The sequence below is a fragment of the Aporhodopirellula rubra genome (genome assembly GCF_014192335.1).
Taxonomy (GTDB): Bacteria; Planctomycetota; Planctomycetia; order Pirellulales; family Pirellulaceae; genus Rhodopirellula; species Rhodopirellula rubra.
The window spans coordinates 1-230686 of record NZ_JACHXU010000013.1 but is presented as its reverse complement, the minus strand read 5'-3'; the positions used below and the strand labels follow the sequence as shown (position 1 = coordinate 230686).

Below are 230686 nucleotides of genomic sequence, written 5' to 3'. Positions count from 1 at the left end.
CGAATCACGTTGCAGTTACGTCCGCGAGGCATCTCGCACTGGCATCCCCACAAAAAGCCAACGTAAATCGAATCGCTACAAACATGATCAACGTGATGCTAGTTGAGGACAATCCGGAATACCGCGAGGTCGTTCGGATTGCGTTGGAGGATCACCCCAACATCTTTCTGGCCAGCCAATTCGGAACCGCGGAGATTGCGATTCGCACACTTGTCAGCGCCGACGCACGGTCTCGGCCCGACGTGATCTTGCTAGATCTTCGACTCCCAGGAATGGATGGCCTCGCGGCTTTGAAAAAGATCCTTACCAACATTCCCGAATCGAAAGTCATCATCCTAACGCAGTCGGACAAACCGCAAGATGTCGTGCGGGCGATCACTCTCGGCGCCGCAGGCTATCTGCTCAAGACCGTGACGCTCGACGAGATCACCGAGGGAATCCTCGCCGTGATGCGCGGTGACGCGACCATCGACAAAAGCGTTGCCAAATACCTGCTCGATGCGTTGCGTTCTAACCGTCAAACAGCGGACAACGAAATACTCACGCAGCGTGAGTTGGAGGTCCTCGGACTGCTGGCTCAGGGGTTGGTTAAAAAGGAAATCGCCAATCAACTCGGGATTCGATACGCGACCGTCGACACTCACATCGCTCACATCTATGAGAAACTAGGCGTCAGCAATGCTCCCGGCGCCGTTCATCAAGCACACCAACTCGGGCTGCTCAATCAGCAAGGGTGAGCCTCTCGGTGCGAGGCATCCTTCCGCATTGCCGGCAATCAACTCTGATGAAGCCGACTCGTGTCAGACGGGCCGGATGCCTTCGTGCTGCGGCCAGCGATACGTATCCCGACGTCGAGCAACGTCGCAGTGCCAAAACCGCTGCCCAATCTTTCCCACGCCAATCTTGCGCGTGGTTGGCCCCGCTTTCAGCGGGCCTTTTTTAGCGGGCATATCTACGGGGCACACCTCAAGCCCCCCTCTTATCCTGTATTCACCTGATAGCCCGACGAACGCGTGGGCCTACAATTGAACCTCTATTCACCGATCAAGGACCGCCTAACGCTCATTAACGGGTTGGCCTTATCTGTTAACCGAGAATGGCTCGGAACGAACAATCGTTAATTCCGACCACGATCCCAATACTTTTTCTCTATTCAAAAGGAATCTTCTGATGCGTTTGTCTAAACCAAAACAGCGCGGCTTTACGTTGGTGGAGTTGCTTGTGGTCATTGCAATTATTGGCGTCCTCGTCGGTCTGTTGCTACCCGCCGTCCAGGCCGCGCGAGAGGCTGCTCGCCGCATGAGTTGCAGCAACAACTTCAAGCAAATCGGGTTGGCGATCCACAATTATCACTCCAGCTACCAACAGCTTCCGACCCACGGATCGGGGACGATGCCACTCTTGCAGCCACCCGGGAACGTCGCCGACGGCCCATCGCAGGTGTGGCGAAGCTCGACGACCGCGAGTCGTGAAAGCCTCAGCATGCTGGTTGGAATCCTGCCGTTCATTGAACAACAGGCGATTTGGGAACAGATCAGCAATCCCAGTGCAGAACGAACCGATGGCAACTTAGGAGCGGCGATCGGAACGATTGCCAATCCATGGAACCCGATGGGCCCTACGCCCCAAGACATCAACTACATTCCATGGGCAACTGAGATCGTCGCGTACCGATGCCCCAGTGATCCGGGGTTCGGATTACCCGCGTTAGGCCGAACTAACTTTGCCGCCTGTATCGGTGATTCGGCCGTCCAGTCGGACTACGGTCCCTATTTGAACGTCTCACCGTTTGATCGAAGCGCCGCCGAAGATGCACGTGCCGCATGCCGTGGATTCTTCATGCCTCGACAAAGGACAGCCTTCCGCGATTGTCTCGATGGGTTATCAAACACGATTGCCATGGGTGAAATCGCTACCGACTTGGGCGACGAAGACGTTCGCACCAAAGTCCCCAACGTTTCCGGTTCCCCCCACATCAACCATATTCGTCAAAACCCAAGCTACTGCGCCGACAACGGTTTGATTGATCCAGAACGACCACGATTCTGGGCGCCAGGCAACACCGGGAACACGGCCATCGCTGGCCGCGGCTACCGCTGGGCGTCGCACATGCCGTTCTATGGTTCCGTCATGACGATCTTGCCGCCCAACCGAGAGGTCTGCATCCAATCGAACGGATACAACACACGATGCATCGCAGGTGTGTCGAGCCGGCACCAAGGTGGCGCGCACGTTTTGATGGGCGATGGTGCGGTGAGATTTTTGACCGATTCGATCGAAGCGGGCGACTCCCGCGCAGGAATGGTCTTCAATATCACCTGGGCTGCCCAAAGACCGGGACTGCCTAGCCCCTACGGTTTGTGGGGAAGCCTCGGGACACGAGCCGCGCGAGAAGTCATCGATGCGGAATTCTAAACCAATGCGGAACCCTAAACCCTGTCACCACAACTCCTAACAAATGTTCCTTCCAACAAAGAACTTCCCGATGAAGTCGATAACAACTCCGATACTATTAATGGCAATCTTCTTTGCCACCGGCTGCGGCGATCCACAGAACCGATCTGTCGTTGACCCGACTGACAAAGATGCGATCGCGTCGTACGAACAAGCGATCAAAGATTCCGAACGCGCGATGCAGGAGTCGGAAGCGACACCGACGCCTGAAGTCACGCCAGACGATTGAACCATCTGCGATCGAATGACCGATCGGCAGAAGACGACTCGCTAGACCTCTGATACCGATCGGTCTTCACGCAGCAGCAGCAAGCTCTTCAAGAGAACTTCCCGATGTGAGACACAGAGTTAGGCATCCGTTACGGACCGCCTGACTCTGCCTCACGTTTGGCTTCATCGAATAGACTGTTCACATCCGGAAACGATGCGTTCGGTTCTTTGATTTCTTTCTTCGGCTGTGAAACAGGATTGGCGTCGGGCAACTTGCCTTCGCTGTTGAGCCCAAAATTATCGAACGTGAAATCACCGGCACCGAAGTAGATCAATCCAACTCCTCGACCGGGAATCCCACTGTCAGATAACGTCGCAATTTTGTGGCCGTTCACCATGAACGTGGCCCCCTGCCCGTTCTCTCTCGCCGCCAGACGGACAGTTTGCCCGGGGCGATATCCTTCGATCGGCGATACCGATTGCGATCCAACTTTCCCGTTGGCAAACGCGGCAACGCAAGCCTTGCCTTCGGGCGTCACGGTGAAGACAAACATCGAATTGCCTTCTCCCGAACGCATGATTAGCCCCGGCCCGGCAAGGAGTGACTGGTCGCGATTGTCAGGCACCGCGTCAAACGTTGCCGTGATGTCTGCATAGACGGTTTGAACGGTGCCCGGCTGCGTGGCCAGCGTAAAGACTTGCAGCCGGCCATCCTTTTCGCCCAGCGATGAGGAGACCACCAGCCTTCCATCGCGAAACCGCCCCTCAAGTTTTTGTTGGAGGAATTCTTGAAAGCGGCGATCGTCATCCGTCGCGTTATCAAAGTCATAAAACGTTCGAATCGACATCTCCTCGGACGAAGCAGTCGCGGGCATCAACACCCACCAAACGCCCACCATCAAAACAACCAACAGCCTGCACATCCCATTCACCGATCCACGAGCAAACGACTTGCCTGAGCATAAATGACCATCGACCAACAAACACACCATAGCCATCAAGCGACTCCCAAGATTAGGGGCAAATTCATCCACTTCCCAAAGGCTCGCAACTGTTAAGTAGAGTCGCAGTAGAAACGAATCTACTGAGCATAAAGACATCCGCCCCTCATGTTGCCACGGAAACAGGGAGCAGGCATTTCGCACTACAAGAAAACATGCCTACGAACTAATCAACAGCAGCGATGCGAAGCTATGAAAATCGACGAAACACGTTAGATCGCTCAGATCAACCTGATCAGTGCTTGAGGTGGGAGGTACTCGAGAAGAAAGTTTGGTACTGCCCTCCTTTTGCGGAACAAGACTTGACCGGCCAAATGCCATTCAGCCCTTACGTATTTTCTCCGTCCGTCGCCTTCCTCGACGCACCAATCCAACGACACCCATAACACAAATTGCAACCAACCCGCTAGGTTCTGGAACTGCAGTAGCATTAAACGTAATCGCTTGAAGCCCTACTTGGTCTGTAGCGCCGAATCGCAGTGTGTCACCAGACGATACTGCAAAGACCGAAGAAGGAGACCAAATATCGTCGCTTGCATCGTAGTCTGATGAATCCGAACCAAAGAAAAGCACCGGATCTGAATTTATTTGGAACGTTGCTGCATCCCCCGCACTGACGTTACCTTCCTGGAATCGCCAATCGATGGAGTTGATCGAAATCACCAATTGTTGTGGGTCGAATGAAACTTGAAATTCAATGAATTCGCCATTTTCTATTCTATTACGTGTTTCAGTGGTGGTGTCGTCATCTGAATTCACACCCGCGCTGTCAGTGACTGCACTGAACGACGCAGGATCCGCCGTGCCTACCACGCTGACATCTAACGTAATGCCGAATTGTGTTACCGTTCCAGCACTCTCGAGAGCCTCACCGGCAAAGCCGTTCGAACCGATCGGATCAGTGAGGTCAAAGGTGACAATTGCTGCAGATAGACTGCTAGAGCCCAGTGGAACGGCGAATAGAAGAAGAACAATAACCGATTTAAATTTCACTGACATTGCATATCACCATTGGGACGTAATTCCGTGATGGCATCTTGCCCTATTCTGATCGCTGCAATCAACTGTTTAATTACTAACAGCAACTGTTCAATCCTGCACAATTCCCCAATAGCTTAACGAAAATGCCCAACAAATGTTGTGAGCTGGGCTCGTGGAGGGAAGAATCTTCCCTTAGCAGCACTGCAGTGCGTATCCGGTACTAGCTGGCAGGACTACCAAAATCAAAATTGTCTTCAGCACGCTTCATCCTCCAACGCAAAGAGGCCTGAGTTGCGGTTGCGACTCAGGCCTCTGGTTGTGTCTTAGTTTTGATCGCGATTGCGATCGAAACCAATCATGCTTTTCCGTCTTTCCTAGCAGCGAAAATCAGAACTCTTCGCTGATGACTTCCTTCGAAGCCTTCGTTCCGAGTTTGCCCCAGAGACCGTAAGGGCTTTGCGATCCTGCCGCCAAACCGGAATTGTTGTTATGGATATGTGCGACCATGGGGCTACTTTGGTTGCCAGCTTCGATCGAATCGGTAATAAACTTGACCGCTCCGTCGCCCATCAGGACATGACATCCACCTTGGTGACGGCTTCCCGATGGGACCAACGCGTAGCGTTTGTCGGCCGACGCGGTCGCCATGAGAGCACTACCGTCATACATGCCTTCGTCCGCAACGCAGACTGCTTTGTTGGGCGGACTGATGGTCATCATTCCCGAGTAAATCGGATTGCCGTCGGCCCATCGATATCCGCGTCCGATGCTACCGCTGTTGATCAACGATGCTCCGGTGGCCCAGAATTGAGGACGAGTTGAATCGACGAAGGTGGCCGATCCACAAATCGAAGGATCGGCAGCCAGCCCCGACGTCACGCCCGCCGAACGTGGGTTCGTTCGAATGTCTCGGTCACCGAGGTCGGTAACGATTTCGCCCATCATGACCGTGTTGGCCAAACCATCGAGGATGTCCCGGAATTTAGCCTTCTGACGTGGTACAAACACGCCACGACAGTTCGCACGTGCCATCTGGCCCGAGTTTGAATTCTTCTTGTTCAGCTGGTGCGTCGTCGGTCCGTCAGTCGATGACACGATGCTGTCGCCGAGGCAAACGGCGTAGTTCGTACGACCGGCCGATGGCAAACCGAGTCCGGGATCGCTCGGGCAACGCAAAAACGGCAACTCGGTATTCCAAGGACCATAATTCGCATTCCCCGTACCATTGTCGGGCGTTGGCCCCATCGCAGGTCGTGTCGCTGCCGAACCGTCCTTGTTTGGCGCGTTCGGATTGCTGATTTGCTCCCAAAGGGCTTGAGCCTCAACGAAGGGGAGCAATCCAACGAGGGCACTGAGTTCCTCGCAGTTGGTCGTTGCCGAGCTGACATCCCAAGTCGTTCCGCCAACGGGTAACCCTGTTCCCGACTTTTGCGTCGGCAACTGGTTGTAGGCGGAGTGATAGTTATGCACTCCCAAACCGAGCTGTTTGAAATTATTGCTGCAGCTCATCCGACGAGCAGCTTCACGAGCGGCCTGAACCGCCGGCAGCAAGAGTCCAACGAGGACTCCAATGATTGCGATCACAACAAGCAGTTCCACCAAAGTAAAACCACCACGAGCACCAAATTTCTTCATCTACGCATCTCCAAAGGTTAAGTAACAACAAAACGACGCTGCGCATTATCTCAACGGTCCAATACTTTTCCTGCGTTTTTGCGACAACAACTTAATCTTCTACGCCACCGGTGCGGTTTAATGACCAACTGGGGAGATTGTGCGTTCTGGAAGGATCCTGACGCTGCAAGAACGAGGCATCTTGCAGCCACCGCGAGGCATCCCTCAGTTCACCCTCTCGCCCCCCCGCACGTGCTCCCAATAAAGAAATTGTGAATTTCTTGCGGCGGTTCTTCGCGAAGCTCGCAACTCACTCAACAGCAGACTGACGCCGTTCCTCAACGGCGATCGATGGCACCGCATCGCCAGGCTCAATGCCTTGCGAAATGCCATGGAAACCACGCCTTCATCAAGGGCGGCGTTGTATTCGGAATCAGGACTGCTAATTGCCTCATCACCTGACTATGCGAGAAGATTTCCATGTTGTCCCGTGCCGGTTTGATAGTTCTTGTTCTGGGCGTCGCTGCGGCGTCCACATTCTCGCTCGCCCAACCGCCCGGAATGCAGCAGGCAGACCGTGAGATCCTCGATCAGTTCGACGCCGACCAGAACGGTTGGCTCAACAAAGCGGAACGCAAGGAAGCCCGTGAGTTCATCAAAGAAAACCCAACGCAGGGCCGAGGACGCGGCGGCCCGGGTGGATTTGGCGGACCCGGTGGATCTGGCGGCCCGGGTGGATTTGGCGGCCCCGGAGGTCCAGGAATGGGCGGTCCAGGAATGGGCGGTCCCGGTGGTGGAAATGAACGAGGCGGATTTGGCGCCGGTGGCCCTGGACCGCGAGACGGCGGTGATGGCTTCGGCGGTCCCGAGGGATTCGGCCCACCACGCGAATTCGGACCACCTGAAGGATTCGGACCACCTCCTGGATTTGAACCGCCGGCAGACCGGGATCGATTCGAACCAGGAAGACGTGACGGAGGCCGCCCCGAGGACGCCCGCGATCAAGGTGACCGTGGTGGCGATAACCGAGGAGCGGGTCGTGAAATGGGACGCGACATCGGACGAGGCCGTGACGGTGGTTTCGGTGGCGGACGTGGTCAAGGGCGCGGCCCGGGTCGTGGCGGCCCGATGGGTGGCGGACCGGGACAAAATCGCCCCGAACCGACCCCCGGCATGACAATCGAGAAAGACTCGGTCGAACCGTTGGACAATGACCTCTATGACACGTCTGCACTGCGCACCATTTTCATCGACTTCGTAAACGATGACTGGGAAAGCGAACTCGAAGACTTTCACGGTACCGATGTCGACGTTGCTGCGACGGTAACCGTCGACGGCAAAGCCTACTCGAATTGCGGAATTCACTTTCGTGGCATGTCCTCCTATGGCATGGTGCCCACCGGATACAAACGTTCGTTCAACGTGTCGATGGACATGGCCGACGAAGACCAACGGCTTCTCGGTTACAAAACACTCAACCTGCTTAACTGCAACGGCGACGAATCCATGTTGAGCACCGTGCTGTATTCCAAAATCGCACGTGAACACATTCCTGCCCCCAAAGCGAACTTGGTTCGCGTCGTGGTCAACGGCGAATACTGGGGCGTTTTCTCCAACGTTCAACAATTCAACAAAGACTTCTTGAAAGAAAACTACGGTAGCGGCAAGGGCGCCCGATGGAAAGTCAGCGGCTCACCACGCGGTGGCGGCGGACTCGACTATCGCGGCGACGATCCTGCGAACTACCAATACCCCTACGAGCAAAAATCGGGCGGCGAAAAATCACTCGCCAAACTGATCGAACTGTGCCGCATCCTCGAACAAACCCCCGCCTCCGATTTACCTGAGGCTCTCGAACCGATCGTCGATGTCGACGGACTGCTGTGGTTCCTGGCCCTCGACAACGGCCTCATCAACTCCGACGGCTACTGGATTCGTGCGAGCGACTACAGCATCTACTTGGATGACGACGACAAGTTCCATTTCATCCCGCATGATATGAACGAAGCGTTCCGCGGTGCGGGCGGTCCTGGTGGCCCAGGCGGTCCCGGCGGCCCAGGACGTGGCGGTCCGGGAAGAGGCGGACGTGATTTCGGTGGTCGTGACATGGCAGGCCCTGGCGAATTTGGCCCCGAAGCCGGTGGTCGTCGTGGGCGTGGAACCGGAGATCGTGACGCCGCACGCGGCGGTCCACCTGAAATGGATCGTCAACGCGAAGGAGGACAAACCGCGGCAACCGGATCCGCCGTCGAACTGGATCCATTGATCGGACTCGACGATCCCACCAAACCGCTACGCAGTAAAGTGTTGGCTGTTCCTAAGTACCGCGAACAGTACCTGAGCAACGTTCGCGAATTGGCCGAAACTTCACTCGACTGGAAAACACTCGGGCCTTTCGTCGACCAGCAACGGTCGATGATCGACGAAGCCATCAAAGCCGAAACCAGACGTTTGGGAAGCTACGAAGGTTTTGTCGCCGCGACGTCGGACACGCCCGACACGACCCATCAGGCCACACCTCAACGTGGTCACGGTTCAATGAATCTGAAAATATTCGCCGACGGACGACGTGACTATTTGTTGAAGGAGACAACCAAATGACCTACACCGCCCCCTCACTTCGCCGCGTCGAAATGAAGTTCATGATCGACGCGGCCTTGTCGGAGCAAGTCAGACAATGGGCGATCGATCGCCTCGGCGTCGACGAAAACTGTGCCGGCGATGGCAGCAATAGTTACGACATCAACACGTTGTATCTCGACACGCCGGAGTCGGACATGTACTACCAAACGGGCGTCATCGGCAAAGCGAAGCATCGCGTCCGCCGATACGGTCGCGATCAAATGCTGGTGCTCGAAACTAAACGCAAAAAGAAGATGGTCGTTCGCAAGAATCGCACCGCCGTTTTCGAATCCGACTTCATGGCCCGTGCAGCGAATCCAATGCAACCCAAGATCGCGTGCGAACCGAATGCGGACGACGCCGATCTCTGGTGCGGTGATTGGTTCATCAATCGCATCGCCGATCGTCGACTCACTCCCGCGATTCAGATCGCATACCGACGGTTCGCTCGTACGACGACGGTTAACGATGAGAACCTGCGTCTGACCATCGACAGCAACATGGCCGCGTGTGCGCCGAATGGTTGGAACGTCGCGACGCCTCGACATGATGCGTCCTCGGCACTCAACCGGGGCTTTCGATCGATCGGAGATTTTGAGATTCTCGAACTCAAGTTTCAGAATCAAATGCCAACGATCTTTAAAGAGCTGTTGAGCAGCTTTCCGATTCCCGGTACGAAGTTTTCCAAATTCCGAACCGGAATGGAGCAAAAGCTGACTGGCGTTAACCGCTCGCACGTCGACACGGGGCCAATCACTGAGCCGCAAATTACTGAGCCTCGTGCCGCCGGACCGCATGTCGAAGGGCCGCATGCCGGCGTCGCAATGCCGTCCTTCAATCAGGGCCACCGTACGGAGCACATGACCAATGCCTGAATGGCTCACAAACATGACGACGACTCAGGTCGATCCGGCACTGTCGGTGCTGGTCACCCGCCTGGGACTGGCGTGGTTGTGTGGTTGCGTGGTCGCATGGCTGGCGCGACGTCAACGTCCTGCGGGGTCACCCGACACGTTGACGCTCACGCTGATCTTGATGAGCATTTTGATCGCAATGGCGACTCAGATCATCGGCGACAACATCGCTCGCGCGTTCAGCCTCGTCGGTGCTCTTTCCATTGTCCGATTCCGCACCGCGGTTCCTGCCACCCGAGACGTGGCGTTCGTTTTGGCAGCCGTCGTCGTTGGCATGGCCGTCGGAGCCGGACAATACTGGGTCGCTGGCTTTGGACTTTGTTTCGTCGCCTTGGCGAGCCAGTTCAATCGGACGGAAACGGCCAAGCCGGACAGCAAGCCGACCGCCCCGAAACAGAAATCGTGGCGGCTGACGATAGTCGTTGGACTCAGCTCAACCGACGGATGGGAATCGGAAATTGAACGATTCACCGACAGCTATCAACTGCTCTCGGCCGAAACGACCCGCCGCGGCGGCGCGATGGAATTGGTCTACCGATTGATTCCGACGCCCAACTCGAACGCGGTCGAAATGGTCGCGGCTCTCAACGGATTGCCCACGGTCGAATCGGTCGCAACGAAAGAAACCTGACCCGGATTGAACGTGAACCGCTGAAATTGCCGTCAACGGTTCACGCTCGAATGCGGAGCGTTTACGAGTCGACGCAGGGCCTACGATTCCAGATCGGCGAGCTTCTTTTCGAGAGCTTCTAACCGAGCGGTCACGTCATCGAGACGTTGTTGGATTTTATCGATCCGACCTTCATTCGCCAGCGATCCCGGTTTGCCCGTCGTTTCGGATCCGGCACTCGCACCCGCGGCCGCCTGCTTTTCGACCTTCGCGGCGAGGTGTTGCCGTTCGACGGGAGTGTACAGGCAATGGGCAAACGTCTGACCACGACCGGCGGGCGTGACGGCAAACACCAACCCTTTCTCGATCAACGAATCGACCTCCGCTTGGGTCGCGGTCAGATCAACGAACGGGTGCATCCGCGACGCACGCGTTCGCAACTCGCCGAGCGTTTGCGGGCCGCGTAGCATCAGCTCCGTCATGATCGCCGAACCGGGGCTGTCGACGTCGAACCATTCGTAGGCGGCGTGTCGATACTTGGTGACGCGGCCGCTGCCTTGAATTTCCCGCACCGCACCGGCTTCTCTCAATTCGTCGAGTGCCCGCAACGCGTCCCCTTCGTCGACTTCCATTTTCGGGTCGCGGTTTGATTTTTGGTTACACCCCGTGATGATCCCCGCGAGGCTGAGCGGGTAGCTGTCGGGTGTCGTTTTGGCCTTTTCGACCAACACACCGAGGCACCGGCGGGCGATCGCCGTTAGTGGTTTGACGCGGGATTCGGATTCGTCGCTGTTGGATTCTTCGCTCATAATTGAAAGACTGCTGATGTGGAGTCATGCGATGGGAGTGGGGAGTCCGAACCGTGAATCCTATCATCTCGGCTCGGATTTCGGAGCCCCTGACACACGGGGGCACTTTTCTCGGCGATCGGAGTCATTTCTCGCGCATCGGCCTCTGCGCGGGGGGCACAAGATCGGTATCATCATGCGTTTTGATGAATTGATGAAGACCTATTACGAGGTTCGCGTGATCTCGATCGAGTCCGTCACCGAACCTCCGGGAGCCTGAACGTTGTTACCGCTGATAATTACCTTGCTGATCATTGCAATCGTCATTGCGATTCTGGCATTTTTCGCGTGGAAATACCCTCGTCCGTTTGTGCGTGCGATTTTCCGCCCGATATTAGGAACGTTCTACCGCGGACGGACGGTTGGTCTGGAGAACCTGCCCACCGAAGGCGGCGTGATGCTGGTCAGCAATCACGTGTCGTGGATCGATGGAATCCTGATCTTATGGTTGCTACCACGCAACGTTCGCTTCGTTGTCGACGGCGGGAACTTCAAATCGAAGTTGGGCGATTACCTGGGCCGCGCGTTTGACACGATCTACATGATGGGCGGCCCGAAAGCGATCGGGCGTGCCCTTCGTTCGGCCCGAGAAGGACTCAACAACGGTGACGTCATCGGCATTTTTGCCGAAGGAACCATCACGCGAACCGGTCAACTGCAAGCCTTCAAACCCGGCATGACCAAAATCCTGCAGAAGACAACCGCACAGGTCGTGCCGGTTTACCTCGAAGGGATCTGGGGCAGCATCTTCAGTTTCTCGGGCGGACGCTTCTTCAAGAAATGGCCGACACAATTTCGACGTACGATCACGTTGTACATCGGTGAACCGTTACCACCGGAGACGCCGATCTCGACGATTCGCACCCGAGTTCAAGCTCTCGGCTCGCAAGCACAAATCGACAACCGGCGTCAATTCCCGGTTCTAGCGAGACGCGTTCTCAAAGGTTGGCGCCGCCGGGGCAAACGCCTGCAAGCCGCCGACACGCTCGGCGTCGAAGTCGGTGGTCGCTCGCTGCTGATGCGTACATTGGCGCTGCGTCGTTGCCTGCGCCGCGAAGTTTTCACCGATGACGAACAGTTCATCGGCGTGTTATTGCCGCCCAGCGTGGCTGCGGTCGCGGTCAACGTCGCACTCGCGGCCGACCGCCGCGTCAGCGCGAATTTGAACTACACCGTGACCAGCGACGTGATGAACCACTGCATCCACGATGTCGGTGTCAAACATGTTTTGACCAGTGACCGATTCATGGAAAAACTGGATCTCGATCTCGATGCGGAAATCGTCTCCCTCGATAAACTCAAAGAGAAAGTCTCCACGCTCGACAAAGTCATCGCTGCTCTCCAAGCCACCGTCGTTCCGGCATGGTTGCTCGATCGTATCCTCGGTCTTCACAAGGTGCAGAGCGACGATTTATTGACGGTGATTTTCACCAGTGGATCAACGGGCATGCCCAAAGGCGTGTTGTTGTCCAACGCGAACGTCAGTCACAACGTCGACGCCGTCGGCCGTGCGATCCGGCTCGATCAAGAGGACGTCGTGATCGGAGTGCTGCCGTTTTTCCATTCGTTCGGATACGCCGTCACGCTGTGGGCCGCCCAAACGCTCGGGCCCGCCGGTGTCTATCACTTTAACCCGCTCGATTCCAAACAAATCGGAAAGCTCGCCGAGAAGTACAAAGCAACGGTGCTCTTGGGGACACCCACGTTTATACGTGGATACCTGCGCCGCGTGACCGAAGAGCAATTCAAGACGCTCGACGTCGTCGTCGTCGGCGCCGAAAAAATGCCGATCGATCTGTTCGATGCCTTCGAGAAGAAGTTCGGCGTTCGTCCGGTCGAAGGCTATGGCACAACGGAAATGAGCCCGCTGGTCAGCGTCAACATTCCGATGTCACGGTCGCTCGCCAAGTACCAACCTGACCGCGTCGAAGGCAGTGTGGGGCGTCCGTTGCCCGGCATCTCGGCGAAGATCATTTCGCCGGACGACGGTACCGAATTGTCCACGGGCGAAGACGGCATGCTGATGGTGACCGGCCCCAACGTGATGCGTGGTTATGCCGGACAAAAAGAACTCACCGAAAAAGCAGTCGTCAACGGATGGTATTCCACCGGCGACATCGCACACATCGATGCGGACGGTTTCCTTCACATCACCGGCCGGCTCAGTCGGTTCTCCAAAATCGGTGGCGAAATGGTGCCGCACCTCAAGATCGAGGAAGAGATCGGCAAGATTCTTTGCGAAGGCGACGAGGACGATCAATTACGTGCCTGCGTCACGGCGGTGCCCGACGAAAAGAAAGGCGAACGCATCATTGTTTTGCACACGCCGACCTCGCGATCGATTGACGATATCCGAGACGGTCTGCGCGCCGCGGGATTGCCGAACCTGTTTGTTCCCGCAAACGATTCGTTTATCGAAGTCGATGCGATCCCATTGCTCGGAACCGGCAAACTCGACTTGAAGGGAGCAAAGGATTTGGCCCTGTGTCAGACGGCCAAAGCCTGACCTTCAGAGTGTTCTCGCAAATGACGCCGGCTCTCAAACGTGGCTACGTTCGCAAGAACGTGGTCCACCGTCTCGCGACGGCAGTTACGCGAAGACGCGAAAGGCGGATTGAGCTGCGGTTGCGAAAGTGGAACGTGTCTACTTAGTAAACGTATCCGGCTCCGACGCGGCGGGAGATTGGTCGCTTGTGGGAAGCGGCTCAGAACTGTGACGCGTCGATGACTTCGTGTTGAGCACGTGATCCGATCGCGTGTCGCACTTCGTCGTTCATCGCTTCGTTCGTGAAGCGGACCGACCCGTCGCACATCAGGATATGGAGCCCGCCGGGGTGATAACTGCCCAAAGAGATTTCTTTCATCTCGGCTGTAACTGGCTTTTCAACGGTTCCTTCATTGAGGTTAAAACCAAAGTGAAGCGATCCGAGGACCTCAGAGAAATCTTGCCCGTTCCATGCGTCAATCTCCGGATGGTAGAGCGAAAAGTGGTCACAGATTTCACAAGCGTTGAACTCGATATAGCGAGTCTCACCGACCATCGCCGTGTTGCTGAGCCCGTCGAGAATGTCGGCGAACGAAATCGCTTTTCGTTCGGGGACGTTGTCGCAATCGTCCGACGGGTTCACGATGTGGCAAAAATCGGTTGCTAAGAAAACACCGTTGCCACGCTCGAACCCGATTTTCGACGACGTCGAATAGTTGTCTGAATTAACGTTACCGCCACCGATGCCGAGATAGCTGTTGAGGATCCGGCCTTCGATTTGGTCGATCGATTCACCAACCGCGATCGGACCGTATTGCGATGGGCACCGGAATGTCATCACCGGAGTTTGTGCCAGCTGCCGAAACCGCTGACTTTCGGGATGCCCGCCCGTTGGTCCGCCCGGTTCGCCATAGGGAACGATATCGGCGAGAGCGGTCTCTTCGATGAAGCCCAAGATGTCGGTCGTCCAACTCAATCCCCAACCGCCTTTGGCGCCCCAGGGTATCCGCCGGTAGGTTGCCTCGTAGTTGTGAATCCCGAGGCCGATCTGTTTCAGGTTGTTCGCACACTGGACGCGTCGGGCAGCCTCACGTGCGGCCTGGACGGCCGGCAACAACAGCCCCACCATCACACCGATAATCGCGATCACAACCAGTAACTCGACCAGCGTGAAACCAGATCGACGTGATTGCGAGTACGGGCGCGTCGACGGCATGGAGAACCAGAACGTGGGGAGGAAGGGCGAGACCGTGCCCATTTTCGCCCAATATCCCGCCGCGGGGAAGCGTTTATTCCCCCGAAAAACGACAATTAACCAGTAAACAAACGTACCCGCGAAGATTCACGGAGCATATTTTGCCTAAACGGTAGCCAACTCGGCATCGACACTTTCACCCGATTGCCACTTCGTAAAGTCGTTGGGGTCTCGGATGACGCGGTTGTAGGTCGTGTCACGTTCGACCGGTTCGCGTCCGGCCTCACGGATCAGATTCTGAATCTGATCGACCGAAAGGAACTCCGGCGTCTGGGCTCCCGCGTCGTGATAGATCAACTCATGGCGGACGGTCCCGTCGAGGTCGTCCGCACCGTACGCCAACGCCGCTTGCGCCGTTTCGATCCCGAGCATGATCCAGTACGCCTTGATGTGCCGCACGTTGTCGAGCATCAACCGGCTGACCGCAACGGTTCGCAAATCCATCAACCCGGACGGCTTTTTCAAATCCGACAACTGCGTGTTCTCGGGGTGAAACGCCAGCGGAATGAAGACTTGGAAACCACCGGTTTTGTCTTGCAACTCACGCAGACGCATCAGGTGATCGATTCGATGATACGCCTTCTCGACGTGACCGTACAACATCGTGCAATTCGTCTTCATGCCGATTTCGTGAGCGGTCTTGTGAATTTCGATCCACGAAGGCGTGTTGGCTTTGTGTTCGCACAACTGGTCCCGGACTTCGGGATGGAAGATCTCGGCGCCGCCACCGGGCATGCTGCCTTGGCCCGCGGCCCGCATATCTTCGAGCACCCACTTGAACGATTTCTTAGTTTGAAAACGGAACCAATCGATCTCGACCGCGGTCCACGCCTTCAGATGGATCTGCGGGAAGTTCTCTTTGAGCATCGAGATCAGATCGCGATACCACTCGTATTTTCGTTGGTGGTGCAATCCTCCGACGATGTGCATTTCGGTGCAACCGTTGGCAGTCGCTTCGCGTCCCCGTTCCAAAATCTGTTCGTCCGTCATCGCGTAACCGTTTTCGTCACGCAGGTCTTTGCGGAACGCACAAAAGCGACACCGATAGACGCAAACGTTTGTCGGATTCAGGTGGGTGTTGATGTTGTAATAGCCAACGTTCCCGTTCATCCGTTCTCGCACGTAATTGGCGAGTTCACCGATCGCTTGGATCGAAACATCGGGTTCGTAGAGGAACAAACCATCTTTCAGCGACAATCGTTCTTCGGCCTCGACTTTGTCACGAATTTCACGCAGGCGAGCACGAATGTTGGAGTTAGACATGAATGGGTTTGAAGGTGGTAGGTAAGCTGGTGACAGGTAAACAGGCTACAGGTTGACAGGCGACCGGTGGATAGGACTGGAGGTAGCAGGTGAACTTGTGGCGAGGTTGTTTTGGGTTTTATCCGGTCAGGCAGTCGGCGATGCCGGCGACCAGCAGCACGAGACTGATGATGGCGTTGGTTTGAAAAAAAGCGGCATTGACGCGGCTGAGGTCATCGGGTCGGACGAGCCAATGCTGGACCAAAACCAACACCGCTGTCAAGCCAACTGCGACGGCGAATACCCAACCCAGGCCAGCCGGGGCCCCCGTCAGCACGAGAACCACGAGGAACGCGAGCATCACCACATGCATCATGACCGCAATCCGCAACGCTCCGGCAACGCCAAACCGGCTCGGCACGCTGTGCAGCCCCGCTGATCGGTCGAAATCGGCATCCTGGCATGCGTACAGAATATCGAACCCGGCAACCCAAAACGCGATCGCTCCGGCCAACAGCAACGGAATCGAAATGAAGTCCCACGACATCGAATCACCGCGAATGGCCACCCAAACGCAAATCGGCGACAACGACAACGCCACGCCGAGCCACAGGTGAGCCGAAGCGGTAAAACGTTTGGCCAACGAGTACCCGAGCAGGAACGCGAGCACCGGGACCGAACCGTACAGCGGCATTCGATTGGGCAAGAACAACAACGTCGACGCCACAAACCCGATCGAGCAGGCGATCGTGAACATCGCGACGCCGCGACGCGAGAGAACACCAGCGGGCAAATGACGCGTCGCCGTGCGAGGATTCTCCGCATCGATCCGGTGATCGACCAACCGGTTGAACGCCATCGCGGCACTCCGAGCGGTCACCATGCACAACAGCACACCAACAATGTCGGTGATTCGGATGGGAGGCGTCGCGTTATCGACCGACGATACGGGCGTCGACCATGCCAAAAACGCGGCGAGGACAGCAAACGGCAAGGCAAAAATCGTGTGCGAAAACCGAATCAGCCCCAACCAATCGCTCACCGATGCGGCGCCCGATCCGCTGGACTCATCCGTCGTCACGTTCATCGAATTCATGACGTCTCCTTCCATCGTGAAATCAACGCGTTGTCGACGCCGATCTGATCCAAGATTCGCGCGACGACGAAATCAACCAAATCGTCGAGTCGCTGCACGTCGTGGTACCAGCCCGGCATCGCGGGCAACATCACGGCACCGGCGGCGGCGAGTCGGTGCATGTTCTCGATCTGCAGCACACTCATCGGCGTCTCACGCGGAACGAGAACGAGTTTGCGTTGTTCCTTCATGTGGACCTCGGCGGCGCGTTGGATCAAATTCGACGCCGCGGCGCGAGCGATCCCCGACAACGTACTGCCGCTGCACGGGCAAACCACCATCGCATCGGTCACAAACGAACCGCTGGCGATCGGCGTCATGTAGTCATCGTGTTGGTGATAAAAGAAACGCTCGTCCCCTTTTTCACCCAAGGAACCCTCGAGTTCAAACGCGGGCTCGCTCGACCACTTGGGGACACAGGTTATCAATGCGTCTAAATCGGGACGGCGGAGGTTCAATTGCAGATCGAGTTCCTGCGCAATCACGGCAGCGCCACTGGGACTGATCGTCAGGTGAACTTCCACGTCGCTCCTGCGGAGGGCCTGCAACAACTTCACCGCGTACGGCGCACCGCTGGCCCCCGTGATCGCGACAACGATCCGGCGTGGACGTTCCGAGGAATTCGCTATCGTCACTGCGTCACCATCCGCATCGGCTCAGGAGCCTCCCGGTGTGCGGGCCCGCTTGCGTTCTTGGCGACGGGTTTGCCGGGTTTCTTACCGATATAAATCGTGGCAACACCGAGAGTCAGGGGATGAAACTCGACTTCATTTAACCCGGCCGCTCGAAGCCGAACCGCTAACGCTTCGCCACACGGGAATTGGCCGACCGAGGCGGGCAAGTATTCGTAGGCCGACTTATCGTTGCGCGCTAGCCACTGACCAACACGCGGCAAAACGGATCGAAAGTAGAACCCGTAGAGTTGTTTCAAAACGGGCAATGTCGGCTGCGAAAACTCGAGCACCATCACTTGACCGCCCGGACGACACACCCGCACCATCTCGCGAATGCCCTGATCGGTATCGACAATGTTTCGCAACCCGAACGCGACCGTCACGCACTGGAACCGATCGTCCGTAAACGGCAACTGCATCGAGTCGGCTTCGAAGAAGGGGATCGTCGGGCGTCCCGAACCGCCCGCGGTATCACGCACCCGCGAATCTTCTTTGTCGCGTGCGATCTCCAACATCGCATGGCAGAAATCGCTGCCGATCACCTGCACGTCGCTGCCGGCTCGGTTGGCAATTTCGATCGCCAGGTCGCCGGTACCACAACACATGTCGAGGATCGGTGCGTCGCCTTTGATTTGCAAACGATCGACTGCTTTGCGACGCCACCACTTGTCAATGTTCAGCGACAACAAATGGTTCATCGTGTCGTAGCGGGGTGCGATTTGCCGAAACATTTCGCGAACCCGCTGGCCGCTCTTGTCGAGCGGCTCGTCGCGTTTCAATTTCGTGCCCGAACCGGCACTCGCGGCAGCGGAGGGGCCGTTGGCCGTCGGCCCAGATTGATGCGGCTTTTCGTCCTGTGACGCCGCTTCGTCGCGGATGGGCTGTTCGTCTCGGCTGGGCTCTGGGACACTCATGGGCGTGACTGATCTGAATCCACTAAAAATGCTGGCTGGAACAATGCCGGCGGGAGCCGACGTGCGGGTTTTCTTATTTGATATCGACGGAACGTTATTGACGACCAAAGGCGTCGGCAATTCGGCTCTCTCGCAGGCACTGCGGGACGAGTTCGGTGTGCTGCTGCCCGACTGCGACGTGATGTTTTCCGGGCGAACCGATCGCAGTCTCGTCATCGAACTGTTGCAGCGGAACAACCTCGAACCGTCTGACGAACATTGCAATCGATTGCGTGACCGCTACATCAGTCTAATGGGCGGCCAGCTTGCTCGTCAGGGCGGGATCGTTTTGCCCGGCATCCGCCGCCTTTTGACGGATTTGTTTCGCCGCGACGCACTCGAACTTGCTGTCATGACCGGAAATTTCCCCGAGACGGCAACCCGGAAATTGGAACATTTTGATCTTCGTCAGTGGTTTGCGTGGATCGCGGGAGGTGACTCCCACGTCGATCGCGACGACCTGGCTCGCCGCACCGCCGCGATCGTCGCCCGCAGGCATGGCAACCGCGTCAAAGAAATGGTCGTCGTCGGCGACACGCCCGCCGATATCCGGTGCGGTCACGCGATCGGCGCGAAAACGATCGCGGTCGCCACGGGCGAGTTTTCCATCGAAGCGCTCGAGGCCGAAAACCCGTCGCAAATGTTCCCCGATTTCTCAAACACCGAGGAAGTCCTCGACGCGTTGTTCGCGGAGTGAAACCGACGAGACGTCACGAAAACACTTGTTTAAATGACGTGGTTCGTGATCGTTGCCAGAACGCAGCCTATCCGTCGGGCGACGGTGGCTAGCGTGGAGATCGAAATACTCTAGGTCGTCACGAAGCTGTCGGGGCGTCGTTGATGGTGCGATGTCGCCGATTGGAATGCGGCACCGGCGGCGAGCAGTTTGGACTCTTGCATGACCGGGGCCTGCAATTGGATTCCGACCGGCAACCCGTCGTCATCGATCCCACCGGGCAGCGAAATGGCGGGCACGCCGGCCAAGTTGGCACCAACGGTGAACAAGTCGCACAGATACATCGCGATTGGATCGTCGGTGTTTTCACCCAATCGAAATGCGGGCGATGGAGTCACGGGGCCGAGAATCAGATCGACGCTGCCGAAGGTGGTGTCATAATCGCCGCGAATCAGCCGCCGCACTTTGAGTGCTTGGTTGTAATACGCGTCGTAGTAGCCTTCGCTCAGCGCGTACGTCCCGACCATGATCCGCCGTTTGACTTCGCTGCCGAAACCGGCCGCCCGGCTGGCACGATACATCGCCTCGAGCGGTTCGGTTTTGTCGAGCGACGATTCGCTGGCCCCGTTCTCTTCTGCCGCGTGGCGATAACCATAGTGAGCCCCGTCGAAACGCGACAAGTTGCTGCTCGCTTCACAAGGTGCGATCACGTAATACGTCGGCACCCAATACGGACTGTGTTGCAGCGAAACTTCCACGATCTCCGCACCGAGATCTCGGAACACCTTTTCCGCCTCTGCCACGGCGGTGCGGATCGCCGGCGCAACGCCCTCTTGATCGGTCGCCTCTCGCAGCACGCCCACGCGGACGCCTTTCATGTCCGTCTCCGCGATCGCGGCTCGATAGTCGGACACTTCATGATCGACCGAAGTGCTGTCGGCCGGATCGTAACCCGCCATCGCTTGCAATCCGATCGCAACGTCTTCGACTGACCAACCCAACGGTCCGGCCTGATCGAGACTGCTGGCAAACGCGACCAACCCGTATCGGCTGCAACGACCATAGGTGGGCTTGAGTCCCGTGATTCCACAGAACGCGGCCGGTTGGCGGATCGAGCCACCGGTGTCGGTGCCGATGGACAGTGGTACTGTTCCTGAGGCAACCGCCGCGGCCGCTCCGCCGCTGCTGCCGCCCGGTGTGCGGTCGGTGTCCCACGGGTTGCAGGTCTTGCCCATTGCGCTGGTTTCGGTCGACGCCCCCATCGCGAACTCGTCCATGTTCGTTTTGCCGATCACGATCGCACCGGCCTGTTTCAACTTGGCCACCACGGTCGCGTCGTAAGGCGGCGTGAAGTTGCGAAGCATGTTCGACGAACACGTCGTTGGCATGTCCGAGGTGCATAACACGTCTTTGATCGCGACGGGCAATCCGGCGAGCGGCGGCAAGGGACGGCCGGCTTTGCGATCCGCATCGACGGCATCCGCCGCTCGCAGTGCCGATTCGTAGCCGACGTGCGTGTAGGCGTTGTTGGTCGGCTCGGTGGCTCCGATCGCACGCAGTGCCGTTTCGGTGACTTCCCGTGCGGTCGCGTCACCGGATTCCAACAGTTCCAAAATCGTCGAGGTCGAGTCCAACATGTTCGGCAAAATTCCGGGCAAATAATAAAGAGTTCAGCGGCAAATTCGCGTGCGGGCCGACCGAGGGTATCGAACAATGCCTCCCCTATAAAGTAGGCCCCGAACGAAGCCCTCCCGCCACGCTCGCCCAAACACGCCCCGTGACGCTCTCCCGAGCAGAAAAAAACGGCAAACCTCCGCTTCGCGTGCGTTTCCCCTTCGCGTGCGTTTCGCCACCTCGTGCAATTCCACATCGTCGCGTTTGCTCCCAACTCCCTCAAGGCTCCAACTCCCTGCAGGCCCTAACTTCCGGCAAGCCCTAACACCCTGGAACGCTCCGCCAACACCTCCGCACATTCTCATCGCCCCCGCGACCGTCACCCCCATGAACCGTCCGGTCGGTCATAATGAACTCTCGGTAGCGGTCCCACCGAGATGCCTTCTGCTTGCAACTTGGGCCGCGAAACCGAATCGACATCAGTCCAGTGCCACCCCCAGGGCGTTTATGAACGACTCATCGCAACGCGACCACGCGCCGGACCACTCCGATGCAGACCGTTCGGCGTCACCGAACGTGCCACCCACGAGCAAACCGGAAAACGCTGCGAACGCCCCCCAAGATCCGGCAGATACCCCTCAGAACTCTTCGTCGGTCTCGGGCAACCTCGCGTCCTCATCACTGCGAATTTTGCGGACGCTTGCCATCGGCTCCGTCGTTGCTCTCTCGCTGCTAGCGTTTCCGAGCGTGTTGCCGTGGATGATCGCGGGTTGGCTGGCCGCGTACACGTTGCTCGCGTGGAAAGAACGCCCCGCTTGGGTCCCGTTGGCGATTTGCCTGACGGTGCTGATCATCCGATTAGTTCCCCGAACGCCTGCGATGTTGGGGCTCGGCGTCGTTCTCTTAGTGATCATCTTCATGCGATTTCGAAATCGCCAAAATCCGGCTGCGCTCACACGGTGGGCGATCCCATTCATCATCGTTCCGTGGGCGGCATGGGGCGTGGTCGTTTGGAACACCAATCAATCATCACCTGCAACCGTCCGCACTTCGCATCATTTGACGACAGCGACACGATCGTCTGCGTCGGCGACAGCCTCACCGATGGCATGCGACCGGACCTCGGCTATCCCGATGCGCTCGACAAAATGCTGCCCAACCCCGTCATCAACGAAGGCTTCTCCGGAATCGCGACGCGGCAAGGGTTGGACCTGATGCCTCGGGTGCTCAAACACAATCCCAAGGTCGTGGTGATCGAACTCGGTGGGCATGACTTTTTGAAAGGGCACAGCCGCGCGTCGACCAAAGCCAATTTGGTTCAAATGATTGACCTGTCGCGGGAGAACGGCGCGGAGGTCATTTTGATGGAAATCCCTCGCGGTTTCATGTTCGATCCGTTCGCGAGCCTGGAGCGGGAGATCGCTTATGAAAAAGACGTGCAACTGATCGCCGACTCATGGCTCCGTGAGATCATCTTGATGAGCCCGATCGCGCCGCCGGGCATGTGGATGTCGCCATCCTCTCGCCTCAGCGACGACGGGATCCACAGCAACCCACGTGGCAGTCACGTGATCGCCCAGAGGGTCGCCGATGCGATCGCGATGTTAAAGTAACCTTCCGCGAATCCGCCTTCGCCATCCACAACGTCAAACGTTCCCTCGACAACCACTAACGCGAAAGAACTCTCATGCGAATCGTCCTTGCATCTCTGTTAGCCGCCATCGTGTTGTTCTTCGCGGGATTCTTTTGGTGGGGATTTTTGATGATCATCGCCGAACCCGCTCACGTGCTCGAGGATGAAACGCTGGCCGAACAGATCGACGCTTCACTTGCTGAATCGGGGCTCTACATCTACCCCGACTACGCATCGCAAGAACAGGGCGGACCGACGGCGTTGTTGTTTTACAACTCCGAACCGGCCCCCATGTTGGCAATCATGGGAGCAGGATTTCTGCACATGTTCGTGACCGCGTTGTTCGTCAGCCTCGTGGTTTCACGTTTGGACATCGCGTCGACGCGCGGACGCATCGCCTTGGTCACCTGCTTCGGAATCTTTGCCGCCGTGTGGGCCAACGGAGGGCATTTGATTTGGTGGCGTCACCCGTATTTGTGGACCGCGTTCCATATCGGATACGACGTTCTGTCCTGGGCACTCGCGGGGATCGTGATCGCGTTGATCGTCAAACCGACGATTCACGGCTCGACCGAAACCGACGTAGCAGTTTCGTAAGAACGGATTCAGCGAGGCAACGTCAATGTCGCCACGCAACCGGCGAGGGCAGGCGTCAAACAAAGCTGACCGCCATGCAATCCGGCGATCCGGTCGGCACGGCACAACCCGAGTCCCAAGCCACGCCCGGCTTCGCGACCGCTGTAATAGGGATCCATCGCCTTCTCAACCTGGGTCGCCGTCATGCCGGGACCGCTATCCGCGACCGCGATCTGAACCCTGTCTTCAGCAACGCTCACGTCAATCCGAATTTGTCCATCGACTCCGATCGCTTCAATCGAATTGCGTACCAGAACACCAACCGCTTCGCCGATCATTTCCTCGTCCGCGTTCATCATCAACACGTCGTCGCCACTGGAATTTTCGACGTCGATGTCGATGCCGAGTCGCTCTGCGGTCTCGTTCGCTGACGCGACAACCGTTTCGATGCGGGCGACTAAGTTAAACTCGCGTAAAGAGACCGCCGGCGGATTCGCGTAGAACATCAAATCCGCGATCATCGCATGAGCACGTGATGTCTGATCAACGATCCGCTTGAGTGATTCTTGAATGGCAGGTTCGTCGACTTGATGAGCCAGCGATTGGGCTCGTGTCGAGATGTTCGCTAAAGGGTTGTTGATCTCGTGACTCAAACCATACGCGAGCCGATGAGCCAGGTCGCGTTTGTTCGTCGCCACCGCTTCGGAAAACGCGGCCCCACGAACAATCCATTCGTCGCCTCCGCGAACCAGTCGATCGATCGTTAAATGAGCGTCCGCCGATGAGGATACGTCACCAGCGCTGCCTGCCCCCGTTTCGAAAGCGTCTTTCCAGGACTGCGGGATCGGATTCGACGTCCCGGCGGCTTCGAACCACGGATCGGATTGTTTGAGCCATTTGCGAATCGGCACAATACGGAAATAGTCATCGAGCCGTTCGAACTTGGCAAACGACACATCGCCGGAAGTGGATTCGGGAGCTGCCAACCAATCGGTTTCCCGCCACGCATCACGACCGTGGCATAACCACCACTGCGCAAGATCATCGAGCGATTTGATCGGCGCACACACGCCTACTCGAAATGACACGTCGTCAGTAAGAGATTCGTTGTCTTGTTGAGAGCAACGCGCGGCCGTGAAGACGACCAACGCCGGGTCCGTGGACAATGCACGGAGAAGCGTTCGACGACGAGTTAGATCGGCGCAGCGATTGGACGTTCCACCGGGTTGGGTGGAACCGGGTTCGACCACGGCGAGCGCGTCCACAATTCCAGCGACCGAAGTCGCTTTGAGAGGGAGCCATCCGCCACCGCGATGATGTATCGGCGGCAGCCAACCTGCGTAACGCATGGTCGTCGGTGGCATTAACCCATCACGCCACGTTCCATTTCGAGCAAATCACATGCGCGGCCGACGAGGTCGTCGATCGAGAATGGTTTCTGCATGAAATCGTTAGCGCCGGCGGCTTTGAGTCCGTCTACCTTGCTGTGCTCGACCATCCCCGAGATGCACAGGATTTTCACCGTGTCCATCGAAGGATCGCTACGCACGCGTTGGCAAACTTCCTTACCGTTGATGTCGGGCAACATCACGTCGAGAACCACAAGGTCGGGTCGAAACTCCTTCACGCCCATCCCGGCATCAAAGCCGTTGTTGGCGGTCCGAATTTCGAATCGGCCGTCTCGCTGGAAGCCGTCTTGCATCAAGTCGACGAGATCCTGATCGTCATCAACGATCAACAGTTTCTTCTTGCCGCTTTCGAGGGCATCGGTGGGGATGCCATTGTCCTTCATGAACATATAAAGCTGTTCACGTGGGATGCGACGGAACTTGCTACCAGGAACTCGAAAGCCCTTGAGCGACCCGTTATCGAAACAACGGATAATCGTCTGTTGGCTTACCTTGCAAATTTTTGCGGCTTCGCCAGTCGTAAAGACAGTTTTCTTGGTCATGGCCGGAACCATCCTCCCTGTGGGGTAGTACCATTACCTAAAATAGCGAAGGTTTAGATATCCCACCTTCACTGTGTCACTTCATTTAGCAAAACCTCGGGCACGATGCACTAGCACTTATGCCCTGCAGTCGAGCACGTTGCCCCTAAACTCTTTTCATGGGCTCAAAGCCCGTTAGCGAGTGCAGAACGCGTGCGGCCCGCAGGCGGCACAAGCAACCTGTCTTCCCTGGTTTGCCAACATTAAAGATTCTAGCGATTTGGCAATCTGGGTCAAGATTGATCTGGGGGGAGCGTCGCTGCGAGAAACGCGTTCCTACGCGTGCAAAACGACGCCTTCACATTCGCGAGCTTCAAACTTCGCAATGTTTTTTGATAACGTGAAACGTCGCTCACCAAGCCCTCCACGACTCGGCGATGCGATCACGCTGCCTTCTCAGGCAATTGCTTTCAAACCTAACGTTGAGACGTTATCGGTTCTGAAAAAAAGGTTGCCCGTTATTTTGAAAACTTTGCGAAGGGGCGGGCAACGTGTTGCCACGTGATGACGGTTGTGGCAACTGCGACGAACTCCGTGGGTTGGATCGCGGATCAGGCGTCGCGGGCGATTTGCCTTTGTCATCGGACAACGTCCAACGTTTGCCGTTGAGTCCTGATTGCGAATTCCACGTCAGGCCGGGCACGAACATGATCGCCGCGATGCTCGGTCCGTTGATCGACGCCGTGCCCCACTCCGTTTCCACGGTGATCAACTTGACGTCGGTCGCACCGGTGATCGAGTCGCCGTTGAGCATCACGACGGTGGTGGTCGCGTCATTAGCCGATGCGAATCGGACGCCGGCGACTTCCGAGAGCGGAATGCTGGCGGTTCCGAACGAGGTCTGCATTTGCAATTGGGTCGTGTCGGTGAGCGTTCCCTCGATCGTGTTATTGCTGACCAATCCGACCGTGACGCTCAAGGGGCGAACCGTCGGGGTGGCTTTGGCCGGCGAAATCGGCTTTGCTTCGGTCGGCTCGGCCTTCACGGGTTCGGCTTTGACGACGTCCTGAGCGTTGACGACGCGTGCGGTGGCGGTGAGACCGGACACGCATACGAGGGCAGCAAGGAACGTGGGAATGAGATTTCGATTCGACATTGGGACTCTCGTGAGAAACCAGGCAGATGACATTGTTCGGGGATTCGGGATTTTCGAGTGTTTCCCGGCAATGCACAGGATAATTCGAAAACTCACAAAAAAATCCCTATTCCTGCCAGGACGGCAAAACGTACAGGACTTGTGAACAAACGCTCAAAATGGGGGCCTCCAAAGTCGGTGCAGACGTCACATTCCGGAATAAACTAGGGTCACCGGTGTCCCCAACCCAAACTCGTTCGCGGCCGTCAAACCGATCGCGATCACGAAAATTGCCCTCCGGTGAAAACGGGCGGGTCTGACACGTTCTCCTCATCCTCCTCTCGGTATTCAAACATGTGGCCACTGACCAACGGTTTACGATGCCTCACCGGTCCGGAAGCAGCACTCTTCCGAGGAGGCGTCGGCATGATGGTGGACCAACTGGTCGGCGAACTGAACGCGGAACCCGATGACGCCGCAGCTCCGTTCATCGATGAAGAGCCCACCGCGGATTTCGGCTTCCACCCGCCACGTTGGTATTCGATGTGGGAACCCGATCAAAAAGTGTGGCTGCTCGAACGCGTCACGACGTCGCTGCTTGCCGCTCGCTCGGCACCTCCGCACTCCGCCATTTTCGAAGCGACCGTGGAAGCAGTCTACATTGAGATCGCGGATCTGATCGCGATGGAGATCACGACGGGCACCCCGATCCAACGTGGCAGTTGGCGCGGGTCGCTGCTGGACGCGTACGTCCAGCGGTGTCCCGAGGACAGCCTTCTCGGGGCACTGCAATTCGAAGCCACGACGATCGATCCGTGCCTGCCGCCCTCGGTCACCAAACAGTGGAACGCGGCTCAATCGCATTCCGACGATTCCACCGAAAACGAATCGATCGACGCGAGTCAAAAAGCCAACTCGAAAGCAGATCCCGCTCGCAGCAACGAAGCCTCGCGATCCGAGGAACCAGACTGGATGGCGTGGTGGACCAGCGTCATCGAGCGATTGGTCGACGCGACGTACGGTCCTCGGCTATACCACGGTGCCGAACGGTTGCGAGACGGAGACCCGGAATTGCTGATCCGCTATCTGCGATCCAAAGGGGTCAATGACAAATTCATGCAACGTATCCCGCCGCTGCGTTCACGGGGTCAAACGCAAGCCGCCATCGAGCGTATTCAAACGATCGTTTTTCAAGGCGAATGAACCGCTAATCACTCACAACGGAGCGTGTCGCCTGAAGCAATTCGCTGCTGACGCTCATGTTTCCGAGTGAGCCGAATTCAACTAGGACGAATTCAACCGGGACGAACCCGCCCGGCTACGCAGGCACAGCGTCTTCGGATGCGATCGACAATGCGATCACTTCCCCGTCCACCGACATGACTCGCGGGCGAACTACCACGGCACCGCTGCGGACCGAATGATTGCGGCCCTGTGTTTTGCCGAACCGCGTCCCGCCAATCCGAGTCCTACCGAACCGTGACGAGGCACCGGTTGTCTGGGGAGACGATTCCGCGGGCAACATCGTTGTTCGCATCGCCGCCCACTGCTCCATCGTCAGTTCCATTTCACTTTGCGTGAACCAACCGACCGCGGGGCTGAAGGATTCTTGCCGTAACACGATCGGCCGATCCCGGATCGCTTGAACCTGTTCGCAAAACGGACGTGTCGCCAACGGCACGAGAACCTCAGCGGGCGATTCGCCCATCTGCTCGGGCCGGAACAACTGAACCGAATCGCGAGAATCCATCGAACGGTGCACAATCACCAACCGTTGGTGCTCGGAAGCCCCAGGAATCACCGACAAGATATTTTCGTTAGGTGTCACGACGTGCTCAATCACTTAGTAAGGATCAATTTACCCTGACGCGTTTTTCGCAGACGGTAAAGCTGACCTTCGTTCTCGATCCAGATCTCGTCGCCACAACGGGCGAGACTCTCAAATTTCACCACTTTCAAGGCATGAGGCGGATGGGCCCCGCCGGCGACGTACGGCGCACCGTCAGCCGATCCCATGACACGGGTTTCAATCACTGCCGATTCGATCGCTGTGGATCCGGGACCGGGAACTGGCGGCACGGGCGAACCCGGCTCAGTCGGTTCAGATGTCGGCGGCGTTGAATCCATCAAAAAGTCGCTGAGTCTGGGGAAATCCTGCGAACTCATAGCTCGCCAGGGTCAATTTGGTCCCAATTTAAGCAGCCATCGAGATGTGAGCAAGCCTTATTGCGAACCATTTGCAATAAAAGAATCGCCGCGTTTTGCTACTGGAATGCCACAAAAAAAGCCGCCCGGTCGAGAGACGGGCGGCGTTTGCGAATGACCGAGAAACCGGCCAATCCAAATTTCGGAGGCTTAGGATTGGTCTTTTTCGAGCATCTCTTTGTATTGGTCGCGTTCGCGACGGGTCGCTTCGAGGTCGAAGATCAGATACTTCATGTCGAGCCGCAGTTGCGACAGGGCTTCTTGAACGAGGTTCAAAATCCGGCGACGACGGGTGCTGCACTCAACCACGCGGGCCAGGGCCGGTGCGACGGCGTCGCGATAGCGTTGCGGGAGGGCTTCGATGGCCGCAGCCATTTCCTGCAGTTCAACAGGGGTCTCGTCGGTGAGTTTCGTTTGGGTGGCGGCAATCTTGGTCATGGTCAATTCTTTCAATTGGAAAGTTCGTGCCGACGTGTCGGCGGCGGCCGTGTTGTTTTTGATTGATAGCCTTCCATTGCATTCGAAATGCCACTTCTCTGCGGCACCCGCTCGATTCCCCGCAAACCACTGCCCTCAAAGGACTTACGGAACATCGAATAAATTGTTGCCTAAACGCAACGTTGTCTGGAAGCAACGCCGGATCAGCCTGGACGGCGAACCCAAAACTTGATACCAGAAGGACTTAGGTCTTATTTTAGTTCGATTTTAACCCTCGGTGCGAAAAAGCAACATGTCGTTGTTTGTGAGCCACATCGCCGCCGCGTGAAACGAAACTCCTGTGAGAACCGGGATTCTCGGCGTGCGTCGGTAGGCTTCGTGGTGACTGTTTGATTTCCTCGCCGGGGTGATCTTCGTGCGAGTGGATTGTTCCGCCCGCCGGTGCTCGGGTCAACGATCAATGCCCCTTCGAATCCATTTGGTGGACTTTGCCGACATGGCTGTGCCGGGTAGGAAAACTGTTCAGCCGATGCTCACGCGTTGCCCTCGCGTGCGGTTAGGTTTGCTCGCCTTCGCACTGGCAACGTTTCTTTTTTCTAACGTCGCACAGGGACAGTTAATCGATCCGCTCGATGCGTTCCCGCCGCGTTGGTCGCTCGACGAAAACGACTGTGACGCTCGCATCACTGAACAAGGCCACGCCAACGATGCCGGTGCCGAAGGCGGACGCTGTGAAACTGTCACAATGCTGATGTCGCACGGCACGAAAGCTGTCTTGGTCTACCCGATTGAACCGGTGCGTCCGATTGATGCGTTAACGGCATCGATATCGGTCAAGGGACTTAGCCGTGGAATTCGGATCGGCTTTCGTGTTCGGTTCCCTTACTTGATCGATCCCGAAACCAAACGCCCCGCATCGCTGCTCGTCTATGGTTCCTCCTACGAACACATCGGCGAATTTCAACGCCTCGGGATTAGCGACATCGAAGGTGATCTAAAACTAAAACGTGTCGCACTGCGCAACCAATTCGGTGCACGGTCCGATGTGTCATCGCCTTACGTCGACGCGGTCGTCATGAACGTTTATGGCGGCCCGGGAAATCACACCGTGCGATTGGACCTGCTCAAGATTGACGCGATGGTTCCGTTGATTGATGACCTCGCCGCAGCCCACGCTTCGGGAAGATCCGCCGAAGCCCTCACGGGCGTAACAACGCGTGATTCCAACGCGTATGATTCACGTCGCCAAACGATCGGATCGCTGCCCGCTCAAGCAAGAGCCGTCGGGGCTGCTTTCCCGGTAGGGCGTGTCACTCGCATTCTGCAGCACAACGGCGAACCGCTCGCGTGGGTCCGCTCGCTGGGATTCGACAGCATCTGGATGTCGCAACCACCCAACGCGTCGATCCTATCCGAAGCGATCGCGGCGCGGATGAAGATCTACGCCCCGGCGCCGTCTTCCCCCGACGAATCGCTCGCACCGCTGCTCGAACCGGTCGCCGGTTGGATCGTGGGCGGCGATCGTCCGATGGACTCAACGAACGAACTGGATCACGCCGACGACGTGCAACGACTGCGTCAAATGCCTACGCGGTGGCAGCGTCCCCTGGTGGGTTGCCCGGTCGAGTCGTTTCGCGAATACGCCGCGATGCTGGACGCCGTCGTTCTTGATGCCCCTCCGAGAATCCGCAGTCTTTCGAGCGCCGCGACAAAATCATTCCGGCGAGAACAAACAATCCGCATGAGTGGGAAACCGATGGCGATCGGAATTTCGGGAATGGCCAACCATGTCGCTTCGCTGCAAACAGATGGCATCGCCGCACGAATCGGGACGCCCTCACGCGAAGGTTTCCAGTGGCATGGGATGTGGAGGCAAGTCGCCGATGCACTCGGTGACGCCCCCAACGCGATCCTCATTCGATCCTCGGTGCCACTGTCCGGCGGGACACCGCTGCAACAAAACCGAGCGATGTCGTTGTCCTTCGTCAATCGATTCGCCGCCGCCCTCGAGCAGTGGGTCAGCGGCGCGACGATCGATCCGCAAGGCGAGTTGATTCATGACTTGGAAACTGATCGGCCGCTCTATTTCGCACATCGGGTCACGACGGGGTCAACCACACTGATCATCATGACCAGCGCCATGGGGCGAGGAGACGCGGCCATTGCCGGAGACGGCAAATCGATCGGCATCCGCCTGCCTCCCTCCGACCAAGGCAAATTGATTTGGCGGTTAACTCACTTTTCCGCCGAACGTGTCACACCGCAAACCGATTTGGGAGGCACCGTCGTCCCGATCGTGTCACCGGATGTGGTCGAGGTCATCGCGATCAGTGACGACATTTCCGAAGCCGGCAAGATCGCAAACGCGGCCAAACGGTTCGCTCGCCAAGCCGCGATGGACCGCTGGCAGTTGACCAGCGAAGCGATCCAACGCAGCGAACTGTCGTGGAACCAAGCCGTCGCCGCCCGCGTCGTTTCACGCTCGGCCCCCAACGATCTGTTGCAGGTCGCCAAATCCTCGCTCGAGAGCGCCGAACAACTCGTCCGCAGCGGCCAATCGGAATCATCGCTTCGCATGTCACGCCGCGCCGACGCATGGTGCGCCAAGTGCGACTGGATGCTTCAGGATGCGTTGCTCGAGGATGTCCACCCCAACACGACGTCCATGACCACCTCCTCGGAACCGAGCCCAGGTCGCTTCGTCAGCAGCCCGCCGGCGATCGTGGGCGATTTCGAAACACAAGTCGCATGGTCACCGCTGCTGAAAACTCCGGTGAATGAACTGGCAACTTTCGCCCCATCGGTCGTCAATCAATTAGGGCTGCGATCCCGTTGGGGCGTCAACCGCATCTCCGGTGGCGACTTCGAAAGCCAAGGATCGATCTCGCGAGCCGACGCGCTCGAGCGGGAAGGCTGGACGCTCGGCCGCCGGCACGCCAAGTGGGCCGAAGCCGAGGCCGCGTTGATCCGCCGTGGAGCTTTTTCGGGCAACGGCGCCCTGCGACTCCGAGTGACACCTCACGGCAGCGACCCGTTGCCCGGCGGATACGAGGGCACCTGCTTGATGGTCCGAAGCCCGGCGGTGCGAATGCAAACCGAAGGGGTTGTCCGAATCGATGCCGTCGTCCGCACGCTCGGTTTCGCGAACCCGCACCAAGGCTTATTGATCTACGACTCAGTCGGCACGCAAGAGATGGGCGTCTTGGTCAGCGACCAACCGCAGTGGACGCCGGTCACCCTGTTCCGGCAACTCGGCCCCGACTCGACCCTTCACGTGATGATGGAGGTCATTGGCGGCGGCGAAGCGATCATCGACAACATCCAGGTCCGCGCGTGGGAAACCACCGCCAACCCCACCGCCCTGCTGCGTCCGATCGATCCCACACTGCCCTAACGCATGACTGCACACGCTTCCCATGCCCTTGGTGCGCCAATTGCACCAGCTGTCCATCATTCGCATCGATGCTCTCAACTCTCCGCGGAAATCGCGTCAATGCGGATGTCCTGTAGATGATTGGGCTCCTGACGGATAGATTGAGGGCGTGCGAGCGAATCGTCGGATTGCGGCGTCCGCGAACGTCTTGAGCAGGCCTCATCCGGATCGAGCCCCCACGGGTCTTCCCCGCCGACGACAATGACAAGCGCACAATCAACCTAAACTGCCACACACCCCTCTAGCAAAAGAAAACCAGCCATGGCCAATGAAGCCCTGATCGACTGTCTTAATGAAATCCTGAAACACGAGTGGACCGGCGTCGCGCAGTATTCGCAGGCCTCCTTCATCATCGAAGGCCTCTGGCGTGAAGTCTACGCGTCGAAATTCGAAGGCGACGCGAAAGAATCGTTCCGGCACGCAAAATTGATCGGCGACAAAATCGCCGCGTTGGGTGGAGTTCCGGTCGCGACCCGCAACGAAATCAAACAGAGCAAAGATCTCCGTGAAGTCCTCGAATTCAGCTTGGCCTTCGAAGCCAAAGCGGTCGAGATGTACACCAAAGCACTCGAACTCGCCGAGCCACATCGTAGCCTCGTCGTCTTCCTCGAAGACATCCTGCTCGAAGAACAAGAAGGCGTCGACGAGTACACCAAACTACTCCGCGACACCCCCGCAGCCCACGCATCGATGAGCGGCGAACCAGTCCGCAAATCAAGCTAACCAGCTCCCATCGCGGCCCCCCGCAAGTCATAGCTGACCCGCTTTAGCACAACGGGCAATCGGAGAATGTTACGCGATTGGCAAACTCATCCTGCCTTTCGCGTTGGAGCCCCGGGGGAGATACCGAGACGACGCGTTCTTCTCAAATAATCCGTGTCGAATCGAGCGACGCCAGACCTGGATACTCTCGACGGCTATTCGAAAACCGAACGCATCGAAGTTTTTGTGCTTAGCCGTCTCTCGAAACCTAGCATCAAAGCGATGCCCGCGTTGCTTTCCCTGGCATGCCAAGCGAGCCGGATACGAAGACCATGTTGCGGGGCTCTACGAATGCCAGTCAGCGCCGCAGTGCATGCATTGTTGTGCGAGAGCGGTTCTCAGATCTTTTCCGCAATTGGGGCAAGGCTTCGATTTCTTGCTGCCGTCAATCCATGACTCCGGGATCAGGTCCAGCGTTTCAGCGACGATTCGTAGCAACTTCATAGTGAGGTAGGCGAAAACGAAGCTAGCCCCGACGCGTGCCCCAAGGTTCCATCTCGTCGCGACGGTTAGCCCCAGAAAGATCAGGCCTGCGAGCACCAGCAACGCGACCAACCAAACGAGCAAAACCACAATGCTGAAACCAACCAGCAGCCCAATTCCCGCAAAGAAGCCCCGGACTTCTCGACGATCTGCAACCGTAGAAGGAACAGGCCTTGCGCCGTCCCTTTCAACATCGTCTGCGACTTCCGTCATCTAACAAGATCTCACAGAAAGTATCCGTGCAAAACGGAACCTCGTCGCCCCGAACCGGGTCGCAAAAAACGGCAAAGTGATTCTGCGACCACCTTCGGGGTCGAACCTGTCTTCTTTCACACAGATCCGGCAGTGTTCGCTTCGCTCGACTGCCGGCTACTATCTGAAACGCCTTCGGCGTACAAGAACTCCGGGGTAATCTACAGCACCCAACACGTTACGCAAAACAACTATTACCGGCCACGTCGTCACGGCCTCTCATACAAGAGACGTCCAACCCGACCACAAAACCCTCAACCATTCGCGTCATTAGCGGGCAAAACAACACTTCAGCTCGCCTGCGGATCACGCCAATGTAACACGTGTAGGATTGCGGTGATGACATCCCATCATCCGCCGATTGCATCGCGTGCGATGCATACCAGCGTGCGAATGATTCGCGGGGACGTCTCCTGGCGCTCGTGAACACGAATGAGTGTTCTTTCAAATTCAGTAGCTTCAGAAGCCCGCTGCACTGAGGTGTTCGATTGCTTTTTGCAAGACCGAATCATCCAACTCGGTTGTCAAACGACCTTGGTCGTCGGGTCGGGCCGCGATGTAGGTTGGAGGCACGACGATGTTGGGTTCCACGCCGTTTCGGCTGATCGCTTTCCCGCTCGGGGAGTAGAACTTCGCCGTCGTCAAACACAGACCAAACTTCGCCGATTGCATCCGGAAGATACCTTGCACGCTGCCCTTGCCATAACTCGTTTCGCCGATCACGGCCCCACGCTCGCTGTCGTGGATCGCACCAGAGAAAATCTCACTGGCACTCGCACTGTTGCGATCGATCAACACCACCATCGGCACGTCCCACGTGTTGGGACGATGAGCGGCGTAGTCAAAGTTTTCACGTGCGTTGCGACCACGCGTTGTCACGATCCGGCCATCGCTCATGAATCGATCCGCCACCTCGACGGCCGCCGACAGCAGCCCACCGGGGTTGTCTCGCAAATCCATCACCAACGACCGCATCCCGTCACGATGCAACGCCCACAAAGCTTGCTCGACTTCACGTGGCGTCGTCTTTTGGAAGTTAGTCAATCGGAAGTAACCGATCCCCTTCGCACGATCAACGATGTGAACGTTCTCGACACAAGGAACATCGACACGTCGACGTGTTACCATCAACTCTCGCTGCGAATGATCCGCACTAAGAATCGTCAACCTCGCGGCGGTTCCCTCAGGTCCACGTAATAAGTCAGCGATGTAGTCAGGGTCTTGCTCATCAGCACGATTGGCACCAACGGCCAAGATCCGATCTCCAGCAACGATCCCAGCTTCCGCGGCCGGTCCACCCGGGATTACCGACAGGATCAGCAGCGATTTCTCTGCGGCCTTTAGTTCGACACCGAGTCCGACGAAGTTGCCTTCGATCGTCGAGAACATCTCATCGAGTTGGCCCGGCGACAGCAATCGTGTGTAGGTATCGAGCGTTGAGACCGCACCGCTGACATATTCGAGCACGGTGGCGGTACCGGCAACCCCGAGTTCTTCGTGTGCCATGGTGGCGACCAAGCCGACCGTGGATCGCAAATCAAACCGGCTCTGTGTCGAGCGTTCGGCGATGCGATGGTGGATTGCTTGACGGAACGCTTCGATACGCTCGCGTTTGTCAGCGCCGACGACGCGGTCAACGAACGCGGGTTCGGTCAACGCGACTTCCAATGCGGCGGTACCGTGCAGCAACACACGCGACCATTCGATGGTTTCGACATAATGAGTTTGCAGATTCGCAAGAATCTCGCTGTACAGATCCAACGTCTGCGACGTGGTCATCTCGCGAATACTCGCCAGGTACGTTTTATCTTCGTAGCGTCGTTTGACGTCAAAGTGCAAACGGCTGATCAACAGCCGCTGATATAAAATCCGATCTTCCGGATACGCCCGAGTAGCCGCATCGTAGTGATCGATCGCATCGCCCCACTGTCCCGCCCGTTCGAGAGCCAAACCGTCTTCGAGCGAACGGTCACGAGCAGATTGTCCGTCGAGCGTTTGTACCGCATTGCCAACACCACCGGGCGTCGCGTCAGCGGCACCGGCGTGCGTCATCAATGAAAACTGAATCGCCGAGAATAGAACCAACGATCCCAACGCAATCCCCACGCGTCGACAACGACGCGGAGGACAACACGATACGCTTGACAATAAATCCATACGGAATATCCATTGGAGTGTCTGGGCATTGGGGGACCGCCGCGAAATCGACACTCTAGAAGACGCGGCTGAGCAAACTTAGGTCACGATTTGTGCCCGGTCAAAAAACCGCGCCGAAAAAAAATCGCTCCATTTCCACTGACCCGAACCACCCCACCTGTGCGGGTACGATCGATCGGATTGGGACGATCAAGAGACGAACATACGCTGACGTTGTCTCAAGAATTTGGCGAGCGAAGTCGCCCCCACAAAAGCGAAACGGGGTTCGATTAAAGCGGGGGCGGTCTTCCGGATTTGCTAGCGCGTCCGCTGCGCTGAGAAAGAGTTCGGACTCGAAACGTGTTTCACATCATTCGTTGTGAAACACAAAACCTCACACATTCGCAAGGCTGCCGAATCTCTTTGGCGTCGAGTTATTAATAGGCAGTGGCAACGTGCCGGGCAAGGATCAGGCAAAGATCGTGCGGCTCGCGATCACGCTGGCAACGCGATCTGTTCGTGAATTGCCTTCTCGTTCGCCGAAGGAATGACTCGAAAAAGAAACTATGTTTTCCATCAAACGCTCTGTCCATCCCGATACCGACGATCATCCGACATCAATGATCGATGCACACTACACCAGTTCCCACCGACCGACGCGGCCGTCATCCAAATCGACATAATACAACGCGCCGTCGGGACCTTGACTGATCGCGACAACAACGTTTGCACCGGTTACGAAAGTTTGAACGTCAACGACGTTGCCGGAGGCATCGATCGACGCGTGTCGCACGATGCCTTGCCCGAGATCATTGAAAAACAGATCGCCATCGTACTCATCGCCATAGAACGTTCCGCGATAGACGTCACCCATCACGATCGCGTTGATCCCATCGGTTTGATGATTGAGCCCGTAGATCGATGCTTCGACGTCCACGCTCTGGGCAAAGAACGCTTGACCTTCCGGCGTATCACGGTAACCAACGTTCACCAGACTCGTCCCGCTGCCGCCTTCGTAGAACGGCCAACCGAAGTTGGCACCGGCATCCGCCGCATTAATCTCTTCCCACTTAGTCCAACCGACATCACCGACATAGAGTTGCCCGGTTACCGGATCGACCGACATGCGGAACGGGTTTCGGAGTCCCAACTGATAGACCTTGCTTCGGTTCGCATCGGCATCACCGTTGTAAAACGGATTGTCAGCCAAACCTTCTCCCGTGATGGGATCGATCCGCAACACCTTGCCCGAAAGGCTATCAATGTCTTGCACCCGATCAGCCCGAACATCGACTCGGTTATAACTCGCGCCGTCGCCGATCGAAACAAACAGTGTCCCATCGTTGGCAAACGCCAGTGCCCCGACGGTGTGCGATTCACTGTCGCTCGCAATAAAGTCTTCGATGAACGTTCCGTCGGGCAACTCACCCGCGGGCGGTTCGGTGAAGTCAAACGTGCTGTTGGCGAAACCGTTGAAGTTGTCCCACGTGCTATTGCTGCCCAACAAGACGACTTCGCTGCCCGCCACGGCGGTGTGGTATCCGTTGTTCACATCGGCCGTCACTCGGATCAATCGACCGGCCCGGTTGCCGTTGCCGTTCGGACCGGCCAGCGTTCCCGCCGCTTGGTTGTAAACTTCCGGCGGATCGTAAGTGAACAACAGATAGACGTACGGGTTGTTCACAAAGTCAGGATGCACTGCAATGTCGAGTAGTCCGCGGTCGCGTGTCCCATTGACCATCGCCGAGATGTCGATGAATGGCGTCGCCGCAATTCCCTCGCCCACGCGGGCCTTCACCACGCCGCCCTTTTCGGCGATCAAGATGGTGCCATCGGGCAACCAATCGATCGCGGTTGGTTGATTCAGCCCCGCGGCCAACGTTAACGAATAGACCGTGTCCGGTTGCTCAGCAGGCGGATCCAACGCGGGGGCTTGCTGATCGAGCGTCCATTGATGAATCCGATGGGAATTATCGAGCCCACCGGTACCCGCGGTGAACCCGACGTACCCCGTGTCACCCACGATGTCCGCCAAATCAACCGTGGCTTTCATCAACGCCAACGCGGGCTTGTCCGGAGTCGAGGCAAGATACACCGAAAGATTATCACTGACACCGTTGTAGTCGACCCACACGTAGTAACGACCACCGTCATTCAAATCGATGTCGGGAATCACCGTTCGCAAACTATCGAAGATGGTTCCCGAGATAATGGAGACATGATTCGCGTTGACTTCGAGATCACCGTTGCGGTAGGTGTCGAACTCAACAGCAACGGAGTTCGTGATCCCTTCATATCCCATTCGCCCTCCGTTGGCACCTAATGCGTCGGCACCCCGCGGGTCATTCTGGATGGTGAATGTAAATCCGTCGGCACCGTTGGCCCCACCACCACCGGTGATGTCGAAACTAAACGCCGAACGGAAGGACGCATTCTGATCGAGTTTGATTGGTGAGGTGTAAAATGCACTGCCGGCGCGATTCAAATTATCCGTTGTCAGTTCCAACGCATTTGAAGTGCGGCGGGCATCCCCGTTGAGTTCCAAACCCGCGACCGAACTGAAGTCAGAATAGCTCGGCAAAGTCACTTCGTCGTCAACGATCGTTACCGTCGCGGTGCGTGGGACCAACAACGTTGCTCCGCCGGTCACGTTGTCGATCGTGACATTGAACGACTCGTTTGCTTCAATCGTGTTGTCATCGGTCAACGTGATCACGATCGACTGCGTGGTCTCCCCGTTCGCGAACGTCAGTGTCCCCTGCTTGCTGACATAGTCGGCTCCACCGATCGCCGTTCCGTCTTGAGTTTCATAGTCGACCGTGATCTCACCGTCACTGCCGCCGGTTCGCACGACTTCGATACTGACCGTCCCGGCGTCTTCATCGACGTTCACGTTGCTCGTCTGCAGCGATACCACACCCGGGTTCAACGTGCTTCCGTATTGGAAGTAACCGTTGATGTGCAACGTTTCAGCTTGCTTGTAACCAGGAGTGATGGTGTCACCCTGGTACGTACCGGTTGAAAACACATCCGGTGCCTCGGTTTCATAAACGGCACCGTCGATAACCACCCGGTCAATCCGCAAGTTCCGATCGACTTCCCCGTCGTTTTCGTAAAGGTCGTTGGTGAATCGGATCATGATTTGATCGATACTGACCTGAGAATCGGCGGTGAAATCGTATCGCACGAATTCCCTGGCGTCGGCATCGCCGCCGATGTTGTTCCAGGTCTGCGCGAGTGATCCGTCGATCCACAACTCCATCCGCTCGCTGTTTTCATTTCCGGCGGCAAAGATGGATATCGCGCTGGGCAATTCGGAATTGTCAAAGTATTGAAAGTAACCGTTGCCATGAATCCATTCACTCTGCCGGTATCCTGGTGCGATCCCGTCGGCGGGCAACCATGTCCCGGTGCCGAAAACGAGTGGGTCTTCTGACTGCACCGTGTTTCCGTTGACGACGACGCGATCGACTCGCAGATTGCGGTCAAGGTTCAGAGCCGGTTCGTACGCATCGTTACTAAAGAGCACACGCACTTGGTCCGCCGTTGCATCGGGTGCGCCGTTATATGTGAACTCTTGGAAGACACCACCATCGGCATCTCCGGCAACATTGTTCCACGTTTGCACGATCGTTCCGTCGATCTCCAACTGCATCTGTTCCTCACCCGTCGCTCCGGCTGCAAAGACCGTGATGGGCAGCACGGAGGAAACACGATCGAGATGCGATGCCGTTGCGAGTAACGCAGATTCCACCGATCCCGTTGTCAGCTCCAAATTCCAGTCACCGCCGAGCCTGTTCGAACCGGTCGTGTCAATCGATGCCGCAACATCCGCCCCCGTTTGGTTCGCCAACAACTGCACAAACCGTTGACCTTCACCGCCCGCACCGACGTCGCAACCGTAGAGCAAGACATCCGCGTTCTCGGTCAAGTGCGCGGCCCATGATTCCATGACACCCGAGTTCGATTGCAACGTCGTCGAATCCAGCGTCTGACCAGCGATCCGAAGCTCACCGGCGGCGCCATGCGAGACCACGTGCACCGCCGCAATGTTGGATCGCTTTTGGATTACCGCGTCCATTTGCGAGATCGCATCGGACGAGGAATCGATCACGACAACCTCCACACCATCACGCACCCATTGGGCGAGTTGATCGTGCATCTCGACACCGGAATCGATGAACGCAATCTCGGTCGGCGCGTTCTGAGAAATGGCGACATCGGACGCGCTAATCTCTTCGGCCACATCGACATCCGAACAACCAGATTCAATCGCAACCGCGACCTCCGCCCCCGCATCCCCAGCCAGCATTCGGCGAGGTTCCAAACGGGTGATCGACCACCCCGGGTGTGCATGCGTGTCCAGCGGGTTCGTTTTTCGTGAGCGACGGCCCAAAAAGGAGCGTTTCATAACAGCAGATATTGCAGGAGTCGTCAGAAAGGGGGGGATGATCAAACCCTGACATCCTAAATGCCCTCACGACCATTGCAAACATCCCATTCCCCCTATTCGTTGCTTTCAGCCGCCTCAATTCCCCATCGAGGGAAGGCATGCACTGGAGAAAGCGACGTAGGGCCCCGATCCGCAGCCCCGAATTTATAGCCACGAATTCGCAGCCCCAAAGCCGTCCGCCGAGCGAACCACGAGCAAAACCACAGCCGCCATGCCATTTTGCCCGCAGGGGGCAGCCTCCCGCCCGGACAGCAGCCCGCGGCGATTGACGACGAATCATCGCCTTCACGGGCCGAGGCACGTGAAGAGGCACATCAGGAGGCAAACGAGAGAGAGTCCTGAGACGGCAAGTCCGTCTACAGCGTCGTGCTGCTCTTGAGCACTGGCACGAGCAACGCGAGCACGACCGCGAGAACCATGATCGCCATGATCAGCAACATGATCGGTTCGAGCAATCGGACGAACAGGTCGAGCCGGCGGAAGGTCCGCTTCTCCAGCGAGTCAGCAATTTCGGGCAACACGCGATCGAGCGAGTTACTTTCCTCACCGACCTTGATCATCTCGACCACGGCCATCGGGAAATAGCCCGAATCGCCCAGCGGTTTGGCGAGGCTCTCGCCACTGCGGATGTTGTCGGTCGCATCGCCGATCGATTGACTGAGCAAACGGTTACCCGTTGCGCTGCGACTGATGTCCAACGATTTGATGATCGGCACACCGTTTCCCAGCAACGTGCCGAGCACGCGACAGAAACGGGCCACCGAGAGGTTCATCAAGATGTCACCGAGAACCGGAATTTTCAACTTGAACCGATCCGCGCGATCTTTCCCCACGTCCGTTTGCAAATGCATGCGAAGGGCAACAACACCAGCGACGAGGGCGAGCAAAATGAAGATGCCGTAGCTCTGCAAAAAGTGACTGAACACGAGCAGCCATTCCGTCATCACGGGCATCTCACCTTTCTTGCGAAGCCGATCAAACAGCATATCGAATTTCGGGACGAAGAACACCAACAATCCCGAAACGACCACGGTACCGACCGCGAACAGGAACGTCGGGTATGCCATCGCACTGACGGTCCGGCCCTTGAGGTCTTCTTGCAATTCGGTGAACACGCTCACTCGGTCCAACGCATCTTCCAGGAACCCGCCTTCGGTTCCGGCGCGGACCATGTTGATGCCCATGTCACTGAAGACACCGGGGTAGCGTGCCATCGCGTCGCCCAGGGTTTCCCCGTCTTCGACACGGGCTTTGATCTCCGTCATCACCTCGCTCAAGACGGGCTCGGTCGACTGGTTACCCAACAGAGTCAGCGACCGGATCATCGGCACACCGCTGCGCAGCAACGACGCCAATTGGCCGTAGAAAGTGGCCATCGTTTGGCCCTTGACCTTCTTCCGACGTCCGCCAAATAAACCCGAACTGGCCGACGCCTGTTCAACAATCTTGGTCGGAAACAGTTCCTTGCCCGAGAGCAGTGAAGTCGCCTCGCGCGCGGTTCCCGCCTCAATGGTGCCAGTCACCATTTTACCGGACAGATCGCGAGCGGAATATGTGAAGGAAGGCACCGGTGGCTACGTAACTGTTAATGAGGGGGAACGTGATCGGGAAAGACAAACAGCGTTCGCCAGGATAACGGTGGCGTGCCGTGTTTGCACGTCTAGAGGGCTTCGCCTTTGGTAACACGCAACACTTCGTCGATGCTGGTCACGCCGACAACGGCTTTGTCCCACGCATCCATTCGCAAGGTTCGCATTCCTTCGGCAACGGCGGCGCGGCGAATGTCCCAACTGCTCGCTCGTGCTTGGGCGAGTTCGCGAATCGGCTCGCTCGACACCAGCAATTCGTAGATCCCCAGACGCCCCGAGTACCCAACGTTTCGACATTCGCGACACCCAACGCTGCGATACAGCGGCCCGCCGGCGAGCTCGTCGAAGGGGAAATCCTTCGGCAATTCGGCCTGATCAGGTTGGTAGGCTTCTTTGCAATGCGGACAGAGTCGTCGCAACAATCGCTGGGCCATGACGGCTTCCACCGTCCCCGCGACCAAGAACGGTTCGACACCCATGTCGACCATCCGGGTGAACGCACCCGCGGCGTCGTTGGTGTGCAACGTGCTAAACACGAGGTGACCGGTGAGCGACGCCTGAGTCGCGTTCTCGGCCGTTTCCAAGTCTCGAATTTCCCCGACCAGAACAATATCAGGGTCGTGACGCAGGATGCTCCGCAGCGACGCGGCGAACGTCAGGCCGATCTTGGAGTGGACTTGAATTTGGTTGATCCCATCGAGTTGATACTCTACCGGATCTTCCGTTGTGATGATCTTGTTCTCAGGACTCTTGATCTCCAACAGACTGCTGTACAGCGTCGTCGTTTTACCACTCCCCGTTGGGCCCGTAACGAGAACGATTCCGTGCGGCATCCGGATCAAATTCTTGAACCGGCTGTAGATTTCTTCCGACATCCCCAATCCTTTCAGATCGAAGACCATCGACGACTTATCGAGCACACGCATGACGAGGCCTTCGCCGTGGATCATCGGGATCACACTCAAACGAATGTCGACCTCGCGCCCGTGAACGCGGAGGCGAATGCGACCGTCCTGCGGCAAACGTTTTTCAGCGATGTTCAACCGAGCCATGATTTTCAAACGGCTGATGATCGCCGCTTGAAACCGGTTGATTTCCGGCGGCACCGGTTGCGGGTGCAAAATCCCATCGATCCGATACCGAATCACTAACCCGTCGGACTGCGATTCGATGTGAATGTCACTCGCGCGTGAATCAACCGCTTCGGTCAAAATCTCGTTAACCAACCGAACAACGGATGCTTCCTGAGCCATCTCGCTGAGTTCACTGCCGTCGGTCTCGATGCTTTCGAGCAGTTCGATCTCTTCGTCGCCCGCCGCGGCAACGAGGCCTTCGATCGTTTCGCTACCGACGCCCAAATGTTTCTTAACGAGACGGTTGATCTCGGCCCGCTCGGCAACCACCGGCGTGACGGTTTTTCCAGTCGCCGCACACGCTTCATCGAGCGGATACAAATCGAACGGGTCAGGCGTCGCAACTCGCAATCCACCGTCGGCCCAACCGATTGGGAACAGCGAATGCCGATAGATCAGCTTTTGAGGAAAACCTTGCAACGCGGTCAGATCAATTTCGGCGGTACGCAGATCGATGAAGTCCAACCCGACTTCGTCCGCGATCGCCTCGAGCGCTGCACGGGCGGAGACGTATCCCAAAGACACCGCATTATCGACGATCGACGCCGGGTCGCCGTTACGACTTTGTTCGAGTTGTTGGGATGTAAGCAGACCTCGCCTGCACAAAATTTCCGCCGCGTGCATGATCATCTTCCGCGCCCTCCTCGGCCGCCTGTGTTACCGCCTCCTCCGCCACCGCGGGTCGATCCTCCGCCGCGCGTTGACCCGCCACGTCCAGAATCACCACCGCGACCGGCGTCGCCTCCGCCAAACCGCGAGCGGAAGAAATCGATTCTTCTTTGAACCTCTTCTGCCGAACTTGGGCTCGATGAAGGATTGCCTGATGTCGAACTACTCGACGAACTGCCACCGGAGGTGGAATCAGCGGTCGTTGCCTGTTTTCCGGTCACCGACTGAAGCGCCTGCAGCATGATTTCCGGCCGAACCGATCCACCCATCGCGATGACTTCCACGCGTTGTTCGGATTCGAGACCTTGCTGATCGAGCGTTTCTACCAGTTCACGGACTGATTGTAAGTTTTGTGGGGTCGCCGTCACGACCAGTGAGTTACTGCGTTCGTCGACCGCGACGATAATCTTACTCGCTTCGCTCTTCGGCGCCGCTTGGGCTGATCCACCACCGCCGCGTCCACCACGTCCGCCGCCCCGCAGAGCTTCGATAAAGTCCTGAGGATTGGGTTGACCGCCCCGACCGCCGCCACCGTTTTCGTTCGTGCTGCCGATCAAGTCAGCAAACACAGCGGTGACAATCTTCGCGACCGCCGCTGCATCCTGATAAACGACCGGAATCAACGTCGGACGAGCGATCGTTTGAATCGTCTCGGGGCTCTCTTCGCGATCGATTTCTTGCAGCACCGTACGAATAAAGTCGAGGTCTGCGGGCGGAGCCTGAACGATCAACGCGTTCAAGCGGTTATCCGGCACAATGTTCACGCTGCCGCGGCTAGTCAAGATGGTTCGCGTTTCCGACGTCTCACCACCGCCACCGCCCATGCCGAGCAGACCGCCCAGCATCCCGCCACCGATGCCGCCCATCATTGATTCGGTCAACGCCGAGGCCGAACCACTCGAATCGGCACCGCCGAGCACGCCCGCGACCAGTTCAGACGCCACGTCGGCTTTGATGAATCGCAACCAAAAGATCGTTGGCAAGTCCGACGCCATCGCCGACTCGCTGCCCAACGAGGTAACGAGCTGCTCCATCAGGTCCAACGCGTTCTGATCACGCGACGCGATCACGAGACCGGCCGGAGTCAATTGCACAATGATGTCTTCACCGGCAAACTCAGGCCCGGCCTGAGTTTCGGCGGCAAGAACTGTTTCCTGCCCCTCTTCTGATTCTCGCGATTCGTTGGATGCACCTGCCCCCGATGCACCTGCCCCCGATGCATCAGAACCGGAATACTGCCAAACCAACGTTTGATCGAATTGCCCCAGCGATACGCTCGTGTCTTCCAAACTCGATGCATCAAAACGATCGGTCCGCCCGTTCGTTTGGTTAGGTGAATTGCGGTTCTGCGATTCCTGGCTGTCACGTTCCGCCGCAGGCGTGATCACACGGATTCGGTTGCCGCGACCAGTCAACGGCCAGAGGCTTTCGAGTTGCCGCAACGTTTCCGATGCCGCAGATCCTGTCAAAGGCAGAATTCGCACGTTGTCCCCGAGACCACCGGACAGCGGATCGTTCTCCAACTCAGCGATCAACCGTTTCACCGCTTCGATCTGATCCGTCGTCCCTCGGACCCACAAACGTCCGGTCACGGGATCGCCATCGACGATCGGAGCGTTACCGGTTCCCGTCTCGGTGACACCAAAGAATTTATTGATGGTCAGCAAAGCCTGTGCGGGCTCGAGCCGTTTTAGATCGATGATCGTGAAGTCACGTCCGGTGCCCTCGAGTTCCGCGATCGTTTTTGAAATCGTCTTTTGAGTTTCAGGGCGAGCGAACGCGATCACGGCACCACGGTTAGCATCAACCGCCAAACGTGCGTCCGGTGATCCCGCGATCAAGGTCTGCAACACGTCGTACACCGTTTGCAAGTCAGCCGAAGCGACCGGGTGCGTTCGCAGTTCAGGAGTGATCAATGCCGTATCGACTTCGGCTTCTTCACCCGGCATCGCCCGGTCGGCTTTCTCGATCACGCTCGCCAACAGATCGAGTTTCGATTGATTGCCGGTCGCAAAAATACGATCACCATAGATCGACACCGACAATCGAATTTCGTCGTTCGCGTTGGCTCCCGGTTCCAGACCGAGCAACGGCCTAGCGATCTCCAGAACTTCATCGGCGGCGCGATGTTTGAGCGTTAATTCAACCACGCTCGATGACGCCTGCGTTGTCGCGCGGAGCACTTCATCGATCACCTTCAACTTGCCAACCGTCTCGGTCACCACAACTTGGCGAGCCCCCGCGAGCACATTGATGCGTCCCCAGGGTCCAATGATTTGCGACAGCTCTTCACGAGCCTGATCCGGCGAGATGGAACCGAGTGGAAACACGCAACGAACAATGTCGCTATTGCCACGATCGCCGAATGAATTGGGCGTGACGAGTTCAGCCATTTCCGAGATTAGTTTTTCAGCGTTGTCGGCTTCCAAATCGACCAGCAACAACATCCGTCCGCGACGCACGACTGCCCAACCGCGGTCGAGCAACAAACGATTGATCAGGTCCAATCCTTCGGCGACGGTGTAGGTCTTCGTTGGGTCAACAAAATTGACCGTTCCCGCGGGTGCCGTGTCGATCTGCAGCGACAGGTCGGCTTGCTCGGAAAACCAATCCAACACATCACGCCAACTCGCTCCAGCAAAATTGAATCGCAATCCCTCCTCACTCACCGAAGGGGCGACCGCTGTCGACTCGCTGGCAGGGGCAGGCGTCGCCGCAACAGGGGTAGGAGCGGGTGCTGGTGCAGCGACGAGGGGAGGAGCGGGAACCGTCTCGGCAGGTGCCTCGTTTGCCGGCGCGTCCGTGGCCGGCGCGTCCATGGCAGGGGCGTCCGTGGCAGCGGCGGGGGTTGAGACCGCCACCGGGTCAGATTCAGTGTTCGCGGTCTCACTCGCTGCGGCCTCAGACGTCGGTTCCGCAGGTGAAGCGGGCGTCTGCGTCGCTTCAGCCGATCCTTGAGGCTCGGCCGCTCCCGCCGTCGCGGGTGCCTCGGACGTTTGCGCCGAGGATTCGGAGATCCCCAATTCGCATGCCGTTGCGATCAAAAACGCAACCAAAACGTAACGAGCCGGGCGGGAACGATAAGAGACGATGAGTGGCATTTCGCGGCTGGCAATGAGAAAAGGAGTGCGATGCGGGACAACCGGCCAAAAAGCGGGGCGTTCAGTCTAATCGACTTGGCACATTTCCCCAGCAAAAACTGCGGTCAACCGATGCCAAACCCGTCTTCTGGTCCGGATATGTCCATTTCAACCCCATCATCGTCTTGAAGTTTCGTCCATTAACGATGTGCGACGAATATCCCGCCCCTCGACTCTCCACGTCCCCGCTCGCGTCATTGGGGACAAAAACCACCCCCTTAACGCTGCAACCATTCACGTAATTCACCGGTTTCGGGGACGTCATACCGCCCATGATCCGTCTGCCGATCGAGTTCCTGATAACGGATGCCAACCAACTCAACGATTCGGTCAAATTCGGCCTGCACGATTTTGGTCAGCCATGACTGAGCGTCCGCCCCGGTGAGCGTGTTCAACGGACCGCCGCGTTGATATTGAGTCCGCCCCGCTCGACGATTCGCCTCCGCAATCAATTCCTCGCTATCATCGCGCGTCAACTCGATCCGATCGTGCTCTCGGACGGCCGAAACAAATTGCGACGACACCCTCGGATCGCTCGACAATCGGACGTGGTCAAACTCGTGACGCACTAATGGCGATTCCCAAAACGTTTCACGATCGGGCATGTTTAGAAACCACATCAAATGCCGAACCTCGATCCGCAATCGATTGAATCCGACATCGATCGCCAATCGACGCGACGTCGGCGCCCCATCCCATCCCCAACGACAGCGACTCTTGAACGAATAGCTCAAACGAAACTGAGTCTCCGCATCAAACTTGCGTCCGCGTATCGACGTCGACCGATTCGGATTGACGACCGAAGGGCGTTCGCCACCAATTAAAAATGTGATGTTCCCTTTTGTGATCAACAGTTTCAAATCAGCGGGTGGTTCGGGAAGATCTGCCAGCGCGAGTTCGTGTTGTCCGTGTCGATTGACTTTTCGATTCTCGTCGGCCTGCACTGCCGAACACGAACATCCCAAGATTCCGGCCACCCCGAGCATCCCGATCGTCACGGCCCTAACGAAACCGTTCCCGAAAGACTCCCGAACGCAAATCGGACGGGAGCTTCGGTTTTGTTTCGATCGGTCATGCATGAAACTGCTCAATCTCGAGATCCCGGTGTAACCGTAAACTGCAACGTCTTTCCTTCTCGAACCACTTCGATCGTCACGGGCTCACCGATCTTCAGTGCCTCGATCGCGTATGTGTAGTCGTTGATGTCCTCGACAACTCGACCGGCCACTTTCACGACAACGTCGCCACCACGCAGCCCCCCCTCGGCCGCTGGCGCCCCCGCGGTCACGCCGCTGAGTCGTTGCCCTTTGACCTCACCAGCCGCGTAATCCGGAATCGTGCCGAGATACGCCCGCAATGCGACGCGAGGAGTTTCCTTGCCGGCATCGCCCTCGTTGAGTTCAAACGCAGGCAATTGCGTGGATGTCAAGAATCCTCGAGTCAGCAACCCGAACAACCTCGCGACTTTGGCAGCCGAGTCATAATTCAGTTTGTCGGCGGTATCACGCGGCGTGTGATAGTCCTCATGAGCCCCCGTGAACGCCGACAGAATCGGCACACCACGCGAAACAAACGCCGACGCGTCGGTTGGTAATCCGGTGCTCGCGCGATCGAGCTGCACGGGCAATCCGACCGGCACGTTCCGGCGGCCGACTTCCCCTTCGAAACCCGGCGATGAACCGATGCCTTGGATGATCAACTTCTTGTCCAAGCGGCCGATCATGTCGAGATTCAGATACACGCCGATCGTTGGTGACAACGACGTCGCCTCCGGAGTCATCCCGTGTGCGGTCGCCATCGCTGCCGCCTGTTCATCCGCAATCGGCTCGGGTGCGTCGGGATACAACGCCGCGAGGTTCTCGACAAAGTACTGCGAACCGAACAAGCCGAGCTCCTCGCCACTCCATGCCGCGATCAACAAATCTCGATTCATTCTCAATTTTCCCGATCGCTTTTCCGAGGCGACCGATTGAGCGATTTCCAACATCGCCGCCACACCGCTGGCATTATCATCGGCGCCGTAGTGGATCAGGCCTTCCTCATCATCTCGAGCGAGCGAGTTGCTGCTGCCGCCGCGACCGAGGTGGTCAATGTGAGCCCCCACCATCACGAACGGGTATTTCGCCGGCGTGTCAACGTCGTCCGCTGGCAAACGAGCGATCACGTTTCTGCCCGTTCCGGTTCGCCGAATGACTTCGATATTGGCACCGAGAGTAACGCCTTCAATTGCGAACCCCATCGCCAACGAACCGTCGTCAATTGACTTCTGCAACTCGCCGAGATCTTCACCCGCGTGACTGATGATTTGAGCGGCGATGTCGTTGTTGACCGAAACGGCCGCGATGCTGACTTCGGCCTGAGACGCCGAGCGGTCGAACCGAATCAGTTGACGGTTTACTTTGCTGGTCGGACCAGAAACAAACAAAATGCCCCTGGCCCCTAAATCACGAGCAATGGTGGCCTTGCGACGCGGCGAGCCATAGCGAGCCATCCACTGACGCGTTTCCGGAGTGATGTCCTGCGGCACGTCGCGAAACACCATCACCCATTTATCAAACACGTCCAAATGCACGTAGCTGTCGTATTGTTCGTGATTCTCATCGCCTTGGATTTGCAACCCATAACCGGCGAAAACGATTTCAGCCGGTTCGATCTTTCCGGTCTGTGAAAACGACAGCGGCGTCCATTCGGACGACAACTCCAACGTGCGTTCGCTGACCTTCTTCGCAGACACATCATTCGCAGACGCCCCCGCCTCGTCGGACTGTGCCTTTTCATTCAACGTCATCAACGCGTGGTTGTTTTCTCCTAACGACGATCCCGCGGGGAACTCAAACGTTTGAAAGAACGAGCCGTTGTCGCCAGCCCCACGGAAACCAAGACTCTCCAAATACGCGGCCGCATAGGCAGTCGCCCGGCGTTCGCCCTCGGTCCCCGTCATCCGGCCCGCCAATTCGTCTCGCGTCAAATAGTCGACGTGACGCATCACGTCACTCGGCCGATACTCCGGCGCAGTCGCTCGCACATTTTCGAGAGCCATGACCTCGTCCACGCTTCCGGAATCGTCTTGACTGGTCACCAGACCGAGCAACGCACGAGCTTTCTCGTCGTCAAAATCTGCGAGATAGATTTGCGACGTGCCTTGTTTGGGCTCGTCATCTTCCATCGTGAGCGTTCCGTCTGCGTTGAGCAGTCGATTACTCGTCCACGACAATTGATCGCCACCGGGCAAGAAAACTGGCAACCCGTCGAACCCCGGCGTCGTCGTCACTCGAACCGGTTCGCCTTGGCCGTCAGCGCGAACCAAATACAATTCAAAATTCGCAAACCCGTGTCGGTTAGTCGTGAAGATCAGGTAATCACCACTGGGGTGAAAATACGGCGCCCAACTCATCGCGTTGAGACTGGTCAAACGTTGCACGTCAGTCCCGTCGACGTTCATCGTAAAGATCTCAGCGGTTGCCCCGTCGGGTGCAAACCGGCGCCAACAAATTCGAGTACCGTCGGGCGAAAAGAACGGTCCACCGTCATAGCCCGGCTCATCGGTTAAACGTCGCACGTGACTGCCATCGGGCAACGGCGATCCGTCCGCGTTCATGAGATAAAGATCAATCATGAAAGCCGGGTCGCGATCGAACTGTTCCTGTTCACGCTTCGTCAATTCGCGAGAGTAGGCCTCGCGGTTGGACGCAAATACGATCTGTGTCCCGTCCGGGCTGTAACTGCCCTCGGCGTCATAGCCCTTCGCGTTCGTCAGACGTGTCAGTCCGTCGGTGGTGTCGTCTTGGATCTCATCTAATTTCGCGGCGTAGATTTCGTAGTTCGGGTCGTAGTCCCAACTGTACCGGCGTTGCTTTCCCGAATTGCGCAAGTCGATCTCTTCTTGCTGCTTCGCCTTCGACTCGGCGTCCTCGTGAGTGCTGGCAAACAAAACTCGCTCGCCGTCGGGGTGAATCCACGCACACGTGGTCTTTCCAAACCCAGGACTGACTCGCCGGATATCGCCCGTTTCGAGATCCGTCAGATAGATTTGATAAAACGGGTTTGCCGGATCACGTTCGCTCTGGAAAACCATCTTCGATCCGTCGGCACTGAAGTAACCTTCGCCTGCCCGGCGTCCCTCGAACGTCAACTTCCGCGTGTTGGTCAGCAGATCCGTTTCTTTCGTCTCGGATGTTTCAACCGAACCAGTAGACTCGGCCTTTTCCGTCGACGCGGCGGGGTTGTCGTCGGCGAGACCGCTCGCACCTGTCGCAACGAGCGAAAACGCGAGCATCAATGATGGGATTGCCAGGAACGGCGAGCGAGTGATCAGCATTTTGTCGGGATGGAAAACGAGGGTGTCGGGAACGTGAACGAGATAGTTTACGAATTGAGCAGCCCTTTGGCTCCCCGTAGACAGATCAATCCGTCGCTCCAACGATCAAATAATTCTTTACGCTCCGATTCGGCTTCGAAAACACGCACGTTACTGCGGTTCTGTCGAATGTCTTCTCGGACGAGACCGTAGAGACGATGATACTCGGCCTTTGGATCAGCCCCTTCCGCGCCAGGTCCTTCCAAATCAGGTCCTTCCAAATCAGGTCCTCCCGTGTCACGTCCTTCCATGTCACGCCGCTTCATGTTTCGCCCCTCGACAACGCTGCTCGATGTGGAAGAAACGGCCGCGGTGGAAGAAGCGTCCGCGTCGCGAGTCTCCGCTGAAACGTGCCCAGGGTTCACCCGAGCGGTCACTTCAAAACGATAAACTTGCAACCAACCCGGACGCTGCACCGCGACCAATCGCACGGCTTCGAATTTCGCCGTGTGACCGAAATATCCGTTCCGCGTCAAATGACCGCGGATCGACATTTCCATTTCATGGTCACCGCACCAATCGTCCCATTTCTTCCGCAGATGTTGCCACCAATTCATTTCACGTTACTCATCGCCTCGAGACTCCATTGCCAAAGTCGCGGAAAGATGTTCCACCTCAAACGAATCCCTTTAGCGAACTTTGACGAGTTCTTTCGGCGGGATCCCATAAACGCGTTTGAAAGCTCGAGAAAATTGAAACGCGTCGGAAAACCCTAACCGATCGGCAACCTCCTTTACTAAGAGTCGCTCCTCGATCAACAGTTCCGCGGCGTGGTTCATTTTCTTACGCAATAAAAACTGATACGCCCCCACACCGCCAAACCGTTTGAACAGCCGCGAAACATGAATCGGCGACAAATCGCATTTCGCGGCAACGTCTTCAGCCGTTCGCAGGTCCATGTAGTTTTCCTCGATCTCGTCGCGAACCCGGCGGTACGTGGCGTAGGCCCGCGACATTGCTTTCCCTTCGACCACGGTCCTTTGCCGGATTTTGAGCACCAACAACTCAGCGAGCGAACGACAAACATCCGGCGTCCATTCGCTGTCGCTGCGTGCTTCGCGGTCGAGATTCTCAAAGATCTCGACGAATTCGTGCAACGCGATCACACGCAGCGGTCGCCCATCGAGCAACCCGGCTTCGCCCAACAGCCGCTCTGTTTGTTGCCCGGCGATATCAACGTAGTACTTCCGCATCGGATGAATCGAGTCCGTCCAAATGCGATGGCGGGTGCGAGGGCCATAGGCAAACACGACACCGGGTTGCAGAGCGAATGTGTTGCCATCGAGTTCGAGCTTGCCCGCCCCCTCGGTCACCATCTCGATCGCGTAGAACGGAAACTGCGTTCGCGAAACGACATACTCGGGCGTCATTCGCTCCACGCCGCCACACGCCACCGTCAACGCCACCTCCTCCGACGGATTCAGATCGAGGTAATAACGGCGGGCACCGGAAACCTGTTGCGAGACAAACGTCGGCTCCGACGTGGACGGTTCCCGGGGAGATTCATTCATTCCTGGATGTTAAGAATTCACATGCGAGAAACAACCCCGCTAGCGTCTCAACCCGCCCCGATTCGCCTCGATCCGCCTCGCTCGGCGGGCCGCAGGTGACGCCACATCGTGAACGGCACAGGCTTCACCGATGCCCCGTCAATGCCGTCACCGAACCGGCGAACAAGGTAAAACGCCCTCTAGCCCAACGCGCAGCTCGCATTTCACACCTCAAAATCTGGCCGCCGTCGAATTGACCGCCCGCATTATCCGACCTCCGCTCGAAAACTCTGCCGCTTGGGCGGGTTGTCCCGGTTGTCCGACACCATGGCAATTTGCGGGAACGTTTTCGATCAGGACAGCTTTGGTGGACCGGCAAAGATTGTCGAAACCAACACTTGTCGAGTTACTCGCCGCATCGGGTTTGAGGCCTCACGAGTGATGCACCGCACTGGGTTCATCGCTTTTGGGTTCATCTCCTATTGGGTCGTCTGACGCACGTGGATCGTTGACCGTACTGGATCGTTGGCACTGGGCCGCTGATCGCAGCGGGTCGCTGACTGCGGCGGTCAGTAGGCACGATGGATCCGAGAGTTGCCAATCGCCAACCAACCGGCCCCGGGTTGGTCAGTTGTTCCATGCCGAATCGCTCGACAAAACGCGTAAACGGTCGTGACCTCCCTCCCACACCACCGCGAACGCCGCGCCCCGGCGACGGCCCGAGACTCTGGTTCTTCCCACCAACCAGGGCGACTCGGGCCGTCGCCCGAAAATTTGCCTCCCCCAATCGACGCTCCTTTTCGCATGCCTCCGCTTCGGCGGACCCTAACCTCCCATGATTGAATACCCCACCAGAAAGTCGTCCGAATCGCTCGCCCTCGATCGACTCGCGTTTGCCGAACGGGCAGTCGCCGAGGCACTCAATCCGTCGATGGGTTCGGAACCCGTTTCGCCGGTACCGAACTTGGCATCCTTATTGCTCGTTGTTTCCGCACAAAGCACGACGCTCGACGACGGACGATGGCAATTCGCGATCGAAACCGCCGGGGGAGATCCAATTCTCGAAGCCGAGGATCACGAACGGGGGGATCTCAACCGCTTGACGCTTCTGGCGGCGGTACGAGGACTGGAAGCAATCGACGGCCCATCTGGGGTAACACTGTTGAGCCACAATCGCTATCTGATCAGGTCTCTGACCGATTCGCTACCACGTTGGCGGCGTAGCGATTTCGTGTGGGACCACTTCGGCAGGCGGGTCGAAGTTCAACATGCCGATCTGTGGCGGCGGATCGATCACGCACTGGGAATTCATGAGGTACAGGCGTGTTTGTTGACCGCACGCATGGTCAGCCGACCCGATGTTTCATCGTCCCAACGATTAACGATGCCCGCTGAAAAATGCATCCAGAATCAGCCATCCACCGACGCCCGCACGGCGATCGTCTGCCACACGCCGCGGACGCGGATCGAATCCGCGCACACCGCGAAGGGCTCGCCGCACACCGGAAATCGGCTGCGAGATTGGCTGTTGCAGTCCGCCGTCGACACCAGCCAACGGGCGCACCGCATCGCCATGATCGGTCAAGAACGCCCGAAATAACCGCTCATCATTTTTGTTTTATTCGCATATTCAACTCTTACACGCTCCGGCCACCTTTTAACGTCTTGCAGACACCGCATGAATACGCAACTCTCCCTCTCCAGCATCCAATCGCTTATTGACGGGAATGTGTCCGATCCCGGCAGTTTGCTTGGTAGACACTCAGTCGATTATCGTGGAACGCAGGCGACCGCAATCCGCATGTATGAACCCGAAGCCCAATCGATTTGGGTGGTCGATTCGTCCAACGGACTCCGAAGACCCATGCGTCGTTTACACCCCGAAGGTGTATTCGAAGCCATTTTTGACGAAACTCCAGAGAGCAACTACAAGGTCGAGATGATAGACAAACAAGGCAAAACGATTGAAACAACCGACCCGTATGCCACTCCGAGTCTGCTGACTGATTTTGACCGTTACCTAATCGGCGAAGGTCGACACCACGGTTTGTACGAACGCCTCGGCGCGCAACTGCGAACGGTTAACGGCGTCGAAGGTGTGAACTTTGCCGTCTGGGCGCCCAACGCGAGAGCGATCCAGGTCGTCGGCGATTTCAACTCGTGGGACGGACGCCAACACGGCGCCCGACGCCTACCCAACCTCGGAATTTGGGAACTGTTCATCCCCGGCGCGAAACCCGGCCAACGATACAAATTCCGCGTCCTCAGCGAAGCCGGCCAATGGATGGACAAGTGCGATCCGCTCGCGTTCGCTTCGGAACTCCCACCGCTGACCGCGAACATCATCTCGGACATCAACTCCTACGCGTGGAGCGATAACGAGTGGATGCAGGAGCGCACCGAGTTCGACCCGATGCACGCACCGATGAACGTGTACGAAGTCCACCTCGGCAGCTGGCAAAAAGGCCCCGGTCGCAAACACGGCTGGCTCGACTATCGCGACCTCGCACGTCGATTGTCCGACTACTGCCACCGCATGAACTTCACGCACGTTGAACTGATGCCGATCAGCGAGCACCCGTTCACGGGCTCATGGGGTTACCAAAGCGTCGGCTACTTTGCCCCGACCAGCCGTCACGGCAACCCGGAGGACTTCATGTTCTTCGTCGACCACCTGCACCAAAACGGCATCGGCGTTCTGATCGATTGGGTCCCCGCCCACTTCCCCAAAGACGACCACGGACTACGCCGCTTCGACGGATCGGCTCTCTACGAGCACGCCGACCCGCGGCAAGGCGAACATCCCGATTGGGGAACGATGATCTTCAACTTCGGTCGCAACGAAGTGAAGAACTTCTTGATCGCAAACGCGTTGTTCTGGCTCGACAAGTATCACATCGATGGACTCCGCGTGGACGCGGTCGCCTCGATGCTATACCTCGATTACAGCCGCGAAGATGGTGAGTGGGTTCCGAATCGTTACGGCGGACGCGAAAACCTCGAGTCGATCGACTTCCTCCGCGAGTTCAACGACGCCGTTCACGAGAACCATCCCGGTGTGGTCACCGCAGCCGAAGAATCAACGGCATGGCCGGGTGTGTCAAAACCGACCAGCGAAGGCGGCCTGGGCTTCACATATAAGTGGAACATGGGTTGGATGAACGACACGTTGCGTTACATGCGGAACGAACCGATCCATCGTCAGTACCATCAAAACGAATTGACGTTCAGCCTGATCTATGCCTTCACCGAAAACTTCATGTTGCCTCTTTCGCACGATGAAGTCGTTCACGGCAAGGGATCCCTGATCAGCCAAATGCCAGGTGACATGTGGCAGAAGTTCGCCAACCTGCGGTTGCTCTACACCTACATGTGGACGCACCCAGGTAAGAAACTGCTGTTCATGGGTGGGGAACTCGCCCAGTGGAACGAATGGAACGAAGACGACGGACCGCAGTGGCAATTGCTGGACTTTGCAACACACCGCGGCGTGCAACAACTCGTGTCCGACTTGAACAAATTGGTGATCGACAACCCTGCACTTCATCACCTCGACTTTGGTCATGAAGGATTCGAGTGGGTCGATTGCCAAAACGCTCAAGACAGCACGTTGGTTTATCTCCGCAAAGGAATGCCGGGCTCACCACCAATGCTCATCTGCAGCAACTTCACGCCCGTCGTGCGTGAAAACTATCCGATCGGTGTCCCCGAATCGGGATTTTGGAAGGAAGTTTTCAACAGCGACAGTGAAGCGTACGGCGGCAGCAACGTTGGCAACTATCCCGGCAAACACAGCCGTGGCATCGGCCACCATGGTCGACCCGACAGCATTGCCGTCACGTTGCCGCCACTGGGGACGACTATCCTGCGATTGGAACAGTAGTTCCGCGTAGGTGACAAAGGCATTTCAACCGCTCGCGTTTGCATCACGCCGCCCTCCCACCCCAACAGTCGCGGTCGTGCAGTCTCAATTCTGCACGGCCGATGGCATCCGCTTTCGTCCTCCCTCAACGAAAGTCGAACAACGTTGAGACTCAAGTGGTGCAAGCCGAGCGGTCATGGCCTCATGAGCCAGAGCCGAACGGTGCAGAGCAAACGGGGCATCAAGGAACAGACAGAGATCACCGAGTGCCGGATCCGATGCCAATCCCTCTCGTGAGTCGGCCAGTCCAAGCGATCACGGAGTCGTGTATAACATTCGTTGCACCGTGCGATGTTGCGATTGCTCCCCCTCACTTCACTTTGGCGTGCCGCATCAAAGAGTTGTGCGATCCCTTGCTCCGCCCCGAGAATCGATAAACATGCTCGATAACGCCGAATACGTCGAACAGGCATACCTATTCGACCTTCTGCGGGAACGGATCGCGGAACAAACGCCCATGCAGGAACTCCTCGGGCAACTCCGCCACGAGTTGCTCGCGACGACACGATTGCCGATGGCGATCGATTTCATGTTGACGGAGTTACGGCACTCCGGACTGATGGGTGACGCGATGGCCCGACTATCGCATTACTTCTCTCCGTTTCAAACTTTTTTGATCCGTGAATCTGAAAGTGAAACCGGCCGGTTCACAATCCACATCGCATTACAGGTCCTGCAGGCCGACGCGAAACTCCGAGCCGACTATACCGCGCGTCTGGAATCCATCGACACGCAAGGCAACCTCGGAGATTCCTTCTCCACGATCCCGCGAGGCGGCGGCGCGATGACACCGACCGTCATGGCGCAACGTGCTCGCAGCGGATTTTTCTTCTTCCATTTCGAAGCGATCTCGCGAAACCGACTCGGCTATGACGCCGGCCTCACCGCGATGAGCAACGATCCCGTCTACGATGCCGATTGGACGAAATGGCTGCTCGACTTGCGAGCCAACGTGGGACTCGTCGACATGGCCGACCTCCTCTTTCTCGCCAGCGACGAGTATCGCCGACGGTTGATCGAGGAAAACGTTCCCCTCGATGGCAAAGGCCCGTTCCTGTTTGGCGAAAAAGAAGGTCGCATCGCGCTGGCGAACCGTCGCAAAGACCCGGTCTATCTCTTCGGTGCAATGCAGCGGCACCTCGGATACCCGCCCGTTCCACGACCAATCAAAGAAGAGACCGATCGCGATACCATCCCGGCGATGCTGCGTCGAATCGAGCGTCTCGAATCACGCATCAAACTGATGGAACAGGAACAACGCCAAGAATTCGACTTGAGCAAATTCTACCAAAAGCCGACCGACGCCTAGCCACACGCCAACGCAGGCACACCACAGACGAGCATCCGACAGATTCGAACCGCTCCACCTTAGACCGCCAAAGTGCCGCGGGCGAATCGAGTCTCGTCACAAGGTTTTCACCGTGATGCGCATTCGCCAGTACGTGGCGTTACATGCCCCGAGCGATACCACTCGCGAGCAACGCGACAGCAACCACCCCAATGCACGTCCGCAGGTGATTCCACCGTTGCCACCGCAATTGATAGTCTGTCCAAATGGCGTCCGCTTCAGTAACGTCCGCTTCTGCAAGGCGATTGTTCAGAGGGACATTAAACAACATCGTCACTCCAAAGGGCCCAAGCAAATAACACAATGAGCCGAGCAGTGCGGGCCAATTCTCCGATAGTTCCAGACTCCGCAGCGTATGAATCACAATCAGCACGCAAAGCAAGGGCGTACCAAGAAACAAGAAGACGAAAATCGGATTGATAATCCTCACATTGATTCTTTGCATCGCCAACATCCCATGCTCTCTCGGCAAGTCCGCTAACGCACGCATGACAAAGTTGGAAAACGCAAATAACAGGCCCGTTACCAAACCCGCACCAACCGTCGCCGCAATCAAAATAGAGAACATTCCGAGCGTTTCATCATAGGGTCAAACATTCGATTCCAGGACAAGCTCGCCTCCACCGCCGAAATCCGTCGGTCAATACACCAACAGAGAGCACACAGCGATGATCACGCCATCGTCGCTCGCTAAACCAGCAACTCTCGCACGACACGGCTTTCTTCTACGCCCGTCAACTTTTGATCGAGGCCTTGGAAAGGATAGGTAAAGCGTTCGTGATCGATGCCTAGCTGATCGAGGATGGTTGCGTTGAGATCGCGGATGTGAACCGGGTCACGCAGAATGTTATAGCTGAACTCATCGGTCTCGCCGTGCACGACGCCTTGCCGGATGCCCGCACCCGCCATCCAAACGGTGAAACACTTTGGATGATGGTCACGACCGTAATCGTCTTTGGTCAATTTTCCTTGGCAATAAATCGTCCGCCCAAATTCCCCCCCCCAAACCACCAACGTATCATCGAGCAAACCACGTTGCTTGAGATCGGTTAGCAATCCGGCCGATGGCTGGTCGGTATCTCGACATTGGTTCGGCAAATCTTTGGGCAACGCGCCGTGTTGATCCCATCCACGGTGGAAGATCTGGGTAAAGCGAACGCCCCGTTCAGCCATCCGTCTCGCCATCAAACAGCAGTTTGCAAACGTACCGGGCTTCAAAACGTCCGGTCCATAAAGATCCAAAACGTGCTGGGGCTCGTCACTCAGATCAGTCAAATCCGGGACACTCGTTTGCATCCGGAACGCCATCTCGTACTGAGCGATCCGGGCATCGGTCTCCGGGTCGCCGATACGGCGAAGCGTTTCCGCATTTAAGTCCGCCAACGTGTCGAGCATACGCCTGCGGACTCGTGAATCGATTCCCGACGGATTGGATAAATACAAGACAGGGTCACCGGTGCTGCGAAGGGCGACGCCTTGATAGCGACTCGGCAAAAAACCGCTGCCCCACAAACGGTTATACAACGCCTGTGCCTGCTTTCTTCCCGTCCATGACGCGGTCATCACGACGAATGCCGGCAAGTCCGCGTTTTCGGTACCGAGGCCATAGCTGAGCCATGCGCCGAGCGACGCCTTTCCGGGCAATTGATTCCCGGTGCAAATGTACGTGATCGCCGGATCGTGGTTGATCGCTTCGGTGTACATCGATTTCACCAACGCGATCTCGTCGACCTTGCCCGCCATGTGCGGAATCAACTCACTCGCCATCGTGCCGTTCTGACCGTGCGGCGCAAACTTGTAGATGCTCGGCGCGATCGGAAAACGAGCCTGCCCACTCGTCATCGTCGTCAGTCGTTGTCCCTGCCGAATCGATTCCGGCAGGTCTTTGTCAAACCAGTCAGCCATCTCCGGTTTATGATCCCACATATCCATCTGGCTGGGCGCACCAGACATGAACAAGTAAATCGCTCGCTTGGCCGCCGGCGGATGATGCGGCAAATCCGGTCGCCCACCCACAGCCGTCTCGTTACCCGTCGGCGTGGCGGGCACCGGAGCACTGGACGCTAACTCCGCGCCGAGCGAACGCGTCCCATCGAGTGACGCGAGCGCCGCGGCACCGAGCCCGACGGCGGAACTCGAAAAAAGCGAGCGACGGGTCAACTGCGACAAATGCGTCTGAGCATCCGAGGCGGCCAGCAATTCAGCAATACGTTGGTCGGATAAATGACTCATTTCGAAACCACCTCGTCAGTATTCAATAGTGTGCTGGCGACGACGGACCATGCGGCCAAAGTCGCATCCGACGCCCCCGTTAACGCAGACGCTTGCTCGAGTTCATTGCCGTAATAGGTTGTTAGATCGTCGAGCAACGTTACCAGCGACTCGAGTTCCACGAGCTCTGGTGATCGCAAGACCACGCGTTCAAATAAACCACGCATGCGAATTTCATTGTCGAGCTCTTCATTGTCGACTTCGGCGATGGCGATGGTCTGCTTGGCAAGTTCCAAAGACGCCTCCAACGTTTGCGGCTCGTTAAGCATCAACAACGCCTGAAGAGGCGTGTTGGTACGTTCGCGACGAGCCGTGCACGATTCGCGACTCGGCGCATCGAACGTCGCCATCACGGCCGGAGCACTGGTGCGTTTCCAAAACGTGTAGACACTGCGACGGTAGACCTTGTCGCCCTCATCGGGAACAAACGTCGCCGTGTTCGAATCCGTGTAACCGACCGCAGCCCACAATCCGGCCGGCTGCGGTGGCTTCACGCTCGGCCCACCGACTTGATCCACGAGTAATCCGGAAACGGCGAGAATCTGATCTCGAAGCACCTCGGCATCGAGCCGATAACGCGGGCCCCGTGCGAGCAAGCGGTTATTCGGATCGACGGCCAACATCTCGCGACTCGCCCTCGCATCTCGGCGATACGCGTCAGTCATCACCAACCGTTTCATGAACGCTTTGACATCCCATCCGCTATCACGGAAGTCGATCGCCAACTCATCGAGCAATTCCGGGTGCGACGGAGGAGTCCCCTGACTCCCGAAATCCTCACTCGTTTTGACCAACCCGGTCCCAAAGAGTTGCTGCCAAAAACGGTTTACGGCCACACGCGCGGTCAACGGATTCTCAGGAGCGACCAACCACTCGGCGAGATCCAATCGGTCGGGCGGGTTCGACTTGTCGATCGGCGACAAGAACGAGGGAACGTCGCGTTCGACCACGTCGCCTGGAGCATCGTATTGCCCTCGCAGCAGCACGTGAGCCTTTCTCGGCTCCGCGGTTTCCTTCCACACCAACGTTGTCGGGATCTTGCCCTCAGTCTCCGACCGCAGCTTTGCCAAACCGTTTCGCATGTCCTGCAACGCGAGCCATTGAGGCGACTGGCAATACACATCACGGAAAAAACGCCGCAATGCAGCCGCGTCATCGGTGCCGGGCTCGACCGCAACGAGTCGCTCACGCACCCTTTCGGACAACTCGACCATTCGAGACGCAAATGCATAGGTTATTCCTGCGGCACCCTCATGGTGAACGTGCTTAACGAACAGATGATTGTCACCTTTTCGAACCTTCAACTCATGCGTTGCCGACAACGGTTTGAGCGAATGTTTGCCGCGTGATTGCGCGACCTTCTTGCCATTGAGGTAGACAACGTAACCGTCGTCGCTACCAATCATCAAATTGACCGTCGCGTCCGAGGGCGATTGCAACGTTTGATGCAACAAAGTGACCGACGGTCCGTCTTCACGGTACGGCAAGTCATTCCTCACAACGAGAGACACGTCAACATGTTGCTCCCAACGCATTTCCGTCTCGCCGACCGGCACGACCGCGTCTGGATCAAACGCGTCCGCCTTCTCACCCGCATACTCATGTTCGTAAGCACCTGATGCTTTTTCAACGGACAACGGGCCGACGACATGCACTTCGGACAACTGAATCTTTTGTGACGCGGGTACCGCCTCCGGCGACTCATACGCTGTGAACCGAACGTCGCGAAGCGCGTGCGATGCATGCACTGATTGATAATGCAATTCGATCCGTAGACTCGTCGGCTCATCTCCCGACGACTCGATCACGGACGACAATCGGAACCACGCCGACCGGTCGCCGTTGCTCTCGTGTCCGCCGACGGCCCAGCCTTGAGTCGCATCCAATTTTCCATCGAAGGCACGCTCAACCGCGAATCCGTCACCTTTTTGTTGGTGGCTGGCGACGCCGGAGGTGATCTCGATCGGCAACCATTCTTCACTGCCGTGGGGCCGGGTTTTCAATACAATTTCGCTGAGCACCGCGTTGCCGTTGACCGCCGTTCCGACGCGTGGGTTCTTTTCGTCCGTCAATGCACTCAGTTCAATCATCCGCCATGCACCCGGCGGTAATTCGGCCTCGATTTCAATCGTGTCTTTTTCCGAAACGTTTTCACCGATATGCACGACTTCATCGTCAACAACGCTCACCTCCGTCTCCGCCTTCGCCGACGCAGATCGAACGACGATCCCCGCATGGACGTCGTTGGGCTTGTTCGCCAAGGATGCGACCCAAACTTTCTCGGCCTCGTCCACCTCCGGGAGATCACCGGCAATCTGCTCGTCCAAGATGGCAAGCTCGGAATCGATCTCGGCGAGTTTTTGTGTGTCCTCTTCGCTCGGAACGCGAATCGACGGCGCGTGATCTTTCACATTCCCGTCCATCGCTCGCCCGTCGAGCGAATTGAAGAACGCCGACAACGCAAAAAAATCACGCTGTGATATCGGGTCAAACTTATGGTCGTGGCAAACCGCACAGCCCGTCGTCAGTCCTAAGAAAACGGTTCCGAACGCATCAGTGCGGTCGATCACATTTCGCGTGAAGACTTCATCATAAATCGATCCGCCTTCGTTGGTCGTGACATTCAATCGATTGAACCCCGACGCGATCTTCTGAGCGATGGTGGCATCGGGCAAGAGATCACCGGCGAGCTGTTCGGTGATGAAAACATCCATCGGCTTGTTCTGATTGAACGATTCAATCACCCAATCTCGATACGGCCACATCTCGCGATAGTTATCCAGATGCATCCCGTGCGTGTCGCCGTAACGCACGAGATCGAGCCAATACCGCGTCATGTGTTCGCCATACGCGGGCGTCGCCATCAACTCATCAATATAGTTCTCATATGCGTCAGGTGAGTTATCACTAACAAACCGTTGCACTTGAGCCCACGTCGGCGGCAATCCGGTCAAATCCAACGTCACACGGCGAGCGAGCGTGGCGCGGTCGGCCGGACCGTTGGCAACAAGCGATCGCTTCGCCAATGCCGCATCGATCCAGCGATCCACGCGATCGATCACGGGATCGCCCGCCGCTGCTTCCTCGACGGCCACAACTTCTCCGCTACCTTCTTCGGCAATTTCTTGTTCAGCAGCTTCACTGGCCTCTTTGAGCGAATGTTTGACAGGCTGAATGAAAGACCAATGTGCCTGCACCTCGGCGCCACTGCGAACCCATTTCTCGAGCAGGTCGATCGAGTCCTTATCGAGCGGTTTGTGGTATTCCGCAGGTGGCATCACCATGTCAGGGTCGTCGGTGCGGACACGTTCGATCAATAGACTTTCGTCCCACGCATCAAGGTCAATGACCGACGCGACGCCTTCGGCGGTATCGAGACGCACCCCCGATTCTCGGTTGTTCTCGTCCGGACCGTGGCAGGCGAAACAGCGGTCCGAAAGCAACGGCCGAATATCGTTTTGAAACGACACTCCTTCGTCACCGGCGGCAATCCCTCCGCAGAAAGCGGCTAAGTTCAGCAAAAGCAGAACGCGAGCGATTGCAAGACACCTTGATACCATCGCAAAATCCATCGACTTCAGGGGCGAGCGAACAGCGACACAGCAGTCGCGAGGCGGGAGTTCCATTGTAGCCAAGAGTCTCGATTTGTGAAACAGAAGGATTTCACGAGTCTCAAAAAGGGAACACAAATCACTCTCTTCCTCTCACTCATCACCCCGTCACTCAACCTCGCCCCCCGACGGAATCACGCCGTTCGTCCCGCCCAGACCCACCGATATCCGCGGGACCTCATCAACGAGAATCCGAACCACTGCACCGCCATCACCAAATACGCGACCGCCGACATCGTCGCCACGGGGCCGAGCCGAATGCCCTGTACCCCCAGCACAACTGGCGACGTCGCCGCGATGATTGTCGCGACCGCCAAACACACAAACAGAGTCAGCCGGCGGGGCGTGATCGACAACGCACCGATCGCGGACAGGCACGTCGTCGTACTGAGCAAGACCAACGCGGACACTCCGTAATCCCAGTCGTACGGCACCGGAAACTCAATATCCGAACGCCTCAACAATCCGGCTATCACGGCGACGGCAATTGACCAGACAAACATTTGCGAGAGTGAAAAACGAACCTCGCGAATCCCGATCAACACCATTTCCAGCGGCGAACGCTGCACCGTCTGACCGTCAACTTGAACGATTGATTGTCGGACGAATTCCAGTCGACCGTCGCTGCCTTTCCCGATCGGCAACCGTCCGCGTCCGATCTCGACGGCATCCGCGATCGCGAGCTTCCAAGCTTCGCTAAGCCCAAACGTGCCCAGATGCTCAATGAATCCGCGACGACTTTCGACGGTGCGATCGGCCGCCGACTCGCCTTGCCCGTTGTCAGTAACAAACTGATCGAACTCGAGAAACCAATCATCCAGTCCACGACCGGTCCCGCACAACAACTCCTCCTCATCGAGGCTTCCCGTCAGGCAAATCATTCTTGCCCCAAAAAACCGCAACACCACCGCGGTCGCCGCGATTCCAACGACCAACAACATCGCCCGCACGACCGTGGGCGCCGCGTCAACGCGGACCTCTCGCATCCATACCAACGCGATACATCCACACAGACCCGAGATGCCCCACAACCAATTCCGAACCGAACCGGGCTGCAACAGTGACGCAGCGGCAGCAAAGATCATTCCGAAAAAAACCAACCCTGTCGCCTCGTTTCCCATTTTGGCGATCACGGCAATCCACCCCATCACCCCCGACAACAGCACCAACGAAATCAAACGCCACCACCACGGCCAAGGCCCGAGCGCCAACGGGATCGCAACCCATCCCAACGTCGACAACGCGGTGGAAAAGATCAACAACACGATAAGGAGCATCACGAGCCATCACCTCCCAAACGAGAATGCTTCCTCAACCCGGAGCACTACAAACGAGGGCGTGCCCATTCACGGTAACGGGGTTCGCCAGAATTCAGTCTCACGAAGTCTGACAACATGGGCTACGTCACATTCGAAAATGCTCTAGATCTCTTCATCAACGAAGATGATATGCCGAAAATAATGCTGCGACTCAAAACTCGCACCGAGGGCTCCGATCAGCAACCCCAGCGACGCGGCAAACACAGCCATCTGAGGCCGATCGGTCCAGACGAGCTCACTCGGACCGGCCGTCGTTGACGCGGCCCATCCGGCAATCAACGGCCCGGGGAAAAGCGAGTACGCCAACATGATGCCGACGCAGTACAGCGCCGTCCACGTTGTCGCCATCCCGACGAAAACAATCCCAAGGGCAGCCGCCGACGTCACGACGGACTGTTCCGTGCGACGGGTTCCTCGACGAACCAACAACTGCTGACGCAGCACCACGTAACATGTCGTCGCCAAAATGGTCAGCACGAACAGCGCGAGCAAACGCGTGTGACTCTGCGCTAGCGCGAGGTCCCACGCCTCCGCGGTCATGAACAAAATCGCGAGCGTTGAAAACGAGGCGATCGTCAATCGACTGAGCCGTTTGGGAAACTCCCAGGGCCGCGCCGCCCAGATCGCCTGCAGGATTTCCTTGCGGTTAATCCACGCCGCCCGGATCGCAAAGATCGGCTTACCGAGCGACCGACCCGCACCTTCTTCCAATCGCTGGTCAGCAATTTCCGCCAACGCCCGACGCTGGCGATCGATGCTCTCGGTGTCCATCCCCGCCATCAAATCGAGTGCCTGCGCGTTGTGCGGATGAAACAACAAATCGTTCGGGTGATCACTCTTGGGCAACCCACAAAGGTGACCGATGCTATGCAACATCAACCGGCTCAATCGACGTGCGATTCGCTCCACCCGCTCGGCTCGGTTCGCTTCCACGCCCAAAGCCAACGGATCGATCAACGACATCGACAACACCGCGGCATCGAGCGGACGACTGATCGCCGCAAAACAAAACGGGGAATAGTTGCCGACCAACTCCGACGCGGTCAACACGATCGCAAAGTCCCAGTGCCGGGAATCGCGTTCCTCAACCGCTTGTTGCAACAACACACTCGGCTCGACGCGGCCGTTGCCCGTCGTGCTCGTGCCCGTCATTTCGGGCCGTTTGATTTCGAAGAAATTAAACCGAAACTCCTCGAACAGTTCCGACAACCGCCGGTCCGTCTGCTCGACCGCAACCCGCGCGGCACGGGCATCCACCATATCCAGGGGGCCCGCCACAACAACGCCAATCTCGATTAACGAGTTCGGTGTGTCGGGTCCGCGCGATTCGGTAACAACTGGCAGTGCCGCGTTCATTGACGAGAGTCTTCCCCGGTAGACGGATTGGCCATTCGCGTCCACTCGGGCGAACAGTACGGTCGAGCGATATCGTACCGAACTACTCGAATCGATAAAGTGCCAGGTCGGTTCGCAGGATCAATGCGTTCTCGATCGCGGCGGGTGATGCCATGATCTGGCCTTGCACCTGATTGGTTTGCACCACCTCGGAATCCTCTCCGGGCGTCAGCACAAAGACTTCGCCTTCATGATTGCCGAAGTACAAATGACCGCCCGCAAACAACGGCGATGACGAAAACTTGCCACCGAGACGTTTCTTCCAAACCAAATCCCCGCTCTCGGGATCAAAACACGACGCGACACCGTTGTCGTCGACCAAGTAAATCAGCCCATCATGAAGCAATGGTGAAGATTTCGAAGGGATGCCTTTCTTGACCGACCAGAGCACGTGCGTTGACGACACATCACCGCTGCCGTCAATCCGCGCCGCCCACAACTCGGGCTTCCCAAAACCCGTCGCAAAATAAACCACGTCATCGAGCAGAACAGGTCGCGGCACCACCGAGAACCCCTTGCCGTGATAAAGCCGCCAGAATTCTTCACCCGTTTCCGCGTTGTAGGAAACCATCCACTGCGACCCCATGCACAACAATTGCTCCCGACCCGTCGAATCCGTCACCACGACGGGAGTGCAATACGCCTTCTTTTGGTCACCGGTGGGAGCCTCCATGGGCGGACGATCGGTCGTCCACAACGTTTGCCCGGTCGACGCATCGAGCGCCGTCACGTACTGACGATCCATGCCGTCTTGAATCAAGATCAGGCGTCCCTTGTGCACCACAGGCGAACTCCCCGGACCGACACCGTGTTCGAGTGGCAAAGTACGCTGCCAAAGAACTTCACCCGACCTACGGTCGACACAAAATGTCCCGAACGTGCCGAAGTGACAAATCACGTGCTCACCATCAATGAAGGGAGTTGGCGAAGCGTACGAGTTCGTCGCATGAATGGCATCAGGTGTTTCGACGGTCACGAGATCGATCGTCTGCCGATGCTGACCGCTCTTGAGATCAACGGCCAACAACTTCAGCTCGATCGCTTTCGCAATGGCGAGTTGCTTGAACTTCCGCGCGTCGTTGTTCGTGTTGCGCAACAACGCTTCACGCTCCTCCTCCGAGGGAACTCGTTCGACCGCCGTCGTCACCCAAACCACACCGTCGGAAATCACCGGCGAGGACCACGCCTTCCCCGGCAGCGTCGTTTTCCACGCGACATGATCATCTTCGCCGAACGCGACCGGCGGCGACTGGTCCACCGCCACCCCGTCACCCGCAGGCCCCCGGAACTGCGGCCACGAGTCTGAACCGCGTGCCGACATCAACGGAACTGCGGACACAACAACAGACAGAATTAAAGAAAGGCGGGGCTTCATGGCGGGCGTTTGCAAAAACGAGAATGGGGAGGGAATCAACGCCAAGATACTCGATTCCCCTCCCCCAAGCACGTTCTCACCCCCAAAAATTCCTCCCCACCCGATCCACTCACCGTCCCCCGTCACCGATTTCACAATCACGGACATATGAATTCGCGAATCCTCATGGCCCCGCTGACTCGTCCCTCAAAAGGCATCGCTCTTGCGTGACGCTTCCCAGCCATTCGGCAGAAGTGATTGACGCGATGGAAGTCGATGCGTCTGGAAAAAGCAACTTGCCGATCACAGCAGCGCAAATTGGTACACTGATCGAACGTTCGCGAAGTGATTGATGCGCGGATGAACGAGGTCGACGACGACGACGCACTCAGCGGACCAGCACTGCCGCTAAAAGTTCGTATCGCTGTCAGAGATAACGCGGAACGACATCCAACGACCGAAGCCTCAGCGGCACGCTGCGAAAGTCCCCATGTCGAATACGAATCGACCGTTGCTAAGTCTCTCAACGACAAAGAGGAATCGAATGATGAAAACACCTTGTCGGATCATTCCTGCGCTGATCATTTCTGCCATGATCGCAGCGACATTGATTCCGCAATCGTCAGCACACGCTGAAAAACCGAACGTCTTGTTTTTGATTGCAGATGACCTGAACACCGCGTTGAGTGGTTTTGGGCACAAGCAGTGCAAGACGCCAAACCTCGATCGCCTCGCCGAACGAGGCGTGAAGTTTGAGAACATGCACTGTCAATATCCGGTTTGTGGTGCGTCGCGTGCGTCGATCATGTCAGGGCTATATCCGTATTCGAACATGACGCTCGGAAATCGAGGAACCTTACGAGCCAGCATGCCTGACGTCGTGACGCTGTCGCAGACGTTTCGTAACAACGGTTACTTCGCGGGACGAGTCAGCAAGATCTATCACATGCGGATTCCATTTGAAATCATTGAGGGAACATCGGAGAGAGACGATCCCTTGTCATGGGACGACGCCATCAACATCAAGGCTCCCGAACAAAACGCTCCCGGCGAACTGACGAACTGGTCACCAAAAGACAAAGAGTCCCAAAACTTTACCGGTGTGGTGGCATCCGGTGGAGACAGCGAACACGCCGACGGGATGGCGGCAGATCGCGCCATCGAGATGCTAGACCGGGTGAAAGACAAACCGTTCTTCATGGCGGTGGGATTCGTAAGACCGCACGTGCCTCTCGTTGCACCAAAGAAGTATTTCGATCTCTACGACCGTGAGGCAATGGAAGCTCCGGTTGTACCCGAGAACGACCTGGACGATGTGCCTGCAATCATCCGCAACTACAAACGAAATAGCACGACGTACGGCGTGACATCGGAATCGCACAAAGGACTGCTGCAAGCTTACTACGCCAGCGTTTCCTACATGGACGCACAAGTCGGACGCGTTCTCGATGCACTAGAAGAAACGGGGCTCGCTGAGAACACGATCGTTGTCTTCACTAGCGACCATGGATACCTCTTGGGACACCACCACAAATACCAAAAACAGCACCTGTTCGAGGAAGCCACACGTGTGCCATTCATCATCAGCGTGCCGTGGCTAAAAGACCGGCACGGTCGTGGCACCACCGAGATCACCGAATTGGTCGACCTCTATCCAACGCTTACCGACCTGGCCGGCCTTCCCGCACCCGACACTCTCCAGGGAACAAGTCTCCAACCGTTGTTGGTCGATCCCCAGTCGCCATCTTGGACCAAGAAGCAAGCATTCACGATCAGCCGCAGCGGTGGCGAATCGATCCGCACTGCGGAATGGCGATTCACTCAGTGGGGCTTCGGCGACGCAGGCACGGAACTGTACGACCTAAAAAAAGACCCTGGTGAATTTACGAATCAAGCAGAAAATCCAGAATACGCTTCGGTGTTGAAAAAACTCCGAGCACAGCTTAACGCCAAACGCGAATCAACAGGCTTCCAACGCAAACCGGCCACCACGGCCGAGAAGAAAGGCAAACACAAACCAAAGAAGTAAACAACAAAGGCTTCGGGCCTGCCATGTTTGGTTCGACAGACTGCACACCTTCCCCACAACTCCGCTGAATTCACTTCCCTGAATTCACTTCCCTGCATTCACTTCCCTGCATTCAATCCCCCGCGAAGCCACCATCGTGAAACAACTTTTCCTTCTTGCGACCACCCTGCTTTTTTTAACCTCGATTGCGAACGCACAATCGCCACGCAAAAACATTCTCTTCATTGGCGTTGATGATTTACGCGTCGAACTTGGTTGCTACGGCGCCGAACACATGAAGACGCCGAATCTTGATGCACTCGCCCGGCAAGGACTTTTGTTTGAACAGGCATATTGCCAACAGGCCGTTTGTGCGCCCTCACGCATTAGCCTCATGACGGGCATGCGTCCGGATTCAACCGGCGTCTTTGATCTCGACCATCCCCTGAACCAAGCTCTGCCAGACGCGATGTCGATGCCTCGGTTCTTCAAGGAGAACGGCTACCGAACCGTTGCGTTCGGGAAAATCTATCACCACGGTCGCGACGACAAAGCGTTCTGGGATGTGCTCGACGCCTGCTCAACACCGCAGTACACGGGAGCGGAAACGGTTGCCGTTATCACTGAAAAAACCAAGGAAGCGCGAAAGCAAAAACTAAAAGGGAAAGAGTTCCGACAGTTCGTCAAAGGGCCGGCGTTCGAGAGTTCCGACGTCACCGACAGCACCTACTCCGACGGAGTCATCGCGGACAACGCGATCGAGCAATTGCGACAAAAAGATGATCGGCCATTCTTCCTTGCGGTTGGATTCAAAAAGCCGCATCTCCCGTTTGTCGCTCCCCAAAAATATTGGGACATGTACGCCCCGGCCGAGATTAAAATCCCTGCGCGAACACCGCCCCGCGGTGCCGCGGACCAAGCCACGACGACGTGGGGTGAACTGCGATCCTACTCCGGGATTCCCGCGAAGGACGATCTCTCCGACGAACAAACGAGAACGTTGATTCACGGGTATCGTGCCTGTGTTTCCTACATCGACCCCCAGGTCGGCCGAGTCCTCGAGGAAGTCGATCGGCAAGGCCTTCGCGAGAACACGATCATTGTTTTCTGGAGTGACCACGGTTGGAAAGTTGGAGAATACGGCGACTGGTGCAAGCACACCAACTTCGAATTGGACACTCACGTTCCGCTGATCTGCAGCGGCCCAGGGATCCCAACAGGCCAGCGTTCAAAAGCGCTCGTTGAATACATCGACATCTACCCGACGCTCGCCGCGTGGTGCGGACTGAACACTCCAAAATCATGCGAGGGCGAGAGCCTGTTGCCGCTCTTCGCCGATCCAACACTGCCTGGAAAGCGAGCGGCATTAAGCCAGTATCCTCGCGGCGGCGGCATGGGATATTCGATCCGCAGCGGCAATTGGCGTTACACGAGATGGCAACGAAAGAACGGTGAGTTGATTGCCCGAGAGTTGTACGATCATTCTCGGTCTGACATCGCTACTGAAAACGTTGCCGAGCTTCCCGAAAACACGGTCACGGTGAATCAACTCGACGCACGACTTCTTGAAATCATCAAACCAACCAACGCATCACGATAACGTCCCGCGAGCGATAACGAACGCTCAAAATACAGACGCGTTCACGTTCGCAATTTTGGATGGCGACTCGTTTGAACAAATGGTTCTGAATCCGTCGACAATCTTTTCCACCGTTCAGGAAAAGATCTTTTAGGTGCCACCTACGCATGGCAACTAACTACAGGAACAACCGTACTTCTTTCTCAAAACCTGAACGCCGTTCCGCAAACTTCCCAAACGGAACTTAAGCCACATCCCCCCAACAGAGCAGGGCGATAGTGCAACGAGCGTTTGGTAAAACGCAAAAAGTTCGTATTGACGCGTCTCTATGGTTTCCTTCAGACGCGTCTCCGAAAAGCTATCGTTTGATTTCTTAAGCACCTCTCGGTTGCTCACCCTCCACTATCCTCTCTCTAGCAAGTGGAGGCTTCCATCTAGGAGCGAAGGCAATGGCTTAAATTTGCAATCCCTCGCTTGACTAGTTTGTTTCCGCAATCGATTTGTTTGCTTGCGAATTTTGAAACGATCCGCCACTCGGACGCGGCATCCGAAACCGTTTCCAACTTTAAACCTGCTGAAAAACCATGAATTCTGCCATTCGACGACTCGTCCTCGTTTCAGTTTTGTTCGCCCCCACATTAGGCTGCGGTAGCTCCGAACCGACAGTCATTCAGCCGCTGCCAAACGATGCTGAGTTACAAGAGATCAATGATGGGATGGCCGAAGCAGCCAACGATGATACGGAATAGCTCGGCACATTGGACGCATACTTCAATACGTCCCGCTACTCAGTGATCAAGTTGCAGCCTGCGTGCGTGGCCCGTCCTTCTTATCGAAATTATGCGGGAGGGGGTTTTTCATTCGCGTAATTCTTGTAGACAGCTTTGTTTGACAAAATTTGTTTGAACAAAGAATGATTGCGCCGTCTGGATGTTTTGCTCTTTAAGTTTTCATATCAAATCAAAGTGAGTTGTGTGCGTAAGCACTGCCTTACATTCTCCTATGCGTGTTTTGATTATTCTCCTCCCCACAGGTTAATTTCATGTTCTTTAATCGATCGCGAGATAATCGCGACGGATTCACATTAGTTGAACTCCTAGTCGTGATTGCCATCATCGGTGTGCTTGTTGGACTGCTCCTCCCGGCGGTCCAGGCTGCCCGAGAAGCCGCACGTCGCATGAGTTGCAGCAACAACTTCAAACAGATTGGGTTGTCGATGCACAACTATCATTCTGCCTATAAATCGCTTCCTGGTCAGAACTGGGGAACAATTTCTCCAGGTAACGGCGGGAACGATGACAATGCGTTTCAGCAGTCGTATCTAATTGGCCTACTGCCGTTTATGGAACAGCAGGCTCTCTGGGAACAGATCGCTAATCCCAATCAAGAACGAATCGATGGCGGGACGCAGAACCCTCCCTTCCCGCCGATGGGGCCTCCTCAGTGGAATGGGCAATACGTTCCATGGGCAACGGAAGTACCAGGGCTGCGATGCCCGAGCGACCCTGGAACGGGTGCCCCCGCTCGTGGGAGGACCAACTATGCAGCTTGCATGGGCGACTCCACTGATGCCGGACACTACGGATCAACCTACATCTCTGGTGGTGCCGTGACGACGGCAGGCATCCCAAACTGGTTCAGCGGTCGAGGCCGAGCAGCGTGCCGTGGCGTCTATGTGCCAAGAGAGAGTACGGCATTCCGTGATATTTTGGATGGGCTCGCCAATACGATCGCTGGCGGCGAGATTGCGACAGATTTGGGTGATAGAGACAAACGAACAATCGCAAGTTTCCGAAACGAGAATAACAACGTGCGTAACGTTCCGCTTTACTGCCGCAACCAAAATCAAATTGATCCGCAGCGACCGCAGTTCTGGGTCAGCTCCATGCCCGGACCAGCGACTTTGGCAGCGTCGGCTGTCGGTCGTGGGTATCGCTGGGCTGCTGGCCGTATGGTCTGGTCGGGGATGAATACGATCCTGCCTCCCAATACAGAGCTTTGCTTTGGTGGTGGTGGAACGGCTGGCTCCCCCAACGATACATTCGGCACTGGTTCAGCAAGCAGTCGCCATCAAGGCGGTGCTCACGTGCTGATGGCTGACGGCGCGGTCAAGTTCATCACGGATTCGATCGAGGCTGGCGATGCAACAATCGGAAACGTTTGGCGGGATGGTACAGGGGCACGTGCACCAGGTCGCGAAAGCCCATACGGATTGTGGGGAGCCCTCGGTACGCGTGCTTCCAAGGAAGTTATCGACCAAGAGTTTTAGTCAACTCTATCGCTGAAACGCGTAGGATGAGTTTCGTTGTAGGGGAAGCTGCCAATTCGGTGGCCTCCCCTTTTTTCATTGCTTCGGACTAACAGCGTTTGGAAAATCACATCGAAACTTGAAGGCCTGATCCGCAAAGATGATCCGAATCCATGCCTCGGACACGCTTTCGATAAACGGGTAGCCCTGGACAGCCAAGGGTAGCCGCGACATCGGAGACAAACCTGAGCTGACTGGCCGGCTAAAAATTGCATACCAGACATAGCCTCCCCTTCCAGGTCTCGCTTTGACAAGAGCAACGAGAGAAGGGATTTCACCGACAAAGCACCGCGATGGCAGGCTTAAAATCAAGATAGATAAACGCTGCCGACGGGCGACTTCGGTGCTGCCCTAGCATTCCCAGAAAAGGCGACGCTGCCAATCTTGCGTGGCACTTTTCAAATAGAGTTGCGCCCGCTCCTAGGCACAGCGTTCACCGGCCTGAAGCATCCCGTGGCAGGATGAAGACACGTTCGGCAATAGGCGTTCTTGCCGACCCCATGACCTTACTGGTCCTGGCCGATCAATCAACGGACTGGAGCTTTCGCAAGATCCATTACTTGATATTGACGTGCACCAAATGCCAGTCGCTACCGGACGATCGCCTCCCATCTTAGCGGGTTTGTTGTTGCCACGGTGGTGGCATCTCGGTCCAGCGAGGCTGCTGTGGTTGGATCGGCGCCGGTTGTTGGTTGGCACCTGGGGCTGGATACGACGGGTTGTAGCCACCGGGAGCGGGCTGCGCTCCATAAGGCTGGTTACCATACCCAGCCTGGTTGTTATACCCGGCCTGGTTGTTATATCCCGCCTGGTTGCTGTACGGGTTCTGCGGTGGATAGCCTGCGTACCCGGTGTCTTGAATCGGCGCGGCTTGTGGGGGCCAGCCGCCTTGGCCGGTCGCGTACCCGGATTGCTGTTGTTGCTGCTGCTCGCGGGCGAGACGTTCTTGCTCACGCTTCTCGAGCAAATCGCGGCCCTTGTCGATCGCTTGCCGCGTGTCTTGGCGGATTTCGGTCTTGTTGATCTCGATCCGGGTTTTGTCGCCGTCACGTTCGATCGTGAACCATCCGGCCATGAAAGCACCGCCGACAGCTAATCCGAGTAAAAGCAGAGTCCGCATGGCCCATCCTTGAGTACGCAATCACTGAAAACAAAGAACGTGCCCAAAGTTGACACGTTCGGTCCGAACCGATCATAGAAAAAACGCCGACCGGCGAAAGATCAATTCTGTCCCTTCTATCGGCACAACCGGCACCAGAATTGATGTGCATTTCAACACCACCTCGAGAGCCTGACGTCCGCCACCCATGCAGCATTTCAGAGAGGAAGCGAGCGCCGCCAATTCGATAACGCGCGCTTCGTTCTCGATCCATTTGCTCGTCGTAGCCGCGAACAATCAAGAAGTAACGCTGGCCTTCATGCGTTGAATCCTTCCGGGCTCAATAGGCATCAGAAACAGACATCTGACACACGCATCCGAGACTTACCTCGGCAACGAAGATGGTTTGATAGCAATTATGTAAACGTTGCATGCCTTTAATAGGTTGCAACATTTTTCCCAAACGCGGCCCACCGTCTCGCGACAGTGGCTGCGTCGAAATCGGGAAGGCATTAAACCTGCAGATCGACACGCCCGGCGGCAACGGGTAACGAGCGAACCGGCGCCGGAGCGGAGGCGTTCGCCTTTTTGGAGTCCGCTCGATTTCGCGACGATGCGTTGACGTCAGACCATCCCGCGCGATTTCGTCCGCCCGCAAAGGCTTGGCCGTCCGCGAACTGCTGACCACCGTGACCGGCGGACTCGCCCGACTGCCCATCGGCGTCGCGCCCCATTGTATCGGTCGACGACGCGTCGGTTTCGATATCGATTCGCTGCAGTTTGATGCCCTGGTTTTCCAACGCCGCACGGAGGTCGGGCAACTGTTCTCGAAGCATCTGTGTCGCGGCGTCCGACTGCGTCACCATCCGCCCACTGAGTTGGCCGTTCTGAACGTTCATCTGCAACTGCACCGACCCGAGTTGTTCGGGTGCGAGTTTCATTCGAATTTGACCGCCACCACTGCCGAGATGCTGGAAACCGCGACTGACCCGCTGTACGAGTTTCGCCCGTTGCACCGCAGCATTCGTGTCGACGCCGGCGCTACCTTTGGCCGACGCGGAGGAATTGGCCTCGCGTCCTGGACGACTCGTCGAATCAACGCCTGGACCCGATTCCGATCCCGCACCGTCTGCGGAAAAATTCCCAGCCGACGACACCGAATTCGTCGCCGTGATGCCGCCCGATGCCGCCTTGCCCGTGACCGCGGACGCGGAAGTTTGGCCGACCGCACGAACCGCGGCCGAAGCGGCGGCCCCAACGTCGGCGGGCATCGCGGTCGAGGTTGTCGTCATGCCGGAGATGTCGATACCTCCGGAACGCGAATCCCCTTTTGCTCTCGCTCTGTCGGCCGCAACGGCTTGGCGAGCCTTCTCACCGGAGGCGTCTTGTTGAGCGTCGGATGATGATCCGTTGGACTCTGAATCTTGGTTCGCCGCACCCTGCTCGGATCCGTTCGTGTAGCGGCGACGCTCCACTTTCGATTCGGTCGGTTTATCACCATTGTCGCTCGAACTGAGTTCAACGTCCGAATCTGACTCGTCGGCTTGCTCATCCTTCGGCGTCTTCGCGGTCGCCTGAGCGAGTTCGTCAGCTTCGACCACTTGCGTTTCGAGTTCGGCGACTTCTTCGGTCGGCGAATCAGACTGGCGCCGCTCACGATCTTGAGTGGCACCGACGATCAGCTCGGGGTCAACGACCGTTTCCTGCTCACCGTTTTCTGATTCCGCGACAACGACAGGCGTTTCGCTCTCGCTCTGGTCGTCTTCTTGAGTCAGTTCGACCTGTTCAACGGTTTCACCATCACTGTCGGCATCCCCGAGCGCTTCGTCGATCGTTTCCGATTCTACCAAAGCGACGGCTTCGGATTCTTCGACGTCGGCTTCTTCGACGCCATCTAACGGCAATTCATCGTTGACCGCGACGACGGCTTGGGTATGCTCCGCCTGCGCAGCTTCATCGTTAGACGTGTCCTCGGATTCTTTGCGATCATCGACCTGAGTATCATCCGAGGAAACTGGCTCGACGGGCTCCACCGGTTGCGACGATGGTGTGTCGGCGGTGGCGATCGCGGCGAAGATTTCCGCAAACGGATCTCCCAATCCGACAGCGGTTCCGCCGTCATCGCCATTGGCCGCCGCAATTCGGCGACGCAAATTGGAGATTCCCGATTCGGTGCGTGTCGGCGATAAAGTGTCCGACGTGCGGGAGCCGGCTTGGCTCGCGCTCCATGTATGGTTCGATGTCATCACCGGCCCCCCAGCCGTGATCGGATGTCCTGGTCGGGGTGCCTTGTCCAGCGGCGAAAAGATCGCCAAACGCCAAATCCGTCGGATTATCTTCCTTGGGCGTCGTCGATCACCGTGGTCGTGGGCATCCCATCACCGATGCGGCGCAGGATCTCGTGAAGCTTGTCCTGTTCTTCAACAGATGCGAACTCCGCTAAGATATCTTTTCGTTTATCGATTGGCATAGCTTGAATGATATTAACGACATCATCAATTCTTTTATCGTCAAACATTCTCAACAGTAGCTCTTTTGACTGTTCCGCTTCGAGAGCTTGTAACGTCCGTTGGACTTCTCGGATCCCCTCTTCTTGGGCTCCTTTGCGGATTTCCTCAAGTCGGCGGTCAAATGATTCGCGACGTTCGTCGAACCGCTCGCGTTCGGATCGGAGACTCGCCAGCATGACGGAAAGCTCGTCCTTGAACTCTCGCTGGCTCCGCAGCCGCATGTCGATATCGAGACTCTGACGCTGTCGGGCTTCCAAAATCTCATCGAAATCGGGTTGCTCGCGGTCTTCGCCCTCACGCATGATTTGCCGCAATTGATTGCCGGAAATATCGATTCCGTTCACTAACGCGAGAACTTTGGTGGCGGAGGCCCCATCGAGGGTGCCTTGAAAGACAAAATAGCCAAACAGGATCAACTGGGTCAGACAGGTAGCGACGCAGACCATCGCGATCATTCGCATTAAGAATTTCATCTTTTACCGACCTCCTCGGATTCCATGGCGTTTGTATTGGGTGCCGCTAACTCACGACGCTAACTCACGACGCGTTGCGTTTCTTAATCGCTTGTCGCTGGGCGATCACCATTCTCGCCGTCGTCAGATCATCTGCTTCGGCCTGGTCCGCTTGCAACTGCAATTGATGATGCTCGGCCATTTGAGTTTCACGCAATCGCTCGAGTTGTTTCACCTCGGCCTCCGCTTCGACGAGCAGACCTCGACGACGGTTGAGCTCGACTTCCAATTTCGCTCGCGTGTCTCGAAGGGCATTCTGTTCAAGGGAGAGCTGAATGTCGTATCGTCCTTCTTGCAAAATGCGATCGACGACAACGCGATTCGTTCCCCCAGAGCCGGTAGATGCGAACCGTTGGGCGGCTTCCACGCGAACGGCGTCACGTTGTTGTTGCAACGAATCGATCTGTTCATCGACACGACGAATCGCCTCGGTTGCCTTGCCAACTTCTCCTCCAACCTCGTCACGGCGGCGGCAACGGAGAGACAACAACGACTCGAATCGAAAACGAAAAGGTGGCATCCGTGATTATCCTGCCGCGGCTGAATTGGGACGTGCGGCCGCGTTGGCTTGGGCGGCATTTGCCGCAGCGGCGGCCGCGTTTGCCTGTGCGGCCGCGTTAGCTTGTGCGGCCGCGTTTGCTTGTGCGGCCGCGTTAGCCTGCGCGCCGCCGTTACCAGCTACGGCCGGGTTCGCGGGGACGGTTTGTGCGGCGGCCAACTTCATCACCATCTGGTGCGACATCTCCATCGGTGTTTGATCGTCGCTGTGTTGCCGCAGCAGAATGTTAATGGGGTCACGCATTGCGATCGCGGCATCGATCCGGGGATCACTTCCTTGGCGATAGGCGCCGATCGAAATCAAATCTTCGCTGTTGTCGTACTGGACCATGTGCTCGCGAACTTTCAAAACGGCGTTGGCAATCTCCGGTGTCACGAGATGGTTCTGCAGTCGACTGACACTTTCGGGGATATCGATCGGGGGAAAGTGTCCACGGTGAGCGAGTTTACGGTTCAGCACGATATGCCCGTCGAGCAAACCGCGAACGGTATCGGCGATGGGTTCGTTATTGTCGTCCCCCTCAACCAACACGGTATAGAATGCGGTGATCGATCCCTTCTCAGTCCGTCCGGCACGTTCGACGAGTTGCGGCAACAGGTTGAAAACACTCGGCGGATACCCGCGAGTCGTCGGCGGTTCGCCCGCTGCGAGCCCGAGTTCACGTTGCGCCATCGCGAATCGTGTAACACTGTCGACCAACAACAAGACGTTGTGTCCTTCGTCGCGAAATTGTTCGGCGATGCTGGTCGCGGTGTAGGCTGCCGATAATCGCTGAGCGGCGGGTTTGTCACTGGTCGCCACCACCACGACACTTTTCTTCAGTCCTTCGGTGCCGAGGGTGCGTTGGATGAATTCGCCGACTTCACGTCCTCGTTCGCCGACCATCGCGATGACGACGCGGTCCGCGTTCGTGCCGCGAGTGATCATGCCCAACAGCGTGCTTTTACCGACACCGGAACCGGCAAAGATCCCGAGTCGTTGACCGATACCGCACGTCAACATCGCGTCGATCGCTCGCACACCGGTTTGCAATGGTTGATCGATTGGCGGGCGAGAGAGCGAATCGGGTGACGAGTGAGAAACATCAACACGCATCAAATCGTCGCTGAGAGGTCGCCCGTCGATCGGGCGTCCGAATGCGTCCACGATCCGCCCGCACAACGATTGCCCGACACGCAAGGTCAACGCGTGAGAGACCAATCGAACACGATCCCCCGCAGCCAATCGCGTGATCGGTTCCATCGGCGCCAGAATCGGCCGCGTATCGTCAAACCCAATCACACGAGCGAGCGTTGCCGGCGCGCCGGGTGGTTGCAACTCACAAAGAGCGCCCAACGGCGCCGTCATGCCTTGCACGGTGACGGCGTCACCGGTCACCGACGCGACACGACCGCGAACTTGAAACATGACCGCTTTGCGCAACGACGCGGCGGTGGCATCTGCATCAGGAAGACGAGGCAGGTCGAGTGTGGGAACGTTGCTCACAATAGCTCCTCACGCAAGCGGTTGAGTTGAGCGTCGAGACCGGCGGAGATTTCGCCGCCGTCTTGTCGGACGATCACGTCGCCTACCTTCAACGTTTCGTCAGGGATAACCATCGACTGCTCGGGCAAATCAGGGTTCGCGAGTAATTCGTCGAGAGCCTTACCGAGCTGCGCGAGCGTGTCGGGATGAACCGCGAGCGTCAACCGGCTCGCCGAACGCGTGCTGTGCAGCGCCTCGCGCGCCCATCGAACGAGAAGATGCTCGGCGGGTTCGTCGCCGTTCTCGTTATCATTGGATGCCTTCGGTGACTCGGTTACCGCATACCCGTCCTCCGCATTGGGCAGAACGAGTTGCGAACGCGTGAGGCGTTCGGCGGCTGCGATTGCGGTCGTGGTCAGGACCTCGGCGTACTGCCGCATCCAATCATCGTACTGCCGCTTCATTTGCTCGACGGCTTGGTGCAACGACTGCACCTGATTTTTCGCTTTCGCTTCCGCTTCGCGATTGACGCGTTGCTCGATGTCTTTGATCGCCGCTTGGGTTCCGTCACTGTGCCCTTGGACGCGGGCTTGCTTTCGCAGCTCTTCGGCTTGCTTGGTGGCTTCGGCGAGCATCGCGTCCACCTGTTGTTGACATCGCTGAATTTGCTTCCGCCCCTCGTCTGCCAAATCCGACAGGTTGAACTCCGCCAAACCGGTCTTGCCAGCCTCATGTTTGCCGATCGTTGCACCGGAGATACGTCCCGACACTCCCGCCGTTCCCGCCGGGGCGAGCGAATCCGATGCCTTTGACGTTGACGGAGCGTCAGGGGCAACCGATACGGTTTTAATCACACGCCGGGATCGACCTGCCGGCACGGACACTCCCGTCGCCGGAGTCGAATGCTCGGCGGCGGGCGTCGTTGGAGCCGACGCGGAGTCGGATTTAACAATGGTGGCCATGGAGCGATTGGTAGCGAAGGGAATCTAAGCGTGGTTGAAGAGGCGAATTCGACGCGAGGCATCGCTTGGGATATTTCCGACGTCGAGTTGGGAAAAACGCGTATCGCGTGACGCAGCCCCTGAACTCCGCAGCGTCCGCGGCACTCAACGACGCTTGTCACATCGCAACGGCTACCCGTGGTTGAGGAACACCGACGGTCGGCGTGGCGGGCGAAGACAACTGGGTGCTGATTTGTGCGGCCGCGGCGACCGCTTCTTTGGCACGATCGATATCACGAATCTCCAAAGAACCGACGGCCATCAATCGCTGACGGACCTGATTGGCTTGGGCTCGCGGCAGACATCCGATCGCCGCATCGGCCACTTTGTTCGGCAATCCACACAACGCCAAAATCGCACTACGAGTTTCTACTCGGCCGAGGGCTTCGCACAATTTTCGCGGCGGCAACTTCACGAGTTCCTGATGAATTTCATCGGTCGATAACCCACGGTTAGCGTTCGACGCACTCGTGGCTGCCTGGGGTTCACTGGCGTTACTTGTTGGGGCGTTGGGTTCATCGCGAGTGATCCGTCGTAACCGATCCGCGGCGGACTCCTGCGTATCATCAGTCGAAACGTGAGAAGCGGGTGACGCTTCGGAATGGTTGTTTTTATTTGGTGGCGTTGACGAAGGCATCTCCGCCAAGATCGCTTGCAATCGGGGCGACACGGCGGCGGCTGATGAGGGCACGTGACTCGCCGCAGTTGCGGGGTCGATTGGTTGGCCCGCGCCGTAGGCGTCGATCAAACTCTGCAACGGGTTGGGACTGCGTGTGGTGGTCATGCGTTCGACACGGGAGCGAAAACTGCTCGCCAAATCTGACAGCATTTCTTCGGGGAGCGTGTGCAGTCGTCCGATCCGGGTGAGGAGATCTTGTCGCTGAGCGGGGCCGAGTCGCGGCAACAAAGCGGCCGCACGCGAAGGCGCGATCTGCGAGAGAACGACGGCTTTGGTTTGCGGATGTTCGTCTTTAAGTAGGCTCAACAAATCCTCGTCGCTGACCTCGCCGAGAAATTCGAGCGATTGAGCGGACGGGCTATCATGATTCTGCGGCGAGTGATTCGACGCCGCGCGGGCCGAATTCTCTCGGCCCCCGTTTTCTCGGGTGCCCTTCTCTCGAGTGCCCGCGAGATGAGGCTGGTAGGCGGCCGCCGCGTGGGCAGAATGCGATAGCGTGATTTCGTCGGTGCCGTTGGACGGGGCCGTGTCCTGTTGTCGTGCGGCGCCTCGGCGGAGCGATCCGGTGAACGATTCGAGTGCCCGTCGTCGCTCCATCGGATCGACATCGATGAGGTTTGCCACCTCGTGACGGATTCGCTGCCGAGCCTCAGGAGAGAGGTCCGCGAGCAGACTTTTGGCGATTGATTTGGGCAAATCCTGCAACACGATCGCGATCCGACGCAGCGACGCGGCACGTCGAGCTTCGTTTTCGGCGGTGGATGCGACAGAATTCACAGCAGTCGGACAGACAAAAGGAACGTGGAGACGGGAAAAAGAACGATCAGCAAAGGAGAACAGCACGCGAAACGCGAGATCGAACTTTTTACGATTCTTTTTTGACTTCTACTAAAGTTCCGGGTGCGGCGCGAAGGCTGAATTCGGCGGCAGAAATTCGCGAATGAAACAACCAGGAAGACGCCCGTGAGGGCTGAATCAGCGTTGCGACCGCTCGGGCCGGATTGCTACATAGGAACGTGTATCTGACCCAGAAGATCGTTTGACAGGAGTTCCGATCCATGACCACCGTGATTTACTCCGCCGACAGCTCATCGCCCGCGCCGCTTTCCCTCGCTCGAATCGTCGAAATGACGGGCGGGGAACTGTTGCCGCTGTCCGGCAGCAAGACCGACTCGAACAACCCGTCGCTCCGCGGTGCCGCGCCGCCCTCGGAAGCCGAGCAGGGCGAAGTCACCATGGTCGACCAAGTGCAAAACGCCGGAGCGATCCGTGGATGCCACGCTGACGTGCTGATCACGCCTTCGGCATTGACCGCCGAATCGATCAACAACGAAGGCCCCGCATGGCAAATCATCGTCGAAGACCCACACGCGGCATTTGCGAAAATCATCCTTCATTTCCGTCCACCGATCGATCAAGACGTGCCAGGAACCGGCGTTGATTCGACCGCGCATGTCCATCCTTCCTCACAAATCAGTGCCGCCGCTTCCATTGGCGCCGGGGTGACGATCGGCCCTGATTGCAAAATCCACGCCGGAGTCAGCATCGCGGCCGGTTGCACGATCGGTGCCGAATGTGTCCTGTATCCTAACGTGACCCTTTATTCGTATTGCCGGCTCGGAGACCGCGTGGTGATCCATGCCGGCTCGACGCTCGGGGCCCACGGATTCGGATATCGAAACGTGGCAGGCAAACATATGCCGACCAGCCAACTCGGCTACGTGCAGATCGACAACGACGTTGAACTCGGCGCGGCCGTCACGATCGACCGCGGCACCTACGGCGCCACACGCATCGGCGAAGGCACCAAGATCGACAACCAAGTCATGATCGGACACAACTGCCGAATCGGAAAACACAACCTGCTGTGCAGCCAAGTCGGCATCGCCGGCAGTTGCTCGACGGGCGACTACGTTGTGCTCGCCGGACAAGTCGGACTGCGTGACCACATTCACCTTGGCGACCACGTCACGATCGGCGCTCAAGCGGGAGTGATGGACAACCTGACCAAAGGCGTTTACTTCGGATCACCGGCAACGCCACAGCAAGAACAGCTCCGAATGTTGGCCGTGCAGCGAAAACTGCCCGACCTCCGCCGTGAACTCAAAGAAGTGCAGGGCAAAGTTCGCACGTTGGTCAAACAAATCGAAGACAAGGTGAACGACTCTTCGTCCAAAGCGGCATAGCACAACGGCCACACGCCAGCATGAAACCAATCTCTCACCAAAACGCTGTCCTCGATCAAGCGGCCTACGAACACGCGATCCGCGATGACATGGCCGCTTCCGCAGGCAACGTCTCCTTCATGGACGCGTCGGTGGATGACGTCGTCAGCAATGACATCGACGTCACGTTGGCCGCGGGTGAACCGGTGGGTTTGGTTGCCGGGTGGGGACGCTTCCCGATCTCAGTCGCTCATCGCATTCGCGAGGGAGGCAACCCAGTCGTCTGTGTCGCCATCAGCGGCCACGCGGGTCCTGAAATCGAAGCCGCGTGTGATCACGTTTTGTGGTCGGGCGTCGGCCGATTCGGTCGACACCTGCGTTTCTTCAAAAAACAGAATGTCACGAAAGTGACCATGGCGGGCAAACTGTTCAAGTCCGACCTGTTGTATGGCGGTTCGCTCTGGCTGCGTCATTTCCCCGACCTCACCTGCCTGCGTACTTTCGGCCCGCTGCTGATGGGACGAGGCCGCGACGCCCGCGACGATCGATTGTTGTCGGCCGTCATTGATACCTATCATCGCAACCGAATCGAAATTTGTTCGGCCACCCGACTCGCACCGGAGCTACTCGTGAAGGAAGGATTACTGACACGCAAATCGTTGTCGACATCAGCGATGCGTGATGCGGAGTTCGGATGGTCGATCGCCAAAACGATGGGCGGACTGGATATCGGACAAGCCGTCGCGATCAAAGACGGCACCGTGATCGCAGTCGAAGCGATTGAGGGTACCGACGCGTGCATCCGTCGCAGTGGTGAATTGTGCCGACGAGGCGGATGGACGTTGGTCAAAGTCAGCAAGCCAAACCAAGACATGCGTTTCGACGTCCCGACCATCGGCACCCAAACGATCCAAAACGTCGCCGACGCAGGCGGAGTCGCAATCGCGATCGAAGCCGACCGAACGATCTTGCTCGATCAAGAAGAAACGATCGCATTAGCCGACCGTTTGGGGATTGCCCTGATCGCGTTCAAACGAACTAAATCAGCAAGCGTCGCAGCCTAATCGCACGTGGTTGCCTATTTGACCGAACGCCAACAAAGTAGGCCGGATCAAGGACGCAAACCGCGATCGAACAGCGCAAAGAACCAACTTCAAAACACAGCAACAAATTCCCAAACGCCCCAATCGCGTCCGCCGCTCCGGCAATCACAATGTTTGCTCGGTCCGGCCTATCGAAAATGAATTAAAAACTCGCAGAGCAACATGGAACTCGCCTTCGCGGCGAATCAATCGTCCAACACCGGGCGTCACATTGGCTAAAACCTGCGACCGGCCGAAACTTGCGACTAGTAACGCCACCAAAGATGTTACGCATCGTGCTGGCAATTCCTTTTGCTTTTTCAATCCAGACGGAATCGCACTCATTTCCAACGCCGACACGCCCTACCGAACCTCGCCGCCTGCGAAGCTAAACCTCTTTCTCGAAATTCTCGGTCGGCGAGACGATGGATTTCATGAACTCGACACCGTCATGGTCGCAATCGACTGGCGTGACGAACTGCAACTGCAACTCAAACCGACACCCGGCATCAAACTGTCGGTGGATTGGTTGCCCGATCGAACGGCGATCGCAGAGGAACTCGGCGTTGGGGTTCGCGACGCGTTGCTCGACGTTCCGACCGACGGCAGCAATCTGGTCCACCGGGCACTCGAACTGGTCAACGACGAAACCGGATACAACGGCGGATGGAAAGTTCAACTAGGTAAACGGATCCCCAGTGGTGCGGGAATGGGCGGAGCCAGCAGCGACGCGGCGGCGACCCTGCGTTTGGCCAAATGTGCCCTGCAAAACGCCAATCCAGATCTCGCGAGCGCCCTCACGGACGAAAAGCTGACACAAATGGCCGCCCAACTCGGCAGCGACGTGCCGTTTTTCTTAGGGGACACATGTGCGGACATTTCCCACGATCCGGAGTCCGATCCATCGCGCGAACGTTTCGGTTCACTCGCACGAGCACTCGGCCGCGGCGAGAAATTGAGTTTCCACGAAATGCCTGTGAAGCATCGTTTTCTCGTCATTTACCCGCCAATCGCTCTCTCGACGGCCGCGGTCTACTCGCGAGCAACCGTCTCGGCGAACCCCAAAAGTGGCCTCGATACGATTAAAACATTTATTCGCCCCAGTCCCATCCCGACCGCCGGGATTCTTTATAATGCTCTCGCGGACCCGGCCAGCGGGCTATCACCTCACGTCAATGAGGCGCTAGAATGTTTGCGGCAGTCCAAAGCACGATGGTCTCCGAAACCGCAACATGATTCGCATTGTCAAATGACCGGCAGCGGTTCGGCCTGTTTCGCTTGGTTGACTCCCGATGAATTGTCGGCCGACACGGCACCCGGTTCGGCGACAGACGCGACGAGCGCATCGGACGTCGCGAAAACACGAGAATTGAGCGCGTTCGTTCGCGAGCAGTTGTCAGGAGGCGCGTTGGTAAAAGTCGTCGCGACCTGTTCGGCAGCACCGGAGATCCAAATCGCATAGGGGATGGTGGTGGAAATTACCGAGATTCGCATCAAATTGATGGAAGGTTCGGAAGACCGTTTGAGAGCGTTCTGTTCGATCACGATTGACCAAAGTTTCGTCGTTCGCGACCTAAAAATAATCGACGGCAGTCACGGCCCCTTCGTCGCCATGCCGTCACGCAAACTCACCGGACACTGCAACCGGTGCGGCAGCAAGAACCATCTTCGTGCTTCCTTCTGCAACCAATGCGGTGCGAAACTGTTCAGCGGTAACGTCGATTCGCCGCAAAAGCTCTACGCGGATGTCGCTCATCCGATTAACAGTGAATGCCGCGAGATGATCCAAAACGCGGTTATCGAAGAATTCAACGCGGAACTGCAACGGTCAGCTCAACCCAACTACCGAAGCCGCTACGACGACGACTTCGACGCCGGTGATTACGACGAAGCCGACTACGCGGACGCCAACGTCTCGGCATCGAACGCGTCCACCTCACCCAATCCACCTAAAGTGAAATCGAATATCAAGAAAGCGTCCCTCCCCGGCCCGGCGATCATCTCCGAAAATGCCACCGAACCGCCCACCAACGATGCGTTCGGCGCGGGATTGTTTGACAACGAAACACCCGCCGAAACAACGCAGTCCGACGCACCCGCTCCGTCCGATGCTGCCGCCGCCACGGAGGCAACCGCCTCTGATGCGGACGATAGCGGCGCCGAGTCGCCGCAAACCGATCCCGCAACCACGACTGCGAGAATTGACGAGAAGCAGAATCTGCAGTCGCCTAATTTTGCCTCCGACGCCAAACCATCCCGCCAACGATCGGCCCAAGACGAAACCGAACGAACCGACGACGCGAAGATGACGCGTGCCGAAACCGGTGTCCGCAACACGATCCCGCGGCCCCATTTCCAAGACCGTCGTGGTGGCTCGAGCCGACAAACCATCACCAACACTCCGCCCTCGACGGGGATGGGCAAGGTCGACACATCGAGCGACTCGCCCGATTCCGATGACAACATGAGTTCTGGATTCGGCGCCGGCATTCTCGATGACTGATCGTCCCGTTCAATCTTCTTCCACTGTCTCGACGCCACCGCGTCGTGCGCCGACACATCCGATTCAGATCGGGATCGCGCCGATGCTGATCCTCGTCGTTGTCGCCGCCGTCATCTCGGCAGGCTTGGTCTACGCGGCGAGAATCCCTGAAATCCAAGAGGAATTGTCTCTCTTGTTGGGGACTCCGATCACGGCCGACCGCAGTCGGCGTGGCCCACAGATCCTTTTCATTCTGTTCACGGTCACGTCGCCGTTGCTGCTCGCGGCCGCGCTGTCGCTAGGAACGATGCTCTGGGGCAAACTGACAAACCGGTGAGCCACAAGAAGAATCGAAAATCGAAATCGTCGTCCAAGCGTCCATCCAAACGTCCCAAACGCGGCTCCAATGACTCGGCAAACCTCAGCGTTGAGGCCGTCGGCGAATCGTTGAAGTGTGAGGTCGGGGGCGAGGTTGCGCTGCCCGAAGCGGAAATCACGCAGCTCTGCGAGGCGATCGTCGCCCGTCATGAGAACGTGCTGCGCATGCGGCGCGACGTCCTCAATTGCAAAGACAATCTTTCGACCGACCTCGCCGATACTGTGCTCGGTCCGGATCGTGAATCACGCGTGGTTCCGTGGTACCCGATGGCGATGCATCCGTCGCCGGAAATGACGCGTCCCTCGCGAACGATCGACTACGCAGCGGGTGAGTTCTATCTCCAGGACGCCGGATCGTTGCTCGCACTCGCGGCGGCTCAAGCCGACACGGATCAACTCCGTGGAAAACTGATTTGTGATCTCTGTGCCGCTCCGGGCGGGAAGGCCAGCGGCTTGCTCGAAGCAATTGACGAACCTTACCGGCTCGCCGAAACGACGCCTGACGAAGTAATACCACCTCGTGGTTTCCTACTCGCCAATGAACCGATCCGGTCTCGCGTCGCACCGTTGGCCTACAACCTTGCCCGCACGGGCTCGGACCAATACGCGATCACGAGCGAAGACCCCGAGGTGCTCGCGGATAAATTCCCGGGCTTGTTTGATTTCGTTTTGGTCGATGCCCCGTGCAGCGGCCAGGCTCTCGTAGCTCGTGGCAAACAATCCGCCACCGCGGTTCAAACCAGTCAAATCGAATTAAACCGTTTACGGCAAAACCGAATTCTCGCTGCGGCAGAACGATTGCTTCGTCCCGGCGGCACGATCGTCTATAGCACGTGCACTTTCGCGATCAAAGAGAACGAGGGGCAAGTGCGATTCATGATGGAGGAACTCGGCCTCACCGCGTCTCCGGTCCAACGCCTTGTTGACTACCGCAGCGACCTGCCGATTTCCTTTCCCGGCGAAGCTCTCCAGTGCAGTTACCGACTCTGGCCGCATCGCAGCGCGTGCGCGGGCAGCTTTGCCGCTCGGCTAGCGAAACCCGCTGCTGCCGAGACGGCCGACCTTGATCGCGATCGGATCGATGCGTCGTGGAGACGCAGCACGACATCGCGTTCGCGTGACGACGCCATGGTTCCCCGTGATGCGATCGAGCAACTTCCCTTCTTGATTTGCCCTGATGATCGGCGTCATCGTTTCCAACTCCGCGATTGGATCATCGACGCAAACGCTCCCGACGCGCCGGATTGGGTCAACGAGCAATTTGTGATTGGCCCCGAGGTCGCGCACCGCACTGGGTCGACCTGGAAACCATCCCACGCCGCGGCGATCCGGCGGAACGCGGCGATCGAGGGGACCACGTCGTTGGACGTCGACGACGCGACCGCGTCGATGTATTTGTCGGGTCAAACAATCCCCGCAACGGAACAAACCGGATGGCAGATCGTTCGCCATCGTGGCCGACCGTTGGGTTGGATCAAGAGCGATGGGCGTATCGGGAAAAACCATTTGGCCCGGTTCGCGCGGGTCGAATAGCTCACCACCGCGCCGGACCTGCTAGACTGCGTCGAATCGTATACGAACCGACGGGCACGCAGAAAATCAACGACGCATGACCACCGAGAACCTCGAAACGGCCGCCGACTTGGTCGCCCGACTGGGCCCCCCTCCGAACGATATCGCCGAAGGTTGGCTCGACGATGCCCGAACCCACATCGCGTCGTATTCCGCGACCTCGTTCGACCCGTCCGACCCAGTGTGGCAACAACTGTTCGTCGATGAGTCCGGACGACTCTATCTGTCGAACGATTCCGCGTCTCCTGACACTCCGAAAAGCGAGATCTCGGACACAGACGCCGCCGAGCAAGACGCGATCAAACCGGCCTTGTCGACGATTCCGGATCTCAAAACAGAACCTGAGCAACCATCCCAAGGGTCCGACGCGCGAACCGATCAAGACAACCCGCGGAATCTAAAACGATTCGCCGTTCCTGGTATCGCGATCGGTATCATCGCCGTCGCCATCGCGGCATACACGCTACGTGGGAGTTTCGACGATCAATCGCCACAATCAACCGCCATGTCGACACCCGACAAATCGACGGGTCCGGCATCCTCGGCGGATTCGGCGTCGAACGTGTTCGACACACGCTCCGCTCGCAAACCCTCCACGCGTCCCTTCGATCAAGACGTCTCGGCGGAAACATTGGAAACGGTGATGGACACGGCTGAAATGCCGAACACGGATGTTATCCCACGTGATGCAAACGTGGACACGTCACTGCTCGGTGTCTCGCTCGACTCCTTTTTGCCGCCCTCGATCTCAAACGTCGTGGACGATGACACGCCATCCACGGCGGGATCGAGCGATAGCGTTGACGGTTCACCAATTGCTGCACCGGAACCACTCGACGGATCCAACACGCCGACGCCCGAGATCGCTTCGGTCGACATCGCGGCGGATGACAGCGAACTGACCGACGACGAAATGCTCGAGGATGCGGAGGAACAGCAAACCCAATCGATTTCTTCGAGCGAGCCACAAACGACGTCGGTGTCGCTCCCGAAAGCACCGACAAAGTCACGCACTGAATTGCCGCCGACCGTGTTACTTTTTGCGAACGAATCTCGCCTGGAGAATCTGCAATTCGAATTCCCCGATGATTCGCCGCTCCGCTTGCAATCGGACTCGTCGGATAATGAGTGGAAGATCACCGAGGCGTCTGACGAAACTCCTCTCGCTAGGATCGAAATGCACCCGGGCGACGACGAAACGGAATCCGGCTTAACGTTTCGCTGGCTCGCCGAAGCAGCCGATTCACGAAGAAGCGATGCGATCATCAATGGACGATTGCGAACCGACGCCGGCGACATCATTCACCTGCGGTCGCAACTCGACGCTGCCCCCATCCCGCTCAACCTGCAGCGGCGTGACGAAAAGCTGAAGTGGAACTTGGGCGGACCGATCGTTGCCAAATCGACTCGGCTGTCCGTCTCCGTTGACGTTCCCGAGGATGTCGCGATCGAGTGGATTGAAGAGATTGATGGCGGTTCACCTCGCAGCACTCGTGGCATCGCAATATTGACGCTGAAGGACTCGCCCGACGCATCCGCCTTGGTCGTGCGGATGGACATTCGAACGAGCGGTTCACTTTCGATGCGAGTGCGTTACGGCGGCAGACTGGGGCCTACCATGCCCTGGCAATGGACCGATGCGAAGACGATTCGATCAACACTCGATGCGGTGACCGCTCAACTGCAGGCGGCCGACGAGCAATTGCTGATGCTCGACACGGCGATCTCGCGAGCCGAGAAACTGAGAGCCCGGCGACAAGAAGTTTCGCTCGAAATGCAGAGAGATCGAATTGAAGAAGCCGTGCGTGGTGGCACGGCGATGGCAAAACGGTTGGCTGAACTTGACCAACTCGTTGCGTTGCTAGATGCAGACGCGAAGATCACGTCGGAACTCAATGTCCATTGGCCCGACGGATCGATTCAAACGCTGCTCAGCCTTCGTTAGGATTTGGCTTTCGTTTGCCCAGGCCAGAATCGTTTCCAACGACTTTCGTTGGCGGCACCGGCATCCGATTCTTGTGGATCCGGTTGAGCTTCGCCACCGTGATCGCCACCGATCCGGGTCGCCATGTCCCGGAACGCTTGCGTCAACGCGGCCTTCGGTGCTTGCGTGATCAACGGCACACCGTTGTTTCGCACCTCGACCATCGTCCGGTAATCGTTCGGCAGCAACGCGAAGATGTCTCGACCGAGCGTTTCTTTCGCCTTCTTCAAACTGATCTGCCCCGCGTCGAGACCGGCGCGGTTGACGATGATGTCGACCTTGTCTTGCAACCCTTCGGTCTCGTCGAAGCTCATCATCAATCGCACGACGTTTCGAAGGCAAGGCAGATCGAGTTGTGTGATCAACATCACACGTGACGCCGCCTCGATTGCGACCATGTCGAGATCGTTGTAGGTCTTCGACAGGTCAATGATCAGGTGTGTGAACGACGCCTTGAGCAACCCGATGACTTTCCGCAGACTTTCGGAGTCGATACCGGCGACATCGTGCAATTCGACCGGGCGCGGGAGAAGGTACAAACCGGACGAGTGCTTGGTGAGCGAACGTTTGAGCAATTGAATATCGAGTCGGCTGATATTCTGTACGACATCGGCGAGCGTATAATCCGGAATTGCATCGAGAAACACATCCGCATCACCGAGCGCAATATCAAGGTCAACAAGGGCAACACTATTCCGAGGCTCCTCCGCGAGTACACAACCTAAATTGACCGCCGTGCTGGTCGAACCGACGCCGCCGGTTGCGCCCGCGACCGCGATGACTTCGCACGATCGGTTGCGGGAGTCTCCGCCACCGAATTTCGCCATGCTGATTCGGTCGAGAGCCTCGGATAATTCTTGGTCGTTCAGCGGCAGGGTTAAGAATTCTCGAGCACCGGCCCGGATGGCTTTCAAGATTTGCTGGCCGTCACTGCTTTCACTCGCGGCGAGCAATGCCGTTCCCGGACATTCGGCGGTGATTCGCGTGATCAGGTTGATCGCCGAGACGGGATTGCTGTCGAGAGACACCACGCCAACGTCGGGTGTGGTTTGTTCGACGATATCGGGAAAGAACTCGTAGCGTGAACAGTCCGCTTCGAGCCAGATCGAATCCATACCCAACAGCATCGCTTTTAACTGTTCGCGAGAAGAGTCGTTGGGATCGACCAAGGCCAATCGAAGAACATTACTCATCGTAGATCATCATGAACGAAGGGATGGGGTTGGATTTCGGCGCGGGAGCCGAGCCCTTTAAGTCGATGCCAACGGAGGCAAATCTTCTCGAAGGAACGGGCACTCAACCGAAGCAGAGTGCCCTATCATTTTCGACGCGAATGGTCCGCGGCGACAGAAAAACCAAGTCACATGTTATTTTTGCGTCGGCATGAAAACCGACACGCCTTGCCCAACCGTTTTCGGTTCGGACGTTGGCGTGACAGCACCTGCGGGAAGCAAAGTTCCACTTTCGAAACGCGATGCCCCGGTCGGTTTCGAATAGGATGCTGGAACGCTACCGCGTGGTGCGGTGGCGATGCGGGCCGCCGGCGGTTCGATCAGGCTAGGCCCTTCGAATGCCGTCGGTGGCGTACGCACTTGTTGTGGCAATTGACGAGCCGCGACCGATTGGGTCGGACCTGCCGCCGCCGGACCGGCCTGCGACTTGGCCGCAGGTGCACCGGCTTTGTTCATCGAATAGCCGTCGTGCATGATCACTTGGCCTCCCTGGAAGGCGGCATCGGCTGGTCCACACGCTCCACCTTCCTGTTCGCATTGGTCGCTCTTCAGGGTCGGTACTTCGATGTGACCGTTGATGTAGAACTCGTAATCATCCGGCAAGTCGGAGTTGAGCCCCGGGCCACCTGGTGGTACCTGGTGAGGTGCCATCGCGTCAACGAGTTCAGGCGTCACCATGATCAGCAATTCGATTTCATTGTGTTGGTCCTGCGTGTTGCGGAACAAGGCTCCGAGCAACGGGATGTGCCCCAGGAAAGGCGTACGTTTGACAGTGCTTTCGACGCGTGACTGCAACAAACCTGCGATCGCGAATGTCTCACCGGCCTGCATTTCAACGGCGGTTTCGACATAACGCGTTGTGAACGCCGAAACGTTTGTACTGCCAATGGCGACGGCGCGGGTCGGGTCAGGCTCGCTGACTTCCGGGCGGACTTCCAAACGAATTCGACCAGGCCCGATCACGAAGGGCAGGAAGTCGATGCTCGTTCCGTAATCTTCGTACTCAACCTGCAACTGCCCGTTGTTACCAGGAACCACGTTAGGCACGCGACCACCGACGATGAATCGTGCGGGACGGCCGTGTGTTGCGACGACGGTTGGTTCGGCGAGCAGCTTAACGAGCTTCTGTTCGTCCAACGCCTCGACAAACGCTTCGAAGTCACCGTTCACGTTCAAACGCAAGTTCGTGGCACTTCCGAATGGAACAAACCCGAGAATACCGGAGTCGCCCTCGACCAATCCGGCCGGAACGTTCAGCAATTCACCAGGACCGTTTAGCAACGTGAAGTTCCCCGGAGCGAGCGACCAGTCGATACCGAGCTGACGCAGCTTCGTACGACTGACCTCCATGATCCGGGTATGCAACAAGACTTGCTGCACACCAACGACTTCAATGTTGTTAATGACGACTTTGTAGAACTGCTCGATAATCGAGATTGCACGTTCCACATCGTCAACACTCGTGACGAATCCCGAAACGATGGCACTCTCGTTGATCGGCATGACCTTGAGAGACGCCAGCGGCAGCTGCGAATTCAAGATGCCCTCGACCTCTCGAGCATCCGCGACAATCGTCACGTCGATCGTGTAGAGTTTGTCTTCAGTGTCCCAAAGGTTGACCTGGGTGGTGCCGGGGTTCTTTGCGAAAATCTGGATCTGATTTTCGCTCACCGGCGTGGCACCGAGGACCTCTTCGTTGTGGACTTGGAATCGCGGAATGCGATCGCCCAAAGACAAAATTCGGCTGGTCTTAACGATCAGCTCCATTCGCTCCACCGTGTTGGCGATTTTATGATCACCTGAAACGGAAGCCAGCGATTGGGCGGACGCAGGCCGTAGTGCTGGTACGGCAATAGATCCGTATGCGATCATCGCGGTAAACGCGATAAGAGAACGGATAGAGAATATCGAGTAACACGCTCGCATCGTTGGCATCCTTGCCGGTCGGGTCGAGTAAATAGGCCCCTCTATGTCGACGAACACCGCCATAGAGGTACTGTTTGTTTCATCGGCAGTAACGCTGCTGCCTGATGATGCGACTTGTTTGGAAAGTACGATCTGTGAGAATGTTTCTCACTGTAACGACAATCCAGGTTCCTTCGTTGCTGACAACACGACGTCCACGTTATTGGCGGGGACGATCATCGTGTTCGCGGGGTGGTGGTTGGTAGAACGGGCTCTCCGAACCATTGAGATAACTGTAGTCACCGGGTGCGGTGGGATGATCGGCACCAGGCCGAGCTGTTTTGTTATCAGCTTCCTCTTCCTTCTCTTTGATTCCGTCAGGACCTGACTCGTTCAAGATCACGGGAACTTGTTTCCCATCTTCGATCCAGTACTCCGTCAGTTTGCCACCGGACATCTTGAGCATCTTGAATCCCTTCTTCTTTTCTTTCACCGGTGTTGGTGGAAGTTTGACAACGGGAGTCTTCGGTGCTGGTCGATTGCTCTCTTCTTCACGAGCGGCTTGGGCCGCTTGATAGTCCGACAACCACGTCAGGAACTCTTGGCCAGCTCCGCTACCATTTTCACCGGAGGTCGAATCGACGATGTCGGTCGGGTTACCAAGTGTGAGGCGGATCTTTCCGAGCTCGCTGGCGTAGGTCCACGCCGGCGTGTCTTTCTTATTGATCAACAACGAGATCGAGCGGGCCGGTTTGGCTTCCTTTTCTTCGTCGGTGTTTTCACGTTCGGTACGTCCATCAACGGCGAACACACGAACTCCGGTCAACACGGTCTTTGCCATGGTTTCGGGAATCAGTTCGCTCTTTGTAAAGTAGGCAACCACGTCGACGCGGTCGCCAGGGCGAACCAAAGTCGCAACGCTGCTTTCGGGGTCCGCTCGCATCGACACCACGCTGAAACCGCGAGGGATCGTTTGCGACGAACCGTTGGAATCGTCCATCAACTTAACGGGCATGACGGGTTCGCCTTCGTAGAAACGCTGGCGAGCGTATTTGCCCTCGAGGTCCTCGAGCTTGCCACTGGCGCCCTTGGGCACTCGGTCGGCTGGCCATTGTTCGAGGCGGATCTTGTCGGGAGTGATTTGTTCGGCGATGTCAATGGTTTTCGCGGTAACGAAAATCTCGACAGTGCCGACGGTTGATTCGCCAGTCGATTGAGCTTGCATCCATTGACTCAGCCCGATCGCGGCGATCGTGCCGCAAACACACGCTATCAGCAAAGGAACAGTTTTATTTCTCATGACGGGCTAACTATGGGTGGTCGAGATGGTCAAAGACGGTCGGGTCCACGCAGGTATCCGAACGACGGGTGACTCTCCCCTACAATCGGAGAATCCGGGCGTTCGACTCAAACCTACGCCGGGCATCTGAAACAGAAGCCCTATCTTTACTATTTTGACTTTAGGCCATCATGCCAGATGCGGCGAAATACATGATGGTTCCGATTGCCATAGGAATTCCGTATGGCAACAGGTACATGGTCGGTTTGCGTTCGCGGGCAATCGCAGCGAGTTTCTCTGGATCGCGGACGGTTTTCCATTCGTTAAGAATGGTGAGAGCTTGGGCATAGTGTTTCACCCAGTCGCCGCTCTTCCAAATCATGAACGCAGCCATGACCCCACCGACGATTGCCGTCGCGGCGAATGCTTTCAACGTCACCATGAGACCGCACCAGGCGCCGATGCCCGCGAGCAGTTTCACGTCGCCGGCTCCCATGCCGCCTACGTTTCGCAGTGGCAGCAACATCATCATACCGGCAAACGTTGCCAGCAGGCTCCACCCCAACCCCGGCATTCCGCCTTGGATCGTGCAGTGAATCCATCCGCAGATGATGAAAGGAAACGTCAGCCAGTTTGGAACCTTCAAGATCATACCGTCAATCACGGCGGCGACGATCAAGACGACAGTAACGAACCAAATGGTCCAATTTTCCGTGATGGCTTGCAGTAAAGTGGACATGTCTAAAATCCCCGTGTGAGTCCGCCGGCGCGGGCTCGGCGTGAAAAGCGTGTATTGTGAATTGTGTTATCGAGGGCCGATCACGAAGCTAATCATCGCGAAAATCAGCGTGAATCCGCAGCAGGCCAGTTGCCAGGCATATGCGGCGGTGTCGGCGGGAAGCAGCGGGTAGTTCATGAGATTACTCAGTTTCAAAAGATGGTTTTCTCTAGACGCAGGCGACCGAGGAAAGCGATCGGGAGACCAACTGCTGGTTGAACTTCCGTCCGCTTCCTCGGTGCGAGTCGTCGCGATCGTTCTTGGCAAAAGGTCACCCCCGCGAAGCATGAGAAGGATGCTTCGCGGAGGGCCTCGTGTCTGCCAAAAATGATTAGGCGAGGATGTCGGCAGTTTCTTGGAACTTAGCCGATGCGTTGTCGCCGACGCTTTGAACGGCGATCAAGCAAGTCACGATGATCAGAGCCAACATAACGGCGTACTCAACCGCAGTCGGTCCGTCTTCTTCTTTCAGGAATGCAACAACGTTTTCTGCAAATTTCTTCATGTCTATCTCCAGACGATTCGTGGGCAGCGCCTTCAAAGGCGAACGACCCGGCGACGATAAATGAGACGACTCACAGCGAGCCGGCTCGATCGTAAAGCAGCCATATCAAGTACGAATTAACGTCTGACAAGCCTCGGTTCAACGACCGGTGGACTCTCGCCGAAACGTCGCATAAAGAAACGTGTCGGATCCAACCCACCAACCGCCAGTGCCAGGCAACTCGGCTTTCCTGAAGCCAAGCCTGAATCGCGACATGCGTCGTTATCAGACCGACTCACGGACCCGTGGTTTTGCGCCCCGCCCTCTCGGACGGTTTGCCTTTGTCAGGGAACTTCGGCTGACCAAAACTCGCTCCCAAGAACGGCAACACACCGATCAAGAGTTCGTCCTGGCAGCAAGACCCACCCAAGGGTCTCGCTCTCTCACTACAGAAAAGTACGCCAGGAATAGGACGAGTCAAAAAAGATGGGTCAGTCGAACCCCGATGGTCAGCGAAAAGCCCCGCCTGTAACGATTGTCCGGACTAGGAGATACCTAAGGCCGTTTCCCCCCACGCGAGGACCTTCAATTTTATCCAACCCACACACCATGAAACATCGCGACGAAATCAAACAAGGCAAGCACGGACCATCAATATTTGCAACTCACCTGCATCGACCATTCGCCTACCTACTCTGTTCGCGGGCCTGTCACTCGCCTCAACATCAAACACGGGGCACGCGTGATTGCCTCGAACGCGTTAAGATATCCGGCCGACGGTCCCGCACCAGTTTTCATCCCGCTTTCACCCCATCGATCCCCGCCAACGTCCCCAACCACTCATGGCAAAATGCGATCAAGGCTATCTGTGCGAAGTTTGTGGCGACGAAGTGACGTCGATCGTTGAGAGCGATCTTTATTTGCGATACGTGCTCGGACAACTCGATGCCGAAAAACTACATGTGTCCCCTGAACGCCACCTCCGTTGCAACCCAGTGCTCGCACAATACATCGAGGACGAACGTTTCGAAATGATTTTCATCGATAGCGAATTCGACAGACGACAACTCGACGCGAAGTATGTCGCTGAACAAACCACGCGCGTCAGCCGAGCGTACCGCCGGTTGCGAGAGATCGCCGAATCGGAAACACCGATCAGCCTGCTGGAATACCCGATCAAAGATTGAGTCAACCCGAACACCAGGGCACCGAAGACGTCAGAGCGAGCAGCGAGATCCGCCTGGATTCAGGCCCCCAAAGCCTGTCGACATCAGCGGCCTCTTTTAAGAAACGCCCAAAAAAGAAAACGAGTGAGTGTCAGCAGACAACTCACTCGCAAAGCGGGTCAGGAATGATGCGGCCGCGACCGAACTACTGCGACTCTTCTTCCTCTTTCTTGTATTGATCCAAACGCCGGTACAGCGTTCGGGCTCCGATACCGAGCATTTCGGCGGCCTGCTCGCGGTTGTTTCCGGTGAGCTTCAACGTTTCTTCGATCGCCCACTTTTCAATCGTCGCCAACGGCTGACCGATCATGGCCGACGGCCCGTCGATCAACCCCGCCGGCATTTCGGTATCACCATCGGCAGATTCAACGTCGTCCATCAGTTCCGGCGGTAGGTCGTCTTCACCGAGCGAACCGTCTGTATCGAGAACGACCATCGTCTCGACGAAATTCCTTAATTGACGGATGTTGCCCGGCCAATCGTAGGCGTAGAACTTCTTGGTTACCGAAGGAGCAAAATGGGCGGTCGGTTTACCGTGACGCCGCAGAAACATTTTTCGAAAGTGGTCCATCAACGCGATCACATCGTCACGGCGATCTCGTAGCGGCGGCAATTCAATCGTGACCACCTTCAAACGAAAATAAAGATCGTTTCGGAACGTCCCGGCTTCAATCATCTCTTCGAGCGGGCGGTTCGTTGCCGAGATCAACCGCACGTTCACTTTGATCGACTTATTGCCGCCAACGCGTGTGATCTGATTCTCTTCGAGCACTCGCAGCAACTTGATCTGCGTGCTCATCGGCATGTCACCGACTTCATCGAGAAACAACGATCCGCCGTTGGCGTATTCGAACGCACCTTCGCGATCGGACACCGCATCGGTGAACGATCCTTTGACGTGCCCGAACAATTCGCTCTCAACCAAATTCTCAGACACCGCGCGAGTGTTCAGCGCAACGATCCGTTTGTTACGTCGCGGGCTGTTTTGATGGATGGCCTGCGCGACCATCTCTTTCCCCGTGCCGCTTTCTCCGGTGATCAGAACGGTTGCGTCGGTGGCCGCGATGCGGCGCAAACGATCGATAACCGTCTGCATCTTCTTGCTGGTGTAGATGATCCCTTCGAAACCGAACCGCTCGTCGAGCCGCTGCATCAACTCGGTGTTCTGCCGCCGCAGCGCGACTTTCTCGGCCGCCTTTTCCGCGATCGCGCGCAGACTCGAGGGCGTGATCGGTTTCTCGAGAAAACTGAACGCGCCCTTCTGCATCGCTTCGACCGCGATCGGCACCGTCGCGTGCCCGGTCACCATCACGACTTCGCAGTCGGGCAACCGTTGGCGGGCGAGCTTCAAGACTTTCATGCCGTCGATATCGTTCATGACCATATCGGTGATGACGATATCAAACGTTTCTCGCTGGATCAGATCCGCCGCCTGCGGCCCGCTGATCGCGACTTCACAACGATAGCCTACCTTCTCGAGGCTCTCGGTCATCGCGCGAGCGTGCGCGGCCTCATTGTCGACGACGAGCACACGGAAATCACTGTGGACCAACTCGGGCGGTTCATCGGTGTCCGGATTCATCAAACTACCAAAACGTCTTGCGTAAAGAGGTCAAACCAGGGAATGCGGCAAAACTTAACGTAAGGCGTCAAAGGTGAACAGAGAGCCCGCTACTTCAGCTCTTCCTTGATCTTGTCGCCGAAACTGCGGTTGAACTTTCGCACCTTGTCGACGACGACGCGTTGGCAGTACGCGGCGTTCGGGTTGCGCCGGAAATAATCTTGGTGATATTCCTCGGCCGGGAAGAACTCCGTCGCTTTCTCGAGCTTGGTCACGATCGGGTTACGGAAATCACCGTGCTCGTCGAGTTCCTTGATGTAATCGGCGGCAATCTTCTTCTGCTCTTCGTTCAAATAGAAAACGCTGCTGCGATACTGCGTCCCGGTATCCACGCCCTGACGGTTGAGAGTGGTGGGATCGTGGGTTTTGAAAAACACCTTGAGGATTTCCTCAAACGATGTCTTCGACGGGTCATAGAAAATCTGAACCGCCTCGGCGTGGCCTGTCCGACCGGTACATACCTGTTGATATGTCGGGTTAGCGTTGCGTCCGCCGATATAGCCCGAAACAACGTCGGTGATCCCTTCCATCCGCTCATAGACCGCTTCAGTGCACCAGAAACACCCACCGGCGAGGATCGCGACCGATTCCTTCTCATCAACCGAACCGGACTCCGAGGCAGCATCCGCGCCTGCCACAGGTGTTTCGGCCCGCACGCACCCAAACATCACGAAAATCGATGTCAACGCGATCAGGCACACAAAATAAACGCCCATTTGGTGTGAGTGGCTTCGCCGATCCGTCGTCATTGCGACCGAAACCGCATTACAGACGCGACGAGAGACTGGACGAGAAAACCGTGAAGAACTGGACATCAGGCAACTCCGATCGGATGGGCAGGGCGGGAAGGTATTCAAACGGCGGGGAATGAGGTCAGGACACGTCGATGATGACACAAAGGCCAACGGTGACAGGCGGGGGCGTTCGTCAACTCGGCGATCAGCCTTATCGAAGCATGAACACCAAACGGGGCAGATTCTTCCGTCAAACAAAAACCGGTGAACAGAACAGTGCCCGTCACCTAACCCATCTTTCCCACCGAGGCCGACATCCGCGGACGCATCCGTTATCGTACGCCTCCCGACTGAGGTTGGGTCGTTCCGCCGGAATTGAAAACGGCGTTTTTTGCTTCAAAATCGCACCGACAGACCACGATATCAACATGGGAAGCGACTACTACGACTTACATCACACAGTCGCGGACGACGAAGTCGACGCTCAGGCCCATGTTCACAACCTGCGATACCTGCAATGGACGCTGTGGGCTGCGCGAGATCATAACGCAACTGCGGGCTGGAACGCGGGCTCGGCGCTGAGCGACGGGTTCGGTTGGGTCGTCCGTGACCATCAAATCACTTACCGGGCCGCCGCCGTCGGTGGAGACGAGATTGTCGTCCGCACGTGGGTCAGCGAAGTCAGGCGGTATGCGTGCACCCGCAAATTCATCATCTGCCGCCCCGCCGACGAAACCGTCCTCTGTCGAGGCAGCACCCGCTGGGTGTTCATTGACCTGAAAGCCCACCGTGCCCTCGAAGTCCCCGAAGAAGCCAAAGCCGCCCTCGCTCTCCGCCCCAACCCACCCAAACTCCCTTGGGAGAAATAGGTTTTAAAGGTTGGAGGTTGGCAGGTTGGTAGGCGAACGCGTTTGCAGGTCAACAAGCTTGCAGGCCCTAAAGCTGCCCCCCGATCTTTATCCCCCCGCTCGCCCGCCTGCTTCCCAGTTTCCCTGTTTCCCTGTTTCCCGCCTCACGCACCCATGTCCATCCGAATCTTTCTTCGCGTGATCGGTGTCGCGGCTTTGCTTGCTTTTGCAGCCGCGGTCATGCCGAGCCAATGGATGATTGCGATCGCTCGCCAGCTCGGTATCGAACCGTTTCCCGATTCGCCGCTGACGTTTTACCTCGCGCGAAATCTGTCGCTGCTCTACGGGTACGTGGGTGTGCTGCTTATGCTCATCGCCTCGGATCTGCCCCGCTATCGACCGCTGGTTTGGTGGGTTGCGGTGGGAACGATCTCGTTTGGGGTGATGCAGTTCATCGTCGATTCGATGGCGGGCATGCCGGGGTGGTGGACGTTCGGCGAGAGCGGCTCGACTTTTTTCGGCGGCGTTTTGCTGTGGTGGCTCGATGCCCGGACTTCAAAAGATGCCGCGACTTGAGTATTTTCCCCGGCTCAGATTACGAATCCACGTCAATCACGTTTTGACATCCGAAACCGTCCCCCGAAGAAAAGTCCATGCAACGTTCCTTGATCCTGCTCAAACCTGACTGTGTCCAACGCCGCCTGATCGGTGAAGTCATCTCCCGCTTCGAAGCCAAAGGCTTGCAAATTGTCGGCCTGAAGATGCTGCAAGTCACCCCGGAACTGTCTCGCCAGCACTACGCCGAGCACGTCGAGAAGCCGTTCTACAAATCACTCGAAGACTTCATCACTGCAGCCCCCGTTGTGGCGATCGCACTCGAAGGCCTCGAAGCCATCGGCGTCGTCCGCGAAATGCTGGGTGCCACCAACGGCCTCAAAGCTGCACCGGGAACGCTTCGCGGCGACTACAGCAGCAGCCGCCAAATGAACCTCGTCCACGCGAGCGATTCCGAAGAGTCAGCCAAACGTGAACTCGACCTCTACTTCAAACCCGAAGAACTGTGCGGCTACTCACTGTTGCTGACCCCGTTCATGCGGGCCGACGACGAATAAGAACCGCGACGAGTAAGATTTGCGACGCACAAGAAACGTCGCAAGTCATTCACAACGATCCATGTGCGGGGAACTCGCCAAGAGTTCCCGCCGGCCTCATCGATCGATGGACGTAATGAAGACGCCCGCGACAGCCCGAACTTGATCAGGTGTTTTGACGCGGCAACTCTAAAAAGGGCGACGAGCAATTTGCTCACGCCCAGCGATGACGCGTCCCCAACCCGGGCGAGCAACAGCGCGGCAGATCGATCGCCTTCCGCGACCACCGGGTGAACCAGGTTGAGTAGAATGAGGGGCCCTCCCCACATTCCTCCCCAGGCTCTCGGCCAATGACTGATCACTCTTTCCCTCGGCGTGCCACTCACCCCGAACGCCCTTCGACACCACGTTTGAAATCGCGACGGAGCCCCAGCCTCATCGGCAACGGACTTCTCCTTCTCTGCTCCGCTCTCGCTGCAGCCGCCGGCCCCGGCGATGCGACTAATGCCTTCGCGGCACCCCAAGACCCGAGCGGATTCGGAGGCGCCGGTGGCACCGCGCTAGCAAACGAAGTGATCGAAATCAAAGGGACCCTAAAAGACGCTCGCGGAAACATGGTCACCGTCGCGGGAGATGACGGCAACGAATACATGGTTCAATACCCTGACGAAATCACGTCGCTCGAATTCATTGCCAAGGCACTGCCCGCGTACCTGCGTCGCGGGATGCCGATTCGATTCGCCACCGTCCTCGGACCGACCGGCATGCCGATGGCTCCGGTGAACCAGATCGAAGTCTTCGCGCCGATCAACGCCAAGATGCTGCCCCACAACCAGACCGAACGCTACACACCGGGTGTGCATCCCGCCGACCGCAAGAAACGACCTCGCGGCGCACCGCTGACGGGCAAAGTCATCGTCGTCGGCAACCTCGCCATGTTGAACGCGCAGGGCGGGCTGGCACTCCAAGCCGGATCGACACCGGTACAAACCATGGTCGCGCCCGACGCCTCACTCGAGATCCGAGTCAACAACCTCTCGCTCGCTCAACCCGGTGACGCCGTCTCCGTCGAAGGCTTTTACCAACCGCCGGATAAAACGAAAGTCAAAGCGAACCGGATCAAGATCACAACCGATCGCATTTACGGCGAAACACCGCCAAAGAAAATTCGCCAGCGGCCGGGCAAGAAAACCAGCGACGCCAGTCCCGACACACCGGATGACGCAGCGACACCCCAAAACGAGACGGCCGAAAACGAGACAGCCAAAAACGAAGAAGCCCCGACGAAACGCCGTAGCGAATTCGCCAAACGTGGCACGAGCCTCTCCAAACAAGCTCGCGAGGCATCTCCCTCCTTGAGAAACCAGGACGCAGTCCACCGTCTGATGACGGCGGCTACTGCGGAGATGGGCAGATGTAGCGCAGAGATAAAAATGCCTTGGGCGGGCTGCCGCGAGATCACCGCCGACTCGCATCTGCGTCGAATTCTCGCCGCTTACTTCTTCGTCTTGACTTTGACTTTCTGCATCGTGATCTGAGGCCCCGGCCGACGGCCTCGACGCTTGCCGGATTCCAGCGGCGTGAACCTCGCGTTGGCGGGCTGCAGCAGCTTGGTCACACAGTACGCGTTGATACTCAGTTCGAGCTCCTCGGCTTCGCGGATGGTGGCTTCGTGCATGCTGCGAGGGATTCGAATCGTGATCACGCGCGTCGGCTCATGAGTCCCGGCACTCGATTCATCCTGGCTCCGCATCGCCGTCAGCATCTCGAGCAACTCAGAGAACTCGCGCGTCGTTTCAAAATACCGACGCGACTCGGGATCGCTGTACAGTCGGTCGACCACGCCGCCGGGCGCCAACATCGTGCGATAGAAAACCACCCAACTGCCCGTTTTCGCGAAAGCCTCTTCGGCCAACTTCAGCACCTGTGCAGGACGATACTCCAGCGGCAGATCCTCCTCGATCGGCGACAACTGCAACTCGTCTTGCTTGGGCGGCTCGAGCACTGCCGGGATCGTCGGAGCGTCCTTCGCACCGGCCGCGCCACCCGCCTTCGTCGCCACCACATCGCTGGCGTAGACCGGAGGCCCCGCGGCTTCCTTCTTGCGAGTTCCGGCCGCACGCGACTTCCTTGCCCCGGCTCCCGTTTTGCGAGCGGCGGTTGTTTTCCTGCGGTCGGTAGTGTCAGCGCCATCGATGTCGCGAGCATTTTTACTGGCGGTCGACTTGCCTGTTTCGGCCTTCGAGTTCATTTCAGTTCCGAGATGCGATTGTCCTGGTCGCCGGTGATGAGAGCCATCGTTCCGGCCTGCGTGATTAGGTGCATCTTGAAAGGGGTGCCAAACAGCCTTCCACAACCATTGCTAGCAAAAGCACTTACGTCACCAGGCACGCCCCGCCACTTTTTTACGCAGCCCGCCATCTCGAGGGGGCTCGCCGGACTGCTCGGTTTTTAAGCACGGCAAAACTGCCTGCCAGCCAAGTGTCCACTCCGACCGAGTCAATGAAATTGACCAAGTTTTTTTCTGGACTCTCGCTTCACCGCTGACCTTCGGACACGACGCCGATGGCGGTATGCTGACACTCGGACGGTCGATCAAAGCGATGGACCTTTTTTGATTCAGACAGCGTGGGTGCGATTGATGCGTTTCGGTGATGTGGTGTTGGCGGGGATCGGAGTGACCATCCCAGAGGAAGTGTGGTCGAGCGATGCGATCGAGCAACAACTCGAACCTCTCTACTCGCGACTGCGACTCCCCGAGGGACGACTCGGCCTGATGAGCGGCATCGACGAGCGCCGAGCCTGGGAACCGGGAACGATGCCGAGCGGGCCGAGCATCCGCAGCGGCCTGGCCTCGATCGACGCCGCCTCGATCGACCGCGCCGACGTCGGCGCCCTGATCCACGCGAGCGTCTGTCGTGACTTCCTCGAACCGGCGACGGCCTCGCGAGTGCATCACGAAATGGGACTCCGCAGCGACTGCTGGGTCTACGACGTTTCGAACGCCTGCCTCGGAGTCCTCAACGGCGCGGTCCAAATCGCCGGGATGATCTCGGCCGGAATGATCCGCGCGGGCGTCGTGGTCGGAACCGAGAACAGCCGCCCGCTGCTCGAAGCCACCATCGAATCACTCAACGGCGATGAGTCGCTGACTCGCAAAAGCGTCAAACCGGCGTTCGCCTCCCTGACGATCGGATCCGGCAGTTGCGCGTGGCTGCTCTGCCATCGCGACCTCTGCCCGGACGGCACCCCGATCGAGTTTGCGATCGCCGAAGCGAACACCTCCTTCCATCACCTCTGCCGCAGCAACCAAGACACGGCCGGCGCCGACATGCGACCGCTGATGGACACGGACTCAGAAACACTGATGGCCGAAGGGATCGCAACGGGCGTCTCGGCACTCAACCGATTAGTGTCAGAATCGAACTGGCAACGCGACTCGTTCGACCGCACCGTCTGCCACCAAGTCGGAACGCGACACCGGGCGGCGATGCTGGAGGCGATGGGCCTGCCAACAGAGAACGACTCGATCACTTACCCCGTACTTGGCAACACCGGCTCGGTCGCACTGCCCCTGACGGTGGCCGCCGCGATCGACCGCGGCGAACTAAACGAGGGCGACCGAACGGCACTGCTCGGCATCGGCTCGGGCATCAACAGTGTCATGATCGCGTCGAAGTGGGGCCGCACCCCGGTCTCCGGACAATGGTCGGGACTGCTCGATTCGCGCGAGGATTGTCGTCCCCCTGCCCCTGCGCTAAGGTGACGATAGTCGGCGAAACGTTCGGCCTCGATCCACCGCAACGAACCACACCCCAAAAGTCCTTGAAGATGACTCATTCATACCGAAGTGCTCGCATGACCAAACGCCTGAAAACCATCGCATGGTTCCTGTGCGCGATGCTGCTGCTGATTTGGCAACTCGCGTTCGCCCGCCCGGGGTCGGCCCAAGAAGTCGCCGAACCGCCGACGCAAACAACCGACGATTCCAGCGAGAAAAAAGAAGCCGCCACCGGCTCCGCAGACGCCTCGGACGAATCCGACGCCCCCGAAGAACTCTACGTTCGCATTCACCGCGACGACGACAACGCCCCGCTCGCGATGCAAACGGCAACCGTCCGTTACGTCGGAAAGCCGGGCACCAAGTACGCGGGCAAAATCGTCGACCTCGTTGGAGTCGTCCACATCGGTCAAGCCGAGTACTACGAAGCCCTCAAAGAACAACTCAGCGGATACGACAAAGTCCTTTACGAATTAGTCGCCCCCGACGGCACCCGAATCCGTCCTGAAGATTTGCAAAAACGCCGATCACTCCTGGCGTCGATGCAGACCGGCATGAAAGACATGCTGAACCTGGAGTACCAACTCGAAAAGATCGACTACATGGCGGAAAACTTTCGCCACGCCGACATGAGCCCCGATGAGTTCGTCGAGGACCTCGAACGCCGCGGCGACAGCGTTTGGAAAATGGTCGCCCGCATGATGGGCGCCGGCCTCGCCACCCAATCCGCCAACGCCGAGACCGGACTGCTGATGGCTCTGTTCAGCAAAGACCGATCGAAGATGATGAAACGAGCGATGGCGGGACAACTGATCGACATCGAAATGGTCTCCGCGGGACTCGACGACGCCAACGGCGAGAACACACTAATCAAAGGCCGCAACCGCAAGGCCTTTGAGATCCTGCAAGAGGAACTCGATGGGGACACAAATTCGGCCGCCGTGTTCTATGGCGCCGGCCACCTGCCGGACATGGCCGATCGCCTGGTGACCGATTTCGAAATGGAACCGACCGACACGACTTGGCTCGACGCCTGGGACCTGACCCGTAACTAAACTGCCCGCATCGTGGGGCGGCCCGTTCGCGGGCTTCAAATTAATCCGCCACGAATCAATCGGCCACGAACCTTGGGCATCTGAATGGAATCGATTCTGACCAACCGGCGACGGATCGCCGGACGCAACGTCTTCCGCCTGAGGATGGAACACCTCGAGCCCCGGCGACTGCTCGCCGCGATGACGCAATCGGGCCTCTCGCTCGAAGACATGCGCGACGAAATCTCGGGGCAGTTTTCTTCCGCGACGATCATCACCCACGGTTTTCAACTCGACGGCGCCGGCGACTCGCTGATTCCGCTGGCCGATGCGATCGTCGAACGCAACGGCGGGCTGCTGGTCGACTTCGACGTGAACACCGACGGCGGCCCGGGCACGTTCGACCTCTTCGAGAGCGTCTCGAAAACTGGATCCGAACTCGTGCTGCTGTTTGATTGGGGCGACGCCTCCAACAACGACTCCGCCGGATGGGGCGAAGCCGCCGGTGACGCACTCTTCAGCATCGCCGTCGGTCTCGGCATCATCGCCCCCGCCGCGGGCCCCGCCAACACCACCGACCTGCATTTCATCGGACACAGTTTCGGCACCGCGGTCACCAGCGAAGCGGTCGAACGACTCGCAGCATTCGAGATCCCCGTCGACCACCTGACCTATCTCGACCCTCACGACTTCGACCAATCCCGTTTGCCCATCGACGGATCACAAGACCTCGATACGCTCGGTTTGCCCCGGATCAACGAGTCCCCCGTTTACGGCGCCACCGTTTGGGACAACGTCGATTTCGCCGACGTCTACTACCAAACCAACCCACTCGGATTCTTCTCCACCAACCCGGGCGGTCGCCCCATCCCGGGCGCTTACAACGCCTCCGTCACCGCCGAAACATCCGAGGCCTCGTTCCCACATAGTGCGGTCTGGAACGAATACTACCTCGCCTCGATCAACGATCCCTCGTCCACGACCGGTTACGCATTCAGCTCGCGAATCGACAACGCGGTCGACCGACCGGAACCGCGTTTCTACGGCAGCGATCAAGATCACGACCACACGCCCGATGCGATCGTGAACCGCGACAACGGAATGCCCAACTCGACCGGACTCGACGCGAACGGATTGACGTCAGCGCAAATCACCGCGGGACGATGGGCCCCCGCCTGGAACCCGCAAATCAACAATGCAGGTTTCGCGTTTGTGGGCAACCGCAGTAGCGAAGTACCGGGATGGGCCTTCCACTCAGGCGGCGGCAACGCGGAGATCACACCGAACCCCGACGCCGCCCTATCGCTGCAAAGCTCCAACGACTCACGCACTCATAACTGGACCTACATTCCCAACGACATCGCGCTGCTGGATTACGACATCACCATCCCGATCAGCACAACCGGCGGGAGTCTTCAGGTCCTCATCGGCGACACGCTCGTCGACTCGCTCGCGATCGATCAATACACTTCGCTCGAACGAACGCTCGCTGCGAACGGCGGCCTCACGCTTTCTTCTTCAATCGGATCCCACGCGGACTCGGTCAACACCTTGACGTTCCGCCTCACCAACAGCCCATCGGACAACGCCAACATCACCGTCGATGAGGTGCGTTTCGCTCACGAAATCACTTCGCCCATTCGCCCACGCATCATCGTCCCAGCGGCCGTCGCCACGGAACATTTCATCGCAAGCGTCTCGGACAGCGACCTCACGGGGACAGCGATCATTTTCGAAGCGTTGTCCGACGCCACGATCACCGCAACCACAACCAACGCCACGCCATTTGGCCGGTCACTGCACATCGTCGATGCGGACCAAAAATCGGTCGGCAGTCGACAAGGCAACTCCGTTTTTGCCGAAGTCCAGTCAGGAGAAACCTACGCGATCGTGTCGCAAGCTCTCACAACCGATCAAACAATCACACTGCAATCCACCGGCGGCGACACATCCCTCACTCACCTCGCGCCGACCAACATCTTCGAACCCACTGATACAAACGCCAACGGGGAAACAACGGCGGTCGACGCATTACGAGTGATCAATGAACTCAACGCCCGATCCAACGGCAACGACGATCCGAACCGGACCACCGAACCGTTTCTCGATGTCGATGGCGGAGGGTTCATTTCCGAACTCGACGCACTCCGTGTGATCAATTACCTCAACGCGAGAGGACACGCGACAAGCGAACCGATCGAACCGGAACCGCCGACGGACTTCCTTGCAACGCCCGTCCCATTCACGCCAATCCAAACACAGACAAACGCCGCGACCCCACCAACAACGCAGCCCTACATTGACCCCGTGGAAACCGAACTGATTTCGCGACCACTCAACGCCACACCGCCCCCGCTCGCCTCCACCGGTCGACCAGCCTCTCACTTGCAAACCGCGACACCGAAGGAATCACGCCTCGAAGGTGAAGCCGATTCAAACGAGGATCTCACATCGCCGCTTGCAAGTTCTGAATACTCTCTCGAGCCAACGCTTCAGCCCCGGGTGAATAGTCGAACACTTCGACGCTGACCCACCCGTCATATCCGACGTCACGCAGCGACTGCATGATCGGTTGAAACTCAACCTCCCCCATTCCCGGCCCGAGCCGGTTGGGGTCGTTGGCGTGGAAGTGGATCATACGGTCCGCGTGTCGACGAATGATTTGGTCGACCGGTTCGCTCTCGGTACTCATTGCCTTGACGTCCAAGTGCAGGCCGATGTGGTCGTCACCGATCACGTCGATCAGATCGCACCCTTCATCCGCCGTATTGAGAAAGTCACCTTCTTCCGGACCGAGAGGTTCGATCGCAATCCGAACATTTCGCTCATGCAGCGTCGGCACGACATCACGCAGAATCTCCGCCGCGTTGGCGAGTGCCTCCTCCGTGGTCTGCCCCTCAGTTCGATTTCGCTGCACCGGTGAACCGAGCACCATCAAATGCCCACCGAGATCCCCGCAAAGATGCGTGAGTTTTTTGAAGTATTCCGCCGTCCGCTTCCGCGTCTCCTCATCGCGCGTCGTCAGGTGCAACCCCTCGGTGCCAGCGAGCAACCAATGCAACCCGATAATCTCCAACCCGGCATCCTCCACCACTTTCCGATACTCCGTTCGCTCCTCGGCGGAGATTTTGTCAACGTGATCGGCCAACATAAACGGGGCAACTTCCCAGCCCGTGTAACCCAAATCAGCGGTCAAACGAACCGCGTCGGCAAGCGGTGTGTCGCGAAACGTTTCGTTACAAAGTGCAAATCGCATAAAACAGTACTAGAGGAGTATCGTGGAAAACACGCAAACGCGTGACAGCGGGAACGACCACACAAAGTGGCCAGGAACATTCAAAAACAAGAACGCATCCTACGCCCGGCCGAGTCAATTCAACACCGCCTTGGCTGCGGCAAATCGTAAAGGCTCGACGCGACAATTACAAACGCCCATCACGCGCCGCTGGTGACTCGATTGCTGTGGCACGCGACCACGATCCGAATCTCTTCATACGAGACGTCAAATGAGACCGAATCGTCCGAGGCGATCGCCTCGTGAATCGGCTTCAGCCGCCCGTCTTCACTCGCAGAAATGGCAGATTCAATTACCGTGATCTTCTCCGGCGAGACCCACACGGAGGCATCCGTTGATCCGGTCTCGGCGATATAGCTGTTCAGATAACCACGGACCGTCGAAACCGCTCGGCCCACCGACTCGGCCACCTCAGCGATGGTCTTCCCCTGCTCAAAAAGAGCAAACACTTCTTTGAGCGCCGCAGCACCTTTTACGGATTTAGGTCGAGGCGGCTTGGACATCGGTGCCGACGCCCCCACCACGACGGTCACGTCCCGAGAAAGCGAATTCTCTTGGCAATAGGCATCCATTTCGTTCAAGAACAATTCCCCAAACTCGGCGAGCTTGCGTTCTCCGATGCCTTTGATCCTCGCGAGCCCCGCCTGTGATGCCGGACGCGTTCTCGCCAAATCCCGCAACACCGCGTCGCCGAAGATCACGTACGCGGGCACCTTCCGCTGTGCGGCCAACTCACTCCGGCACGCTCGCAACCGATCAAACAATCCTCGATCGACACCCTCCCATGATTCCGCAACCGGCGACCGAGATGAACGCCCGCCAGAAGACTTCGTCGACCGAGTCAACGTCACCGTCCCCTTTCTCTGCAACAGGTCACGCCCCTCGGACGTCAATCGCAGCACGTTGTATTCGCCATATCGCTCCAGAAAACCTTGCGACACCAATTGCTCAACCCATGTCCGTACCGAACTGGCCGACTCGTCACCGAGAAGGTTGTACGTGCTCAGTTGATCGTGCCCGGCCTCCATAATTTTGGCATCGCGTGACCCCGTCAGGACCTTCACCGTGTAGGCAACGCCATACCGTTCTTTCAACCGCACGACACAGGATAAGATTTTTTGAGACAACGTGATCGGATCTTCGACGGTATCGAGTTCCCCGAGGCAAACGTCACAGGCGTTGCAATTTTCAACATCGAACTCTTGGCCAAAGTAATTCACGATCGCCGCGTGCCGACACTTCACTCCCGTGCAGAGATCCGACATTGCGTTAATGTTTTGCATCGCTTCGTCGAAGTTCGATCGGTCCCCCATCTCAAGAATACGCTTCCACGTCATCAGGTCCCCGCCGCTGTAGAGCAAGATGCACTGAGACGCCAATCCGTCACGACCGGCCCGGCCGCTCTCCTGCTGATAATGCTCGATCGACTTCGGCATTCCCGCATGGATCACGAACCGCACATTCGATTTATCGATCCCCATGCCGAAGGCAACTGTCGCGACGATCACGTCGACCTTTTCTCGGATAAACGCGTCCTGATTGTCCTGCCTCGTCTGATCATCGAGCCCCGCGTGATAGGGAAGCGCCGAGATGCCTTCGGCTGCTAACGCCGCGGCAGTCTGCTCGACCTCTTTCCGGGTGATGCAGTAAACGACTCCGGATTCGCCACGATGCTGATCAATGACGTTCATGATTTGCCGCAACGCGTTGTCGCGACGAATCATACGATAAGTCAAGTTCGGCCGATCAAAACTGCCGACGAGCACGCTCGGCGATTCCAAATTCAGTTGTTCGGCAATGTCATCGCGAACCCGCTCCGACGCCGTCGCGGTAAACGCATGCACCGACGCGTCAGGAAACCGTTGCTTTAACGCACGCAGCCCACGGTACTCCGGACGAAAATCATGCCCCCAATTACTAACGCAGTGGGCTTCGTCGATCGCAAAGAACGAGATCGGAACAGTAGTCAGAAAATCGAGCGTTCGATTTGTCAGCAGCCGTTCCGGCGCCAAGTAAAGTAAATCGATTTCACCCTTGCGGATTCTCGCAGCGGTATCACGTTTTTGCTCTTCCGATTGAGTGCTGTTCACGAGCGCCGCGGCCACCCCGTTACTGACCAGCGAATCCACCTGATCCTTCATCAGCGAAATCAGCGGCGAGACCACCACGGCCATGCCTTCACGCACCAACGCGGGCACCTGATAACACAAAGATTTTCCACCGCCGGTCGGCAACACGACGACGCTGTCCCGGCCTTCGATCACATCGGTGACGGCTTCCTCCTGCAACGGGCGGAACTCGTCGAAACCCCATACCCTCCCGAGGACTTGCCGGGCACGACCAATCGAACCATTTTTTTCTAGTTCTGTCCCCTTGTAATCACTCACGGGCGTTCGTTTTACGTTAATCTGTGAGGCCGGGCCTACATCGTTGTGGCTCGCGGGCGGCAAAACCGACTCCCTTAGGGCTCGGTTCTCTCCTGGGGTCGGACCATCGGTCACGGCACTCTCCTTCGCTCGCGAGTTAAATTCGTTCGTCTGGCCAATTATTGTACGAGGAAGTGGCGTTGACGCGAAGTGAGCGACACCGGCCTCCGAATTCAGTGCTCCTTTTCTTCTCTATTGCACAAACTTATCGCTGTTAAACCATGGCCAAGAAAAAACGCCCCTCGACATCGAAGAAGAAGTCGAAAAAGCCTGTGACAAAAAAGGCTGCCAAAAAGAAAGCCGTCAAGAAAACTACTGCTAAGAAAACGACTAAGAAAAAGAAAGCCGTTAAAAAGAAGACGGCAACCAAACGGGCCAAAACCAAGACCCCCACGACCGGTGGCAAGCGAAAGAAAGCCGCCAAGGTTGCCGTCAAACGTTCCGCGAAGAAAACCAGCCGCTCCAGCGCAGCGTCGTTGCCCCGTGGCGTCACCTCCGCTCTCGGCAAAAAGAGCGACCAACAACTCGCCGATGAGTACGGCCTGCCCGTCGCCGCGGTCCGCGCCGAACGACAACGTCGCGCGATCAAACCGTTGCACTGGAACAACTGGACTGAGGAAGCCGACGCGATGCTCGGTACCATGCCCGACGCCGAAGTGGCTAAGAAAGTCGGCCTGACCGTCAACGCCGTCAGCGCTCGACGCCGACGCAATGGCATCGAATCCTACACGCCTTCCACCAAACTGAACCCCCATCAGTGGACGGCGAAGGAACTCAAGTGGCTCGGCAAATTGTCCGATGTCGAAGTCGCACGCCGCGTCGGATTGGACTCCTCCACCGTCGGCGCGAAACGAACTTCGCTGGGAATCTCGCCGCACCGCAAAGGCCGACGCAGCCGCACGTGGAGCAAGAAAGAATTGTCACTGTTGGGAAAAATCCCTGACACACAAATCGCGAAGAAGTACGGAATCCCACGTCGCAAGGTGATCGCGATGCGGCAATCACTCGGAATTCAATCTCCCGTCGTGGCGGCCAACGAAGCCCGGTGGACACCGAAGGTCGTCGCGATGCTCGGCAAACTGTCGGACACCGAAGTCAGCAAACGCACCGGCATCTCGGTCGCATCCGTCCGCGGATACCGTGTCCGTCATGGAATTTCGTCACGCACGACACAGTTCCGATGGACCGACGAAGCGGTCAGCCGCCTCGGGCAAGAACCGGATCAAGACATCGCCGATTCGCTCGAAATCGATGTCATTAAAGTGGCTAGCAAACGCCAATACTTGAAAATCCCCGCCTTCCGCGACGAATAATCGACCGCTGCGTCGAATGCATGCAAGCCAACACGACCGAGTCGGCTATTTAGCCGCCGACTGAGTACGTGCGGGCGCACGCTCGATCGTGCTTATCGGCACGAGATGTTCTCTTGAGAGATGAAACCAATGGTGTCCGGAATTCTTCGCGCTGGCATCCTCACCACCATCACAGGGCTCACGGCGGTGGTCATCGGAATAGGGCCAGCCAGCATTTTCCCGAATTCATCCGCTCAAGATGCGGTCACGGATTCGTCGGTCATGCGACGCTATCACCCCACCGCCGGCAAAGAATTTCTTTACGAGATCACCATGGATCTCGATGGAAAAGGATCGGAGTTCCAGGTTCGCGCCAATTTCAATTGGCAATTAACCTACAACATCCGGCAATCAGACGCCTCCCAATGGACGGCCGACTACACGCTCGAAATTCGTTCAGCGTCCGCCCAAACCGCTCCGAAACTAGGTTTGAAAACGATGCCCCCGCCAACCGGGCGCAGCACAGCATCCAAGGCCGGTTGGGAGAACCTCAACCCGATCATCGGTCGGCTTTATCCTTGCCTCACTAACAAAGTGACAGGCACTTTGGTGGTGAGCTCTCATGGTGAAATCCTTTCCAACTCCGCTGACACTTCACTTCCGGCACGATTCGCACAACTCGCCGAATTGCCGATCCTTCCACTGTCGCCCACCAATGACATCTCTTGGAACCCGATCCGACGCGTGCCTGCTGCCGTGAACGCGGATGGCGCCTCCGCAGAAGCCCGCGAACGCGTTTATGAAATCTTCCGTTCAACCCAGGCCCCAACCCATCCCGAAGCAAAGGCTCACGATACATACCGTCTTTCAATCCTGCACGTCGGATCGGACTACGCCAGCATCGCAAAGTTAACACCGATGCGACGAGGCGAGAGATCGACAGGGCCACGCTCACGGATGCAGTGGTATTTTTCTGGTTTGCTTGCCCTCGACAACGAAACGGGCATGCCGTTCACTTTCCGAGGAGGTGGCGAGTTCATTGACGATCCCGTGAAAGTCCCCGGCATGAAGGCGGGTGAAGTCGTCGAATTGTCCTACACCCGACTGTCGCTCAGGATCCAGCCCGTTGGTGTTGAGTTGGAAGACGTAACCCTCAACGCAGAACAACTCCGCAACGCCCCCAAACTGCCGCAGAAATTTGAACGCCTCTATCCACTCACAAAACAGCGACGCGACATCGTCATGCGGATCATTCAACGGTCCCGAAAACTGCCAACGAGCAGCCTGTCACTGCTCAAAATGTCGTATCCGGCGTGGACGGATCAAGAGTTGATGTCTCAACTCAAGCGACTCAACAGCCCCGAAAGCCAAGAAATCCTCAGCTACTGGACGGAGATCAGCCGCGACGCACGAGAGAAGCCGAGAACTTGGAAAACCGCGGTAGGGTCGTTCTCCGTCGAAGCCTACCTCGTCAAAACCGATCGACTCAACGTCACGCTCCGGCGAGTCGAAAACCAAAAAGAAGTCGTCGTCCCTCTCGATCGCCTCTCAGACGATGACAAACAATTCGCCAACGCGTTCGGCTACGCAGCCGAATAGCCAATCTATTTCGGCTGCGAAAACGCTCGACGCGAGTTTAACGAACGTCTGCACGCATCGAAAGAGCGGCGTGAGAGTTGCTCGGCGATCATTTCTGACGCCGTCAAAATTCGCCGAACATGGCGGATGCATCTCCATCTTTGGCATTCTCAGATCAAACGGACTCGCCTCGACGCCGCACCGATCGAGTGCATCACCGCTGGGACACGACTTCCCACACACGCCACGAAAACCAGCCTCCGCAAAAGCGATAATTGAAAAACCAAACCATGACCAATCTCAAACAACAAACCGATGCCCAGATCGCCAAGACTCGCCAAGCGAAACCGGAATTCATGAAATCGGTCGACGACCTTCTCGCGTCGGCAAATGAGTTTCAACAGGGAGCCAACGCAGTCGCGATCGGAGGCGTGGCTCCCTCGTTCGAACTCCCCGATGCACGCGGCAAAAACGTGTCGCTCAACGACCTGCTTCAACGCGGCCCCGTCGTCGTCACCTTCTATCGCGGAAACTGGTGCCCGTACTGCAATCTGCAACTCCGAGCGATGCAGGAACGGCTCCCCGAACTTCACAACCTCGGTGCCGAATTGGTCGCGATCAGTCCGCAGATGCCTGACGAATCATTGTCGCAAACCGAGCGAGACGGCCTCGGTTTCGTCGTCCTTTCCGATCAAGACGCACGCGTGGCCGAACAATACGGCGTCGCCTGGCAAGTTCCCGATCTCTTGCTCGATCACATGAAGAAAGATCGCGGACTCGAACTCGCACAGATCAACAACGGCAACGGTAACGTCCTTCCCATCCCGGCGACCTTCGTCCTCTCCAACGATGGCGTGGTCACATGGCGATATGTCAACGTCGACTACCGAACCCGAGCCGAGCCCGACGACATCATCGCAGCTCTCCAAAAACTCAGTATCCCGTCGCCTCAATAGTTTCTCGCAAACTCACGTCGTGCGACTTCACATTCCCGGAAAATCCACACACCGGGCGAACGAGATGTCGCGCTCCTTTGATCGCGAAACTCACAGAATTTCTTCTCGTCGTTAGGGAAGATACGAAGGCTGCGGGTATCTCGCGTTCACACGCTCAGAATGATATCGCCCCCCCGCATCCTTGAAAAATTTCCGGAACACCTTGGATCGATACGCGTCTTTGTTGGGTGGATTCGGCCGAAACTCGTCGCGCTGGAAACCAATACCCTCAAACGGGATTGGCTTAAAACCCGGCATCGGACGGAAACCCTGTTTCATCCTGAAATCGAGTTTCGGAACGCTCGCAAAAGCGTTGAGGTCGATCTCCTCTGGCAAAAGAAACGATCCGTTCTTCGGCAGATCCTTGAACTGCCCAATCGCGTTACTTTCCATCCCCTCGACCGTGCCGTCCCCACCATGGATGTGAAAAGGCTCTCGGACCTCATGGACATAGTTCAAGTTGACTTGACAAAACGTCTGCGAGAACGGGTTCGTTTCGATCGTCTCCGCGAGCCGAGGAAACTCATCGATCCAGGGACTTTTTTCCCAACCCCTCTCTCCCAGCAATCGGTTCAATAGATAGATGTTGTCCCCTTTGTCACCATGCGGTAAATCCCGTCCAAATTTCTCCAGACTCTTCCATTCATCGGCGATTTCTTGGGGCGTGATTGCACGCTTGTTCGTCCACCACATCACGCTGCCTTTCAAAGTGATGTTGTTTTGAAAGGAGTTCAGCGGCCCCGCAAATTGACCGCCGCCGCGTCCCGAGCGATAGAAAACGTTGCCATAAATCTGCAGCCCCATCCCGCCATCGTCATTTCGAAACGGGAAGACCGGGTGCCCCCCGGGCTCGAGCAAATGATGAACGAAGTTGTACCGCACGACGTTATTCATCATGTGCCATTTGGCACCGCAATACGCGACGTTGAAATCGCCCATCTCATAACCGATGTTGAAAAACTCGTTGTATTCCAACAACGCATCGACCGTGTCGTAGTTCACCGCACCGTTCATGTCATGCAAAACATTATGCGCGAAGTAGATCCCAACACCGCTGAGACCGATCATTCCGTATCCACGCCTGCGGCAGGAATGAATGTCATTGTTGGTAGCAAAGTTGTAGCAACGTTCTAGCTGACGAACATTTCCGCCCGAGATACTAAACGCGGACTCGAGGTCATGAAACTCACACCCCGTGATCCCGTTATGAGAGCCTCCCTCGATCGACACTCCCTTGCTGTATCCGTTCCGGACTCGACACCCTCCGATCAAATTGTATTCACCACCTGAGATTCGCACCCCGAGACGCCCTGAGTTCTCGAGTGTGAGATTGAGCAGCGTAACGTACGACGTCCCCCGCAAATCGATCATCAACTCATCCGCGGATTCCCCGTCTCCCGATCGGCTCGACTCCGCCGCCGCACTCCCGAGCACGACCATGCTCGAACGCTCCGGATGAAATCCAGGAATCGGCCACACGAATAATCGCTTTTCGTTGCGATCAAAATACCACTCGCCCGGTTCGTCCAGTTCCGCCAACACGTTTACCAACCGGACTCGCCGTGGAATCGAATGAATCTTCTGTGCGATCCCATATCGCGTGTAACGCAGTAACTGAATCTCGCCTTCGTTGACCCCGCCAATCGGCTCGGCTTGAAAATACCAATCATTGTGCAGATAGCCTTGAACCTGCATGTCGCCGGTCCGCTCAAACTCCTTCGCGACCATCGGAGACAATGATTCGCGTGTATTGAAAATTCCGCCCGTTGGGTTCTCCTTGCTGTAGGCGACCGGTGCTTCGCCAGGCCCCAAGTGCCGCGTCTTTGGCCCCTCTTCAATCACTTGATCAATGTGGTTGTATCCGCGGTTGGGCCATTGAGCCAACGGCAACAAATGCCCGTCCATCGAGAGCATTCCGTAATTGCCTTCACCGGGAAGACTCGCCGCGACCTCGTCGGACACCTTCATCGACATCACTCGTCCACGCGCCGACGGATGCAGCCATGTCAAAACGCCGCTGTCCTCAACAACCTTCAATTCTCTCGCAGGCAATGGCTGTCCACTCGACAGGATCACGGTGTCGGTACTCTGTCCGCGATAGACAATCGGAGCGTGATCCGTTCCGGAATCCTGCTCTTCGAGAACGAACGTTTTTCCACGAGTGTAGTTCCCCGCTAGCAAACGGATCTGCACGCCTCCGTCTGGCAACCCATCGGTCTTCTTAAGCTCACGAACCGCATCACGAGCCGCTTCCAAGCTGTGGAAAGGGCGTTCGCGGGACCCGTCCCCTTCTTCGCCCGATGGAGAAACATAAAAACTCTTTCCTGGCACCCTAATGGGCGCAAGTTGATTCTCAATGAATCGCTGATTGTATTCAGGAAACGAATGTGCCGGCTGTTCGATCGCCTGACCGTTCGCGGCCACGGCAAGACTCAAACTTAAAACCGAGAAAACGACGCGTGCGTACATTTTATTTGGTGGGATTGGGAGGCAGGACGACTGCGAGACAGTCGCTGGGATCGGCCGATACGGCCAGGAGGGGAAGCGCAATTAAACTCCAAGAAGAGGTGCTTTTCTACCGGGGCAACACGCGACCCAATGACTCCCCTTCTAACAACCCCGCCGAGTGATCGCCCTGATCGCATGCGCGTTGGACGCTCGCCAACGCCTCAACGAACCGAACCCGATCTATTGACTTCGCGACTGCGTAATTCGTTTACGCGATCAGCCCTCTCTAAAGACTCAATTGCCACCGTCCGTCGGGAAGATACCTAATCGATAGGCTTTGTTAACGGCTGCCGGCGCGTTTTGGACATCGAGTTTTTCATAGACTCGACGGATATACGTGGCCACGCTACTAACACTGATATCGAGTTGATGTGCGACCTCTTTTTTCACCAACCCTTCGCTTAGCAAGCGAAGAATTTCTAATTCCCGTTGCGAAAGCGAATGCAACAACTCGGGCTGCTTGACGCTCGATTGCAATGTATCCAATACATACTTCGCCACACCGCTGTCCAGCATCGCCCCACCGGACGCCACCGTGCGGATCGCATCGACAATTTGGGTCACGGTCGATGATTTCAGTAGGTATCCCGACGCTCCCTCTCGAATCGCCCGCAACACATCAGCCTCTTTGCCCGACTGCGTCAGGATCACGACCTTCGTTTCGGGCGTGATGGAACGAAACGCGGGCAACACGTCCAAACCGGAATCGCCCGGCAAGTTCAGATCCAACAAAATTAAGTCAGGCATCTCACGGTGACCACTGTGCTGCAGCACCGACAACGCCCGCTCGGACGAACCGACCTGATCGGCCAACTCAATATCGGGCTCATCCTCGAGAGCCAATTGAATGACTTCGCGGTACTCAGGGTGGTCTTCGACCAACATCACTCGAATTCGATTATTCATGTTGCTGCCTATTTGCGGCGTCCCCATTTCCGGGTACGCAGATTGAGTTCAATGTGTGTCCCACCTTCGCTGGGATGCTTCGCGGTGACCTGGGCACCGAGCAACCGTGCTCGACGTTGCAGCGATGGGGGAACCTTGTTCGCCAATGGAGCCGTCAGTCCGTGCCCGTTATCGCTCACCACCAGCGAAAGATCACTCCCCGACGCGGTCAAATGCGCGTCGAATTGAGTCGCCTGACTATGACGACTGATATTCACCAAACACTCTTTGTAAAACAGAAATAAGTCCGCTCGCGTACGGGGGCCGAGTCGTTTGAGGACGTCCGCGTCTCCCTCGAACGATAACTCACCATCGATGTCGGCCATGATCCGCTGTGTCGTACGTTGCATGTCTTCGTACAAATCTTGGTACAGTCCCTTGGCTTCCAAGATGTTCGTGCAGTACTGCACCGCCGTTCCCGATCGCTCCGTCATGACGCGAATCCGCTGATGCAGACTCTTCAATTTTTTCGGCGAACCAACCGCGGCCTGCGCGAGATCGCCGAGCAACCCGATCACGTGCAAGTTCGCGCCGAGCTCATCGTGAAGGTCCGCTGCAAATCGCTCCTTCAAGTTCGCCAACTGACGCATGCGAACCACTCGGTCAATCATGATCGTGACACCAATACCGACGGCCAGCAACACAGCCAACCACGTTAACCACGTCAGGTGAACTTTCTGTTGCGAGTAACGTCGATTCAGTTCTTCTGCCACGTACGGACGCTCGGTCTCTAACTCATGCCGAAGCGCTAATTCAATCATCCATTCGCGGATCGGCAGAATCGTACCATAGAAATTCCGACCGTCGGTCAACGCCGACAAAGGTCGCATTGGGTTATAGACGACGAAATTGGCCTCGAAGGGGAGTTCAGCGGCCACGTTCTTCTCATCAGAAAACAACTCGATTTCGGCAAACCCGATCCGGGGAGTTAGCTTGCCACCTCGCATGATCGCGTCGGGCTCGATCGCAGTCAAACGCACATAGCGACACGGTGTTTTGGGAAACCGACGCATGATGATCGGGCCCAAATCGTAAACCGTGGGGAAGTCAAATTCTTGCAACAGCACCGCGTCTGAAAAATCCGGCTGATTGGCTCCTTCCAACCGCATCTGTTTTGGAATACCGATGCCATCTCGGTTTGCTTGCGGGATCGTATCACTCAAGTCGATCGCATGAAGATGGATACGATTCAGTGGCCTCGTCGCACCCAGATCGATCGTAAATTCGTAGTCGCCATCCGCTGCACCTTCACGCAAAAACGCAATGCTCTGCTCGCCTTCCCGGGCGTCCATCAGATACGGGACGAAACCGTCGACGAGGTATCGACGGTGTCTGCCCTCGGCCACTGAACTCGAAGAGGTTCGCACCGGTCGGCTTTGCGCCACGTTCTCATCGCCGCTGAACACGAACAGCTCTGATAGCTGGAACACGTATTGCGAATCCCACAAACGAGGCGACAACTCGATCGCCTCCACCCGCACCCACGATGCGATAATCCCGGGACACTCCACCACCAGCGGTGCGATTCGAGGCAACAAACGGTCTTCGGCGGAATAACTCGCCACGACCGTTCCCTCGGAGTCGCCATCGGTCCCCACCACAACACGAAACTCAATCGGAAAACCGTCCGCACGCAACCCTGTCTTCGTGTCACGCCAAATCGTCGGCACCAATGCGATGTAATGAACCGGCACCGCCTCAGCCAACTCAACCTCAAACCACTCCGCGTGATGCGGATCCGATCGCACCGACGAACGGATGCCGACCGCACCGACCCCACTGCGAAGACTGATCGGACACAACCATTCGAGTTGGCTATCGATCGTTTCGAGACGCCGTTCCAATTCGGTCAGCGAAAGTTTGCTCAACTGCAACTTCAATTCACGAACAGGAATCGGCTTGGCACCGACCGTTCCATACAATCCGGCATCCGCGTGCGCAACACGCAGACCCGCGTAATGAGCAACAAACAGAAGGCATAGCAACAGCAGCGAGAGACGGTATCGAACCATTGACTCATTCTATCGTGGAACGATCTTCTGATGTCATCCGCGGCGAGGACCGACCGGGCAGTAAACGATGCGGTACGATAACAAAATCGATCCCCGCCGACGATCACGCCCGAGACGTCGATGCGTCCGCAAGAGCCCGCGTGAATCAGCATGTGCGCCGTTGCCGTATCGACACTAGCACCTAGGTAATTCTGTCTCGAGACAATGCAGTTACAGGTTGACGCTGGGCAGTTACAAGATGACGCTGGAACGAGATTATCACGGCGATCATCTCCCGACGGTCACCGCATCGCCGGTCTTCAAGAAATGGAGCACGGTGATCGAAGCCTCCTCTCCGCAGCCTCCTCTCCGTAGCCCACACGCGATCACGGACTGCTATCACGGGCAACCGACTGACGCCCCCGCCACCGAAGTGAACAAACACATCTTTTCCGCCTGGCGGAACAGCTCCTCACTGCGGCATTGCCAAAACGCGCAAGTGGCCACCTATCCCACCTAATCAGCCAGGTTGGTCCCCGCACCAGTCAAATAAATACGTTTTGTCATCCGAACAGACGACAGACGGAATCCCACACGAGGGGTAAAATGCGTCCATAAGACGCAACCTAGGCACAACAACACTTCATTACCAATCCATTCCCAAACGAGCCCGCGATTCAGAGCTGGAGGATATCGCGGGAGGGATTCGCTCAGGTGGTGCAACGTTCGAACGAAGACCCTGGTTCGTTTAACTCTCTTCTTCAAGGTTTCTTATTATGACTCAGTCAAAAATTCGACGCGGCTTCACGCTGGTGGAATTACTCGTCGTCATCGCAATTATTGGTGTTTTGGTCGGGCTTCTTCTCCCCGCGGTCCAAGCGGCACGAGAGGCGGCACGGCGAATGAGCTGCAGCAACAATTTCAAGCAAATTGGGCTCGCCATTCACAACTATCACTCCGCCTACAAACAATTGCCAACACACGGCACCGGAACCCAACCCTTGGTCGGCGCGAACAACACCGTCAACGGCCCTTGGGCCTCCTGGCGATCATCCGACCAAGGCAACCGTTACCGCCTCAGCATGCTCGTGGGCATCACACCGTTTATTGAGCAACAAGCACTGTGGGAACAGATATCCAATCCCACCGGAACAACATACCCGGCAATGGGACCGACTCCTGATCGTTTGGCGTACGGACCATGGGCAACCGACATTCCGGGATTCCGCTGCCCGAGCGATCCGGGCCAAGGCCTCCCCGCACTCGGACGGACGAACTATGCCGCATGCGTCGGCGACTCGATCGTTGCCCAGAACAACGGCCCCTGGAACGGCAACCGGACAAACAAAAACGGCCAAGAAGGAGCTCGAGCCGCACACCGCGGATTCTTCAAGCCGGTAGACCGGACTCGATTCCGTGATTGCCTCGACGGCTTGTCCAACACGATCGCCGCTGGAGAAATTGCCACCGCACTTGGTGACGACGACAAACGGACTGTCGGCTGGCGTGACAATTCGAACCGAACACCAACGTTTGGTCAGGTTCGTAACAACCCATCGGCGTGCGTTGGCAAAGTCCTCCCTGATCGTCCTCAATTCTGGGATCCGGCTCATACCGTCAACGTCAATGCGACCCACGGACGCGGTTACAAATGGGCTGACTTCCAACCCCTTTACACGGGCTGCATGACGATCCTTCCGCCTAACCGCGAACTCTGCGGTGCCTACAACGCAGCGGGCACGACGATGGTCGCGACCATGTCCAGCCGGCACCAAGGCGGTGCCCATGTTTTGATGGGAGACGGTGCGATCAAATTCATCACCGACTCGATCGAAGCGGGCAACCCGAAAGCTCGCAACATTTGGCTGAACAACAAGCCCGGCTCGCAAAGCCCCTATGGGCTCTGGGGTGCTCTCGGTACCCGGGCCTCCAAAGAAGTTATCGAATCCGAGTTTTAGAAACTCGTGACGAACGCTCGGCCTCAAATTTCATTTGGGCCGGGCGTTGATTTTCTCACTTTCCTTTGTCCCCACGTCTCACTCCTTGGAAACCTAATGAAGACATTACTCTCAACCATTTGCGTCGTCGCATTGACGGTGGCTTGTGGCTGTTCTGATCCGCAACCGGTCAACGTCGCTGAAGATGCCGATGCGGCAAAGATCGAAGAATACAATCGATTGAACCAACAGGGACAAGATGACTTCGGTGCGGACGAGGAAAGCGAAGAAGCAGAAGAAACCCCTTAAACCGAAACGAATCGAGCACATCAGCGGCGGCAGGCGTTTCCAGGCAATGCGACGCCAACGACGGCGTACATCCCAACACGAGAACATGTCTGACCGCCTCGTGTCTTAACGACATCCGCTCCGTTCCAGACCTGAAATCCATCGCTATGACGCGAACCAACGCGTCAGGCTTACAGCGGCAGTGCGATATCGAACCACTGATTTACTAGTCCGCGACGCCAACACAAAAGTTCGTTGACTCACTCGCGTGCGTGTCTGGTTAAAGATGAAAAATCGGCGACGCAATTCGCCCCGGAATCCATAACCCGCCGTACCATCGAATCGAACAACAACGCAAACGCCTTTGACAAACGACAAGACCGACAACCATCAGCCAAACGATTCCCGACGGCGGGATGCGGGGCACAAAAGAATACACGGGAACAGAAAACACTGGGGGCAACGCTGGGGCACGGGGCAACACAGGGGGGAACGTCGGCCGATACGTATCCGCATGACGACCACATCGCGGCTGGCATCTTTTCTCAACCCGCCAACCACCAAACTCAATTTGCCTGAAGACGCAAAGCCGTCCGTACAGCCAACATCGACAGGAAACAGATGATCAAGTCACTAGCCCTCGCATTCGCCGTCGTAATGTTGGCGGGAAACACATTCGCCGAGGAAATGGACGCCTCATGGGGTGAATCCACCGTCAAACTACGCGCAGATAATGCCGAACGCGGAGAACTCTTCGACGAAGGCAACTACGCGATGTTCATTCACTGGGGCCTTTACTCGCAGTTGGGCAACCAAGTCGACGGCAAAACCTACTACGGCATCGGCGAATGGATCATGGATCCCAAAATGGCCGGGATCCCTGTCGATCAATACAAAGAACTCGCCGGCACATTCAATCCCGTCGATTTCGATGCCGAGGCCATCGCCAAACTGGCCAAGGACGCGGGGATGAAATACATCGTCATCACGGCCAAACATCATGACGGGTTCGCAATGTACGATTCCGCGGCCTGTGACTTCAACATCGTTGACGCCACTCCTTGGAAAACCGACCCGATGAAAGAATTGTCCGCGGCCTGCCGCGACGCGGGACTCGGATTCGGATTCTACTACTCACACAGCCAAGACTGGACGTTCCCGGGCGGACGAAAGGGACCAACAGTCGATGCCGATGGAAACCCGGCGACCTTTGAGGACTACTTCACGAAAAAATGCGTTCCCCAAGTCAAGGAACTCACGACCGAGTACGGTCCCATCGAACTAATCTGGTTCGACACTCCCGGCGGAATGAAAAAAGAATACGTCCAAGAATTGGTCGACATCGTTCGCAGAAATCAACCACATGCGCTCGTCTCGGGACGTGCCGGACACGATCTCGGCGACTACCAAACACTCGGCGATATGGAAGTACCTCACCACAACGTTGAGGGAATGTGGGAAGCCGTCGACACGACCAATGATTCATGGGCATACGCGTGGTACGACCAACGTTGGAAAACGCCACACGAAATCCTACACCGCCTGATCTCCTGCGTCGGTCGTGGCGGAACTTACATGCTCAACGTCGGCCCCGACGGCAACGGAGTGGTTCCCGAACGGGCCGCTCGTTCACTCCGCGAGGCGGGCGAGTGGATTCGTCGATACCCACGAGTCGTCTACGGAACGGACGCCTCGCCATGGGGACACGCGATGCCTTGGGGTGACATCACCGTCAAAGGCAACCGTCTTTTCCTGTCGGTGTTCGATTGGCCCGAATCCGGTCAACTGTTCCTACCGGGATTGAATACAGAAATCAAATCGGCACGCCTTCTCGATGGAAAAGAACACACCGAACTGTCATTCAAGCGAGCAAACGGATGGACTCTCCTGGAAGTACCTTCGGTTGCACCGGAACAACTCGCTTCGGTCATCGAATTGATCCTCGCGGGGGAACCCGATGTCGATTCGACGTTTGGGATCGACCCGAACTTGGGAACTGAGATCCGCGCCGAATTCTCATCCATCACCGGAGCCAAAATCGCCAAAGACCGATGGATGGAAAAATTCGGCGAATGGGTTTGTGAGTACCCCGCGACTCAGTGGACCAAAGGCGGAAAAGCGGTTTGGGAAATCGACATCCTCGTCCCCGGCGATTATGACGTCGAACTGAGCTACACCGGCGAAGGCCGTTTGGTTTGGGGCGTCGACGTCGTTGGCGGCGAACACATCCAAAACCAACAGAACGCGTCGCACAACTACCAAACGTTCCCGATCGGATGGCTTAATTTCCCGACACCGGGACGTTACAAGATCGCCGTCTCGTGCCTCGAAGGCAATATCCGAAACGCGGAACTGAGATCGATCCGATTGACCCCATTGAACGAGTTCAGCGAAACGCTTCTCCAAGCATCCACTAGTAGGAATTCGCAAAAATAGAACCGCTCACCCATCGTGAGGCACACAAGCAAACGGATGAAACCCACAACCGTTCTCGTGTGCCTCGTTTTCGGTCCGGCCGCCTCCCACCAACGCAACCACTTCAACTACATCACGACGCACACCAATGACCTGCCTTATACGATTCCTCCTATTGATTCTCGTCGTAGCCGCACAGGCGACTGACGCGGCGGAGACTCAAAAGAAAGCCGCCAAGAAGGCGACTCGCAACACGAGTTTTGAATTTCGGTTCGACGACAACTTGCAACAGACCGCCGATTCAATCGCTCGCCAAGACCAATGGTTTCGCGACGCTAAATTCGGTGCCTTCATTCACTTCGGCGTCTATTCGACCTTGGAAGGCGAATACGAAGGGCGCGGGTCCCAGCACCGGTACTCGGAATGGATTCAGGTTTCAGCCAAAATTCCCGCCGACGAATACCACCAAGTCGCCTCGCGTTTTAACCCTGCGGAGTTCGACGCCGATGAGTGGGCGACAACCTTCGCGAACGCGGGCATTCGCTACGTCGTCATCACGTCAAAACACCACGACGGTTTTGCACTCTTTAAGTCCCTGGTCAGCGAATACAACATCGTCGACTACACAGCATTCAAACGCGACATCATCAAAGAACTGAGCGAGGCTTGCCACCGTCGAGGCCTGAAATTCGGCGTCTATTATTCGCAGGCCCAGGACTGGGACGAACCCGACGCCCCCTACATCGCCCCGCGTCTCGAAGGCACCCGCAAGTTCATTCACCCTGATCTGCCTGCCGATTTCAAACCGGACATGGATCGTTATATCGCGAAGAAGAGCCTGCCTCAGGTCGAAGAACTCGTGAAGCACTATGAACTCGATCTAATCTGGTTCGACACCCCGTCGGGAATGACGATGGAACGTGCCAAGCAATTCAGTGACACGGTACGCAAGCACCGACCGGATTGCCTGATCAACTCACGCCTCATTCATGGCGGCAAAGACAAAGTCGACGCGACTTTCCTTTCACTCTATGACTACAGCTCGATCGGCGACAAAGAGGTCCCCACGCGAAAGCTCCCGCTCTATGTTGAATCGCCCGACAGTGTCAGTTCCTCGTTTGGGTACAAGACAAAGGGCAAATGTTACTACCACACGGAAGAAGAACTGATCGAACGATTTGTTCACACCGTTTGCGCCGGTGGCAATTACTTGCTCAACAACGGGCCGATGGGCAACGGCCGACTCGATCCCGAAGCGATTCGTCTCTACGGCGTGATCGGCGAATGGTTGAATGTAAACGGGGAATCGATCTACGCAGCCAAACGCAACCCATTGCCCTCGCGACCTGAATGGGGCGACATCTCCGCCAGCAAAGATGGCACGACGCTTTACCTGCACGTCCTTGACGCACCTCCCTCGGGAACCATCACGCTCAACGAAGTTCCTGGAATCATCGAGTCCGCGGTGTTTCTTGCAACAGGCGAAAAAGCACAATTCTCGCAATCCGACGACGTGCTTCGGATCACTCTCCCCAAAGCCAACGTCGACGAATACGACACCGTCGTCAAAGTCCAATTGAGCGGGCAAGCAGCCTCGGATACCCCCGCCTCGTGATCAAAAATGCATTCTGCCGCCTCGTAGCGGTTTTCTCGTGTCTTTGGTTAGCTCCCGCGTTTGCGCAAATGCCTGCGTTTTCGTGGGACACCGCGCCGGTTTATCTGCACTTTGGCAGCCCCACAAGGATGACCGATGAAGAAGTGCAAACCGCCGCGAGGCTGTCCAACTTCATCTGCCTGGAAAAAGCACACGGCCGCACTACCGACCGGGAACACCCCGAGCGGATCGCGGCTGAGGACGCACAACGCATTAAGACCGCGAATCCCGACGCCAAGATCTTGATGTACTGGAACACGCTCATCGCGTGGCCGTTCACGTCCTACAACTCCAATTTTGCCGACTCGCATCCCGAAAACTGGACGCTCCGCGACCGGAGCACGGGCGAACCGTTGCTCAAGGCGATGCACGGCTCAACGCCCGTCTACCAATACAATCTACTGAATCCTAACGTCCGTAAATGGTGGGCCGACACCATCGGCGGCGCGGTCAACGAATTCAATTTCGATGGTGTGTTCATGGACGCCGTCTCTCAATCCAAACGCCCGTTGTGGCTGCAAAAAGGATGGGGATTCGACAAGGCCGATGAATTGGATGCCGCCGCCGTCGACATGATGCGGCAGACGAAAGCGATCATCGGCGACAACCGGTTACTGATCTACAACGGTTTCCGATCGAAATCCGGTGGCCCCGACAACAACGCAGCCGCAGGCACCGAATTCCTACCCTATTCCGATGGAGCCCAGATCGAACACTTCGATCAACTCAGCTCGATCACGAAAGAAGACATGGTGGCCTATTGGAAGATGGCAGCGACCGCGGCGAAAGACAGCAAGATCGTTCTCTACAAAGCGTGGCCCGATCACGACATCAACTGGCTCAACCGTAAGTTCATGTCCCAATCGCCAGCGAAGAAAGAAGCGTTCGCACGCGAAAAGATCACCTACCCGCTGGCCTGCTATCTGATCGGCGCCGAAGAAAACAGTTACTTCTGCTACGGATGGGGATACGGAATCGATGATGGTCAGTTGGTCGACTACCCCGAGTATCGCAAGCCGCTCGGCGCACCGAAATCCCGAGCCCGACGCGACGGTTGGATCTTCCGCCGCGAGTTCGAGCACGCAAACGTAGCGGTGGATCTGGAGAACCGAAAAGCCCGAATTCAATGGCTGCGAGACTAACGCGGCACGGTACGAGTGCTGCGACGCCGGCTACTCTGTAACATCACCCCGCCAGGCCACTTCATGCTGCTGCCCTCTGTCGCCACGCTGCGTATAAAAGAGTTAAGCTGTCCCGATCAAACCGCATCCCCATCAATGACCGTCCGACCGGCACCGCCCAGGGCAAACACCGGTCGGCAACACCGAGAGAAACATGAACCCACTCAAGCGAATTGCTATCGCGCTGCTCACCGTTACCTCAATCGTGTCCACTACCGACGCGGAGCAAACCAAACCAAACGTCGTCATTGTCATCACCGACGATCAGGGTTATGGCGACTTGGCGTTCACCGGTAACCCTGCGATTAAGACTCCGAACATCGACAAACTCTGCACCCAGGGAACGCTGCTCAATAACTTTCACGTCGACCCAACCTGTGCCCCCACGCGGTCGGCATTAATGACCGGTCGCTATTCCGATCGCGTCGGTGTCTGGCACACCGTGCAAGGCCGCAGCATGTTGCGCCGCCGCGAAGTCACGATGGCCAACGTGTTCGCAGACAACGGCTACGCGACCGGTATGTTTGGGAAATGGCACCTCGGCGACTGCTACCCCTACCGTCCCGAAGACCGCGGCTTTGGACACTGTGTCTACCACCAGGCCGGCGGCGTGGGACAGGCTCCGGACTACTGGGGCAACGACTATTTTGACGACACCTACATCGTTAACGGAAAACACCAACGTTTTGAAGGCTACTGCACGGACATCTGGTTCGACGAAGGAATGAAGTTCATCAAGAAAAACAAAGACCAGCCATTCTTCGCCTACATTGCAACGAACGCTCCCCACGGTCCGTACTACTGTCCTGAGGAGTACTCCAAACCATACGAGAACAACCCGCAGGTCTCACTTGCGGAGTTCTACGGCATGATCACGAACGTCGACGACAATCTCGCCAAGCTCATGAAGATGCTGGACGACGAAAGCATCGCCGATAATACCATCCTCGTTTTCATGACCGACAACGGTACCGCCGCCGGCTTAAAAAACGGTCGGGGATACGACGGCGGCATGCGGGGCACCAAGAACTCCGAATACGACGGTGGCCACCGCGTGCCGTTCATCATTCGTTGGCCAAACGGAAAAATCGAAGCCGGTAAAACAGTCGATCAGTTGACGGCACATATCGATATTTTGCCCACGTTCATTGGCCTTTGCGATTTGAAGGCGCCCGAGATCGATTTCGACGGCAGCGACATCGCAGACCTGCTCTACACCGACGGTGAACAGTGGCCCGAACGCGCCTTGGTCGTTGAATCCCAGCGTGTGGTCACTCCGATCAAATGGCGTAAGAGCGCGGTCATGACCGACCGATGGCGACTCGTCAACGGCACCGAACTCTACGACCTCGACGCCGATCCCAAACAACAGAACGATCTCGCGGCGCAGTTCCCCGAAGTTTTGAAGCGACTGCGTGACGAGTACGAGAACTTCTGGAACGACGTTTCTCAAGAACACGACATGACCAGTTACATGGTGATTGGATCAGACCACTCACCCATCGTGTCGCTCTCGTCCCACGACTGGCTGATCGACATGCTCCCGCCGTGGCATCAAAACCATGTTCGAAACGGAGACGTCGCCGAAGAGTCGTTCTGGGCAATCGAAGTTGAGCGAGACGGCGAATATGAAATCTCGCTGCGGCGCTGGCCGGTCGAAGCCGACAAAGCGATCAACGATGGCACCTACGGCAAAGCCTACAACTACCAAACGGCTCGACTGAAAATCGGCGAGGTCGACGTGACCAAAGACATTGCCAACGGTGCCAAAGAGGTCACGTTCCGAGTATCACTCAAGAAAGGGATCACCCAACTCGCGCCGACATTCATCGGTCCAGATCTGACAGCGACGCCTTATTACGCGTATGTCACCCATCGCCCTGAACCCGGTTGGCAAACCCCGGCAGGGATGGGAATCCCGGTCTACGATCCCGACTACGGACGCATCCCGCCTCAAATGCAAGAGCGGTAGTGCAACACGATCGATTACGTTAAACCTCTCCGGTGCCTCTTCGACGTGGCACCGCGACAAAACCGTGAATCAACGCCAGCGGGTACGTCTCACGATGCGGCCCGTTTTAACGAATGCGTTCACACTCGCAGCGGTGTAGATCACGGCACTGATCGATGCATCGTTTTGTACACCGCTCTTTGCAACCGTCGATGCCGCAATTCGTCGTTGAGTTTGATCGATCGTCCTTGCACGTCCTCTAAACAGATGACATGCAACCACCACCAACGCAATCTATACTCCCCTCGCAAGCAATCTAAGGGAGCATCCGCGTCATTTCAGTGGTTCCCACAACCTCCCTCGCAGCGCATCATGCCGGCGTGACGCGTCGAGGATTGCTCGCATCTCCTTAAGGAAACGTCACCCGATGAAATTCGCTGACCTCAGGTACGTCGCGTTACTGTCACTCTTTTTCGTGAACGGCAGCGGCCTTGCGACTGCCAGTGAACCCAGCCCCGATGCCGCGCGATCCAGCGAGGCCGGATCCAATTCAAGCACTCCTCCGAACGTGGTGTTTATTTTTGCCGATGATTTGGGCTACGGCGACCTCGGTTGTTACGGGGCGACGAAAGTGCAAACGCCAAACATCGATCGCCTCGCCAAAGAGGGGCGGAAGTTTTCCGACGCCCATACCGCGTCTGCGGTTTGCACACCATCGCGATACGCGCTCCTAACGGGTGAATATCCAATCAGAGCGCTCGGGGGCAAAGGTGCCTGGGGACCGCTTTCACCGTTCTCGGGACTAATCATCGATACGAACACTCCAACAATCGGAAAGGTGTTCCAGAACAAAGGCTACGCGACCGCGTGCCTGGGCAAATGGCATCTCGGGTTTGGGGAAAATCAAAACGACTGGTCCGTCCCGTTACGCCCCGGCCCCAACGACGTCGGGTTCGACTACTACTTTGGCGTTCCCCTCGTCAACAGCGGCAGCCCCTACGTTTACGTCGAGAACGACACGATTGTCGGATACGATCCCGCCGATCCGCTGAAACAAGGCAGCCCTCCTTCGCCCACACCCCAATTCCCCGCCGAAGCGTCGGTCAAGAGCCCGAACAAGTTCACCGGTGCACTGGCGGCACACCGAATCTACGACGATGAAAAGACGGGAACGCTGCTTACCGAAAAAGCAATGTCGTGGATTTCAGATAACAAGAACAACCCGTTCTTCCTGTACTTCGCAACAACCAACATTCATCACCCATTCACGCCTGCACCACGTTTCAAGGGAACGAGCCAGTGTGGACTCTATGGCGACTACATCCACGAACTGGATTGGATGGTCGGCGAGCTAATGAAAACGCTCGAAGAAAACGGACTGAGCGACAACACGCTCGTGATCTTCACCAGTGACAATGGCGCCATGCTGAATTACGGCGGCCGAATCGCGATGAAAGCGGGGCACCGAATTAACGGCGAACTGCTGGGTTTTAAATTCGGAGTTTGGGAGGGCGGCCATCGCGTGCCTTTCATCGCAAAGTGGCCAGGAACCATTGAAGCGGGCAGCGAGTCGGATCAATTGATCTGCAACGTCGACATGCTCGCAACTTTCATGGCATTGACCGACCAAGACCCCGGAACCCTCGAGAACAAAGACAGCGTAAATGTGTTGCCCGCACTAATCGACAACCCAACCGCTCCGATTCGCTCGGAACTTCTGTTGGCTCCACGCAAAGATGCCAATCTCTCCATTCGCAAGGGCAAGTGGATGTATATCGGCGGAAAAGGCAGCGGCGGTTTCACCGGATCCAAACCCGATCATCACGCGTGGGGCGGTCCGCCCGCCGCAGCGTTCGCCGGCAACGTGAACAGCGACATCATAAACGGAAAGATTAAACCGAACTCACCTCCGGCACAACTCTACGATCTCGAAATCGACCTCCTGCAAACCGAGAACGTTTATCGCCAGCATCCTGAAGTCGTGGAGGAGATGGAAGCATTGCTTCAGAGCTATCGCTCGAAAACATCCGCATCCCAATCACGCCAAGGAAAGGCGAGACAGAAATGAAGTTCTTACTCGCCGCCCTATTGATCTGCGTTCTCGTCCAAACACAGCCTGTTGGCTACGCCCAATCCCAATCACCGCCGAATGTCATCTTCTTCCTAACTGATGATTTGGGCTATTCGGACATCAGTTGCTATGGTGCCACCAAGGTAAAAACGCCGAACATTGATCGATTGGCCGCAGAGGGTTACAAGTTCACCGACTTCCACACCGGTGCGTCGATCTGCTCTCCCTCTCGGGCCGCTTTCCTAACGGGAGCCTATCCTCAGAGATGTGGCCTCTACATGGGCATCAACGAGAACCGGGCCGAGCATTGGTTCCTCGGTCTGCATCCCGATGAAATCACGTTGGCCGAACAGTTCAAAAAACAGAACTACCAAACGTTCATGATCGGCAAATGGCATCTCGGCAGCGAACCGGAATTTCATCCGCTCGGCCAAGGGTTCGACAATTATTACGGAATGCCCAACAACGTGGGACATTCGCCCAAGTTCTTCGACGGCAGAGATGAGATTTTCTCGGACGCTCCACTGGATCGGTTAACCAAACTGTACACCGACCGTGCGATCAGCGTGATCGAAGAACACGGTGACCAACCGTTCTTCATGTACTTCGCCCACAACTACCCTCACACGCCCTACAAAGCCGGAAAGGCGTTTGCTGGATCCTCCCGCGATGGCGTTCGCGGGGACGTGATTCAAGAACTCGACTGGGGACTCGGCGAAATCATGAAAGCGATCCAGAAGTCAGGCATCGCCGAGAACACAATCGTTGTCTTCACGTCAGATAACGGTCCGGTAAAACCGCAATACGCACATCCCTATCGCGGGACGAAGTATGTCTCATTTGAAGGCGGCCAACGCGTTCCGTTCATCTTCCATTGGCCCGCCAAGATCAAGGCAGGTGCCGAGCTAGATATCCCGGTCGTGGCGATGGACCTGTTTCCGACTTTGTCGGAAATCATCGGCGAACCGCTGCCCTCAGATCGCGAATTTGATGGCGTGAGTTTGCTGCCTCTACTCGAGGGCAAAACTCTCGCCCGTCCGGAAACGCAACCGTTCTACTATTACAACTGCGAGAACTTGCAAGCGGTGCGTTACGGCGATTGGAAACTGCATCTTCCTCGCAGCAAGGTGCAAGTACCGTTCTGGGAAAAGAACACTGCGTTCTTTCGCTTGAAAAAACCGGTTCTTTACAACCTGCAAACCGATCGTGCGGAATCACGAGACGTTGCGGACGCGAACCCCGAGCTCGTCGAACAAATGATCGAGTTTGCGGAGCATGCTCGCGAGTCGTTGGGTGAATTCAATCAACGCGGCACCGACCAACGACCAACCGGAACCGCCGTCGCCGATGCTCCCGTCGTCAGTCATGGAAAGGACTGGCCCTCCGTCGATCAGGAAACCCGGAAATCAATCCATCAAGAACAACTCGCTCGTCACCCTGACAGAGCCACCCCCAAGAAAAAAATCAAAAAGTGATGCGCCGCAATCGCTCTCGGTGACAGAACTCATTCCCCAAAGGCCCCACATGAGAAAGCCAAACTCGTCCGCCCTCGCTCGCTGGGCAGGACTCGTCGTCACCTCGGTACTGATCTGTCTCTCGACCAATGCCCTGGCACAGCAACCGACGGAACCGTCCGCGACCAAGCCGAACATTGTGATCTTTGTGGCTGACGACATGGGGTGGGGTGACTCGGCGACGTATGGCAATGAACTCATTCAGACCCCAAACATGGACCGACTCGCGTCAGAGGGAGTGAAGTTCACTCAGTGCTATTCGGCATGTGGAGTTTGCTCACCCTCGCGTTCGGCAATCTTGACCGGGCGAACTCCTTACCGCAACGGTGTTTGGCGGCACCTGTCGGGAGTCCACGACGCCCATTTACGGGCCAGCGAAATCACCTATCCGGAACTATTGAAAGAGATTGGTTATGAAACGTGCCACGTCGGTAAGTGGCACCTCAACTCACGTCAGCAGTTCAACAATCCCGATTTCCCCCAACCCGGCGATCATGGATTCGATTATTGGATGATTACGCACAACAACGCGAGCCCGAGCCACGAGAACCCAGACAACTTCGTACGCAATGGCGAGCCCGTCGGACAACTCACTGGTTATTCCGCTCAATTGGTCGCCAGCGAAGCAACACGTTGGTTAAAGGAGATTCACGATCCCGCGAAACCGTTCGCGATGTCGGTATGGGTACACGAACCCCATTCACCGATTGCGACCGACTCCCGCTTTGAAGCCTTGTACGACGGGCACAAGAACAGCAAGTACATGGGCAACATCACTCAAATGGACAACGCGTTAGGAATGGTGATGGACGCGTTGGATGCTCAGGGCGTCAGCGACAACACGCTGCTGTTCTTCACCTCCGACAATGGTCCTGTTCCCGGGTTTGGCGGCGTCACCGGTGGATTGCGAGGTCACAAACGCAGTGACCACGAAGGCGGCATCCGCGTCCCAGGACTCGCTCGCTGGCCGGGACATATCCCTGCCGGAACCACCAGTGATGTTCCCGTGGTCGGCACCGATGTCTTTGCAACGATACTGGATATCGTTGACATTCCCCTACCAAAGGACCGAACGATTGACGGCGTCAGTATGTTGCCCGCGTTTGCCGGCCAACCGGTCCAACGCAGCGTGCCATTGTTCTGGCGTACTCACGTTTCGTCGGGCGACAACCGCGTCGCCATGCGGATCGGTGACTGGAAAATCGTTGGCAATGACACACTGACCGAATTCCAGCTCTATGAGATCCAGAAAGACTGGAAGGAAGAAAATGATTTGGCAACGAAGCTGCCCGAAAAGACTGACGAGATGAAAAACATTCTCCTGCAGGTTTGGAACGACATCACAACCGAAGGCCCCAACCAGTGGTGGGAGAGCGAACGTCAAAAACCGTCACGCGGTGCCACCCTCAGCTACTGATCACGAGCGTCCTGTCCCCCGAATCCCAACGTACGACCTTCATGAAATATCTCATCCCCATCGCTCTCGCGGCGTTAAGCTTTTGCGTTTCCTCTAGCGACGTACACGCTCTCGATGGCACCCGGCCCAACATCGTTCTCGTGATGACCGACGACCAGGGCATGGGCGACCTCTCCTGCATGGGGAACGAAGTCGTTCGGACTCCGAACATCGATCGGTTCTACGAACAGTCAACACGCTTCACTGATTTCCAAGTCAGCCCAACGTGTGCTCCGACTCGTTCCGCAATCATGAGCGGGCGGGCTCCGTTCAAAAATGGCGTGACCCACACGATCATGCAGCGGGAACGGATGGCACTGGACACCTTCACGTTGCCGCAGGCATTGCAGACCGCAGGCTATCAAACGGGAATTTTTGGCAAGTGGCACTTAGGTGACGAAGACGCGTACCTGCCGGGCAATCGAGGTTTCGACGAAGTCTTGATTCATGGAGCCGGCGGTATCGGCCAAGTCACTCTGGGCGACTTTCCTCCGAATAAGGAGAACGTCTATTTCGACAACGTGCTGTTGCACAACGACACAATCGTGCAAACGAAAGGCTACTGCACCGACGTGTTTTTCCAATCCGGATTGGCATGGATCAAGAATCAACTCGAAACCAGCGATCCGTACTTCGCCTACATTGCACTCAACGCCCCACATGGCCCACTCGTTGCTCCCGAAAAGTACACAGCACGTTTCCTGGAACTTGGCTACGACCAGGGAACGGCCGGTCGCTATGGCATGATCGAGAACATCGACGACAACTTCGGCCGCTTAATGGCGAAGTTGGGCGAATGGAATTCGCTCGACAACACGCTCGTCATCTTCATGACCGACAACGGCGCGACACATTTGAGCGGCAAGTTAAACGGCCTAAGGGTCCGACACTTCAACGCCAACTTAAAAGGCGGCAAGAATTCGCCCAACGAGGGCGGATCACACGTGCCGGCATTCTGGTACTGGAAAGGTGTGCTCGGCGAAGGAGTTGACATTGATGCGTTGACCGCACACATCGACATCTATCCCACATTTTGCGAATTGGCCTCCGCGAAATTGCCCGATGACGTGCAGGACATTGACGGTCGATCGCTGTTGCCTTTATTGAAGGATGCCGATGCGAAGTGGCCGGACCGCGAACTGTTCGTCCATTGCGGTCGCTGGCCGACGGGCGGGCGAGACGATTTCAAGTTTAAGAAGTGTGCCGTCCGGACCGAACGTTGGCGATTCGTCAACAACGCGGAACTGTACGACATTTCGGCCGACCCGAGCGAGACGACCGATGTCGCTCAAACAAACCCGGAGGTGGTTGCGAAACTGCGTCAATCATACGACCGATGGTGGGCAACACTGACTCCCCTTCTGGTCAATGAAAACCTCCCCAAAGTTGCTCCCGCCGAACAACCGCTGGCGATTCGATATCACAACCAGCTCAAAGAAAAAAGCATTCCCGAGTGGGCACCAGAAACGCTGTGATTGCCATGCACATTCCATCCCCCCCTTCCCACTCAAAAACACTCCCTACGTTCCCATCGGTGATGGCGATGGCGTGCCTCGTCGCCTCCCTCACACTCCCTTTCGTCAACGTGTCCCTCGCCGACGGGAGTGTTAACCAACGTGCAGACGGTTGCGTTGTGTTGAATGTGAGTCAGGCACACAACGACAAATCACGTTTGGAATGGGAATTCGAGCTCGAACACCCCGGGACTTTCACCGTCCAGGTTGTCTCGTCGATTCATGTTTCGGATGTTGAATCTCCCGCGACGGTTGTACTGGATAATCAACCTCTGCGTCGTGACTGGAAGAAGGTCTATCTCATCGAAGACGGTTTGGTATGGCAGCACGACCAATCACTTGATCTGACCCCGACGAGAAAACACACAATCTCGATTGCCAACGGCGATTCGATCAAAACGGTAAGGCTCGTTCCAACAGGATACGTTCAATCCAAAATATTGATCAGCTCGGAGAGCTACTTCGACGATTGGCTCCTGATGCACCAGTCGCCTAAAAAGCAGGCTGCGTTGGCGTGGTTGAAAGAAGCACGTTTCGGCATGTTCATCCACTGGGGCGTTTATTCCGAAGCCGCGGGAAGCTGGAAGAACACACGCATTGAAAAGGGCCAGGGTCCGAAGGTGGCGGAATGGATCATGAACGCGTTCGAGATACCGAGAAAAGAATACCGAGCGTTTGCGGAACGCTTTAATCCAGCCCCGTCGTTCGCCGTGAACATTGCACGCCTCGCAAAAGACACCGGCATGAGATACCTCGTCATCACGGCCAAACACCATGACGGCTTCGCCCTATTCGATTCGGTTCATTCCGAATTCGACATCGCCGACTCAACGCCGTATGACGGGGACCTGATCAAAGAACTCTACGACGCCTGTCGCACCGAAGGCATCGAGTTCGGAATCTACTACTCACACGGCAATGACTGGAACGAAGGTGGAGACGGCAACTATGCCAACGTGAAAGCACGCAACGATCGAATCGGCGTGCCGACTAAAGAACAAGGCAAGAACCTTTGGGATCCCAGCCCCATTACTCATGCCGACTATTTGAGCAACAAGGCCTATCCTCAGATCACCGAATTGATCAAACGCCTGCCTGAACTGCGGATCATCTGGTTCGACGGGGAAGGTTTGATCACCGAAAAACAAGCGTTCGAATTCTATCGTCTGGTTTACCAACTGAACCCGAACATCATCGTCAATCGCCGGATCGGCTATGACTTTGGCGACTATGTCGACGCCGGTGACAATAAGACACCGACCGAAAATCAACTGGCCGCCAAACATTTCGAAACTTGCGGAACCGCGAACCATTCCTGGGGCTTCAAGGCCCACGATCACCATTGGAAATCATCCAACGAGTTACTGCGAAATTTCGTCGACATCGTCTCCAAAGGCGGCAACTATCTGCTCAACATCGGCCCCGACGGCAAAGGCCGAGTCCCCGTACCGTGCGTGAAAAGTTTCGAAGAAATGGGTGAGTGGGTGAAAACCAATTCCGATGCGATCTTCGGCACGCAGCGTTGGACGACGTTCAGCGAAGGCGTGGACAGGGTGAAAAACTCACCATCCAAGCCAACGGAATTTTGGTTCAGTGCCAAAGACGCCAAGGTGTACGCGATGTCATTGGTGCCGGGCGACTCAGTGGTGCGGGTTCTGTCCCTGAACCAATCCGCGGGCCGAATCACCCAGTTGCGTTTGCTCGGCAGCGACCAAGAATTGAAATGGACACAAACGAACCAGGCTCTCGAAATCGACTTCACAGGCGTAGAGACGGGCGAAAACGGATACGCAATCGAAGCCGTCTTGGAAGACAACTAAAATTGAATCCATCCTGAACGATCGACAGCCCTTGAGACTGACAATGAGGTGGCGAAACATTCCGTTGGTCAACGCGACAATGTGCCAATGGAAGACCGCCATCAAAGCAGGTTTCCTCGACGCCTCACCCTCCGCCCGGATCATTGACCTCCGAAAACTTGCCCCCCCCCCCACGACACCCGGTAAGCAATACATCTCGCTCGCCGTTTTCCCTTGATACAGCAATCATGAATCCACTGTTCCGATACGCACTCACGATTACGATCTTCTGTAGCGTTGCCACGCCAATTGCAACGCACGCAGAATCAGCCAAGCCAAACTTCATCGTCATCTTTGCAGACGATTTAGGTTATGGAGACTTGGGTTGCTTCGGATCGCCCACGATCAAAACGCCGCATCTCGACAAGATGGCCCGCGAAGGCATCCGTCTCACCGACTTCTACGCGCAAACGGTCTGTGGTCCCTCGAGAGCAGCGTTGATGACGGGGTGCTATCCGTTGAGAGTCGCGATCGAGAAGAATGTGGTCGAGATCCACCCTCACCTGCACACCGACGAAATCACAATCGCCGAAGTACTTCGACCGTTAGGCTACGCCTCGATTGCGATCGGCAAATGGGACTTGGCGGGACATTCTCAGACGGATTACTCGACCGAACTGTTGCCGACCCGACAAGGCTTCGACACCTTCTTTGGCACACCAACCAGCAACGATAGTATCGTCAATCTACTTCGAGACGAAACCGTCATTGAAACCAAAGCCGACATGGGGGAATTGACTCGCCGGTACACCGACGAGGCGATCAAGTTCATTCAGCAAAACAAGGATCGACCGTTCTTCGTCTACCTTGCCCACACGATGCCCCATGTAAAACTCGCCGTGGCAGAATCGTTCGCCGGGAAATCGCAGGGCGGATTGTATGGCGACGTGGTCGAAGAAATTGACTTCCACGTCGGTCGAATTTTGTCCTCCGTCAAAGAATCCGGAATCGACGATAATACCTACGTCATTTTCACCAGCGACAACGGGCCGTGGTATTTCGGACGCAGCAAAGGGCATCAAAAACGGTTTGGTAAAGATGCGGTCGCTCATGGAGGTTCCGCCGTTCCATTACGAGGCGCCAAAACCGCTACTTGGGACGGTGGACTCCGCGTCCCCTTCATCGCTCGTGCCCCCGGTCGCATTCCTGCCGGCGAAGAGTGTTCCGAAATCGCATCGACGATGGACATTTTGCCGACATTTGCACGACTCGCCGGCGGCCAGGAACCGACCGATCGCGTGATCGACGGGCATGACATTCGAGATCTCCTGCACGCGAAACCCAACGCCACCAGCCCCACGCGGGCATTCTTCTTCTATCGACGCACACGACTCGAAGCCGTGCGATCAGGAAAATGGAAACTGCACGTCCCCTCGCCCGTCGACACCAAGTGGGCACACTTCAACCGGGCGGAGGATGCAGCTGCGATCGATCGCCCCATGCTATTCGACCTGAATGCGGATATCGGTGAAACCAACGATGTCGCCGCATCGCACCCGGAAGTCGTGGCGGAGTTGATGAAACAAGTCGAGTTCGCACGCCGTGACATAGGCGATCACGACCGCACCGGCGAAAACGCAAGATTCTTTGATCCTCAACCACGGCGTCCCGACATCGCCGAACGAGCGACAACCAAGAAATGATTAGGTCTAAAAATACCGGCGGACCACCCCCATCGAAAACGTCTGCCTGAACTTGCCGCACCTGAACCAGTCCCACATGTCCCTGTCCCTGTCCCTGTCCCTGTCCCTGTCCCTCATTCATCTCGACAAGCCGTTATGATGATTATTCGAACGATCGCATTCCTGATTCTCTTGGGAACATCCTGCCATTCACTCGTACGCGTCAATGCAGATACCAATTCGGCAACACGTCCGAACGTGGTGTTGGTTATGACGGACGATCAAGGCTACGGGGATCTGAGTTGTCACGGAAATCCAATCCTGAAGACGCCCAACATCGATCGCCTGAGTGCGAATTCAATTCGCTTCACCGATTTTCATGTCAGTCCGTTCTGCACCCCAACACGTGCGGCGCTGATGACGGGTAACTATCCGGGATATACCGGAGCGTATCGAACGAGTTCGGGACGCACGATGATGCATCGCGATGAAAAGACTATCGCGAATCTCTTCGGCGACAACGGATACGTCACCGGCATGGTCGGCAAATGGCATCTTGGTGATAATGCCCCGCATCGTCCCCAAGACCGAGGATTCCAAGACGTCGTCTGGCACCGGTGTGGTGGGGTTGGTCAAGCGTCGGACTATTGGGGCAACGACTATTTCGACGACACATACGAACGCAACGGTCGGTTCGAAAAGTTCGAAGGTTATTGCACCGACGTGTGGTTCCGCGAGGGCATCCGATTCATCGAAGAGAATCAAACGAAACCGTTCTTCCTCTACCTCGCACTCAATGCGCCGCATGGTCCTTATCGAGTGCCGCCTGAGTGGGCGGAACCGTACACCGGCAATCGATCAGTAACCAATCCTAACTTCTACGGGATGATCGCGAACATCGATCACAACGTTGGAATCCTCCGCGATCGAATCGCTCGACTCGGTCTCGCCGAGAACACGATTCTGATCTTCATGACCGACAACGGCACGGCCAGTGGAGCAAAATTCGACGGTTTGGACTCGGAAGCCAAATTGGGATACAACGCCGGAATGCGAGGCAAGAAATCCTCGCTCTACGACGGTGGGCACCGCGTGCCGTTCTTTCTTCATTGGCCTCAGGCTGGTCTCGTCGGCGGGAAAGACGTCCACACGCAGGCGGCTCATATCGATGTCCTGCCAACGTTGGCGGACCTCTGCGGAATCCCAGTTTCGGACGATTACAAACCCAACGGAATCTCGTTGAAACCGTTGCTCGAGCACACCAAACTCGACGACGCCCAACGCAGCGAATCGGAACCGGAACTCCCTCGCGATCATCATGTGGTGCAGTTCCACGCGGGCGCCCACGCCAGAGCATTCCCGCCTCAGCCATTGGAGTACTCCGTCGTGATGGATCACCGATGGCGTTTGGTCAATTCGAACGGACAAGGCTTGTTTGACATTCTCGCCGATCCGGCACAACGAAACAACGTCGCCGACGAACACCCGGAAGTCGTGACCAGACTACGGACTGCGTACCAATCATTTTGGGAAAAAGTATCACCGAGGCTCACACCCGTTCGCATCGATGTTGGAAATCCGACGAACAACCCAACCGTGCTCTGCTCACAGGATTGGTACATGCCGAGTGGAAACCCACCGTGGAATTTCGGCTCGATTGCCAGACGCCCCCGCGTCACCGGACCTTGGATGCTCGATGTCAGGAAAGCGGGACGCTATCGCATCACACTACGGCAGATGCCTAAAGAGGCTGACAAGCCCATCGTTGCCGTTCGAGCCAAGTTGGAGATCGCCGGTCAAACGCATGAACTCGACGTGAAACCGGACAGCCGCGGAGTTGTGTTCGACATCGAACTGCCGACCGGACCAACCGAATTAGTGACGTGGTTCTACGACAATAACGGCAAAGCAGGTGGAGCCTATTTCACCGAAGTTGAATCCTTCTAAGCCCCAAACCGTGACCGCATTGCGAGTCGCCGGACGCCGACTCGCTCGATGCACGCCCAACCACCCGTCGATTCCGCCGTCACCAAACGGCGTCCCCAAAAGGTTCAACTAACCGCAAATCGAAATTCTCCAACTGTGTGATTTCGCTCGCCCTGGAAACAAAACTTGCCCTCAGCGATCGAGCAGGATGAATCCCATGCAACCGTTATATTCTATCGCACGATGGCTACCGATCGTCGCGGTTTCGTTATTGCTGCCCAACCCCGCGGCAACGGTTCAGGCGGATGACTCGCCTGCAGGACCGAATATCATTTTCATCTTCGCGGATGATTGGGGATATGGCGACCTAAGTTGTCACGGCAGTTCATTTTGCCAAACGCCCTCTCTCGACCAAATGGCCGCCGAGGGAATCGACTTCACCAATTTCACCGTCAACAGTCCCGTGTGCTCGCCCAGCCGCGTCGCCGTGATGACGGGACAGTTTCCTGCCCGGCAATGCATCCATCAACATTTCGCGGGCGTCGCATCCAACCGCAAACGTGGCATGCCCGATTGGTTGGATCCGCAGGGGCCATCGTTGCCACGAATGCTACAGCAGGCCGGTTACAAAACGGGACATTTCGGAAAGTGGCATCTCGGCGGCGGGGCGGGAGTCCCCACGGAAGACCAATACGGCTACGACGACTTTGCGACGTTCAACGGATCGAAGAAGAAGGAAATCAAAAAAGACGGATTGGCATCGGTTGATCATGCGGAGAGGTTCATGAGGGCCAACAAAGACGAACCGTTCTTTGTAAATCTCTGGCTTCACGAAGCTCACCTCGCCCATTTCCCGCAGGAACGATACCTTCAAAAGTTCAGCGAGCTCAACGAGCAACAAAGGGTCTACGCGTCGATCATTGCCGAAGGCGACGAGGGTGTCGGTCGCATCTTGTCGCTGCTTAAGGAACTCGCCATTGATGAGAAGACGCTCGTCGTGTTCTCCACCGACAATGGGCCGGAAGCGACTCGAGGTCCAGGCGACAAGATTCATCGAAAGGGAGAACCGGGTTTAGGCGGTTACTATTCGGTCGGCGAATCAGGTGGACTCAAAGGCAGAAAGCGATCTCTCTTCGCCGGCGGCATCCGCGTTCCTTTTATCGTGCGATGGCCGGCGGTTGTTCCGGCCGGACGTGTCGACAAAACCTCCGTCATCACGGCGGTCGACCTCCTGCCCACCTTCCTGCATGTCGCCGGTGTATCGCTTCCCGAAGGCTTCGCCCCCGATGGCGAGAATGTCTTTGCGGCCTTCCAAGGAACGCCAATCAGTCGCACCAAACCCATTTTCTGGCAGTGGCGGGGAGGCGAGTCCAAAGAGTACACGTGGCCCTCAACTGGAATCCGCGACGGACGATGGAAATTACTAGTCAACCACGAACAGCAACGAATCGAACTCTACGACGAGCAGAACGATTGGGCAGAAACTCAAAACGTCGCTCAGCAGAACCCGGAGATCGTTGAGCAACTCACACAAAAGATCACCGCGTGGGAATCCACTCTCCCAACGGCGCCAAACGAATCCTGTTGTGTCACCAAGAGAAAATAGCGTCATGCATCCACTGTCCAATCCAACAACGCGACAAATACTCAATCTGCCCTCCACGCGTGGCGGGACATCGACTCGCAATTGGCGTTGGACCACCACGCGCGCAATCATTCGAGATTCGATGAAACTGGCATCCACCCTCTTTTTTGTTCTCACCATCGGTCACGCCGCAATCACCGAGGCCGCGGATGCCAACACGGTCGCGGACTTCTATGTCTCACCCGACGGGTCAGACTCTTGGTCAGGAACGTTAAGCGATCCAAATCAATCCCAAACCGATGGGCCGTTTGCGACGCTCCTGCGGGCACGTGACGCCGTGCGTGAACTGAAGAAGTGGCAAGCGGACGACATTCTGGTCTCCATCCGCGGCGGCACCTACCCACTTAGTGACACTGTCGTGTTCGGACTGCAAGACTCAGGTAGTAGCGATGCACGAATCACGTACGCCGCTTATCCAAACGAGACGCCCGTGCTCTCATCTGGTCGAGCGATCAGCAATTGGCGGCGTGTGGAAAGCGATCTTCCGGGGTTACCGGCAAAGGCTCGAGGGAAAATCCTGGTCGCCGAAGTCGAAGGCAATTTCAAATGTCTCTTCGACGAAGACGGAATGCTGCCGCGGGCTCGGTCGGCTGGTTTCATTCCGCGCCGGGGCGGCAGTCGCACCGCGTTGAATGCGCCACCCGGCGTATTGCGAAATTGGGACAACGTGGAAGACGTCGAAATCATCGTGCGTCCCCACCACGCGTGGATTGTCAATGTTTTGCCTCTAAGATCCGTTAATGCCAGTGCAAACGTGGCTCGCACGTCGATCGACGCGACGTACGCGATGAACCCGCTTCATTTTCTTCCCAAGACGGAATCGTGCTGGGTCGAGAACGTCCTGGAGGAACTCGACGAACCGGGCGAATGGGTGCTCAATTCCAAAGAGGGCAAGCTCTATCTGTGGCCGCGAAATCAGTCAACGGTTTTTGCTCCACAACTACGAGAACTGGTACGCATCGAGGGATCGATCGACAAAGCGGGGCCCGAGGACGAGCCGGTTCGCAACTTGTGTTTTCGAGGGATCGGTTTCACTCATGCCGACCGGTACACGCTCGCCACCGACGATGCAGGACTCCAGCATGACTGGGAGATGCACGACAAAGACACCGCGATGCTGCGTCTCCGTGGAACCGAGAATTGCGTCGTCGAAAAATGTCACTTCGCCCATAGCGGTGTTGGCGCGATCCGCGTTGATCTCCATGGGATTAAAAACGCAATCAAGAGCAACCATATCGAACACCTCGGCGGTTCCGGGATTTTGCTCTGCGGCTATGGTCCGGGCACAAAAGACGTCAACGCCGAGAACGTCGTTTACAACAACCACATTCACCACACCGGGCGGATCTACTCTCACGCGCCCGGCATCATGGTTTGGCAAAGTGGTGAGAACCGAATTGCGAACAACTTGATCCATCACACGCCTTACACGGGATTGATTGTTTCGGGTTGCATGACCGATTTCTTTTCCAAGTCAGGACGAGAACTCACACGAACCATCCGTTGGCATGAGATCGGTGGATCACGGTCCAAGAAAACGCTCGAAGAAGTCCGACCGTTCTTGCACACCCACGATAACCTGATCGAGTACAACGAAATTCATCATGTGATGGAAGAACTCGGGGACGGCAACGCGATTTACATTCGCGGTGCGGGTGCCGGAAATGTAATCCGACGCAATTACATTCATCACTTGGTAGCCCCCATGATCATGCAGTGCGCGTTACGCACCGATGGCGGACAGCGAGATACGCTGATCGCAGAGAACCTGATTTACCAATGCACGTCGCAGGGGATCATGTTGAAACTGAATACTCGCGTCGAAAACAACATCGTCGCCAACGTGATCGCCCCACCCCGCGGCTACTACTTGTCCGTGCGTGAAGGTCCGTTAACGGGTGCGACTATCCAACGAAACATTTTCTATTCCGCCGACCCTGAGTGTCACTTCATCGACGAATTGCCTCCCGCCAACGGTCGGAAGAGTGAAGACCGAAGAGGCCGAGCACTCGCACGCGCCGCCGATGCGGACACCGACTTCAACATTTACTTTTGCACGACAGATCCCAATGTGGCGAAAGAAATGCTCGAAAAACAACAACGCGACGGCGTCGACGCCAACAGCCATGCGGTTGATCCGCTGTTCGTCGATCCAGAAAACGGTGACTTTCGGTTCCGTCCCGATTCGCCAGCCCTCGAGATGGGAATCGTTCCCATCGATCTCTCAAAAATCGGATTGCGACAGGACGACTGAACGCATCCGCTACCAACCGATTCGGCCGACCGTCGTCTAAACAGACGACAGTCATTACGAGCGAGTCGAGTTAGCATGAACGACGACGTCGACGACACGATCGTCGGAGTTCCATTCAATCCCCACCCGAGTTCCCCACCCGGACGTTCACGATGCTTAAAAACTTACTCGCCCTTCTTCCGCTAATCGTTTTGACGTTCCATCGAGGAACTCTCGACGCTGCTCCCCCAACCGCAGCGATCTCGACATCGACCTCAACCGCGACCGAGACAAACGCAAGCTCCGATATTCCGACCATCGAGCCGAATTGGGAATCGATGGCCGAGCGTTACCACGTTCCGGGATGGTTTGTCGATGGGAAGGTCGGCGTTTGGATGCACTGGGGGATTCCATCGGCCGCTGATGAGAACCGCCCCAATGACGGATCGCATTACGGTCGATTGATGTATTCGGTCGTTCCGGATGACTTCACCGGAAAATTGGGCATGGGCGAAACGTTGACGAAGTGGCACACCGAACGCTACGGCCATCCGTCCGAATTTGGCTACGAGAAATTGATCCCGCTGTTCAAAGCGGAGAAGTGGGATCCAGATTCTCTGGCTAAGTTTGTCAAGCACAACGGCGCGCGTTTCATCATGCCCGTCGCGACGCATCACGACAACTTTGACATGTACGATTCGTTCCACCCTTGGAACGCGGTCAAAATGGGCCCCAAACGTGACACGTTGAAGGAATGGAAAGCGGCAGCGAAAAAGCACGGACTGAAATTCGGTGTTTCGACGCACTTGTACTGGTCACCTCGGTTCTTTGCCAACGCCCGTAAATATCAAAAACCGGGCACTCCGGAATGGTCACTCTTCAACATGGACTACGACCAACGTGGGTACGCCAGTCAGGACACTTGGAACGAGCATTGGTACGCACGGTGTTGGGATGTGATCGAAAAATACGACCCCGACATGTTCAACAACGACAGCCCGTACCCTTCTGCGAAGACGGGAAACAATTTGGGTCTGAAACTGTTCAGCGACTATCTCAACCGCGATCTCCAAGAGAACAACGGCGAGCAGACGGTGGTGCTGTCATGCAAAGACGCGAAGGCCGACCGGGCGGGATTCACCTACAATCTCGAACGAGGCAGTTCAGGAGAAATCCAGCCGACGCCTTGGATGTGGGCCACCGATCTTTCGGGCGGTTGGTTCTATCGTGCGACCGCGGTCAATCGAATGAGCATCCCCGTGATGATCGGCAACGCCATCGACGCGATCAGCAAGAACGGCGTCGTGATGCTGAACATCGCACTGCGAGGCGACGGCACGATTCCAGAAAACCAAGCCGCCTATCTGACGGCGTTTGGCGAGGTGTTGCGAACCAATGCGGAAGGGATTTATGGATCCCGGCCATGGAAGGTCTACGGCGAAGGTCCGTTGGAGATCAAGACGGGACGGCAGGGCGAGAACAAGAAAGACTATTCCCAAGCCGACATTCGGTTGACCACCAAGGATGGAAACCTCTACGCGTTTGTGTTGGCAACACCGACGGAGGACATCGTGATCAAAACACTCGCTACCGGTGGCGTACTCGACAAGACGATCGAAAGCGTTTCGATGATGGGCAGTGATGAAACGATCTCGTGGACCCGTTCGGAAAAAGGCATGACGATCGAGCTACCGAAATCACTCAGCGACGAGCTCGTCGTCGGCTTCAAGGTAACATTGGCTTCACCGTAGCGTGAATCCACGCCGACGCAGCGGGAACCGGCCTGAACTGTTGTCAAACAACGAATCATGCAGGTTTCCCAAAGGGATCAAAGAAATTATCCGTAGGTGCGTTGCGCGACCTACGGCTATTCACTTTCAATCCATCCGAAATAACGGCGTCAGTCGCAACCAATAAAAAAACCAGGACCCACCACACACGCCGTCCGCCAAAAGTCTCGACGACATCCGATTCGGACGCCTTATTCTTCCAGCGTTTCGATGCACAGAACGGTTGGCAAAGTGGACTTCCGCTCCGGCAGCGTGATCCGGACTTCGTCTTGCGCTTGTTTGAACGTTAACGGTTTTCGTTCCGGATCCGATAATACGGAAACGACACTCACCTTACGTTCGATTTTCGGCAATATCAGGTCTCCGTCAGGCCATTCGAAGACATGCACGAAAATCTTTCCCGGTTTGGTCGTCGCTCGCCATTGCCACTTTGAAATGAACTTGGCTCTGCCCTTGCTGTCCTTCTCGGTCTCACTGTAGCCGCCAATTTCTTCGCCGAACGGCGTCGGTCCGCAGCCATAGACAGCGTCTGCGTTGACCGACAGCCAATCACCGATCTCGTTCAAACGCGTCACACTCGGTTTCGGAATCACGCCTTCGCCGGTCGGGCCGACGTTGAGCAAATAGTTGCCACCTTTGCTAACGATATCGATCAGATTTTGAAGCAGGTTCTGCGTACTACGCCAATCATCATCCGCACGGTTATAGCCCCAGTGACCGTTCATCGTCATGCACGTTTCCCACGGATCCCCCGAAGCACCCGAAGGAATTTCCTGTTCGGCAGTTTTGTAGTCACCGAGGTCGCGACCGACACGGTCATTGATAATGCAGTTCGGCTGCAACTCGCGAATCATCGCAATCAACTCTTCGCTTTGCTCCCGCGTGATTTGTTCAAACGTATCAAACCACATCACGCCGATCGGCCCGTAGGAAGTCAGAAGCTCGCGGACTTGCGGTTTGACCTTTCGATCGAAGTACTTTTGAAAGTCTTTTTCGGATTCGTTTGGAAAGTCGATCAGGTTGCTTCGCCATCCGAGCCGGTCGCCCCAACCCGTTGGCACGTCGGGGTCTTCCCAATCTCGGCCCAACGAATAATAGACACAGAATCGGATACCCAGTTTCTGACACGCTGCCGCCAGTTCCTTTAGAGGATCACGTCCGAATTCGCTCACTTTCACAATGTTGTGATCGTTGCTCGCGGAGTCATACATCGCGAATCCGTCATGATGTTTTGCCGTGATGACGAAATACTTCATCCCGGCGTCCTTTGCGATTCCGACCCAACGTTCGGCATCGAACTGCACCGGATTGAAATCTCGTGCGTACTCGGTGTATTCCGCCAACGGAATCTTAGCGGTCAACTGCAACCACTCGGCGTGATCCGTGTCACCATTCCATTCACCGCCGGCGCGGGAGTAGACGCCCCAATGAATGAACATCCCGAATTTCGCGTCGCGCCACCAATCCATTCGGTCCTGCCCCACCGTCGCAGACGGACTCGTTTCCTGTGCGACAACGGGGAACGGCAACGTGACGAGCAAGCCGAGGACCGCCATGACAAACGAGCGGCATCGGATCTGAAAGAGAGATTGCATCTGACTACCTGAGTAGGGATCGAACAACCTCGCCGGCGTTCGATTACAGGACTCACGCCAGCGAAGATTCTCACCGCATGGTAGTCGATCGACTTGGCCGTTCCAACGTAGGATCGGCGTCCCCCGGCGATCAGCCTAAACGTCGATTTCGCTGGCGTCTTCGGCCCGTTCCATGATGAACCGGAACCGCGCCGACGCGTCGCGGCCCATCAGGTCACTGATCGCTCGGTCGGTTTCGATATGGTCATCGATCTCAACTTTGAGCAGTCGTCGTTTGCTCGGATCCAGGGTCGTGTTCCACAATACTTTCGGATCCATTTCCCCGAGACCTTTAAACCGGGTGATCTTAGGTTCGGCACGGCCGCCGTGTTTGGTGACGATTTCATCGCGAGCCGGTTCATCGGCGGCCCAGTAGGTTTCTTTTCCGATGTCGACGCGGTACAGCGGTGGCACGGCGATGAACAAACGACCGTCGGCAATCAAGGCAGGCATGTGCCGGTAAAAGAATGTCAGCAACAACGTCGTAATGTGATGACCGTCGGAATCCGCATCGGCGAGCAAGATGATACGGTCGTATCGCAAATCGGCGAGGTTGACGCTGGGCCCGATGCCGCATCCCAGCGTGGCGATCATGTCTTGGATTTCTTTATTGTCCAAGATTTTCTTGAGAGTCGCTGACTCGGTGTTGAGCACCTTCCCACGCAGCGGCAAGATCGCTTGATAGTTTCGATCGCGTCCTTGTTTCGCACTCCCACCGGCCGAGTCACCTTCGACGATGAAGAGTTCCGAACGGCCCTTCCCGCCGGAAACACAATCGCCCAGTTTGCTCGGCAGCATGACTCGTTTGGAGCCACCTTTTCGCGAGACCGCTTCGCTCGCTGCACGCGAGGCCGCGCGTGCACGAGCGGCCGCGATAACCCGCGCGATCACTCCGTCAGCAACGCTGGGGTTGTTGTTGAGCCATTGTTCCATCGCGCCCCGGACGTTCGATTCGACGACGCCGTGTGCTTCCGGATTATTAAGGCGATCTTTCGTTTGCCCCTGGAATTGAGGCTCGGCGATGAACAGCGAAACGATCGCGATTAGACCTTCGCGAATGTCCTCGTGCGTGATTTTCACGCCGCGAGGCGTCAGGTCATGGGTATCAATGTAGTTTCGCACCGCTTTGACGAGCCCGCCACGGAAACCGTTTTCGTGCGAACCGCCATTGGCGGTCGGGATACCGTTGACGTACGAACGCACGTGCTCGTCCGTCGCTTCGGTCCACTGCAACGAAACTTCCAGACGTTCACTATCGTCGATGCGGTAGGTGAACGGCGTTTCGTGAATCGTGCGTGCGCCACGTTCCTTGATGACTTTGGCGAGGTAATCGACGATGCCGTTTTCGTGCAGATAGGTGACCTTCGTTCCGGCGACCTCATCGACGTAGGTAACCTTCACGCCACGGTGCAGGAACGACGCCGTCTCGAGCCGCGCGACGATGGTCTCGCTATTGAACGTCGTCTTTGGAAAGATCGTCGGATCGGGTTTGAACGTGATCGTGGTTCCGGTACCGCGAACCGCTCCTTTGAGTTTTTGCAAACGCGAAGTTGCGATGCCTTTGGCGAACGTCATGCGGTACTGGGCACCGTCACGCTTGACCACGGCGGTGAGTTCCTTACTGAGCGCGTTGACAACCGATGCCCCCACCCCGTGCAAACCGCCTGACGTTTTGTAGTTGGCACCTTCGAATTTACCGCCCGCGTGCAGGACCGTGAGCACCATCTCGAGTGCGGGCTTTTTCGTCTTCGGGTGTTTGTCGACCGGGATGCCGCGACCGTTATCGCTGACCGAAACCGTCTGACCATCTTTGTGCAGCGTGACGGTGATCTCCGACGCGTAGCCGTTCATCGCTTCGTCGACCGAGTTGTCGACGATTTCCCAGATCAGGTGATGAAGCCCTGCCGAGTTCACACCACCGATGTACATCCCGGGGCGTTTGCGGACCGGATCAAGGCCCTCGAGCGCGACGATGTCTTTGGCGTTGTATTGGCTACTGGGTTTGGTAACGGTGGACATGAATTGATATTGATTAGCGAGAAGCAATTTCGTGTGGGGAACGAAGGCGTGATGACGATCGCCTCGGAGATACGCCGAAACGGGCAGCAAACCTACTCTTCGAAATTCTTGGGCGGTTCGATGGGGGCGTCGACGATTTCGGCAATCTTGCCGTTCTTCTGAAGCTCGATCCCACGCCCACCTCGGGAGGTCGTGCGATATTTCGCGGTTGAAATTGTTTTCTTGGCACCGCGGTTGGTGACGACCGTCAACAAATCACGATCGCCGGTGGAAGGTTTGAAGCCGAGCAATCGATCGCTCGCGGCGAGCTTCATCAACAATACACCTTTGCCTGCACCGGAGAGATAATTGATCTCGTCGACCGGACACACCATGGCACGGGCATCGGCCGAAACGGCCAGCACGGTTTCGGTTCCGTGAATCGGCATCACATCGACAATCGATGCACCGGCTTTGACGCGGGCGTAGCGACGTCCTGCGCGGGTCGACGGCTCGACAAATCCTTGCAAACCGAATCGCAACGAGTAGCCGTCGCTCGACGCAGCCAGGGCATGCGTTTCGGGGTAGTAAGCGCCCTTGGGATCTTCGGCAATGTTTCCGATGATCCGCGGGTCCAACGACATCGCCGCGACGATCCGTTCACCGTCTTTGAACTTAAACAGCTTCTGAATCGGTTCGCCAAATCCGGTCGACGCGGGAATGTCCTGCATCCGCGCGGTGTAACAAACTCCGAGTGAGCTGAAAAACGCGATCGTTTCGCGAGTGTTCCCGGCCACGCAGGCGAGAATTTTGTCACCTTGTCGCAACCGGCTCTTAGACGGATCGGCAATCAGTTTTTGCCGTTTGACCCAACCATCGACTGTGATCAACACATGACAGTTTTCCGCGATGATGAAGTCTTCTTCCGTGTACTCGACTTCTTCGGTCGGAACCATAATCTTGCTACGCCGGCGTGACGTCGCGTCGCTGCCATACTGCGTGACCAGTTGCGTGAGTTCATCGCGAACGATGTTCCAACGGCCTGACGACGCGAAATCTTCGTGGTCGTCGGCGAGTAGTTTTTCAATCTCTTTGACGCGTTTACGTTTCGCTTTCAACTCGTCAAGGATCAGATTGATTTCCAGCCGAGCGAGCCGATACAGTTTTAACTCGAGAATCGCGTCGGTCTGTTCGGCATCGAGCCCACCCTTCGCGGCCGGAAACCGCTTCATGATCTTGGCTGCGGCGTCGGCTTTGCCTTCGCTCGAGCGGATGATTTTAATGATCGCGTCGAGAGCGTCAAAAATCAGTGCGAAGCCGTCGAGGATATGAATCCGTTTGAGCAACGAATTAAGTTCATTGGTCAGCCGCGCCGTCAGAACATCGAACCGGAACTTCAGGAAGTACCAGAGAATCTCTTTGAGCGAGAGCCGACGCGGTGAACCGACCTCGGGGTTTTCCGTCGGTGTCAAACACGTCAGGTTGACGTTGAAGTTCGTTTGCAACGGCGTGTGTTTGTAGAGATACGCGAGCACCTTTTCCGGGTCCGCGTTTTTCTTCAACAACAGATCGACGCGAATGTCTTCACTCGACAGGTCGCGAACCTCTTCGACCAATGGCAGCTTGTTGGCGTAGACGAGTTCCGTGATCCGCTCGACCATCGTGGCTTTGTTGACACCGAACGGGATTTCGGTGATTCGCAAGATATCACCTGCTTTCGTCGACTCCGCAATTTCGCCGACGCCACGAAGTTTGATCGTGCCGGTTCCGGTGGCGTAGATCTCGCGCAGTTCTTCTTTCGTGTTGACGATCAAACCGCCGGTAGGGAAGTCGGGTCCCTGGATCGCGTCGCCGGCGACGAGTTGATAATCCTTGATCTCGGGGTCACGCAACAATTTCAGTAGCGCGTTGCAGGTTTCCTTCAAATTGTGTGGTGGGATGTTGGTGGCCATCCCGACGGCGATCCCGGTCGCGCCGTTGACCAACATGTTGGGTACACGAGAGGGCAGCACTACGGGCTCTTCACGAGTCCCGTCATAGCTCGGTTTGAACGCCACGGTCCGTGTCGACAAATCGGCGAGGACCTCCGACGCGATCGGCATCATGCGACATTCGGTGTACCGCATCGCCGCCGCGTTGTCGCCGTCGATACTGCCGAAGTTGCCGCTACCGTCGATCATCGGCATCCGCAGCGAAAACGGCTGACTCATCCGAACGAGGGCTTCGTAGATCGAGCTGTCGCCGTGCGGGTGATAGTTACCCATCACGTCACCGACGACTTTGGCACACTTGCGATGTTTGGCCGACGAGTCGAGCCGCTGTTGAAACATCGTGTAGAGAATCCGCCGCTGGACCGGTTTTAGCCCGTCACGGACGTCGGGGAGCGCTCGGGACGTGATCACCGAGAGCGAATAATTCAGATAGCGGTCTTGGGCGGCCATCCGCAGCGGAATGTTTTCGATCTCCTGAAACAGGGATTCATCGGGGATACCGCGTTTGGATTTGCTGTTTTTCGATCCGTTGCGAGATGAAGAGGAGGAAGAACGCCGTTTTGCCACGCCTGGTGGTCCCTATCGTGTTAGTTTTCGAGAAAAATTGCGAGGTTCAGGGGTTATAGCGACCTTCTGCTTGGTAGCGAAACCCTAACGATCAAGGAAGATCGACCGGAATTGTCGAATGCCCCTAAAGTGGCGATCATCGCGAGCCCCGGTCATCAATTGATTCCTCGGGGTCCCGGCGACCGAAACCACCGGTAGGAATCAATTACAGGGTCGTCGTTCAAGGAGGAACGCGCACATGAAGCGAACAACCAAACAAGCCGTGGCGACGGCCTCAGCCAGCTCGCGACGTTACAAAAAATTCGTCATCGCCCTCGCCGCATGGGCATCGCTGCTGACCGGAGCCTCATCGGCTCAGGCGTTCGGCGGGCACGGCGGCGAGCGAATCGTCAGCTCGGAAGTCGTCAGTGACGTCGCTGTCGGAGAATCGTACGAAGGCGGTGAATACGTCGGCGGCGACTGTGCCAGCGGAAACTGCGGTGGCGGTGCCGGTGCGGTACAAAACCGCGAATACGGGCAACCAGACCTGTTTTACAACTTCTATACGCAGGGCGGAGCCAATTCGGCCAACGCTCAGATGTATGTTTCGCCCGTACCGACACCACCCCACGTGGGCCATACGTTCCTGACGTACCAGCCGTTTTACCCCCACGAGATGCTTTATAAGCATACCGACAAGTTTCACAACTATTATGACGGGGGTCGGGGAATGAACCGGACGCGGGTTTCGTACTCGTATCCACCGGTCAAAACGGCCGTCAGCAATTTCTATTGGAACGTGCTGCGGTTACCCCGATAGCTCGCGGTTTCGCCCTCATCGCCCCTCGAAACACAGGGATTCCCCAAAACATGGGGAAACAATGTCATGATTCGAAGAACACTGCTCTGTCTCGCCGTGATCGCGGCCGCCTGCTCGTCGTCTACAACGACACCGAAAGCGGAAGCCAGCGACATTTACGGGATGACTCACGTTTGGAACCTGAATTACGCCCAAACGCGTCCCTGGCACGGCAATTACTACTACGCACCCTACGGTCAACCGACCGCCCTGGTCGTGCCCCCCACGGTCAGCATGCGGCAAACCTACTCGTGGGGCGTCAGCCAAAACCTGATGTATCCGGTTCACCACCAGTTCGGCCGCAACGCGTCCAGCCCTGGTGCCGCGGCTCCCGGCCAGTTTCGCCCCACGCCGAATTGGCCCAGCCACACCGATCAATACGGAATCTATAACGTTCGAGGCCCTTGGTAGCCTCTACGGGATTTCATCAGATACGAGGCCTCGCGTGAAAACGCTTTCCCGCGACGATCGCGAGGCCCGTCAGACGTCATAACCTTCAAAGTCGCCTTGGGTCCGCCAGCCCGGGGCGGCTTTTTTGCTGCGCAGTCCGTCCTTAGTGAACGGGCGCACCTAAGTTTCACTGCAACGAATTCACAACCAGATTCTCTGGACTCGACCGTGCGCAGGCGTCAAACCTGCCGATAATAGGTAATGTCCACGCAGTTGCATCCGGCGAAACATCCGTTTTCGTCTCGTTTTTCCCTCGGTCACGATTCGACGCATCATGGGTCGCATTCAATCTTCTATCGGACTCGTTACTGGTACCGACATTGTCGGCACGGTCGATCAACTGATGGCCATCAGTGCGCAGCCTCGCGACCGATTGCTCAGCAAAGCCGCGGAAATCCAGGGACAACAGCAACAAATCGCGTCGTTGACGGCGACCGTGATTGGTGTGCAATTGGCGGGCGACTCGTTGGGTTCCGCGTCGCTGTTTCGCAGCAAAAAAGCGACTTCATCGAACACCGATGCGCTGTCGGTCAGCACCAACGATAACGCGATCGCAGGCGAACACACCGTTCGGACGCTGCAAACGGCTGCCACCCACAACATCCAATCGGCACAGCGTTACGAAGCCCAAGACGAGGCTCTCGGCCTGACCGGAAGTTTGACGATTCAGCCGAGCGGTTTTGTCGATGACAAAGTCCTCTTGTCCACCCTCAACGACGGGCTCGGCGTCCAGGCAGGAAAAATTCGCCTGACAGACCGGTCGGGCGCCACCGCGGAAGTCGACCTTTCCTCCGCTCGCACGATCGATGACGTCTTGGACGCGATCAACGATTCGGGCGTCGACATTCAAGCGACGACCAGCAACGGCAAGATCCGCTTAATCGACCAAACGGGAAAAACAGACTCCAACCTCCGCGTCGAACAGCTCGGCAACGCGGAAACCGCCGCCGACCTCGGACTGTGGGGCATCGACGAAGCCTCCTCGACGGTCGACGGAAAAGAAATTGACCTGCCCGAAGGAACCACTTCCCTGCAAGGCGCCTCGCTGACGCAGCTCGGTGGCGGCTCGGGACTCGGCACCCTCACCGATTTTGACATCGAACTGGCCGACGGAACCTCCGCCAACATCGACGTCTCCTCCGCCGGATCACTCGGCGAGGTCATCGATGCGATCAACGGCAGCGGTCTCGAACTGATCGCACGGATCAACGACGCCGGCAACGGAATCCGGTTGCGTGATGTTTCCGGCGGCGCCGGCTCCTTCACCGTCAGCAGTTCCGACGAAACGGCTGCGAACCTGGGCATCGACGGAACAACGGACGACTCGATCATCGTTGGCGCCGACCTCAACCTGCAAACGGTCTCGCTCGACACTCAACTGTCCGACCTCAATCAGGGCCGCGGCGTCGGCACGGGCAGCTTCACGATCACCGATTCCGATGGCGACACCGGCGCGATCAACATCTCCGTCGACGAGATCGAAACGGTCGGCGACCTGATCGACAAAATCAACGGGCTCAGCATCAACGTCACCGCGTCGATCAATGAAGCGGGCGACGGGATCGTGATCACCGATAACGCCGCCGGAACGGGAGCGTTGAAGATCAGCGACACCGGCACCGGAGAAGTCGCATCCAACCTCGGCATCGAAGGCACCGCCGAATCCGACACACTCGTCGGCAGTGAAGCGACAACGATCGAAATCACCGCCGACGACACGCTCGATTCCATCGTCGATAAGATCAACGAGTCCGGCCGTTACGCCGATGCGTCCGTCATCGCTAACGACGACGGCACCTACTCGTTGCAAATCCGGGCTAATAAAGGCGGCGAAACAGGACGGATCGGTGTCAACACATCGGGCTTGGAACTGAATCTACGCACCGCGTCGCAGGGCCGCGATGCCGTGATCTCGATCGCGACCGAAGGCGGTACCACCCGATTCTTGAATTCATCGGACGGTGTTTTTGAAGATTCCATCACCGGGCTCGACTTCACGGTGAAAGAGGTTTCGACCAATCCGATCCAAGTCAGCGTCGCCGATGATCCCGGTGCCGCGGTAACCGCGATCAAGCGATTCGCCGAACAGTACAACAAACTCGTCGACCTTATCGACGAAGTGACGTTCTACGACGCCGACAACCAAGAAGTCGGCCTGCTATTCGGTTCGACCGAAACGCTGCGGATTCAAAACGGCTACTCCCGGTTGCTGACCAGCAGCGTTTCGGGTGCCGGCGATATCAAGTCGCTCGCGCAACTCGGCATCCGCCTCGACGAGACCGGTAAACTCGCCGTCGACGAAACCAAACTCACCGATGCACTCAACGAAGACGCCGATGCGGTGAACGAGTTCTTCAACCGCACCAACGACGAAGACGAGAACATCGGAATGGTCGGAATGCTCAGCGATCTGGCAGATCGTTATGCGGGTTCCGACAGCGGGATGTTGATCAACAAGACCCAAACGCTCAACACTCAACTCGAGCGGAACAACGAACGCGTCGACTCCATGAACACGCGGCTCGAATCACAGCGTGAACAGCTGCTCAAGAACTATTACGCCATGGAAGAAGCGATCGCGAAGATCCAATCCAACTCCTCGTACGCGTCCGGAATCAGCTACATCGGCAACGATTACTAATCGTCCGTCGCTGCAGCCTCCTCTCCCGCTCAACGTCCGCAACACCGCGTGATGCCCCGCATGCGACCTCGGCATCACGATCGCATGTCGCTCCCGTAAGCGAGCGAACAGATGCAGCTTAAAAGTCGCGCATCCGTTGCACGCCCCCTAGGCATTGATGTGCCTTAACTTCTCGTCGCCCCCCGCTGGATCTCGCCAACGTCTCCGACCGCGCAAGATGCAACCAATTTGCTGCGTTGCGATCTCTCCCATTGGCGCGCCCTGTTCGTGGATCATTTCCCCCAAAACGCGTGAGGGAATGCAGCCCGGATAAATGTAGCACCCCGACGTAAAGAATTGGAATGCTGTGTGCTTTGTCGTGATACACAAACCCACTCATTCGTTTTTCTCGTCTCGACCCAGTGCACACGTTCATGCGTGGACGGTGTGTGTACGCCTCTGGTTATTCAATGCACGGTGCCCCACAACCTACCGCCACACTCCCGGTCGATGTTTCATCGCCTGAGCGTCTGGTAGTGGTCGGCGGGGGAATGGCAGCACACGGTTTTTGCCGGCGAATGATCGAATCAAAATATCGGTCTCGGTATTGCGTATCCGTTTTCGGCGAAGAACCCCGCCCGGCGTATGACCGCGTGAATCTCTCGTCCCTTTTGGCTGGTCGTGACGAGTCCGAACTGCTGCTGTCACCGAAAGAGTGGTACGAACAAAACGCCATCGAACTGCACACCGGCCGCCGGATCACGCGGATCGATCTCCAACGACGCGAGATCCACGATGACGCAGGCAACATCGAACCATACGACAAACTCGTCCTTGCGACCGGATCGTATCCGTGGGTCCCACCGATCGCGGGCACAAAAAGCACAGGCGTTTTCGTTTACCGAACGATCGACGATCTGGAAGCTATACGCGATTACGTCAACGCCAAGAACGCGAAAACGTCCGCGGTCATCGGCGGTGGGCTTCTCGGTCTCGAAGCCGCGAAGGTGATCAAAGACCTCGGCCTTTCGACGACGATCCTCGAAGTCGCACCGGGATTGATGCCTCGCCAACTCGACGCTCACGCGGCCAAAGTCCTACGAGAGAAAGTTCAATCGCTCGGTGTCGATGTGCATGTCACACGGCGAACCAACCGCATCGTTCCGAGCAACGGCCAACTGAGACTCGAATTCGAAAACGCCGATCCACTCGACGTCGATATCGTGTTGGTCGCCGCGGGCATTCGCCCACGTGATGAACTCGCACGGGAGGCAGGGTTGCAACTCGGCCCCCGGGGCGGCATCGCCGTCAATCGGCGTCTGGAAACCAGCGATCCTCACGTCTACGCAATCGGCGAATGCGCCGCCGTGGACGGACACATTCACGGTTTGGTGGCGCCGTGCTACCGCATGGCCGATGTATTGGCGGCGCGGTTGTCCGACGAGACTCCTGAATTCGTTGACAACGAGGAAGCCGTTGAACTGAAATTACTGGGTGTCCCCGTTATTACGTTGGGCAAAGCGATCGGAGAATCGACGTCGGGCGTCGTGATCACTCACGCCGGCACGGAAGGATATCGCAAAATCATCCTGGAACAGGGACGTATGGTCGGCGCCGCATCCGTCGGTCAGTGGGACGACGTGAACCTGATCCGCATGTCCGTCGCTCAGCACAAACGGCTTTGGCCGATGCAGCGGATTCGGTTCCTGAAAACCGGAACGCCTTACGCCGGCGGAGCAGGACTTTCGATTCATCAGTGGCCCGGCCATGCGACGGTTTGCTCGTGCATGGGCGTCTCCCGCGAACAACTCGGTCTCGCGATCGCCGACGGTTGCCGTACTGCACCTGAATTATCTCTCGCGACCGGGGCGGGAACCGCGTGTGGCACATGTAAAAACCTGCTATGCGAATTGGTCGGCGAAGGTCCACAAAAGGTCAACACCCGTGGATCCAATGCGGTCCTGGTTGCCTCGTTCATCGCCGTCTGCCTAGCGGCTGCGTTGGCGATCATGCCGCCGATTCCGTTCGCCACCAGCGTCCAGGACAGCTGGCGCAAAATCGACGCGTTCTGGCGTGACGGTTTTACGAAACAAGTGACCGGGTTCAGTTTGCTATTCATCATGCTGGCCGCGTTGACGTTTTCGCTGCGAAAGCGATCACGAGTGATCCGTCGTGGTGACTACGGATTATGGCGTGCCGCTCACGCGATATTGGGCACGGCAATGGTGTTCGGATTAATTGTGCATACGGGCATCCGCATGGGCAGCAACCTGAACTTTGCACTCAGCCTCACGTTTTTGTCGCTCTCGTTTGTTGGCGGATTGGCGGGACTCGCCTCATCGCTCGAACCAAAACTGAGTGGCGAATCGGCAATGTTCGTTCGGGCGTGGCGTCCCAAACTGACATGGATTCATATCGCACTTTTTGTCCCCCTGCCGGCCCTTTTGGCGGGGCACATTGTGAGTGTGTACTGGTATTGAAATGAAAGGATCAAAACGGCTGTGGTATTGGTTGATCGGAACCAACGTGATCTTGTTCGGCATCATCGCTTATTCAGCGATAGCTCCGGGTGCGTTGACCAAGACGATCTTGTTACCAGGCGAGACCAGTCACGGGCACTACCAGATCGAGATGCGTTGCGACGTGTGCCATACCGAGGGCAACGGCATTCGCGAGGACGCATGCTTGGATTGTCACGCCGAGGAACTCCGACTCGCCAAAGACACACACCCGTCGAGCAAATTCAACGATCCGTCCAATGCAGACCTGTTGAACGTTCTCGACGCCACCAATTGCCTGACCTGTCACCGCGAACATGTTCAAGAGCAGACGCTCGTGATGGGGCTAACGATGCCCGCTGACTATTGCTACCACTGCCATCAAGAGACGCTCGAAACACGACCGAGTCACGCAGATTTCGCGTTCGACTCCTGTGCAACGGCGGGTTGCCACAACTACCACGACAACACTGCTCTCTACGAAAACTTCCTGAACAAGCATGCCGGGGAAGACGACTTCCTCGCTGAAATGGTGGGGCTCGCACGCTCCTCACCCAGCCCTCCCACGGCGAGTCAACTCACCCAAATAGCCGCCGACGCTCCCGAATCCTTATCGGGTGACGCCGCCATCCTCGACGATTGGGCGTCAACGGCTCACGCTGCCGCAGGGGTGAACTGCAGCGGTTGTCACGCGACCGAAGTACTCAACGAATCCGCAAATCAAACCACGAATCATGAGGCCGACAGTGCGAGCGATGAATTCCGATGGAGCCGAACCGTTTCGCTCGATACGTGTGGGCAATGTCACGAACGCGAACGAGACACGTTCCTACTCGGACATCATGGCATGCGATTGGCGCAAGACCTCCCCGCGATGACGCCGGCGGAAGCCCGTATTCCGATGCACGTCGACGCCGCCCACCGACAACTCGACTGCAATGCGTGCCATTCAGGCCACCGATTTGACACGACCTACGCGTCGGTCGAGGCATGCCTGGGATGCCATAACGACGATCACAGCAACGCGTTCACGCAGACCAGTCACTACGACGTTTGGCAGCAAGAACTCGCTGGCGAGTCTCCGGTGGGCAGCGGCGTGACCTGCGCGACCTGCCATCTCCCTCGCGTCGAAGATGACGACGGCAACGTCTGGGTTCAACACAACCAAAACGCCAACCTTCGTCCGAACGAAAAAATGATTCGCGAGGTTTGCATGAATTGCCACGGACTGGCGTTCTCGATTGACGCTCTCGCTGATCAAGATTTGATTCAGAATTGCTTCGCCACGTCGCCCTCGCAACACATCGAAAGTGTCGATCTCGCTAAAGCGAGGTTTGATGAAAAGCAACGCAAAAGGGAGGCTCGTTTGAAGAAGAAATAGACATCATCAATATCCACGTCCCGGTATCCAACGCCCCGGCAACTCTGCCGACAATCCATATCTGCCATCTCACCATGGCATCAACACTCAAGGAACTCATCATGAAATTTCAAACGAAAGCATCACTCTCACTACTCGGTCTGCTGTGCCTCCTGGCCGCAACAACCACGGGATGCGGCGGCAACACCACCGCGACCGCTTCGGCGACTCCATCACCACCTGCCGAAACCGGCATCCCGTATCAGAAGTTCGCCGATGCCGTCCACGCGGTCATGATGGCCGACCGAACCGTGTACGCGTCCAAAGTCGTCACGCGTCTGAAAAAGCAAGACGCCCCGGTGACACCGAGTGAGTATTGGGAAGATGAAGAACACACCATCCCTCTGCCCGCTCAAATGTTCCGCATGGGATCCGAATTGGTATTCGAGAATCCGGAAGCCGGCTTCACATACGCGCTCAAGAGCAAGTGGCCTCTGAACGAACAAAACCGTCCCAAGAGTGATTTCGAAATCCAAGCTCTCGACTATCTCGTCGAACACCCCGACGAGAACTTTTACGGCGAAGAAGAACTCGGTGGCGAAAAGTACTTTGTCGCCGCCTACGCCGACAAAGCCGTCGCGGAGGCATGTTGGAGTTGCCACAACGACCACGGTAATCGCGAAGACAACTATCCCGAATTCGTCAAAGACGATGTCATGGGCGGCGTGATCGTCCGGGTCCCGATGCAGTAACGCGGAACGTTCTTCCCGACGCCAATTCTCATACGCTCATGACATTTCATAGCGTGCACAAGGAAGGAACCAACATGGGTACGGACGCCCGTTTTTTCGACGTCGTATTTATTTCGCAATCATTTTCCAAAGAGAACCATCACGATGACGCCCGAACAAGTCACCCTCGTCAAAGAGAGCTGGGAAAAAGTCAAACCGATTTCGGAACAAGCCGCTGAGCTGTTCTACGGCCGACTGTTCATGCTCGACCCCGAGCTGAAATCGCTGTTCAAGAACGACATGAGCGAGCAAGGAAAGAAACTGATGGCGACGATCTCGCTCGCCGTCGCATCGCTCGACCGACTCGAAACGATCTTACCAACGGTCCAAGCGTTGGGTCAAAAGCACGCGGCACAGTACAACGTACCCGACTCGAGTTACGCGACCGTGGGCGAAGCACTCATCTGGACGCTCCAGCAGGGACTCGGCGACGCCTTCACTGACGACGTCAAGGAAGCGTGGCTGCTGACCTACTCGACCCTCTCGGCCGCTATGCTCAGTGGCACCGAAGCGACCGCCTAAGTGATCGTTCGCTCGTCCAAAAGCCGATTCACGCGTCCTCTCGGCGACGCGTTCCAGGCCTTTTAGGCATGTATTCTCAAAGGCCCTGTCGATCGTGACACGGCCTATCTAAACAAAGGAGCCTTCGCTCCAACGGCACTTCAAGTGTTGACGTGCTCGTTCACGGCAGCAGCATTCACTAGGACTCAGTCGCCCGAAGTCTCACGACATTGCCGGCACGCTTCCTGTCAGTGATCTAACGCGTGTTTGGTTTCAACGTGCGTTAAAAGATTGGGTCGCGAATGTGCGGGTGCCTACAAACGAGCCTGACTTGATCGAAATCAAGGCGAGCGAACCGAACATGACGCCGGTGTAGGCCAAGTCACCACTTACGGTGAACTGGAAGAACGGGATCGCGGCGGTGTAACACGCGGCCAGTCCGCCCATCGTAGGTGGGTAGAACGCCAGGAAGTGTGCGAAATTCGTCACAAGGAAGAACAACACGCTGCCGATCAAGCTACCCGCGATGATCCTGCCGCACGACGCCGCACCAAATTGCAACCCGTTGGCCCCGCGTACGAACCGAGCACCGATGACCAAGTTCACCAGCAGACAACCGTAGACGATTGGCATCAACGTGTGGAAACCGAGAAACAAATCGCTGATCAACATCGCACCGACGATCGCCGACGCCGCGACGACAGGCCGCAGGCAAACCGCGCCCGCGAACAGCCCGATCGCCGCCATTGGGGTGAAGTTCGGTGGGTGAGGCAACAGACGAGCGGCAACCGCAACCGCCATCGCAGCACCAATCATGGCAACCTGTGACGTCGAAATCGTGGACAACGAGCGGCGGATTCGTGTGGTAATCGTGTTCATAGCAGTGTTTCAAAAGGGAAAGGAAGCGGACGGTGTTAGGTTTCGTCTTGCCCACACGACGCAGGAAAAACGGATTCAAAGCGTCTTCGTTGCACGCAATTCAAAATGGAACGTTTTTCGTCCGTCGATGCAATCGACCAACGTCCAATTTCACTGAGTGTTCGATAGCAGCCACCGCAGATTTGTTGGTCGTTGACCTGACAAATCCCGATGCACGGCGAGCGAGGCGGCAATAGCGGCTCGTTGGAACGTGTCATCGTTGAATCTCCGATTGTAGGGAGAATGCCGTTGATAACAATTCGAGTTCGCTCATAGCGACGTCAACTGAGGCGGGTTCGATACGATTTGCCGCAGCACCCCCGTCGACTTCGGTGTCTGAAGACTCAATCTGAACCGAAGCAGTCGACACGAGGGCGTTACCGTCGACGTCGAAATCGGCTGACCTCAAGGCTTCATCGATACTTCGAGCCAGTGTCGAGTTGGCGAATGAAGTGGAATCCGATGCGTCCGATGGCAACGCCACGGGAGACGTCTCGACGATCGCACCTTCAGCAGGTTCGGACGTCGGTGCCCCGTTGTCATGTTCGTTGAGCCAGTTGATCACCTGCAGGGCATCGAGCGACGTGACGATGCCGTCGCCGGAGACGTCATAATAAATCCCGGCGAGTTCTTCCGCTGTCTGAGGTAATGGCAGCTCGAAGGATGGATTGGAATTGAGCCGATTGATGATCATCAGCGCGTCTCGAGCCGTGACAGCACCGCTCGCATCAACGTCGGCATTGAGCACGAGGTTTCGCCACGGTTGGTCTGTCGTGACCGTGACCTCGACACCGCCAGATTGAATCGTCGCAACGATCGATCCGCCATCCAACGTCATTCCACCGAGTCGCCACTCACCGATCCAGTTTAGCGATTGGCCAGCGGTTGAAATGATCCGAGGAATTGAATCTCCAAACAATTCAGTCAACGCCGCCAGATCCAAATCGAACACCGTCGACAAGCCTCCGTCATTCGATGCCGAAGCGCCCAACACCACGGTTTCAAAACCGATGACGCGACCATTTAACCACGCCGCGACATCGACAGATTCACCGTCCTCCAAATCAGTCGGCGAGATGATCACTGTGTCGACGCCGAGGCCGCCGTCGACAACGTCGAATGTCTTGCTGTTCAACCGCGCCCAATCGCTGCCGCCCGACAATCGAACCGTCAGCGATCCCGCCTCGACTGGATTCAGCGTGAACTGCTGCGGGCCGTTACTGAGTATCAGGTCGATGTTGGCATCGTCACCAAACTCGCCCAATACCACATCCGACACACCTCCTACTAAACGGTTGGATTCATCAACCCGCTGCAGTGTCAACGACGACGGCAAATCATCTTCCAAGACTGAGATCGCATCGGACATACCGATGTATCCGTCCGCACTCGCAGCCAGTTCCACCACTGCATCTCCCAAGTACTCGGCGTCATCGATCACCGACAGCGGAACTCGGATGCTATCCACGCCCGCGGGGATCACCACCGAAGAAGGGGCGGACAATCGTGACGGCAAGGTCGATTCCAGCGATACGGTCAACGCTTCGCTGACATCCGACGTGTTGCGATGAATCACCATCGAAGGTGCGGGGGCCGCCGAACGATCGATCACCAGTTCATCGATCGCGAAGTACGCGGGCGTGTTCATGCCATAATCGCCGACATCCGACGATGACATCGTGAACTGCAAACTCGACGCGGTCGACAACGAACTCAAATCGACCGTCGTCCATTCATCGACTACGTAGTCGAGCGAGTTATCTTCGAAACGATAGTCAGCCAAATAGAACTCAATCACGCCGACCGATTCGCCCGCGGCATTAAGCCCATCGATCGTCAATAAGAAGTAATCAGGATCGTCACCGCTCTCGCCACCGAACTGTTTCGCGAAATCGTCTCCCTCGAGCATCGAGAGCGCCGCGTACGTCGTGTTGGTGATCGAGATCGAACTGAATGATGCATCCGCAAAGTCGCCGGGCATCGAAATCGTCAAAGGCGAGACTCCGTATCCGCCCGCAACCGCAAAGGTCTCCGATCCGTTTGCACCGCCGCCGGGCTGAGTTCCATCCACATCGGTATACGCTGAAAACTGGTTCGTGAATCCCGCCGTGTTCACGTCCGTCACGTTCGATGCCGCCCAACCACTCCAACTGCCCCAGGTCGAATTGTAAGCCGTTGGGAACGAAACCGATCCGGCAGTGAATCCGCCCTGCCCGTCGGATCCGTTGTTGTACGACTCCGAACTTAACGATCCGCCAATGTCTTCAAATCCGATCGTCTGCACACCTTCAGACTCGCTGACCGAATCGTGAGACAGCGTCAGAGTCAGTACTTTGACGTCATCATCGACAAGCGAAACATCCACGTTGCCGTCAACATGGCCTACGGCGGTCGCGTTCACATGCCAAACTCCCCCGCCATCAAAGAGTGAGTTATCAATCCAGGTCACCGGAACCTCGACACTGGACATCCCCGCGGGAATCGTCACCGATGAGGGCAACAGAACATCCGCACGATCGTCTGAGAGATTGACAGCCAATGCCTCCGACGTGTCCAAAGTGTTACGCGTGATCGTCAACGTCGGCAGCGTTTCCGATTCACTTTCCAGCATCACGTTGTCGACCGCGAAGTACGCAGGTGTGTTCATTCCGAACGAACCGTTGTCCGATGATGAGAGGCTCATCGATAACACCGCCGCATCGCCGATGGAACTGACGTCGACGCTCGTCCAATCCATCAGGATGTAGTCGAGATCGTTGTTCTCGAACCGGAAATCAGCCAAGTACAATTCGACTTCACCGATCGAATTGCCGAACGTATCGAGTCCCTCGATCGTCAACAACAAGAAATCCGCATCGTCACCTGACTCACCACCGAACTTCTTCGCAAAGTCATCACCGTCTCGCATCGAGAGTGCCGCGTAGGTCGTGTTCGTGATGTCCAACGATGCGAACGGTTGGTCACCGGTCCTCGATATCGTTGCCGGGGATCCGGCGTAAGCGACGGCATAGGTGGACGAACCGTTCGCCCCGATGCCCGTCACGGCGCTGTACTGATTGAAATAACCAGGTGTTGTGGTGTCATTGCCGCGACTGATCGAGAACCCCGACCACAGATCGAAACCATACGAGTTGTCGAATGTGTTGTGCAGCGAGATCGGACCACTGACGAACTCGCCACCCGGTCCCGCGTTGTTGTCGAACTCGCCGACCGTCAACTCACGTCCGAGCAGTTCGAAATCGCCAATCGCTACCGCATCGGCTTCATCCAGACCACCCTCAGGACCCGTGATCGTCAGACTCGGCAACTCATCTTCGAGCACGCCAATCGTCTGCGTCATACCGACGTAACCGTCCGCACTCGCAGCCAGTTCCACCACTGCATCTCCCAAGTACTCGGCGTCATCGATCACCGACAGCGGAACTCGGATGCTATCCACGCCCGCGGGGATCACCACCGAAGAAGGGGCGGACAATCGTGACGGCAAGGTCGATTCCAGCGATACGGTCAACGCTTCGCTGACATCCGACGTGTTGCGATGAATCACCATCGAAGGTGCGGGGGCCGCCGAACGATCGATCACCAGTTCATCGATCGCGAAGTACGCGGGCGTGTTCATGCCATAATCGCCGACATCCGACGATGACATCGTGAACTGCAAACTCGACGCGGTCGACAACGAACTCAAATCGACCGTCGTCCATTCATCGACTACGTAGTCGAGCGAGTTATCTTCGAAACGATAGTCAGCCAAATAGAACTCAATCACGCCGACCGATTCGCCCGCGGCATTAAGCCCATCGATCGTCAATAAGAAGTAATCAGGATCGTCACCGCTCTCGCCACCGAACTGTTTCGCGAAATCGTCTCCCTCGAGCATCGAGAGCGCCGCGTACGTCGTGTTGGTGATCGAGATCGAACTGAATGATGCATCCGCAAAGTCGCCGGGCATCGAAATCGTCAAAGGCGAGACTCCGTATCCGCCCGCAACCGCAAAGGTCTCCGATCCGTTTGCACCGCCGCCGGGCTGAGTTCCATCCACATCGGTATACGCTGAAAACTGGTTCGTGAATCCCGCCGTGTTCACGTCCGTCACGTTCGATGCCGCCCAACCACTCCAACTGCCCCAGGTCGAATTGTAAGCCGTTGGGAACGAAACCGATCCGGCAGTGAATCCGCCCTGCCCGTCGGATCCGTTGTTGTACGACTCCGAACTTAACGATCCGCCAATGTCTTCAAATCCGATCGTCTGCACACCTTCAGACTCGCTGACCGAATCGTGAGACAGCGTCAGAGTCAGTACTTTGACGTCATCATCGACAAGCGAAACATCCACGTTGCCGTCAACATGGCCTACGGCGGTCGCGTTCACATGCCAAACTCCCCCGCCATCAAAGAGTGAGTTATCAATCCAGGTCACCGGAACCTCGACACTGGACATCCCCGCGGGAATCGTCACCGATGAGGGCAACAGAACATCCGCACGATCGTCTGAGAGATTGACAGCCAATGCCTCCGACGTGTCCAAAGTGTTACGCGTGATCGTCAACGTCGGCAGCGTTTCCGATTCACTTTCCAGCATCACGTTGTCGACCGCGAAGTACGCAGGTGTGTTCATTCCGAACGAACCGTTGTCCGATGATGAGAGGCTCATCGATAACACCGCCGCATCGCCGATGGAACTGACGTCGACGCTCGTCCAATCCATCAGGATGTAGTCGAGATCGTTGTTCTCGAACCGGAAATCAGCCAAGTACAATTCGACTTCACCGATCGAATTGCCGAACGTATCGAGTCCCTCGATCGTCAACAACAAGAAATCCGCATCGTCACCTGACTCACCACCGAACTTCTTCGCAAAGTCATCACCGTCTCGCATCGAGAGTGCCGCGTAGGTCGTGTTCGTGATGTCCAACGATGCGAACGGTTGGTCACCGGTCCTCGATATCGTTGCCGGGGATCCGGCGTAAGCGACGGCATAGGTGGACGAACCGTTCGCCCCGATGCCCGTCACGGCGCTGTACTGATTGAAATAACCAGGTGTTGTGGTGTCATTGCCGCGACTGATCGAGAACCCCGACCACAGATCGAAACCATACGAGTTGTCGAATGTGTTGTGCAGCGAGATCGGACCACTGACGAACTCGCCACCCGGTCCCGCGTTGTTGTCGAACTCGCCGACCGTCAACTCACGTCCGAGCAGTTCGAAATCGCCAATCGCTACCGCATCGGCTTCATCCAGACCACCCTCAGGACCGGTAATCGTCAATGCCGGCTGATCACTCTCCGTGACGGACAAACTCTTTGTCACCGAACCAATCCCCTCGGCGATCGCGGTGACTGACATTGCTGTTGTTCCGCTGACAATCCCGTCGGCGACCACTCGCATCGTTACTGAAATGGAATCGGATCCGATCGGAATCGAAACCACACCGCCACCGGTCACGCGTTCACCGAGCGTTGTGGACAGCGTCACCTCTTGAGCAACATCAAGCGAACTGCCGACTCGGCGGACAATCACGTTGAACTGCGTCGATTCAGAGACCTCCGTGACCGGTTCGCCCGCGAGGTCCTGCAGTTCAATCTGCAGAGACGCGGTGTCGTTGTCGGCAACAGTGACGTTCAACGTCGACGAAACGAAATTCGGATTACTGGCGGAGACCGGATAGACCGAGCGAACATTATCGATCGCGTCGTCGATCACACCAACGGTGAACGTCGTCGATGCACTGCCCGCTTCGAATGCCACGTCATTCGGCACGACCAACGGTCCACCCTCAGGCAACGAAAGCGTAACGGTGACCGGCAACGTATTGTCTTCGGTATTGCGGAACAGCGTTACTGTGCGAGTCGTCTCCGGAGACGACTCACTCAATTGAATGGCATTCGGTTCCATTCTCAACGTCGGCAAATCGTCTTCGGCGATTGAGATCGCAAGGATGGCGTCTTCACGCGAATCCGCAGTGGCTCGAATTTCACCTGCGCGTCCGTTACCAAACAGATCGTTATCGACCAACTGCACCGTCACGGTCGTTTCCCGCTGATTCGCGGCGAATTGAACGGACACCGGCACCACCAACGCTCCATCCAAATCGTCGCTCAGCGTCACCTCGAGCGATTGGCTCACATCGGCATCGTTACGACGCAGCGTCAGGAGCAACTCCCCGGCGTCCTCCGTCGTATTGACCGTCGCGGTGTCGAACGTGATCGCCAATGTCTCGTCGTCTTGGATCAGCAACGAACGCGTCGTCGGCAACAGGTTTTCCGCCGATGCGGTGACCTCCAATTGTCGATCGGCGGTAGGAATTTCGTCGTTCGTTGGCGTGATGTAGAAATCGATGTAGGGCGATCCCACGGGAATCGACACCGATTCTGGCAAGGCGGCTTGGTCGGATCCGGTTCGATCCAATGTCACGTCCAACACCGTCCTTGAATCGGCCGTCGGTCGCGAGACACGAACCAACACGGGCTCGTCTTCTCGCGTGACATCGGTTGCAAAATCCATCGGCACGGCCGCACGACGCAGCGTCACATTATCGACTGCAAAGAACGCGGGCGTGTTCATCCCGAACGCGCTGTTATCACTCGAGTCCATACTAAACTGCAACGATCGGGCGTTCGCCAAAGACGAGACGTCGACACGGGTCCACGAATCCAAAATCGTGTCCTGGGAATTGTCTTCAAACCGATAGTCACCCAACATCACGGTGACTTCACCGACCGAGTTGCCCGACGCATCCACGCCCGTCACGGTGAGCCGCAGGAAATCAGGATCATTGCCGGTGTCGCCGCCGAACTTGCCGGCGAACGAATCACCGTTGAGCATCGACAGTGCGGCATAGGTGGTATTGGTCACATAGAAAGAATCAAACCGTGAACCGCTCGCCGGATCGATCGTGATCGTCGGCGGCGGAAGCGGATCGGATGGCGACGAATCAAAAAAGCCGACCGCGAAGGTCTCTGAATTGTCATAGCCACCACCGGTGACGTTTCCGAATTGGTTGGCGAATCCAGCCGTCGAACTGTCCGTCGACTGCGAAATCGACCATCCCGACCAACTCTGATATTGAGTGCTGTAATCGTTATTGAGCGAAAGCTCTTCTTCGGTAAACCCGCCCGCGCCGCTGGCTCCGTTGTCGAACGTGGCCGAACCGAGCGAACTGCCGAGCGTTTCAAAATCGATCACGACTTCGCCGCTAGCCACTTCATGAATCACGCCGATGCCGTCGACATCCAATCCCGCCGATCCGAACGTGGGCGTCGGGTCGTAGATCGGATCTCCCGTGGTGTCCGTGGTCAGCCCGTCACCGACAATGTCGATCAAGCGTACGTGCGTCACGGCGGTCACGTCCAAACCGGCCGTCCCACGCAGTTCACCGAGGTCAAACGGAGTGCCGAACCCGCCCCGATACTTCCCGGCCAGATTGTTAATCTGTGTCGTGTCGACTTCACCGTAACTCGACACCGCCGACGCGGTCAGCGAGTCGCTCGCGAAACGGACAAAGTTCACACCGTCGGATGAAACTTCGACGAACCCGAGTTCCAAGAACGTGTCGTTGATCGAATTTTCAAACACCGCGAAATCGGCACCGAGTCCGTCGCGGATCGGCGTCTCGAATTCCAACGTGATCGAACCGCCTCGTCCGAGCGACACGACCTTGTCGAATTCGCCTTCGGCGGCACCGAGTGCCATGGTCGAGTCGGTCCACTGACTGTCGACATTCGACCCCGGCGAGTAGTCGGCGACCGCAGACGCCCATCCCACGATCGCCGAATCGTTAACGCTGATCGCGGTCGAACCTGCTTGCCCTGCCGCGGGCGCGTAAGGCCCCGCCGCGAGAAGCCGACGGTCCTCGAGCGACTGCACCAGGAGTCGTCGATTCAGGAGAGACTTTCGTTTCGTTTTCAATGTTGTGTTCATCATGTTGATTGAGAGTTAAGCCGGTGCTGATCGCAACGCGTGTCTTCGATTGTGTCTCTTATGTCTCTGCAGGCTGACGTCGCCCGACGATGTAAAATGCCAACGCTAAAATTCGGGGACTTGCTCGTGACCGTTTCGAGTGCAGTAAGCAGCCAAGACTTCCATGTCGATTTGCTCGACGAGAAAACGAGTCGCCCCGTCTCCGATCAGAACCATCACGCCGCCGGGATGAAAACTCCGCATGTCATTTTCAAACGCGGGCGCCTTGTTGATCGGGAACGCTTGATCAAACAGGTTCCGTCCGTTGATCCACTGACCGTCGGGGAAGTCCGCGTCTTCGGCGATCGCGATCGTGTGCGAACTTCCATCGAGCATGTCTCGAAATCCCAACGCTCGATCGTGGATCATCATTCCACTGGGCGGGTTGTTCGTGCTGACGATGCGTTCGCCGTAGATCCCGCCGTAGTCCGTCACGCCCATCTCATTGGTCCGTGCCTCCGATCGCGGCGTGCTCGGACAAACGTAGGCGGGCACGATTTCACCGGCCGCCTCGGCATTGACCGGGTCATCGAACGGGAGGTTGAAATCGATCCGATCGGCGAGTGCCGCTTGCTCGAGATGCGCCAACACGAACGCCGACCACGCGAACTGTTTACCGCCGGCGACCTCGGGCCGAACTTCGATCGCCCCGGGGGGAAATCGGTTAAATGCGGCGTGGTAGTTATGGAGCGCCAAACCAACCTGATGCAGATTGTTTTGACACGACGCCCGGCGCATCGCCTCTCGAGCCGCCTGGACCGCGGGCAATAACAACCCAACCAACACACCGATGATCGCGATGACGACCAACAGTTCCACCAATGTAAAACCACAGGGGGATCGTCGACGCGACGTCGCGTTTGCCGATCCGGCGGGGTGGAGCACAGGGGAAGGTGGCATCGGTGATCGATCGATCAAGAACAAACGATTCGCCCACCGGTGGTGGCACGCCCGGTGACGGCGCACTCGATTGGTGGCAATATTTGCTCAAAACAAGGAAACGGAGCAGGTTCCTGACGCTGGTCTCACCCTAGAAGACCCGCACCGTCGCCGGCAGTGATGACTGCCGCCCAACCATGCGTTTGACGCCCGATATCTGGTAGGTCTTCTGACTCCCGACGCTTCCCGCAGACCTCGCCTTCTCACCGAGAGATCGCCGAACTCCACCCGCAATAAATCGCGGATGGCGGAGCAAATCGCGGCAATGGCCAAGAAAAGGAATGGGTTTTAGACTTTCGGTGCCTCACGTTCCGACCCTCTCCAACGGAGAAATCGAGCCGGAAACACCGCAAATCGTGGCGTCGGATACAGCGGCCGGGCCGTCTCGGAATCTCACCGAAGTTCCCTGTTTTCGCGGCGGTCCAACTGACCGTCACGGCACCAAGTATCGTTACGCGGAGTATCGACAGGCTTTCCCAGCTTGTCAATGACAAAGATCTGGCGGTGAATTCGGAAAATTAGGTAACTTCGGCTTAAGTCGTCTAATCGGTACAACCGATTCACACCCTGACGGCCCCCACGATCGTGTGGGGACGCAGCAATTTTGCATACAGACAAGAAGGACTTTGTCCAATGCGACTCGCATGGCTTCGACAGATCAAGACTCACTCCGTGTTCATGGTAAGCGTGTTCGTCGCGGGCAATTCGTTGTTCCTGGGACAAGCTGCCGCAGAAATCCCATGGCGGGGTGAACTGACAACGGCACACGCCGAAGCGAAGGCTCAGAACAAAGCCCTCCTGCTTCACTTCTACAGCGACAACTGCGTTTGGTGCGATCGGCTCGAAGCCGGTGCGTTCCAGTCGCCTGACGTTGCCGCGGCGGTCGCGGGCGGATTCGTCCCCGTGAAAATTCACGCCGGCCAATCGCCAGAACTGGCGAAGATGTTCAAAGTGACGAAATTCCCAACGGACGTCGTCGTCACACCCGCCGGAAAAACACTCGCACACTCGGTCAGCCCGCAGGATCCGAATCGCTACATCGCGATGCTCGCCCAAGCCGGCAACCAGATGATCGCGGCACAGTCGGCCCCCACGACGCCGACCATGCAGCCCGGTCAAACTCAGGCTCAACTCGCATCGGCTCCCACTCAACCGGCAGCACGGCCTCAAATGCCCGTCAACGCCGCCGGCAGCTTCGCAATGCAACAAGTCCCATCCAACGGACAAATGCCAGCTCATCCGCCAACGGCCAACCCACACGCCGGCATGCCATTGCCAGGTGGAGCGACCGCTCGACTCGCCGGTGCTCGCACCGACGGCATGTCGCTGGGCATGCCCGCTCAAATGACGGATCCCGTTGCCGATATCAGTTCACCGGCCACCGAACAACTCGGTGTAACCGAAGAACCGACTCCCGCCTCGGCGTCGCAACCGTCACCGAAACTCGCGATGGAAGGCTACTGTGCCGTCACCGTGATCGACGAAGACAAGTGGGTCGAAGGCAATCCGAAGTTTGGCGTTGTCCACCTCGGCAAACTCTACCTGTTCAGCTCCGCTGAAAAGATGGAAACGTTCCTCGCCGACCCAATGCCTTACACACCCGTGCTGAACGAAATCGACGTTGTTCGATTCTTCGAAGAGCGACAAATCGTTCCCGGCAAACGTCGGTTCGGAATGCGTGACCCGATTCACCAACGCATGTTCTTCTTCGCCGACGAAGCCGCGATGAACCACTTCTTCAACGAGTACGAGCGGTACACCGACGCGGCCATTGAAGTCATGAGCCAAGCCGTCGAGGACGCCAATCCCGACGCCAGCTAAACAGCACGAACGCACCGGCCCGGCAGACGTTCGGCCCACGCGATATCGAAACTCCGAATGACTAGGTTCTCTCCATGGAACCTAGTCTTTTTTCGTGTCAGTTTTCAAACACTCAAGCAGCTGCGACCTTTAAAAAATTCGCCATGTCGCCGCTGTACGCCCGTGCTCAAACGGGACACGCGACCCCAGAGGCATCGTCGTATTGCAGAGTTGAGATCGAACTCATCACGACCATCAGCGGTCGCTGACTCAGCTCACGGTCGGCACACAGGTTATCGATCATCGCCTGCGTCAAACGGCGTCCGCCCGAGATGACTTTGCACCCCTGGTCATTCGTAACGCTGTGATAGGGAATCATGCCGGGCTTCAATTCCGTCATGGCGACTGTTTTGACACAGAGAGCATCCCGGTTGTCGTGAAGACACTCAACAGCACCAATTAGTTTGTCCGGCAACTCTGGCATGATCTTCCGAATGGTCGCCGACGCAGTCTCAACGCACATGCCTTTCATCGTCAGGAAGTTCCAGTAAAAGACCACTCGTAAAACCAACGCAGACAACTCTTCGCGGCTTCCCAACTCTCGATACCGCTCCGCCTTGGGAACCAAACGCAACAGGTCCACGATCCAATCAAATCGTGGGATCTTCTTCAGCAAGCCCGCAGAGACCCTGCAAATCTTTCCAAACAGTTCCTTGTGCTCATCCGACGTGGGATCCAAACAATCAAACCGCTCCGCCTCCTGCGGAGACAGCATCGCAATTCCGACGAGAAACACACGAGCCGCAATGCGTTCCTCCCACCCCAAATTGATCGCCATCCGACTGGCCAAATCACTAGTCGCGTTCAACATGCGAGCAGTATCGATGTGGCGTCCGTCCGGCATTTCGATCAAGTCGGTCATCAAGTCCAACGTCCCGGAGATCGTGCCGCTGAGCAAGTCCTTGGCGGATACCAAAGAGTTGTGCTCCGACTGGGCCGCCTTGATCGATGAAGCCAACTCGCTCGGTTCACACGGCTTGGACAAAAACTTGAAGACCTTGCCGTCATTCACCGCGTGAATCGCCGTTTCCAAATCACGGTTCGCCGTCAACATCATGAAGACAGCATGTGGCATCTTTGTCCGAAGATGCCCAATCGTTTCGATGCCGTTCATTCCAGGCATTTGCATATCGACAACAACGACGGAAAACGGCCCCTCCGAGTCGGTGACCTCAATCGCTGCCTGACCACCCTCGGCGGTCTGAATCTCAAATTCCGTACCGAATTGCTGAGATGCCGTACCGGAGAGAATGCCCAGCAGAACGGGATCATCATCGACGAACAGTATTTTCTTAATCATTATTTTGCCCCATTTGAAATCACGCAACGCTGCCCGACGCTCGTCGGTTACATACGTCGCATGTACGCAACCGTCATGATCGCCCACGCTCGAGACCATCAGTGAAGATCGGCCTCGCATCGACTCTCAGATGCCATACCAATTGATTGAAAACAAACGGACACCGAGCCCGCAGGGTTCACCCTGACAGAGTCTGCTAAGTTTTCGCCCCCAATTTGTCAGGCATCGTCTTTCGAACGTTACCACCTCGAAATGAACCGACTGAACAACCGCGTCCTTTTTCGACCTTGAACAGTCGCTCATCGACTCGGTTGTAGCGGTCGTATCGACGACGACCGCGGGGCACGAAACGGCGGCGGCAAAAACGAAGCCGGAGGAGACGCCCCCCCAAATCGCGTCCACCACCGCCATCGCTCTATACACTTTGATTCAAGGACACTTCCGCCTCATCGACCTGAAACGCCCCTGCCGCAGGAAAACTGAAACCGGCGAGAGCTTTTCAAATGCTGACAATCCCGTTCACCGTCTCACAGTGCACCAAAACCTGCTCCCCCGAAGTCCGCCGAGATCGGCTATTCCTTTCCAGGAAATGCACTAAACTGTCCGTTCGAACGTCTTCTCAACTGCGTCCCCTCGGTCCATCGAGGCGACGTGCGTTCGGCTGTGATGCTGTCTTTGAGGCTTTTCTTTTGTCTTGGTGGGCGTTGAGATGCGGTCGATTTTGATTCGATGTTGGGTTGCTGCGATTGTTTTGATCGGGTGTGCGGACACGTCCCGCTGCGTCGCCCAAACATTCACATTCTCCACGCTGCCTTCGCGTGCGCAGTTGCCTCCCCGTGTGCAGATGACACGAGATGCGTTCGGAGGTGCTCATGCGGTACGGCGAGTCGATTCTCAATGGCCCCGCTTGCCCGCCGAATTCGAAACACCTCACGCACTCCTGCTCAGCATCAGCGATTGGCATCCCCAACATCGCCCGATCCTGCAAGAGATCGCGGTCAAGACATCCGGCTACTGCCCTCTCGTCATCCTGTGCGCCGATTCGATCGCGATTCAGGAAACGACCGCGTGGCTCGCCGAACTCAACCGCGATCTTCCTGACGTTTACTTTTGCCCGATCGCGACCGACACGGTTTGGATGCGAGACTTCGGACCGATCTTTCTGCAGACGCGCACGTCCAGCAAGATCCTCGACTTCTTCTATCTCGGCGAACGTCCGATCGACGACCATCTGCCCACCGACTGGGCCCGACAAACCAACGTGCCCGCGCTGCCGATCGCTTGGACCATCCAAGGCGGCAACCTGATGGCCAACGGCAACGGCCTCGCGCTGACGACGAATCGCATTTTTGACGACAACCACATCGAGTTCCAAAATCCGTTTCTGGGGCAGGACGCCGAACACGACCGACGCCACATCGTCGTTGAGGCGATCGCCGACGCGTGCAATCTCGAACAACTCGTCGTCCTCGAGCCGCTGCAAAACGAGGAGACACAGCACGTCGACATGTTCACAACCTTCATCGCAGCGGACACCGTCTTGGTCGCGAACGTGTTGTCGTCAACCGATCCGGTGAACGCTGGGATTTTGAATCGCAATGTCGAGCGATTGAGGAACGTCCGCACCGGCGGAAAACCGCTGAAAATCCACCGCCTCAACATTCCGACGCGAGACGGCAACGCGTGGAGCGCGTACACCAACGCGATCCTTACTCACAATTTGGTGCTCGTCCCCGTTCTTGAAACCGACCCGCCGCACTTGGTCCAACAGGCGTTGCACACCTATCAACAATTGCTGCCCGACCACCGCGTCGAAACGATCAACATGACCAGCATGCGTGACCTCCAAGGCGAACTGCACTGTTTGTCGATGCATGTCCCCATTTTCGCCCCCATGCCGAAAAACCTGTACGGGTTCGATGCGTCACGGAAGTTCTATTTCCCCGACGGCGTCCCCACGGCGAATTAAAAAACGGCGAACTGAAAAGGGCGACCGAAACATCGGGGCAACACGAACCGGCGAGCGGGTCTCAGAACCGCCGGTACGCGGTCACCAACTGCTCGCTCGCGTCGTCAATCAATTGCTCCGTCGTGAACCGCCCCACGCCAAACCGCACGCTGCGACGGGCTTCGGATTCGCTCAATCCCATCGCGAGCAGCACGTGGCTCGCCGACGGGTTCGCGCTACTGCACGCCGACCCGCTGCTGAACGCGACACCAGGTGTCGCCGCCATCCAGGTCTCGCCTTCGACGCTCAACAACCGAAAATTCAGATTCCCGGCCAACCGAACGGAGGGATCGGACAAGGGTGGCCCGTTAAGCTCGATACCGTCGATTTCGCTGCGAAGGGTTTCCCACAATCGGTCACGAAGACTCGCGATTCGCGGTGCATCTTCCAACCCGAGCCCGATCGCGGTGGCCATGGCGATCACGCCCGCCGGGTTCATCGTCCCGCTGCGCAGGCCCTGTTGCTGGCCGCCGCCGACAATTTGTGGACGCAATCGAACACGCCGCCGCGTCCCGCCCGCGACCAGAAACCCGATCCCCTTGGGCCCATAAAATTTGTGCGCCGACGCACTCAACAAATCGATCCCTAACGAATCAACGTCGACCGGGATCCGGCCCACCGCCTGCGTCGCGTCACAGTGCAACAACGCGCCGGCTTCGTGTGTGATCCGGGCAACCTCGGCGATCGGATGGATCGCTCCCATCTCATTGTTAGCGATCATCACGTTGACGAGCGCCGTTTGATCCGTCACCGCATCGGCGAGTGCGTCGAGATCGATCGTGCCCGCCGCGCCCCCGTCATTGGAGGACTGTGGATGAACGCGAACATACGAAACCTCAATTCCCGAACGTTGCAAATCCGTCGCCACGTCGATGACCGCGGGATGCTCGGTCGTACAAACAACCATGTGATTGCGACGGTTTCTCGGATGAGTCATCACGCCACGCATCGCCAAATTGATGCTCTCGGTCGCCCCCGACGTGATCAACATCGAACTGGCGGGTGCGTTGATCGTCGTCGCGATGGTCTGCACCGCTTCCGCAATCGCGTCAGCGGCTTCACGCCCCGCCGCATGTGAATCGCTGTGGGGGTTCGCGAAACGTTCGGTCAGCCACGGCAACATGGCATCAACCACGCGCGGATCGCAGGGCGTGGTTGCATGATGGTCGAGGTAAATCATCTCAGACATTTCTCATCTCAACCATTTCGCCGCCCACGTTCGATCGACAAATCTTCCGCCTCCGCACCGGTGCTCTGCAGGATCTCGTCGGTGCTTTGCGGGTCAATGTTGCGACACGTCTCGGTCAGTCGGTCGGCCAGATCGTCGAGCCAATCCTCCCACGTTTCCACCGTGGTGTTCTCCGGCGGAATGTTCGCCATCTCATCGAGCAGCAAAATCATTCGCAGACAATGCCGAAACAGAATGCCCTCTTCTTTTTGCAATTTGCGAGTGACGACGTATTTATCAAAATCGCCACCGAACTCCATCAACTCACCCACGATCCAAACCGGTCGCACACGAACGTCGTCCACGCGAGGGTAATCGTCTCGAAACAGTCGCAGTAGTTTTTCACCAATCGTGAGCGGCCACACACGAGGCTCTTCAAACATCACGCGACCGAACCCTTTGTCGCGAACCTCCTCCTCTTCCTCGTCACTCGTACCACCGAGTTCCTCCGTCGTCGCGAGCCCACGCTGCAACAACAAAGGATCGAGATAAGTCGTCGCCAACGTTCCCGGCGGCATCTCTTCGATCCGCGGCATGCGGGTGAACCGAGCGACCGTTCCCGGCACGTCGAGCACACTCTCGAGAACCGCGATCCGTTCGTTATCATCCGCCGTGGCGAGCAAGTCGGCGATGAACACACCGAACAACGGATTGATGCTCTTCAACTGCACGATCCGTTGCAGCCGATTCTTAGGGGTAGCCGTGATCGGCGTGTAGTCTTCGAGTTCGTACCCGCGTTGCTTGATCGCGGCGGCCTCATCGACCGGCTCGTCTTCCGCTTCGGTGTCCTCAACCGGCGCCGCATCGTCGCCCCGCATGTTGTCGAGCAATTCGCCGAACAAACCTCCCGTCGCCGGAGGCGCGGCCGCCTCCGCTTCCAAGGCTCGTACTTTCTCACCAGGCGTTTGCGGTTTGGGGGGAGCCTTCGGTTTCTCCTTCAACGCCTTCGGTGGCGGATCGAGCACAATGGCATCTGAATTGTGCAGCGTGATCAGCATCCGGTTCAATTCTTTCTGCGCTGTTTCGATCCCTGATGAGTGCATCAAACGTCGCCCCACGAGATCCCGAATCGGTGCGATCTGGTTGTCCTTCGAAATCAGGTACGCGAGCAATCGCCATGGCAACCGCCCCCGGGACACCAAGTCCGCCGACTTCGCCGTTTGCAACTGTTCAAACTGCGACTGCGTCCAATACGTCTCACCGGCACGTCGTTTGGGCATCTTTTTCTTGAGCTGTTTGCGTGCCCGCAGCAGACCAGGATCTTTTGTGTCCTCGGGAATCTGGTCAAACTTCTCACGCCACCGATGCAACTTCACATCGTCTTCGTGTGCGAGCGCGAACACGTACCCACGGTCATCAAACTGCGGACGTCCGGCGCGACCAAAAATCTGGTGAGCCGACGCGGACTCGACGAGCTTGCGTTTGTCTTTCGGCCCCTTCAACAAACACGGCAACACGACACTTCTCGCGGGCAGGTTGATCCCCGCGGCGAGCGTCTCGGTGCACACACAAATGCTCAGCAATTTCTGTTGAAACAACTCTTCGACGATGCGGCGATACCGGGGCAACACACCCGCATGGTGCACGCCCACGCCTCGCATCAAAATCTGCTTCAGTTTCGGACCGACTCCCGATGAGAAATCGGCCGCGTTCAAAATATCCGCGAGTTCTTTCTGTCGCGATTTATCGATCAGCGATTTGCCCTTTAGCATTTCGGCCGTCGTCCAACACTGCGATCGCGAAAAACAAAACATCAACGCCGGAACTCGTCGCGACTCGAGATCGCCGGCCGCAATCTTTTCGGCGAAGTCGTTCAGCAGCTCGTCTTCGACCCATTCGTACTGCAGCGGCACTTTTCGCTCGGTGCCTTGAACGAGTTGCAAATTCTTTCCATGGGCCCGCTGCAGCCATCCAGTGAACTCCAACGAGTTACCAACCGTTGCACTGAGCAGCAACAACCGAACGCTCTTGGGCAACAGGCCCAATGTTAATTCCCAAACGATGCCACGTTCGTAATCGTTAAACGAGTGGAACTCATCCATCACGACGCACGACACGTCGTCAAACGAAAACTGTTCCGGATTAAGCAACCGGTTCAGCAAAATCTCCGCAACGACGACCAACACGGGAGCGTCCGGGTTGACCGTTCGGTTGCCGGTCACCAACCCAACCTGATCGACCGAGAATCCCCACCGGACCGCTGACTCTCTCAGTTCGTCGAGTTTTTGGTCCGTCAACGCAATCAGTGGAGTGGTGTAATACATCCGCGTTCCGGCTCGCAACGCCTCGTAAACGGCCGCCTCGGCGATCAGCGTTTTACCGGTCCCGGTCGGAGCACAAACCAGCACACCGTGACCGCCGGTGGCTTCCGGGTCGCCGGTGAAGTAGGCCAACAACGCTTCCTCCTGCACCGGATACGGCTGGTAAGGCAGCGTTTCAAAATACTCGCTGGCGAGCGTATCACGGTCGGGAAGGGGCTGCGACGATTCGGGTGCATTCATGCTGAGAATCTTATCCGATCACGGCCCATCCCCGTAGGGCCGGTGTTCGATACGCCATGCACCTCGATTCGGCCGAAAAAGGAATTGCGGTGACTACGCGTTCCGCTGTGCTTCCAAGACCGCTTTGGGCGTGGCCGTCCGAATGGCGAGTGCTCGCCGCCCGACCGTGGCGATCGCGACCAGCAACGCGATCAACATCGCCGCCACCGCCGTCTCCATGATCCATTGCGGCGGCTGATTGTCGAGTGTCACGCCGAGCGTCCAAACCCAATTCGTGATCTGCCATCCGTTGTAACTGTATTGTCGATAATCGTTGTAATGCAGGCCGATCGAATAGGGCACCAACGCGGCCAACACCGCGATCGCGATCAACGCCGCCATGCCAACTTCCACCCGTGGATGATTATTGATCCGAACGAGCGCCACGATCCCGCGAACGAGCAACAAGAAAACGATCAGGTAACTCGAATACGCGACGATCAGGTTTCGAAGGATCGTGAACTCCCTCGGCCGCAGCACGCTGCCGAAATCCTGAATCCGTTCCAACCCCACCAACGACGCCGTCATCACGAGCAGGATCCCCAAGCACGCGAACACCAACCCTGTCGCCGGCCCCGGTGTGAAGAACAACAATGTCAAACGACTGAGCAAATTCCCGGGCAGCTCTCGTTGAATCCGCGGCGTCATCGCCGACGACTCCGCCGCCATCATCGAACCGGCAAACGTCCACAATCCCGCCAGAAACAACGACGACGGGAAAAAGACGAACAGAACTTGCTCGCGGTCCTCACGAATCCATTCGATCGAGAACGCGTTGAAGGCGAAAATCAAGATCGTCAACGCGAGGATCGACCAACGAATCCCACTGCTGCGGTTTTCGCTCTCGGGTGTCAACTGAGCCGCCGTGGTCGTCAACAACAAATGACTGATCGAGATCGTCAACAGGATCGCCGTGACCAACAAAAACACCGTCCATCCGATCGTCAACGGGTTCCCATAGAGGATCGTAAAGATCACCGCACTGCCGACCAAATATTCGGCCAGCAACAACACCATCAACACGACCAACAGCGTACTGATCCGCCCTGTCCGTCCGCGTGCAAGCGGTGCGAAAGACAACGCGACGACAGTCAACGCGAGCGCCGCGGTGATCAACACCGCCATCATCAAACCCAGTGTCGGTAAATCGACACCACGCAGCGTGTACGCGTAAGCAACGCATGGAAACAGCGCCACCAGGTACAACATCATCTGCAACGACGCACTGGCCAATTTCCCCAACACGATCTGCCACGGGCTCAGCGCCGTGATTGACAGCAACTCCAACGTCCCGTCATCGATCTCCGCCTCGAGCGAACGATACGCGGCCAACGGAACCACCAATAACATCGGCAGCGCGAGCACCACGTAATACCCGATCAGCATTCGAGGGGCCGAGGGTGTCGTGTAGATCAGCGGCATCAACGACAAACTGCCCGCGACCGTCCACGCAAACGCCGCCACCAACAGGACCGAAAACGTGATCACAAATTGCCGGCTCTTGAGAGCCTGGCGGGTCTCTTTGATCAAAATCGGATTGGTCGCGTCACCAAACTTTTCCGCGAGATCGTCGATCCGACGCAACCAAACGTCTTTTTTCGATTCCACATCCGGTGCTGGTAGCGGAACGATTTCGTCGGAAACAGCGTTGATTGTGCTCATGCGTGAAGGAACTTTTCGACCAAAGAGTGGCAACCGCGTCAACGAAAGATCTCGTCGAGTATACCGAATCTCACTCGCGACGGGGCCACACCCGTGGGACTCTTCCCCCAGAGCGACTGCGCCACGCTGGGCATCATGAACGCTGGGCATCATGGTGGCACTGAGTAACGATTCGTCGTTTAGATCACCAGGTGCTAGCAGTCGGGCAAAACAACTCGCCCGGATTGCTAACGATGGATCGCTCTGCCTCTCTCATCGGCAAACTTGAAAACGTCACTGATTCTCGCAATGGTGTTCCAGCCTATCCACTGGCCAATGCACAATTCATGGCGATCGGTGCGGCAATCGCCGGTTTTGCCAACATAACGAAGAATTGGTTCGCAGTATTTCCAGACATGTCCGCCGGTGTTCTTTCGCACGATCGCTTCAACGCAATTGTCAACGCGATCAAGCCCGAAGAGTCTGATCCGATGCTGCTTGCCTGGCTAACCGAACTGCACACGATCACCGCCGCACCGGTCATCGCGGCCGATGGCAACACTCTTCGACGCAGTCACGAGTCGCAGTTGCAATTTGGCGAAAGGCGAAGCGGCCACTCACATGACCAGTGCGTGGGCTACGGTCAATCGTTTCACGGTTGGACAAACGCCCTTCGACACGACGAGCAACGAGATCACCGCGTCCCAAACTTCTCGAAATCATCAGGATTCCCGGAGGTTTGATCACCATTGACGCAACCGGTTGCCAAACCGAGATTGGCGGAAAAGGTCATCGAAGAAGGAACCATTTACTGCTTGGCCCGCCAAACGCAGTCACCCGAAATCTCATGAGGCAATCAAAAACCGTCCCGCGCATGCACCCGGGACCGGTGACAGTTTCTTGCCTGTTCGGCACATGCCCCATCGCGGGGATGCCGAGAGAGGCGTCCTCCACAAACAATGAATTGACTTCATCTGCCACACGGACGGCCCCATCTCCCAAGGCTGCTTCCCGCGACCTCCGAATGCACCCATCACATGCATGCCTCAAACAGGCAGTCTGTCAAACAAGGAATCACGTCTGTTTCGTCGATCACCAAGACCACATTCCCCGAGATGCTCCCAGCCATTGTCTTCCCGGCCAAATGAATGGATCTGATAGGCTCGAACGAGATGACGACATCGACACATCGAAAAAGCACATCGAGAGGTCGTTTGATCGCCGACTACATCAAGTCGAGGGAAATCCCCCATGCCGCACCAAAACGCGACAACCCCACGCACAACCAGGAGCGACTAGAGAGACGATCAAACTCACTGACGACACGCATCAAACGACGCACCCGTGTCATCCTCATACGAAGCAACCACGTCACCAAAGTCCGCATCTCCAAAGTCCATGCCAACGAAGTCCACGTCATCAAAGTATGCATTCTCACAGCAGACTGCCATGCTCACGGCAGACTGCGACTGAGACGCTCGCATCGACAAATCCACGCAAAACCTGCACTAAAACGCTTGCGTCCCAATCGCAAAGACACAAAGAGCCCATCGACAAAAGCCTCTGCGTGATGACAACACCGTACGACGCATTCGTTGACACCGCGTATGTTCCTCGACACCGTGAACATTGCAAACGACTCCCGATTTGGTTCCGTCACGGATACCAATGCGAACCCAAATAACGTCATGCGAACAGCCAGATGCAACCAACCAATCGCCCCTCTCAAACAACCGATTCACCTTGCACGTTAACGTCTTAACGAACGCGATAATCCTTGACGCTCAATTTTCAGCTAATCAGGTATTGACTCACAACAACAAAGGCGGAACATTTGCATATGCAAGTGAACGAGTTGGGCACGACGCTCTTGCAACGCGGGCACGGAAGTGGCTACTTGCTGACAGACATCACGTCAACTTTCAATCGGAAGTCACATCGGTTTCGTCTACCTTCCAATGCCCCCGGGCACAGTGGTGACGAACATCGAAACGGAGTTCATTCATGCTCGTGTTATCGCGTAAATCAGACGAGTCCATTTTCTTTCCGGGACTCGGTGTTACGATTTCGATTCTTCGTACGGACCGGCACACGGCGCGTGTCGGCATTGATGCACCGCCGCAGATTCGCATCGTGAGAAAAGAGTTGGTTGACGGCACGGAGGAAGAAACCTTCGACGTCGCGAGTTTTGAAAAGACATGGGGATCGGCCTGCGACAATCTCCATGAACTTCGAAACCAACTCAACACACTTAACCTGGGCCTTAAGTTCTACCGGCAACAAATGGACGCCGGCATGACTGACGAAGCCAATGTGACTTTCTTGCAAGTCCTCAAACAACTCGACAAGATCGAACGAGACGTCAGCAAACAGGCCGAGGCGAAAGCCATTGAAGAGGCTCTCGCAACAACGCAACCAAAACGCAACGTTCAAGTCCTCTTGGTCGAGGACGACGCGGACCAACGCGAATTGCTGGCCGGCGTGCTGGAGATGCGGGGCTGCGAAGTCGCGACCGCATGCGACGGCACTGACGCCCTGAATTATCTCGCATCCAACCCATGGCCGGACTTCGTTCTGATCGACATGCGGATGCCCAACGGCGATGGCGCATCCACCGTGCGAGCCCTGCGACGAATCAATGCGTCACCCCATCTGCGAATCGTCGCTACCAGCGGCACGTCACCTCGAGAACTCGGCATCAGCCATGGCAGCGACGGAGTCGACCGCTGGTTCCCCAAACCACTCAATACGGATGGATTGATTCGCTACATGCAACAACCCGCAGAGGCAACTCTTGCTAGATGAATGAGCGGGGGAGAGGTGACGTGAAGACAGGGAAAAGGGTGACAGGAAAACAGGTAACAGGAACACAGGTGACGGGAGGATGGAAGGCATCGTGAGCGGTTGCCTGTTTTGCGGATTGCTGAGATGTCGAGGATATTTGGAAGAGCTTGATTGCGACAACGAAAGGCTCTTTCTGTGTTGAACTAAAAGTTGATTTTGCGGACTTTCCTCAAGGACGAGGACGAGGCATTTGTTTCGCCGCAAAATTTGTCCGGTCGCCTGCCGCAAGAGGCGGCAGCGACCGGACGGTTTTCACAACCTCATCCGCTCGGTCAACACGCGCCCCGTCGATTGCATCGCACCGGCCCGAACGCAATTCCCCAATCGGTGCGACTCATCCGCTCGGCGGCAGATTGTTCTGGTAGGCTTCCAACCGGGCGATCAGACCCGACAGCCGTGTCGATGCTTGCGGCAGGGTGACTTCGGCGAGCTCCATCAGGTCCGCGATCGGGCCTTTCATCTTGTCGCAATTCTGTTCCATCTCCACCGCGATCGTCCGCGCGCGATCGATCCGTTCGTGGCACAACCGCACACGCGTCGTCCACCGCGCGACCTGTTTCTTCTCTTCGGTCGCCGCTACCGTTTCGCCCGATCGCGACGTGGACTGTTTCCGGCTGAGACTATCGAGGGCTTCGCTGAGCCGCTGCTCGGCTCGCCGCAGTTGGCCTCGCCAGTACGTCGGACATTCCTGCGTGAAATGCCGCTCGGCGTTCGAGACGACGGCTCGCAATTGATAGCCCTGCAGCATCAGCCGCTCGCTGAGGTGATCGACCGCCCGGTGCAACTCGCCCAGCGATTCGATGCTGTGGACGTCCGCTTCGCTCATAGATTTTCCTTCACTGTGGCCTTGAAACCGTCGCGGCAGATCGCCACGGCCGTGCTTTCGACTGGCCACCCGGCATTCTGAACGAACCGATGGTAACGGAATTCAGGCGGTTTTTCGATCCACCGCCGTCCACTTGGAGGTCTAGGTAATTTGTGCGGGGGTGGGTTGATGCGTTCGGTGCTGCTTGCAGCGATTGTGTGTATCGCAGTGATGTTTCGAGCCGAAACCGTTATTGACGCTGACCCGCGATGAATGAATCGCGTCACTTTAATACATTGGACCGCAAGGTAGAGGGATTCGAGAATGAATCGTTGGCTTTTAATCGGATCGATGCTGGGCGTGATGGCCCTCAGCACCGGATGTCTCCACCACAACACACGCGGCGGATGTTCGAGCTGTGCAAACGTCTCAAGCGATTGCGGCTCCTGTAGCACCGGCGACTGCGGCAGCTGCAACACCGGAACCTGCAGCACCGGTGATTGCGGGTCGTGCAACAACGGCCGCTGTGGCGGGTTGCTCAGCAAGGCACGCGGCCGGATCGCCGGTTGCCATACCGGTTGCGGACGCACCGGTTGCCAAGCCGGCCCACTCGGCTGGCAACAAGGCGGACTGGATTACAGCTCGCAATTGAACCCGGGCTGCCTCGGCCACCAAGCCGGTGCCGCCGTCGCGAGCCAACCGTTCCAAGCCGGTGCACCGACCGCTCAGGTCGCCTACCCGTACTACACCCACCGCGGACCGCGGGACTTCTTGATGGCCAACCCGCCATCGATCGGCCCCTGATTCGCCGGAGGAGAAGGATCCTAGATTGAGATCAAACGACAATTGGGCAGCAGGGATTTGCAAAAAACCTGCCGCCCACTCAGGTTGCCGACCGCAGCGAACTCGATTCGTCCTTTGATCATCGATTCATCCGAACCGGAACCCGCTAATCGGGTCCCTAATGCAAGCACACCGTGAGGGTGTGCTTCCCGCATAGAATGAGACGACTGCATTACCGCTAAGCAACCGGGCGGCGGAACTCGATAAGAGCTCCCACCCATCGCGTGACGGGCCGAGTGTCGCGACGACATTCGCGACGCCGCACCGCCCCAACCTTAGCCGAGACACTAAACGCCGCTGCGAGCGTGAACGGCCCATCGGCCTTCGACGCGTCCCAACGTGCGTGGCCACTTTTCATCGATCCGTTGTTCATTGAGGTGAGTCTGCGATGGCTTCCGATTTCCGACTGAAGGAATCTCTGCCCGAATTGACCGAAGAAATCGTCGCGACCTACACCGCGGACGATTCGATCAATCATCTCGGCCACTGTCCCCTGCCGAGCTACGAGTCCGTGGTCCGAATTCTGCTCGACCTCAAGGACATCCTCTACCCCGGATACCGGCGGAACACCAACCTTCACGCCGGCAACATTCGATACCACGTCGGCGGACTGATCGACTCGCTGCACGATCAACTCACCGTGCAAATCGGCCGTGCCCTGCGTCACGAACATCGCGTCAAGCAAAAGCACGATGATTGCGTCGACGAAATTGATTTCGAAGCGAAGGGGCAGGCGATGACCATCGAACTGCTCAAACGCATCGTCAAACTTCGCACGACGCTCGCGACCGACGTCGAAGCCGCCTTTGCGGGCGACCCGGCCTGCCAAACGACCGACGAAATCGTGTTCTGCTATCCCGGTTTCGAAGCCATCACGGTTTACCGGATCGCTCACGAACTCGTCCAACTCGACGTCCCCTTCATTCCTCGAATGATGACAGAGTGGGCCCATCAACAGACGGGCATCGACATCCACCCCGGTGCAACGATTGGTGATTACTTCTTCATCGATCACGGAACCGGTGTGGTGATCGGCGAGACGTGCGAAATCGGACAACACGTCAAACTCTATCAGGGCGTCACACTCGGGGCACTCAGCTTCCCGACCGATGCCGACGGGCAACTGATTCGCGGCCAAAAACGTCACCCGACCATCGAAGACAACGTCGTCGTCTATGCCAACGCCACCATCCTGGGCGGACGAACGGTCGTCGGACGCGACTCGGTGATCGGTTCGAGTGTTTGGATCACACGCAGCGTCTCTCCCGGAACGACCGTCGTCCTGGAGAAACCGCAACTACGCGTCCGTGGCAGCGAAGACGGCAAGGACGAAACCGCACCGGAACTCAACTTCCAAATCTAGCGTTTCGATCCAAACGTTTTGACGAACGTTGCGTTGCCAACAAAAACTCACCGGAGTGAGGCGATCGCGCCGATGTGGCGACACCCTCGCTCGAACAACGAAAGTGAAACGCCCCGGTGCTGAAATCTGAACGCGCGACGTTGGTACTGCAGCGTCTCGACGAATTCTATCCTGACCCGCCGATCCCGTTGGATCATCGCGACGAATTCACGCTGCTCGTCGCCGTCTTGCTCAGTGCCCAGTGCACCGACAAAAAGGTCAACGAAGTCACGCCGGCCCTGTTCGAGGTCGCGGGCACGCCCGAGCGGATGATGGAACTCGGTGAGGCGGCAATTCTCGACATCATTCGGCCGCTCGGGTTGTCCAAACAAAAAGCGAAGTCGCTCGCCGGGTTATCACAGATCGTTGTGGAGAAACACGGCAGCGTCGTTCCACAAACATTCGAAGAGCTCGAGGCGCTACCAGGCGTTGGACATAAAACCGCCAGCGTCGTGATGTCACAAGCGTTCGGTTTCCCGGCCTTTCCCGTCGACACTCACATCCATCGCTTGGCACAACGATGGGGACTTTCGTCGGGCAAGAACGTCGTTCAAACCGAACGCGACCTCAAAACTCTGTTCCCCGAATCGAGCTGGAACCGACTGCATCTGCAGATCATCTTCTACGGGCGTGAACACTGTACCGCGCGAGGATGCGACGGCACCAAGTGCGGATTGTGCCGCGAACTCTACCCTCGTCGGCGAAAACCCGTCGAATGGAAAAAGCCCTAACCGAGCCCCAACCAGGCCGCGGATCTTTGTTTGGCATGGTACGTGCTACTCCTAAAGTGAAAACGGTAGGCAAGCCGCCTTCCGAAAACACGATATGGAGACCGCACCATGGCCACTCAAGAAAAACCTATCAGCGAACAGATTTCTGATTCGATTCATTCCAACGATGAACCGCTGGGCGAAACCGCTCCCGAAGCACCGTTCGCACTCGTCGGTCTGTCCTACTTGATCGTATTGATGGTGATCATGGGCGCGATCGCCTTCTATTTCTACGTACTGTAAACATTCCGGTGCCCGAAGCATTTTCGCACAGCGTTTGGCACATGACACCTCAACGAGATCGATTTCATGCCACCGACGGGTCGAAGTGCACGTCGGCGCACGACATTTCGGAATTAGGTATCTACGATCGTCGTCTCCACTCTCACTGGACGGCTCTCACTAGACGGCGGACGCGATGCTCGCGATCGCCACGGCATCAGCCTTGAAGCCAACCTCTGAGAATGCGTCGTTCAACAACGTTAATGGAGCCAAGTCTCGCTAAGGCGAGCGGAACACCGAAACGAGTACACGTTCAAACGTTCTGCACCGCCCGAAGCCGTACAAACGCGATCGGACAGACCACCAATAGTGGCAACCACGCCGCGATGCCCGGTGTGAACAACGTGCCACTGCCGCCGAGAGCGCTCGCGAGAGTCTTCAGTGCAAAGAACCCGAGCACCATCCCAACGGCGGAACCAATCATCACAAACAGTTTGCGACCGCGAACGTTGACAACCAACGGCAAGATCAACATCACGAGCCCAAAATCCAACGGCGCACGGACGATTCTTTCATGCACCTGAGTCTGCAGCGCAAGACTGCTGTGGACGGCTGGGTTGCGAACCCGTCCGCTGAGTTCCCAAACCGACGCAAGACGCGTGGCCGTGTCTTCGGTATGCAAGATGTTCGGATGCACGGAAGTGGCCAGGAAACACTCTCCCGGTCCCAACCAAGACTGGTCCGCCGAGGTCATCAAAATCGGTTGATCCTCGCGCCCGACCGAGGCAATCCGATCAATGTACTCGGGACGTTTGACGTTGTGCAACAAATACCCACGCACGGGCGGCCCGCCCGTTAAACCTTCGACGATTCCGGTGCGCGGCGAACGCGACTCGCCCGGTTCCATCCAAACGGCGTCATCCGCGATCAGCAGATCCCCAAACCCTTCGTACTCACTGTCAATTCGGAAGTTCGGCTTTTCGATCGTTCGGGCTTTCGTTTTCAACCGAGCTCCCTCGATCAGAACGCCCGCGAACTGATCGAACGTCGGCCGCACGGCTTGTTCGATCTCCCCATTAAGGTCTTCCGCCTTCATCGTCAGGGAACTGCGAAAGTGCGGGATCACCAATTCACGACTGGCGAACTGAGCCGTGATGATGACCAAGGAAGCGACCACCATCGGGCGAAAAATCCGACCGTGCGAAACTCCCGCTGATAACGTGGCGGTCAATTCGCCGGTCCGGCGAAGCCATCCGACGGTGAACAGGAACGCCATCAACGTGATGATCGCGCCCGTCATGTCGAACAACATGATCAGATACGGACCATAGAACCGCACCAGCACCCACATCAGGCTGTCGCCGCGACGCGTCTGGTTGACGAGATCATCGAACGCGGTGAACGCGTGAAAGACAATAAAGATGCCTGCCAACGACAGAAAACACACCATCACCGTGCGCAAAAACAGGATCAGGATATAACGGTCGATTCTCGTCACGACATGAAATCTAAAGCGTGGATTCAACGGCTGCGAAAACGCACAAAACACCAATACCGCTGTTTCCCAATCACCGACTCAGCCGAGCCAATCGACTCGTCAACTCACCTGACTCATCATTCCGGCCAACTCATCGGTCCGGCCGAGTAATTGACATGGTTAACTGACATGGCTGATTGACGTGGGTCGACTCGCGGGAAAACAACCCACTCTACGTACCCTGACACACCGCGTCGTCGCAAGATCAGGTCAACCGCACTCTGCGGAGAGCAATGCCAACAGACGAGTTCCACGCCCATCGTTTCACGCGTGATTCCACGCAGACGTTATTTCCAACGATCCGTTGGTGGGATGTAGGCATCGATACCCGCGAGGCTGTCCGGGTCGGTGTCCGATGCGAAACGGTAACCGAGTGATGCGATCGCGTCGGCGGCCCGCTTCAGTTCGGCCTCGTTGTTGAGCCGCAACTTCACGCCACTGAAAACGCTCAAAATGTCTTCGAGCAACGGCGAAGAAACTTTCTGCGAAACGCTCTTCAACCGCTTGGCCGCTCGATCGGTGCGTTGTGCCGCCGTGATTCCGTATTTGGCTTTCTCGGTCGCGATCGCTGTGGCTCGCAAACCGGCCTCTAATTCCGCAATCATTCCGGAAACGAACATCAACCGGAGCCGCCCCAACGTACTCGGGTCGTTCTGACGACCATCGGTGCGGACAAAGTTGTGCCGAATCGTGCCTTGGCTCCATGATACGAATTCAAATTCCAAACTGCCCGTCGAGTGCCCACCGACATTCACCAACTCTTCATCCGCGGTCGTGTGACACCGCAAACAACTTTGGGCGACCAAGTAAACGTTGACCGGGTTACGCATGCCCAACTCGATGCTGCGACGCAACCGATCGCTACGATGCTGCGGACTTTCCATCGCCCGAGTCACGTGTTCGCCGCCGTAATCGTGGTGAACATCGAGGTACCGTTTCGCGGCTCCATGGCATGATTCGCATGAGACACCTTCGATCGCGTGAACGTTCCCGCTGCCCGCATCGACTTGTTGGGTGTAGTGACAATTGACGCATCGGCCATCGTGCTTGATCGATCGGATGCCCAAACGGGCCGCGATCTCCTTGGCTTCCGGACGGCGATGCAACTCGTCAAACGTGCGATGATGCGGTGTCGAACGCCAAACTTTGACTTCGTTTTCGTGACACTTCACACACGTTTCGCTGCCGATGACCGAATGCGGATCGACCGGCGCGGCTGCGGCCCCTGCCGAAGACGTCGGCTGCGCGGCAACGCCGATCAATGTCTGCGTGGACGGCGGGATGTCGGTTTCCGACGGATTGACCGTTTCCAACGTCGGCGTCACTTCGGGCAGATCGTGCCCACGCGAGGCGTCAGGGACAGGGCGGATTCCGAGCGGTTCGATCGTCCCCGAATCGGCCCAAGTGATCAGGAGCATCCCCATGATCATCCCAGCGATCACGGCGGAAGGCTGAAAATTGCGAGAGAGGTTGGCCTGCAAATCCATCGTAGTAACCATCAAAAGCGTCGAAAACAAAAGAATCTGTTAAACGCTAGGTCACGAAATGCAACGAGGCGGATCGCGCGGCTAAAAAACCGTTCGATCCGCCTCAAATGGCGAATTTATCGTCGATCGCCCCACTCTCTTATAGAAAACAGGACGTCACCGGCATCAGCACTCAGGCCATACCCAAGCCACCGTCACGGGAAGATCGACCACGCTCGGGCGAACGTGGTTGCGATCCAGTTTGAAGGCGGTTTCAGAACGCTCTAGTTCAACATCTCGTTGACTTGAGTCATCACGGCCGCCGAATCAATCGCGTCAGCCGCAAAATCGTGACGAGCGACGACTTGCGAGTGGTTGACCAAGACAACCGTGACGGCGGTGCTGTCGTCCAACTTGTAGCTCGCGGGACCGTTGTCGGTGTCTTTGGCGACGACGATCGGCACGTGTTTGGCAGCGACCTTGCCCGCGATCTCTTTGGCTTGTCCGGTCAACTTGTCGGATTCACCACCGATCAACGTGACCAAACCCTTGAGTTGATCATCGGAGTGTTTGGCGACGGTCGAATCGAGTTCTTTGACGAACTCGGCGACTTTGCCGTCGGCCGAACGGGTGAACACCATCACCATCGGACGTTGACCGTACTTGCAGCGATAGCACGTTGTCGCGCCGGTTTCCACGCCGTCGTCCTCAGCTCCCGCGACCTTGGTCACCAAGAACATGCTGATGTTGTCACCGGCGCAGAGGCCTTTCGACGTCTCATCGGCGGACACGGTCGTGGCGGTGAACAGACAAAGAGCGGCGAGGGAAAACAGGAATCGAGTCATACTGGGCTTCTCCATGAAGCGGGGAGGTGGGGGGAAAACTGAATACACAGACGGTTCAATCCGTCCAAGCCACCTGACCTGGACAACGCATTGAACCCTACCCGAGATGGCCAGGTAGCGGACTCGTCCGCCACACAAGTTCCATCGATGTTAGCGCACTATCCGGATCGGTCCAGTGGTAACACCTTCTCGACAGCTCAATGGGGTGTGTCAATCCGATCACAACAAACTAAATGTCCAACTCACATGAGAGGCTGCGCACGCACGGCGGGTAGGCGAGAACCGTCACCAACGCAACGCGTCGGTGTTTTTTTGCGGTGGATTCCCCCTGCCGGCCCTCCGATCCCGCCTTGTCCAGGTCACACGAAGACTGAAATCCACACCTGCGCCCGAATCGGCGCCATCTTTGCTGGCATTTGGCGAGATTCAATCGCGTCATTCCGTGAGAGAGCCCCGCCACCAATGCCCCTCGCGTGGAAAAAGTTGCGAACCGGACATCGACGTTTGTGAATCCCTTAAACGGGGGTTGGCAGGCTATTTATGGCGGGAATTACGTCCATCCTGGACACGCAATGAGAAGAAACAGTTGCATTTTGAACCCGGATCCGGGTATAATCGACACCGAAAACCAATCAGCAGCGGTGTTTGCGCGTTCACTGCGCGCCGCCGGTCTATTCTTTCTTCTCTCCCCCGACGCATCGGACCCACCTCAGATGAAAACAAATCGTTCCGGATTCACGCTTGTCGAATTGTTGGTGGTCATCACGATCATCGGCATCCTGATGGGCCTCCTCATCCCCGCAGTCAACGCCGCCCGGGAAACCGCCCGTCGTAACCAGTGCTCAACCCAGTTGAAGAACTTGGCATTGGCTGCAATCCAGCACGAAAACGCGAAGGGCGAATTGCCTGGGTATGTTCAAGAGTACGGAAACTATTCAACTGGCACCGATCCATCTGATCCCACAGGAACTGCGCCCGCAAACCACGTAAAGCTTGGTACCTGGGCTGTTGCACTTTTCCCATGGCTTGACGCACAGCCCACATATGAACATTGGACAGAGGACCGCTACCCGATTTTGACCAGCACCGGGGGAGAGTTTGATGGTACTTCAGGCAGTGCTGGGGATGGTTTCCACAGTTTGGCAGCCCCCAATCTCGCGATTATGCAGTGCCCCAGCAATCCAAATAGCGATTCAGAAAACGCACGAAACAGCTACGTCACGAACAATGGGATGGTACCTCTCCCTCCAGCGACCAGCGGATCTCCTACTATTGACGAGCAATTTGAGGACTCGATGAAACGCGCGAACGGAGCTTTCAACAATAAGTTCGCCGGCGATAGTGATAGAGCGACTGGACCGAAAGTACGACTAGACGACTTTAAAGACGGCCAGGGCAATACAATGTTGTTCAGCGAAAATGTGCAGGCGTTGCCCTGGAACCGCCCTGGTCTAATTAACGGCGCCTACGTTGCAGCAGCAACGGTCAACTACCCAGACAGCTCCAGATTTGTCCACGGCATGGTTTGGCATTATGAGGACAGTGATTTTGCAGTAACGACGATGCCTTGGAGCAATGGAACTCCTGTAGCGGTAAATGCGAAACACTTGGTCAATGGCCGTGGCGCAACAACGGCAGAAGATATTTTTGTCGAAACGATTGTCGCGACAAACGCGACCGACTTGGCGCGTCCGTCCTCAGCGCACACAGACGGCGTGAATGCTGGCATGGCAGATGGTGGTACTCGTTTCATCACCGATTCGGTTGACTACAGGGTCTATCAGGCGTTGCTAACCCTTCGTGGTAAAGCTAGCGACGTGCCGTGGCCAGAATTCATCTTGGACGATGATGCATATTAATCGTCACTTGAATTGAAATCACATCAGGCGGCACCTATCCGGGTGCCGCCTTTTTTTGTTTCCTTGCGATCGAGTTTGATGCGTTTTTCTCGGTGATGAGTTAGACTGCGGGTCTCTTTCGTTTCTCCTTCGCCGAAGGTTGGTCCACGTGCAACTGAAATGTCCGGGGTGCGCCCGCACACTCAAAATTCCTGACTCCGCTGCCGGGAAGGTCGTCAAATGCCCGTGCGGCAAACAGATGCGTGTCCCGGCCGCGAAAACCGCCGCCGCCCCAGCAATGGCCGCCTCCGCGCCCGCCCAACGCCGCCCGCAAGCCGCCGGCGCAACCAACGCCCGCACCGCAGGCCAACCCGCATCCGCCCAAGCACGCGCCGCCCAGACGCGCCCCGCACCGGCTCGGCCGACCCCGGTCGCCGCACGCCCGGCCTCCAATAACGCGTTCGGCGTGGACGCAGGTTTGTTCGACGAGCTGACCGAATCGGACCTGCAACCGGTCGCCCTGCCGCCCAAACCCGGCTCGATGCCCAAAGCGAACAAGCCAGCCAAAGACGCGACGGACGAATACGTCTCCGATGCTGACAAGAAGCGGATGGCGATCAACGACGCCAAGCAAAAAGCCGAACTCGCCCCGCTCCCTCGTCGCCTGGGTGCCTACTTCTTCGATGCGAGCCTCTTTTTCTTTGCCGCGCTCATTCCACGGATCCTTTCCATCGCTCTCGGCATGGACATCACGCTCGGTGACGAAGACGTTCCGTTGACCAACGACGATCTCCTGCTGATCGCGGCGATCTGCGGTTCACTGCTCGCCGCCTTTGCACTGACCGCACTCCTGATTTCACTCCGTGGACAGTCTATCGGCAAACTCGTCTTTGGCCTCGTGATCGTTGACGCTGAGACGATCCGACCAGTAACGTTCCACCAAGGTGTTCTGGTGCGATGGATCGGATGGAAACTGAAATGCATGATCCCCTTCCTCGGTGCCCGTTACGCCCGACAAGACATGTGGTCACTGTTCTCCAACGAAGGCATCACCGAACACGACATCATGGCCGGAACCCTCGTCGTCACCAGCCGCAGCGTCAAGAGATAGAAAGCCGCGAGCGATCCAACCAAAGCAAACCTCGCCACGAGTGGTTGCCTCGCCAAAAGCTCGCATACGCCGAAGGCGTTACAGAAAGTAGCCGGCAGTCGAGCAAAGCGAACACTGCCGGAACCAAAAAACAAACCGCGCACCCGACCCCGAAGGCGGTCGCACAAACAACGCGCCGGATTCTACGACCACCTCCGGGGTCGACAAGATCCGTTCCTACACGGCATCCGCAGGTGCGCTACGCGACCCACGGCTACTCTCTTTTATCCCTCCGGGATACCCGCGCGAATCCAACGCAATCAATCACTCGCCCGGCCCCGCACCAACACCAAAGTAGGCCGGATCAAGGACGCATTCCCGCGCCCGAATAGCGCAAACACCAACATCAAAACCAAGCAACCAAACCAAAACGCGTCCCAATACGTCCGCCGCTCCGGCACCAACCACGTTTGCTCGGTCCGGCCCACAAAACCCAACAACGACTCCATCCCCAATCCAACCAGACCAAACCTCACCAAAAGCTCGCATACGCCGAAGGCGTTACAGACAGTAGCCGGCAGTCGAGCGAAGCGAACACTGCCGGAACCGTAAAACAAACAGCGTCCCCGACCCCGAAGGCGGTCGCACAAACAACACGCCGGATTCTACGACCACCTTCGGGGTCGACAAGATCCGTTCCTACACGGCATCCGCAGGTGCGCTACGCGACCTACGGCTATTCTCTTTCATCCCTCCGGGATACCCTCGCGAGTCCAGGGCAACCAAACGCTCGCCCGGCCCCGCACCAACACCAAAGTAGGCCGGATCAAGGACGCATTCCCGCGCCCGAATAGTGCAAACAGCCAACATCAGAACCAAACAACCAACCCAGAACGCTTCCAAAACGTCCGCCGCTCCGGCACCAACCACGTTTGCTCGGTCCGGCCTACAAAACCCAACAACGACTCCATCCCCAATCCAACCAGACCAAACCTCGCCAAAAGCTCGCATACGCCGAAGGCGTTACAGACAGTAGCCGGCAGTCGAGCGAAGCGAACACTGCCGGAACCAAAAAACAAACCGCGTTCCCGACCCCGAAGGCGGTCGCACAAACAACACGCCCGATTCTACGACCACCTTCGGGGTCGACAAGATCCGTTTCTACACGGCATCCGTAGGTGCGCTACGCGACCTACGGCTACTCTCTTCAATCCCTCCGGGATACCCGTGCGAGTTCGCCCAACCAACACTCCCAACAAACTCACGTGCCCTCGGCAACCGGACGCCGGGTAATGCAATCGATTCCAAGACGGAAACCTGAGCTCGCGTCGTTCTTGCCGACGACCGTCATTCGCAACACGTAGGCACCATCGATGGGCGTGAAATCGCCGAGTTTGATCTCGCCCGTAGGGGCCGGTTTTTCGGCATACAAATCGATCTTTGAATCGACCGGAATCCCGTTGACCGTGAAGCTCACGATGGCAAAGTCATAACTCTTTGTCGCGTTGAGAACCAACGTCTCCGCGACCGAACCTTTTGCCGGAATCGTCCATTCGATCACGTCCCCCGGTTCGGTCTCCTTCACCAAGACATGACCGCCGCGACTCCATTTGCCTTTGTAACTCCCCAGCGATTGCGGAGTCATCTTGACGCGTTTGGGTTTGGAAACGAGTTCGAGCTTTTCGAATTCGAGCGATTCGCGGAACCCACCTGACGCCCCCGACGAGGCGGTATCGTTGTCGGTCGCCACGGGAATCGGCGGCACGTTCAACGCTTCAGCGGGCTCGGGGTTGCGGTTGGACCGGGTATCCGCATCACCGTACCAATACATGCCGACGCCGTAGCCCATTTCGCAATCCGACCACGACCAGATCTCCATATCCAGTTGCAACGACGAACCAAACGGCATCGTGTCGAGGGCACGCGTGCGAGTCTCGGTGCTGTATCCGAGCGTATTTCGTTCGCTAGATGTTTTGCGTTTCAATCGGTTGTAAACGTGACTGCGGGGCTGCGCGTGGAAGGGATGCTCGTAGAAGTCGGTACTGATTCCGCCCCATGAATACGCATAGTAGTCCTCGGTACCGGTGCCAAAGATCGACGGGAAATCTTCGCCGTCAACAAAGATCTTTTCATCGCCTTCACCCCACCATTTTTCCACCGGGTTCATCACGGTCAGCGTGTCACCGACGTACACCCCGCGGCCTTTGAGAGTCACATAATTCCAATCGGAATAGGGCCGCGTTGCCACGGGATACTGGCCCCGCCATGCGGCGTTGAAATACATCGATCGGTCGTCCCATGTCCATTCGCCCGTTTGAACTTTTACGTCCACGTCGATCGGCTCATTATCCAAATTGACCAACGAAATTTTGCCGGACTGTTGATACGGCATCACCCAACGACAGGACATCGTGCCGTCGTCCGCGACCGTGCGATACCAACCCTGGAACGGGTGCAACCCGATGCCGGAGCCGAAGAGATCACCGACCGGACACCAAACCGTCTCACGACCGTCAAACTCCATTTTCAAAACGACCGAACGCGTGACGGACGGCTTTTCATAACTGCCCAACCTGACCGAAAGAGATCGAACCGATGCGGTGCCGCTCGGCAGGTCAATCGATCGTTCGGAATTCCCGGCGAGCGTCGCGTTCAGGGACTGAGACGGTTGAGCGACGGTGACCTCCGGATTCGTCAACATCTTTCCGACTCGATCCATATGCGATTCGGCGTCTTTAAAACCGGAAATCGTGAAAGTCTCAACAGGTGTCTCTGCGGCATATTCGCGAAACGTAAACTGAAAGAAGAACGGACGCTCCGTCGTGGTGACTTTGCACCGTTTGGCGTACGGGATCGGAAAAAAAGAAACCGACGAACGCAGCGATTTGTGGGCAAACGGATACGGGATCAGGCCCGTTCCATCGAACAGCCCCAGCATGTTGCCCTCGAGAGTTGGCTCAGTCGCTCCGTCGAGATAGACACGGATCCGAATATTCGTATTGGGTCGGTGGGGGCTGAGAAACGGCATCCACGTGCGAACGATCGCACCGGGACCTTCGTGATCCATCAACACCCATTCTTTCTGTCCGTTGTTCTCTTCGATACGAATGAAGTTCTTATCCTTGTCGTTCGTATTGCGATCGATATTGTTGAACCACCCCTCTTCGTCCTCCGGCGTCTTCGAAGCCCGGTTGTAGCTGCTGTGTTGTTTGAGCCGGAACTCATACTCGGGGAATTTCGCGACCGAATCGCGATCCACCATCTCGTTGAGCAGAGATCGAATTGAAACCGGTTCAGACGCGGGGGCGTGTCCGGAGACAGCGAACAGCATCGCCAGCAGCGATGGAAGGATGATTTTCATGGTGCGGGGAATTTGGTGGGGTTGCGATCGGAAGACGACCTGGCGCAGGGTGGACTCGCAGTGGTCGATTTCGGGCATGAATCATCGATCATATCCCGATTCACCCCACCAATCTTGTCCACTGTTTGTGTTCGATCCCCACCGCGACGCTAGACCGCACACGAAGGGAATCCTCAACGCAAATCGATCAAGCTATCCGGCATCCGCTCGTCGCACGATTCGGCATCCCCACCCGATCAATCACGATATCGGACAGGCCTCCTCGTTCATGAAGCCGATCCGCCAATCCCATTCGCATGCGAGTCCGTTCTGCCCAAAGCCTCTCATCCTGCGGAGGCCTGCAGAATTTCGACGACATCGCCAAAATTAAGTCGACGCATTAACCGAATCACCTCCAAAACCACTGCCTGTCACTCTTTTCAAATATAGATTTCTGGAAGATGCCGTAGTGGCGGATATTCGGCCGACGGTCTGTCTTATCCATCGCGTTTGTGGACATGGGTGTCATGGGCGATCAAGATAGTGGGAACGTTTTCCCGCCTCCCCATTTGAGATTCCTCAATGCCCACCTTCCCGAATCGCTGCCTCTCCGTTCTCTCCCTCCTACTGCTGACGATCTCGCCCGTTCTCGCTGACGACAGTGCCCCAAAAGCCACGGAGCCGGCCGACTCCCAAACCGAAACAGTCAAAATCGATGGCGTTTTCGAAGCGAAGAAGTCGCACGAGATCACCGCCGATTTGGAACAGATCGATTCCCTCGTGATCAAACGAATCCTTGATCACGGAGCGAGCGTCAAGAAGGGCGGCACGGTGGTTTGGTTTGAGACCAAAGACATCGACGAAAGAATCGCGAAAGCGGAAATCGATTTGGAACTCGCCAAGATCGCATTCGAAGATTCGGAATTCGCTTTCGAGCAATTTGTCGAACAACAAGAACTCGATCGCCGCGACGCGGAGTTAACTCGCAAAGAAGCCCGGCAGGCGTACGACAACTTCGTCAACGTGGACCGAGAGCAGCAAATCCGCACGACCGAAGTGCAACTGCAACGTTCCCACGAATCACTCGAGTACGTACAAGAGGAACTCAACCAACTCGAGCAAATGTATGAAGAGGACGACTTAACCGAAGAGTCCGAAGAGATCGTTCTCAAGCGTGCCCGGCGAGCAGTCGAACGTGCGAAGTTTGATTTGGAGTTGGCCAAAACCCGTGCCGAACGCACCCTCGACCAAACGATCCCTGCGAAACAAGAGAAGCAAGAGGCGGCACTCACGCGAGCAGAACTTGCGTTCGCCAAAGCAATTCAAAATCTCAAATCGGCTCGCGTCAAACGTGAAATCGAACGACGCAAACAACAAACTGAGTTTGAGAAACAGCAGGCCGACTTCAAAGAATTGCAAGCCGAACGTCGTGCCCTCGTCCTAACATCACCCATCGAAGGATTGGTCTACCACGGCAAGATCACTCGCGGACGCATCGGTGATAAACCGAGCACTCTGGAACCCGAGTCCAAAGTTTCCGTCGGCCAAGTGCTCGCGACGATCGTTCAGCCGCAACGTTTGCGCATCGCGTCGACGGTCAGCGAAGAACAGCGCGGCAAACTCATGAGTGGCATGAAGGGCTCCGCGACACCGAAGTCGTTCCCCGGTTTGCAAATCCCCGTAACGCTGCAATCAATCGCAAAGGTTCCGTATGCGGCGAACAAGATCGAGTGTGTCGTCGAGATCGATGGCAAAGTGGGCGAAACTGAAATTGTCCCCGGGATGACATGCAGCATCGAATTTGAATCTCCCAACGACGACGGTCCAGAAGACGAGTCCGCCAAGGACAAAACGGTGGAAAGCCAAAAAGCCGGCACCAAAAAGGCGGCCAAAAAATGATCCACGCACAGCATGGGATTCATAACACGACGGCGAGTTCGCTGGTCGTGATGATGGTCGTGACGGCATCATGGGTCGGCATGAACCCATCGTTCGCCGATGACACCTCGTCCACCGAAGTCATCGCGGAGCCTACGCAGAACCAAACGCGTTTGCAAAAGCTCGACTTTCGCACACCGCCGGTACTACCGGACGTCGAATCACCGAGCGTAGAGACCATGACGCGGTCGATTCGCAACGGCGTCCAATTTTTGATCGATGACCAAAACCCGAATGGCTCGTGGGGTTCGCCAACCAACACGAAGGATCTGAACATCTACGCGCCCGTCCCCGGTGCCCACCACGCGTTCCGCGCCGCGACGACATCGCTGTGTCTGTCGGCGCTGCTTGAATGCGGCGGCGCCGATGACGCATCCGTTCAAAAGGCGATCGAACGAAGCGAAGCCTGGTTGTTCGACTTTCTGCCGAAACTCCGCCGCGCCGACGGTACCGCGTTGTACAACGTGTGGGGCCACGCCTACGCGATCGAAGCTCTCGCACATTTGCACCGGCATCATGGCGAAGACACCGATCGACAGGCAGAGATCGAATCGCTGATCAAGCAACAGTTCGCAATGCTGAGGAAATACGAATCGGTCGATGGCGGATGGGGCTACTACGACATGCGTTATCAAGCCAAGCGTCCGACCTCCAGTTCGATCAGTTTTGTCGGCGGCACGGCGTTGGTCGCGATGCACCGGGCGAAGTCCATCGGAATCGATCCCCCCGAAGACGTTGTCAAACGGGCCGTCGCCGCGATCCATCGCCAACAAAAGCCCGACTTCACCTATCTGTACGGCGAATACCTCAAAGATCGCCCGATGCGAGAAATCAATCGTCCCGGCGGTTCGCTCGGACGGTCGCAGTGTTGCAACGTGGCGCTGCGATTCTGGGGCGACACCGCAGTGACGGACAACGTGCTGAAGCATTGGTTGTATCGCCTCTATGAACGAAACGGATGGCTCGACATCGGACGCAAACGTCCGGTCCCGCACGAATCATGGTTTCAAGTCGCCGGCTATTTCTACTACTTCGGCCACTACTACGCGGCGATGTGCATCGACGAATTGCCCGTCGCCCAGCGCGGACCGTACCAAGCGATGTTGGCCGACTTGATCGTTCCTCTGCAGGAAAAAAACGGATGTTGGTGGGACTATCCGCTGTACGACTACCACCGTCCCTACGGCACCGCGATGGCACTGATGACATTGCAACGTTGTTTGCCGGCGGAATAAGCCCGCCGAAAAAGGCGGGCACGGCCACGATCCGAGCCGAGAACTCCGCACGATACCGTTCACCCGAGCAAGTTTCGTGTCCACCGTTTGTGTTTGGTGGTCCCGAATGGCTCGGCAGCGGTTGACTTCGCCGACCGGGCCCGCTGCAATTGAAAGGCTCGGTTGATCGACCGTGTTCGAGTATCCTTTCTAGGACGGTTAGAGACTTCTCTCACGCTCGGCGATGATCCTACGCGTCTCGCCGATGGAGCAACTCGTCTTGTTGAGACGTCTCGTCGGTCGCACTCACCCGATCAATTGCGTGGGTTTTACGGTTCGTGCATGAGTAAGCGGTTGGCGGTTCCATTCATTCGTATCGGTATCATCACGTCGCTGTTGCTGATGCAGTTCGCCTTGGTACCGACGATCCGCGTGCGGGCGGAAACACCAAAGCGATGGGACGAACTTTCGCTGCAAGAACTCGAAACGCGGCTTGCCGAAAACAACGCGCAGGTAAAGCAGTTAGCCGAGATGACGTTCCGCAGCGGCGTCGGGAACTTGGGCTGGGAATCCGATCCGCACCCTCACGCGGCGTTTACCGAATGGGCGATCGTCCATCTGCACCAAGCAAGCCGAATTGACCAGATCGTCCTGGTACCGATCCTTTGGCGTGACACGGTCAACGGAGTTCGATCGGACGGGTTTCCGCTCGAGTTTAGAATCATGATAGGTCGAGAGGGTGATGCAAAGGGAACCGTGGTCGCCGAATTTGACGAGAACGATTCGATTTTGCCACGGGTTGCCCCGTTAGTGATTCCGATCGAACCAACCGTCGGCGATTGGGTTCGCGTGGAAGCGACGCGTTTAACCCCGCGCGCACTCGACGGACGTTTTCTATTCCAGCTATCTGAGATCATGGCGTTCTCGGGCGAGGAAAACGTGGCACTCGGCGGTCGCACGGCGGTTTCGTCAGTCGCATTCACCCGCGTTCGCAAATCGGCCCCGATCGAAACATTGGTGGACGGCTTCATGCCCTATCTCATGAATCCTGCGGGCGGTAACGGCAGTCAAGCGTTCGTGGGCTTCTTTCAGACCGGACCGGAGGCCTCACTCACATTTGATTTCGGCGAACCACGAACCCTCCACCGGATCCATCTCCATGCGGCGGACTTGAGCGAGAACGTGCCGCAGATTCAGCACTCCGACTACGCATTGCCTGATCATCTCATCGTTGAAGGCGCCACGCAGCCCGACTTTTCCGACGCCGTCCGTTTGCACGAGTATCGCAAACTTTCGATCTACGACGCCGGGCCGATTGTGATGTTTCAATTTGCCCCCGCCGATTGTCGCTTCGTTCGCTTCACGGCGGTCGAAGCGTACAAGGCACCCGAGGCCTCTGATCGTTACCGATGTATCGGATTCACCGAGATCGAAATCTTTGAAGACTGTCAAAACATCGCCGCAGGGATCGTCCCCACCAGCAATCTCAATTTCAGCGGCAGCGACGGTTCGCTCGCCTCACTAACCGACGGTCGAAATCACTTTGGAAAAATCATTCCGGTGAAGGATTGGGTTGCGCAGTTATCACGCCGACACGAACTCGATTTGGAACGTCCGAGAATCCAAAGCGAACTGAGTGATCGGTACCGAATCCAAAGTCGCAATCTGCGGTGGGCAACCGTGATCGCCTCGATATTGGCTGTGGGAATCGTGATCACCATTCTGGTCGATCGGTTAATCCGCAACCGCGAATCGAGCCGTTTGAAGGAGCGGTTCGCCGCCGACCTTCATGACGAAGTCGGCGCGGATTTGCACGCGATCGGACTACTGAGCGATCTCGCCCGAAACGCGTCGACGTCAGCCCCAAACATCGATCCGATCCTAAAAGAGATTCGCGCCGTCTCCGAAGACGCGTCCCGATCCGTTCGCCATATCGCGGGCCTGCAAGTCCACACGTTGTATTCCGGATTGGATGACCTGATGAAGCAGGCCGCCGAGAGAATCGTGGTCGAGTTAGAACACGAGTTTGAGATTGAAGGGAAGGAGTTCGTGGAAAATCTGAGACCGCGAACGCGTGCGGACCTTTTCCTGTTTTACAAAGAGTGTTTGGTCAACATCAGCCGACACGCGGACGCGACGAGGTTGGGCACGACACTAAAAGCCTCGCCGAAGGAAATCCATCTCACCATCACCGACAACGGACACGGGTTACGGGGTTTCAGCAACGATGGAATCCCTCCGTCGCTCAAACGTCGTGCTAAGCTGCTCGGTGCCACGGTCGCCGCAGAAAGCTGTGCCGAGACGGGTACCCGAATCGATCTCCAGTTCAAACGGATGCAATGGAATCAACTCAAGAAGCGATGAGCGGCAACGAATCAATCAAGATCATGCTGGTCGAGGACCATCCCAAATATCGAAAGGTAATTGAAATGGCCATCAACGCCGAACCCACGATGGAATTGGTGAGCATGTACGGCGCCGCCGAGGTTGCACTTCGCAGCGCCAGCGACATGGAGTCCCGCGACACACCTAACATCATATTGTTGGACCTCAACCTCCCCGGCATCAGCGGCCTCGATGCGATTAGCAAGTTCATCGAAGTGATGCCGTCGGCCAAAATCATTGTGTTGACTCAATCGAATGCGGAGGCGGATATCACAAGAGCCGTCAAAACCGGGGCATCGGGCTATCTTTTGAAGTCATCGACCGTGACTCAAATCGTTGACGGAATCCGGACGGTTGCCGCAGGAGGCGCGTCGCTCGATGGGGACGTGGCACTGCATCTCTTAAAAATGGTTCAAAACCCGCCGAAGAAAGAGTCAGCAATTGTTTTGTCCACGCGCGAGCGCGAGATCCTCACCCTGCTCAGCCAAGGGATGCTTAAGAAAGAAATTGCGAGGGAACTGGATATCTCGTACGGAAGTGTCGCTACATACATCCGACGTCTGTACGAAAAACTGGACGTACAAAACGCTCCTGCCGCGATCGACAAGGCTCACCGAATCGGCGTGTTTGAGCACAACGACAACTCGCGCTGACATTCAATGAATGCACGACGCCTGTCCTCTCCCGTGCGCAGTCTTTTGCCGTTGCACCAAACGACTTCATCATGCATTTAACGGACTCAGCCGCTCGTCGGTTTACTCTTGCGGAATGCATGTCGACTGTTTGGTGGACTTGAATGGCGAACACCACGCCACCGATACTCTTCTATAGAAGCTCGAGCCCCATTGAGGGCTCGAAGTGATCCTTCTCGCTCCTATCAACATCACGTGATGAAGATTGTGGCAACAGGTCATCCCGGCTGAATAATCCATCGCCGTTAGATGTTTCGCCGAACGATGCAGCCGAACGATGCAATCGGAGACGTGCAACGCGATCGGTCTGCTCACGGGGTGATCGGATGCTGCAACACAATCGCCAGCGTTTTGTTGGTTCATGTACGCAATTTTTTAACTAGAGGCATTGGAATGAACGCAAGAAAGCCACCGCAAGGTTTCACCTTGGTCGAGCTATTGGTAGTCATCGCAATCATTGGCGTCTTGGTCGGGCTGCTCCTACCCGCCGTACAAGCAGCACGTGAAGCGGCTCGCCGAATGAGCTGCAGCAACAATTTCAAACAAATCGGACTCGCCCTTCACAACTACCACTCCGCCTACAACCAACTTCCGATGATCCAAAACGGATCCGTCCCCGGCGGTTTCACCGGTGACGGGCAGTTTGATGAATCGACGGTCGCCAACCTGATGCAACTGAGCGTGTTGGTCAGCCTGACGCCTTTCATTGAACAACAAGCGATCTGGGAAGAGATTTCGAATCCGAGCGTGTTCGACCTCAATGCCCCTAACGTGGCCCGCACACCCCCGTGGCCTTCGATGGGACCGACACCGACGATGGAGGGAACGCCGAACGACGGCTATCGCCCTTGGATGACCGAGATCCCTGGTTTCCGATGCCCGAGCGACCCCGGCAGTGGATTGCCCGCGATGGGACGAACCAACTATGTCGGGTGCACCGGCGACACTTTCTGGAACATGGACCGCGGTCCGCTGTCAAACGACCTTCAAGAAAACAGCGCTCGATCGGTCAACATGCAAGCCTGTGCACGCGGTGTCTTCGTGCCACACTACGCGACGCGTTTTCGTGACATCCTCGATGGGACTGCCAACACGATCGCGATGGGTGAAATTGCAACCGACCTCGGGGATCGCAACGTGCGAACCCTCGGTCGACGTGCCGGCAGCGGAAACAATGGCTGGTTCGGAATGCGAAACAATCCGAGCAACTACCGCACCGCCGACATCGATCCCGCTCGTCCACAGTTCTGGGCCGCGACCGCGACCGGCGTCTTCACCGAAGCACATGAAGGCCGTGGTTACAAATGGGCCAACGGGCAAGGCGTCTACGGACAGTTCAACACGATCTTCCCACCGAACGCGCCCGTGCTCGTCGGGACGGTTGCCCGCAGTGCGGGACTGTTACCGCCGAGCAGTCAGCATCAAGGTGGTTGCCACATTTTGATTTCCGACGGTGCGGTCAAATTCATCACCGATTCGATCGACGCCGGAGACCAAACCTCGCGAGTCGTCACCCCCGGAAACACAGCCGGTGCCAGTGCCGGTGTGGCGAGCCCCTACGGCCTGTGGGGATCGCTCGGTACCAAAGCTAGCCGAGAAGTTATCAGTTCGGAATTCTAGAGCATTTCCATTTTTGTTTTAGCCACCGTCACCCGACGGTGGCCCACGTTTTGTTGAACGTAGCTACCTTTGAAAACCTACGTCACAAACAGCAACGCTCTCGCCATTCGAGGAACGGATGTTTCGAGGTACGCAAACCGGATTGCTCGTGTCTCACCGCGAAAAAGCCTAATGCAAAAACTTAGCGTAACATCGTGAGCCGTCCGGTGTCACACCGCTTGGTCCGATACGAATGTTGTCGAGATATTTATCGAATCACGACGCTCCTTTAGAACCTTTCCTCTGCCTATTACTCCCAACGTCCGGTTCAGAATGTCCTCTTTCAAATTCATCATGTTGTCAATGTTCGTGGCTTGTCTTTTCATGACATCGGGCTGCGGCGACCCAGCACCAACGGTCGTCCAACCCGATCCCGAAACGCGAACGTATCCGCAATCCGATCCCGGTGACTCGATGGATGCGGTTCAGTAATCGGATCGCTTAGCGCTCGACGAAATTGCCGTGCGAGCAAACAAGCATTGTTAGAATACCCTGCGGAACGGCACGTGCCCGTCCGCTGCCGACTCCCGACCTTTCTGATTAGACACCCAATGAATCAACTGGCGAGAATTCTTTGCTTGTTATGCCTTCTGACGGCGACAACGGGACGCTCTGATGAAAACGTTAACATGATTGTCATCATGGCGGACGATTTGGGCTATGCCGATGTCGGTTGCTATGGCTGCAAAGATATCCCGACGCCCAACATCGATCAGCTTGCCGCCGAAGGTGTGCGTTTCACGTCCGCGTACGTGACGGGGAACATGTGCGGTCCCTCGCGTGCGGGCTTCTTGACCGGTCGGCACCAGTCCACGTTCGGTTACTACCAGAACGTCTCCCAACCTTTCGATCCCGCCCAGGGACTACCAAAGATGGAGACCATCGCGAGCCTATTGCAGAAACGAGGCTACGTGACCGGCGGCGTGGGCAAATGGCACATGGGGACAACCAACGAACAACATCCCAATTCAATGGGCTTTGATGATTGGTTTGGATTTCTCGGCGGAGGACTGATGTATTACCCGCTGGATCATCCTTCCTACAACGGGCGTTTCGATCCACTCAAAAAGCCCGCCAATCATCGCGATCTTCAACACACGATGCCGGTGATTCACAACATGAAACCGGTGAAATGGGACCAGTACCTAACGCGAGAATTGACCGATGCGGGGGTCGCCTTTGTCGAACGCAATCAGGAACAACCGTTCTTTCTCTTCATGTCCTACAACGCCCCACATCTCGACCTGGAAGCGCCTCCGGAAACAATTGGGAAGTTCCCCGTAGAGTCAATGACGAAGGTTCCCGGCGTGAAGCCGATCGCTCGTTCCATCTATGGAGCCATGGTTGACGAGATGGATGCGGGCATCGGTAGGTTGCTGTCCAAGGTCGATGAATTGGGACTGACCGGTAAAACCGTGGTTTGGTTTTTGAGTGATCACGGTGGAATGAAACGGACGAGCGACAATCGCCCTCTGCGAGGCAGCAAAGGAAACTCATACGAAGGTGGCCTACGCGTTCCCTTGATCGTGAAATGGCCAGGCAAAACATCGGCAGGCACCGTGCTTGATTCGCCGGTCACCTCGCTGGACATCGGGGCGACGTCGCTCGCGATGGCGGGTGGTGATCCGGTGAGTGCTGGACTCCATGGCACCGACATACGCGATTACCTGAGCGGCCAATCGGAGGATCCACCACACGAGGTGCTTTACTGGCATACGGGAAGTTATCAAGAACCGGCCGGCGCGATACGCGATGGCGCCTACAAGCTTCTCTACCAAAATGGAGAACCTGAACTCTACAACTTGATCGAAGACATCGGCGAAACAACCGACCTGGCGTCCTCACAACCCGAACGGGTGCGATCGATGCTCAGTCAATGGAAAGAATGGGCACGCCAGGCGCAACCGGAGCTATGGAAAAAATCGCGAGGCGAGTTCCAATACGCTGACTACGAGTGGCTCAAGGGCGGTCAACATTACCGAGCCAAATCTCAGTGAGAGACTCGCTCGAGGGAGTTCGTGGCGAGCGATTGAGATTGCACGAATGCGAGTACGCCGAAGGAGTTTCAGAAATCAGACGGCAGTCGAGCGAAGCAAACACAGCTGGTTCCTGGAACCGATAACACGCCCGACCTCGAAAGTGGTCGCACCCCACCTCGCTGATTTCTGCGTCCCCAGTCGGCGCCGGCGAATGGAATTTTCGCACGGTATCGGTCGGTGCGTTGCACGACACTCGGCTATTTTTCTCGATCGTTTCGGGATACCCGCCTGAGATGAGGCAGCCCAACGCCTCCCAGCAAGTCCATCTTCGCTTGAAAACCGCAAATTCGGGTGCTTCGGCCGGGGCTCGAGAGGACATTTTGGCTGGTGCATCGGCGTGGCACCGCGTATCGTAATGCGTTCCCGTTTGCCCGACCGTCCATTGACACGCTCCCGCCATGACATCGCTGCCCGTTTTGCCGCCGACTCAGACCGCCGTTCCGGGCGACGATGCGGACGCACGACCTCGAAAGGTGCACCTACTCAACGTCACCGACGAGGGGCTCAAAGATTGGCTGGCCGAGCGAGGGTATCCGGCGTTCCGCGGAAAGCAAATCCGCCGTTGGCTGTTTTCGGGACGGGCCGAATCGTTCGAGACGATGTCGGATTTGCCCGCCAAACTGCGTTCCGAGCTAGCGGAGTCGTTCGACATTTTCCAAGCCTCCGAGGCTCACGTTTCCACGTCTCGTGACGGGACGGAAAAGATCCTCGTTCGCCTCGCCGACGGTGGGGAAGTGGAATGCGTGTTGTTGCGTGACGGCGATCGACGGAGCATTTGCGTTAGCAGCCAAGTCGGGTGCGCGATGGGCTGCGTGTTCTGCGCCAGCGGTCTCGATGGCGTTGATCGGAACTTGACCCGCGGCGAAATTCTTGAACAGATGCTGCGGTTGCAACATCGCCTTCCCGCGGAAGAACGGCTCAGTCACATCGTGATGATGGGAATGGGCGAACCGCTCGCAAACTTGCCAGGCGTACTCGCCGCACTCGATGTGGCTCGCAACCCCGACGGCCTCGGCATTAGTCCTCGGCGGATCACGATCAGCACCGTGGGATTGCCACCAGCGATTGATAAGCTCGCCGCCTCGGGCGTCCCCTACAACCTCGCCGTCAGCCTACACGCCCCCAATGACGAACTCCGCAGTCAACTCGTTCCCGTGAATCAAAAGATCGGCATCGAGCCCGTGCTCGCGGCGGCGGATCGCTATTTCGCCAGTTCCGGTCGACGACTCACGTTTGAGTATGTGCTGTTGGGCGGCGTCAACGATTCCGAAGCCTGTGCCCACGAACTGACTCGCGTGCTTCGCGGACGGACGGTGATGATGAACGTCATTCCCTACAACCCGGTGGAAGGTCTTCCCTACCGAACGCCGAGCAAAGAGTCGATCTCTCGGTTTCGGCAGATCCTCGAGGCGTCGGGCGTTAACGTGATGTTCCGGCAACGCAAAGGCGACGAGATTGATGCCGCCTGCGGACAACTGCGACGAAACCGAGGCAGCATCGGCGAGAAATCACCGGCCACCTGAGACACGGTCTGTTAGTCATCGGCCGCTGCAAAAGACGCGGAGGTTGATGCCGTCGCCAGTGTCACTTGAAACGGGGTCCACCGTCGGGCGACGCGAGCCACGCAGGGATGGAAACGTTTAGGGTTTGGGTGATCCCTTCGTCCACACTTGCACCTCGACGAGCGACAGCATGCCTGTTCCCATTTCTTGCACGCGAACGAATCTGGCACCCTCAACCGAATCGAGTCGGCGTTTACCGTCGCTGTGTCGGCCGAGGATCATCAAGGATCCCGCCGACGGGATGTCGCCGCGTTGATAGGAATACTCCCGGCCCCACAATTCCCGGCCTCCGCTTTGTGGTTTACCGTCGAAGAGCGACACGCGGAAGTTACTGATTCGCTCGGCAGCACTGTTTCGATTGAAAATACGAATCTGATCGATCGAAATAGATTCCTTCAGTTCGACCTGCCACCACGGTGACTTAGAAAATTGCGTCGACGTGAATCTCGCGGTAGGAAAGATGTCTCCATCGATCGCTCTGTCGGCTTTCCCGTCAACGACGTAATGATCGCTGGACTGAGTCGCGACTCCCGTCTGAGCGACGTTGCTATCAGGTGGCCTTGTTGATGCCGAGAAGACACGGGCATGGGTGAGGCCCAACGTTCGTTCGCCGATTCCTTTGTCACCCACACACTCCACTCGCAACACTCGCGTGGGAGCACTCGAGAGACGCGTCGCCCCGTCGTCGGAGATATCACCGCCGCTGAGAACGACACCGTCGTTTCGCCAAAACTGGTCATCCGTCCGCCAGATTTGCGACCAATGCACTTTGCCCTGTCGGCTCGGACTTCGCTCCAACAAACTGACGCGGATCAAACGCGATCCTTCGAACCGAGCTTGATCGCGACCGAACAATTCAATACGTCCGGGGGTGACCACCTGAGGAAACGACACCTGCCACCATTCGAATCCGTTCGGTCCGACGCCTCGACGCACTTCCCCGTCACTAGCGACGAGGTCGCCTTCGACGAACGTTTCTCGGTTCGATTGATCCGTCGACGGGCGGGCTCGAGGTGTGTCTTCAAAGATCGCGAGTCGATCGAGATACGCGTCGTACCAACCGTTATTCTCGATTGCGAGTTCTACGCTGGTGGCATGATGCCCGGTCGTGAAAGTCAGTGATTCGTAGCCAGGAATCCAGTCCGCCGATCCGATCGGTTGTTCCACGTCCTCATCACCGTACGAACGTGCCGCGAGTGTCAAACGCCCTTCCGGAGGAATACGCGATGAACGCAATCTGACATTCGCCAAACGCAGCGTGCTGACGTCATCACTGATCGCGACCAAACAGATCGGGTGATTTCCCCGCAGCGGTGCAACGTCACAGATCGCCGAATACCAGGCATCCTGCACATTGGGTTGAGCGACAAACTCACCGAGACGTTTGCCCTTAGGATTGCCTTCACGAATTTCAATTCGGGTCGGCGACTGCGCAGCCTGGCCCGGTGGTCGCGAAAACACCAACTCCATTTGGTCGTACTTACCGGCGGGGCCGAAATCGACATCGTCAAACCGTAACCAATCGCCAGGACGCAACCCTTCAACGAATTTGACACCACGGTGGATACCGGGGTTCAACTTTGCCTGTTGTGCATTCGGCGCGGTGCACTCGATTCGGCGATCGGTCAACTTGGCATTCGCGGCAACGGTGTACGCGGTGTTCGGCTTCAGATTATCAAACGTTCGCCGCATCGAATCACCTGGACTCAGGCGCATCGTGTGGTTGCCATAGCGTGCCAGTCCGATATCGAAATGGTTCCACGCGTTTCCGTTGAAGTAGGTTGGCGATCCCGTCTTTAACCATTGGGCGTTGTCCGATTTGGTGCCGAACGATTGAGTTTCGGAAGACGACTTTTCCGACGACGACGTTTGCGATGACGAGTTTCCTGGCGAACGAGCATCGAGCGGGACGAGGTCCGGTTGGGTGCGAAACTGCCCGTTGGCAAACAGGTTCGTTCCCGGCAAATTCTTCCATTGATACGTCGGCGTGGGTGGACGACGGAAATCGTGCCCCACCTTCCACATCGGCTCCCCGGCTTCGAGAGCGCCCGCATCGGGAGCCTCGCCTACATAGCCGTCGTTGATACCGGGCAACACGATCCCGCAATCGACGGCAGGCGACGCCGCAGACAACCGATAATCATCGAGTTGAAAATTAATGAAATCACCACGACTGTAGGTGTGATTTCCTCGGCAATCGACGCCCAGCGAAAAGCAATCTTCCGTCATCAACATGAGATTGTTGTTGATGCTCGTTTGCACGGCGCGGTCACCCACGTCCGTGTCCATGACGGGCGGCGGACCGATGAAGGTGTTGTGATAGTATTTCAGGAAACTCGGATATCCGTGGCGGACGGTATTCGGACCGACCCCGTGGACGATGTTGTGATGGATCACGAGGTCGGTGCCCGCATAGAACGCACCGAAGATGCCTTTGCGTTGCGAGCGTCGAAAGACATTGTGGTGAATGATGCAACCGCCGCCGTTGCCTCGCCCGGCGTCACCGTCGAACACTCCGGTGTCCCAAGACAAACGCCCGCCGTCCTTGAACAGGTTGTACGCGAATTCGCTGCGATCGGGAAAACCGTCGAGGAAACTGCGGGCGAACTTCGACACCGTATTGTGACTGACGAAGTGTTCGTCGCCACTCATCGACAGGACACGTGCGGTTGCGCTGTATCCGATGTCGTGAAAGTAGTTGTTAATGATTTGATTTCGCGATTGACCGATCGTTAGGGCACTTCCCCACGTTTGCGACACTTCATTGTCACGGAAAACGTTATCGCTGCCTCCGAGGTGAAAACGGCCCACCGAATCCTTGTCGAATCCGTAGAAGCGGTTTCCTTGGTACTTGATGAAGTTCGAATTTTCGTTGGTCTGAACGCTCGCCCCGCGAAACGTCATCCCCGATAGAACGACGTGACTGCGGTCGCGCACATCGAACGCGAACTCACGTTTGCGGACTTCGATATCCAATTCGTTGGCGTCTTCGCCCGATGCGGTTCGGTAAAAGAGATACTCGCCTTTGTGAAACCACTCGCGCGGCGCGTCGAGCAGTTTGATCGACGAATCAATAATGTATCCGAAACGTTGTTTCTGAGAAATTTGCCCCGTTGGACGGTCGAACGTGATCCGTCCCGTTGCCGATTCATAATCCGCGACCCCACGTTGTTCGATCGTCCAATCGTTGACGTGAAAGCGAACGTTCGCACCATTGAAAAAATCGTCACCGAAACCGATCAGGTCGGTTGCCGTGAAGGATGTTTGCGTGAGATCGCCCTTTTCAATTTTCCCCCAACGGTTCAGATCGAGCGGATCGTACTCACCCTTCTCCCGTGCGGTAAAACGCAGCAGACCGCCGACAAACAACGTTTCCCCACGGCCGTTCTCCCACACCGAAGGCTCAGCCGGGGTTCTCCAGATATCGCCGTGGCCGAGCCGTTTCCAGTTGGTTACCGGATCGCATGCGCTCAGGATCACCTTCTCGCCGCGGTAGGCTTCAAAACGGATGGGCGACTCAGGCGTCCCGGATGTCGGCACCGTCACCGTTTCGCGATAGGTCCCCTCGCGAATCAGAACCACATCGCCTGGGCGAACCAATTTTGCCGCGGCACTGATCGTCGCAAAGGGCGATGCAATCGCGGCACCTGAGTTTGCATCGTTACCGTTAATCGCATCGACGTAGTATGTCTTGCCGAGACGCCCCGAACTTGCCAGCCGTTCACTAGCCTGAACAGAACGCCCTTCTTCTCGTACCACGCCTAATGCAAATAGCACATGCAGCAAATGGAAAGTTACAAAGACGCGTGAAGCGAAACTGCCGAAGGGTCGCATGAACATCGTTGCTTTACTTGGGGCGGTGTGGCGAGTGGGGCGGGAGCGACGCGGCCTCGCTTACCTTAAAGCGTCGTGCCGTCATCATACTTTAGGTCCCTCTAAAATCACCACCCAACAAAGTTAAGGAAACGTCGCCAATTCACAACTTTTTTGAGATCTTCACGGAGCAAATCGCCCCTAGCGAAAAACGCGTGGCCCCTTTTTCATATCGGACGATCGGCGCATAACGGTATTGTCAGTTGAAATGGCGCCGCTATCGGTTACCAACACGCCACGACTCGTCCTACCGTATGACGTTGGCAACATTGAAAATCGCAGTCAGGGCTGTGAAATTCTCACTGCGGCCGAAACCTCGGCAATTTGCCCAGATAACTTGCTCGATCGTTCACGGGCACTCCGGTCGTACGCAATTGCGAAGAAGGGTTCGCAAACGGACGATCGTGTACGTCGTTTCGATCGGAAACACCGTTGTTGATGCGATGAAATCGATCGAGCAAAACGAGAACCTTCCAGTGGGTCTGCGTTGTTGCGGCGATGCATAACAGCTCCCCTCGACGAGAACTTTGCGGCCGCATCGTTGCCATGCCACCGAGTTCCTCCCACGAATCAGGATCCACCGTTGTTCGGATCGTTTCCATGAGTTGGTATAACGCGGGCCTTCGTGTGGAGTGACTCGTCTGCGAAATGATCCCGGACACGTCATAAACACGAACAGCCAAAGATTCGTCGGCGGCGTAACCGCAGGTCAATCGTGCGACGCCGTGTTGAATCTGAATGACACAATCGAGGGGCTCAAACGCGATCATTGCCGAAACGATCAGAGGCGACGGTGGCGTATCGACATCAAATTCCAGCGGCGTATCCAACGTCAGGCCAATGGATTCGAGTCCGTCGCGATCAATCTCAATTCGACAAAGGGGAGCCACATCTCTAATCCACCGCTGGAGCGAGACCACCGACCGGCGGGGCGTGTAGGTTTGAAACAGGCGATTCCAGATTTCCTGCTCCTGGCTGCGGCTCATGGCCGGATCAACGGGCCAGGAATCGATTTCCGTATCCAGCAGCGGCGTATAGAGCCCAGTCAGCTGATCCGCATCTTGACCCAATGCCGGATAGCAAACCAATCCACCCAAACACGCCGCTAACAGACAGACTGCCCATCGGTCGGGCGATCGAAAGCTCTTCATTGTCTTTTCCAGATGCGGATGGCCTTGGTCAGCGAACCGTTCATTGTAGCGAAAACCGGGTTGCGATTTCGGAGTCGCGGTTCATCACACGATCCTTCGCCGCAATCGAACTCGATTAACAGCACGGGCCGCCTGCGGGCCGACGATGAGCGTCCGGGCGTTGCGGCGACTCCCCATTGGGTATCTCGCACCGACTACAATGAAGGGTCGCCGGCACACGTCCCCGCCCGCTCTCTTCTCTCTGGATAGGTTCAATGAGTCATCGCTGCGCGGTTGCATGGGTACTGTTGCTTTCCACGTTATTGGCAACGTCAGTGACGACGAAAACCATGGCCCAAGAGAGTCCCGAGAAGACCGGCAAACCCGAGTCCGTTCCCTCGGTCGAACTCGACCTAAAATCAGTCACGCTGCACGCCGCAGGCAAGGGATGGTTTGAGTACACCGGAACAGTAAAAGGAGCCGGGGTGTTTCGAGTGCCGGTGGGAGAATTCGAAATCGATGAAGCAATCCGTGTATCTCGCTTGAGTGATCCCGTTGGCGACGGAAAGATCCGAATCGCATCTCCCGTCGATCCCGTGCAACCGATGGACAGCGTCCCGAGCACGCGAACGTTTGGCGACTTGCTGGTTTCGATGAAGGGGCAATCGATCGAAGCGAGCATGCACGACGGATCGAAAGTCGATGGCGTGTTAGTCGCCGTCGAACAGCACACAGATCTGGTCGGCGAGGCGAGCGTGGATCGCGAATACATTACGATCTTGACCAAACGAGGATTGCAGTCGCAACGGGTCGAAAAATTCTCCAGCATTCGGCCCACCGATGCCGGATTCGTTGAGCGTCTCGAAACGACCTTGGCTGAGGAAGGACGTCCGAACGAGTTGCCGGTCGAGGATGTCGAATTCGTGTTCGCCGACGGCCCCGCGCGTGAAGTCTCCGTTGGCGTGATGCGTTCGGTGCCGATGTGGAAAGTCAGCTACCGGATCGACGGTAACGCTCTGATCCATCGCAGTATCGTGGACAACACATCGGGCGTTGATTGGACGAACGTGCAATTGCACCTGCTCGACGGGAGCCCGGTGCTGTTCACGATGAACCTTCGCTCCGTGACGCGAGCGCGGCTCCGACAACTGAAACGTCCTTCGAGTCACGCGGCGGTGGCACCGTCGTTCGAAGAGTCCTTTGGCGGCTTACATTTCTCTGCATCGGAGTCGATGGCATCGGGTTCCGAGTGGGACAACATGGATGCGATGATGGGTGAACCGTTCGGAGGAATGGGCATGGGAATGGGAGGAATGGGAGGGGCGATGGGTGGATCCATTAGCGATGCGACCGATGGAGGCGAGATGTCCCCAATCCCCGGACGTCGCGACTCCGATGAACTCGCGTTGGCGGCCGAATTTGAATCACTCAACCGAGCAATTTCACAAACCCAAGACGCCCCAGCGGGCAGCACGATGCAGATGCAGTTTGACTCAGTCGATTTGGAAAGCGGAAAAACGGCTTTGCTGGACACGTTGATTTCACCGGTTTCGATCGAGGAGGTATCGGTTTACCGCGAGTCGTATCATCCCACGGCCACGCTGCTGTCGCTGGAGATCGAAAACAATACAACCGCACTACTGCCTTCGGGGCCACTCAGTGTGCTCGCGGGCGAGCAACAGCGAGCGATTCTCGGCGAAGTCGTCTTGCCGGCACTCGGCCCAAACTCAAAACGGTTAGTCGGTTACGCGATGGACGGCGGGGTTCGCGTGATCCCGACATCGAGCCCGATGATGTCCGACACCGAATCGATTTCAATCGACGACGAAAGGCATTTGATCGAGGTCACCACGTTGCATCATCGAACGCGATCTTTTGAGGTGATCAATCGTTCCGGCGATGACCGCAATATCGTCTTAGAGATCCCTTTGTCACCTCCTCCATTTGAGTTCCAAATCGACGAGCCGGAGAAACAGGAAATCACGGTTGAAAAGACAGAAGGATTCGCTCGCGTGAGGTTCTCGGTTGCCGATGGACAATCGCGACACCAGCAAACGTCCGACCAACGCACCCACTCCACCTCATCGTCATGGGGAACCGTTCCCTCCGACGACCTCGAACGATGGCTCGCCAACGAAAAATGGGACGACGGGGTTCGAGCAAAATTGCGAGAAATCCTCGACCTTCGCGACGAACTCGAGCGGGTCAACGGCACGCTCGGTGACCTGTTGGCGATGCGAAAGGAATTGATCTCGGAGATCGAACGCGTCAGCAACCAATTCACCCGTTCGGCCAACGACGTGTCGCTGCCCCAAGAAGTGCTCGCGCGCTACCAGACCCGAATCCTGAATCTCGAAACACGGCGAGAACAGGCCGAACAACGCATGACTGACCTTGCCGAGACACGTCGCAATCTGCTCGACTCTCTCGGGATGCCGCGTCAGTTGCCACCGGAACTCTCGCCGCTGCGTGCGTTCGTGCCCGACACGGACTTGATCCCTTCCCAAGCCGCAACTCCCTCACAGACATCAGACGACGCGTCCAACGGAAAGCCTCAAAGTGATGATGAACCATCGATTCCATTCGGTCTCGATCCGTTCGGCAATTAAATAAATTTGCTCGCATGACCGCATCGACTCAAACCACCGTCTTTCGCACCGTTGACCTCACCAAGACCTATCAGATGGGCGAGGTTCAGGTGCGGGCGCTGCGTGGTGTGAATTTGGAGTTACTCGAAGGTGAGTTTGTTGTCTTGCTGGGCGCATCGGGCAGCGGCAAGTCGACGCTGTTGAATATTCTCGGCGGGTTGGACACGACGACATCGGGACAGGTCTTCTACCTTGAGAAAGATTTGACGGCGAGCGATGAAGCCGAGTTGACACGTTACCGGCGTGATCACGTGGGTTTCGTTTTTCAGTTCTACAACTTGATCCCCAGCCTCACGGCGAAAGAGAACATTGAACTGATTACGGAGATTGCGGTTTCTCCACTCGACGCGATGGATGCGTTGGAAATCGTCGGTCTGCGTGAACGGGCGAATCACTTTCCCGCTCAATTGTCCGGCGGGGAACAACAACGAGTCGCGATCGCGCGGGCGATTGCCAAAAACCCCAAAGTGTTGCTGTGTGACGAACCGACCGGTGCACTCGACGTTCACACGGGGATCGTGGTTCTCGAAGCGATCGCGCGAATCAATCGCGAGCTAGGAACGACGACCGCGGTCATCACTCACAACGCATCGATTGCCAACATGGCCGATCGTGTGGTCGCGTTGTCCGATGGCCAAATCTCGTCCGTGGACATCAACACGTCGAAGGTGAACGCGGGAGAACTGCAATGGTGAACGGCACACCGTCGGTGAGTACTGCCGCGATACCCCCGCGTCCTTTCTGATCATGCTCAAACTCGACCGGAAACTCCTGCGAGATCTCGTTCACCTGCGTGGCCAAGCGGCGGCGATCGGATTGGTGATCGCTGCGGGCGTGGCGACGTTTGTGATGTCGATGTGCGCATACAAGTCGCTCGAAGCGACCCGGGCGAGTTATTACGACGAGTATCTTTTCGCGGACGTTTTTTCGGCGACCGGTCGAAGCCCCAACGCGATTGTGCCGCGACTCAAGGAAATCCCCGGCGTTGCCGCCGTCGACACGAGGTTGGTCTACGACGTGTTGTTGGACGTGCCGGGAATGTCCGAACCGGCAACGGCGAGATTGATCAGCATTCCCGATTCGGGACAGAGCCGATTAAACCAAGTCTACATCGCGCGGGGCCGCATGCTCGATCCGCTGCGAACGGGCGAGGTGGTCGTTTCCGAAGTCTTTGCCGACGCGCACGGATTCGTTCCAGGCGACCGGGTGCGGGCCATCATCAACGGCAAAGTGCAGGAACTGTCGATCGTCGGCATCGCGTTGTCACCGGAATACGTGATCCAGGTTCAACCGGGAACGATCCTGCCCGACGACAAACGGTTCGGAATTTTCTGGGTGAGCGAGAATGATTTGGAAGCCGCGTTTGACATGGCCGGGGCATTCAACAGCGTTTGCATTCGCTTAGCCTACGGCAACCGAGTCGACGAGACGATCGAGGTGCTCGATCGATTGCTCAAACCCTACGGAAGCGTCGGAGGATACACCCGCGACGAACAGATATCGCACCAATACCTCAGCGACGAGTTGGCACAACTACGCGGGATGGCGGTCCTAGCGCCCGCGATCTTCTTAGGCGTTGCGGCGTTTTTGCTGAACATCGCGATCTCTCGAATCATCACGCAGCAACGTGAACAGATCGCAGCGTTGAAGGCGTTCGGTTACTCGAATTTCGAAGTCGGGGCACACTACTTCAATCTCGTGCTCGTCATCACGATGATCGGAACGGTGGTTGGCATTGGGGTCGGGTTCGTACTCGGTGACGCGATGGTCGGGGCGTACGACGCGTTCTACAAATTCCCGTCGCTGAAATTTCGGCCAGATTGGCTGTCTGTTGCTATCGCGTTTTGGTTGACGTCGGTCGCGAGTTTGGTCGGGACGTTTTTTGCGGTGCGATCGGCGGTGTTGCTGCCACCGGCGGAAGCCATGCGTCCCGAACCGCCACCGAGTTACCGGCCCTCGCTGATTGAGCGAATCCTGCCGCCAAAAACACTGTCACCCGAGGTACGAATGGTGGTTCGCAACATCACACGTCGCCCCGTCAAAGCGTCGCTGTCGGTGTTGGGTATTTCGATGGCCGTCGCGGTCATGATCCTCGGGAACTTCTCGCTCGACGCGATGAACTACATGATGGACTTTCAGTTTCGATTGGCCCAGCGACAGGATTTGACGGTGACGTTTGTCGAACCGGCGACCGAATCGGTCATGTACGAAGTCCAGAACCTCAGCGGGGTATTAGCGAGCGAAACGATACGGAGCATCCCGACTCGAATCCGATTTCAAAACCGATCACGACGTGTGGGCATCATGGGCGTCGAACCGGACGCGAAATTATTCCGGTTGCTCGACGCGGACGAGAATCCAGTGCGTGTCCCTGATTTCGGCGTCATGCTGAATACGAAATTAGCCGATTTGCTGGGCGTGAAGATCGGCGACCTAGTGATCGTTGAGGTCCTCGAAGACAAACGGCCCACGCTGACCATGAAAGTCGCGGCGTTGGTGGAGGAATATTCGGGCGTCAACGCGTACATGAACAAGCAACGGTTGCATGAAGCGTTGCTGGAATCGAAGGTCGCCTCGGGGGCGTTTCTCAAAGTGGATCCGAACCAGATCGAGACGGTGTTTTCGGAACTGGAACGGCGACCGGGTGTCGGAAGCGTTTCGATCAAAGACGCCGCGATGAAGAGTTTTGAAAAAACGGTCGCTGAAAACATCATGGTAATGCGATCGTTCATCATCGTATTCGCCGGAGTGATCGCGGTCGGCGTTGTCTACAATACGGCGAGGATTTCACTTTCCGAGCGAAGCCGCGATTTGGCAACAATGCGTGTGGTCGGGTTCACCAACGGTGAAGTTTCAATCGTGTTGCTAGGAGAGATTGCCGCATTCACGATTGCGGCGATCCCGTTGGGTTGGATGATCGGTTACGCTTTGGCGGGTGCCATGACGACGGGATTGGATACGGACAACTATCGAATCCCGTTAGTGATTGAGCGGGGAACGTTCATCCTCGCCACGTTCGTGGTGGTCGCCTCAACGATCGTATCGGCGTGGATCGTGCAACGGCGAGTAACGCAGCTCGATCTGATCGGTGTATTAAAAACGAGGGAATAGTTCGCCCGGACATGTGGAGTGTCGATGAGATTTTCGTTGAAGACATTACTGTGGGGCACGTTAGCGATCGCGTTGGGAATCGTCGTGATCCTGTCGCTCAATCCGAAACCGATCTCCGTTCAGGCTGCGTTGGTGAAAGTCGGACCGCTGCGTGAAACGGTGCAGGAAGACGGCAAGACTCGCATTCGTGAAAAGTACACCGTGTCGGCGCCGGTATCAGGTCGACTGTCTCGCATCGAACTCAATCCCGGCGATCATCTCACCGAGAAAACGTTGCTCGCCGTGATCCTACCGAGCGAACCGGCAATCCTCGATCAACGGGCGTTGGCCGAAGCGAACGCGCAAGTGCAGGGCGCCGAGGCAGCACTCCTGCGAGCCGATTCGAGAGTCGAACAGGCTCGCATCAACGCAGAATTAAGCGAAGCAAAATTTTCCCGCGCCAAAAAACTCGCGGAGAACCGGGCCGCTTCGCGAGAAGAATACGACATCGCGAAAGCCGAACGGTTGCTCGCAAACCAGGAAATCGAGACGGCCGAATTTGAGGCCGAGATCGCGAAGTTCGAACTAAAAATGGCGAAGGCGGCGTTGGATCAATTTTCGGGCGACGCCGATGACGTTGCGTTGAAACCGTTTGAAATATTCTCGCCGGTGTCGGGGCGTGTGCTGCGGGTGTTGCAGGAAAGTTCGACGGTGGTGAGCGTCGGAACACCGTTGATCGAACTCGGTGATCCATCCAATCTGGAGATCGAAATCGATGTGCTGTCGACGGACGCGGTTCGAATCCAAATTGGTGCCGAGTTAACGATCGAACATTGGGGTGGCAGCACACCGCTGCGTGGCAACGTGCGAGTGGTCGAACCGGGCGCGTTCACAAAAATCTCGTCGCTCGGCGTGGAAGAACAACGCGTGAACATCATCGCAGACTTCAATGAACCGCCCGAACGGATCGCGGCGCTCGGTGACGGTTACCGCGTGGAAGCGAGGATCACCGTCAATGAAATTGAAAAGGCGGTCTTGGTCCCCAACAGCTCCCTGTTTCGCCATGATCGAAAATGGCATGTGCTCGAAGTGGTCAACGGCACGGCAACGTTAACCCCGGTGAAGATCGGTTTGCAAAACGAAGAGGAGACTCAAATTCTCGACGGGTTGGACGTCGGTGCCCGGGTCATCGAGTATCCCAGCGACCAATTGAAACCGGGCACACGTGTTCGTGTCGAGGCGCAGTCATAACGGTTCAGGTTACTCACGTGCAATTCACAGCGAGCCCAGGCCACGTTCGAACGGGATTCTCCTAAGACGGCTTACCATTCACCGCGCAAACGTTGGGCACCTTCGCGATACCGTTCGGTCGTCTTTTGAACGATCTCTTGAGGCAACGGTGGCGGTGGGCTGTTGCGATCCCAATCGGACGCTTGCAACCACTCACGCACGAATTGTTTGTCGAACGAACGTTGTGACTGACCGGGCGTGTACTCGTCGGCGGCCCAGAACCGCGAACTGTCGGGCGTGAGGACCTCATCGATCAGGATCAATTGTCCGTCATGCCATCCGAACTCGAATTTGGTGTCGGCGATCAGCACGCCGCGCCGAGCCGCTAATTTCGCGGCGTCTTCATAGATCGTGAGGCTCATGAGACGGAGTCGTTCGGCCGTATCGGCGCCGAGCTGTTCGATCATGACATCGATCGGCACGTTTTCGTCGTGCCCTTCTTCCGCTTTAGTCGCGGGAGTGAAAATCGGCGACTCGAGCTGTTCGCATTGCCGCAAACCGGCGGGCAGCTTCACACCGCAGATCTCGCCCGTTTCTTGATAGGCTCGCCAACCGCTGCCTTCGAGGTACCCGCGGACGACGCATTCAAACGGAACCACCTCGGCTTTGCGAGTGACCATGATGCGTCCGACGAGTGGTGCCGGGTCAACGATTTTCGCCACGACGTCGGGCACGTCCGTGCTGATCAGGTGATGAGCCAGTGGGATTCCGGAATCGCGGAGTTTGCCGCCGATTTCGCCAGAGTCGATCGCATCGAACCAAAAACGGCTCATCGCGGTCAACAATTCGCCTTTCCCTGGAATGCCCGACGGCAGAATGTAGTCGAACGCACTGATCCGGTCGGAACTGACGATCATCAGTGATTCGCCGAGATCGTAGACGTCTCTGACTTTTCCCTGGCGGCGTGGAAACGGCAAATGGGTTTCCAAAAGGGCGCCGGTGTCGTCAAAACGAAACGATTCGGATGGGCCGTTCGTTTCTGCGGACGCGGGAGGTGTCGAACTGGATTGGGGATCGGAGTGCATGTTCATTCCCCAAATTTCGCACAGCCGGAGGAGTTTGACCAGATCAGGAGAGTCGGCCCGTCTCGCAGCGACGGTGCGAACCGACTACCATAAAGTCAAAGGTGGCGAGACAGTGTCACGATGTTTACCCTTTTCGATCCCCGCACACGGTACAGAGAAATTTGACAGCCATGGGTCAAATGCATTTTCATGTTTCCGATGCGGCAGCCGAGTTCTTCCACCACTGTCGCTGGAACGACGCCTATTTGTGCGGGATCGAGGGCGTTCCCTGGCAAACGCGGAATGCGTTCCACCCTGGTGCCCCGTCGATTTCGGGGCCGATCCATTCGCCCGATGATCTGCCCGCGGAATTCAAGGCGTCCTCGAACGCGGGCGGCAAGTTCACGCTGACCCGCAGCGTCGCGACCTCCGCAAAATTACTGATCACCTGTCCTATCGAGGGCATCGGATATCGCGTCCTGACCACGTGTTCGCTGCGATGCCTCGACGCTTCCCACCGATTGATCATCGAACTCGCTCGCGGCAGTTGTTACCGCGTCCGCACGCAGGCTGACACGTGGCAACGTGGTGGTTTGTTGCTGAATGAACGATTCGAAGAGTTGCTCGCCACGGGAACCCAGCATTTCCTCGATTCGTTGCAGCCTCAATCGGCAGTCGTGAACGCCCGCAGCGGGGCGAGCCTGATCGCGACCAACCTGGAGGCCGACGCGGAATCGGCCAAATCCGCGATTCAAGCGATCACGGTGCTCGAACAAGCCGCCTCTGAACTCGGCGACCTGTTTTCGTCACAATCGATGGCATTCCGCCGTTCGCGTGAGCCCCGATTGAGCACGATGATGGCGGTCGGCGTCTCGCCTGAGGTCTGCTGTGCAAGCCACGGCGGTGTTTCGGCGAGACAGAACCAAGCCGCCTCGCCGGCATCTCCGGCCGCGAAAACCAGCTCCACCGCGACGCTCGACAACGCGTTGGCGGGAATCGACGAGACGACCAACACGATCGGCGGCCAAATCATCCCCGCGTTCAACGCCGCCGCCGTGCGGATCAGTTGGGGCGATATCGAAAACGCCTCGGGAACGCCTGATTTTTCCTCCGTATCCAAAGTTCTCGATGACTGCGCGAGCGTCGGGATGCGAGTCATCGGTGGCCCCGTCATCGATCATCGCGACGGACTGTTGCCGGATTGGCTCACCCTGATGGACAACGATTTCGAGCAATTGTTGTCGTCGATGACCAAATTCGTCGAAGCCACCGTGAACCAGTTCCGTGGTCAGGTCCACCTTTGGAACGCGGCATCAGGGCTGAACGTCGCGGGCCCACTTCGACTCGATGACGAACAGGTGATGCGGTTCTCGATCGGTGTGCTGCAAACCATTCGTCGCTGCGATCCCACGACGCCCGTGATCATGTCGATCGAGCAACCCTGTGGCGAATACTTGGCCCGACACGCCGACGGCATCTCGCCGATTCACTTCGCCGACGCGCTGCTGCGGAGCGGACTGGGATTGGCGGGCATCGGATTGAACTTCCGCTTCGGATTCGACCACGGCGAAACGCATCCAAGGTCCCCACTCGAGTTCGCTCAATTAATCGATCGATGGGGGACGCTCAACGCGCCGCTGCTGGTTCAATTGTCGATCCCCGCGGCACCGGGCACCGATCCGGCAGCGCGGCTCAAAACGTCGCCGGTGTCTCTATCGCCGGAAATCGACGGCCGGGCCGAAGAATGGGCCCGTCAGCAACACGAATTCGCCCGACCGCTGATCGAAACGCTGCTCGCCAAGCAAATCGTTCACGCAGTGGTCTGGGACGGTGCGTCGGACCAAGCCCCACACGTCATGCCACATTCGGGCGTCATCGACAGCCACGGCCGCCCACGCCCCATGCTGGCGTACCTGACGAAACTCCGCGAAGAGTTGTTGATGTAGGTTGGGAGCTTGCAGGTTACAGGTTTGCAGGTGATTTGCTTGGGTACGCCGGAGGCGTTTCAGATAGTAGCCGGCAGTCGAGCGAAGCGAACACTGCCGGTTCCGTTAAACAGAAGACTCATTCGCCCCCGAAGGTGGTCGCACCGTCCACGCGGATTGCTGCGTCTCCATTTTGGGTCGAAAGAATTTGAATATCCGTACGTGCGCTGGCGACGTACGGAATGCTCTCTTCGATCCCTTCGGGACCTGCGCAAACGAACTCCTGGCAGTAAAAACTCTCGCGAGGCGCCACGACGCCAAGTCTCACAACGCTGGCTGGGACGCCGTCTAGCTGCGGATCTGCCACTCGTTCATTTTTTCGAGCAGATCGTTGCGGGTTAGGTTGAAGTGCAACGGCGTGAGCGTGATGTTGCCTTCTCGCAATTGCGTCAAGTCCGTCAGGTCCGCGGGAGCCTTCTTGGGTTCCGTCCACAACGCCCAGTAGTAATCGCGTCCACCGGGATCCTGGCGTTTCTCGTAACGACGACCGTACTGGGCCAATCCCATCGGCACGACTTTCACTTCGCTGGTGGTTTTCGTCGCCGCCGTCGGCACATTAAGGTTGAACAACCCTCCTGCGGTTTCTTCGTGCCGGATCAATTGCCCGATCACGTTTCGAGCGATGACGGCAGCGGCGTCAAAGTCCGCATCCTCGTCATGCTCGAGCGAAACGGCCACGCTTGTGACGCCGAAGAACGCCCCCTCAATCGCCGCGGCCACGGTTCCTGAATACAGAACGTTGATTCCGGCGTTGAGACCGCTGTTGATACCGCTGACGACCAAGTCGATCGGCTCGTCGGCGAACAGCTCTGCCAACGCGAGTTTGACACAGTCCGCCGGAGACCCTTCGACCGCCCACGCCCAGTGACGACCTTCGCGATGGATCGATTTCGGCACTAAGGGAGTCAGATAGGTGATCGAATGCCCCACTCCGCTTTGTTCCGTGGCGGGCGCAACCACGATGACTTCGCCGAGATGCCGGAGTTGATGTCCGAGAGCGGCGAGTCCGGGTGCATAAACACCATCGTCATTTGTCAACAATATTCTCATCGCGGTTCGTTCGTCTTTCGAGACGCCAGTGACGTCTTGTTGTGTTGCAGAAACTCACATTCGGTGCACGCGAGGCTCGATCACTTGCCCCCACGCTCACCTAACCTCATCTGCCATTTCACACGAAATCTCTCTCAAGGAACAGCCATGAGACATTAGGCTGCGACGACGCGAAACACCCGCCCCCAATCCACGCATGCGTGTTCCCTTTTGCGGGTTCCCGAGAAAGCAAAAATATTGACTAGATATTCACTCACGTCACGCCACGATCTCAACAAAAAGCTCCGCGCATCACGCATAAGAAAACCATTGTGCCAATCTAATCACCACACGCGATCACTCGGCACAACACATCGCTCTATGGCTTTGATTCGAACATAGAAGTCTTCCATCGGCTATGAGAATAAAACGTTCATGTTTCTTTAATAATTGAAGTCAATGAAGACACTCAATGTTGAATTTATAGATTCGCTGAACATAAGGTTTTCCCGTACTAAGCACATGAACAGGATTGATTGTGTTTAATTGGCAAGCGAATTGCTCCATTGGTTCGATGGGAATCTCTCGTGGTTTTGCTAGCATTTAGCCTGAAGGTCAGGCGGACGCCACAGCGTCATTTCCTCCTAACTTCAACGGGAGGAGTATCATGGCACGGCCTGCAGTTCTGTTTGCGGAAATCA

163 protein-coding genes and 2 riboswitches (1 of these 165 cut by a window edge) are annotated in these 230686 nt (G+C 56.9%); of the genes, 88 read left to right on the top strand and 75 right to left on the bottom strand.

The annotated features are described in order from the left end of the window. From FHS27_RS18290 to FHS27_RS18275, 4 genes are all read left to right on the top strand, one after another. Positions 1-66 carry the 3' end of a sensor histidine kinase gene (locus FHS27_RS18290; protein ID WP_184306311.1) on the top strand. It extends 1293 nt beyond the left edge of the window, so the window shows 66 of its 1359 coding nt (coding positions 1294-1359); its start codon lies beyond the left edge, outside the window; it ends in the stop codon at positions 64-66. A 17-nt stretch (positions 67-83) separates the two neighbouring features. Further along, positions 84-737, top strand: a complete 654-nt coding sequence (locus FHS27_RS18285) for a response regulator (RefSeq protein ID WP_184306310.1) — start codon at positions 84-86, stop codon at positions 735-737. A gap of 433 nt (positions 738-1170) precedes the next feature. Next, positions 1171-2415 carry a DUF1559 domain-containing protein gene (locus FHS27_RS18280; protein ID WP_184306309.1) on the top strand — a complete coding sequence of 415 codons (1245 nt, stop codon included), beginning with the start codon at positions 1171-1173 and terminating at the stop codon, positions 2413-2415. 70 nt (positions 2416-2485) lie between these two features. After that, positions 2486-2683, top strand: a complete 198-nt coding sequence (locus FHS27_RS18275) for a hypothetical protein (protein ID WP_184306345.1) — start codon at positions 2486-2488, stop codon at positions 2681-2683. Between the two features lie 130 nt (positions 2684-2813). Here the strand turns inward: FHS27_RS18275 and FHS27_RS18270 are convergent, their stop codons facing one another. The 3 genes from FHS27_RS18270 to FHS27_RS18260 all read right to left on the bottom strand — a co-directional run bounded on the left by FHS27_RS18270 (position 2814) and on the right by FHS27_RS18260 (position 6281). Beyond that, positions 2814-3662 carry a hypothetical protein gene (locus tag FHS27_RS18270; RefSeq protein WP_184306308.1) on the bottom strand — a complete coding sequence of 283 codons (849 nt, stop codon included), beginning with the start codon at positions 3660-3662 and terminating at the stop codon, positions 2814-2816. Positions 3663-3986: 324 nt separating this feature from the next. Continuing rightward, positions 3987-4664 carry a hypothetical protein gene (locus tag FHS27_RS18265; RefSeq protein ID WP_184306307.1) on the bottom strand — a complete coding sequence of 226 codons (678 nt, stop codon included), beginning with the start codon at positions 4662-4664 and terminating at the stop codon, positions 3987-3989. 369 nt (positions 4665-5033) lie between these two features. Further along, positions 5034-6281 carry a DUF1559 domain-containing protein gene (locus tag FHS27_RS18260; RefSeq protein WP_184306306.1) on the bottom strand — a complete coding sequence of 416 codons (1248 nt, stop codon included), beginning with the start codon at positions 6279-6281 and terminating at the stop codon, positions 5034-5036. 459 nt (positions 6282-6740) lie between these two features. On the opposite strand from FHS27_RS18260, the gene FHS27_RS18255 reads away from it, so the two are divergent. Genes FHS27_RS18255 through FHS27_RS18245 form a run of 3 tightly spaced genes read left to right on the top strand, consistent with a single transcriptional unit; the run spans position 6741 to position 10427 of the window. Further along, positions 6741-8861 (top strand): CotH kinase family protein, encoded by a 2121-nt coding sequence (locus tag FHS27_RS18255; protein ID WP_184306305.1) that lies wholly within the window; start codon positions 6741-6743, stop codon positions 8859-8861. Next, a complete protein-coding gene (locus FHS27_RS18250; protein WP_184306304.1) occupies positions 8858-9757 on the top strand; it encodes a VTC domain-containing protein in 900 nt (299 codons plus the stop codon). The genes FHS27_RS18255 and FHS27_RS18250 overlap by 4 nt, the downstream gene beginning before the upstream one ends. Further along, a complete protein-coding gene (locus FHS27_RS18245; RefSeq protein ID WP_184306303.1) occupies positions 9750-10427 on the top strand; it encodes a DUF4956 domain-containing protein in 678 nt (225 codons plus the stop codon). The genes FHS27_RS18250 and FHS27_RS18245 overlap by 8 nt, the downstream gene beginning before the upstream one ends. Positions 10428-10507: 80 nt before the next feature. On the opposite strand, the gene FHS27_RS18240 is transcribed toward FHS27_RS18245, so the two are convergent. Next, a complete protein-coding gene (locus tag FHS27_RS18240; protein WP_184306302.1) occupies positions 10508-11215 on the bottom strand; it encodes a YceH family protein in 708 nt (235 codons plus the stop codon). A 16-nt stretch (positions 11216-11231) separates the two neighbouring features. Here FHS27_RS18240 and FHS27_RS18235 point away from each other — a divergent pair, with 16 nt between their 5' ends. Then, positions 11232-11474, top strand: a complete 243-nt coding sequence (locus tag FHS27_RS18235) for a hypothetical protein (RefSeq protein ID WP_184306301.1) — start codon at positions 11232-11234, stop codon at positions 11472-11474. 3 nt (positions 11475-11477) lie between these two features. After that, entirely contained in the window at positions 11478-13760 is a 2283-nt protein-coding gene (locus FHS27_RS18230) for an AMP-binding protein (protein WP_184306300.1), read from the top strand. A gap of 199 nt (positions 13761-13959) precedes the next feature. Here FHS27_RS18230 and FHS27_RS18225 read toward each other — a convergent pair whose 3' ends face one another. The 5 genes from FHS27_RS18225 to ubiE all read right to left on the bottom strand — a co-directional run bounded on the left by FHS27_RS18225 (position 13960) and on the right by ubiE (position 18959). Continuing rightward, positions 13960-14955: a DUF1559 domain-containing protein gene (locus FHS27_RS18225; protein ID WP_184306299.1), complete on the bottom strand. Its 996-nt coding sequence runs from the start codon at positions 14953-14955 to the stop codon at positions 13960-13962. Positions 14956-15099: 144 nt separating this feature from the next. Beyond that, on the bottom strand, positions 15100-16257 hold the full coding sequence (gene mqnE, locus FHS27_RS18220) for an aminofutalosine synthase MqnE (protein ID WP_009100043.1): 1158 nt from the start codon (positions 16255-16257) through the stop codon (positions 15100-15102). A 118-nt stretch (positions 16258-16375) separates the two neighbouring features. Then, positions 16376-17332, bottom strand: a complete 957-nt coding sequence (locus tag FHS27_RS18215; RefSeq protein WP_184306298.1) for a UbiA-like polyprenyltransferase — start codon at positions 17330-17332, stop codon at positions 16376-16378. Next, positions 17329-18006: a UbiX family flavin prenyltransferase gene (locus FHS27_RS18210; protein WP_390853881.1), complete on the bottom strand. Its 678-nt coding sequence runs from the start codon at positions 18004-18006 to the stop codon at positions 17329-17331. Before FHS27_RS18210 ends, FHS27_RS18215 begins: the two co-directional genes overlap by 4 nt. After that, entirely contained in the window at positions 18003-18959 is a 957-nt protein-coding gene (gene ubiE, locus FHS27_RS18205) for a bifunctional demethylmenaquinone methyltransferase/2-methoxy-6-polyprenyl-1,4-benzoquinol methylase UbiE (protein ID WP_184306297.1), read from the bottom strand. The genes FHS27_RS18210 and ubiE overlap by 4 nt, the downstream gene beginning before the upstream one ends. A 28-nt stretch (positions 18960-18987) precedes the next feature. Between ubiE and FHS27_RS18200 the strand changes: the two genes are divergently transcribed. Next, entirely contained in the window at positions 18988-19695 is a 708-nt protein-coding gene (locus FHS27_RS18200; protein ID WP_246420085.1) for an HAD family hydrolase, read from the top strand. A 110-nt stretch (positions 19696-19805) separates the two neighbouring features. Here the strand turns inward: FHS27_RS18200 and gatA are convergent, their stop codons facing one another. After that, positions 19806-21311 carry an Asp-tRNA(Asn)/Glu-tRNA(Gln) amidotransferase subunit GatA gene (gene gatA, locus FHS27_RS18195; protein WP_184306296.1) on the bottom strand — a complete coding sequence of 502 codons (1506 nt, stop codon included), beginning with the start codon at positions 21309-21311 and terminating at the stop codon, positions 19806-19808. 615 nt (positions 21312-21926) lie between these two features. Beyond that, positions 21927-22208, bottom strand: a complete 282-nt coding sequence (locus FHS27_RS18190) for a hypothetical protein (protein ID WP_184306295.1) — start codon at positions 22206-22208, stop codon at positions 21927-21929. A gap of 39 nt (positions 22209-22247) precedes the next feature. Between FHS27_RS18190 and FHS27_RS18185 the strand changes: the two genes are divergently transcribed. Beyond that, complete coding sequence (locus FHS27_RS18185; protein WP_184306294.1) at positions 22248-22901, top strand: GDSL-type esterase/lipase family protein; 654 nt, start codon at positions 22248-22250, stop codon at positions 22899-22901. Positions 22902-22975: 74 nt separating this feature from the next. Further along, positions 22976-23518: a hypothetical protein gene (locus FHS27_RS18180; protein ID WP_184306293.1), complete on the top strand. Its 543-nt coding sequence runs from the start codon at positions 22976-22978 to the stop codon at positions 23516-23518. A gap of 8 nt (positions 23519-23526) precedes the next feature. Here FHS27_RS18180 and FHS27_RS18175 read toward each other — a convergent pair whose 3' ends face one another. From FHS27_RS18175 to FHS27_RS18165, 3 genes are all read right to left on the bottom strand, one after another. Then, entirely contained in the window at positions 23527-24861 is a 1335-nt protein-coding gene (locus FHS27_RS18175) for a sensor histidine kinase (RefSeq protein WP_184306292.1), read from the bottom strand. Next, positions 24861-25448 carry a response regulator gene (locus FHS27_RS18170; RefSeq protein ID WP_173405337.1) on the bottom strand — a complete coding sequence of 196 codons (588 nt, stop codon included), beginning with the start codon at positions 25446-25448 and terminating at the stop codon, positions 24861-24863. The genes FHS27_RS18175 and FHS27_RS18170 overlap by 1 nt, the downstream gene beginning before the upstream one ends. Before the next feature lie 469 nt (positions 25449-25917). After that, a complete protein-coding gene (locus tag FHS27_RS18165) occupies positions 25918-26583 on the bottom strand; it encodes a hypothetical protein (protein ID WP_184306291.1) in 666 nt (221 codons plus the stop codon). 333 nt (positions 26584-26916) lie between these two features. Between FHS27_RS18165 and FHS27_RS18160 the strand changes: the two genes are divergently transcribed. Then, complete coding sequence (locus FHS27_RS18160; protein ID WP_184306290.1) at positions 26917-27765, top strand: hypothetical protein; 849 nt, start codon at positions 26917-26919, stop codon at positions 27763-27765. Positions 27766-27880: 115 nt separating this feature from the next. Here FHS27_RS18160 and FHS27_RS18155 read toward each other — a convergent pair whose 3' ends face one another. The 3 genes from FHS27_RS18155 to FHS27_RS18145 form a co-directional block, all read right to left on the bottom strand. After that, positions 27881-28390 carry a hypothetical protein gene (locus FHS27_RS18155; RefSeq protein WP_315854613.1) on the bottom strand — a complete coding sequence of 170 codons (510 nt, stop codon included), beginning with the start codon at positions 28388-28390 and terminating at the stop codon, positions 27881-27883. An 11-nt stretch (positions 28391-28401) separates the two neighbouring features. After that, positions 28402-28689, bottom strand: a complete 288-nt coding sequence (hemP, locus tag FHS27_RS18150) for a hemin uptake protein HemP (protein WP_246420083.1) — start codon at positions 28687-28689, stop codon at positions 28402-28404. A gap of 228 nt (positions 28690-28917) precedes the next feature. Further along, positions 28918-29205, bottom strand: a complete 288-nt coding sequence (locus FHS27_RS18145; protein ID WP_044254993.1) for a hypothetical protein — start codon at positions 29203-29205, stop codon at positions 28918-28920. 460 nt (positions 29206-29665) lie between these two features. Between FHS27_RS18145 and FHS27_RS18140 the strand changes: the two genes are divergently transcribed. Continuing rightward, positions 29666-32599, top strand: a complete 2934-nt coding sequence (locus FHS27_RS18140; protein ID WP_246420082.1) for a hypothetical protein — start codon at positions 29666-29668, stop codon at positions 32597-32599. A gap of 300 nt (positions 32600-32899) precedes the next feature. Beyond that, on the top strand, positions 32900-33361 hold the full coding sequence (locus FHS27_RS18135; RefSeq protein WP_009100083.1) for a ferritin-like domain-containing protein: 462 nt from the start codon (positions 32900-32902) through the stop codon (positions 33359-33361). A gap of 324 nt (positions 33362-33685) precedes the next feature. Here the strand turns inward: FHS27_RS18135 and FHS27_RS18130 are convergent, their stop codons facing one another. The 10 genes from FHS27_RS18130 to FHS27_RS18085 all read right to left on the bottom strand — a co-directional run bounded on the left by FHS27_RS18130 (position 33686) and on the right by FHS27_RS18085 (position 53123). Then, the gene (locus FHS27_RS18130; RefSeq protein WP_246420080.1) at positions 33686-34096 is read right to left on the bottom strand and encodes a zinc ribbon domain-containing protein; all 411 of its coding nucleotides are present in this window, start codon (positions 34094-34096) and stop codon (positions 33686-33688) included. Positions 34097-34594: 498 nt separating this feature from the next. Then, entirely contained in the window at positions 34595-36292 is a 1698-nt protein-coding gene (locus FHS27_RS18125; protein ID WP_184306287.1) for a S41 family peptidase, read from the bottom strand. A gap of 613 nt (positions 36293-36905) precedes the next feature. Further along, complete coding sequence (locus FHS27_RS18120; protein ID WP_184306286.1) at positions 36906-40682, bottom strand: DUF4347 domain-containing protein; 3777 nt, start codon at positions 40680-40682, stop codon at positions 36906-36908. Between the two features lie 398 nt (positions 40683-41080). Then, positions 41081-42292, bottom strand: a complete 1212-nt coding sequence (locus FHS27_RS18115) for a type II secretion system F family protein (protein ID WP_184306285.1) — start codon at positions 42290-42292, stop codon at positions 41081-41083. 92 nt (positions 42293-42384) lie between these two features. Further along, positions 42385-44076 (bottom strand): GspE/PulE family protein, encoded by a 1692-nt coding sequence (locus FHS27_RS18110; protein WP_184306284.1) that lies wholly within the window; start codon positions 44074-44076, stop codon positions 42385-42387. Then, positions 44073-47216 carry a secretin N-terminal domain-containing protein gene (locus tag FHS27_RS18105; protein WP_184306283.1) on the bottom strand — a complete coding sequence of 1048 codons (3144 nt, stop codon included), beginning with the start codon at positions 47214-47216 and terminating at the stop codon, positions 44073-44075. Before FHS27_RS18105 ends, FHS27_RS18110 begins: the two co-directional genes overlap by 4 nt. Positions 47217-47473: 257 nt before the next feature. Next, the gene (locus FHS27_RS18100; RefSeq protein WP_221225203.1) at positions 47474-48241 is read right to left on the bottom strand and encodes a hypothetical protein; all 768 of its coding nucleotides are present in this window, start codon (positions 48239-48241) and stop codon (positions 47474-47476) included. A 101-nt stretch (positions 48242-48342) separates the two neighbouring features. Then, positions 48343-51573 (bottom strand): M28 family peptidase, encoded by a 3231-nt coding sequence (locus FHS27_RS18095; RefSeq protein WP_184306281.1) that lies wholly within the window; start codon positions 51571-51573, stop codon positions 48343-48345. A gap of 47 nt (positions 51574-51620) precedes the next feature. After that, positions 51621-52169, bottom strand: coding sequence for a hypothetical protein (locus tag FHS27_RS18090; RefSeq protein ID WP_184306280.1), 549 nt, complete (start codon positions 52167-52169; stop codon positions 51621-51623). A 72-nt stretch (positions 52170-52241) separates the two neighbouring features. Next, a complete protein-coding gene (locus FHS27_RS18085; protein WP_184306279.1) occupies positions 52242-53123 on the bottom strand; it encodes an AraC family transcriptional regulator in 882 nt (293 codons plus the stop codon). 910 nt (positions 53124-54033) lie between these two features. On the opposite strand from FHS27_RS18085, the gene FHS27_RS18080 reads away from it, so the two are divergent. The 3 genes from FHS27_RS18080 to FHS27_RS18070 all read left to right on the top strand — a co-directional run bounded on the left by FHS27_RS18080 (position 54034) and on the right by FHS27_RS18070 (position 58333). Further along, positions 54034-54702 carry a ribonuclease HI gene (locus FHS27_RS18080; protein WP_390853899.1) on the top strand — a complete coding sequence of 223 codons (669 nt, stop codon included), beginning with the start codon at positions 54034-54036 and terminating at the stop codon, positions 54700-54702. A gap of 78 nt (positions 54703-54780) precedes the next feature. Continuing rightward, positions 54781-56985: a 1,4-alpha-glucan branching protein GlgB gene (gene glgB, locus FHS27_RS18075; RefSeq protein WP_184306277.1), complete on the top strand. Its 2205-nt coding sequence runs from the start codon at positions 54781-54783 to the stop codon at positions 56983-56985. A gap of 418 nt (positions 56986-57403) precedes the next feature. Further along, complete coding sequence (locus FHS27_RS18070) at positions 57404-58333, top strand: hypothetical protein (RefSeq protein ID WP_184306276.1); 930 nt, start codon at positions 57404-57406, stop codon at positions 58331-58333. Between the two features lie 139 nt (positions 58334-58472). Here FHS27_RS18070 and FHS27_RS18065 read toward each other — a convergent pair whose 3' ends face one another. From FHS27_RS18065 to FHS27_RS18040, 6 genes are all read right to left on the bottom strand, one after another. Next, entirely contained in the window at positions 58473-58940 is a 468-nt protein-coding gene (locus tag FHS27_RS18065) for an anthrone oxygenase family protein (RefSeq protein ID WP_184306275.1), read from the bottom strand. A 122-nt stretch (positions 58941-59062) separates the two neighbouring features. Continuing rightward, positions 59063-60604, bottom strand: coding sequence for a DUF1501 domain-containing protein (locus FHS27_RS18060; protein ID WP_184306274.1), 1542 nt, complete (start codon positions 60602-60604; stop codon positions 59063-59065). Further along, positions 60601-64203 (bottom strand): PSD1 and planctomycete cytochrome C domain-containing protein, encoded by a 3603-nt coding sequence (locus tag FHS27_RS18055; protein ID WP_246420076.1) that lies wholly within the window; start codon positions 64201-64203, stop codon positions 60601-60603. Before FHS27_RS18055 ends, FHS27_RS18060 begins: the two co-directional genes overlap by 4 nt. A gap of 185 nt (positions 64204-64388) precedes the next feature. Beyond that, complete coding sequence (locus FHS27_RS18050; RefSeq protein ID WP_184306273.1) at positions 64389-65534, bottom strand: hypothetical protein; 1146 nt, start codon at positions 65532-65534, stop codon at positions 64389-64391. 141 nt (positions 65535-65675) lie between these two features. Beyond that, entirely contained in the window at positions 65676-66929 is a 1254-nt protein-coding gene (locus tag FHS27_RS18045; RefSeq protein ID WP_184306272.1) for a hypothetical protein, read from the bottom strand. Between the two features lie 82 nt (positions 66930-67011). Beyond that, positions 67012-68343 (bottom strand): PQQ-binding-like beta-propeller repeat protein, encoded by a 1332-nt coding sequence (locus FHS27_RS18040; protein ID WP_246420073.1) that lies wholly within the window; start codon positions 68341-68343, stop codon positions 67012-67014. A 339-nt stretch (positions 68344-68682) separates the two neighbouring features. Here FHS27_RS18040 and FHS27_RS18035 point away from each other — a divergent pair, with 339 nt between their 5' ends. From FHS27_RS18035 to FHS27_RS18015, 5 genes are all read left to right on the top strand, one after another. Further along, entirely contained in the window at positions 68683-68958 is a 276-nt protein-coding gene (locus FHS27_RS18035; protein ID WP_184306270.1) for a hypothetical protein, read from the top strand. Further along, on the top strand, positions 68915-70351 hold the full coding sequence (locus tag FHS27_RS18030; RefSeq protein ID WP_184306269.1) for a sulfatase: 1437 nt from the start codon (positions 68915-68917) through the stop codon (positions 70349-70351). Before FHS27_RS18035 ends, FHS27_RS18030 begins: the two co-directional genes overlap by 44 nt. 136 nt (positions 70352-70487) lie before the next feature. Beyond that, positions 70488-71930 carry a sulfatase gene (locus FHS27_RS18025; protein ID WP_184306268.1) on the top strand — a complete coding sequence of 481 codons (1443 nt, stop codon included), beginning with the start codon at positions 70488-70490 and terminating at the stop codon, positions 71928-71930. Positions 71931-72493: 563 nt separating this feature from the next. Continuing rightward, positions 72494-72658, top strand: coding sequence for a hypothetical protein (locus FHS27_RS18020; RefSeq protein ID WP_009100125.1), 165 nt, complete (start codon positions 72494-72496; stop codon positions 72656-72658). Between the two features lie 293 nt (positions 72659-72951). After that, on the top strand, positions 72952-74178 hold the full coding sequence (locus tag FHS27_RS18015; protein ID WP_184306267.1) for a DUF1559 domain-containing protein: 1227 nt from the start codon (positions 72952-72954) through the stop codon (positions 74176-74178). Between the two features lie 652 nt (positions 74179-74830). Here FHS27_RS18015 and FHS27_RS18010 read toward each other — a convergent pair. From FHS27_RS18010 to FHS27_RS17980, 7 genes are all read right to left on the bottom strand, one after another. After that, on the bottom strand, positions 74831-75337 hold the full coding sequence (locus tag FHS27_RS18010; protein WP_246420070.1) for a hypothetical protein: 507 nt from the start codon (positions 75335-75337) through the stop codon (positions 74831-74833). 491 nt (positions 75338-75828) lie between these two features. Continuing rightward, a complete protein-coding gene (locus FHS27_RS18005; protein ID WP_221225192.1) occupies positions 75829-77562 on the bottom strand; it encodes a flagellar hook-length control protein FliK in 1734 nt (577 codons plus the stop codon). An 86-nt stretch (positions 77563-77648) separates the two neighbouring features. Next, complete coding sequence (locus tag FHS27_RS18000; RefSeq protein WP_184306265.1) at positions 77649-78299, bottom strand: hypothetical protein; 651 nt, start codon at positions 78297-78299, stop codon at positions 77649-77651. A 64-nt stretch (positions 78300-78363) separates the two neighbouring features. Next, positions 78364-78858 carry a flagellar export protein FliJ gene (gene fliJ, locus FHS27_RS17995; protein WP_184306264.1) on the bottom strand — a complete coding sequence of 165 codons (495 nt, stop codon included), beginning with the start codon at positions 78856-78858 and terminating at the stop codon, positions 78364-78366. Between the two features lie 6 nt (positions 78859-78864). Continuing rightward, entirely contained in the window at positions 78865-80382 is a 1518-nt protein-coding gene (locus FHS27_RS17990; protein WP_184306263.1) for a FliI/YscN family ATPase, read from the bottom strand. Then, positions 80379-81323 (bottom strand): FliH/SctL family protein, encoded by a 945-nt coding sequence (locus FHS27_RS17985; RefSeq protein WP_184306262.1) that lies wholly within the window; start codon positions 81321-81323, stop codon positions 80379-80381. The genes FHS27_RS17990 and FHS27_RS17985 overlap by 4 nt, the downstream gene beginning before the upstream one ends. 157 nt (positions 81324-81480) lie before the next feature. After that, positions 81481-82818 (bottom strand): FliG C-terminal domain-containing protein, encoded by a 1338-nt coding sequence (locus FHS27_RS17980; RefSeq protein ID WP_184306261.1) that lies wholly within the window; start codon positions 82816-82818, stop codon positions 81481-81483. Between the two features lie 281 nt (positions 82819-83099). Between FHS27_RS17980 and lpxD the strand changes: the two genes are divergently transcribed. The 7 genes from lpxD (at position 83100) to FHS27_RS17945 (ending at position 91665) form a co-directional block, all read left to right on the top strand. Continuing rightward, the gene (gene lpxD / locus FHS27_RS17975; protein ID WP_184306260.1) at positions 83100-84227 is read left to right on the top strand and encodes a UDP-3-O-(3-hydroxymyristoyl)glucosamine N-acyltransferase; all 1128 of its coding nucleotides are present in this window, start codon (positions 83100-83102) and stop codon (positions 84225-84227) included. A gap of 119 nt (positions 84228-84346) precedes the next feature. Further along, on the top strand, positions 84347-85270 hold the full coding sequence (locus FHS27_RS17970) for an LpxI family protein (RefSeq protein WP_246420094.1): 924 nt from the start codon (positions 84347-84349) through the stop codon (positions 85268-85270). Between the two features lie 250 nt (positions 85271-85520). Further along, positions 85521-86750, top strand: a complete 1230-nt coding sequence (locus FHS27_RS17965; protein ID WP_184306258.1) for a 4-(cytidine 5'-diphospho)-2-C-methyl-D-erythritol kinase — start codon at positions 85521-85523, stop codon at positions 86748-86750. Between the two features lie 3 nt (positions 86751-86753). Beyond that, on the top strand, positions 86754-87791 hold the full coding sequence (locus FHS27_RS17960; RefSeq protein ID WP_184306257.1) for a SpoVG family protein: 1038 nt from the start codon (positions 86754-86756) through the stop codon (positions 87789-87791). Continuing rightward, positions 87784-88107: a hypothetical protein gene (locus FHS27_RS17955; RefSeq protein WP_184306256.1), complete on the top strand. Its 324-nt coding sequence runs from the start codon at positions 87784-87786 to the stop codon at positions 88105-88107. Before FHS27_RS17960 ends, FHS27_RS17955 begins: the two co-directional genes overlap by 8 nt. After that, positions 88104-89681 (top strand): methyltransferase RsmF C-terminal domain-like protein, encoded by a 1578-nt coding sequence (locus FHS27_RS17950; protein WP_184306255.1) that lies wholly within the window; start codon positions 88104-88106, stop codon positions 89679-89681. Before FHS27_RS17955 ends, FHS27_RS17950 begins: the two co-directional genes overlap by 4 nt. 76 nt (positions 89682-89757) lie before the next feature. Next, on the top strand, positions 89758-91665 hold the full coding sequence (locus FHS27_RS17945) for a hypothetical protein (protein WP_184306254.1): 1908 nt from the start codon (positions 89758-89760) through the stop codon (positions 91663-91665). Here the strand turns inward: FHS27_RS17945 and FHS27_RS17940 are convergent. The 5 genes from FHS27_RS17940 to FHS27_RS17920 form a co-directional block, all read right to left on the bottom strand. Further along, entirely contained in the window at positions 91662-92897 is a 1236-nt protein-coding gene (locus tag FHS27_RS17940; RefSeq protein ID WP_009100154.1) for an AAA family ATPase, read from the bottom strand. The two genes, FHS27_RS17945 and FHS27_RS17940, sit on opposite strands and share 4 nt — an antisense overlap. A gap of 174 nt (positions 92898-93071) precedes the next feature. Beyond that, positions 93072-94808, bottom strand: coding sequence for a pilus assembly protein N-terminal domain-containing protein (locus FHS27_RS17935; protein WP_246420068.1), 1737 nt, complete (start codon positions 94806-94808; stop codon positions 93072-93074). A 253-nt stretch (positions 94809-95061) separates the two neighbouring features. After that, positions 95062-96141, bottom strand: a complete 1080-nt coding sequence (cpaB, locus tag FHS27_RS17930; RefSeq protein ID WP_184306252.1) for a Flp pilus assembly protein CpaB — start codon at positions 96139-96141, stop codon at positions 95062-95064. A 160-nt stretch (positions 96142-96301) separates the two neighbouring features. Further along, positions 96302-96859 carry an A24 family peptidase gene (locus FHS27_RS17925; protein WP_184306251.1) on the bottom strand — a complete coding sequence of 186 codons (558 nt, stop codon included), beginning with the start codon at positions 96857-96859 and terminating at the stop codon, positions 96302-96304. Positions 96860-97229: 370 nt separating this feature from the next. After that, positions 97230-97403 (bottom strand): Flp family type IVb pilin, encoded by a 174-nt coding sequence (locus FHS27_RS17920; RefSeq protein WP_009100165.1) that lies wholly within the window; start codon positions 97401-97403, stop codon positions 97230-97232. Between the two features lie 211 nt (positions 97404-97614). Next, positions 97615-97732: riboswitch (cyclic di-GMP riboswitch) on the bottom strand. A gap of 492 nt (positions 97733-98224) precedes the next feature. Here FHS27_RS17920 and FHS27_RS17915 point away from each other — a divergent pair. Beyond that, positions 98225-98569, top strand: a complete 345-nt coding sequence (locus FHS27_RS17915; protein WP_184306250.1) for a hypothetical protein — start codon at positions 98225-98227, stop codon at positions 98567-98569. Positions 98570-98753: 184 nt separating this feature from the next. Here FHS27_RS17915 and FHS27_RS17910 read toward each other — a convergent pair whose 3' ends face one another. Together FHS27_RS17910 and msrA are read right to left on the bottom strand one after the other, a co-directional pair. Next, complete coding sequence (locus FHS27_RS17910) at positions 98754-100190, bottom strand: sigma-54-dependent transcriptional regulator (protein ID WP_184306249.1); 1437 nt, start codon at positions 100188-100190, stop codon at positions 98754-98756. An 89-nt stretch (positions 100191-100279) separates the two neighbouring features. After that, positions 100280-100945 (bottom strand): peptide-methionine (S)-S-oxide reductase MsrA, encoded by a 666-nt coding sequence (gene msrA / locus FHS27_RS17905; RefSeq protein ID WP_184306337.1) that lies wholly within the window; start codon positions 100943-100945, stop codon positions 100280-100282. Between the two features lie 374 nt (positions 100946-101319). Here msrA and FHS27_RS17900 point away from each other — a divergent pair, with 374 nt between their 5' ends. The 4 genes from FHS27_RS17900 (at position 101320) to FHS27_RS17885 (ending at position 104440) form a co-directional block, all read left to right on the top strand. Then, positions 101320-101832 carry an acyl-CoA thioesterase gene (locus FHS27_RS17900; RefSeq protein ID WP_246420059.1) on the top strand — a complete coding sequence of 171 codons (513 nt, stop codon included), beginning with the start codon at positions 101320-101322 and terminating at the stop codon, positions 101830-101832. 153 nt (positions 101833-101985) lie between these two features. Continuing rightward, a complete protein-coding gene (locus FHS27_RS17895; protein ID WP_184306248.1) occupies positions 101986-102387 on the top strand; it encodes a hypothetical protein in 402 nt (133 codons plus the stop codon). A gap of 77 nt (positions 102388-102464) precedes the next feature. Further along, a complete protein-coding gene (gene ndk, locus FHS27_RS17890) occupies positions 102465-102923 on the top strand; it encodes a nucleoside-diphosphate kinase (RefSeq protein WP_009100176.1) in 459 nt (152 codons plus the stop codon). 329 nt (positions 102924-103252) lie between these two features. Continuing rightward, positions 103253-104440, top strand: coding sequence for a hypothetical protein (locus FHS27_RS17885; protein ID WP_184306247.1), 1188 nt, complete (start codon positions 103253-103255; stop codon positions 104438-104440). Here FHS27_RS17885 and FHS27_RS17880 read toward each other — a convergent pair. After that, positions 104398-105153 (bottom strand): hypothetical protein, encoded by a 756-nt coding sequence (locus FHS27_RS17880; protein WP_184306246.1) that lies wholly within the window; start codon positions 105151-105153, stop codon positions 104398-104400. The genes FHS27_RS17885 and FHS27_RS17880 overlap by 43 nt on opposite strands. 390 nt (positions 105154-105543) lie before the next feature. On the opposite strand from FHS27_RS17880, the gene FHS27_RS17875 reads away from it, so the two are divergent. The 3 genes from FHS27_RS17875 (at position 105544) to FHS27_RS17865 (ending at position 110246) form a co-directional block, all read left to right on the top strand. Continuing rightward, complete coding sequence (locus tag FHS27_RS17875) at positions 105544-106668, top strand: 3-oxoacyl-ACP synthase III (RefSeq protein WP_184306336.1); 1125 nt, start codon at positions 105544-105546, stop codon at positions 106666-106668. Between the two features lie 134 nt (positions 106669-106802). After that, positions 106803-107738, top strand: coding sequence for a hypothetical protein (locus tag FHS27_RS17870; RefSeq protein ID WP_390853896.1), 936 nt, complete (start codon positions 106803-106805; stop codon positions 107736-107738). Positions 107739-107822: 84 nt separating this feature from the next. Further along, positions 107823-110246, top strand: coding sequence for a dockerin type I domain-containing protein (locus tag FHS27_RS17865; protein WP_184306244.1), 2424 nt, complete (start codon positions 107823-107825; stop codon positions 110244-110246). On the opposite strand, the gene FHS27_RS17860 is transcribed toward FHS27_RS17865, so the two are convergent. Next, positions 110164-110973: a sugar phosphate isomerase/epimerase family protein gene (locus FHS27_RS17860; protein WP_184306243.1), complete on the bottom strand. Its 810-nt coding sequence runs from the start codon at positions 110971-110973 to the stop codon at positions 110164-110166. The genes FHS27_RS17865 and FHS27_RS17860 overlap by 83 nt on opposite strands. A gap of 179 nt (positions 110974-111152) precedes the next feature. Then, positions 111153-113399 (bottom strand): DNA helicase RecQ, encoded by a 2247-nt coding sequence (recQ, locus tag FHS27_RS17855; protein ID WP_184306242.1) that lies wholly within the window; start codon positions 113397-113399, stop codon positions 111153-111155. Between the two features lie 260 nt (positions 113400-113659). Here recQ and FHS27_RS17850 point away from each other — a divergent pair, with 260 nt between their 5' ends. The 3 genes from FHS27_RS17850 (at position 113660) to FHS27_RS17840 (ending at position 117264) form a co-directional block, all read left to right on the top strand. Continuing rightward, positions 113660-114751, top strand: coding sequence for a DNA-binding protein (locus FHS27_RS17850; RefSeq protein ID WP_184306241.1), 1092 nt, complete (start codon positions 113660-113662; stop codon positions 114749-114751). Positions 114752-114880: 129 nt separating this feature from the next. Further along, complete coding sequence (locus FHS27_RS17845) at positions 114881-116329, top strand: SHD1 domain-containing protein (RefSeq protein WP_184306240.1); 1449 nt, start codon at positions 114881-114883, stop codon at positions 116327-116329. A gap of 269 nt (positions 116330-116598) precedes the next feature. After that, entirely contained in the window at positions 116599-117264 is a 666-nt protein-coding gene (locus FHS27_RS17840; protein WP_184306239.1) for a peroxiredoxin-like family protein, read from the top strand. Between the two features lie 111 nt (positions 117265-117375). On the opposite strand, the gene FHS27_RS17835 is transcribed toward FHS27_RS17840, so the two are convergent. The 3 genes from FHS27_RS17835 to FHS27_RS17825 form a co-directional block, all read right to left on the bottom strand. Beyond that, positions 117376-119727 carry a right-handed parallel beta-helix repeat-containing protein gene (locus FHS27_RS17835; RefSeq protein WP_315854611.1) on the bottom strand — a complete coding sequence of 784 codons (2352 nt, stop codon included), beginning with the start codon at positions 119725-119727 and terminating at the stop codon, positions 117376-117378. 318 nt (positions 119728-120045) lie between these two features. After that, positions 120046-120717, bottom strand: a complete 672-nt coding sequence (locus tag FHS27_RS17830; RefSeq protein WP_184306237.1) for a response regulator — start codon at positions 120715-120717, stop codon at positions 120046-120048. 8 nt (positions 120718-120725) lie between these two features. Then, positions 120726-122768: a sensor histidine kinase gene (locus FHS27_RS17825; RefSeq protein ID WP_184306236.1), complete on the bottom strand. Its 2043-nt coding sequence runs from the start codon at positions 122766-122768 to the stop codon at positions 120726-120728. A 238-nt stretch (positions 122769-123006) separates the two neighbouring features. On the opposite strand from FHS27_RS17825, the gene FHS27_RS17820 reads away from it, so the two are divergent. The 17 genes from FHS27_RS17820 (at position 123007) to FHS27_RS17740 (ending at position 149764) form a co-directional block, all read left to right on the top strand. Then, a complete protein-coding gene (locus tag FHS27_RS17820) occupies positions 123007-123267 on the top strand; it encodes a hypothetical protein (protein ID WP_184306235.1) in 261 nt (86 codons plus the stop codon). 256 nt (positions 123268-123523) lie between these two features. Continuing rightward, positions 123524-124705 (top strand): DUF1559 domain-containing protein, encoded by a 1182-nt coding sequence (locus FHS27_RS17815; RefSeq protein ID WP_184306234.1) that lies wholly within the window; start codon positions 123524-123526, stop codon positions 124703-124705. Positions 124706-124801: 96 nt separating this feature from the next. Beyond that, a complete protein-coding gene (locus tag FHS27_RS17810) occupies positions 124802-124993 on the top strand; it encodes a hypothetical protein (RefSeq protein WP_184306233.1) in 192 nt (63 codons plus the stop codon). 600 nt (positions 124994-125593) lie between these two features. Next, positions 125594-127408, top strand: coding sequence for an alpha-L-fucosidase (locus tag FHS27_RS17805; protein ID WP_184306232.1), 1815 nt, complete (start codon positions 125594-125596; stop codon positions 127406-127408). Positions 127409-127535: 127 nt separating this feature from the next. Next, entirely contained in the window at positions 127536-129002 is a 1467-nt protein-coding gene (locus FHS27_RS17800; RefSeq protein ID WP_184306231.1) for an alpha-L-fucosidase, read from the top strand. 68 nt (positions 129003-129070) lie between these two features. Further along, positions 129071-130183, top strand: a complete 1113-nt coding sequence (locus tag FHS27_RS17795) for a putative glycoside hydrolase (protein WP_246420053.1) — start codon at positions 129071-129073, stop codon at positions 130181-130183. A gap of 193 nt (positions 130184-130376) precedes the next feature. After that, positions 130377-132194, top strand: coding sequence for an arylsulfatase (locus FHS27_RS17790; RefSeq protein WP_184306229.1), 1818 nt, complete (start codon positions 130377-130379; stop codon positions 132192-132194). Between the two features lie 406 nt (positions 132195-132600). Further along, positions 132601-134241: a sulfatase family protein gene (locus FHS27_RS17785; RefSeq protein WP_184306228.1), complete on the top strand. Its 1641-nt coding sequence runs from the start codon at positions 132601-132603 to the stop codon at positions 134239-134241. Further along, on the top strand, positions 134238-135719 hold the full coding sequence (locus tag FHS27_RS17780; RefSeq protein WP_184306227.1) for a sulfatase family protein: 1482 nt from the start codon (positions 134238-134240) through the stop codon (positions 135717-135719). The genes FHS27_RS17785 and FHS27_RS17780 overlap by 4 nt, the downstream gene beginning before the upstream one ends. A gap of 49 nt (positions 135720-135768) precedes the next feature. Next, on the top strand, positions 135769-137175 hold the full coding sequence (locus FHS27_RS17775; protein ID WP_184306226.1) for a sulfatase-like hydrolase/transferase: 1407 nt from the start codon (positions 135769-135771) through the stop codon (positions 137173-137175). A 41-nt stretch (positions 137176-137216) separates the two neighbouring features. Next, positions 137217-138689, top strand: coding sequence for an arylsulfatase (locus FHS27_RS17770; RefSeq protein ID WP_184306225.1), 1473 nt, complete (start codon positions 137217-137219; stop codon positions 138687-138689). Between the two features lie 5 nt (positions 138690-138694). Continuing rightward, positions 138695-140548, top strand: coding sequence for an alpha-L-fucosidase (locus FHS27_RS17765; protein WP_184306224.1), 1854 nt, complete (start codon positions 138695-138697; stop codon positions 140546-140548). A gap of 227 nt (positions 140549-140775) precedes the next feature. Beyond that, positions 140776-142230 (top strand): sulfatase family protein, encoded by a 1455-nt coding sequence (locus tag FHS27_RS17760; RefSeq protein ID WP_184306223.1) that lies wholly within the window; start codon positions 140776-140778, stop codon positions 142228-142230. Positions 142231-142365: 135 nt separating this feature from the next. Continuing rightward, positions 142366-144156: an arylsulfatase gene (locus FHS27_RS17755; RefSeq protein WP_246420044.1), complete on the top strand. Its 1791-nt coding sequence runs from the start codon at positions 142366-142368 to the stop codon at positions 144154-144156. A gap of 196 nt (positions 144157-144352) precedes the next feature. Beyond that, the gene (locus FHS27_RS17750; RefSeq protein WP_246420042.1) at positions 144353-145741 is read left to right on the top strand and encodes a sulfatase-like hydrolase/transferase; all 1389 of its coding nucleotides are present in this window, start codon (positions 144353-144355) and stop codon (positions 145739-145741) included. A 121-nt stretch (positions 145742-145862) separates the two neighbouring features. After that, positions 145863-148034, top strand: a complete 2172-nt coding sequence (locus FHS27_RS17745; RefSeq protein ID WP_184306221.1) for a right-handed parallel beta-helix repeat-containing protein — start codon at positions 145863-145865, stop codon at positions 148032-148034. Positions 148035-148186: 152 nt separating this feature from the next. After that, complete coding sequence (locus FHS27_RS17740; protein ID WP_184306220.1) at positions 148187-149764, top strand: alpha-L-fucosidase; 1578 nt, start codon at positions 148187-148189, stop codon at positions 149762-149764. Between the two features lie 230 nt (positions 149765-149994). On the opposite strand, the gene FHS27_RS17735 is transcribed toward FHS27_RS17740, so the two are convergent. The 3 genes from FHS27_RS17735 to FHS27_RS17725 all read right to left on the bottom strand — a co-directional run bounded on the left by FHS27_RS17735 (position 149995) and on the right by FHS27_RS17725 (position 155993). Beyond that, positions 149995-151398: an alpha-L-fucosidase gene (locus tag FHS27_RS17735; RefSeq protein ID WP_184306219.1), complete on the bottom strand. Its 1404-nt coding sequence runs from the start codon at positions 151396-151398 to the stop codon at positions 149995-149997. A gap of 135 nt (positions 151399-151533) precedes the next feature. Next, entirely contained in the window at positions 151534-153456 is a 1923-nt protein-coding gene (locus FHS27_RS17730; RefSeq protein WP_184306218.1) for a DNA gyrase/topoisomerase IV subunit B, read from the bottom strand. A 92-nt stretch (positions 153457-153548) separates the two neighbouring features. Beyond that, entirely contained in the window at positions 153549-155993 is a 2445-nt protein-coding gene (locus tag FHS27_RS17725) for a DNA gyrase/topoisomerase IV subunit A (RefSeq protein WP_184306217.1), read from the bottom strand. A 238-nt stretch (positions 155994-156231) separates the two neighbouring features. Between FHS27_RS17725 and FHS27_RS17720 the strand changes: the two genes are divergently transcribed. The 7 genes from FHS27_RS17720 (at position 156232) to FHS27_RS17690 (ending at position 165072) form a co-directional block, all read left to right on the top strand. After that, positions 156232-156792, top strand: coding sequence for a hypothetical protein (locus FHS27_RS17720; protein WP_184306216.1), 561 nt, complete (start codon positions 156232-156234; stop codon positions 156790-156792). 66 nt (positions 156793-156858) lie between these two features. Next, positions 156859-157242, top strand: coding sequence for a hypothetical protein (locus tag FHS27_RS17715; protein ID WP_184306215.1), 384 nt, complete (start codon positions 156859-156861; stop codon positions 157240-157242). A 313-nt stretch (positions 157243-157555) separates the two neighbouring features. Then, the gene (fliD, locus tag FHS27_RS17710) at positions 157556-159922 is read left to right on the top strand and encodes a flagellar filament capping protein FliD (protein WP_184306214.1); all 2367 of its coding nucleotides are present in this window, start codon (positions 157556-157558) and stop codon (positions 159920-159922) included. A 449-nt stretch (positions 159923-160371) separates the two neighbouring features. Next, positions 160372-162381: an FAD-dependent oxidoreductase gene (locus FHS27_RS17705; RefSeq protein WP_184306213.1), complete on the top strand. Its 2010-nt coding sequence runs from the start codon at positions 160372-160374 to the stop codon at positions 162379-162381. A gap of 1 nt (position 162382) precedes the next feature. Further along, positions 162383-163780, top strand: coding sequence for a cytochrome c3 family protein (locus FHS27_RS17700; RefSeq protein ID WP_184306212.1), 1398 nt, complete (start codon positions 162383-162385; stop codon positions 163778-163780). A gap of 101 nt (positions 163781-163881) precedes the next feature. Then, positions 163882-164511, top strand: coding sequence for a Tll0287-like domain-containing protein (locus FHS27_RS17695; RefSeq protein WP_184306211.1), 630 nt, complete (start codon positions 163882-163884; stop codon positions 164509-164511). A 144-nt stretch (positions 164512-164655) separates the two neighbouring features. After that, positions 164656-165072: a globin family protein gene (locus FHS27_RS17690; RefSeq protein WP_184306210.1), complete on the top strand. Its 417-nt coding sequence runs from the start codon at positions 164656-164658 to the stop codon at positions 165070-165072. 252 nt (positions 165073-165324) lie between these two features. Here the strand turns inward: FHS27_RS17690 and FHS27_RS17685 are convergent, their stop codons facing one another. From FHS27_RS17685 to FHS27_RS17670, 4 genes are all read right to left on the bottom strand, one after another. Then, positions 165325-165930, bottom strand: a complete 606-nt coding sequence (locus FHS27_RS17685) for a DUF6580 family putative transport protein (protein WP_184306209.1) — start codon at positions 165928-165930, stop codon at positions 165325-165327. Positions 165931-165965: 35 nt separating this feature from the next. Next, the gene (locus FHS27_RS17680) at positions 165966-166187 is read right to left on the bottom strand and encodes a DUF1289 domain-containing protein (RefSeq protein ID WP_009100303.1); all 222 of its coding nucleotides are present in this window, start codon (positions 166185-166187) and stop codon (positions 165966-165968) included. Further along, positions 166184-173893 carry a DUF4465 domain-containing protein gene (locus tag FHS27_RS17675; RefSeq protein ID WP_184306208.1) on the bottom strand — a complete coding sequence of 2570 codons (7710 nt, stop codon included), beginning with the start codon at positions 173891-173893 and terminating at the stop codon, positions 166184-166186. Before FHS27_RS17675 ends, FHS27_RS17680 begins: the two co-directional genes overlap by 4 nt. 102 nt (positions 173894-173995) lie before the next feature. Continuing rightward, on the bottom strand, positions 173996-174829 hold the full coding sequence (locus tag FHS27_RS17670; RefSeq protein ID WP_246420040.1) for a DUF1559 domain-containing protein: 834 nt from the start codon (positions 174827-174829) through the stop codon (positions 173996-173998). 181 nt (positions 174830-175010) lie between these two features. Continuing rightward, a riboswitch (cobalamin riboswitch) is annotated at positions 175011-175329 on the bottom strand. Between the two features lie 172 nt (positions 175330-175501). On the opposite strand from FHS27_RS17670, the gene FHS27_RS17665 reads away from it, so the two are divergent. After that, complete coding sequence (locus tag FHS27_RS17665; RefSeq protein ID WP_184306207.1) at positions 175502-176689, top strand: DUF255 domain-containing protein; 1188 nt, start codon at positions 175502-175504, stop codon at positions 176687-176689. A gap of 166 nt (positions 176690-176855) precedes the next feature. Here the strand turns inward: FHS27_RS17665 and FHS27_RS17660 are convergent, their stop codons facing one another. After that, positions 176856-178028: a response regulator gene (locus tag FHS27_RS17660; RefSeq protein WP_184306206.1), complete on the bottom strand. Its 1173-nt coding sequence runs from the start codon at positions 178026-178028 to the stop codon at positions 176856-176858. A gap of 709 nt (positions 178029-178737) precedes the next feature. On the opposite strand from FHS27_RS17660, the gene FHS27_RS17655 reads away from it, so the two are divergent. Continuing rightward, positions 178738-179997, top strand: a complete 1260-nt coding sequence (locus tag FHS27_RS17655) for an agmatine deiminase family protein (RefSeq protein WP_246420039.1) — start codon at positions 178738-178740, stop codon at positions 179995-179997. Between the two features lie 61 nt (positions 179998-180058). Here the strand turns inward: FHS27_RS17655 and FHS27_RS17650 are convergent, their stop codons facing one another. From FHS27_RS17650 to FHS27_RS17640, 3 genes are all read right to left on the bottom strand, one after another. After that, entirely contained in the window at positions 180059-181225 is a 1167-nt protein-coding gene (locus tag FHS27_RS17650) for a cysteine desulfurase family protein (RefSeq protein WP_246420037.1), read from the bottom strand. Between the two features lie 8 nt (positions 181226-181233). Continuing rightward, complete coding sequence (locus tag FHS27_RS17645; RefSeq protein ID WP_184306205.1) at positions 181234-183765, bottom strand: DEAD/DEAH box helicase; 2532 nt, start codon at positions 183763-183765, stop codon at positions 181234-181236. A 93-nt stretch (positions 183766-183858) separates the two neighbouring features. Continuing rightward, entirely contained in the window at positions 183859-185466 is a 1608-nt protein-coding gene (locus FHS27_RS17640; protein WP_184306204.1) for an ABC transporter permease, read from the bottom strand. A 233-nt stretch (positions 185467-185699) separates the two neighbouring features. On the opposite strand from FHS27_RS17640, the gene FHS27_RS17635 reads away from it, so the two are divergent. Next, a complete protein-coding gene (locus FHS27_RS17635) occupies positions 185700-186188 on the top strand; it encodes a hypothetical protein (RefSeq protein WP_184306203.1) in 489 nt (162 codons plus the stop codon). Positions 186189-186758: 570 nt separating this feature from the next. Here the strand turns inward: FHS27_RS17635 and FHS27_RS17630 are convergent. Next, positions 186759-186929 (bottom strand): hypothetical protein, encoded by a 171-nt coding sequence (locus tag FHS27_RS17630; RefSeq protein ID WP_184306202.1) that lies wholly within the window; start codon positions 186927-186929, stop codon positions 186759-186761. Positions 186930-187449: 520 nt separating this feature from the next. Here FHS27_RS17630 and FHS27_RS17625 point away from each other — a divergent pair. After that, entirely contained in the window at positions 187450-188250 is an 801-nt protein-coding gene (locus FHS27_RS17625; protein WP_184306201.1) for a response regulator, read from the top strand. Positions 188251-188623: 373 nt separating this feature from the next. On the opposite strand, the gene FHS27_RS17620 is transcribed toward FHS27_RS17625, so the two are convergent. Next, on the bottom strand, positions 188624-189115 hold the full coding sequence (locus FHS27_RS17620; RefSeq protein WP_246420034.1) for a hypothetical protein: 492 nt from the start codon (positions 189113-189115) through the stop codon (positions 188624-188626). A 303-nt stretch (positions 189116-189418) separates the two neighbouring features. Between FHS27_RS17620 and FHS27_RS17615 the strand changes: the two genes are divergently transcribed. Further along, positions 189419-189898, top strand: a complete 480-nt coding sequence (locus FHS27_RS17615) for a hypothetical protein (RefSeq protein ID WP_184306199.1) — start codon at positions 189419-189421, stop codon at positions 189896-189898. Positions 189899-190115: 217 nt separating this feature from the next. Here the strand turns inward: FHS27_RS17615 and FHS27_RS17610 are convergent, their stop codons facing one another. Beyond that, positions 190116-190310, bottom strand: a complete 195-nt coding sequence (locus tag FHS27_RS17610) for a hypothetical protein (RefSeq protein WP_184306198.1) — start codon at positions 190308-190310, stop codon at positions 190116-190118. A 15-nt stretch (positions 190311-190325) separates the two neighbouring features. Between FHS27_RS17610 and FHS27_RS17605 the strand changes: the two genes are divergently transcribed. The 3 genes from FHS27_RS17605 (at position 190326) to FHS27_RS17595 (ending at position 192352) form a co-directional block, all read left to right on the top strand. Next, positions 190326-191300, top strand: a complete 975-nt coding sequence (locus FHS27_RS17605; RefSeq protein WP_184306197.1) for a serine O-acetyltransferase — start codon at positions 190326-190328, stop codon at positions 191298-191300. Between the two features lie 116 nt (positions 191301-191416). Beyond that, positions 191417-192070, top strand: coding sequence for an endonuclease III (gene nth, locus FHS27_RS17600; protein ID WP_184306196.1), 654 nt, complete (start codon positions 191417-191419; stop codon positions 192068-192070). Between the two features lie 108 nt (positions 192071-192178). After that, entirely contained in the window at positions 192179-192352 is a 174-nt protein-coding gene (locus FHS27_RS17595) for a hypothetical protein (protein WP_184306195.1), read from the top strand. A gap of 292 nt (positions 192353-192644) precedes the next feature. On the opposite strand, the gene FHS27_RS17590 is transcribed toward FHS27_RS17595, so the two are convergent. The 3 genes from FHS27_RS17590 to FHS27_RS17580 all read right to left on the bottom strand — a co-directional run bounded on the left by FHS27_RS17590 (position 192645) and on the right by FHS27_RS17580 (position 196179). Continuing rightward, on the bottom strand, positions 192645-193829 hold the full coding sequence (locus tag FHS27_RS17590) for an LptF/LptG family permease (RefSeq protein WP_184306194.1): 1185 nt from the start codon (positions 193827-193829) through the stop codon (positions 192645-192647). Between the two features lie 326 nt (positions 193830-194155). After that, positions 194156-195367, bottom strand: a complete 1212-nt coding sequence (locus FHS27_RS17585; protein WP_246420031.1) for a cytochrome c family protein — start codon at positions 195365-195367, stop codon at positions 194156-194158. 251 nt (positions 195368-195618) lie between these two features. After that, positions 195619-196179: a hypothetical protein gene (locus FHS27_RS17580; RefSeq protein WP_184306193.1), complete on the bottom strand. Its 561-nt coding sequence runs from the start codon at positions 196177-196179 to the stop codon at positions 195619-195621. 593 nt (positions 196180-196772) lie between these two features. Between FHS27_RS17580 and FHS27_RS17575 the strand changes: the two genes are divergently transcribed. Together FHS27_RS17575 and FHS27_RS17570 are read left to right on the top strand one after the other, a co-directional pair. After that, positions 196773-198038, top strand: coding sequence for a DUF1559 family PulG-like putative transporter (locus FHS27_RS17575; RefSeq protein WP_449224079.1), 1266 nt, complete (start codon positions 196773-196775; stop codon positions 198036-198038). A gap of 148 nt (positions 198039-198186) precedes the next feature. After that, positions 198187-199128 (top strand): RDD family protein, encoded by a 942-nt coding sequence (locus FHS27_RS17570; RefSeq protein ID WP_315854608.1) that lies wholly within the window; start codon positions 198187-198189, stop codon positions 199126-199128. Positions 199129-200368: 1240 nt separating this feature from the next. Here FHS27_RS17570 and FHS27_RS17565 read toward each other — a convergent pair. After that, on the bottom strand, positions 200369-202468 hold the full coding sequence (locus tag FHS27_RS17565; RefSeq protein ID WP_184306192.1) for a glycoside hydrolase family 172 protein: 2100 nt from the start codon (positions 202466-202468) through the stop codon (positions 200369-200371). A 561-nt stretch (positions 202469-203029) separates the two neighbouring features. On the opposite strand from FHS27_RS17565, the gene FHS27_RS17560 reads away from it, so the two are divergent. From FHS27_RS17560 to rlmN, 8 genes are all read left to right on the top strand, one after another. Further along, positions 203030-204346, top strand: a complete 1317-nt coding sequence (locus tag FHS27_RS17560) for an HlyD family efflux transporter periplasmic adaptor subunit (RefSeq protein WP_184306191.1) — start codon at positions 203030-203032, stop codon at positions 204344-204346. Beyond that, entirely contained in the window at positions 204343-205620 is a 1278-nt protein-coding gene (locus tag FHS27_RS17555) for a hypothetical protein (protein WP_184306190.1), read from the top strand. The genes FHS27_RS17560 and FHS27_RS17555 overlap by 4 nt, the downstream gene beginning before the upstream one ends. Before the next feature lie 321 nt (positions 205621-205941). Next, complete coding sequence (locus FHS27_RS17550; RefSeq protein WP_246420029.1) at positions 205942-207963, top strand: sensor histidine kinase; 2022 nt, start codon at positions 205942-205944, stop codon at positions 207961-207963. Then, positions 207939-208637, top strand: coding sequence for a response regulator (locus FHS27_RS17545; RefSeq protein WP_184306189.1), 699 nt, complete (start codon positions 207939-207941; stop codon positions 208635-208637). The genes FHS27_RS17550 and FHS27_RS17545 overlap by 25 nt, the downstream gene beginning before the upstream one ends. 432 nt (positions 208638-209069) lie before the next feature. Beyond that, positions 209070-210296: a DUF1559 domain-containing protein gene (locus FHS27_RS17540; protein WP_184306188.1), complete on the top strand. Its 1227-nt coding sequence runs from the start codon at positions 209070-209072 to the stop codon at positions 210294-210296. Between the two features lie 312 nt (positions 210297-210608). After that, complete coding sequence (locus FHS27_RS17535; RefSeq protein WP_184306187.1) at positions 210609-210767, top strand: hypothetical protein; 159 nt, start codon at positions 210609-210611, stop codon at positions 210765-210767. Positions 210768-210886: 119 nt separating this feature from the next. Next, entirely contained in the window at positions 210887-212332 is a 1446-nt protein-coding gene (locus FHS27_RS17530) for a sulfatase-like hydrolase/transferase (protein WP_246420026.1), read from the top strand. Between the two features lie 440 nt (positions 212333-212772). Beyond that, the gene (gene rlmN / locus FHS27_RS17525) at positions 212773-213897 is read left to right on the top strand and encodes a 23S rRNA (adenine(2503)-C(2))-methyltransferase RlmN (RefSeq protein ID WP_184306186.1); all 1125 of its coding nucleotides are present in this window, start codon (positions 212773-212775) and stop codon (positions 213895-213897) included. A 117-nt stretch (positions 213898-214014) separates the two neighbouring features. On the opposite strand, the gene FHS27_RS17520 is transcribed toward rlmN, so the two are convergent. Continuing rightward, a complete protein-coding gene (locus FHS27_RS17520; protein WP_246420018.1) occupies positions 214015-217776 on the bottom strand; it encodes a galactose-binding domain-containing protein in 3762 nt (1253 codons plus the stop codon). A gap of 332 nt (positions 217777-218108) precedes the next feature. Next, positions 218109-218960: a hypothetical protein gene (locus tag FHS27_RS17515; protein ID WP_184306185.1), complete on the bottom strand. Its 852-nt coding sequence runs from the start codon at positions 218958-218960 to the stop codon at positions 218109-218111. Positions 218961-219214: 254 nt separating this feature from the next. On the opposite strand from FHS27_RS17515, the gene FHS27_RS17510 reads away from it, so the two are divergent. From FHS27_RS17510 to FHS27_RS17495, 4 genes are read left to right on the top strand one after another with little or no spacing between them, the layout of a single operon-like run. After that, a complete protein-coding gene (locus FHS27_RS17510) occupies positions 219215-221548 on the top strand; it encodes a hypothetical protein (protein WP_246420010.1) in 2334 nt (777 codons plus the stop codon). Positions 221549-221562: 14 nt separating this feature from the next. After that, positions 221563-222282 carry an ABC transporter ATP-binding protein gene (locus tag FHS27_RS17505; protein WP_184306184.1) on the top strand — a complete coding sequence of 240 codons (720 nt, stop codon included), beginning with the start codon at positions 221563-221565 and terminating at the stop codon, positions 222280-222282. Between the two features lie 52 nt (positions 222283-222334). Then, positions 222335-224698 carry an ABC transporter permease gene (locus FHS27_RS17500; protein ID WP_184306183.1) on the top strand — a complete coding sequence of 788 codons (2364 nt, stop codon included), beginning with the start codon at positions 222335-222337 and terminating at the stop codon, positions 224696-224698. A 36-nt stretch (positions 224699-224734) separates the two neighbouring features. After that, positions 224735-225928 carry an efflux RND transporter periplasmic adaptor subunit gene (locus FHS27_RS17495; RefSeq protein ID WP_246420007.1) on the top strand — a complete coding sequence of 398 codons (1194 nt, stop codon included), beginning with the start codon at positions 224735-224737 and terminating at the stop codon, positions 225926-225928. Positions 225929-225999: 71 nt separating this feature from the next. Here FHS27_RS17495 and FHS27_RS17490 read toward each other — a convergent pair whose 3' ends face one another. Further along, entirely contained in the window at positions 226000-226992 is a 993-nt protein-coding gene (locus FHS27_RS17490; RefSeq protein WP_044253991.1) for a phosphoribosylaminoimidazolesuccinocarboxamide synthase, read from the bottom strand. 170 nt (positions 226993-227162) lie between these two features. Between FHS27_RS17490 and FHS27_RS17485 the strand changes: the two genes are divergently transcribed. Further along, on the top strand, positions 227163-228917 hold the full coding sequence (locus FHS27_RS17485; RefSeq protein ID WP_184306181.1) for an endo-1,4-beta-xylanase: 1755 nt from the start codon (positions 227163-227165) through the stop codon (positions 228915-228917). Between the two features lie 327 nt (positions 228918-229244). Here the strand turns inward: FHS27_RS17485 and surE are convergent, their stop codons facing one another. Continuing rightward, positions 229245-230006 (bottom strand): 5'/3'-nucleotidase SurE, encoded by a 762-nt coding sequence (surE, locus tag FHS27_RS17480; protein ID WP_009098611.1) that lies wholly within the window; start codon positions 230004-230006, stop codon positions 229245-229247. Positions 230007-230686 lie beyond the last annotated feature (680 nt).

What these genes read in the sequence shown, in the direction of transcription:
- FHS27_RS18010 (WP_246420070.1), bottom strand. Translation starts at nt 75,337, where the DNA reads ATGCGGACTCTGCTTTTACTCGGATTAGCTGTCGGCGGTGCTTTCATG.
- FHS27_RS17825 (WP_184306236.1), bottom strand. Translation starts at nt 122,768, where the DNA reads ATGGTTCGATACCGTCTCTCGCTGCTGTTGCTATGCCTTCTGTTTGTT.
- gatA (WP_184306296.1), bottom strand. Translation starts at nt 21,311, where the DNA reads ATGTTGGACTCGACCTCGACGATTTTGGAACTGTTGGAATCCGGTGAC.
- FHS27_RS17490 (WP_044253991.1), bottom strand. Translation starts at nt 226,992, where the DNA reads ATGCACTCCGATCCCCAATCCAGTTCGACACCTCCCGCGTCCGCAGAA.
- FHS27_RS17740 (WP_184306220.1), top strand. Translation starts at nt 148,187, where the DNA reads ATGCTTAAAAACTTACTCGCCCTTCTTCCGCTAATCGTTTTGACGTTC.
- FHS27_RS17510 (WP_246420010.1), top strand. Translation starts at nt 219,215, where the DNA reads ATGAGTCATCGCTGCGCGGTTGCATGGGTACTGTTGCTTTCCACGTTA.
- FHS27_RS18215 (WP_184306298.1), bottom strand. Translation starts at nt 17,332, where the DNA reads ATGAATTCGATGAACGTGACGACGGATGAGTCCAGCGGATCGGGCGCC.
- FHS27_RS17560 (WP_184306191.1), top strand. Translation starts at nt 203,030, where the DNA reads ATGCCCACCTTCCCGAATCGCTGCCTCTCCGTTCTCTCCCTCCTACTG.
- FHS27_RS18245 (WP_184306303.1), top strand. Translation starts at nt 9,750, where the DNA reads ATGCCTGAATGGCTCACAAACATGACGACGACTCAGGTCGATCCGGCA.
- FHS27_RS17645 (WP_184306205.1), bottom strand. Translation starts at nt 183,765, where the DNA reads ATGAATGCACCCGAATCGTCGCAGCCCCTTCCCGACCGTGATACGCTC.
- FHS27_RS17535 (WP_184306187.1), top strand. Translation starts at nt 210,609, where the DNA reads ATGTCCTCTTTCAAATTCATCATGTTGTCAATGTTCGTGGCTTGTCTT.
- FHS27_RS17515 (WP_184306185.1), bottom strand. Translation starts at nt 218,960, where the DNA reads ATGAAGAGCTTTCGATCGCCCGACCGATGGGCAGTCTGTCTGTTAGCG.
- FHS27_RS17795 (WP_246420053.1), top strand. Translation starts at nt 129,071, where the DNA reads ATGCCTGCGTTTTCGTGGGACACCGCGCCGGTTTATCTGCACTTTGGC.
- FHS27_RS18250 (WP_184306304.1), top strand. Translation starts at nt 8,858, where the DNA reads ATGACCTACACCGCCCCCTCACTTCGCCGCGTCGAAATGAAGTTCATG.
- FHS27_RS18085 (WP_184306279.1), bottom strand. Translation starts at nt 53,123, where the DNA reads ATGAATGAATCTCCCCGGGAACCGTCCACGTCGGAGCCGACGTTTGTC.
- FHS27_RS18140 (WP_246420082.1), top strand. Translation starts at nt 29,666, where the DNA reads ATGCCCCTTCGAATCCATTTGGTGGACTTTGCCGACATGGCTGTGCCG.
- FHS27_RS18225 (WP_184306299.1), bottom strand. Translation starts at nt 14,955, where the DNA reads ATGCCGTCGACGCGCCCGTACTCGCAATCACGTCGATCTGGTTTCACG.
- FHS27_RS17500 (WP_184306183.1), top strand. Translation starts at nt 222,335, where the DNA reads ATGCTCAAACTCGACCGGAAACTCCTGCGAGATCTCGTTCACCTGCGT.
- FHS27_RS17670 (WP_246420040.1), bottom strand. Translation starts at nt 174,829, where the DNA reads ATGCCACCTTCCCCTGTGCTCCACCCCGCCGGATCGGCAAACGCGACG.
- FHS27_RS18260 (WP_184306306.1), bottom strand. Translation starts at nt 6,281, where the DNA reads ATGAAGAAATTTGGTGCTCGTGGTGGTTTTACTTTGGTGGAACTGCTT.
- FHS27_RS18035 (WP_184306270.1), top strand. Translation starts at nt 68,683, where the DNA reads ATGAACGAGGTCGACGACGACGACGCACTCAGCGGACCAGCACTGCCG.
- FHS27_RS18120 (WP_184306286.1), bottom strand. Translation starts at nt 40,682, where the DNA reads ATGAAACGCTCCTTTTTGGGCCGTCGCTCACGAAAAACGAACCCGCTG.
- FHS27_RS17820 (WP_184306235.1), top strand. Translation starts at nt 123,007, where the DNA reads ATGACGCTGGAACGAGATTATCACGGCGATCATCTCCCGACGGTCACC.
- FHS27_RS17595 (WP_184306195.1), top strand. Translation starts at nt 192,179, where the DNA reads ATGGCCACTCAAGAAAAACCTATCAGCGAACAGATTTCTGATTCGATT.
- FHS27_RS17885 (WP_184306247.1), top strand. Translation starts at nt 103,253, where the DNA reads ATGACTGATCACTCTTTCCCTCGGCGTGCCACTCACCCCGAACGCCCT.
- FHS27_RS18055 (WP_246420076.1), bottom strand. Translation starts at nt 64,203, where the DNA reads ATGGTATCAAGGTGTCTTGCAATCGCTCGCGTTCTGCTTTTGCTGAAC.
- FHS27_RS18015 (WP_184306267.1), top strand. Translation starts at nt 72,952, where the DNA reads ATGTTCTTTAATCGATCGCGAGATAATCGCGACGGATTCACATTAGTT.
- FHS27_RS17610 (WP_184306198.1), bottom strand. Translation starts at nt 190,310, where the DNA reads ATGAACAACGGATCGATGAAAAGTGGCCACGCACGTTGGGACGCGTCG.
- FHS27_RS18125 (WP_184306287.1), bottom strand. Translation starts at nt 36,292, where the DNA reads ATGGATTTATTGTCAAGCGTATCGTGTTGTCCTCCGCGTCGTTGTCGA.
- lpxD (WP_184306260.1), top strand. Translation starts at nt 83,100, where the DNA reads ATGACCACCGTGATTTACTCCGCCGACAGCTCATCGCCCGCGCCGCTT.
- FHS27_RS17780 (WP_184306227.1), top strand. Translation starts at nt 134,238, where the DNA reads ATGAAGTTCTTACTCGCCGCCCTATTGATCTGCGTTCTCGTCCAAACA.
- FHS27_RS18235 (WP_184306301.1), top strand. Translation starts at nt 11,232, where the DNA reads ATGTGGAGTCATGCGATGGGAGTGGGGAGTCCGAACCGTGAATCCTAT.
- FHS27_RS17750 (WP_246420042.1), top strand. Translation starts at nt 144,353, where the DNA reads ATGCAACCGTTATATTCTATCGCACGATGGCTACCGATCGTCGCGGTT.
- hemP (WP_246420083.1), bottom strand. Translation starts at nt 28,689, where the DNA reads ATGGATTCAACGCCGCCGACATCTGAACCGACTGAGCCGGGTTCGCCC.
- FHS27_RS17650 (WP_246420037.1), bottom strand. Translation starts at nt 181,225, where the DNA reads ATGTCTGAGATGATTTACCTCGACCATCATGCAACCACGCCCTGCGAT.
- FHS27_RS17830 (WP_184306237.1), bottom strand. Translation starts at nt 120,717, where the DNA reads ATGAATAATCGAATTCGAGTGATGTTGGTCGAAGACCACCCTGAGTAC.
- FHS27_RS17955 (WP_184306256.1), top strand. Translation starts at nt 87,784, where the DNA reads ATGACTGATCGTCCCGTTCAATCTTCTTCCACTGTCTCGACGCCACCG.
- FHS27_RS18065 (WP_184306275.1), bottom strand. Translation starts at nt 58,940, where the DNA reads ATGTTCTCTATTTTGATTGCGGCGACGGTTGGTGCGGGTTTGGTAACG.
- FHS27_RS18265 (WP_184306307.1), bottom strand. Translation starts at nt 4,664, where the DNA reads ATGTCAGTGAAATTTAAATCGGTTATTGTTCTTCTTCTATTCGCCGTT.
- FHS27_RS17860 (WP_184306243.1), bottom strand. Translation starts at nt 110,973, where the DNA reads ATGCGATTTGCACTTTGTAACGAAACGTTTCGCGACACACCGCTTGCC.
- FHS27_RS17565 (WP_184306192.1), bottom strand. Translation starts at nt 202,468, where the DNA reads ATGAAAATCATCCTTCCATCGCTGCTGGCGATGCTGTTCGCTGTCTCC.
- FHS27_RS17655 (WP_246420039.1), top strand. Translation starts at nt 178,738, where the DNA reads ATGCGGTCGATTTTGATTCGATGTTGGGTTGCTGCGATTGTTTTGATC.
- FHS27_RS18030 (WP_184306269.1), top strand. Translation starts at nt 68,915, where the DNA reads ATGATCGCAGCGACATTGATTCCGCAATCGTCAGCACACGCTGAAAAA.
- FHS27_RS18005 (WP_221225192.1), bottom strand. Translation starts at nt 77,562, where the DNA reads ATGACATCGAACCATACATGGAGCGCGAGCCAAGCCGGCTCCCGCACG.
- FHS27_RS17625 (WP_184306201.1), top strand. Translation starts at nt 187,450, where the DNA reads ATGCTCGTGTTATCGCGTAAATCAGACGAGTCCATTTTCTTTCCGGGA.
- FHS27_RS18175 (WP_184306292.1), bottom strand. Translation starts at nt 24,861, where the DNA reads ATGCCACCGACGACCATGCGTTACGCAGGTTGGCTGCCGCCGATACAT.
- FHS27_RS18180 (WP_184306293.1), top strand. Translation starts at nt 22,976, where the DNA reads ATGCGAATCGTCCTTGCATCTCTGTTAGCCGCCATCGTGTTGTTCTTC.
- FHS27_RS17870 (WP_390853896.1), top strand. Translation starts at nt 106,803, where the DNA reads ATGCTGCTGCTGATTTGGCAACTCGCGTTCGCCCGCCCGGGGTCGGCC.
- FHS27_RS17685 (WP_184306209.1), bottom strand. Translation starts at nt 165,930, where the DNA reads ATGAACACGATTACCACACGAATCCGCCGCTCGTTGTCCACGATTTCG.
- FHS27_RS17840 (WP_184306239.1), top strand. Translation starts at nt 116,599, where the DNA reads ATGACCAATCTCAAACAACAAACCGATGCCCAGATCGCCAAGACTCGC.
- msrA (WP_184306337.1), bottom strand. Translation starts at nt 100,945, where the DNA reads ATGGGCGTTTATTTTGTGTGCCTGATCGCGTTGACATCGATTTTCGTG.
- FHS27_RS17920 (WP_009100165.1), bottom strand. Translation starts at nt 97,403, where the DNA reads ATGAAGAAATTTGCAGAAAACGTTGTTGCATTCCTGAAAGAAGAAGAC.
- FHS27_RS17620 (WP_246420034.1), bottom strand. Translation starts at nt 189,115, where the DNA reads ATGAGCGAAGCGGACGTCCACAGCATCGAATCGCTGGGCGAGTTGCAC.
- FHS27_RS17805 (WP_184306232.1), top strand. Translation starts at nt 125,594, where the DNA reads ATGATCAAGTCACTAGCCCTCGCATTCGCCGTCGTAATGTTGGCGGGA.
- FHS27_RS18020 (WP_009100125.1), top strand. Translation starts at nt 72,494, where the DNA reads ATGAATTCTGCCATTCGACGACTCGTCCTCGTTTCAGTTTTGTTCGCC.
- FHS27_RS18240 (WP_184306302.1), bottom strand. Translation starts at nt 11,215, where the DNA reads ATGAGCGAAGAATCCAACAGCGACGAATCCGAATCCCGCGTCAAACCA.
- FHS27_RS17880 (WP_184306246.1), bottom strand. Translation starts at nt 105,153, where the DNA reads ATGAACTCGAAGGCCGAAACAGGCAAGTCGACCGCCAGTAAAAATGCT.
- FHS27_RS17785 (WP_184306228.1), top strand. Translation starts at nt 132,601, where the DNA reads ATGAAATTCGCTGACCTCAGGTACGTCGCGTTACTGTCACTCTTTTTC.
- FHS27_RS18090 (WP_184306280.1), bottom strand. Translation starts at nt 52,169, where the DNA reads ATGAATTGGTGGCAACATCTGCGGAAGAAATGGGACGATTGGTGCGGT.
- FHS27_RS18130 (WP_246420080.1), bottom strand. Translation starts at nt 34,096, where the DNA reads ATGACGGAAGTCGCAGACGATGTTGAAAGGGACGGCGCAAGGCCTGTT.
- FHS27_RS17985 (WP_184306262.1), bottom strand. Translation starts at nt 81,323, where the DNA reads ATGGCCACCATTGTTAAATCCGACTCCGCGTCGGCTCCAACGACGCCC.
- FHS27_RS17505 (WP_184306184.1), top strand. Translation starts at nt 221,563, where the DNA reads ATGACCGCATCGACTCAAACCACCGTCTTTCGCACCGTTGACCTCACC.
- FHS27_RS18060 (WP_184306274.1), bottom strand. Translation starts at nt 60,604, where the DNA reads ATGAGTCATTTATCCGACCAACGTATTGCTGAATTGCTGGCCGCCTCG.
- FHS27_RS17630 (WP_184306202.1), bottom strand. Translation starts at nt 186,929, where the DNA reads ATGCGAGCGTCTCAGTCGCAGTCTGCCGTGAGCATGGCAGTCTGCTGT.
- FHS27_RS17715 (WP_184306215.1), top strand. Translation starts at nt 156,859, where the DNA reads ATGATTCGAAGAACACTGCTCTGTCTCGCCGTGATCGCGGCCGCCTGC.
- FHS27_RS17605 (WP_184306197.1), top strand. Translation starts at nt 190,326, where the DNA reads ATGGCTTCCGATTTCCGACTGAAGGAATCTCTGCCCGAATTGACCGAA.
- FHS27_RS17735 (WP_184306219.1), bottom strand. Translation starts at nt 151,398, where the DNA reads ATGCAATCTCTCTTTCAGATCCGATGCCGCTCGTTTGTCATGGCGGTC.
- FHS27_RS17665 (WP_184306207.1), top strand. Translation starts at nt 175,502, where the DNA reads ATGCGACTCGCATGGCTTCGACAGATCAAGACTCACTCCGTGTTCATG.
- FHS27_RS17850 (WP_184306241.1), top strand. Translation starts at nt 113,660, where the DNA reads ATGGCCAAGAAAAAACGCCCCTCGACATCGAAGAAGAAGTCGAAAAAG.
- FHS27_RS17815 (WP_184306234.1), top strand. Translation starts at nt 123,524, where the DNA reads ATGACTCAGTCAAAAATTCGACGCGGCTTCACGCTGGTGGAATTACTC.
- FHS27_RS17790 (WP_184306229.1), top strand. Translation starts at nt 130,377, where the DNA reads ATGAACCCACTCAAGCGAATTGCTATCGCGCTGCTCACCGTTACCTCA.
- FHS27_RS18270 (WP_184306308.1), bottom strand. Translation starts at nt 3,662, where the DNA reads ATGGCTATGGTGTGTTTGTTGGTCGATGGTCATTTATGCTCAGGCAAG.
- FHS27_RS17800 (WP_184306231.1), top strand. Translation starts at nt 127,536, where the DNA reads ATGACCTGCCTTATACGATTCCTCCTATTGATTCTCGTCGTAGCCGCA.
- ndk (WP_009100176.1), top strand. Translation starts at nt 102,465, where the DNA reads ATGCAACGTTCCTTGATCCTGCTCAAACCTGACTGTGTCCAACGCCGC.
- FHS27_RS17580 (WP_184306193.1), bottom strand. Translation starts at nt 196,179, where the DNA reads ATGACTCGATTCCTGTTTTCCCTCGCCGCTCTTTGTCTGTTCACCGCC.
- FHS27_RS17915 (WP_184306250.1), top strand. Translation starts at nt 98,225, where the DNA reads ATGGCAAAATGCGATCAAGGCTATCTGTGCGAAGTTTGTGGCGACGAA.
- FHS27_RS17895 (WP_184306248.1), top strand. Translation starts at nt 101,986, where the DNA reads ATGTCCATCCGAATCTTTCTTCGCGTGATCGGTGTCGCGGCTTTGCTT.
- FHS27_RS18285 (WP_184306310.1), top strand. Translation starts at nt 84, where the DNA reads ATGATCAACGTGATGCTAGTTGAGGACAATCCGGAATACCGCGAGGTC.
- FHS27_RS17810 (WP_184306233.1), top strand. Translation starts at nt 124,802, where the DNA reads ATGAAGACATTACTCTCAACCATTTGCGTCGTCGCATTGACGGTGGCT.
- FHS27_RS18100 (WP_221225203.1), bottom strand. Translation starts at nt 48,241, where the DNA reads ATGCTCGGGGTGGCCGGAATCTTGGGATGTTCGTGTTCGGCAGTGCAG.
- FHS27_RS18200 (WP_246420085.1), top strand. Translation starts at nt 18,988, where the DNA reads ATGCTGGCTGGAACAATGCCGGCGGGAGCCGACGTGCGGGTTTTCTTA.
- ubiE (WP_184306297.1), bottom strand. Translation starts at nt 18,959, where the DNA reads ATGAGTGTCCCAGAGCCCAGCCGAGACGAACAGCCCATCCGCGACGAA.
- FHS27_RS17700 (WP_184306212.1), top strand. Translation starts at nt 162,383, where the DNA reads ATGAAAGGATCAAAACGGCTGTGGTATTGGTTGATCGGAACCAACGTG.
- rlmN (WP_184306186.1), top strand. Translation starts at nt 212,773, where the DNA reads ATGACATCGCTGCCCGTTTTGCCGCCGACTCAGACCGCCGTTCCGGGC.
- FHS27_RS17755 (WP_246420044.1), top strand. Translation starts at nt 142,366, where the DNA reads ATGATGATTATTCGAACGATCGCATTCCTGATTCTCTTGGGAACATCC.
- FHS27_RS17690 (WP_184306210.1), top strand. Translation starts at nt 164,656, where the DNA reads ATGACGCCCGAACAAGTCACCCTCGTCAAAGAGAGCTGGGAAAAAGTC.
- FHS27_RS18160 (WP_184306290.1), top strand. Translation starts at nt 26,917, where the DNA reads ATGTGGCCACTGACCAACGGTTTACGATGCCTCACCGGTCCGGAAGCA.
- mqnE (WP_009100043.1), bottom strand. Translation starts at nt 16,257, where the DNA reads ATGTCTAACTCCAACATTCGTGCTCGCCTGCGTGAAATTCGTGACAAA.
- FHS27_RS17520 (WP_246420018.1), bottom strand. Translation starts at nt 217,776, where the DNA reads ATGTTCATGCGACCCTTCGGCAGTTTCGCTTCACGCGTCTTTGTAACT.
- FHS27_RS17635 (WP_184306203.1), top strand. Translation starts at nt 185,700, where the DNA reads ATGGATCGCTCTGCCTCTCTCATCGGCAAACTTGAAAACGTCACTGAT.
- surE (WP_009098611.1), bottom strand. Translation starts at nt 230,006, where the DNA reads ATGAGAATATTGTTGACAAATGACGATGGTGTTTATGCACCCGGACTC.
- FHS27_RS17680 (WP_009100303.1), bottom strand. Translation starts at nt 166,187, where the DNA reads ATGACACGTTCCAACGAGCCGCTATTGCCGCCTCGCTCGCCGTGCATC.
- FHS27_RS18275 (WP_184306345.1), top strand. Translation starts at nt 2,486, where the DNA reads ATGAAGTCGATAACAACTCCGATACTATTAATGGCAATCTTCTTTGCC.
- FHS27_RS17640 (WP_184306204.1), bottom strand. Translation starts at nt 185,466, where the DNA reads ATGAGCACAATCAACGCTGTTTCCGACGAAATCGTTCCGCTACCAGCA.
- FHS27_RS18040 (WP_246420073.1), bottom strand. Translation starts at nt 68,343, where the DNA reads ATGAAGCCCCGCCTTTCTTTAATTCTGTCTGTTGTTGTGTCCGCAGTT.
- FHS27_RS17555 (WP_184306190.1), top strand. Translation starts at nt 204,343, where the DNA reads ATGATCCACGCACAGCATGGGATTCATAACACGACGGCGAGTTCGCTG.
- FHS27_RS17720 (WP_184306216.1), top strand. Translation starts at nt 156,232, where the DNA reads ATGAAGCGAACAACCAAACAAGCCGTGGCGACGGCCTCAGCCAGCTCG.
- FHS27_RS17695 (WP_184306211.1), top strand. Translation starts at nt 163,882, where the DNA reads ATGAAATTTCAAACGAAAGCATCACTCTCACTACTCGGTCTGCTGTGC.
- FHS27_RS18145 (WP_044254993.1), bottom strand. Translation starts at nt 29,205, where the DNA reads ATGACCAAGATTGCCGCCACCCAAACGAAACTCACCGACGAGACCCCT.
- FHS27_RS18080 (WP_390853899.1), top strand. Translation starts at nt 54,034, where the DNA reads ATGGGTTCGGAACCCGTTTCGCCGGTACCGAACTTGGCATCCTTATTG.
- FHS27_RS17675 (WP_184306208.1), bottom strand. Translation starts at nt 173,893, where the DNA reads ATGATGAACACAACATTGAAAACGAAACGAAAGTCTCTCCTGAATCGA.
- FHS27_RS17925 (WP_184306251.1), bottom strand. Translation starts at nt 96,859, where the DNA reads ATGTCCACTTTACTGCAAGCCATCACGGAAAATTGGACCATTTGGTTC.
- FHS27_RS18070 (WP_184306276.1), top strand. Translation starts at nt 57,404, where the DNA reads ATGCTCGATAACGCCGAATACGTCGAACAGGCATACCTATTCGACCTT.
- FHS27_RS17585 (WP_246420031.1), bottom strand. Translation starts at nt 195,367, where the DNA reads ATGGTTACTACGATGGATTTGCAGGCCAACCTCTCTCGCAATTTTCAG.
- FHS27_RS18190 (WP_184306295.1), bottom strand. Translation starts at nt 22,208, where the DNA reads ATGAAGATGATCACTAAGAGAACGACGCCGAGCCCCAACATCGCAGGC.
- FHS27_RS18165 (WP_184306291.1), bottom strand. Translation starts at nt 26,583, where the DNA reads ATGTCGAATCGAAATCTCATTCCCACGTTCCTTGCTGCCCTCGTATGC.
- FHS27_RS17875 (WP_184306336.1), top strand. Translation starts at nt 105,544, where the DNA reads ATGCGTTTCGGTGATGTGGTGTTGGCGGGGATCGGAGTGACCATCCCA.
- FHS27_RS17540 (WP_184306188.1), top strand. Translation starts at nt 209,070, where the DNA reads ATGAACGCAAGAAAGCCACCGCAAGGTTTCACCTTGGTCGAGCTATTG.
- glgB (WP_184306277.1), top strand. Translation starts at nt 54,781, where the DNA reads ATGAATACGCAACTCTCCCTCTCCAGCATCCAATCGCTTATTGACGGG.
- FHS27_RS18280 (WP_184306309.1), top strand. Translation starts at nt 1,171, where the DNA reads ATGCGTTTGTCTAAACCAAAACAGCGCGGCTTTACGTTGGTGGAGTTG.
- fliJ (WP_184306264.1), bottom strand. Translation starts at nt 78,858, where the DNA reads ATGCCACCTTTTCGTTTTCGATTCGAGTCGTTGTTGTCTCTCCGTTGC.
- FHS27_RS17705 (WP_184306213.1), top strand. Translation starts at nt 160,372, where the DNA reads ATGCACGGTGCCCCACAACCTACCGCCACACTCCCGGTCGATGTTTCA.
- FHS27_RS17760 (WP_184306223.1), top strand. Translation starts at nt 140,776, where the DNA reads ATGAATCCACTGTTCCGATACGCACTCACGATTACGATCTTCTGTAGC.
- FHS27_RS18135 (WP_009100083.1), top strand. Translation starts at nt 32,900, where the DNA reads ATGGCCAATGAAGCCCTGATCGACTGTCTTAATGAAATCCTGAAACAC.
- FHS27_RS18170 (WP_173405337.1), bottom strand. Translation starts at nt 25,448, where the DNA reads ATGACCAAGAAAACTGTCTTTACGACTGGCGAAGCCGCAAAAATTTGC.
- FHS27_RS17550 (WP_246420029.1), top strand. Translation starts at nt 205,942, where the DNA reads ATGAGTAAGCGGTTGGCGGTTCCATTCATTCGTATCGGTATCATCACG.
- FHS27_RS17970 (WP_246420094.1), top strand. Translation starts at nt 84,347, where the DNA reads ATGGACGCGTCGGTGGATGACGTCGTCAGCAATGACATCGACGTCACG.
- FHS27_RS17865 (WP_184306244.1), top strand. Translation starts at nt 107,823, where the DNA reads ATGGAATCGATTCTGACCAACCGGCGACGGATCGCCGGACGCAACGTC.
- FHS27_RS17960 (WP_184306257.1), top strand. Translation starts at nt 86,754, where the DNA reads ATGGTGGTGGAAATTACCGAGATTCGCATCAAATTGATGGAAGGTTCG.
- FHS27_RS18000 (WP_184306265.1), bottom strand. Translation starts at nt 78,299, where the DNA reads ATGAAATTCTTAATGCGAATGATCGCGATGGTCTGCGTCGCTACCTGT.
- FHS27_RS17910 (WP_184306249.1), bottom strand. Translation starts at nt 100,190, where the DNA reads ATGAATCCGGACACCGATGAACCGCCCGAGTTGGTCCACAGTGATTTC.
- FHS27_RS17935 (WP_246420068.1), bottom strand. Translation starts at nt 94,808, where the DNA reads ATGATCGCATACGGATCTATTGCCGTACCAGCACTACGGCCTGCGTCC.
- fliD (WP_184306214.1), top strand. Translation starts at nt 157,556, where the DNA reads ATGGGTCGCATTCAATCTTCTATCGGACTCGTTACTGGTACCGACATT.
- FHS27_RS18105 (WP_184306283.1), bottom strand. Translation starts at nt 47,216, where the DNA reads ATGCCACTCATCGTCTCTTATCGTTCCCGCCCGGCTCGTTACGTTTTG.
- FHS27_RS17485 (WP_184306181.1), top strand. Translation starts at nt 227,163, where the DNA reads ATGGGTCAAATGCATTTTCATGTTTCCGATGCGGCAGCCGAGTTCTTC.
- FHS27_RS17765 (WP_184306224.1), top strand. Translation starts at nt 138,695, where the DNA reads ATGCACATTCCATCCCCCCCTTCCCACTCAAAAACACTCCCTACGTTC.
- FHS27_RS17845 (WP_184306240.1), top strand. Translation starts at nt 114,881, where the DNA reads ATGGTGTCCGGAATTCTTCGCGCTGGCATCCTCACCACCATCACAGGG.
- FHS27_RS17545 (WP_184306189.1), top strand. Translation starts at nt 207,939, where the DNA reads ATGGAATCAACTCAAGAAGCGATGAGCGGCAACGAATCAATCAAGATC.
- FHS27_RS18095 (WP_184306281.1), bottom strand. Translation starts at nt 51,573, where the DNA reads ATGCTGATCACTCGCTCGCCGTTCCTGGCAATCCCATCATTGATGCTC.
- FHS27_RS17775 (WP_184306226.1), top strand. Translation starts at nt 135,769, where the DNA reads ATGAGAAAGCCAAACTCGTCCGCCCTCGCTCGCTGGGCAGGACTCGTC.
- cpaB (WP_184306252.1), bottom strand. Translation starts at nt 96,141, where the DNA reads ATGAGAAATAAAACTGTTCCTTTGCTGATAGCGTGTGTTTGCGGCACG.
- FHS27_RS17730 (WP_184306218.1), bottom strand. Translation starts at nt 153,456, where the DNA reads ATGTCCACCGTTACCAAACCCAGTAGCCAATACAACGCCAAAGACATC.
- FHS27_RS18110 (WP_184306284.1), bottom strand. Translation starts at nt 44,076, where the DNA reads ATGATCATGCACGCGGCGGAAATTTTGTGCAGGCGAGGTCTGCTTACA.
- FHS27_RS17615 (WP_184306199.1), top strand. Translation starts at nt 189,419, where the DNA reads ATGAATCGTTGGCTTTTAATCGGATCGATGCTGGGCGTGATGGCCCTC.
- FHS27_RS18045 (WP_184306272.1), bottom strand. Translation starts at nt 66,929, where the DNA reads ATGAACGCGGCACTGCCAGTTGTTACCGAATCGCGCGGACCCGACACA.
- FHS27_RS17530 (WP_246420026.1), top strand. Translation starts at nt 210,887, where the DNA reads ATGAATCAACTGGCGAGAATTCTTTGCTTGTTATGCCTTCTGACGGCG.
- FHS27_RS17940 (WP_009100154.1), bottom strand. Translation starts at nt 92,897, where the DNA reads ATGAGTAATGTTCTTCGATTGGCCTTGGTCGATCCCAACGACTCTTCT.
- FHS27_RS17660 (WP_184306206.1), bottom strand. Translation starts at nt 178,028, where the DNA reads ATGATTAAGAAAATACTGTTCGTCGATGATGATCCCGTTCTGCTGGGC.
- FHS27_RS18255 (WP_184306305.1), top strand. Translation starts at nt 6,741, where the DNA reads ATGTTGTCCCGTGCCGGTTTGATAGTTCTTGTTCTGGGCGTCGCTGCG.
- FHS27_RS17770 (WP_184306225.1), top strand. Translation starts at nt 137,217, where the DNA reads ATGAAATATCTCATCCCCATCGCTCTCGCGGCGTTAAGCTTTTGCGTT.
- FHS27_RS17745 (WP_184306221.1), top strand. Translation starts at nt 145,863, where the DNA reads ATGAAACTGGCATCCACCCTCTTTTTTGTTCTCACCATCGGTCACGCC.
- FHS27_RS17945 (WP_184306254.1), top strand. Translation starts at nt 89,758, where the DNA reads ATGACCACCGAGAACCTCGAAACGGCCGCCGACTTGGTCGCCCGACTG.